Source organism: Paenibacillus gyeongsangnamensis, assembly GCF_027533625.1.
Taxonomy (GTDB): Bacteria; Bacillota; Bacilli; order Paenibacillales; family NBRC-103111; genus Paenibacillus_G; species Paenibacillus_G gyeongsangnamensis.
The window spans coordinates 115,344-288,008 of the sequence record NZ_JAQAGZ010000008.1 but is presented as its reverse complement, the minus strand read 5'-3'; the positions used below and the strand labels follow the sequence as shown (position 1 = coordinate 288,008).

The 172,665-nt window shown below is 54.5% G+C and carries 148 protein-coding genes, 3 pseudogenes and 3 riboswitches; of the genes and pseudogenes, 106 read left to right on the top strand and 45 right to left on the bottom strand.

Annotated elements, in window-relative coordinates; genetic code table 11:
* Window positions 1-275 precede the first annotated feature (275 nt).
* The 11 genes from O9H85_RS14550 (at window position 276) to O9H85_RS14500 (ending at window position 10,858) form a co-directional block, all read left to right on the top strand.
* Window positions 276-401: a hypothetical protein gene (locus O9H85_RS14550; RefSeq protein ID WP_269882147.1), complete on the top strand. Its 126-nt coding sequence runs from the start codon at window positions 276-278 to the stop codon at window positions 399-401.
* A 14-nt stretch (window positions 402-415) separates the two neighbouring features.
* Window positions 416-1,000, top strand: coding sequence for an ECF transporter S component (locus tag O9H85_RS14545; RefSeq protein WP_269882146.1), 585 nt, complete (start codon window positions 416-418; stop codon window positions 998-1,000).
* Window positions 997-2,544, top strand: coding sequence for an ABC transporter ATP-binding protein (locus O9H85_RS14540; protein WP_269882145.1), 1,548 nt, complete (start codon window positions 997-999; stop codon window positions 2,542-2,544). Before O9H85_RS14545 ends, O9H85_RS14540 begins: the two co-directional genes overlap by 4 nt.
* The gene (locus O9H85_RS14535) at window positions 2,535-3,344 is read left to right on the top strand and encodes an energy-coupling factor transporter transmembrane component T family protein (RefSeq protein ID WP_269882144.1); all 810 of its coding nucleotides are present in this window, start codon (window positions 2,535-2,537) and stop codon (window positions 3,342-3,344) included. The genes O9H85_RS14540 and O9H85_RS14535 overlap by 10 nt, the downstream gene beginning before the upstream one ends.
* A 21-nt stretch (window positions 3,345-3,365) precedes the next feature.
* Window positions 3,366-4,034 carry a thiaminase II gene (gene tenA / locus O9H85_RS14530; RefSeq protein ID WP_269882143.1) on the top strand — a complete coding sequence of 223 codons (669 nt, stop codon included), beginning with the start codon at window positions 3,366-3,368 and terminating at the stop codon, window positions 4,032-4,034.
* 195 nt (window positions 4,035-4,229) lie between these two features.
* On the top strand, window positions 4,230-4,538 hold the full coding sequence (locus O9H85_RS14525) for a DUF485 domain-containing protein (RefSeq protein WP_269882142.1): 309 nt from the start codon (window positions 4,230-4,232) through the stop codon (window positions 4,536-4,538).
* A gap of 24 nt (window positions 4,539-4,562) precedes the next feature.
* Window positions 4,563-6,116 carry a solute symporter family protein gene (locus O9H85_RS14520; RefSeq protein WP_269882141.1) on the top strand — a complete coding sequence of 518 codons (1,554 nt, stop codon included), beginning with the start codon at window positions 4,563-4,565 and terminating at the stop codon, window positions 6,114-6,116.
* A gap of 167 nt (window positions 6,117-6,283) precedes the next feature.
* Entirely contained in the window at window positions 6,284-7,939 is a 1,656-nt protein-coding gene (locus O9H85_RS14515) for a motility-associated ABC transporter substrate-binding family protein (RefSeq protein ID WP_269882140.1), read from the top strand.
* A 580-nt stretch (window positions 7,940-8,519) separates the two neighbouring features.
* Window positions 8,520-8,651, top strand: a complete 132-nt coding sequence (locus O9H85_RS14510; protein WP_269882139.1) for a cytochrome c oxidase subunit 2A — start codon at window positions 8,520-8,522, stop codon at window positions 8,649-8,651.
* A gap of 44 nt (window positions 8,652-8,695) precedes the next feature.
* The gene (locus tag O9H85_RS14505; RefSeq protein ID WP_269882138.1) at window positions 8,696-9,169 is read left to right on the top strand and encodes a cytochrome c oxidase subunit II; all 474 of its coding nucleotides are present in this window, start codon (window positions 8,696-8,698) and stop codon (window positions 9,167-9,169) included.
* Between the two features lie 39 nt (window positions 9,170-9,208).
* Entirely contained in the window at window positions 9,209-10,858 is a 1,650-nt protein-coding gene (locus tag O9H85_RS14500) for a b(o/a)3-type cytochrome-c oxidase subunit 1 (protein WP_269882137.1), read from the top strand.
* 91 nt (window positions 10,859-10,949) lie between these two features.
* Here O9H85_RS14500 and O9H85_RS14495 read toward each other — a convergent pair whose 3' ends face one another.
* The 3 genes from O9H85_RS14495 to O9H85_RS14485 form a co-directional block, all read right to left on the bottom strand.
* Entirely contained in the window at window positions 10,950-11,786 is an 837-nt protein-coding gene (locus O9H85_RS14495) for a carbohydrate ABC transporter permease (protein ID WP_269882136.1), read from the bottom strand.
* A gap of 13 nt (window positions 11,787-11,799) precedes the next feature.
* Window positions 11,800-12,738 (bottom strand): carbohydrate ABC transporter permease, encoded by a 939-nt coding sequence (locus O9H85_RS14490; protein ID WP_269882135.1) that lies wholly within the window; start codon window positions 12,736-12,738, stop codon window positions 11,800-11,802.
* A 71-nt stretch (window positions 12,739-12,809) separates the two neighbouring features.
* On the bottom strand, window positions 12,810-14,135 hold the full coding sequence (locus tag O9H85_RS14485) for an ABC transporter substrate-binding protein (protein ID WP_269882134.1): 1,326 nt from the start codon (window positions 14,133-14,135) through the stop codon (window positions 12,810-12,812).
* A 696-nt stretch (window positions 14,136-14,831) separates the two neighbouring features.
* Between O9H85_RS14485 and O9H85_RS14480 the strand changes: the two genes are divergently transcribed.
* Window positions 14,832-16,016 carry a GntR family transcriptional regulator gene (locus O9H85_RS14480; RefSeq protein ID WP_269882133.1) on the top strand — a complete coding sequence of 395 codons (1,185 nt, stop codon included), beginning with the start codon at window positions 14,832-14,834 and terminating at the stop codon, window positions 16,014-16,016.
* A 27-nt stretch (window positions 16,017-16,043) separates the two neighbouring features.
* On the opposite strand, the gene O9H85_RS14475 is transcribed toward O9H85_RS14480, so the two are convergent.
* Both O9H85_RS14475 and O9H85_RS14470 read right to left on the bottom strand, forming a co-directional pair.
* Entirely contained in the window at window positions 16,044-16,382 is a 339-nt protein-coding gene (locus O9H85_RS14475; RefSeq protein WP_269882132.1) for a cupin domain-containing protein, read from the bottom strand.
* Window positions 16,379-17,254 carry an EcsC family protein gene (locus O9H85_RS14470; RefSeq protein ID WP_269882131.1) on the bottom strand — a complete coding sequence of 292 codons (876 nt, stop codon included), beginning with the start codon at window positions 17,252-17,254 and terminating at the stop codon, window positions 16,379-16,381. Before O9H85_RS14470 ends, O9H85_RS14475 begins: the two co-directional genes overlap by 4 nt.
* A 267-nt stretch (window positions 17,255-17,521) precedes the next feature.
* On the opposite strand from O9H85_RS14470, the gene O9H85_RS14465 reads away from it, so the two are divergent.
* The gene (locus tag O9H85_RS14465; RefSeq protein ID WP_269882130.1) at window positions 17,522-18,091 is read left to right on the top strand and encodes a DNA-3-methyladenine glycosylase I; all 570 of its coding nucleotides are present in this window, start codon (window positions 17,522-17,524) and stop codon (window positions 18,089-18,091) included.
* On the opposite strand, the gene O9H85_RS14460 is transcribed toward O9H85_RS14465, so the two are convergent.
* Window positions 18,088-19,323 (bottom strand): aminopeptidase, encoded by a 1,236-nt coding sequence (locus O9H85_RS14460; RefSeq protein WP_269882129.1) that lies wholly within the window; start codon window positions 19,321-19,323, stop codon window positions 18,088-18,090. The genes O9H85_RS14465 and O9H85_RS14460 overlap by 4 nt on opposite strands.
* Window positions 19,324-19,611: 288 nt before the next feature.
* Between O9H85_RS14460 and O9H85_RS14455 the strand changes: the two genes are divergently transcribed.
* The 3 genes from O9H85_RS14455 (at window position 19,612) to O9H85_RS14445 (ending at window position 28,369) form a co-directional block, all read left to right on the top strand.
* Entirely contained in the window at window positions 19,612-26,241 is a 6,630-nt protein-coding gene (locus O9H85_RS14455) for a WIAG-tail domain (RefSeq protein ID WP_269882128.1), read from the top strand.
* A gap of 174 nt (window positions 26,242-26,415) precedes the next feature.
* Window positions 26,416-27,687 carry a M48 family metallopeptidase gene (locus O9H85_RS14450; protein ID WP_269882127.1) on the top strand — a complete coding sequence of 424 codons (1,272 nt, stop codon included), beginning with the start codon at window positions 26,416-26,418 and terminating at the stop codon, window positions 27,685-27,687.
* Complete coding sequence (locus tag O9H85_RS14445) at window positions 27,653-28,369, top strand: lipase family protein (protein ID WP_269882126.1); 717 nt, start codon at window positions 27,653-27,655, stop codon at window positions 28,367-28,369. The genes O9H85_RS14450 and O9H85_RS14445 overlap by 35 nt, the downstream gene beginning before the upstream one ends.
* Before the next feature lie 244 nt (window positions 28,370-28,613).
* On the opposite strand, the gene O9H85_RS14440 is transcribed toward O9H85_RS14445, so the two are convergent.
* The gene (locus tag O9H85_RS14440; RefSeq protein WP_269882159.1) at window positions 28,614-29,960 is read right to left on the bottom strand and encodes a stalk domain-containing protein; all 1,347 of its coding nucleotides are present in this window, start codon (window positions 29,958-29,960) and stop codon (window positions 28,614-28,616) included.
* A gap of 293 nt (window positions 29,961-30,253) precedes the next feature.
* On the opposite strand from O9H85_RS14440, the gene O9H85_RS14435 reads away from it, so the two are divergent.
* From O9H85_RS14435 to O9H85_RS14370, 14 genes are all read left to right on the top strand, one after another.
* Window positions 30,254-30,976, top strand: a complete 723-nt coding sequence (locus O9H85_RS14435) for a sugar phosphate nucleotidyltransferase (RefSeq protein ID WP_269882125.1) — start codon at window positions 30,254-30,256, stop codon at window positions 30,974-30,976.
* Window positions 30,973-31,995 carry a dTDP-glucose 4,6-dehydratase gene (rfbB, locus tag O9H85_RS14430; protein ID WP_269882124.1) on the top strand — a complete coding sequence of 341 codons (1,023 nt, stop codon included), beginning with the start codon at window positions 30,973-30,975 and terminating at the stop codon, window positions 31,993-31,995. Before O9H85_RS14435 ends, rfbB begins: the two co-directional genes overlap by 4 nt.
* Window positions 31,992-32,855, top strand: a complete 864-nt coding sequence (rfbD, locus tag O9H85_RS14425; protein ID WP_269882123.1) for a dTDP-4-dehydrorhamnose reductase — start codon at window positions 31,992-31,994, stop codon at window positions 32,853-32,855. Before rfbB ends, rfbD begins: the two co-directional genes overlap by 4 nt.
* 5 nt (window positions 32,856-32,860) lie before the next feature.
* The gene (locus O9H85_RS14420; protein ID WP_269882158.1) at window positions 32,861-33,316 is read left to right on the top strand and encodes a dTDP-4-dehydrorhamnose 3,5-epimerase family protein; all 456 of its coding nucleotides are present in this window, start codon (window positions 32,861-32,863) and stop codon (window positions 33,314-33,316) included.
* Between the two features lie 72 nt (window positions 33,317-33,388).
* On the top strand, window positions 33,389-34,498 hold the full coding sequence (locus O9H85_RS14415; RefSeq protein WP_409348142.1) for a CgeB family protein: 1,110 nt from the start codon (window positions 33,389-33,391) through the stop codon (window positions 34,496-34,498).
* A 19-nt stretch (window positions 34,499-34,517) separates the two neighbouring features.
* Complete coding sequence (locus tag O9H85_RS14410; RefSeq protein ID WP_333474204.1) at window positions 34,518-35,633, top strand: CgeB family protein; 1,116 nt, start codon at window positions 34,518-34,520, stop codon at window positions 35,631-35,633.
* Between the two features lie 19 nt (window positions 35,634-35,652).
* Window positions 35,653-35,955 carry a hypothetical protein gene (locus O9H85_RS14405; protein WP_269882120.1) on the top strand — a complete coding sequence of 101 codons (303 nt, stop codon included), beginning with the start codon at window positions 35,653-35,655 and terminating at the stop codon, window positions 35,953-35,955.
* Window positions 35,956-36,206: 251 nt separating this feature from the next.
* The gene (locus O9H85_RS14400) at window positions 36,207-38,030 is read left to right on the top strand and encodes a glycosyltransferase (RefSeq protein WP_269882119.1); all 1,824 of its coding nucleotides are present in this window, start codon (window positions 36,207-36,209) and stop codon (window positions 38,028-38,030) included.
* Between the two features lie 41 nt (window positions 38,031-38,071).
* Complete coding sequence (gene wecB / locus O9H85_RS14395; RefSeq protein WP_269882118.1) at window positions 38,072-39,154, top strand: non-hydrolyzing UDP-N-acetylglucosamine 2-epimerase; 1,083 nt, start codon at window positions 38,072-38,074, stop codon at window positions 39,152-39,154.
* Between the two features lie 2 nt (window positions 39,155-39,156).
* Window positions 39,157-40,143, top strand: coding sequence for a polysaccharide biosynthesis protein (locus tag O9H85_RS14390; RefSeq protein WP_269882117.1), 987 nt, complete (start codon window positions 39,157-39,159; stop codon window positions 40,141-40,143).
* Window positions 40,140-41,021, top strand: coding sequence for a dTDP-4-dehydrorhamnose reductase family protein (locus O9H85_RS14385; protein ID WP_269882116.1), 882 nt, complete (start codon window positions 40,140-40,142; stop codon window positions 41,019-41,021). The genes O9H85_RS14390 and O9H85_RS14385 overlap by 4 nt, the downstream gene beginning before the upstream one ends.
* Entirely contained in the window at window positions 41,003-42,013 is a 1,011-nt protein-coding gene (locus tag O9H85_RS14380; protein ID WP_269882115.1) for an NAD-dependent epimerase/dehydratase family protein, read from the top strand. The genes O9H85_RS14385 and O9H85_RS14380 overlap by 19 nt, the downstream gene beginning before the upstream one ends.
* Window positions 42,014-42,034: 21 nt before the next feature.
* Window positions 42,035-42,751: a glycosyltransferase gene (locus O9H85_RS14375; protein ID WP_269882114.1), complete on the top strand. Its 717-nt coding sequence runs from the start codon at window positions 42,035-42,037 to the stop codon at window positions 42,749-42,751.
* Window positions 42,752-42,818: 67 nt separating this feature from the next.
* Window positions 42,819-43,397 (top strand): class I SAM-dependent methyltransferase, encoded by a 579-nt coding sequence (locus O9H85_RS14370; protein ID WP_269882113.1) that lies wholly within the window; start codon window positions 42,819-42,821, stop codon window positions 43,395-43,397.
* 72 nt (window positions 43,398-43,469) lie between these two features.
* On the opposite strand, the gene O9H85_RS14365 is transcribed toward O9H85_RS14370, so the two are convergent.
* A complete protein-coding gene (locus O9H85_RS14365; protein WP_269882112.1) occupies window positions 43,470-43,901 on the bottom strand; it encodes a hypothetical protein in 432 nt (143 codons plus the stop codon).
* Between the two features lie 131 nt (window positions 43,902-44,032).
* Here O9H85_RS14365 and O9H85_RS14360 point away from each other — a divergent pair, with 131 nt between their 5' ends.
* From O9H85_RS14360 to O9H85_RS14350, 3 genes are read left to right on the top strand one after another with little or no spacing between them, the layout of a single operon-like run.
* Window positions 44,033-45,403, top strand: a complete 1,371-nt coding sequence (locus O9H85_RS14360) for a peptidase G2 autoproteolytic cleavage domain-containing protein (RefSeq protein WP_269882111.1) — start codon at window positions 44,033-44,035, stop codon at window positions 45,401-45,403.
* A gap of 21 nt (window positions 45,404-45,424) precedes the next feature.
* The gene (locus O9H85_RS14355) at window positions 45,425-46,420 is read left to right on the top strand and encodes a CgeB family protein (protein WP_269882110.1); all 996 of its coding nucleotides are present in this window, start codon (window positions 45,425-45,427) and stop codon (window positions 46,418-46,420) included.
* Window positions 46,417-47,397, top strand: coding sequence for a CgeB family protein (locus O9H85_RS14350; RefSeq protein ID WP_269882109.1), 981 nt, complete (start codon window positions 46,417-46,419; stop codon window positions 47,395-47,397). The genes O9H85_RS14355 and O9H85_RS14350 overlap by 4 nt, the downstream gene beginning before the upstream one ends.
* Before the next feature lie 132 nt (window positions 47,398-47,529).
* Here O9H85_RS14350 and O9H85_RS14345 read toward each other — a convergent pair whose 3' ends face one another.
* Together O9H85_RS14345 and O9H85_RS14340 are read right to left on the bottom strand one after the other, a co-directional pair.
* Entirely contained in the window at window positions 47,530-47,910 is a 381-nt protein-coding gene (locus O9H85_RS14345; protein WP_269882108.1) for a hypothetical protein, read from the bottom strand.
* Between the two features lie 13 nt (window positions 47,911-47,923).
* Window positions 47,924-48,952, bottom strand: coding sequence for a glycosyltransferase family 4 protein (locus O9H85_RS14340; RefSeq protein WP_269882107.1), 1,029 nt, complete (start codon window positions 48,950-48,952; stop codon window positions 47,924-47,926).
* Window positions 48,953-49,135: 183 nt separating this feature from the next.
* On the opposite strand from O9H85_RS14340, the gene O9H85_RS14335 reads away from it, so the two are divergent.
* Entirely contained in the window at window positions 49,136-50,338 is a 1,203-nt protein-coding gene (locus tag O9H85_RS14335; protein ID WP_269882106.1) for a glycosyltransferase, read from the top strand.
* A gap of 38 nt (window positions 50,339-50,376) precedes the next feature.
* On the top strand, window positions 50,377-51,603 hold the full coding sequence (locus O9H85_RS14330; RefSeq protein ID WP_269882105.1) for a sialidase family protein: 1,227 nt from the start codon (window positions 50,377-50,379) through the stop codon (window positions 51,601-51,603).
* Between the two features lie 112 nt (window positions 51,604-51,715).
* Here the strand turns inward: O9H85_RS14330 and O9H85_RS14325 are convergent, their stop codons facing one another.
* Entirely contained in the window at window positions 51,716-52,093 is a 378-nt protein-coding gene (locus O9H85_RS14325) for a hypothetical protein (protein ID WP_269882104.1), read from the bottom strand.
* A gap of 189 nt (window positions 52,094-52,282) precedes the next feature.
* On the opposite strand from O9H85_RS14325, the gene O9H85_RS14320 reads away from it, so the two are divergent.
* Window positions 52,283-52,717 (top strand): hypothetical protein, encoded by a 435-nt coding sequence (locus O9H85_RS14320; RefSeq protein ID WP_269882103.1) that lies wholly within the window; start codon window positions 52,283-52,285, stop codon window positions 52,715-52,717.
* 91 nt (window positions 52,718-52,808) lie between these two features.
* Here the strand turns inward: O9H85_RS14320 and O9H85_RS14315 are convergent, their stop codons facing one another.
* The gene (locus O9H85_RS14315; protein ID WP_269882102.1) at window positions 52,809-53,882 is read right to left on the bottom strand and encodes a glycosyltransferase family 4 protein; all 1,074 of its coding nucleotides are present in this window, start codon (window positions 53,880-53,882) and stop codon (window positions 52,809-52,811) included.
* Window positions 53,883-54,225: 343 nt separating this feature from the next.
* On the opposite strand from O9H85_RS14315, the gene O9H85_RS14310 reads away from it, so the two are divergent.
* From O9H85_RS14310 to O9H85_RS14275, 8 genes are all read left to right on the top strand, one after another.
* Window positions 54,226-54,603, top strand: coding sequence for a hypothetical protein (locus O9H85_RS14310; protein ID WP_269882101.1), 378 nt, complete (start codon window positions 54,226-54,228; stop codon window positions 54,601-54,603).
* A 183-nt stretch (window positions 54,604-54,786) separates the two neighbouring features.
* Window positions 54,787-55,563 carry a glycosyltransferase family 2 protein gene (locus O9H85_RS14305; RefSeq protein WP_269882100.1) on the top strand — a complete coding sequence of 259 codons (777 nt, stop codon included), beginning with the start codon at window positions 54,787-54,789 and terminating at the stop codon, window positions 55,561-55,563.
* A gap of 7 nt (window positions 55,564-55,570) precedes the next feature.
* Window positions 55,571-56,824: a glycosyltransferase family A protein gene (locus tag O9H85_RS14300; RefSeq protein WP_269882099.1), complete on the top strand. Its 1,254-nt coding sequence runs from the start codon at window positions 55,571-55,573 to the stop codon at window positions 56,822-56,824.
* The gene (locus O9H85_RS14295) at window positions 56,824-57,552 is read left to right on the top strand and encodes a glycosyltransferase family 2 protein (RefSeq protein WP_269882098.1); all 729 of its coding nucleotides are present in this window, start codon (window positions 56,824-56,826) and stop codon (window positions 57,550-57,552) included. The genes O9H85_RS14300 and O9H85_RS14295 overlap by 1 nt, the downstream gene beginning before the upstream one ends.
* Window positions 57,553-57,683: 131 nt before the next feature.
* Window positions 57,684-57,974, top strand: a complete 291-nt coding sequence (locus tag O9H85_RS14290; protein WP_269882097.1) for a nucleoside-diphosphate sugar epimerase — start codon at window positions 57,684-57,686, stop codon at window positions 57,972-57,974.
* Between the two features lie 31 nt (window positions 57,975-58,005).
* Complete coding sequence (locus O9H85_RS14285) at window positions 58,006-58,353, top strand: hypothetical protein (RefSeq protein ID WP_269882096.1); 348 nt, start codon at window positions 58,006-58,008, stop codon at window positions 58,351-58,353.
* Window positions 58,350-58,616: a hypothetical protein gene (locus tag O9H85_RS14280; RefSeq protein ID WP_269882095.1), complete on the top strand. Its 267-nt coding sequence runs from the start codon at window positions 58,350-58,352 to the stop codon at window positions 58,614-58,616. Before O9H85_RS14285 ends, O9H85_RS14280 begins: the two co-directional genes overlap by 4 nt.
* Window positions 58,617-58,759: 143 nt before the next feature.
* Entirely contained in the window at window positions 58,760-59,221 is a 462-nt protein-coding gene (locus O9H85_RS14275) for a ferritin-like domain-containing protein (protein WP_269882094.1), read from the top strand.
* Window positions 59,222-59,744: 523 nt separating this feature from the next.
* Here the strand turns inward: O9H85_RS14275 and O9H85_RS14270 are convergent.
* Window positions 59,745-60,809 carry a ketoacyl-ACP synthase III gene (locus O9H85_RS14270; RefSeq protein WP_269882093.1) on the bottom strand — a complete coding sequence of 355 codons (1,065 nt, stop codon included), beginning with the start codon at window positions 60,807-60,809 and terminating at the stop codon, window positions 59,745-59,747.
* A gap of 256 nt (window positions 60,810-61,065) precedes the next feature.
* Here O9H85_RS14270 and O9H85_RS14265 point away from each other — a divergent pair, with 256 nt between their 5' ends.
* From O9H85_RS14265 to O9H85_RS14230, 8 genes are all read left to right on the top strand, one after another.
* On the top strand, window positions 61,066-62,952 hold the full coding sequence (locus tag O9H85_RS14265) for an adenylate/guanylate cyclase domain-containing protein (protein ID WP_269882092.1): 1,887 nt from the start codon (window positions 61,066-61,068) through the stop codon (window positions 62,950-62,952).
* A complete protein-coding gene (locus tag O9H85_RS14260) occupies window positions 62,943-63,758 on the top strand; it encodes a sensor histidine kinase (RefSeq protein ID WP_269882091.1) in 816 nt (271 codons plus the stop codon). Before O9H85_RS14265 ends, O9H85_RS14260 begins: the two co-directional genes overlap by 10 nt.
* A complete protein-coding gene (locus O9H85_RS14255; protein WP_269882090.1) occupies window positions 63,755-64,429 on the top strand; it encodes a response regulator in 675 nt (224 codons plus the stop codon). Before O9H85_RS14260 ends, O9H85_RS14255 begins: the two co-directional genes overlap by 4 nt.
* Window positions 64,430-64,513: 84 nt before the next feature.
* Window positions 64,514-65,158, top strand: coding sequence for a YcnI family copper-binding membrane protein (locus O9H85_RS14250; protein WP_269882089.1), 645 nt, complete (start codon window positions 64,514-64,516; stop codon window positions 65,156-65,158).
* Window positions 65,159-65,325: 167 nt separating this feature from the next.
* On the top strand, window positions 65,326-66,144 hold the full coding sequence (locus O9H85_RS14245; protein WP_269882088.1) for a CAP domain-containing protein: 819 nt from the start codon (window positions 65,326-65,328) through the stop codon (window positions 66,142-66,144).
* A 159-nt stretch (window positions 66,145-66,303) separates the two neighbouring features.
* A complete protein-coding gene (mscL, locus tag O9H85_RS14240; protein ID WP_269882157.1) occupies window positions 66,304-66,771 on the top strand; it encodes a large conductance mechanosensitive channel protein MscL in 468 nt (155 codons plus the stop codon).
* 326 nt (window positions 66,772-67,097) lie between these two features.
* Window positions 67,098-68,261, top strand: coding sequence for a tyrosine-type recombinase/integrase (locus tag O9H85_RS14235; RefSeq protein WP_269882087.1), 1,164 nt, complete (start codon window positions 67,098-67,100; stop codon window positions 68,259-68,261).
* A gap of 132 nt (window positions 68,262-68,393) precedes the next feature.
* Window positions 68,394-68,564: a hypothetical protein gene (locus O9H85_RS14230; RefSeq protein WP_269882086.1), complete on the top strand. Its 171-nt coding sequence runs from the start codon at window positions 68,394-68,396 to the stop codon at window positions 68,562-68,564.
* On the opposite strand, the gene pssA is transcribed toward O9H85_RS14230, so the two are convergent.
* The 3 genes from pssA to O9H85_RS14215 are packed head-to-tail and all read right to left on the bottom strand — an operon-like array spanning window position 68,559 to window position 69,532.
* Window positions 68,559-69,056, bottom strand: a complete 498-nt coding sequence (gene pssA, locus O9H85_RS14225) for a CDP-diacylglycerol--serine O-phosphatidyltransferase (RefSeq protein WP_269882085.1) — start codon at window positions 69,054-69,056, stop codon at window positions 68,559-68,561. The two genes, O9H85_RS14230 and pssA, sit on opposite strands and share 6 nt — an antisense overlap.
* A 23-nt stretch (window positions 69,057-69,079) precedes the next feature.
* Window positions 69,080-69,238: a hypothetical protein gene (locus O9H85_RS14220; protein ID WP_269882084.1), complete on the bottom strand. Its 159-nt coding sequence runs from the start codon at window positions 69,236-69,238 to the stop codon at window positions 69,080-69,082.
* Window positions 69,239-69,250: 12 nt separating this feature from the next.
* Window positions 69,251-69,532 (bottom strand): Gp49 family protein, encoded by a 282-nt coding sequence (locus O9H85_RS14215; protein ID WP_269882083.1) that lies wholly within the window; start codon window positions 69,530-69,532, stop codon window positions 69,251-69,253.
* Between the two features lie 390 nt (window positions 69,533-69,922).
* Between O9H85_RS14215 and O9H85_RS37745 the strand changes: the two are divergent.
* The 3 genes and pseudogenes from O9H85_RS37745 to O9H85_RS14205 form a co-directional block, all read left to right on the top strand.
* Window positions 69,923-70,592: pseudogene (locus tag O9H85_RS37745) on the top strand (APC family permease); the annotation flags it as partial.
* Window positions 70,593-70,834: 242 nt separating this feature from the next.
* Window positions 70,835-71,626 carry a hypothetical protein gene (locus O9H85_RS14210; protein WP_269882082.1) on the top strand — a complete coding sequence of 264 codons (792 nt, stop codon included), beginning with the start codon at window positions 70,835-70,837 and terminating at the stop codon, window positions 71,624-71,626.
* 168 nt (window positions 71,627-71,794) lie between these two features.
* Window positions 71,795-73,055, top strand: a pseudogene (locus tag O9H85_RS14205) (transposase).
* Window positions 73,056-73,082: 27 nt separating this feature from the next.
* Here O9H85_RS14205 and O9H85_RS14200 read toward each other — a convergent pair.
* From O9H85_RS14200 to O9H85_RS14185, 4 genes are all read right to left on the bottom strand, one after another.
* A complete protein-coding gene (locus O9H85_RS14200) occupies window positions 73,083-74,987 on the bottom strand; it encodes an APC family permease (RefSeq protein WP_269882081.1) in 1,905 nt (634 codons plus the stop codon).
* 164 nt (window positions 74,988-75,151) lie between these two features.
* On the bottom strand, window positions 75,152-75,682 hold the full coding sequence (locus O9H85_RS14195; RefSeq protein WP_269882080.1) for a hypothetical protein: 531 nt from the start codon (window positions 75,680-75,682) through the stop codon (window positions 75,152-75,154).
* 405 nt (window positions 75,683-76,087) lie between these two features.
* Entirely contained in the window at window positions 76,088-76,861 is a 774-nt protein-coding gene (locus O9H85_RS14190) for an alpha/beta fold hydrolase (protein WP_269882079.1), read from the bottom strand.
* Window positions 76,862-77,358: 497 nt separating this feature from the next.
* Complete coding sequence (locus O9H85_RS14185; protein WP_269882078.1) at window positions 77,359-77,814, bottom strand: hypothetical protein; 456 nt, start codon at window positions 77,812-77,814, stop codon at window positions 77,359-77,361.
* Between the two features lie 122 nt (window positions 77,815-77,936).
* A riboswitch (cyclic di-AMP (ydaO/yuaA leader) is annotated at window positions 77,937-78,105 on the bottom strand.
* Window positions 78,106-78,438: 333 nt separating this feature from the next.
* Window positions 78,439-78,631, top strand: a riboswitch (cyclic di-AMP (ydaO/yuaA leader).
* Window positions 78,632-78,769: 138 nt separating this feature from the next.
* Window positions 78,770-78,967, top strand: a riboswitch (cyclic di-AMP (ydaO/yuaA leader).
* Between the two features lie 121 nt (window positions 78,968-79,088).
* On the opposite strand from O9H85_RS14185, the gene O9H85_RS14180 reads away from it, so the two are divergent.
* The 8 genes from O9H85_RS14180 (at window position 79,089) to O9H85_RS14150 (ending at window position 87,408) form a co-directional block, all read left to right on the top strand.
* On the top strand, window positions 79,089-79,499 hold the full coding sequence (locus tag O9H85_RS14180; RefSeq protein ID WP_269882077.1) for a hypothetical protein: 411 nt from the start codon (window positions 79,089-79,091) through the stop codon (window positions 79,497-79,499).
* A 231-nt stretch (window positions 79,500-79,730) separates the two neighbouring features.
* Window positions 79,731-79,808, top strand: coding sequence for a potassium-transporting ATPase subunit F (locus O9H85_RS37740; protein WP_409348141.1), 78 nt, complete (start codon window positions 79,731-79,733; stop codon window positions 79,806-79,808).
* Window positions 79,809-79,860: 52 nt separating this feature from the next.
* Complete coding sequence (gene kdpA / locus O9H85_RS14175; RefSeq protein WP_269882156.1) at window positions 79,861-81,534, top strand: potassium-transporting ATPase subunit KdpA; 1,674 nt, start codon at window positions 79,861-79,863, stop codon at window positions 81,532-81,534.
* A gap of 32 nt (window positions 81,535-81,566) precedes the next feature.
* Window positions 81,567-83,609, top strand: a complete 2,043-nt coding sequence (gene kdpB / locus O9H85_RS14170; protein ID WP_269882076.1) for a potassium-transporting ATPase subunit KdpB — start codon at window positions 81,567-81,569, stop codon at window positions 83,607-83,609.
* A 22-nt stretch (window positions 83,610-83,631) separates the two neighbouring features.
* A complete protein-coding gene (gene kdpC / locus O9H85_RS14165) occupies window positions 83,632-84,195 on the top strand; it encodes a potassium-transporting ATPase subunit KdpC (RefSeq protein ID WP_269882075.1) in 564 nt (187 codons plus the stop codon).
* A gap of 78 nt (window positions 84,196-84,273) precedes the next feature.
* Window positions 84,274-86,607 carry a histidine kinase gene (locus O9H85_RS14160; RefSeq protein WP_269882074.1) on the top strand — a complete coding sequence of 778 codons (2,334 nt, stop codon included), beginning with the start codon at window positions 84,274-84,276 and terminating at the stop codon, window positions 86,605-86,607.
* 175 nt (window positions 86,608-86,782) lie between these two features.
* Entirely contained in the window at window positions 86,783-87,007 is a 225-nt protein-coding gene (locus tag O9H85_RS14155; RefSeq protein ID WP_269882073.1) for a helix-turn-helix domain-containing protein, read from the top strand.
* Window positions 87,008-87,183: 176 nt separating this feature from the next.
* Window positions 87,184-87,408 carry a helix-turn-helix domain-containing protein gene (locus O9H85_RS14150; protein WP_269882072.1) on the top strand — a complete coding sequence of 75 codons (225 nt, stop codon included), beginning with the start codon at window positions 87,184-87,186 and terminating at the stop codon, window positions 87,406-87,408.
* Window positions 87,409-87,580: 172 nt separating this feature from the next.
* Here the strand turns inward: O9H85_RS14150 and O9H85_RS14145 are convergent, their stop codons facing one another.
* A complete protein-coding gene (locus tag O9H85_RS14145; protein ID WP_333474203.1) occupies window positions 87,581-89,170 on the bottom strand; it encodes a catalase in 1,590 nt (529 codons plus the stop codon).
* A gap of 234 nt (window positions 89,171-89,404) precedes the next feature.
* Here O9H85_RS14145 and O9H85_RS14140 point away from each other — a divergent pair, with 234 nt between their 5' ends.
* Window positions 89,405-90,247, top strand: a complete 843-nt coding sequence (locus O9H85_RS14140) for an alpha/beta hydrolase family protein (RefSeq protein ID WP_269882071.1) — start codon at window positions 89,405-89,407, stop codon at window positions 90,245-90,247.
* 11 nt (window positions 90,248-90,258) lie between these two features.
* Here O9H85_RS14140 and O9H85_RS14135 read toward each other — a convergent pair whose 3' ends face one another.
* Entirely contained in the window at window positions 90,259-90,933 is a 675-nt protein-coding gene (locus O9H85_RS14135) for a hypothetical protein (protein ID WP_269882070.1), read from the bottom strand.
* A 145-nt stretch (window positions 90,934-91,078) separates the two neighbouring features.
* Window positions 91,079-91,972, bottom strand: coding sequence for a polysaccharide deacetylase family protein (locus O9H85_RS14130; RefSeq protein ID WP_269882069.1), 894 nt, complete (start codon window positions 91,970-91,972; stop codon window positions 91,079-91,081).
* Window positions 91,973-92,075: 103 nt separating this feature from the next.
* Here O9H85_RS14130 and O9H85_RS14125 point away from each other — a divergent pair.
* From O9H85_RS14125 to O9H85_RS14115, 3 genes and pseudogenes are all read left to right on the top strand, one after another.
* Window positions 92,076-92,437 (top strand): annotated as a pseudogene (locus O9H85_RS14125) (DUF2294 domain-containing protein).
* A 389-nt stretch (window positions 92,438-92,826) separates the two neighbouring features.
* Window positions 92,827-95,181, top strand: a complete 2,355-nt coding sequence (locus tag O9H85_RS14120; RefSeq protein WP_269882068.1) for an FdhF/YdeP family oxidoreductase — start codon at window positions 92,827-92,829, stop codon at window positions 95,179-95,181.
* 99 nt (window positions 95,182-95,280) lie between these two features.
* On the top strand, window positions 95,281-95,877 hold the full coding sequence (locus O9H85_RS14115) for a glycerol-3-phosphate responsive antiterminator (RefSeq protein ID WP_269882067.1): 597 nt from the start codon (window positions 95,281-95,283) through the stop codon (window positions 95,875-95,877).
* 28 nt (window positions 95,878-95,905) lie between these two features.
* On the opposite strand, the gene O9H85_RS14110 is transcribed toward O9H85_RS14115, so the two are convergent.
* On the bottom strand, window positions 95,906-97,573 hold the full coding sequence (locus O9H85_RS14110; protein ID WP_269882066.1) for a glycerol-3-phosphate dehydrogenase/oxidase: 1,668 nt from the start codon (window positions 97,571-97,573) through the stop codon (window positions 95,906-95,908).
* 317 nt (window positions 97,574-97,890) lie between these two features.
* Here O9H85_RS14110 and glpK point away from each other — a divergent pair, with 317 nt between their 5' ends.
* The 5 genes from glpK (at window position 97,891) to O9H85_RS14085 (ending at window position 103,415) form a co-directional block, all read left to right on the top strand.
* On the top strand, window positions 97,891-99,375 hold the full coding sequence (gene glpK / locus O9H85_RS14105) for a glycerol kinase GlpK (RefSeq protein ID WP_269882065.1): 1,485 nt from the start codon (window positions 97,891-97,893) through the stop codon (window positions 99,373-99,375).
* Between the two features lie 146 nt (window positions 99,376-99,521).
* Window positions 99,522-100,253 carry a YqjF family protein gene (locus tag O9H85_RS14100; RefSeq protein WP_333474202.1) on the top strand — a complete coding sequence of 244 codons (732 nt, stop codon included), beginning with the start codon at window positions 99,522-99,524 and terminating at the stop codon, window positions 100,251-100,253.
* Window positions 100,254-100,579: 326 nt separating this feature from the next.
* On the top strand, window positions 100,580-101,743 hold the full coding sequence (locus O9H85_RS14095) for a DGQHR domain-containing protein (protein ID WP_269882064.1): 1,164 nt from the start codon (window positions 100,580-100,582) through the stop codon (window positions 101,741-101,743).
* Window positions 101,743-102,915: a DNA sulfur modification protein DndB gene (locus O9H85_RS14090; RefSeq protein ID WP_269882063.1), complete on the top strand. Its 1,173-nt coding sequence runs from the start codon at window positions 101,743-101,745 to the stop codon at window positions 102,913-102,915. The genes O9H85_RS14095 and O9H85_RS14090 overlap by 1 nt, the downstream gene beginning before the upstream one ends.
* Window positions 102,916-103,097: 182 nt before the next feature.
* The gene (locus O9H85_RS14085; protein ID WP_269882062.1) at window positions 103,098-103,415 is read left to right on the top strand and encodes a hypothetical protein; all 318 of its coding nucleotides are present in this window, start codon (window positions 103,098-103,100) and stop codon (window positions 103,413-103,415) included.
* 76 nt (window positions 103,416-103,491) lie between these two features.
* On the opposite strand, the gene O9H85_RS14080 is transcribed toward O9H85_RS14085, so the two are convergent.
* Window positions 103,492-105,051 (bottom strand): ATP-binding protein, encoded by a 1,560-nt coding sequence (locus O9H85_RS14080; RefSeq protein ID WP_269882061.1) that lies wholly within the window; start codon window positions 105,049-105,051, stop codon window positions 103,492-103,494.
* Window positions 105,052-105,487: 436 nt separating this feature from the next.
* Here O9H85_RS14080 and O9H85_RS14075 point away from each other — a divergent pair, with 436 nt between their 5' ends.
* From O9H85_RS14075 to O9H85_RS14050, 6 genes are all read left to right on the top strand, one after another.
* Window positions 105,488-106,264 carry a class I SAM-dependent methyltransferase gene (locus O9H85_RS14075; protein WP_269882060.1) on the top strand — a complete coding sequence of 259 codons (777 nt, stop codon included), beginning with the start codon at window positions 105,488-105,490 and terminating at the stop codon, window positions 106,262-106,264.
* Between the two features lie 284 nt (window positions 106,265-106,548).
* Window positions 106,549-108,459 (top strand): DUF2334 domain-containing protein, encoded by a 1,911-nt coding sequence (locus tag O9H85_RS14070; RefSeq protein ID WP_269882059.1) that lies wholly within the window; start codon window positions 106,549-106,551, stop codon window positions 108,457-108,459.
* Between the two features lie 559 nt (window positions 108,460-109,018).
* Entirely contained in the window at window positions 109,019-110,389 is a 1,371-nt protein-coding gene (locus O9H85_RS14065; RefSeq protein WP_269882058.1) for an MATE family efflux transporter, read from the top strand.
* A gap of 134 nt (window positions 110,390-110,523) precedes the next feature.
* Window positions 110,524-111,582 (top strand): N-acetylmuramoyl-L-alanine amidase, encoded by a 1,059-nt coding sequence (locus O9H85_RS14060; protein ID WP_269882057.1) that lies wholly within the window; start codon window positions 110,524-110,526, stop codon window positions 111,580-111,582.
* A gap of 9 nt (window positions 111,583-111,591) precedes the next feature.
* Window positions 111,592-113,736 (top strand): sensor histidine kinase, encoded by a 2,145-nt coding sequence (locus O9H85_RS14055; protein ID WP_269882056.1) that lies wholly within the window; start codon window positions 111,592-111,594, stop codon window positions 113,734-113,736.
* A gap of 28 nt (window positions 113,737-113,764) precedes the next feature.
* Window positions 113,765-114,466 carry a response regulator transcription factor gene (locus O9H85_RS14050; RefSeq protein ID WP_269882055.1) on the top strand — a complete coding sequence of 234 codons (702 nt, stop codon included), beginning with the start codon at window positions 113,765-113,767 and terminating at the stop codon, window positions 114,464-114,466.
* 475 nt (window positions 114,467-114,941) lie between these two features.
* Here O9H85_RS14050 and O9H85_RS14045 read toward each other — a convergent pair whose 3' ends face one another.
* Window positions 114,942-115,229, bottom strand: coding sequence for a chorismate mutase (locus tag O9H85_RS14045; RefSeq protein WP_269882054.1), 288 nt, complete (start codon window positions 115,227-115,229; stop codon window positions 114,942-114,944).
* Window positions 115,230-115,448: 219 nt separating this feature from the next.
* Here O9H85_RS14045 and O9H85_RS14040 point away from each other — a divergent pair, with 219 nt between their 5' ends.
* Window positions 115,449-116,777, top strand: coding sequence for an ABC transporter substrate-binding protein (locus O9H85_RS14040; RefSeq protein WP_269882053.1), 1,329 nt, complete (start codon window positions 115,449-115,451; stop codon window positions 116,775-116,777).
* A gap of 48 nt (window positions 116,778-116,825) precedes the next feature.
* Window positions 116,826-117,026 carry a hypothetical protein gene (locus tag O9H85_RS14035; RefSeq protein ID WP_269882052.1) on the top strand — a complete coding sequence of 67 codons (201 nt, stop codon included), beginning with the start codon at window positions 116,826-116,828 and terminating at the stop codon, window positions 117,024-117,026.
* Here the strand turns inward: O9H85_RS14035 and O9H85_RS14030 are convergent.
* Window positions 117,021-118,004, bottom strand: a complete 984-nt coding sequence (locus O9H85_RS14030; protein WP_269882051.1) for an alpha/beta hydrolase family protein — start codon at window positions 118,002-118,004, stop codon at window positions 117,021-117,023. The two genes, O9H85_RS14035 and O9H85_RS14030, sit on opposite strands and share 6 nt — an antisense overlap.
* A 5-nt stretch (window positions 118,005-118,009) precedes the next feature.
* Window positions 118,010-118,570, bottom strand: coding sequence for a helix-turn-helix domain-containing protein (locus tag O9H85_RS14025; RefSeq protein ID WP_269882050.1), 561 nt, complete (start codon window positions 118,568-118,570; stop codon window positions 118,010-118,012).
* 185 nt (window positions 118,571-118,755) lie between these two features.
* On the opposite strand from O9H85_RS14025, the gene O9H85_RS14020 reads away from it, so the two are divergent.
* Window positions 118,756-120,108, top strand: coding sequence for an ABC transporter substrate-binding protein (locus tag O9H85_RS14020; protein ID WP_269882049.1), 1,353 nt, complete (start codon window positions 118,756-118,758; stop codon window positions 120,106-120,108).
* Window positions 120,109-120,228: 120 nt separating this feature from the next.
* Here O9H85_RS14020 and O9H85_RS14015 read toward each other — a convergent pair whose 3' ends face one another.
* Both O9H85_RS14015 and O9H85_RS14010 read right to left on the bottom strand, forming a co-directional pair.
* Window positions 120,229-120,573 carry a hypothetical protein gene (locus O9H85_RS14015; protein ID WP_269882048.1) on the bottom strand — a complete coding sequence of 115 codons (345 nt, stop codon included), beginning with the start codon at window positions 120,571-120,573 and terminating at the stop codon, window positions 120,229-120,231.
* A 17-nt stretch (window positions 120,574-120,590) separates the two neighbouring features.
* Window positions 120,591-121,289: a pirin family protein gene (locus O9H85_RS14010; protein WP_269882047.1), complete on the bottom strand. Its 699-nt coding sequence runs from the start codon at window positions 121,287-121,289 to the stop codon at window positions 120,591-120,593.
* 188 nt (window positions 121,290-121,477) lie between these two features.
* Here O9H85_RS14010 and O9H85_RS14005 point away from each other — a divergent pair, with 188 nt between their 5' ends.
* Window positions 121,478-121,747 carry a hypothetical protein gene (locus O9H85_RS14005; protein WP_269882046.1) on the top strand — a complete coding sequence of 90 codons (270 nt, stop codon included), beginning with the start codon at window positions 121,478-121,480 and terminating at the stop codon, window positions 121,745-121,747.
* Between the two features lie 158 nt (window positions 121,748-121,905).
* On the top strand, window positions 121,906-122,457 hold the full coding sequence (locus tag O9H85_RS14000; protein ID WP_269882045.1) for a hypothetical protein: 552 nt from the start codon (window positions 121,906-121,908) through the stop codon (window positions 122,455-122,457).
* A gap of 650 nt (window positions 122,458-123,107) precedes the next feature.
* On the opposite strand, the gene O9H85_RS13995 is transcribed toward O9H85_RS14000, so the two are convergent.
* Both O9H85_RS13995 and yhbH read right to left on the bottom strand, forming a co-directional pair.
* Window positions 123,108-124,535, bottom strand: a complete 1,428-nt coding sequence (locus tag O9H85_RS13995; protein ID WP_269882044.1) for a SpoVR family protein — start codon at window positions 124,533-124,535, stop codon at window positions 123,108-123,110.
* Entirely contained in the window at window positions 124,532-125,692 is a 1,161-nt protein-coding gene (gene yhbH, locus O9H85_RS13990) for a sporulation protein YhbH (protein ID WP_269882043.1), read from the bottom strand. The genes O9H85_RS13995 and yhbH overlap by 4 nt, the downstream gene beginning before the upstream one ends.
* 266 nt (window positions 125,693-125,958) lie before the next feature.
* Here yhbH and O9H85_RS13985 point away from each other — a divergent pair, with 266 nt between their 5' ends.
* On the top strand, window positions 125,959-131,088 hold the full coding sequence (locus O9H85_RS13985) for a cadherin-like beta sandwich domain-containing protein (RefSeq protein WP_269882042.1): 5,130 nt from the start codon (window positions 125,959-125,961) through the stop codon (window positions 131,086-131,088).
* A gap of 365 nt (window positions 131,089-131,453) precedes the next feature.
* Here the strand turns inward: O9H85_RS13985 and O9H85_RS13980 are convergent, their stop codons facing one another.
* The gene (locus O9H85_RS13980; protein WP_269882041.1) at window positions 131,454-132,335 is read right to left on the bottom strand and encodes a LysR family transcriptional regulator; all 882 of its coding nucleotides are present in this window, start codon (window positions 132,333-132,335) and stop codon (window positions 131,454-131,456) included.
* 161 nt (window positions 132,336-132,496) lie between these two features.
* Here O9H85_RS13980 and O9H85_RS13975 point away from each other — a divergent pair, with 161 nt between their 5' ends.
* The 3 genes from O9H85_RS13975 to O9H85_RS13965 all read left to right on the top strand — a co-directional run bounded on the left by O9H85_RS13975 (window position 132,497) and on the right by O9H85_RS13965 (window position 137,604).
* Window positions 132,497-133,144 (top strand): NADPH-dependent F420 reductase, encoded by a 648-nt coding sequence (locus tag O9H85_RS13975; RefSeq protein ID WP_269882040.1) that lies wholly within the window; start codon window positions 132,497-132,499, stop codon window positions 133,142-133,144.
* Between the two features lie 212 nt (window positions 133,145-133,356).
* On the top strand, window positions 133,357-134,511 hold the full coding sequence (locus O9H85_RS13970; RefSeq protein ID WP_269882039.1) for an exonuclease SbcCD subunit D: 1,155 nt from the start codon (window positions 133,357-133,359) through the stop codon (window positions 134,509-134,511).
* A complete protein-coding gene (locus tag O9H85_RS13965; RefSeq protein WP_269882038.1) occupies window positions 134,512-137,604 on the top strand; it encodes an AAA family ATPase in 3,093 nt (1,030 codons plus the stop codon). It abuts the gene before it with no gap.
* Window positions 137,605-137,715: 111 nt separating this feature from the next.
* On the opposite strand, the gene O9H85_RS13960 is transcribed toward O9H85_RS13965, so the two are convergent.
* Window positions 137,716-138,549: a sugar phosphate isomerase/epimerase family protein gene (locus O9H85_RS13960; RefSeq protein WP_269882037.1), complete on the bottom strand. Its 834-nt coding sequence runs from the start codon at window positions 138,547-138,549 to the stop codon at window positions 137,716-137,718.
* A 211-nt stretch (window positions 138,550-138,760) separates the two neighbouring features.
* Here O9H85_RS13960 and O9H85_RS13955 point away from each other — a divergent pair, with 211 nt between their 5' ends.
* The 3 genes from O9H85_RS13955 to O9H85_RS13945 all read left to right on the top strand — a co-directional run bounded on the left by O9H85_RS13955 (window position 138,761) and on the right by O9H85_RS13945 (window position 142,037).
* Complete coding sequence (locus O9H85_RS13955; protein ID WP_269882036.1) at window positions 138,761-139,780, top strand: NAD-dependent epimerase/dehydratase family protein; 1,020 nt, start codon at window positions 138,761-138,763, stop codon at window positions 139,778-139,780.
* A 254-nt stretch (window positions 139,781-140,034) separates the two neighbouring features.
* The gene (locus O9H85_RS13950) at window positions 140,035-141,012 is read left to right on the top strand and encodes an aldo/keto reductase (RefSeq protein ID WP_269882035.1); all 978 of its coding nucleotides are present in this window, start codon (window positions 140,035-140,037) and stop codon (window positions 141,010-141,012) included.
* 41 nt (window positions 141,013-141,053) lie between these two features.
* Entirely contained in the window at window positions 141,054-142,037 is a 984-nt protein-coding gene (locus O9H85_RS13945) for an aldo/keto reductase (protein WP_269882034.1), read from the top strand.
* Between the two features lie 417 nt (window positions 142,038-142,454).
* On the opposite strand, the gene O9H85_RS13940 is transcribed toward O9H85_RS13945, so the two are convergent.
* Window positions 142,455-143,129 (bottom strand): helix-turn-helix domain-containing protein, encoded by a 675-nt coding sequence (locus O9H85_RS13940; protein WP_269882153.1) that lies wholly within the window; start codon window positions 143,127-143,129, stop codon window positions 142,455-142,457.
* Between the two features lie 510 nt (window positions 143,130-143,639).
* Here O9H85_RS13940 and O9H85_RS13935 point away from each other — a divergent pair.
* The 3 genes from O9H85_RS13935 (at window position 143,640) to O9H85_RS13925 (ending at window position 148,155) form a co-directional block, all read left to right on the top strand.
* Window positions 143,640-144,572: an NAD(P)-dependent oxidoreductase gene (locus tag O9H85_RS13935; protein ID WP_269882033.1), complete on the top strand. Its 933-nt coding sequence runs from the start codon at window positions 143,640-143,642 to the stop codon at window positions 144,570-144,572.
* 1 nt (window position 144,573) lies between these two features.
* Window positions 144,574-145,731, top strand: a complete 1,158-nt coding sequence (locus O9H85_RS13930) for a sensor histidine kinase (protein WP_269882032.1) — start codon at window positions 144,574-144,576, stop codon at window positions 145,729-145,731.
* 117 nt (window positions 145,732-145,848) lie between these two features.
* A complete protein-coding gene (locus O9H85_RS13925) occupies window positions 145,849-148,155 on the top strand; it encodes a glycoside hydrolase family 95 protein (RefSeq protein ID WP_269882031.1) in 2,307 nt (768 codons plus the stop codon).
* A 238-nt stretch (window positions 148,156-148,393) separates the two neighbouring features.
* Here the strand turns inward: O9H85_RS13925 and O9H85_RS13920 are convergent, their stop codons facing one another.
* Window positions 148,394-148,621: a hypothetical protein gene (locus tag O9H85_RS13920; RefSeq protein WP_269882152.1), complete on the bottom strand. Its 228-nt coding sequence runs from the start codon at window positions 148,619-148,621 to the stop codon at window positions 148,394-148,396.
* A gap of 192 nt (window positions 148,622-148,813) precedes the next feature.
* Here O9H85_RS13920 and O9H85_RS13915 point away from each other — a divergent pair, with 192 nt between their 5' ends.
* The 4 genes from O9H85_RS13915 to O9H85_RS13900 all read left to right on the top strand — a co-directional run bounded on the left by O9H85_RS13915 (window position 148,814) and on the right by O9H85_RS13900 (window position 150,721).
* On the top strand, window positions 148,814-149,113 hold the full coding sequence (locus tag O9H85_RS13915; protein ID WP_269882030.1) for a hypothetical protein: 300 nt from the start codon (window positions 148,814-148,816) through the stop codon (window positions 149,111-149,113).
* Between the two features lie 247 nt (window positions 149,114-149,360).
* Window positions 149,361-149,738 carry a DUF423 domain-containing protein gene (locus O9H85_RS13910; RefSeq protein ID WP_269882029.1) on the top strand — a complete coding sequence of 126 codons (378 nt, stop codon included), beginning with the start codon at window positions 149,361-149,363 and terminating at the stop codon, window positions 149,736-149,738.
* Window positions 149,739-149,846: 108 nt separating this feature from the next.
* Window positions 149,847-150,551 (top strand): cupin domain-containing protein, encoded by a 705-nt coding sequence (locus tag O9H85_RS13905; protein WP_269882028.1) that lies wholly within the window; start codon window positions 149,847-149,849, stop codon window positions 150,549-150,551.
* On the top strand, window positions 150,485-150,721 hold the full coding sequence (locus O9H85_RS13900) for a helix-turn-helix transcriptional regulator (RefSeq protein WP_269882027.1): 237 nt from the start codon (window positions 150,485-150,487) through the stop codon (window positions 150,719-150,721). The genes O9H85_RS13905 and O9H85_RS13900 overlap by 67 nt, the downstream gene beginning before the upstream one ends.
* 106 nt (window positions 150,722-150,827) lie before the next feature.
* Here the strand turns inward: O9H85_RS13900 and O9H85_RS13895 are convergent, their stop codons facing one another.
* Window positions 150,828-151,337, bottom strand: coding sequence for a hypothetical protein (locus O9H85_RS13895; protein ID WP_269882026.1), 510 nt, complete (start codon window positions 151,335-151,337; stop codon window positions 150,828-150,830).
* 217 nt (window positions 151,338-151,554) lie between these two features.
* Between O9H85_RS13895 and O9H85_RS13890 the strand changes: the two genes are divergently transcribed.
* Window positions 151,555-151,857 (top strand): YunC family protein, encoded by a 303-nt coding sequence (locus O9H85_RS13890; protein WP_269882025.1) that lies wholly within the window; start codon window positions 151,555-151,557, stop codon window positions 151,855-151,857.
* Between the two features lie 533 nt (window positions 151,858-152,390).
* Window positions 152,391-153,338 (top strand): alpha/beta hydrolase, encoded by a 948-nt coding sequence (locus tag O9H85_RS13885; protein ID WP_269882024.1) that lies wholly within the window; start codon window positions 152,391-152,393, stop codon window positions 153,336-153,338.
* A gap of 54 nt (window positions 153,339-153,392) precedes the next feature.
* Here the strand turns inward: O9H85_RS13885 and O9H85_RS13880 are convergent, their stop codons facing one another.
* Both O9H85_RS13880 and O9H85_RS13875 read right to left on the bottom strand, forming a co-directional pair.
* Window positions 153,393-154,481, bottom strand: a complete 1,089-nt coding sequence (locus tag O9H85_RS13880; RefSeq protein WP_269882023.1) for a Gfo/Idh/MocA family protein — start codon at window positions 154,479-154,481, stop codon at window positions 153,393-153,395.
* Between the two features lie 172 nt (window positions 154,482-154,653).
* Window positions 154,654-156,630 carry a beta-galactosidase trimerization domain-containing protein gene (locus tag O9H85_RS13875; RefSeq protein WP_269882022.1) on the bottom strand — a complete coding sequence of 659 codons (1,977 nt, stop codon included), beginning with the start codon at window positions 156,628-156,630 and terminating at the stop codon, window positions 154,654-154,656.
* A 184-nt stretch (window positions 156,631-156,814) separates the two neighbouring features.
* On the opposite strand from O9H85_RS13875, the gene O9H85_RS13870 reads away from it, so the two are divergent.
* Window positions 156,815-157,687 (top strand): helix-turn-helix transcriptional regulator, encoded by an 873-nt coding sequence (locus O9H85_RS13870; protein ID WP_269882021.1) that lies wholly within the window; start codon window positions 156,815-156,817, stop codon window positions 157,685-157,687.
* A gap of 71 nt (window positions 157,688-157,758) precedes the next feature.
* Complete coding sequence (locus tag O9H85_RS13865) at window positions 157,759-158,472, top strand: FadR/GntR family transcriptional regulator (protein ID WP_269882020.1); 714 nt, start codon at window positions 157,759-157,761, stop codon at window positions 158,470-158,472.
* Between the two features lie 9 nt (window positions 158,473-158,481).
* Here the strand turns inward: O9H85_RS13865 and O9H85_RS13860 are convergent, their stop codons facing one another.
* Window positions 158,482-158,739, bottom strand: coding sequence for a hypothetical protein (locus O9H85_RS13860; protein ID WP_269882019.1), 258 nt, complete (start codon window positions 158,737-158,739; stop codon window positions 158,482-158,484).
* A gap of 152 nt (window positions 158,740-158,891) precedes the next feature.
* Between O9H85_RS13860 and O9H85_RS13855 the strand changes: the two genes are divergently transcribed.
* The 4 genes from O9H85_RS13855 (at window position 158,892) to O9H85_RS13840 (ending at window position 164,132) form a co-directional block, all read left to right on the top strand.
* Window positions 158,892-159,638 (top strand): (Fe-S)-binding protein, encoded by a 747-nt coding sequence (locus O9H85_RS13855; RefSeq protein WP_269882018.1) that lies wholly within the window; start codon window positions 158,892-158,894, stop codon window positions 159,636-159,638.
* Window positions 159,619-161,112: a LutB/LldF family L-lactate oxidation iron-sulfur protein gene (locus O9H85_RS13850; RefSeq protein WP_269882017.1), complete on the top strand. Its 1,494-nt coding sequence runs from the start codon at window positions 159,619-159,621 to the stop codon at window positions 161,110-161,112. The genes O9H85_RS13855 and O9H85_RS13850 overlap by 20 nt, the downstream gene beginning before the upstream one ends.
* Window positions 161,105-161,893, top strand: coding sequence for a LutC/YkgG family protein (locus O9H85_RS13845; protein WP_269882016.1), 789 nt, complete (start codon window positions 161,105-161,107; stop codon window positions 161,891-161,893). Before O9H85_RS13850 ends, O9H85_RS13845 begins: the two co-directional genes overlap by 8 nt.
* A gap of 424 nt (window positions 161,894-162,317) precedes the next feature.
* Window positions 162,318-164,132 carry an ABC transporter substrate-binding protein gene (locus O9H85_RS13840; protein ID WP_269882015.1) on the top strand — a complete coding sequence of 605 codons (1,815 nt, stop codon included), beginning with the start codon at window positions 162,318-162,320 and terminating at the stop codon, window positions 164,130-164,132.
* Between the two features lie 293 nt (window positions 164,133-164,425).
* Here O9H85_RS13840 and O9H85_RS13835 read toward each other — a convergent pair whose 3' ends face one another.
* The 5 genes from O9H85_RS13835 to O9H85_RS13815 form a co-directional block, all read right to left on the bottom strand.
* On the bottom strand, window positions 164,426-166,156 hold the full coding sequence (locus O9H85_RS13835) for a methyl-accepting chemotaxis protein (protein WP_269882014.1): 1,731 nt from the start codon (window positions 166,154-166,156) through the stop codon (window positions 164,426-164,428).
* A gap of 144 nt (window positions 166,157-166,300) precedes the next feature.
* Complete coding sequence (locus tag O9H85_RS13830; RefSeq protein WP_269882013.1) at window positions 166,301-167,626, bottom strand: DUF4129 domain-containing protein; 1,326 nt, start codon at window positions 167,624-167,626, stop codon at window positions 166,301-166,303.
* Window positions 167,623-168,747: a DUF58 domain-containing protein gene (locus tag O9H85_RS13825; RefSeq protein ID WP_269882012.1), complete on the bottom strand. Its 1,125-nt coding sequence runs from the start codon at window positions 168,745-168,747 to the stop codon at window positions 167,623-167,625. Before O9H85_RS13825 ends, O9H85_RS13830 begins: the two co-directional genes overlap by 4 nt.
* A 15-nt stretch (window positions 168,748-168,762) precedes the next feature.
* Window positions 168,763-169,731 carry an AAA family ATPase gene (locus O9H85_RS13820; RefSeq protein ID WP_269882011.1) on the bottom strand — a complete coding sequence of 323 codons (969 nt, stop codon included), beginning with the start codon at window positions 169,729-169,731 and terminating at the stop codon, window positions 168,763-168,765.
* 227 nt (window positions 169,732-169,958) lie between these two features.
* Complete coding sequence (locus tag O9H85_RS13815) at window positions 169,959-171,674, bottom strand: ABC transporter ATP-binding protein (RefSeq protein WP_269882010.1); 1,716 nt, start codon at window positions 171,672-171,674, stop codon at window positions 169,959-169,961.
* A 191-nt stretch (window positions 171,675-171,865) separates the two neighbouring features.
* Here O9H85_RS13815 and O9H85_RS13810 point away from each other — a divergent pair, with 191 nt between their 5' ends.
* The gene (locus O9H85_RS13810; RefSeq protein WP_269882009.1) at window positions 171,866-172,615 is read left to right on the top strand and encodes an IclR family transcriptional regulator; all 750 of its coding nucleotides are present in this window, start codon (window positions 171,866-171,868) and stop codon (window positions 172,613-172,615) included.
* Window positions 172,616-172,665: the final 50 nt, after the last annotated feature.

Below are 172,665 nucleotides of genomic sequence, written 5' to 3'. Positions count from 1 at the left end.
TGCAGAGGCTCACGAGATGGTATGCCAAGAAAAGACAGCGTGCAAGATGGATGGGCTCGCTTCAAGAAGTAAGATTTCTGGCCAGTCAATGTGGACTTAAAACGCTCTTGTGATCTGCATGCACATGAATGACGAACATCGGAAAGCCGTATGAGGGAAAACCTCACGTACGGTTTGATGAGGAGGGGCAGATTTCTCTGCCCTTTACTCTAGTATTAATTTATAAGTTTTCGCAGCTTATAGCTTCGCATCAACCTTGGTAAACGCGCTGGTCCTTGTATGACAAGGACGGCGTAGCCGGTTATCCTGGGTTGCTGCCGGGAGAAGACGGCACGGCCGCCGGTCCGGGCGCGAAGGGACGATTCGGGCTGCCTCAGAACTCCGTAGGACAAACCGAATAAAGGGGTGGATTATCATGTCTAAAGGATTGAAACTAACCGATATACTGGTGACTGTCGTGGTTGCCGTCGTATTCGGGGTCATTTACCGTTTATGGGGAGACGTATACAATGTAGCGAAGCTCCCCGGAATCCAAGTGGATCAATTGATTTACGGATTGTGGTTTATTGCTTCTACCGTCGCATTCCTCATCATCCGCAAGCCCGGCGTAGCGCTGCTGGCGGAAGCGGCGGCGGCCTCGGGCGAGCTTCTTGCGGGATCGCAATTCGGCGTCGAAGCGTTGACCTACGGGATCGTGCAAGGGCTGTGCGCGGAGCTGATCTTTGCCGCGTTCCGTTACCGCAAATTTTCCGCTTCGGCCGCAGGCCTGGCCGGACTCGCGGCTGCCGCGGGCTCGTTATTGTTTGACGTGGTCAAGGGGTATACGGCCGATTACCAATCTTGGAACCTGCTGCTGTATATCGTGTTCCGTTTGGTCGGCTCTTATGTGATTTGCGGATACGTCGCCTTCGGACTTGTCAAGGCGCTGGAGGCAACAGGCGTAACCCAGCTGGTGCGGCCTGCGAATGCGGACGATTACCGGGCGCTGGATAAGAAATGAGCAGGGAAGCAAGAGGAGAAGGCCCGGCAGCGGCAGCAGCAGCGGAGGTCTGCAGGCTGCGGCTGAAATTTCCCGGCAGCGGCGGACTCTTGTTCGACGACTTGTCGATTGCGGTGCCGAAGGGCCAGAAGGTGCTGCTGCTGGGCCCGAGCGGCTGCGGGAAATCTACGCTGCTGCAGGTGATGGCCGGACTCATTCCGGGCAGCATCGAGGTCCCGATGAAAGCGGAGAAGCTTCTAGTGCCGGACTCCTGGGGCTATCTCTTTCAAGATCCGGACGCCCAGTTCTGCATGCCTTTCGTGGATGAAGAGCTTGCCTTCGTGCTGGAAAATATGAGCGTTCCGCGGGAAGCGATGGAAGGCCTGATCCGTGACGCGCTGCACAAGGCCCAGCTCCATTTGCCGGAGGCCCATGTGCCGATCGCATCGCTATCGCAAGGGATGAAGCAGCGGCTCGCCATCGCTTCGCTCCTGCTTATGAATCCGGAAGTGTGGTTTCTGGATGAGCCTACCGCGCTGCTGGACCCCGAAGGAACGGACCAGGTATGGAGCACGATACGGCAGGTGGCGGCGGACCGGACCGTTCTGATTGTCGAGCATAAGATCGAAGAAATCGTAAGCTTCGTCGACCGTGTCGTTCTGTTCGACGGGCAAGCCCGCATCATTGCTGACGGAAAACCGGAGGACGTATTCCGTGAGCATGAGCAGGCATTTCGGGAATATGGCATTTGGTACCCCGGCGTGTGGGAGGACTATGCGGAGAGTCTCCGGTACGGGAATCTGCTTTCCGGAAGGACGCTGCAATCGGAGAACGCGGAGCCGCAAACGCTGGCGGAGATCCGGGAATTCGCCGGATTTCATGGGAAGGCTCGTAAAATCTTTGTCCACCAGTCCCGGATTGCGCCCGGAGACTGGATTGCGGTCGTCGGCGAGAACGGCGCAGGCAAAAGCACGCTCCTGCAATCGCTCATGCAGCTGATCCGTACGGAGGGCCGCTACTCGCTCGCGGGCCGCATGGTATACGGGTTCGCGGATATCGCGGACGCGGCGGCCTATGTGTTTCAGAATCCGGAGATGCAATTCGTGACGAATTCCGTCTTCGACGAGGTGGCGTTCACGCTTCGCCGCAGCGGGGAGAAGGAAGAGTCCGTAACGATCCAAACCTCCGAGTCACTGGAGTGGTTCGGCCTCTCGGAGCACCGCGGCCATCATCCGTATCAGCTGTCGCTGGGACAGAAACGGAGACTCAGCGTTGCCGCGGCTGCGGTGGAGGCCCGGCGCATGCTGCTGCTGGATGAGCCTACCTTCGGGCAGGATGCGGCGAACACGTTCGCGTTGCTGGAGAAGCTGGAAGCGTGGCGGGCCGAGGGCACGGCGGTTGTTATGGTTACGCATGATCCGCAGATCGTGCGCTATTTTGCCACACGGGTATGGGAAGTGAAGCAGGGCGAGCTGGCGGCAGAGCTGAGTCCGGAGGCATATCTGCGGCGCTTTGAAGAGAAGGCGAAGGCGGAAGCCCGGGAGGAGGAGATAGCATGCAGCTGAGCTGGAACGTTCGCGAAACGTGGCTGCACGGCGTCAATCCGAGCCTCAAGCTGCTCGGTTCGGTGATGGTCTTCTTCCTGCTGATGTTCACGGATAACATCAACATCCTGGCGAACGCGACTTGGATGCTGCTGTTTCTGCTGTTTGCGGGAACGGGTCATCCGGTGCGCCGCCTGCTGCTGCTTCTGCTCCCGTTTGCGCTGCTGTTCGTTTCATCTTCAACGTCGATGATCTTTTTCGGAAAAGGGGAAACGACCTGGTTTCGCTACGGACTCGTTCATGTTACCGAAGAGAGCTTCTATCGGGGGCTGCACATCGGCTTGAAAACCGTGGATATGGCTCTGGCCGGGATGATCTTTGCCTTGACGACGCGTCCGGTGAGGCTGTTCTATTCGCTCATGCAGCAGCTCCGGATGCCGGCCAAATACGCCTACAGCTTCATGGCCGCGCTGCGGCTGATGCCGATGGCGGCGGAAGAGTACCGGACGCTCCAGATGGCGCTCAAGGTGCGGGGCGTCCGGTATTCGCCGGGGCCAGGCGGATGGATTTCGCGTCTGCGGCATGCGGTGATTCCGCTGCTCGCGCAGAGCATTCGCAGGGCGCAGCGGATCGCTGTGGCCATGGAGGCGAAACGGTTCTCCGTCGCCGGCGGGGAACGGACGTTTTATTACACCATCGGCTGGTCCGTCCGGGATGCCGGCTTTGTCGCGCTGCTGGCCGGCTGCGCGGCGGCCGCCTTTTATTTGGGGCATTATGCGCCTTTCTTTCATGTCGGCGACGTTCGATATCACGTGATCTAATGAGAAAAGGATGATGAAGGTATGGCCAACAAATTTTCGCAAGAGCTGCGGCAGGCCGCAGCCGGGAGCTGGGACGCCAGCTTCGCGCATCCGTTCGTAACCGGCATCGGCGACGGATCGCTGCCGCTGGATTGTTTCCGCTATTATGTGCTGAATGACGCCTATTATTTGTCCCATTTTGCGCGGATTCAAGCGCTGGGAGCGGCCAAGGCGGACAATCTGGCGACGACGAGCCGGATGGCGGTTCACGCTCAGGGCACGTACAGCGCGGAGCTGTCGCTCCATGAGAAATTTTCGAAGCTGCTCGGCATCACGGACGCGGAGCGCGAGGCGTTCGAGCCCGCGCCGACGGCTTACGCCTATACCTCGCACATGTACAGGGCGGCCTATAACGGGCACCTCGGCGACATTATCGCCGCTATCTTGCCCTGCTATTGGCTCTATTACGAGATCGGAGAGCGTCTGCAGGGATGCACGCCGGACGAGCCGATCTACCGGGAGTGGATCGCCGCTTACGGCGGCGAATGGTTCCGAGAGCTGGTGCAGGAGCAGATCGACCGGCTCGACGAGCTGGCGGAGCAAGTGACGGCGCGGGACCGTGAGCGGATGAAATCGCATTTCATCCTCAGCAGCCGGTACGAGTATTTGTTCTGGGACATGGCTTACCGCAAGGAAGACTGGCCGGTGTGAGAGCTCAAGAAGCAAACCATGAAAATAAGGGACGAAGTCCTTTAGGTTCATGGTTTTTTTTATTTGCTTGCTTTTGGTCATATTGGTCATAAAAACCTAGGACTCTTCGTCTGGCGGTATAAAGCGGAGCGAAGTATAATATATTTGCAATGAAAGCGCTTACTACTAGTCCAATTGAAACGGAGGACACCACTCATGAAGGCCCATGCGAAAAGCTTTACGGACATCGCCCGCTCGAGCCGGTTTCAGACGCTGATAGCCAGCAAGAAGCGGTTTCTTCTGCCGATGTCGATTTTCTTCTTCGCCTTCTATTTCGCTTTGCCGCTGTTGACGTCCTATACCAAAATCTTGAACGCATCTGCGTTCGGGCCGATCAGTTTGGCCTGGGTGTTTGCATTCGCCCAGTTCATCATGACCTGGGTACTCTGTATGGTTTATTCCCGCAAGGCAGCCGAGTACGACCTGATGATTGAGGAAATCCGCAGCGAGAATCATCTTCCATAACCCATTCAGAACGGAGGAATTCGGATGAATATGACGGCATTTTCTCTCTTTGTCATCATCGTACTTCTGACGCTCGTGATTACGTATTATGCAGCCAAGAAAACGAATTCCACAAGCGAGTTCTACACCGCGGGCGGCGGATTGACCGGCTGGCAGAACGGTCTCGCCATTGCCGGCGACTATATGTCGGCCGCATCGTTCCTCGGCATCGCCGGCACTATCGCGCTGTCCGGCTTCGACGGCTTTTTCTACAGCATTGGCTTTCTCGTGGCATACCTTGTCGTGCTGTACCTGGTGGCGGAGCCGCTGAGGAATCTCGGCAAATATACGATGGCCGACATGATCGCAGCCCGTTTCAACAACAGCAAGGTACGCGGCGTCGCCGCGCTGAATACGGTTACGATCTCCACCTTCTATATGATTGCCCAACTGGTCGGCGCGGGCTCGCTGATCAAGCTGCTGCTCGGCCTCGACTATACGACTTCCGTACTGATCGTAGGCGTCCTTATGACCGTTTACGTCGTGTTCGGAGGCATGCGCGCTACCTCTTGGGTGCAGATCATCAAGGCGATTCTGCTGATGGCCGGGACGCTGGTCATTTCCCTCATCGTATTCGCCAAGTTCAACTTCAGCCTGACGGACATGTTCATGCAAATGAAGGCGGCCACACCGCTCAAGGAAAGCTTCCTGAATCCGGGGAACAAATATAAGGTTCCTCTGGATACGCTGTCGCTTAACCTTGCGCTCGTGCTCGGAACTGCCGGGCTGCCGCATATCCTGATCCGCTTCTTCACCGTAAAAGACGCCCCGACGGCGCGAAGCTCCGTCGTGTACGCGACCTGGCTGATCGGCATCTTCTACGTGATGACGATTTTCCTCGGCTTCGGCGCAGCCGCCTTCGTCGGCTACGACAAGATCGTGGCCGCCGACAAGGGAGGCAACATGGCAGCGCCGCTCCTGGCCAAGGCGCTCGGCGGCGACTTCTTCTTCGCCTTCATCAGCGCGGTGGCGTTCGCCACCATTCTGGCCGTCGTGACCGGTCTCGTGCTGTCTGCCGCCTCGGCGTTCGCGCACGACTTCTACACCCATATCATACGCAAGGGTCATGCAGGCGAGCAGGAGCAAATGAAGGTAGCCCGCTGGGCTTCCGTCGGCGTAGCCGTGCTGTCGATTCTGCTGTCGCTATTCGCGCAGAAGCTGAACGTCGCTTTCCTCGTCAGCGTCGCATTCGCCATCGCGGCGAGCGCCAATCTGCCCGTCATCCTGTTCACGATCTTTTGGCGGCGCTTTAACACGGCTGGAGCGGTCACCGGCATGCTGACCGGATTGATCAGCGCCTTAATCCTGGTGCTTGCAAGCCCGAGCGTTTGGGCCCCCGAGGCGGGCAAAGCGATTCTGGTGGGCACGCCGCTGTTCCCTTATGCGAACCCCGGCATCATTTCGATCCCGCTCGGCTTTATCGGAGCGATCATCGGTACGCTGGCCACGACCACGTCCAAGGTGCCGAAGGCGCATTCCGACAAGTTCGACGAGATTCTGGTGCAAGCCAATACCGGGATTAAACCGGCTGGCGAATAATACTGTACGCGACGGGCCTTCAACCGGAAGGCCCGGTTTTATTTGATTCATCAAAAATCCATAATTCCTTTATATTCCATTGAACTAGAGTTAATAAATGTAAGTTAATCTTATATCTGGACGAGCTCTTCATTAAGCCGTCTTATCCCATTTTGAGGAGGCAATTTATGAAATCTTGGAAAAAGATCCTGCTTGCAAGCGTTATGAGCGGGGCGCTGCTCCTGCAAGGCTCCTTGCTGACGATGGACCGCGCTTACGGGGAAGGCCCGGCCGACCCGGCTCCGGTGATTAACCCTGTAGGAACGCCTAATGGCAAGACCATCTTGTTCGACAACACTCACGAAGAAACGGCCGGTTCCGCGGATTGGGTGATCGACGGTGCATTCTCCGATTTCGGCAACGCGCTGGCGGGCCAGGGTTACCTTGTCAAGGAGCTTCGCCAATCGACTCCGATCACGCTAAGCGATCTTCAGCAAGTGAGCGTATTTGTTATGGCTGAACCGAACATTCCCTTGAAAACGACGGAGCAAGATGCCATCCTTCAATATGTGCAAGCCGGCGGTAGCATTCTGTTTATCGGAGACCACTACAACGCTGACCGCAATCTAAATCGTTGGGACGGCGCCGAAGTGTTCAACGGCTATCGCCGCGGAGCTTACCAGAATCCAACGAAGGGGATGAGCGCTGAAGAAGCATCCTCCGCCGCTATGCAAGGCGTGACGAGTACGGACTGGCTGATGAGCAACTTCGGCGTTCGTTTCCGATACAATGCGATCGGGGATGTGACGGCGAACAACATCGTTGCTCCAAATCAATCGTTCAACATTACAAGCGGCGTATCTACATTCGCCATGCATGCCGGAGCGACGCTCGCCATCGGCGATCCGAACCAGGCTAAAGGTATTGTTTACGTACCGAGCAACCCGCCAAAGTGGACTAGCGCCGTCGACCAAGGCGTATATAACGGCGGCGGCGTAGCGGAAGGCCCGATGGTCGCCATCGCGAAGAAGAGCATGGGCAAGGCGGCGTTCATCGGCGACTCCTCGCCGGTAGAAGACGCCACGCCCAAATATAAGCGCGAGGACACCGGAGCAACGAAAACTACATATGCCGGCTGGCAGGAACAGAATGATGCGACGCTGATGGTTAACCTCGTTAACTGGCTTGCGGCCCAAGAAAGCTATACGAGCTTCAGCAGTGTCCCAGGTCTTCAATTGGACCAGCCGACGGCTCTGCTTAGCATGGAAACGCCTGCTAATTCAACCGAGCCGAAGGCTGAGCCTTGGTCGACCCCGGTAGCAGGTTACAAGTGGTACGATCCTTCCACATTCAAGCTCGGCTCCTATGGATATGGTTCAGGTACAACTCCGCCGCCTCCGGTCGGAACAACCATTCTGTCGGAAACATTCGATACTGGAACGAAGGGGGCTTATGCGGCAGGCAACGTAACGCTCTCCTCAGGCTCTTGGTACTTCGATAACGCTCTGCTGGGCAACTTGTCGACGGATGCGAAATACGGCACGCAGTCCGCAAGGATTAAATCCGCAGGGTCGATCACTATGAATTTCAATGTCACGGGGGCTTCCCAAGTCATTCTGTCCGTAGCCAACTTCGGCTCCGATACCGGGGCAACGTGGAAGCTGCAGAAGTCGACGGACAGCGGCTCCACTTGGACGGACGTAACCAGCGCCGTGACAGCGACCTCAACTCTCACCCAGCAGACGATCAACGTCGGCGCAACCGGCGCTGTGCGCTTCCGCGTTTCCGTTGCAGGAACTGCGAGCAGCCGCCTGAATGTAGACAATTTCCAAGTCATCAATTAGTATCCCATTTTAATGGCTAAGCCTCCGATTTCCCGTGCTTCACAACGGGAGTTGGAGGCTTTTTTTCGCTAAGTTTGCTCAGTTTGATCCCTTGAATGGTCCGGAAGTTCACTACAGTGTACATACCTGTCTCAGTCTGGCGTTAAGCGAACCGCGGTTCACTACAAATGAACTGGGGTTCGCTAAACTCGGCCGATACGCGACACAAGGGGCTATAGTGAACCTCCGGTCTCTACAAGTGAACCTGGGTTCCTCCAAATGGTCCGAAAGTTCACTACAGCGCACATACCGGCCTCAGTCTGGCGTTTAGCGAACCGCGGTTCACTACAAATGAACTTGGGTTCGCTAAACTCGGCCGATACGCGGCACATTGGGCTATAGTGAACCTCCGGTCTCTAGATACGCAGTACAAAAGGTCAGACGAGAAAGCGCCTCACCGCCTATTCTTGTGTACCCTCGCCGCCATGAAATGTTCACCGGTCTCCCGAATCGTTGTGATTCAAATCATAGTAGGCCCATACGCACTTCCCTACAATGAACTCATAAGACGAAACAACCGCTGAAGGGGGAGGGATGACCGATGAGTAAACCGGACCAAGAACAAGAACAAGAGCATTCGCTCAAGGGGACGTTCGTTTCGGTCATGCTGCTGGGCGCATTTCTGGTACTGACATGGGCCGGCGCATTCGTACTGTTCCTGCACCGGACCTAACGGCTCGGCCGCAAGGCAAGAAGATGAAGGGGAGTTGAGGAAGGATGCAAATGCATCGTTTGGAAAAAATGTGGCTAATCTTCGGCATATCCATGCTGATCGTGTTCCTGGCCGTCGTCGGTGTGGGTGCGTTCGCGATGGGGATGACCCCGCCGGGCGATCACCGGCATACGGTCAATCCGGAGACGGTAGATCAGACGGAGCCGTTCAATCATCCGGGCCTGCGCAAGATCGGGGAGAACGAATACGAGGCTTATCTTCTCGCGTTCGCCTTCGGCTATTCGCCGGAGAAGCTGGAAATTCCGAAGGGCGCGACGGTCCATTTCAACATCACGAGCAAGGATGTCGTGCACGGGTTCGAGATCGTCGGAACAACGGTGAACATGATGGTCATGCCCGGCGAGGTCAATCACCTGACTTATAAGTTCGATAAGCCCGGCGACTTCCTTATTCTGTGCAACGAATATTGCGGCGGAGCGCATGAATACATGGGCACGACATTAACCGTAACAGGCTAAGACCCGACAGGCTCGATTTAAACAAGGGGGTGTTCCAGCATGGGGATTGATGTAAAAAGCTTTGACCGCCGCGACACAGCTCTGGTGCTCGCGCATATCTTGTTCGCCTTCTTTGCGCTGCTGCTCGGCGGTGTGGCCGGCCTGCTGCAGGGCCTTGTCCGCGGAGGGCAATTGACGCTGCCGATGGGGATCGGCTATTATCAGCTGCTGACGGCCCACGGGATATTGATGGCGCTGGTGTTTACGACTTATTTCATTATCGGGTTTCTGTTTTCCGGCGTCGCACGGACGCTGGGAGGTGAGCTGCTTCCGGTCACCCGGCGTCTCGGCTGGCTCGGGTACGGCCTGATGACGGCAGGCGTGCTAATAGCGACCGTGCAAATTTTGCTGAATAAAGCCACGGTTCTTTATACCTTCTACGCTCCGCTGAAGGCATCTCCTTCATTCTACATCGCGCTTACGCTGGTGGTCGTAGGCAGCTGGATGAGCGGCTTCGGCATCTTCATCAATTTCCGTTATTGGAAAAGGACGCACGCCGGTCAAACGACGCCGATCTTCTCGTTCATGGCGGTCGTGACGATGCTCATGTGGATTATTGCAACGCTTGGCGTAGCCATTGAGGTGCTGTTTCAGCTCATCCCTTGGTCGCTCGGCTGGACGGATACGGTTAACGTGATGCTGAGCCGCACGCTGTTCTGGTATTTCGGCCATCCGCTCGTCTACTTCTGGCTGCTTCCGGCCTATATGTGCTGGTACGTCATCATACCGAAGGTCATCGGAGGCAAAATGTTCAGTGACGCTTTGGCCCGGCTGGCGTTCATCATGTTCCTGCTGTTCTCGATTCCGGTCGGTCTGCATCATCAATTGATGGAGCCGGGCATCTCAAGCTTCTGGAAATACATTCAGGTCATCCTGACCTTCATGGTCGTCATTCCTTCCCTCATGACCGCCTTCTCGCTCTTTGCCACCTTCGAGTCCCATGGCCGCTCGGTCGGCGCGAAAGGGCTGTTCGGCTGGCTGAAGAAGCTGCCTTGGCGCGACGTCCGCTTCTTCGCTCCGTTCATGGGGATGCTGATCTTCATCCCGGCCGGAGCCGGGGGCATCATTAATGCGAGCAACGAAATGAATGCGCTCGTGCATAATACGCTCTGGGTGACAGGACACTTTCACTTGACGGTCGCTACCAGCGTGGCGCTGACCTTCTTCGGCGTCACCTACTGGCTCATTCCGTCCATGACGGGACGGCAGCTGACGCCGCGCATGCACAAGCTCGGTATCGTCCAGACGCTCACCTGGCTCGTCGGCATGTTCTTCATGTCGGGCGCGATGCATACGGTCGGCCTGCTCGGTTCGCCTAGGCGCACTGCTTTCACGACGTATCAGGATCATCCCGACGCGGTGCTCTGGATGCCGTACCATGTCGCGATGGCGATCGGCGGCACGATCCTGTTTGCCGGCGTCATCCTCATGATCGTCAACCTCGTTCTGCTCCTTCGCGCTCCGAAGGGCTTCACGGAGTATCCGATGTCGGAGCTTAGCGAAGCGGCTGCCAAGCCGCCGGCGATCTTTGAGCGTTGGGGCGTGTGGGTCGGGGTGCTGGCCGTACTGATCCTCATTGCCTACACGATGCCGGTGGCGGATTTGCTCATGCATCCCGGCATCGGGTCGAAGGGCTACGTAACCTGGTAAACAGTTAACAAGCACGCGGGTAGAACAGGCCGGACCCGGCTCATGCCGGGATGCCGGAGATCCGTTCTGCCCGCGTGCTTGCTTTTTTGCGTTAACCCTTAATGCCAGAGAACGTGATGCCGTTAATGAACGTTTTCTGCAGGAAAAAGAACAACACGATCACGGGAAGCGTCATAAGGGTGGACACCGCCATCAGCAGGCCCCATTCCGTGCCTTTCTGGCTCTGGAACTGCTGCAGCCCGAGCGAGACGGTATAGGAGGTCTCATTGGTGAGATACAGGAGCGGTCCGATGAAATCCGTCCAGCTGCCCATGAATTGGAACAGCGCGACGGCCAGCACGGCCGATTTGGCCAAGGGCATCATGATCTGCAGGTAAATGCGGAACTCACTGGCCCCGTCCAGACGGGCGGCCTCGCGGAGCGCATCGGGCAGCCCGAGATAAAACTGCCGCAGCAGGAAGATATAGAACGGCACGCCGAAAAAATGCGGAACGATCAGCGGAAGGGGAGTGCCGACCCAGCCGAACTTGTTAAATAGGAGAAACAGCGGAATCATCGTCACCTGGCCTGGAATCATCATAACCGCCAATGTCACATAGAAGAGCGTACTGCGTCCGCGCCATTCCAGCTTGGCGAAGCTGTAGGCGACGAGCGGGCAGGAAACGACTACACCGATCGTGCTGATGATCGTAATGACGGCCGTATTTTTCAAATAAGCCCAGAACGGGATATACTCCACCGCCCTGGCATAGTTGCTCCACTGAAACGGCCTTGGAATCCACTCCGGCGGGAACGTAAAGATTTGGGTGAGCGGCTTGAGCGATGTGGAAACGAGCCAGATGAACGGAATAATGAAGAAAGCCGATGCGGCGATCAGGCCGATATGGGCCAGAATGCGGCCGGTTCTTTTGACTGTTAACGGATTCATGGGACTCCCTCCTTTATTTGCCTTGGTAGTGAACCCAGCGCTTGGATGTGACGAAGATGACGGCCGTCAGCGACATGACGATGACGAACAGGATCCAGGCCATGGCGGAAGCGTAGCCCATCTTGAAATAGCGGAAGCCGTTCTCATACAAATACATGACGTAGAAGGTCATGGAGTTCGCCGGGCTCCCCTGGCCTTTGGTCATCGTATAGGGGAGGGTAAACTGCTGGAAGGCGCCGATCGTCCCCATGACCAGATTGTAAAAGATAACGGGCGTCAGCAGCGGGATTGTCACCGTTCTCGTCTTTTGAAACCAGTTCGCGCCGTCGATCTCGGCCGCTTCATAGTATTCGTCCGGAATATCGCCGAGGCCGGCCAAATAAATGACGACGGCATGTCCGATGCCCCACAGCGACATCAGAATAAGCGACGGCTTGGACCATGATTCGCTTCCGAGCCAAGGGGGGCCATCGATCCCGAAGTTCGCCAGAATGCCGTTAATGAGACCGAAGTTCGGGTGGAGCAGCCACATCCACAGCACGGCGAGCGCCACCTGCGGCACGAGCGTCGGCAGGAAGAAGATCGTCCGGTACACCGCCATGCCTTTGACCCTCATATTCAGCATCATCGCCAGAGCGACCCCGAAGAAAATGCTGAGCGGGACGAAGAACACCGCGAAATAGACCGTGTTGTAAATTGATTTCCAGAACAGCGGATCGAGGAACAGATCCTTGTAATTTTGCATCCCGACGAATTGGCCGGGCTGCAGGATGCTGTAGGTCGTGAAGCTGAAGTAAACCGAAGCGAACATCGGCACCGCATAGAAGAGCAGCAGCCCCAGAACCCACGGGGAGGCGAACAGCCATCCGGTCACGTTCGTACGGTGAAATTCCCGGCGCTTCTTCGCCGCTGCCGTTTCTTTAATTTGAACCGAATCGGCTGTTTTCATCATTTGAGTCCCGCCTTCCGAACTTGGAATGTAAAAAGGCAAGGAGAGAGCGTCTCTCCCCGCCTGCGTGCCGATTATTTGTATTTTTCAAGCGCCTTGTTGACGGTATTGGTGACTTTATCCAGGTTTTCCTTCGGCGTGCCGTTGCCGCGCGTGGCATTCTCCGTTGCGGTCGCGAGCTCGTTCCAGAGCAGCTGTCCTTCCGGGATAACGGGTCGGTTGTGGGAGTTAGGAAGAATTTTCACGAATTCTTTCATAATCGGGTCGTCTTTATATCCGAATTTCGCGTTGACGGAATCGATGACCGACATGCCGGAGTTCGAATTCAGCAGGTACTGGCCTTCTTCTTTGCCCATAAACTCAAGGAACTTCCAGGCTTGATCGACGTTCTTGGCGCCCTTCGGAATAATGAGCGACATGCCGCCGGACCAAGTCGTGAAATTCGTGCCCGTCGGCGTCGGGATGGGGGCGACCCCGTAATTCAAGTTCGGCTTGAATTTCTTGATGCTGGCGACGGACCAGTTGCCGTCGATCTTCATGCTGATTTGGCCGGTGAGGAACGGGTTCATCTCGTCCGTGCCGGCGGCGCTTGTAAATCCGGCGATATCCTCGACGTTGTACTTTTTGGCAAAATCGGTCATCCACTGCAGCGCGTCCACGATCTTAGGATCGTTGGCCGTAATTTTGCCGGATGCATCCTGGAACTCGCCGCCGTACGCCCAACCCCAGCTGTACAGCCAGCCTTGGGAATACCAAGGGATGAAGCCGATCCGCTTGAAACGCTTGCCTTCCTTGATCGTCAGCTTCTCGGCCGCCGCCTGCAGCTCGGCGATCGTCTTCGGCGGCTTCTCCGGATCGAGGCCGACTTCCTTGAAATGGTCCTTGTTGTAGAACAAGAGACGGGAGTCGGTACCGAGCGGGATCGCGTACAGCTTGCCCTTATAGCTGGATTCATCCCAAGCAAACGGATAGTACAGTTCCTTCTTGATGCCTGCTGCTGCGGCCTTGCCTGTCAAATCCGTCAAAGAACCTTGAGCCGCCCAGGATCCGACCTTGAACCGGTCGAAATAAGCGATGTCGGGCGGGTTCCCGCCGGCGACAGCGGTAAGCAGCTTCTGGTCGGCGCCTTCGTTTGATTCCGTGTACACGAGCTTGATCTTGATGTCCGGATTTTTGTCCTCGAACGCTTTCACGACTCTATTCATGTTGTCGAGATCGATTTGACCGGTCAGGCCGTGCCAGAAGGTGACGGTCGTTTGCCCGCTCTTCGCGCCGTCTCCGGAGGCGGAGGGAGATGAGGTTCCTCCCGAGGTCGGAGTGGATGAGCAAGCGGTTGCAAGCACGGTCATGGCCATAACGGATGCGAGAGTCGAGTACGATAAGGTTTTCAATCGTCTCATGCAAGATTCCCCCTTAGGTAGGTTAGGATAGTGGCAAAGGTTTATAATAAATCAGCCTGTTGACAGGCTGGATTTAAAATACGTTTGTATGCGTTTGCAAACCATCCGGTGATGCTGATCTAAGGTGAAGGCAATTCCGATGAATGAGGCAGGAGGCGCATGCGAGAAGCGGTGTTCCGAGAGCAGGAGAGGCTATTCATTACGTAAAATGTAACTAATACTGGAAATAGGAAGGCGATCGGTAGTCGGTTCATAATAATATATTTGATATATTATATTCAAAGAATCCGGCGCGAAGAACTAATGATGTAGGAAGGTTAAGCGGTACATTTCATCTTGGAATTGATTGTAACACAAGCCATTTTGTGTGAATACTTTAAAAAGACGACAATGTACGTAAGAAATCATGACTTCCAGGGTAACTAATGTAGTTAAATAACATAATTGAAATAAAATATATATCATTTTGACCGTTGGTTTGTTAGGTGGAAAATAGGCTGGTGCTAAACGATTTAAGTCTGAGACGCAAACGGATTAAGTATATATGATATATCATTTGAATGAAACGTTATAAAGCGATCAAATTCTTATAAAATTGCCTGAAAGCTCGATCAACAGCATGCATTATAGCTTGACATAAAAGATATATTTAATCTAAATTTAGGGTAGTTAACCAGAAAAACGGGTGAATGCCGCATGCAAAATGACCGCAAGGCGCTCTATGTGCAGATTCAGGAGTATTTCAAGGCTCGGATCACGTCCGGGGAGCTCAAGGAGAACGCGAAGATTCCGTCCGAGAAAGAGCTGATGGAGCAGTTTGCGGTGAGCCGCATTACCGTGGCTAACGCGCTCGGTGAGCTGGCCAAAGGGGGATGGATCTACCGCATTCCCGGAAGGGGGAGCTTCGTCGGCAGCCGGATGACGCAGCACAGGGCCGCTCTGGAGCCGCCTGTGGCAGATCAGCCGCCAAGCTCCTCGCAGCGCCGAATGATCGGATTAATTATGCCGTATATTCCGGATTATTTTGCCGTCCGCTTAATCGAAGGGATTCAATCGGTCTTCAAGGGCTCGGATTACTACTTGCTTATTGCGCTGACGAACAACTCGAAGGAGCGGGAGAAGGAGGCCATTCTGGAGCTGATCCGGAAGGGAGCGGCCGGTTTATTGATTTTTCCCGCGGATACGGAAACGTATAACGAGGAGATTTTGGCGCTGAAGCTGAGGAACTATCCGTTCGTGCTGATCGACCGCTATTTGCCGGGGATCGATACTCATTACGTGTGCTCCGACGGGTATTTGGGAACGCAGCTTGCCGTCAATCATCTGTGGGATTTGGGCCACAGGAGCATCGCCATCTGCACGGACTCGGTGAAAGGCACCGTGACGGCGGAGGACCGGATAGCGGGATACATGGATGCCTTGAAGGATAAGGGGGCCCTTATTAACCCGAGCCTTATCCTGAGAGAATTCGACTTCGAACTGAACGGACCGCAAGAGGATCATCCGCTCTTCCGTTACGTCAAGAGCCGGATGGCCACGGCTTACATTACGCTGCATAACCAGCTGGCGCTCTTTATCGCGGCGGCGGCGAAACGGCTCCATCTCCGCGTACCGGAGGACATTTCCATCGTCTCGTTCGACGATCCTTCGGTAGGGCTCGAGGATTACAGCTCGTTCAGCCACGTATTTCAGAATGAGAAAAAAATGGGCGCCATTGCGGCGCAAAATTTGTTGGACGTGCTGAAGGAGCCGGCAGGGGCGATGCCCGGGTACAGGATGGTGACCATTACCCCGGAGCTGATGGTCAAGCAGACGACCGCCCCTGTCAGCAACGAGGCTCACACTGGTGCCGCCGGCGGAGCGGGCAGCCTGAACGTATGAATTCAAGGCGGGCCTGCAAGCATTCCTTCAGACTTCAATCCGGTCCCCGCGGGTCAGCGGGTTCGAGATGACAAGAAATTCCACCTCGGCTTCCGAGGTGTTTTTCATTTGATGGGGGATGCCGGGTGGCACCTCGCAGCCTTCCTGCGGGCCGAGCACGACCGTCTCGCCGTCCATCTCCAGCTCGGCAGTACCGGTCAGCACGAAGAACAGCTGGCGTGCCCGTTCATGGTAGTGCCTTGTCTCCGCGGCGCCCGCCGGCATCCGCTCATGGATGACGCTGAGCCCGTCCGACTTCACGAGGTGCCAGCCGTCGCAGACGGCTCCCCATATATAATGTTCCGCATTCGCTTTGCTGATCTTCATTCGTTCGGCCTCCTTGGATATGTGTCCGGATCGTGCCCTTCCCGGCCCTCCGGCAGCTGATCCCGACCGCGGTCGGACGGCTTAATCCAGCCCTGCTCCAGATCGGCCGGCGGCTCGTCGCGTAGAGAGGCCTCCTGCAGCCATCGGAGCCGGTAGCAGTTCATGCCGGCCTCTCCGAGCTCCTCCAGCAGGCCGTAGTTGGCCCAAGCGCCGACGACGGCGCCGATGCCCGGGACGAGCTGGAGCATTTTGCGGAAATCGAGCGTATCGCGGTATTCCTGCTGCAGCTGCTGCCAGTCGACATGCTCGGTATAGGAAGCGGCGGCCGGGAGCCTTGCGGTAGTTTCGTTCCAATCCTTAATCGTTTGGAGCAGCGCCGGCTTCTTGTTCTGGCTCGAGAAGGCGAGCTGAAATACATGCAGAATGAACAGCCGTTCCCAGTAGTCACTTGTCGGCCGTCCGTACACATGGGCTAGCTCGAACAGGAATTTCATCTTGATGCCGATGAGAATCGGGAAATCCGCGAACCCGAGCAGCAGCCCTCCGGCGCCGGTGCCCGCGCCTTCGGCGGCGGCGAGCTTTTTATACAGCGAGATCAGGTCCTCCGCCCGGTGGTCGCGATAAGCGAGCGATCCGTAATCGAGCGGCTCGTTCTTCGGCATATAATCCATGCTGAACAGCGCCGTCCGGACGATTCCTTTTACAGCTGCGGTGATGGCGGAGTGGACTTTATCCGGTATGACCCGGTTGATGCGCGTTTGCACGGTTTTGGACGTTTTTTCGATCAGGCCGGGGGGCTTGAGCAGCTTCTTTTCCCAGCGGACCAGCTGCATCCGGGTTTGCTGCTCATATACCGTGAATCGCTTATCCATGACATCCCCTCGATTTCCGACAGTTTGTAACCCGATTATACCCGGTTTTGTCCGTTGATAAGAATTTATAAGTTGTCGAAACTTATAGGCTTCGCATCAACCTTGATAAACGCGCTGGTCCTTGTAAGACAAGGACGGCGTAGCCGTTTATACTGGGTTCCATTCAAAAAATGCGGAAGCGCCGAATGCCATGCACTCCATTGAATCCGGTTGATCCACGGTGGTATAATGACCAAGCAATCTACCCCATTTGGAGGAATCGAACGAATGAAGCAGCGCTGCGGCTGGGTAAACGACGATCCGCTCTACGCGGATTATCATGATCAGGAATGGGGCGTTCCGGTGCATGATGACCGGATGCTCTTCGAAATGCTCATTCTGGAAGGGGCCCAGGCCGGCCTGAGCTGGTACACGGTTCTGAAGAAACGGGAACGCTACCGCGAAGTGTTTGACGGCTTCGTGCCGGAGACGGTGGCCGGGTACGGCCCGGACAAGATCGAAGCGTTGCTGGCGGATCCCGGATTAATACGCAACCGGCTAAAGATGCAGGCGGCCGTCGTCAATGCGAAAGCCTTCCTGCGGGTAAGGGAAGAATTCGGCACCTTCGACCGGTACATCTGGCAATTTGTCGGTGGCCGGCCGCTGGTGAATCATTGGGGGAGCATGAAGGAGGTTCCTGCAAGCACGCCCGAATCGGACCGGATGAGCAAGGATTTGAAGAAGCGCGGCTTCAAGTTCGTCGGGTCGACGATCTGCTACGCTTACATGCAGGCAACCGGAATGGTCATGGATCATATACTTACTTGCTTTCGTCATGAGGAATGCCGGGCGCGTTAAAGCGCCCATCGGCCCCGGCGAAATATAGGCTCCGTCACCCCGTCCGGCGTTACGCCGTCAATGTCCAGCTCCGCATTCCCCATCATAAAGTCCACATGAATCAGGCTGAAATTAAAGCCGACCGCCTCCAGCTCCCCGCGGCTCATCGCCGTACCGTTCCTCACGCACAGCGGGTAGGCGTTCCCCAAAGCGAAATGGCATGAAGCATTCTCATCGAGCCCCGTATTATAAAACAGCAATTCCATCTCCGAGATCGGAGAGTCGTGCGGTACCAGGGCCACCTCGCCGAGCCGGGACGCTCCGTCGTCCATCGCCAGCATGCGTTTCAGCGTCTCTTCCCCCTTCTCCGCCGAGCAGGCGGTCACCTTGCCGTTCTCGAAGGTCAGGCTGAACCCGTCGATCAGCTGCCCGTTCCAGTTCAGCGGTTTCGTGCTGCGGACGGTGCCGTTCACGCCGTCCTTGCGGGGGAGCGTGAACATTTCTTCGGTCGGAATGTTCGGGACGAAGTAGACTCCATGGGCATTGCGAATGCCGCCCGCCACCCATTGGTGCTCGGGCGGAAGCTCGACCGTCAGCTCCGTTCCCGGTGCGCGATATTGCAGCAGCTTATACTGCTTGGCGTTCATCCGGTCCACCTTGGCGCGCAGATCCGCGAGGTGGCGGCTCCAGGCTTCCACCGGCTGTGCCTGGTCAGCCCGTGCGGCTTTGGCTACATGCGTCCATAGGGCTTCTATCGCTTGCTCCTCCGGCAGCTCCGGGAACACCTTGGCAGCCCAAGCGGGGGAGGGGACGGAGACGATCGCCCAGCTGAACTCGCCGGCCTGCATCATACTGCGGTACTCGCGCATGGCGGTGCCGTAGGCTTTGCTCGCGGCGGCCACCCGCTCCGGCTTCGCGTCCCCCAGCAGCTCGGGATTTGGCGAATAAACCTGAAGAAAGCCGGCGCCTTGCTCGGCCAGTCCGCGGAAGCCGTCGGCTTTCCACTGCGGATATTCTCCGAACGCTTCATCGGGAGCCAGCAAGTATTTGATGCGCTTCACTTCCTCGTCGTCCCAATCCACGTGCACGTTCTTCGCCCCGGCTTCATAAGCTTTGCGTACGGCTATTCTCACGAAATCCGCAGCGGTAAGGGGAGCCGTGATCACCAGCGTTTGGCCCGGTTGTACGTTAATGCCGACCTTCACGGCCAATTCTGCATAATTCTCCATATAGGCTTGGATTGTATTCGTCATATGTAAGCCTTAACCCCCTTCCGGTTGACAAGTATTGTAAATTCATTATGAGGCTTGCTCTCGTAAAAAACAATGTTCCCCCGATGAGAACCCCGGCCGCAAAAAGAATCCGGCGGGAGATTCGGACGCCTGTCGTTTACAGGCCGGCGGGTGTGCGTTTGCCCATTTTTCCCCGGGCGTTTGACCTTCCCCCGGGCGAATGCATATCTTACCATTGATTAACGTGGACTATTTTCACGTGATTTGCACCCATACAAGAAAGTACAGTTCCCCACAGGAGGACCCCGTATGAGCAAACCAAACCGTCCCGTCCCCGGCAAGAACAGGCCGTCCCGTACGAAGCGAATCGATTCGCATGTGAATGAACTGCGCTGGTTGGACGAGAAACCGAGTATCCCACTGAATAGAGAAGAAGTCGTCATCTCTAAAACTTTGATCACAGAGGCGGCGTCAGTACAGCCGGAGACTCCGGTCCAAGCTCATCCCGCCGCCAAGCAGGGGCAGCTTGACAAGCCTTCTCAAGCCTCTCAAGATTCTCAAGATTCGCATCCGCATCTGCAGCAAACCGTCAAACCTCATATTGAAGCATCGGAGGCGCCGCCGACCATCGTCAGAATTGTGCCCAGCAAGCTGATTTCCGAACGTAAAACGGCTTCGGTTTCCGGACCGGTCGTTTATACGGACGATTTGGCAGACGAGTCGGTCACCACGGAGAAAATCGCCCGCGCCGCCATCGACGGCACCAAAATCAGGCGCGGCAGCATCACGAAGGAAAACCTGGCCGATTACGCGGTAGATCAATCCAAATTGAACGACCGGAGCGTGACTTCCCAGAAGCTTGCTTTCCGATCGGTAACGGAGGACCATTTGGCCCCGGGCTCGGTATCGGGGGAGAAAATTCAAGATCGTTCCCTCAGCGGCGAGAAGCTGCTCGATAACAGCATCACCTCCGACAAGCTGGCCGACAAAACGATCGATGCGATGAAAATCGCCGAAGGTTCCATCCAGACCAAGCATTTGTCGTTGGAGGCCATTACGGGGGAGTTGATTCTGAACCAATCGATTACCTCCGAGAAAATCAAAAGCGGAGGCATTCACACGACCAACCTGGCCAATTATTCGGTGAACACGGCAAAGCTCGCCGATGGAGCGGTTACGAGCGAGAAATTGCGAGACGCTTCCGTTACCGCCGACAAGCTGGCCGATGCCGTCATCATGTCCGATAAGCTGGCCGCTCAATCCGTTACCGAAGAAAAGCTGGCGCCTTGGAGCATATCCTCCGAGCATCTGAAGCAAAACACGGTGCTTCACGACCATTTGACCCCCGGACTGATTCGGAGCGAAAACATTTCTCCCAAGCAAATCGAATCGGTTCATTTGACGGACAATGCCGTGCATTCCTCGCATTTGAAGGACGGAGCAATCGGGCCTGAAAAACTGGCGAAAGGCGCCATTCAAGGACAGCATTTACAGGAAGGCACTATTGAAGGCAAGCATCTGACTGCGGGCAGCGTGGAAGCCCGTCATCTTGCGAGCGGCTCCGTCTCTTCGGAGAAGCTGGCCTCATCGAGCGTAGGGGCATCCCAGTTATCCGAGAGCTCGGTTACAACCGACAAGCTGGCGGAACAAGCGGTCGTTTCCTCAAAGCTTGCGAAGAAGGCGGTTCAAAGCGATCATCTGGCGGCAGGCGTTCTGCAGTCCCTTCACTTCTCGAGGGGGGCCGTTCAACCGGAGCATTTGAGCGCGAAATCGGTAGGGACGGAGCACTTGCAGGACCGCTCGGTTTCCTCCGACAAGCTGCAGGACCATTCCATTAGCTCCGAGAAGCTGGGGAACGGCTCCGTGCAGTCGCAGCATATTCAGGAGAATGCCATCCATTCCGGCCATCTCGGCAATCACAGCGTGACGACATCCAAATTGTCGACGGAATCCGTATCCACGGATAAGCTAACGAATCTGGCCGTCACCTCCGCCAAGCTGGCGCAGGGCAGCATTACCTCCGAGAAGCTGGGCAGAGAAGCGGTTCAATCCGAACATCTGTCCCCTGGAGCCGTGCAGAGCGTCCATCTTGGCAAAGCATCCGTCAAGGCGGTGCAAATCGCACCGGGCGCAGTACTGCGCGACAAGCTTGCCGACGGCAGCGTTACGGCAGAGAAGCTTGCCGAGGGCGCGGTTACGCCGCTGCAGCTGGCGGAGGGGGCCGTCCGAAGCTGGCACGTGTCCCACGGCTCGATCGGATCGGAGCAGCTTGCCGAGGGTGCCGTAAGCAGCGCGCATCTGGCGGCGGGCGCCATCGGTGCAGAGCAGCTGGCGGACGGCGCGGTTAATGCAGCGAAGCTGGCCGAAGGGGCAGTGGGAGCCGAGGCTCTGGCGGCCGGGGCGGTTAGCGGCGAGCATATTGCGCCGGGCGCGGTCGGCAATGCTCAGCTGTCGGACGGAGCGATCGACGCGGCGAAGCTGGCAGGAGGCGCAGTAGGCGCGGAGGCACTTGCAGCCGGTACGGTAACCGGCGGGCATATCGTGCCCGGGGCGATCGGCAGCGAGCAGCTGGCGGACGGCGCGGTGAATGCGGCGAAGCTGGCTGAAGGCGCCGTGGGAGCTGACGCGCTGGCGATCGGCGCGGTAAACAGCGAGCATATCGTGCCGGGGGCGATCGGCAGCCGGCACTTGGCGGACGGAGCGATCACTCCGCTGCAGCTGGCCGATGGCGCAGTTCGCAGCTGGCACGTGATCGATGAGGCCATAGGGGCCGAACAGCTCGCAGCGGGTGCCGTGAACAGCACGCACGTTGTGCCGGGCGCGATCGGCAGTGAGCAGCTTGCAGAGGGCTCGGTGATTGCTTCCAAGCTGGCGGCAGGCGCCGTAAGCGCGGAAGCGCTGGCGATCGGCGCCGTGACCGGCGAGCATATCGCACCGGGCGCGATCGGCAGCGAGCAGTTGGCGGACGGCGCGGTGGATTCGGAGAAGCTGGCTCCGGGATCGGTAGGGACGGAAGCGCTGGCGGCAGGCGCCGTGCTTGCCGGACATATCTCGCCGGGCGCAATCGGCAGCGAGCAGTTATCGGACGCGGCCGTCACGGCGGAGCAGCTGGCGGACGGCGCGGTACGGCGCTGGCATATCGCGGATGGAGCCATCGGTGAAGTTCAGCTTTCGGCGGGCGCGATATCCAGGATTCACGTAACGCCTGGAGCCATCGGCAGCGATCAGCTGTCGGAAGGAGCCGTTACGCCGCTGCAAATCGCCGAAGGCGCGGTGCGGCGCTGGCACCTCGTTGATGGCATTATCGGAGGACCCCAGCTGGCTGCAGGCGCGGTGAGCGGAACGCATTTGGCCCAGGGAACCGTCACGGGCGATAAGCTGGCTGCAGGCGCGGTGACATCGGAACATTTGAGCGTAGACAGCATCGATGGGCTCCATGTTAAGCAGGAATCTTTATCCGGATATCATTTGCTGCCCGGTACGGTATCCGTTCTTCATCTGGAACCGAGCTTGCAGGAGTTCTTCGGCGAAATCCGCTCCGAAGCCAACAAATCGGCTGAGACGCAAAATCAGGAGAAGCCGTCATTGGAAGAAGGTGCGGTAAGTACAGAGCATCTGCAAGCGGGAATTGTTAACGCGATCCATTTGGCCGCGGGAGCCGTAGGAAGCGAGCATTTGGCTGAGGGAGCCGTAGGAAGCGAGCATTTGGCCGAGGGAGCCGTAGGAAGCGGGAATTTGGCAGCAGGTGCCGTGGGAAGCGGGAATTTGGCCGCGGGTGCTGTGGGAAGCGAGCAGTTGGCCGAAGATGCGGTAAACGGGGCACACCTGCAAGTGGGTATCGTGAGCGCGGTCCATTTAGCAACGGGAGCCGTGGGGAGCGAGCAGCTGGCGGCAGGCGCCGTGAACGAAGCGCACCTGCAGGATAGCATCGTCCGATCGGCCCATCTGACTGCAGGCGCCGTGGGAAGCGAGCATTTGGCCGCAGGTGCGGTGAACGGAGATCATTTGCAATCGGGCATCGTGCGCGCAACGCATCTGGCTATAGGTGCCGTAGGAAGCGAGCAGCTTGGCGCAAGCGCCGTGAAAGGAGTGCACTTGCAAGGGGGGATCATCAGCGCAGTGCATTTGACTGCGGGATCCGTGGGAAGCCAGCAGCTGGCCCCCAGCTCGGTAACGGCAGCCCATTTAAAAGTAGGGTCCGTCGGAAGCAAGCAGCTGACGGACGGCTCGGTAAGCAGTCAGCACCTGCAAGCCGGCGCGGTGAGCACGTGCCACCTGACCGCAGGCGCGGTAGGGAGCGATCAGCTGAAAGAGGGAGTCGTAAGCGGACAGCATTTGCAAACCGGGGCGGTGAGCGCCGGGCACCTAACCGCGGGAGCGGTAGGGAGCGAACAGCTAGCGGAAGGCGCGGTGAGCGGTCAGCACCTGCAAGCCGGAGCAGTAGGAACGGAGCACTTAACTGCAGGTGCGGTAGGAAGCGAACAGCTAGCGGAAGGCGCGGTTATTGGCCAGCACTTGCAGGCTGGTGCAGTAGGAACGGAGCACTTAACAGTAGGTGCGGTAGGAAGCGAACAGCTAGCGGAAGGCGCGGTGAGCGGTCAGCATCTGCAGCCAGGAATCGTAGGCGCGACGCACCTTGAGGCAGGAGCCGTAGGAAACGAACAGCTAGCGGAAGGCGCGGTAGGCGGCCAGCATCTGCAGCCAGGAATCGTAGGCGCGACGCACCTTGAGGCAGGAGCCGTAGGAAGCGAACAGCTAGCGGAAGATGCGGTAAGCGGCCAGCATCTGCAGCCAGGAATCGTAGGCACGACGCACCTAACGGCAGACGCGGTAGGAAGCGAGCAGCTAGCGGAAAGATCGGTAAGCGGCCGGCATCTGCAGCCAGGAATCGTAGGCACGACGCACCTAGCGGCAGACGCGGTAGGAAGCGAACAGCTAGCGGAAGGGGCGGTAGGCGGCCAGCATCTGCAGCCAGGAATCGTAGGCACGACGCACCTAGCGGTAGGCGCGGTAGGAAGCGAACAGCTAGCGGAAGGGGCGGTAGGCGGCCAGCATCTGCAGCCAGGAATCGTAGGCACGACGCACCTAGCGGTAGGCGCGGTAGGAAGCGAACAGCTAGCGGAAGGGGCGGTAGGCGGCCAGCATCTGCAGCCGGGAATCGTAGGCACGACGCACCTAGCGTCAGACGCGGTAGGAAGTGATCAGCTAGCGGAAGGGGCGGTAAGCGGCCGGCATCTGCAGCCAGGAATCGTAGGCACGACGCACCTAGCGGCAGACGCGGTAGGAAGCGAACAGCTAGCGGAAGGGGCGGTAGGCGGTCGGCACCTGCAGGCCGGAGCCGTAGGCAAGGTGCACCTAGCGCATGGTATCATAGGAAGCGAGCAGCTGTCTGAAGGTATAGTAAGCAGCCAGCATCTACAGCCAGGAATCGTCAGCACGATACATCTTGCGGTAGGAGCGGTAGGAAACGATCAGTTGTCGGAAGGGGCAGTAAGCAGCCAGCATCTGCAGCCAGGAATCGTAGGCACGACGCACCTTGCAGCGGGAGCGGTAGGAAGCGAGCAGCTAGCGGAAGGATCGGTAAGCGGTCAGCATCTGCAGCTCGGATCCGTAAGCCTGGGACACCTAGCGCCGGGAGTCATAGGAGGCGAACAACTGTCTGCAGGTACCGTAAGCAGCGAACATTTGCAGTCCGGAGCCATAAATACGGAGCACCTCGCGGCGGGAGCGGTAGGAAGCGAGCAGCTAGCTGTAGGATCGGTAAGCGGTCAGCATCTGCAGCTCGGATCCGTAAGCCTGGGACATCTAGAGCCTGGGGCCATAGGAGGCGAACAACTGTCTGCAGGTGCCGTAAGCAGCGAGCATTTGCAGTCCGGAGCCGTAAACACGCAGCACCTTGCGGCAGGCGCTGTAGGAAGCGAACAGCTAGCGGAAGGATCGGTAAGCGGTCAGCATCTGCAGCTCGGATCCGTAAGCCTGGGACACCTAGCGCCTGGAGCCATAGGAAGCGAGCAACTATCCGCAGGCTTAATAAGCAGCCAGCATCTGCAAACCGGCGCCGTAGGCATGGAGCACTTTGCGGCAGGCGCTGTAGGAAGCGAGCAGCTAGCGGAAGGAGCCGTAAGCAGCCAGCATCTGCAAACCGGCGCCGTAGGCATGGAGCACCTTGCGGCAGGCGCTGTAGGAAGCGAGCAGCTAGCGGAAGGAGCCATAAGCAGCCAGCATCTGCAAGCCGGCGCGATACGCATGACGCACCTTGAGGCGGGAGCAATAGGAAGCGATCAGCTGTCAGAAGGAGCCGTAAGCAGCCAGCATCTGCAGCAAGGAATCATAGGCACGACGCACCTCGCGGCAGGCGCAGTAGGAAGCGATCAATTGTCTGCAGTCTCGGTAAGCGGTCAGCACCTGCAAACCGGAGCCGTAAGCACGGAGCACCTGACGCCGGGAGCAGTAGGAAGCGAGCAACTTGCGGAAGGTGCCGTAAGTACGGCGCATCTTGCCCTCGGCAGCGTATCGGCCGCCCATTTGCAGACGGAAGCCGTCCGGGCCTCGCATTTGCAGGCAGGCTCCGTTAACGGAACGCACCTTCAGCAAGGATGCGTCGGCGCAGAGCATTTGACCGAACGGACCATCGGCCTGAAGCATCTGACGTTCCAGCCGGTGCAATCGTCCGCTGCCCTGCCTACCATCCAGCAGTTCGGACTCAGCATGTTCCTTCTGAAGGTAGAGGAAGAGAAAGCGGAAGTGAAGCTGATCTTCGAGAGGCCATTTACGGACGACGGATACGTGCTGGTGGCTACGACCAATCAATCTGCCTGCTATGCCGTCGTGAAGGAAAAGCAACCCGGCAGCGCTACGCTTGAGGTGGTTCGCAGCAGGTTCTCTCCGGAGCTGCAAGGTCTGGTGAACTGGATCGCGATCGGCCGGGTATCGGATTAACGCATTAGCTATCTGTTTTCTCCAAATAGCCGCCCTCACGGGCGGCTATTTGTGCTTCTGCGAATCCTTTCACAAGCCGCAGGGGACCAAGTTGTTTTCGCCGATCTGAACATTGTATGATAAGGTCAAACGATCCCATATTCCGAGTTCACGCAGCTTGCAAAGGAGGATTTCATGTCCAGCCGTCCCCCGTTCGTCCGTAGATACATTCTGTTCCTTCTAATATACGCCGCTGCTGTCGGCTTGTACCTCTGGTATGAGTCCGGTCATGCCGTGCCGCCTTCTGTGCAAGGCACCGAAGCGGATCCTGCCGTTTTCCTGACGCCGGAGCAGCTTCAGCAGAGCAAGACCTACTCCGCGATGGGCAACTGGCTCTATTTTGTCAGTTATCCGTGGGAATGGGGTATCTATCTGATCATGCTCTTCTGCGGGTATGCCCGAGGCTGGCAGCGGCGGCTTGAAGGCACCCGGCTGCCGAAGGCGGTCCAATTCGCCGTTTACCTGCTCTGGCTGCAGCTTACCGTATTCGTCGCCTTTCTGCCGCTGCGAATAACCGGCTACGCTTTATCGCGGCATTACGGCATTTCTACGCAAACGATCCCCAGCTGGCTCCGCGATAAAGCGGTCAGCTTCGGCATCAATTACTTGACGATTCTGGCCGGGGCGGCGGTCGCCTTCTGGCTGCTGCGGCGCGGCGGACGATGGTGGCTTAAGCTTTGGCTGATCTCGGTTCCGTTCACCCTGTTCCTGATGTATATCCAACCGGTTGTCATCGATCCGCTGTATAATCAGTTTTCACGGCTGTCGGACCCTCAATTGGAGCAGCGCATCCTTGCTCTAGCGTCCCAGGCCCACATTCCCGCGGACCGCGTCTACGAAGTGAACATGTCGCAGAAAACAAACTCGATCAACGCCTATGTCAATGGGATCGGAGGAAGCCTGCGCATCGTCTTGTGGGATACGACGCTGAAGAAAATGACCGAGCAGGAGATTCTGCTCATTATGGCTCACGAGATGGGACATTACGTCATGCACCATCTGGAGTGGAGCGCGGCCGGAGCCGTCGCTTCGTCGTTCGTGCTGTTCTGGCTCGGAAGCCGCATCCTGCCCTGGTCGGTACGGCGCTGGGGCGATGCGGCGGGCATCCGCAGGCTGCACGATCTGTCTGTGCTTCCGTTAATCATGCTGCTGCTATCGCTGCTCTCCTTCGCCGCCAGCCCGATTGAGAACGCCGTCTCCAGACAAGCCGAGCATGCGGCGGATGTGTACGGGCTGAAGCTGATCGGAAGCACGGCGGGGGCCGTCACGATGTACCAGAAGCTGGCCTCCTCATCGCTTGGCGAAGTGAACCCGCCGCCGCTGGTCCGGTTCTTTACCTCCTCTCACCCCAGCATCATGGAAAGGATCCTGTATGTCGAGAGCGTTCAAGCCGGCCGGCAGCCGTAAAGTCGCGTTCTATTGTCTGGCCGGCGTGGCGACGGCGCCGCTTTTCATGGAAGTCTTCAGGAGATACTGGATGGAGCATTATGCTCAGCTGGGCTTCGAGACGCGTTCCGAGCTGCTGTTTCCTTACGGAGATTGGAGCCGGCACTGGATCCGCCAGCTGCCTGAGGCGTACACGGATTTGCGAACCTCCGGATCGGCTGCTCCCGCTGGAAGAGCCCGGCTCATGGCCGAAGCGATCGCCGAAGCGTCGCCGCCGGAGGAGGCGCTCATCCTTTGCGGGCACAGCGCGGGCGGAGCGATGGCGGTGCTGACGGCCTCGCTTCTCAAACCGGACAGGGCCGCACCGATACGCGTCATCCAGATCGGTTCGCCCCGCTGTGCGGTTCCAGACAATTTAAAGGAAGACGTCCTGTATCTTTACGGGGTCAACGCCGCAGGCCGTTCCATCGATCCGGTCACCCGGCTGGGCAGCTGGGGAGGATGGGAGCGGGGGAGGCTGCCCCGCTGGAACGCCCGCCGGACGGCTCCGGCGACGATTTGCGCCGTATCGCTGATCGGCGGACATGCCGATTATTTCCGTACGGAGGTCCCCTTTATCCTTCCGGACGGCCGTTCCAATCTTGAGCACACGGCTGCCCCCATCCGAAGCTGGCTCCGTTCCGATGAAATAAGAAACCCGTAGAAGCTTGGCAGTTCGCAAGCCTCAACGGGTTCTTTTTCAGTTGATAAGAATTATAAGTTTTCGTAGCTTATAGCTTCGCATCAACCTTGATAAACGCGCTGGTCCTTGTAAGACAAGAACGGCGTAGCCGTTTATCCTGGGTTGATAAGAATTATAAGTTTTCGTAGCTTATAGCTTCGCATCAACCTTGGTAAACGCGCTGGTCCTTGTAAGACAAGGACGGCGTAGCCGTTTATCCTGGTAATTAGAAGCCGTTTTCCAGATCCCAGCTCTTGATATTTTGCGTCGGTCCGAAGAAAGCATCGAAGCCGTAAGCGTCGATATGTACCTTACCGCTCTCGTATACCTTCACGGTGACCCAGGCGTACATCCGGTCGGTCGGATTCCCGGTCGGCTTCGTCGCCTCGAATGGGGAACCGCCGGAGCCGACGAGCACCTGATACGCTTTGCCTCCGTTCGGCTGGCTGATATTGAAGATATGCTCGTGGCCGGAGAAATAAGTCGCGTTATGGTCCTGAATCACTTTCCAGAACGCATCGGCCGCCGCTTTATCGACTTCCAGACCGTCCGATTTCGGATTCGCCGGATCGAATTGATAGTAGTACGCCATTTTATGCCCGAAGACGAACGAATGCTTCATGCCGCGCGCTTTGGCCTTATCCAGATCGCTGTTCAGCCATGCGGTAGGAGCATGGGAGTCGTTGCCCGCCGGATCGGTATTAATGATGGCAAAGTGGGAGCCCTTGTAGTCGAAGGAGTAAGACAGCTGCTTCTGGTCCGTCGTGATGTTATCCATGCCGATCTTCGGCGTATTGCTCGGATCCCAGCCGGTCACCTGCTCGCCGAGAATTTCGGCAAACCTCTTCTCGTCGATAATGACGTCCTCCATGTTATCGCGCCATGTATCCTCGTTGGCCTTTGTCGCTTTCTTAACGGTTTTTCCCTTCTCGTCCGTATAGCGGTCCTGCACTTCATGATTGCCCGCCACCGGGAAAACATACATGCCGTTCTCAAAAATGGTCGACGCCAGTCCGCGCCAGAAGGCATATTGCCGGTTGAGCACGTTTACATCGGAATTCGGCGTGTAGCCCATGATCATGTCGCCGTTGAAAAACAGCATCTTGGACTGCTGCCCGCGCATTTCATTCGCCATGCGGGTCATGACCTTGCTGTTGACCAGCCATTTATTATCCTGGGCGGACACGTCCCAAGTGTTGGGCTCGGTGCGCGAATCGCCTACGGTCGAGAAGCTGAACAGCAGCTTGTCCGCCTTTTTGAAGGCCTCCTTGATTTGCGCGGCCGTGGCGGCGGAAACGAGCGTCGAGCCGTTCTGGAGATAAGGCTTCTTATCCAGCTTGACGGCCTGTCCTTTAATGGAAGCGTCCATCGAATCCAGCTTAAACGATCCTTTATCGTTGCCGACGTTCACTTCAATACTGCGGGTCGCGGCATCCCAGCCGAGCGTTCCGTTCAATTGCTCCACGAGCGAACGCAGAGGCACATCATCCGCTTCCGCAGCGAAGCTTTGTACCGGCAGACCGGATGCGGCGATGCTCAAGGATAAAGCGCAGGATATCCAAAATTTCTTCATGGCAACCAATACCGAACACTCCCTATCGATAAGTTAACAGCTAGCTTTCATTGTATTCGATTTTTGTAAAATAAAGTAAATGAATTTGTAAATTGTGGATGAAATTCCCGCGCTTGTCTATGGACGCCTCATCTGGCCTGAAGCAAGCCCAGGCCTCCTTGGACAGGGGCATCTGCCAATTTTCCGGGAGATATGGTATTCGTCCACTAGACAATCGCAGGGGGCGCATACTATAGCAGCAGAGCATTCATTCAACTAGAGCAGCGTATTTCGAGTAAGAAAGGGGTAAGGCAATGAAAGGCATTCTCTTGGCCGGCGGAACCGGCACGCGGCTGCGCCCGATGACGACGATCCTTAACAAACATTTGCTGCCGGTCGGCAAATATCCGATGATCCACTACGCCCTGTGCAAAATGGCCGAAGCCGGCATACGGGACATCCTGCTGGTCATAGGCAAACCCTCTGCCGGTTTATATACGGAATACATCGGGAGCGGCGCGGCTTGGGGGTTACAGGTCAGCTATCGGATTCAAGAGGAAGCAGGCGGCATCGCTCAAGCGCTGGGTCTTGCGGAGTCGTTCGCGGGCTGCGGCGAGAAGCTGATGGTGGTGCTCGGAGACAACTTATTCGAGGATTCGCTGCAAGAAGCGGTTAAAGCATTTGAGCATAATGACAAAGGCGCACATGTGTTCTTGAAAAAGGTGGGCGATCCTGGCAGATACGGCGTACCCGAGCTGGTGAACGGCCGGATTTCCCGCATTCTCGAGAAGCCGGAGCGGCCGCCCTCGAAGTATGCCGTCACAGGCATTTACCTCTATGAATCCGATGTGTTCGATATCATACGTACATTAAAGCCTTCGGCGCGAGGGGAGCTGGAGATCACGGATGTCAACAACGTTTATGCCGCCGAAGGCCGGCTGGGCTACAGCCTGCTGTCGGGGTGGTGGACGGACGCCGGAACGCACCGTTCGCTGCTGGAGGCCGGGATCCGGCTGATGGAGCGTGAGGAGCCATGACGACACTTCTAGTCACAGGAGGCGCGGGCTTTATCGGCAGCAACTTCGTGCTGTACTGGATGAGCCGGCACCCGAAAGACCGTCTCATCAATTATGATCTGCTCACTTATGCGGGAAATCCGGAGAGCGCCGCGTCCGTCGCCCATTTGCCGAATTATCGCTTCGTGAAGGGGGATGTCGCCGATTCCCGGGCGCTTCGGAAGCTGCTGGCGGAAGAACCGGTCGACGCCGTGGTGCATTTCGCTGCGGAATCTCATGTTGACCGAAGCATATCGGAACCGGAAGCCTTCGTGCGTACGAATGTACTCGGGACGCAAACGCTTCTGGAGACGGCCCGGCAGCATGGAGTACGGCGTTTCGTGCACGTATCGACAGACGAAGTGTACGGCAGCCTGGGGGAGACGGGGCTCTTCACGGAGCATACCCCGCTTGCGCCGAACAGCCCGTATGCGGCCAGCAAAGCAGGGAGCGACCTGCTAGCGCGGGCCTACTTTGAAACCTACGGCTTTCCCGTGATCATCACCCGCTGTTCGAACAATTACGGGCCGTATCAGTATCCCGAGAAGCTCATTCCGATGGTCATTACCCGTGCGCTGGGGAACCGGGAAGTGCCGGTATACGGAGACGGGCTGAACGTCCGGGACTGGCTCCATGTGGAGGATCATTGCGCCGCCATCGAGCGGGTGCTGGAGCAAGGCGTCCCGGGTCAGGTGTACAACGTGGGGGGAAATAACGAGCGGACGAATATCGAGATTGTAAAAAGCATACTTGCAGAGCTGGGCAAGCCGGAATCGCTGATCCGCTACGTGGCGGATCGGCTCGGACATGACCGAAGGTACGCGATGGACGCCTCCAAGCTGCGCCGGGAGCTGGGGTGGCAGCCCCGCTATTCGGCGCAGGAGGGGCTGAAGCGGACGGTGGCCTGGTATGCCGGCCGCAAAGATTGGTGGGGTCCGCTGCTCGAGACAACAGGGAGGCAGAATCCGAAGCCGCAGGCCCCTGAAGGAGGCGGCGTATGAGAGTATGGATCACGGGGGCCGGCGGACAGCTCGGACACGACCTGCTCCGCGTGCTTGGCCCGAAGCACGAGTGCGCGCCCTTCACCCGGCGCGAGCTGGACATTTCGGATCCGGATGACATACGCAAGGCGGCAGCCATCCGGAAGCCGGACGTTATCGTGAATGCGGCGGCTTATACGAAGGTTGATCAGGCGGAGCAGGAACCTACGGAGGCTTACCGCATCAATGCACTCGGCGCGAGCCATCTGGCCATGGCGGCCGAGGAATGGGGCACCAAGCTTGTGCACGTGAGCACGGATTATGTATTCGACGGCTTGAAAGGCATTCCTTACACGGAGCGGGACCGGACCTGCCCGATGAACGTGTACGGAAAATCGAAGCTGGCTGGCGAACAGCTGGTGCAGACGATCTGCTCCAGACACTTCATCGTGAGGACGTCATGGCTCTACGGCAAGCACGGAAACAACTTCGTGACGAAGGTGCTGGCGATGGCCGGCAGCGGTAAAGAGCTGGCGGTCGTGAACGACCAGTTCGGTTCCCCGACGTATACCTATGATCTTGCCGAATGCATCGGGCGGATGCTGGGGACGGACCGTTACGGGCTGTACCATGTCGCCAACCGGGGCTTCTGCTCGCGCTGGGCTTGGGCCCGCGCCATTCTGGAGCTGGCCGGTAAAGCGGAGGTTCCGGTTCGCCCGGTCTCCTCAGACTCCTTCATCCTGCCCGCTGCAAGGCCCGCGTATTCGGCATTGGGCGACCTGGCCTTGCGCCGGAACGGATTCCCGCAGATGCGGGACTGGAAGTCGGGGCTGGAGCATTTTCTGAGAAACGATTGGCTTACGGAAGGGGAGCGGCGATGAAAACGATGATTCAGGGTGTGCAAAAAAAGCAGCTCGTCAAACATGCGGACGACCGGGGGTATTTCATGGAGCTGCTGCGGGAGGACGATCCGATCTTCGGCCGTTTCGGCCAGGCGTCGATGTCCGCCTCGTTCCCGGGCGTCATCAAAGCGTTTCATTATCATAAGCTTCAGGACGACATCTGGTTTTTCCCGAGCGGTTACGCTCAGGTGGTGCTTCACGACATGAGGCCGGATTCGCCGACCTATAGGCAGACCGACGTGTATTACATGAATGAGGAAACCCCTTATCTGTTGTTTATTCCGCGTGGCGTAGCCCACGGTTACCGGGTCCTCGGAACGACTCCGGCGACGATTGTGTATTTCACCAACATGGCTTACGATCCGCAGCAGCCTGACGAATACCGGCTCGCCTACGACGATCCGTCGATCGGGTTCGATTGGACGACCAAGTTCCGCTGAACGATGCGGAGGAGGAGGACATTCATCGTGCGACGAAGGAAAGCAGCTCCACGCGGGGTAAAGCTTCGGCTCATCCGCCGCCCGCAGCGAACCGCCTCGGCCGGCTCGCGATTAGGGGAGAAAAGAGGCCGCCGGAACGGATATGCGCAAGGCTATCACTTCGGCCGATGCCAGTCGATTCGTGCGAACGTCATTCCCGCGGTTCCGGCGGTCCGCGGCTTGAAGGTGCTGTATATTCCGCAGGGCTTTCCTGCTATAGACCAGGGGGTGAGCTCGGCTCTTCAGCAAAGTGTCCGGGAATTGGTGGTGGGTACACCTCAGACCATGCATGAACTTGCCGAGCAGCACCGGCCCGATTTGGTTCTGGTGCTAAACGGGCTTCATGTATTCCCGCCGGACCATCTGGAGCAGGTGGAGCGGATCAGACAGCTGGGAATCCATACGGCCGTCTGGTTTGCGGACGATCCTTATTTTACGGATTTTACCGCGGCGATCGGCCCGAAATATGACACCGTATTGACCCATGAGCAAAGCTGTATCCCCTTCTATAAGAGCCTCGGCTGTCCGAAGGTCATCTATTTGCCGCTGGCCGCCGACACGCAAACGTTTCAGCCGCAGCCGTCCGGGCCCGCATATCAGAGCGATATTTGTTTTATCGGAAATGCGTTTTGGAACCGGGCGGCTTTTTTTGACCGGATCGCCCGCTATTTGGCGCATAAACGGGTGGTCATTGCCGGGGGATTTTGGGAACGGATGTCCAAGTTCAAACTGTTGAAGCCCCAGATCCGATCAGGATGGATGCCGGTAGAGGAGAGCGTGAAATATTACAGCGGGGCCAAAATCGTCATCAATTTGCACCGATCTCATGATCACCCCGATGACAACAAAAACCGTCAGCGCATCCCCGCGCAATCCGTTAATCCGAGGACCTACGAAATTTCAGCCTGCGGGACACTGCAGCTAACCGATCTAAGAGACGATTTGACCCGGTACTACACACCGGGGGTTGAACTGGACGTATACCGGACGCCGGAGGAGCTTTTGTACAAAATCGATTACTATCTGCATCATGAAGAACAGAGGCGAACCATCGCTTACAACGGACTTCGCCGCACGCTTCTGGAGCACTCTTATTTATCCCGGATCGGGCAAATGCTGAACCTGCTCGGATATACGAATTGAAGCATGAGGAGGAATGACCATGCCTAAGACAGAGCCCATACCGAAGTCCGGATCCGGCTGGAGAAGAGGCTGGAAGAAGGGGGTCCGGCTTGGGCGCGAGTACGGTTACCACTTTGGCCGCTGCGAGGCTGTGCTGCGAGGAACGCCGAATATGCCTCCGGGCTGGTGGGATGTGCGGATGCTTTATGTCACTTCGGGAAAAGGGCTTCCTTACTCTCCGCTGGACCAATCGATTATAGAGGCGCTGGGGCAGCTCGTCCGCGAGCTGATCGTCCTAAATCCTGCACAGGATCTCGTCACGGAAGCATTACAGAAGCGTCCGGATATCGTGCTCGTACTCGACGGGATGCATGTGCCGACGGAACGGATCGTAAAGCTGCGGGAAGCAGGGATCCGAACGGCCATCTGGCTGACGGATGATCCTTATTACTCGGATGTTACCGTGCAATGGGTGCAGCCTTACGATGTCGTGTTTACGCTGGAGCTGGAATGCGTGGCGTTCTATCAGCAGAACGGCTGTGCCGCCGTCCACTATTTGCCGTTTGCTTCCAATACGTCGATCTTCAGACCGAAAATCATTCCGGTCGATTACCGCTACGATATCAGCTTCATCGGCTCCGCCTATTGGAACCGGGTAGCCTTTTTCGATCAGCTCGCACCCTATTTGGCGCATAAGCGCGTATACATCTCCGGCATTTGGTGGGATCGGCTCACGCATTACCGGGAGCTGGCCAAGAAGATCGAATTAAACAAATGGATGAATCCCGAAGAGACGGCCGCTTATTACAACGGTGCGAAAATCGTCATCAATATGCATCGTTCTGCAGACGACCGGAGCTTTAATAAAAACAACCAAGGTATTAAAGCCGTATCCCCGAATCCCCGTATGTTCGAAATCTCGAGCTGCGGAACGCTGCAGTTGACGGATATCCGCGAGGATATCGCCCGTTTCTATACGCCTGGAACCGAAATCGTCACCTATGAAAACGCGGAAGACCTGATAGCCAAAATCGAATATTACTTGAGTCATGAGGAAGAACGCCGCGCCATGGCGTTGAACGCGCTTCGACGAACGCTGCAGGAGCACACCTATATGCAGCGAATGGGCCATATGCTAAGGCTGTTGTTCGGATAATGGAGGGAGGGTGAGAACGATGCGAGGAACCAAAAGGAAAATCCGTTTTCCCCGAGCAAGGAAGCGGAAGGTGCGTCTTATCGTCAGGAAGCGCAAAGCGGCTGCCAAGCCTCGTACAGTACACAAACAGAGCGTGCGGAAGCAGCCGAGGGCCGTCCGCCGGACCTTATCCGTAAAACGACCGAAGATCCGGGCCAAACGAACGGCCCGGAGCTGGCGCAGGAGATATCGCCATTCTTATAATGAAGCCTTTAACAAAGCATATAACGAAAGCTTTCAAGAGGGCTTTGAAGCGGGGCTGAGAGACGGACAGCAGGCTTGAACCGCATGGCACGACCAATCAGGCGGATGCTTCCTCCGCCTGACCGCGCCAACACCTTTTGGAAAGGACAAGCCTATGCCGTTCTATAGGACGCCTCGACTATTAACGCAGCAATTTGTACGAATGGACGGGGGTAAGTGTCGTGCCGATACAGTTGTCCAACTAATATATTGTAATGACCTAGAGGATCCTAATGCGGAGGTGAACGCCGTGTCTAAGGCCAGCCAGAGGCGCTACTTGCGGCTATTTCTATGAAAATCATGTTGTTCTCCCATATTTGCGGAAAACAGACGATTACGGGTGCGGAAAAGTATTTGCTGCAGCTTGCCGCAGAACTGAGGCATGATGCGGAGTGTACGCTTGTCGTACCCGAGGAGGGAGTGCTTTCTTCCGAGGCGACCAAAGCGGGCATACCTGTCATCGTCCATACGGTCCCCATCGTTCTTACGATGTTTAACCCGCCCATGACCCACATCGAAGATGTGGAAGCACGGCTGCGGGCAGGCGAGCACAGTGACCTGATCACTCTGATGCACAGATATCAACCGGATCTGATCGTTGCAAATACTTGCTTGAATGTGCTGCCGGCCGCCGCCGCAAAAACGCTGGGCATTCCGGTGGCCTGGTTCATCACCGAAAAAATAATCGAGCATGCCTGGACGCCGTTATCCACGGAATGGATCGACCGGTACTCGGATTGGATCGTCGGTATCTCGGAAACATCCCTCCGACCCATTCGCTACAAGCCGTCCACCGCAGGGAAAATCCGCCTTCTGCCGCCGACGTGGCGTAATGAGGAGCTGCATCCGGATACATGGCCTTATGCACGGCATCTCAAACGGAGCGAGCTCGGATTTACCGGAAATCAGCAGGTAATCGGGTATATATCATCCAGCATTTACATGGAGAAGGGACTGGAGCATTTTGTTTCCATGGCCGTACAGGTGGCGGCACAGCGGCCTGACACCCGCTTTCTCATTGTCGGCAACGTAGTCGATGCAGCTTATTACGATCGCTGCCGCAGCATCATCGACCAATCGGGGTACGGTGCCCGCTTTCATCACCTCGGATTCGAGCAGAGGATCGAGGTTTTGTACCCGGCAATGGATATTGTCGTCGTTCCTAGCCTAATCGACGAAGGCTTCGGTATGACGGCGATGGAAGGGCTGCTGTTCGGCAAAAGCGTTGTAGCTTATCGTTCGGGCGGACTGGAGGAAATTCTTCATGCTACGGGCAATGCGGATCTTATTGTGGAGAAAGGCGACATCGCGGGCTTGACCTCCCGTGTGCTCACATTATTGGACATAGGGCCAGCCTTGGGAGAGAGAGGGCATGCGAGCCGCCAAGCCGTTCAGGCCATCTTCGGGATCGAGGCATTCCGGCGGCGGCTTCACCCGCTCTTCTCGCAGTTCGAGGCGCGTACCCATGAGCTGCACCAAGCCCGCAGGCAGCAAGGACTGCCCCCGCTGCAGCCTGATGCCCTTTATAGGGGCGAAAGAAGCAAGTACGTTTTTCTATTGGAGGGGGACGTGAAGCGTCCGTTTGATTCCGAAGACTCCTTGTATTATTACCGCTACAACTGGAGAGACGTAACGGTTGTCCCGGATAGCGTCCTGCACACTTTTACTACGGGTGCTTTCATTAAACATGATCCGCCGACCCGGGAAAATCGCCCTTCGGTGATGCTCGCCAAAGGATCGGGCCGAACCGTGTATCTGCTCAGCGAAGGGAAGCGGCACCCGTTTGCATCGCTTGCAGCCATGCGGAAGCACGGGAAAGATCCGGCACGCGTCGTCACTCTGCCGGACAGCGAACTGGAAAAGCTCCCGTTAGGGGAAAAATTGAAGGACAATGGCGAGCGTAAAGCTAGACGCAGACGCAAGCTCAAAGGCCGACAGGGCAAGCTGAAGCTCGTGAGACGGCGGATGAGGAGGGCTCGCCGTATGGCGCGTTGGGCAAAGCCCATCCGCAGTCAAGCGGCCAAACGGCTGCTGCGTGGCAGCAAGCGGAGCTCCCGGAGAGGTGAAGTCGTCCGGCGAGGCGGCCGGGCAAGGCCAAAACGAAGAGCAGGGTAATCGCCGGCGTCAGCCGGCCATTTCATAAGAGGGTGAATGGAATGAAGATTGTAACGATTCTCGGCACGAGGCCGGAAATCATCCGGCTCAGCCTGATCATTCAGAAGCTCGACAAGTTGGCGGAGAAGCATATCCTTGTGCATACGGGGCAAAACTTCACGCATAGCCTGAGCGATATTTTTTTTCAAGAGATGGGACTTCGCGCGCCGGATTACATCCTGCGGCACAGGCAGCAGTCGCTTGGGGCGCAGCTTTCAACCATGTTCGGAGAAGTTGAGAAGATTCTTCTCCGCGAGCGGCCGGATAAAGTACTGCTGCTCGGCGATACGAACAGCGCGCTTTGCGCGATTGTGGCCGAGCGGATGGGGATCCCCGTCATCCATATGGAAGCGGGCAACCGCTGCTTCGACCTCACGGTACCGGAGGAGAAAAACCGCAAGGTCATCGATGCGGTTTCTTCGATCAATATGCCTTACACGCCCCAGAGCAAGCAGCATTTGCTTAAAGAAGGCGTACCGAGCAACCGGATCGTCGTCTCCGGCAATCCGATTTATGAAGTGCTTCAGGCGTATGCTTCCAGCATAGATGAAAGCCGTATCTTTGAAACGTTAAATCTGTCGCCTAAATCGTATTTTCTTGTGACCGCTCACCGCGCCGAAAATGTAGACGATCCGGTTCATCTGCGCGAGATTCTGGGCGGTTTGAACCAGGTAGCCGAGGCCTTCGGTTACCGGATGATCTGCAGCATGCATCCTCGAACCCGGTCCCGAATCGAAAAAATCGGCGAGCTCCGGATGCATCCATTAGTGGAATTTCACGAACCGTTCGGGTTCTTTGATTTCGTTAAGCTGGAACGCCATGCCCTGTGCGTCATGACCGACAGCGGTACGGTACAGGAGGAATGCTGCATTTTCCATGTTCCTACGGTAACGATGCGTAACACGACTGAACGCCCGGAAACGGTAGACTGCGGCAGCAACGTCATCACGGGACTGAAGGCGGGACAAATCGCGGATGCCGTCAAGCTTATGGTGAATATGCAAACGGATTGGGCCATGCCGCAAGGCTATTTGGATGCGGATGTGTCGAGCAAGGTCGTTAAATTTTTGCTGGGAGGTCAATAAACATGTTCAAAGGCAGCACTATATTAGTGACGGGGGGGACCGGTTCCTGGGGCACGGAGCTGGTTTCGCAGCTCATGGAGCGCGATCCGAAGGAAATCATCATCTATTCACGGAACGAATCGAGCCAAGTCGCAATGAAGCGGGCGTTTGAGGATCCCAGACTTCATTTTTGCATTGGGGACGTCCGGGACAAGATTGCGCTTACGAAGGCGTGCCGGGGAGTGGATTATTTGTTCCATCTCGCCGCTCTCAAGCATGTGCCCGTATGCGAGGACCAGCCGTACGAGGCGCTTAAAACGAACGTGATCGGTACGCAAAACGTCATCGAGGCAGCGATTGACAATAACGTGAAGAAGGTCATCAACATCTCCACCGACAAAGCGGCGAATCCTTCCAACTTCTACGGAATGACGAAAGCCATCGGCGAGAAGCTGATCATTTACGCCAACCTGCTCGAGACTCAAACGGATTTCGTATGTGTGCGGGGCGGCAATGTACTCGGGACCAACGGGAGCGTCATTCATTTATTTAAGCAGCAAATCGGGGAGAAAGGCCAGATCGGCATTACGCATAAAGACATGACCCGGTTTTTTCTCACACAGCACGAGGCGATTACGCTGCTGCTCAAGGCAACGGCGGAAGGAAAGGGCGGCGAAATCTTCGTCATGAAAATGCCGACCTGCAAAATCATGGATCTGGCGGAAGTGCTGATGGAGCATATGGGGAAAAAGCAGGTTGAGGTTGTGGAGCTGGGTGTTCGTCCCGGGGAAAAAATCCATGAAATTCTTTACTCCGAATACGAAGCTCAGAATACGGTCGTATTTGATGACGATTATCTCGTTATTTTGCCGACGGTCGAAATTCCGGGGTTAAAGGCACGGTACGCTTCCTGCGCAAAAGTAAAAGGCGACGAATATACATCCGCGTATTCGCTCATGACGAAGGACGATATACGCGAGATGCTTGCGAAAGGCGGGTTCTTGTCATGAGGGTACTGGTGATCGGCGGCAGCGGAATGGCCGGTCATATGCTGTTAAAGTATTTGGCTGCGTGCACTTCCTACGACGTGTATTATACGATCCGGGAGCGGGATATGAGGCTCGATCCGGGAATGGAGGAACCGGGGGTCAGGCCTCACCGTTACGGTGCGGCACTGCGCCTGGACGCACTGGATGCCGTCATGGTGGAGGAGCTGGTCGTATCGATACGGCCGGACGTCATTGTGAACTGCGTCGGGATTTTGAACGATTATGCACGGCAAAATGAAATCATGGCTTATCGCATCAATAGCATTCTTCCGCATCAACTGGCCGGGCTCGCCGAAAGAACGGGCGGCCGGCTCATTCATATCAGCACCGATTGCGTGTTCTCCGGGGAGAAAGGCCGTTATGAAGAACGGCATGTCCCCGACGGCACTTCGGTCTATGCGAAGACCAAGACGCTTGGCGAGGTGGTAAGGGCGCCTCATCTGACGATACGCACGTCGATCGTCGGACCGGAAATCCGCCCGAACGGCATCGGTCTTCTGGGTTGGTTCCTTAAGCAGCAGGGAGTCATTAAAGGCTTCGTTCGGGTGCCATGGAACGGCGTTACGACGCTGGAGCTGGCCAAGTTCATTCATCTGGCTATCGAGCGGGGGCCGAAGCTCAGCGGGCTCGTTCATCTTACCGCTCCGCGCACGGTTAGCAAATGCGAGCTGCTTCAGCTGTTCCGGCAAGTATTTGACAAACAAGACGTCATCATTCAGCCGGATGAAACCATCGTACTCGATCGCACGCTCGCCAGCACCCGAACCGATCTCGGCTATGAAGTTCCGGATTATCTCGAGATGCTGACGGAGCTGCGGGATTGGATGCGGACGGAATGACCGCGGGCCGAATTGTCATTACCGGTGCGAGCGGCTTTACCGGTAAGCACGCATGTTCGTACTTCGCCGCCCAAGGATACGAGGTCGTCGCCGCCGTACGGAGGCCGGGCACTGCAGCCCTGCACGGAGGGGGAGAGGTGCGGGAGGCGGTCTGCGACCTCTCTTCCCCGGTGCAGGTGAGCCGGCTGCTGGAGGGGGAACGTCCCGACATGCTGCTTCACCTTGCCGGACTTAACTCGGTATCCGGTTCGTGGGAGGATCCGCTCCGGTATATGGGTATCAACGTCATGTCTACGCTTTACCTGCTCGATGCCCTGCAGAGGGCCGGTTCGGGGAGCTGCCGGGTTCTGGTAATCGGATCGATGCTTGGATTCCGCTTGAGCGATGGCGCACCTCCGCAGCCTCCTCACCCGTACAGCTTAAGCAAGACCCTGCAGACTCTCTCCGCCCGTGCCTGGGGAACGCTCTTCCGCTTGCCCGTCATGATCGCACAGCCTTCTAATCTGATCGGCCCGGGTCTTTCCAACGGCATTTGCGGATTGATCGGTGCGTACGTCGTCCGCGTGGAACGCGGCCTCCATGAGCCTGCATTCCGGCTTTCGTCAACGACGGAAGTGCGTGATTTCGTCGACGTGCGGGATGCGGTTCGCGCCTATGAGCTGATCCTGCGCAGCGGTACGCCGGGAGCGGTTTACCCAATCGGTTCCGGCCGGCTGCGTACGCTCGGCGAGGTGGCGGGCCGGTTCGAAGCGCTTGCCGCCACGCCGATAGGTTGGCGCATCGGATCTCAGGCGGACACCCCATTAGTATCGCTCGCGCCACAGCCGCAGCCGGAGACGGGGCGCGAAGCGGCCCGGCCGCCTTCGTCCGGCACTGTACCCGTATCGCCGGTCGATCCGGCGCCGATGCGGTCGCTCGGCTGGCAGCCCGTCATTCCGTTCGAGCAATCCGCCGAAGAGATTCTCGCATTTTTTCGCAACGGATGCCTATAAAGAGAAAGGAGAGGATGAGGCGTGAATCCTAGAGTATCCATCATCATCCCGTTTTACAATGATCCGTATGTCGGTCAGGCCATTACCAGCGCTCTGGAACAAACGTATCCGAACGTCGAAATCATCGTGGTGGACGACGGTTCGACCCAGCATTTGGACCAAATCGCGCCCTATATGAACCGGGTGCATTATATCGGCAAAGCCAACGGCGGGACGGCGAGCGCGCTGAATCATGGAATCCGCCTGGCTTCGGGCGAGTATATCGCTTGGCTTAGCTCCGACGATATATTTTACCCGCACAAGCTCTCGGTACAAATTCCGTTTATGCTTTCCCGCAACGCCTCGATCAGCTTTTCGGCGTTCGATTTGATCGATGAACATAACCGAATCACCGAGTACCACGTCGGACCCCGTTTCCCGAATGTGGCTTCCTTGTACGGAGCGATGCGGCATGGCAATCCGATCAACGGATGTACGGTCGTCGCCCAAAAAGAGATGCTGCTGCAAGTAGGTATATTTCATGAAGCTCTGCCATATACGCACGATTATGATCTGTGGGTGCGCCTGATTTTGTCGAGAGTGCATTTCCACTATTTGGACCAGCCGCTGATCCAATACCGGTGGCATAACCGGATGGGGACGTTAAAACACCGGCCGGCGATTGAACAAGAAATCCGCTTAATCCAATCCTCTTATGCCCATTCGTTGGAGGCTTATGTTAGAGAACTGGGGGGCTAAATGGGTGCCGGCTGAAAAATGGCTGCGCAGCTTGCTCAACCTTTGGAGGAGGAGGAGGAGAAGAGGAATGATCGTAGAGACGAAGCAAAATAATTTCATACCGGCGGTTCAAGGGCTGGTCAACAAAAAAGCTTACAGCCTTCTGGATATCGGCTGCGGCGTTTGTTCCCTCTTGGGCAGCTTTGATTGCCCCGTCTTGGTCGGGCTCGATGTGCATCGTCCTTATTTGGAAAACAGAGTCCATCCTTCGGAGCGGATCATCCCGATTCATGCCGATGCCTTAACCATTGACCGGCTTTTTTTGCCGAAGACGTTTTCCATGATTTTACTCAATGACGTCATCGAGCATTTTAACAAGCAGGATGGACTCAGGCTATTGGCCATGGCCGAAACGATTGCCGTCAAAAGGATCATCGTATTTACTCCAAGCGGGTTCTTCCCGCAATCAGGATACGACTATTACAACCTGCAGGGCGAAGTCTATCAGGAGCACCGGAGCGGCTGGGAGCCGGATGAATTTGAGCGGATGGGCTACAAGGTCCTTGTATTTAAGGGGCTGCATGACAGCAGCAATCCGTCGTTTGTCCGTACGTTTGGAAAAGATCATCCACCCGTCGATGCCCTCTTGGCTTGGAAAGATCTTTGAACCTGTTATTCGGTCGTTTAAAAAGGAGAAGGCCCCGTCGCAAGACGGAGCCTCCCGGGATTCCGGTATTCGTTAGTCCGAATAAGCGGCCAAATTGAAGCTTTCGGGTCCTACGCGAGTCACGCCAAGTGCGTTGACGCTGACGAATGCCGTATAAGTGACCGGCGAAATATTGGGCGCGTTAAAATCGGAACCTGCAAACGTAAGAAGCTGGGGTCCCGTAAGAGCCGTGCTCAAATTCAATGCCGCCGAGAATATGATGAGATCGGAAGGCGTAGTCCCCCGCACGACGATGACGGTTGCGGTAGTAGCGACAGGAACGAGAGGCTGTTGCAGAGCGATGACTCCTGCGAATTCCACGCGTACGGTGAATGCTGTTCCTCCGGACAAATTCAAGGTCTGCTGCCCCCAAAGCTGCGGGGCGTTGATTGCAGTGAAAGAAATGGACATCGAGTTAGCGGTGCTGGCATTCTGTGACGTTCTGGCATCCAATAGTTTGGTCATACGTAATCACCTCCTTCTTTCTGGCTTGTTCTATCATATGAAAAAATAGAATAAAAGATTGGATTAAAAAACTAATTATCGGCGAATTTATGCGAGGGTTATCATTTTATACAATTGGGGTGAACAGCTTTATGTCGAATAACTTGATTGGCCATGCAGCGCATGTAGAGGGCTACATCAATACAGCCATTGGAGATGCTTCCCACGCCGAAGGAGGAGGTACCGTAGCGGGCGGCTTATACTCCCATTCGGAAGGCATGGATACCAAATCCATGGGAACGGCTTCCCACGCCGAAGGCGGAGGCACTAGAGCAAACGGCTTATACTCCCATTCGGAAGGCCAGGACACAAGAGCCGTAAGCCATGCCTCTCATGCCGAGGGATACAATACCGAAACCAGGGGAAATACGTCGCATGCCGAGGGAGACAGCACAACGGCCGAAGGGAATGCCTCGCATGCCGAAGGCGGCTTTACTTCGGCCCGAGGCGATTATTCGCATGGGGAAGGCTTTGAAAGTGCGGCAGGGGGCTTTGCCTCGCATGCGGAAGGCGAAGGCACGGCAGCCGCCGGCGCCTTCTCCCACGCTGAGGGATCCCTTACGACAGCGGGAGGGGACGCTTCCCATGCCGAGGGAGAAGGCACACAGGCCGGCGGAATCGCTGCGCATGCGGAAGGGCTGGCAACAACGGCGAGGGGCCTAGCCGCCCATTCGGAGGGAATCCACTCTACGGCGAGCGGCGTGGGTGCCCATGCCGAAGGATTCCGGACAGCCGCCGGTGGCTTCGCCTCCCACTCCGGAGGGAAAGGTACGAGTACGGCGGGGTTGTCCGGAGCTTATATCGCAGGTAAATATGGGGATGCGACCGATGCCTATTCGTGGCACTTAGCCAACGGGACCGACGAAGCTCATCGCGGCTTGGCGGCAAAAATCAGTACGGCGGGCGATGCATTTATCGGAAGGACGTGGTTTGCGGGAGGCTCAAATTACGCGGAGATGTTCGAAACCACGAACGGCAATCCAATAGATTGCGGATATTTCGTTACCTTTGACGGCGCGGAGGGAAAAATCCGGATTGCCAAGGACAAGGATAAATACATTCTAGGCATTACGTGTGCACGGCCCTCCATAGCAGGGAACAGCGAAGAGTTACATTGGTCCTTTAAATACGTAACGGACGAATGGGGAAGAGTTCAATATCAAGAAGCAACCGTTCCCGCCGTATTCGATTCGCGAGGCAAACTCCTTGAACCGGAGCATACCGAGTTTCAGCCGGTTCTTAATCCCGTATGGGATTCCAATCAACGGTATAAACCGAGAAGGCTTAGAACCGAATGGGTTATGGTAGGGCTGCTGGGTCAAATGCACGTTCGCGATAACGGAGACTGTACTCCGGGCGAATACTGCAGGCCGAACGGGTCCGGCATCGCCGTACCGGCAAAAGAAGGATACCGGGTGATGAAACGGACCGGACCGCACCAAATTATGGTACTGTTCCGTTGATAGGAAAGAGGTGATTCCTTTTTGCGAGTTCTCTTTTTAGAAAGTCATCCTTTATTGATCCATGGACTTCCTAACGGTTTCCGGGATGCGGGACATCAGGTCAAAATATCCGGACCGCTCACGTCAAATAAGATTCCCAGGCTCATCTCCACATTCCGTCCCGACCTCATCATCACCTTGGGCTGCGGACCCGAACATGTGTTGAAGAAGCAGGAATGGATACGGGAGCATGTCCAAGCATCAGGAATTCCCCATGTCTACTGGGCAACGGAGGATCCTACTCACTCGCATACGTTCACGATCCCCTACATCCAGAGAGTAAAGCCTACCTTTGTATTTACCATCTGTCCCGCCAGAGTGAAGGATTACCGGGAACTTGGGTTTCGAGCGGCCCATATGGATTTCGGCTTCCACTCCCGTGTTCACCGGCGGGTCAAACCGATCCCGAAATTCCGAAGCTCCGTTGCCGTTGTAGCCAATGCATACCCTCGTATTCTCAAAACATACCCTGAGCATTACCGCATCACCTCTTTAAATACTTTGATTCGGCCCTTGATCCGAAAAAGGATTCGTGTCGACTTTTACGGCAGGTCTTGGAATAAGATGAAGTCTTTCCTGGGAAGAACAATCCCGCGAAGCTGGATTCACGGCTATTTGCCGTATCCCCGTGCCAATAAAGTGTACAGTTCAACGGATATTATTATCGGATTGCAAAATCAAAAGACTCAGCTCACCCAACGCACGTATGAGATTCTTGGCTCGGGCGGCTTCCTCCTTACCTCCAATACGCCGGCCGTACGAAAATGGTTCAAACCTGGAAAAGATTTGGTCGTGTCCTCTTCACCTAAGGAGACATTGCGATTAATCGATTATTACTTGCGACATCCGAAGAAACGGCGAAAGATCCAAAACTCCGGTCAAAGAACGGTACGAAAGCACAGTTACATGCATCGCGCCAAATATATCCTTCGCGTACTCCGCAAAAACGGAATTTTGAAACAGGGGGCTTCTCTATGAAAGTTCTCTTCCTTGAAAGCAATCCGGTGTGGATTCATACGCTGCCGAAAGGGTTTCGCGACGCCGGCCACCGGGTGAAAATTTCCGGACCTTTAACGCAAGACAACATCCCCCGCATGATCGAAAGCTTTCGTCCGGATCTCATCGTTTCGATGGGATGGGGGCCCGAACAAACGGAAGAAAAGCAGCTATGGATTCGCGAGCATGTAAAGGCATCCGGCATCCCGCACGTTTATTGGGCCACGGAAGATCCGAACTTCACTTCCCGATTCACGATGCCTTTAATCAAGAAGATGCAGCCGGATTTTGTTTTCACCATTTCTCCCAAGAAGGTAAAGTTTTATCGGAAGCGCGGGATCAAAGCAGCTCGTTTGGATTTTGCCTATCATTCCAGCGTGCATCGAAAAACGAAGCCCCGCGCGAAATATCGCAGCTCTATCGCCGTTGTTGCGAATGCTTATCCTGAGGTTCTTAAGCAATATCCCGGACATTACCGCATTAAATCGATTCGGACACTTATCCGCCCCCTTATACGACAAGGGATTCGCGTTGATTTCTACGGCCGTGACTGGGATAAAATGAAGCCTATCCTAGGTAAGGACATTCCGGGGAATTGGATTCACGGCTACTTGCCTTACAAGAAGGCTTATAAGGTTTACAGTTCATCCGACATCATGATCGGCCTGCAAAATTATCAGGATATGGTTACGATGAGAACTTACGAGATCCTGGGTTCCAGCGGATTTTTACTTACGTCGGATACCCCGGGAGTACGCCGTTTAGTAAGGCCCGGAAAAGATCTGATTGTATCTTCTTCACCTAAAGAAACACTGCGTTTAGTCCGCCGTTATTTGAAAGAAAACAAATTGCGAGAGCGAATAAAGCGGCAAGGCAGGCGTTCGATCGCGGTACAGAACTATAAACAGAGGGCAAGAACGATGATGGCCGTTTTGAAACGAAATCGCATCGTGAAGTGAGAATTCCATCCGGAAAAGAAAAAAATCCCGCCATACAGGCAGGAACCGTTCACTCTGCATCATGCCGGATACCCGATTAGGACTATGTGGAATTCCCCGCGTAGTCTTCTTTTGTTATCCGGATTTCTCGAATCAAGGAATCGTAGTTAATTGAGAGATCTCTTTAAATTCGGATTGAATATATCTTTGTCCCGTAACAAGATTACCGGACGCATCCAAGCCGAAAATGGAAACCGTATCACCTAAATTTGTTCTGGCAATCACATTAAATTGCACCTCATAAGCAAAAAAACCGCCAATACTGAACGTTTTTACGCTTACGGTATTCGGCAAAACTTGATATCCCACGTTATGCAGCGGAATTCTCGGGACGTCCGTGTTTAAAACGCCGAAAATTTGCAAATGAACGATTGTCACGAACACCGGATCGGCATTCAATACATTAAAAACGACAGTGGACGCTGCAGTACCGTTTGCGCTTGTATTTGTAATTAATCCCGTTGTAAAAGGCATCCGTTCCATCTCCTTATTTGCGCTGCCAGCTTCGTTCACGAACAATCTGCTCCATTACATTGACAAACCTCTGTTCGAAATTATATTGCGTAAAGCGGCTTGCCGATTCCAACCCTCCTCTGATCAAGGTCTGGTATAAATCTTCATCGGTTAATACGGCCTGAAGAGCCAACGCCAGAGAACGGGGATCACGCGGAGGGGTAATAAAAGCACTTTTCAAATGCTCCGAAAAATCCAATATGCCTCCGGAATTCGTCGTCACCACCGGCGTTCCGCAAGCCATCGCCTCAAGCGGAGGGAACCCGTAAGCTTCAATCCAGGAGGAAGAGACGAAGACGTCGGCGGTCCGGTATAGCTCTGCAAACTCCTTATCGCTTACGGCGCCGAAGGTTCGATACGGAATGCCCGAGGGAAGAGACAATATTTTTTCGGGACAAACCATATAAACGATAAATTTCCCGCGGTACGCTTCCTTAAATAATTCCATGCATTTCACAAAATCATGAAATCCTTTCAATTCATAGCCTGAATCCGGATCCCGCGCTAAATAGAGAATGATTTTTCGCTTGTCCTTGTCGAGTCTTTTGCGCACAGGGGAAGGGTAGAAAATTTGCGGATCGATACCCGGATTGAGAACGAATGTTCGCTGCCCTACATCATTAAAAATTTGATCGTCGAGCCAATGGGAAAGACTGACGATCGGAACCCCGTGGGCATAGGTCCATAACGCGAATTCTTTATCCGGTACCCAGTGAGGTTCATAAGCCTGGGAGAAACGTACGCAATGGCGGGGCCATGCTTCGTAGCAAGCTTTAAACGTTGTGTAAAAATTGGCAAGCACAATATCGCCGTAAGGGATATAGGACGGGTCCAGGGAAGGTATTCTGGTTAACTTGCAATGTACGTCGTAAACAACGGGCATCCCTTCGGGTACCAGCACTTCCGTATCATGTCCTCGGGTATGCAGAGCGTTCGCTACGTCCGCCAAATTTTTACACCCTCCGCCCAAATGTAAGGCGCCGACTGGAATGACAACCCTCATTGTTGTTCCTCCTATGTTCATGATCACCCGTATCCAATCTAATCCAATCTAATCCAGTATATTAGGTGTCTATTCCAAACGAAACGACTATTAGCATAGTTAGGCGGAATAATACTTAAAAGGCCTATACTGCAATGAAAAGCAAGCATACATTAATATAAATCATGTTAAGGGGGATGTTCGATGCCGGATGTTGGGATTGTCATGCCTGTTTACAAGCAGAAGCCGTCTTATTTACGCGCAGCCATCCAATCGGTTCTAGCCCAAACGTACTCCAATTTCAGATTCGTTATCGTGATCGACGGCGCTCCTGAAGTAGCGGATGTGATTGATGAAGAAGTCCGACATGATCCGCGGGTGAAGGTTATCCCATGCAGGAAAAATCAGGGCGTGGCCAAGGCGCTGAACCGGGGATTTAAAGAATTGCTGGCCGATCCGGAAATCCTTTATTTGACTTGGGTTTCTAGCGATAATCTGTATTATCCTCAGTTTATCCGTCTTCTGAGAAAAGAATTGCTGCAAGGTCCTGAAGAGCTTGGTCTGGCATACAGTTGTTTTCGTGAAATCGACGATGAGGGCCGGCCTCTTCACGACGAAGCCGTGCAAGCGCAATTAAGGGATTATCAGGCTAAGCCCAAAGAGGCGCTGCTCGATTTTCATATTATCGGGGTATCTTTCATGTACAAGAGCCGGTATGCCAAGCTTATTGAAGGCTACGGAATGGAACCCGTAGAAGATTACGATTATGTTCTTCGATTGACCGACCATTGCGAGACCCGCTACATTCCCGTGGAATTAATCGATTATCGGGTAAACTCTCCTTTCAGCGTATCCGCCCAATTGAAAAATTCCAGCCAGCAGCACCGGCGCTGGAGAAACGCCTTCCAAACCGCGAAGTTTCAGGCTCGCCGTCGAAGAAATATTCCTATGGAAACGACGGTGTTATTTCCGGTAAGAGACGGTTCTCCGGCAACCGTAGACTTGATGGAAAATCTTTTGGAGCAATACTACAGCAACTTTCAGCTTCTCGTTGTGGATTTGTCTACCGGTCAAGAAGCGGTTAAACCGCTTTCCGCCGTACCGGATCCTCGGATTCGTGTGATCGCCATGCCCGGAATGGATGAGAAGGAAGCGATATTCAGGGTAGCGCACACGATTGAGACGCCTTTCGCGATGCTGTATGGAAAAGGCGGAATGCTGTATTATATGGATTTAGAGAATATGTCGAAGATGTTAAGAAAAGCGGATAACCCCAACATCTCCGTGTATTATACGGTCGGCCACGAAATGGTCGCCTTTCGAAATGAACCCGCTCTTGAGGAACCCGTTTACCATGAGCTCTACCGAACCGTAAAGCTGTTGGAAGTGCTATTCGGATCGGTTTGAGCGAATGGGGAATTTTTCCTGAAAGGTGAATTCATCATATGGCGAATTTCCAAGTAACTCCAGGCGGCAACCCGAAGAATGAGCCAAGTGTTGCAGCGAATTTATTGGATGCTAACATCGTCGTGGCCGTGTCAACCGATAATACGACAGGATCGCCCCGTACCGGATTATATCGTTCGCTGAATGCCGGTTCAATATGGTCCAATACACTATTGCCACTGCCTGCCCAATTCACCGGCGCGGAAGCCGCTACCGTAGCCTATGGATTTCCAAGTACCTTTCTTGTGGCGGCCCATTTATTTCCAGGGAATTTCGGCGGAACAACGGGTGTGTACCGGTCCACCGATAACGGAGCGACGTTCACCGGTCCCGTCCTAGTGGCGCAAGGCCAAGGTACGTTCATAAACAACGATGAGACCAATATTAGTATCGACAATTCGCAGGCCAGCCCTTTTTTGGGAAATGCGTATCTCACCTACAATCACCAATTTAATGTCAATATTGCCGGGGGTTCGGTCTCTTTCTTTCAGCGGTCCGTCGACAACGGAATCTCGTTCCAAACGCCTATCCGGTTATCCAACGAAGCCGAACTGGTGGAACGTACCGATGTGGCCGTCGGGTTTACCGGGATTGTGTACGCAGGGTGGATTACGCTGGACCCGGCTCCTGCATTTAAAATGCGCCGTTCGCTTGACGGCGGAGCGACATTTCAACCGGAGGTCGTTATCTCCGCCGTTACGCTCGTGCCCTCTCCCCTGCCCGTACCGAATTATGCCTTTCGCTGCCTGACCTTTCCGAATATGGCTACGGACAATTCCGCTACCGCAACCAATGGAACGGTTTACGCCGTATGGCAGGACAACCGGCTCGGCTTTGCGGACATATTTATATCCAAATCCTTCGACGAAGGGGTGACATGGACTGCGCCTATGAAGGTTACGGATAGTCCTGCAGGTTCGCAAAATTTTTTCCCGGCCATTGCCGTATCCCCGATAACCGGCAGAGTCAACATCATCTACTATACGAATCGTCTGAACGGTTTTAACCTGGATGTGTTTGTAGCGCAATCCATGAACGGAGGCAATACCTTTACCAACACCAGAGTCACGACCGTATCCTTCGATCCCAATGCCGGCGGCAGTACTCCGACAACATTGATAGGAGACTTTATTGATGTCGATATTATTGTCCCTAATGATTTTATAGCCGTATGGATGGACACGCGGCCCGGAACCCAGACGATATTTGCCGGCAATAATTTGTGAGAGGGTTCCTGATGCATGGACGGATACGCGAACCGGAACCCAGACCATTTTCCGGAAACTAAAAAGCCAGGGAGTACCCCTGGCAACGGATGACACTAGAGGACCGGCTGTGTCAGGAAGTCGGAGACAAGGCGGAGATCGCTGTCATATCGGATTGAATGATTCCTTGCTCAATTACAAGATTGCCGAATTGATCCAAACCGAATGTAGAAACAACGACGTCCGTAGGCGTGACGCTGGTTACATTGAATTGCACCTCATAAGCCAATACCCCTTGAATAAAGTAAGTGTTGCGTTTAATGGAGTTGACCGGAAGGGTGAACGTCGTCACATAAAGCGGAATTTTAACGTCGGGGACAAGGCTGTAAAAAATTCTGACTTCAACCGTAGCAGCATTGGTTGTGTTTTCGTTCACCATATTGACCACGACGTTGGAAGCTGCGGTGCCGACATCTTTCGTATTGGTAATATAACCTGTTGTGAAAGGCATAAGATTTCGCCTCCTTTCTGGTTTATATTAAATATATGCTAGATTCACTATTTGCGTATGGACGTATGCTGCGGTTACTGCTGGGAATTAACATATTTTTCCTGAGACCCTCCTTTGTAGCCTTCCGTCCAATCGAATAGAATGACAGTTTCATATACTAACGGCAAATCTTCAGAAGAGGTGATGGAGATGGCTATATTCACAACCGGAGCAATAGAGAACCGCGGCAGGGAAATCAAATCGTTGGTCGTACGGGGGGCGAATGTCGGAACACAGGCGGCCGACGTGCTGCTTGAAGTGTTTCATGCGCTGAACGCCGCAGACGGTCCGTCCGTGCAGCAGCTTTATGTGCAGCGCCTCGTTGCCGTCGGCCCCGACCAATTGCAAACCTTTGACAATATTTTTTCCGATCTGGATGCCGTGACGGTGAGAGTGACGACGTCGAATTTGGGAGCGGATACGGTCTCCGTCTCCGTTACTGCCAGAGACTCGCAAAGGCGCCTTACAGGACTTCAACCATCGGTGGAAAGGATCATCGCTTCGCCGCAATTAGCGGCAGTCAGAGTAGCGGACAATAATCAAACGACAGGCATTCTAACGGACAATAATCGAACGACAGGCTAAGCAGCCGATTTGCCTTCCATGGGGTAACGGCAAAAAAACGACTCTATTCGCATGGTTGATTGCGAAGGGGTCGTTCTTCGTTTTGCCCGCTTTAATAGATCCCCAGGGAGTGCACCATTTCCAGAAATTGAGGGCAATATTTGTCCGGAGAATAATGCTCCATAATGTGCCGCTCGCCATTGTCCCGAATGTTCTTCCTCAGCTGCGCATTGGTTATCAAATCCATGGCATGGGTCAAGGCGGCCTCCAGGTTACCGCTCGGATAAAATTTTCCCGTGACGTCATGAATGATGAAGCTCCTCACTCCGTCGGAGTCGGTGGATAGGACCGGACAACGGCAGAGCATCGCTTCCGCGACAGCATAGCCGAAGCCTTCGAGGATGGAGGTTGAAGCGAGGAATCCGCCGGAATCGCCGATCATGGAAAAATAATCGGCCATGTCGCGATGCGGCACGTTGGATAGCAGGTGCAGATGCGATCCTATCCCTTGCGCCGCAACCATGTGCTGAAAGGCATCGAACTCCTCAGGCTGATTCAGCTGCGAATCATGGAACATCCACAGCTGCAAATTAGGCACCATCTCGCGCAGGTGATAGCCGATCTGGAGAAAGCCGCGCCAGTTTTTGTTCGTTTCGATCCTTCCGACCCAACCCATGATCGGATAAGGGTGAACGGGGAGCGGGCGATAGCGGAACCGTTCGGTATCCAATAAATTGGGGAAGCAAAATTGCCCTACGTCCGGGAACATGCCCCGAAACAGCTCGACCAGATGGGAGGTTCGGGGGTAAAAGACCGCATTGCTGTACTTTCGGATGAACGGTGCCGCTGCCAGCAAGATCTGGACGGCATCGCTTCTTTGGCCCAAGCCTTGAACTTCAAACAGCACGATTCGCTGATACCCTAACCTCCGAACCCTTTCCAGCATCATGTAATCGTGAGAAACGATCACCGCATCGTACTGCCCCGTTAAGAGAAGATGTTGAAGTTCCAGCTCGTTATTCGTAATAAAGGTAGGTATGCTGCTCGTATTATTTTGCAAGCCGGAGCCGTACATTTGATAGTGAAGATGACAGACGACTCCGTGCTTAGCCAAGGCTTCGGCACGCAGCCGGTTTAACGTTTCCATGCCGCCGCTCGGGACATAGTAAGAAATCAATATCTTCATGGCGCACCTCTATGTTGTAGTGTTTCTTGTATACTATGAGCGGCCGTCGCAGAAGTATGGTCGGGAGTACCTGCATGGAATAGGTTTTTTTATTTATCCTGGAATCGTTCCGGGAGCCTCCGGCAATGGCCCCGTCAGTTGCGGCTGGCGGGTGCATTCTAGCATACGATTATTAAATAGGTCGGCTAATAGATTCCAGTACAAGCAAGAGAACCGCTTTTCACATAGATTAACAGGAAATGAAATGAAGGAGGTGAGATTCGAAGACGCCGTGTGATTTATTGATCTTTTGCTTAACTCAGCATGTGGTGGCTCTTGAATACTGATGAAAGGGGGTATGGAAATGCCGTTTTCTACGGGAGTAATCACAAATACGAAGGCTGTCGGTACAGCCGCCTCCAATATTGTAGTAAGCACAAGAAATGCGGACGCGTCCAATACGTCGCAGATCGTGGTGCAAATCTTCGCTTCCGTGGCCTCGACCGTATTTTATCCCGCTTATGTAAGCAATTTTGTAGTCGCTGCAAAATCTTTTGATGTAAGAGAATTTTTTATTGCGGGTAATGTTGCTTACGAGGTTCAAATCAACGTGATCAGCGTTTCGCCGTCCAATGTCATGGTCACGGTTACAGGTATAGACGGTTCAGGCAATCTTGTAACCAATCAACAAGTGCTTCAATCGGAATTAACCACGATTACTGCTCTAACGCCCATACCATAAAAACGTGGACGCGAACGAGCCGGTCCGGCCCGAAAGCCGAAAGGACCTCCGGAAACCGCAAGGCGGATCGGGGGTTCTTTTTTCTTGGACACTAAACAGAAGCCCTCGCCATGGCAGCTTGGGGACATACAATGGGGGTAGGGGCGTCATTCCCTAGTTAACGCCAGGGGAGTTGATTCGCGGATGCAATCGCAAAATACGTTCGCAGTCAAAAGGCATGGCACCAAGGTGTCCGTCATCATACCTGTTATGAATGAACGGGGGACCTTGCCTGACATTATTCGGGAAGTGAAGAAGCTGAAGCCCGCCAACCCCGAGATCATCGTTGTGGTAAACGGCTCAACCGACGGGTCCAAGGAAGCGGCTCAGTCCATGGGAGTGAAGGTCATCCATTTCAAGAGCCCGCTCGGACATGACGTCGGCCGAAGCGTTGGAGCCCGCCATGCGACAGGAGATATTTTGCTGTTTATGGATGGAGATATGGTGATCCCGGCCCACGAGCTGCAGTCGTTCATCCGGGCGGTGCGGCGCGGAGTCGACGTAGCCTTGAACCGGTATTTGGGCAAGGTGACCGAATCGCAGGTTCATCCTGTTGTTCTGGCGAAACATGCGCTGAATGTGGTTCTCGGCCGCCCGGATCTGCATGGCGCGTCTATGACGACGGTCCCTCACGCGATAAGCCGCAAGGCGCTGTCCATTATAGGTCCGGAGCATTTGGCCGTACCTCCCATAGCGCATGCGGCGGCCATTCTGGAGGGACTTCGGGTAGAAGCGGTTCATATGGTCAACGTCGGGCAGCTTAACCGTTTTCGTGTGCGCAAGCCCGGAAGGCTCGGAACGCATCAGCTCAGAAATCTGATCATCGGCGATCATGTGGAGGCCATTCATTGGCTGACGCAGAAGACGGACGATCGCGCGCGATATACGGATTTGTGGCGAAATCGAAACGCAGTGAGGTGAAGGAAGCATGCAGAAACGTCAGACTGTGATTTTATTCCAGAAGCCTTCCGTCACCGGGAAAAGGGTGCGGATCGCGCTCAAAGCGGAATCCGGCAAGAGAGGAGCGGCCTCGGTACCGCGGAAAAAGAGATCCGCTGCGGATAGGGTCAGGCGGAAAGCTGCGATCTCCAGGAAAGTGGCAGTACCGCTGCGAAGATCGGAGCCCAAAAAGGGAAAACGGCGGCAGGTCCGCCGTGTACTGTTCAAGCGCCCCCGGCAGCGGGCGAAAGTCAGGACTTCCTCGGTCCATTTCGAACAAGGCTTTCGCATGGGAAAAAGAGACGCGTCACGCTTCTCTATTGCACATGAACCGAATCCGGCCAAAGCGCTGAACCGGTATTGGATCGATCGGGTGAAGCGGAGGAATCTGGCATCCGCGCCTAGGCATCATTATTCCAAAGCGGCGGCCGGGTATGTTCGCGGTTTCTTCCACGCAAAGGGGCGGCCCGCGCCGGACTGGGTTCTGCTGCCTACAGACAAATCGGTCGCCGCCGTCATATCGACGATGAATGAACAAAGTACGATCGGCGCGCTGCTGAAGGAGCTGGGCCGGCTGCCGCTGGATGAGACTTACGTGATCGTCAATGGTTCGACGGACCGGAGCTTTGAGGAGGCTCGCAAGATTCCCTCTGCCGTCGTGCTGTCTTATCCGGACCCCCTCGGCCACGATGTAGGCCGAGTGGTCGGCGCCAAGCTGGCGCAATCGGATATCGTTCTGTTCCTGGACGGAGATATCCCGGTGGAGGCAGAGAAGCTCATTCCGTTCATTCATGGAGTCGACAGGGGACTTGATTTGTCGCTGAACAACATCTCCCCGTTTCTGAAGCCCTTCCATAAGCGCGATCAAGTCACCTATTTGAAAGAGTTTCTTAACGCATCGCTGGGCCGTCCGGATTTGGCGGCCAATTCGCTTACCGCCGTACCGCACGCCTTGTCCAGAAAGGCGATTCAAGTGCTTGGGCCGCAGGAGCTGAGCGTGCCTCCCAAAGCGCAGGCAAAGGCGGTTTACAGCGGTCTATCCATCGGTTCCCCCGGCAGTATAGATGTCATACGCGCCAACAAACGGCGCAAATCCAACCAGGGGCACCACAATCAGGTGGCCGATCTGATCATCGGCGACCATGTGGAGGCGTTCAAGCTGGCCGAAGAACTGGCGGGAGCCAGGCTCGGTTTTGCGGATGAACTGCGCAAACGGGGCATTGCCGCCGGAGGTGACGCATAATGCAGATGGTGAGCATCATTATTCCGAATTATAACGGATTGGATTTGCTGAGGGGATGTCTTCTTTCGATCCGCAACCATGTACAAACGCCTTACGAAATCATTGTCGTCGATAACGGTTCCAAGGACGGATCGCTGGAACACAGCTTGAACCAGCGCGTCAAGCTCGTTTCCCTCCCTTCCAATACCGGGTTTCCGGTAGCCTGCAACTACGGCTTGCGGATAGCGAGCGGGGATGCGCTTCTGCTGCTTAACAACGATACGCTGCTGACGCAGGGTGCCATGGATAATATGCTGCGATGCCTGTACAGCAGCGAAGACATCGGCATTGTCGGCCCGATGACCAACTATGCCAGCGGCAAACAGCAGATATCCGAACCGTTTACGACGGTAGAGGATATGGCGGCGCGCATGAACGTGCCGGACAGCGGCAAATGGATGCAGACGGAACGGATCGTGGGGCTGTGCTTTTTGTTTCGCCGCGAGCTTATGGACCGGATCGGGCTGCTCGATGAACGGTTTTCGCCCGGTCATTATGAAGATGACGATTACTGCTTCCGCGCCCGGTTGGCAGGCTTCCGCCTCATGCTGGTGGGCGACGCGTTTATTTACCATCATGGGAGCGCGAGCTTCAAGAAGGAAGACAGGAATTGGTTCGAGGGGCTTTCCGTTACCAACCATCAGAAATTTATAGAGAAATGGGGCGTCGATCCTCAACAGTTTATTTAAGATAACGCGCTGGTCCTTGTAAGACAAGGACGGCGCAGCCGTATCCTGGTGAAAATGGGCGTTTATCCCTGTATCTGGAGACGCCACGTCTGCATAAGGTAAGGTAGTTGTTAACCGAAGGAGGTTATCCTGTGCAACGACAAATATCCGGCATGTTAGAGCATATGGCGACTTCCCAGCTGGAAATGGCCAAAATTCTCGAAGCCAAACGGCAAATCGCCGTGCGCATGGCGCAGCTGATTCATGACATTCCGCCTACGAATCCGGCGTTCAACGGAATTGAAGCCTTGACCGAGCATTCGATGAGCATCACCAAGAACATCGCCACGTACCTTAGCAGCTTGGCGGATTTCGAGGATGCCCTCGCGGATAATTTGGCCGTAGTGTTCAAGCAGGTGCAGATTCCGGATGAAGAAGAGTAGCGGCATAGTCCGAGGAAATGAGGGTTGACCGGTGAGCAGAAACGAGACCTATCACCGCATGTTGATGGCAGCCTCGCACTTTCAGTTGAACATCGCGCTTATTCTGGAAGCCAAGGCGGTCGAGGCGGCGCGCTCCTGCCAATGGATTTGCCAGCATCTGTCAGGCGTGCATTTCGAGGACCACGGCGAGCAGTTGAAGAAAACGATCGAAATTCACGATCAATTGATTGAAGTGATCGACGGCATGACCAAGATGGAGCAGGCGCTCGCCAAAAATATTCAGATTATTCTGGGCAGCCAAGAGGAGGAATCCGGGGCCGGTCAGGGAGGCGATCAGTTCGGTACGTTGTTTCCGTTCGGAGGCGAGAACAACCAATGAATTGGCATGAAGAGGAGAACCGGGTGAAGCTTCATGTTCTGCATTCCCTGGCCCGAAGCCAGCGGGCTTTGGCGCGCATCATCGAGAGCATGGCGGACATGGCCGAAGGGGCGGAATCGCTGTCCGGGGACCTGGGCCGGCAGTTGGAAGCGATCAGCCGCTACCAGCGGGAGATTGCGGTGAAGATGATCGGGGTCCGCATCCGCCGGCTTCGGCGGGGCGTCCCCGGCAAACCCTGGTTGTCCGAGGCGCTCCGCAAATAGCCCGAATGTTTGTACGGCTGCAAGACGAGGCCCGGAGCCTGCTGCCGGGAGATTTCCTTGTTCTGGGCTGTCGCATGGGCGAGCCCTGGTGAATACGCTATAGTATAGGCATTCACCTAACGAGGGAATGGGAGGGAAGCGTTATGCCATGGAATGCGCTTCATACTTCAGACCGGCTATTGCTGTCTCACAAGCTTCATTACCGCGATTTACGGCGATTTTTGGATCAGCTGCAGTGGAGCCTGGAGCACGCGAGCGGCTCAGTCCGCCTGTATGCGGAGCTGCTCAAGCTGACGCCGGGCGACGAGGAAGCCTTCGAGCTCGAACGGCTGCTGCAGCAGGAAGTAAAGCACTACGCATTGATGGAAGAGCTGTACCTGGAGCTGAAAGGGTCCGAACCCGATGTTTACCCCGCGGTACCCAGGTTTACGACATATCGGGAAGGCCTTCAGGAGGCCGTCCGCATGGAACGGGAAGCGATAAGGCAGTATCGCGATACTTATTTGCTGACGCCGAGCCCGCGCATTCGGGATGTGTTCTTCCTTGCGATGAGCGACGGGGTGGATCAGCTGGCGACGTTATTTCTGCTGACGCAGCAGATCTGAAGGAAAATAGTCAGTGCTCGCTTAAACCGGGCATAGCATAGGAAAAGGAGCCGGGGGGCTTCCTGGAGGTTGCCCTAGAAAGTACCGGGGAAACATAGCGAAAAGGATTATGGGTGGAGGTATCCCCTTCCGGTCGCTGTTGTTTGCAGGAAATTTTGATATGATCCTAGTGTTAACGGAAATTTCCCACAGACAAAGGCGAACGCTCACGCTCCTCCAGGGGATACCCCTCACCTGTATTTTTCGCAATCTTAATGAATGGGTACTTTCTCGTCAAGCTGAAGGGAGCCGATGGGCTCCCTTTTTCGGTTGATAAGAATTGTCCGCAGAACGGCCGATAATCAGGCTCAATGAAGGCGCAGCATAATAACTAATGGAGTGTCGGCCGGCAGATGATAAAGAACCTCCGGGCACAAGGAGTGAACCTAAATTCACTCATTACGTCCGGAGGTTCACTGCAGCCTGCACAGCGGCCGAGCTTCATCCTGCCTGCAAGGGCCCGGCAATGAGACGGCTATCCGGGTCAGGCTTCCGCCGCGCTGCGCCGCAACGATTTCCAGCGAAGCAGCTGTCCGCCGTGAACCAGTCCGCCGCCGAAGCCGTAGAGCAGCAGCAGCTCGCCGTCCTTCAGTCTTCCCTGCCGCTCCGCCTTATCGATGGCGAGAGGAATGGTCGCCGCCGAGGTGTTGCCGAACTCCTCAATCGTATGCAGCGTCCGTTCCAGTGGGAGCCCGGTGCGCTCACATACGGATTCGATAATGCGCAGATTCGCGCTGTGAGGCACGAACCAGTCGATCCGTTCCACGCCAATCCCCGCTTGCTGCAGCAGCCGCTCCACGCCCGCAGGCACGGTTTGCACGGCGAACTTATAAACCTCCCGGCCGTTCTGAACGATCGTATCCTTCTCCTGGACGGCTACTCCGTTCATCGTTGCCGCCGTATTTGTTTTATACAGATGGATGCCGCCGCTGCCGTCCGATCCTCCGGCGTAAGCCAGCAAGGACGGCTCCGCCTCCGCATCCGCCGGATCGCGTTCGAGCAGCACAGCCCCCGCGCCGTCTCCGAACAGGATGCAGGTCGTACGATCCGTATAGTCCGTTATTTTGGACAGCGCGTCGGCGCCGATGATAAGAATCTTGCGGTGAAGGCCGGAGGCGATCATGCCGTCGGCGAGGTGCAGGCCGTAGAGGAAGCCTGCGCACGCGGCACTGATGTCCATTGCCGTTACCTGCGGAAGCCCCAGCTGATGTTGGATGAGACAAGCCGTAGACGGGAACATGAAATCGGGCGTGCTGGTGCAGACGAGCAGCATCTCGAGATCGTCCAGCTGCACATCGTAGCGCTCGATCAGATTGCGGACCGCTTTCGCGCTCATTGTGCTTGTGGTCTCCTCTGGGGAGCAAATGCGTCTTTCCCGGATGCCGGTCCTCTGCACGATCCACTCGTCGCTTGTCTCGACGAGCTTCTCCAGATCCGCGTTCGTGAGCTTGCCCTGCGGGACGTAGCTGCCGATGGCGGTGATCCGGGAACGGTAAGGACCGGAAGCTGCGTTCAGCGCATTCGCTGCGTTAGAAGGTAAAACGGTCACAGGAATCACCTCTTCTTGTATCGTTTGATTGAAAACTTAGTATCAGATATTAGTACCAGGTAATAATTTATTTCTATGCTCAAGATACAATATTATTCACGCGGTGTCAACGGATTACGATAAATAAGGATAAGGCTCTGTTGAAAGCCATGCCACACAAGGGCGCAAGAAAGCATGCACCGTTCCGGCTCCTTCTCGAAGCGAGGGAGGCTTCGGTGTATAATGATCTGAGAACTTAAACGGAGGAATGGATAGCATGGCGCTGCCGACCCAAAAATATAAGCTCGAGCGAGTTTTCCCGCTGCCCCGCAGGCAGGTATGGGAGCTGCTCAGCCAAACGGACCATCTGAACCGGGTAATCGGGCTGTTCCCCCTGCGCAGCCGGCAGTACCGGTTCCAGGGAAGCTCCTTCTATCAGGAACTGTCGGCGAAAATCGCCGGGGTCGTGCCGATTCGCTGGGAGGAGCATCCCTTTCAATGGATTCGGGATCGGAATTATTCCGTTGTCCGGGAATACGCAGGCGGGCCGCTGAAGCGGTTCGTCGGCGGCATCGAGCTTGAGGATGCGGAGGAGCGGCTTCCGGACGGAACGCAGTCTACGCTCGTACGGCTGTTCGCTGAATTTACGCCGGCGAATCCGCTGGGGTTGGCGGCGATCCCGATGGTCGGAGTGCGCTCGATGCATAGTACTATGAACTATTTGGAGACGACTGTTCGTCTTCAGAGGCGCGGACAAGCCCACCTGCTTCCGCAGGTCCGTTCCTCGTCTCCGGTGAATGCGGTCGAGCTGGATTCCCTGATCTCGCGGCTGACGGCGACCGGGGAGAACAGCGAGCTGACCGGGCTGCTTCAGGATCATCTGATCCGCAGCGGGGACGATGAGGTCGTCGATATGAAGCCCTATCTGCTGGCAGCTCGTTGGAAGTCGGACCGCGAAGCGACGCTGCGTATGTTTCTGCATGCTACGAAGCTCGGCATCACCAATCTCAGCTGGCATTTGATCTGCCCCAATTGCCGTGTATCCAAGGGCGGAGCAGCTGCGCTGTCGGGAATCGATCCGCGGTTCCATTGCGATTTCTGCGGCATTGACTACGAAGCGAATTTCGACCGCTACGTGGAGCTATGCTTCAGTGTCCACCCGAACGTGCGCCGCGCGTTCAAGGAGGTCTATTGCGTCGGCGGTCCGATGATCACGCCGCACATCCTCGTGCAGGCGGTGCTCCCGCACGGGGCGGAGGCCTGCGTGCCGTACCCTGCGGCCCCCGGCCCCCTCAGGCTGCGCACGCTGCGAACGAACCGCATCATGCGGTTCGTTCGCGGCTCCGCAGCCGGCGGGGCCGCCGGGACGGACGCGGCGCAGGAGCTCGTCTACGGCACCGGAGGGTGGCCGCAGGGCGAGCTCGCCGAGCCCGCCCCGGGAACCTTGCTGCGGCTTGTCAACCGCAGCGGCGAAACCATTTGCGTCGCCCTTGAGCAGGCCGATTGGGATAACGATACCGTCACCGCCGCGAAGGTGACGGCCATGCACGAGTTCCGCAGCATGTTCTCCTCCGAGGTGCTGGCTCCGGGCCGGCAGGTCGGCATCGAGAGCGTCACGCTGCTGTTCAGCGACCTGCTGGAGTCGACGGCCTTTTACGAGCGGGTCGGGGACGCGCAAGCATACGGTCAGGTACGCCGCCACTTTGATTTTATGCAGCACTGGGTGCAGCTGAACCGGGGGGCGCTCGTCAAAACGATCGGCGACGCCGTGATGGCGGTCTTTGAATATCCCGAGAACGCCGTTAAGGCGGCGCTCGACATCCAGACGAACATCGGGCGTCTGAACGAAGGCCGGCAGGACAAGCCTCTGACTGTCAAGCTCGGTCTATACCACGGGCCGGCGATCGCCGTCAACTCGAACGGGACGCTCGATTACTTCGGCCGCACGGTCAATCTGGCGGCTCGGACGCAGTCGATGAGCCGGGGTGGCGATATTATGATCAGCCGCGAATCCGCCGAGAGGCCTGGAGTTCGCGGGCTGATCGACGAATACGGGGCGGCTTCCGAATGGCTTACGGCGGAGTTCAAAGGGATCGAAGGCCGGATCGAGCTGGCCCGCCTGACATTAACCGGGACGGAAGGGAGGCGGCAAGCATGTCCATGAGAACCTTGAAATGGCTGACCATCCTCCTTCCGCCTCTGCTCATCGGGGGGTTCGAGTACGTCAGGCACGATTTCCTGCTGCAGGAGCTGTCGATGGAAACGGGCAACATGTACATCACGCTGCTGACGCTGGTGCTCTCCTATTTATTCGCCAACTGGATGTTTCACCGTATCGGCGTCATGAACGAACGCCTCTCCAAAGAGCAGGCGAGGCGCGCCGTGCTCGAGGAGCGCGAGCGTCTGGCGCAGGAGCTGCATGATAATATCGCGCAAATGTTATTTTTCCTGAACGTACAGCTTAAGAAAGGCCAGATCGGCGAAGCCCGCTCGGCCGTGACGGAGATCGATCACCATCTGCGGCAGGCGATCTTCAATCTGAGGACCCCGCCTGAAGACGGCGCCTCCTTCGATGCCCGGCTCCGCGCCTGGCTCGACGAATGGAGCGGCATCAGCGGGATTGCGGTCGAGCCGTCCATCGAGCTGCCGATCCGGAACATTCCGCCTGCCGCGGAGGTGCAGCTATTTTCCATCATTCGGGAAGCCTTCACGAACATCCGCAAGCATTCCCGGGCCGATCATGCGTGGATTACGCTTGGCTCCGGCGAGGCGGGAGGGGGCTGGCGGCTGCGAATCGCCGATAACGGCATCGGGTGGAACGAAGAGACGGGGGACAGCGGGACCCGCTACGGCATTCCGATTATGCGCAAACGGGCGCAGGAGCTCGGCGCGAGGCTCACTCTGCTGCAAGCCAATGAGGGAGGGCTCGAGCTGGTTGTGACCGGCAAGCTGCGGGAGGAGAAGAAATGATGAAATATCGCGTACTTACAGTGGATGATCATCCGTTCGCCCGGCGCGCCGTCCGAACGGTGCTGGAAGGCGAAGCCGATTTCGAATGGATCGGAGAGGCGACCGGCGGAGAGGAAGCGGTGGCGATGTGCGGGGAGCTGCTTCCCGATCTCGTGCTGATGGACCTCCAAATGCCGGGCATGAACGGTTTGGAGGCGACCAGACGGATTAAGCAGCTCTATCCCCCTATCCGAGTCGTCATGCTGACGGTTTCCGATGACGTAACGGATTTATTCACCGCCATCCGGTACGGGGCGCAGGGTTATCTGCTCAAGAATATGGATCCCGACGATTGGGTGGCTTACTTAAGGGGAGTGCTCGATGAAGAGAGCGAAATCTCCCGGAGCATGGCCGACCGGTTGTTTCAATCCTTCCGTTCGGCTGGTGCAGCGCCGGTTTCCGAGGTTCCCCCGGGGAGCTTGTCGCAGCGGGAGTCCGAAATTCTCATCTGCGTCGCGAGCGGGCAAACGAACCGCAAAATCGCAGAGGAGCTATGCATTACCGAAAATACGGTCAAAAACCACATCAAAAATATTTTGGCCAAGCTGTCCCTGGATAACCGCGTGCAGCTGACTGCTTATGCCGTCCGTCACGGCCTGACACATAACAGTCAAAAAACAGGTCCCCAATAGCCCGGTTGAGTCATTCCTGTCCGCGGCGGTTTACGTTACATTAAATATGTGAATAATGACCGCTGAAAGGCAGGAATAACGATCATGAAAAAAAAATTCAACATGCTGTTTACGGCGGCGCTGCTGCTGTCCATGCTGACGGCCGGCATCGCAAGCGCTCACGTCACGGTTCAGCCGGTCCAAACGACTCAGGGGGCCTATGAGAAGTTCGCCGTGCGCGTGCCGAATGAGAAGGATATCCCGACCACGAAGGTGGAGGTAAAATTTCCTGTCGACTCGGTAACCGTTTCCCGCTTCGAGCCGAAGCCGGGCTGGAAATATGACATCACGAAGGACGCTTCCGGCAAGATTACCGGCGTCGTGTGGACGACCACGGGCGAGGGCTTGGGAGCTACTGAGTTCACGGAATTTTATATGCAGGGCAAGGTGGCGGATAATGCCACAGCGCTTACTTGGAAGGCTTACCAAACCTATAAAGACGGCAGCGTCGTCGAATGGGTAGGGGCCGAAGGCTCCGATAAGCCGGCATCCGTGACCAAAGTGAATGCCAAGCCGGCAGGCGCAGCTGCGGACAGCCATGGCGCCACGGCGGCTCCGTCCTCACCGGCCAGCGCGGCTCCGGCCGCGGCAGCTCCGGCGTCGAGCGCGCCGCTGTACCTGTCCATCGCTTCGCTGGTGGTGGCATTAGCCGCGCTCGCGGCCGCGCTGACCCGTAAAGCGAAGCGATAAGCTTCAAAGAATCCGTTGCCAGCCTGGAGAAGGCGTGCGGCGGGTTCTTCATTTTTAACCGCTAAAACACGATTGTATCTTCTTCGAATGGAGAAAACTTACATAAAAAAGATGAACCCGGGGGATGCTTGAATTGTCAACATGACGATCCAGGAGGACCTTCTCACGTGCTGCATCATTTACGCAAAAGAAAAACCAGCTTCGTTCTGACGATCTGTTTGCTCATCGCACTTCTGACGGCTGCTACCGCTTACGGCTTCGGCCGGGGAGCTCAAGGACCGGATGTGTATGCCGTCCAGGGAATGCTGAAATCGCTTGGGTATTTCCAGGGTAACATTACGGGCACCTATGGCTCCGAAACGGAAAAAGGCGTCAAGCTGTTCCAGAAGGCGTACGGATTGCCGGTTACAGGAGCGGTGGATAACCGGACGCTGCAGTCCATTCTGTGGGCATACGGCAACCTGAAAATTCCGCAGAAGCCTGCTCCAACGCCGGCACCGGAAAAGGCTCCAACGCCAGCACCAGCGCCTGAGCCCGCTCCTGTGCCGAATCCGGGACCGGAGACGGCGCCTAATAACGAGCCGGGATCGCAGGTGCCGGAGCCGTCCGCGGAGGAGAAGCAAATGGCCGATCTTATTAATCGGGCAAGGGCCGAAGCGGGTCTGCCGGCGTTAACCGTCGATCCGCAGCTTGCGAACACTGCCCGGTTGAAGAGCCAGGACATGGCGGATAAAAACTACTTCTCCCACCAATCGCCTACCTACGGCGCGCCCTACGACATGCTGAAACGGTTCGGCATCAGCTACAAGACAGCCGGCGAGAACATCGCCTGCAACCAGACGGTGGAGGTTGCGCATCAGGAATTGATGAATTCGCAGGGACATCGCGTGAACATCCTGAGCAAGGACTTTACGCACATCGGCGTCGGCATTGTGAGCGGCGGCTCCTGCGGCAAGATGTTTACGCAGCAGTTCATCAAGAAATAACGGCGATCCGTCCGCGAGATGCCTCAATCCCTCTCCCCGAAGCAAATCAGGGGCGGGGGATTTTTGCTGCTTCGAAACTATCGATTTTTGACGAAACGTATAATATAATCAGAGCACGATAGATTCAGGGAAGGGGCAAAGCAAGGAATGGCGTCCAAAATCATAAAAGAATTTAAAGAATTCGCAATGAAGGGCAACATGGTGGAGCTGGCGATCGGGGTCATTATCGGAGGCGCGTTCGGGAAGGTCGTCACTTCCATCGTGAACGATATCATCATGCCGCCGGTCGGGCTGCTTCTAGGCAGGGTCAATTTCTCCGATCTGTTCCTCCGGCTGGATGCGAAAGGCTATAAGTATGCCACGCTGGCCGATGCCAAGGCAGCCGGTGCGGTGACGTTGAATTACGGCATCTTTATTAATACGCTGCTGGATTTCTTTATCGTTTCGTTCGTCATCTTCGTCGTGGTGAAGCAGTTGAACCGGTTCCGCCGCAAGGAGGAGGATAAGCCCGATCCGAAGGCGAACCTGAAGGAATGTCCGGAATGCTTGTCTGAAATTCCCAAGAAGGCCGTCCGCTGCAAATTTTGCACCGCTCAGCTGGAAGTCCGTCCCGCCGACCAGGCGTAGCTTCCATGGCTTTCGGCCCCCGTCTGTCCGTCAGACGGGCTTTTTTGTTGTCCGGCCGTGGGCAAAAACCTTGTAAAACCGCGGCATCGCCCATTTTTTCCGTAGGACGCACCAACATTATGCTCCCTTCATAAACTGGATTTGACTGTATCCCTAGACCTTGTAAATGATACAAAAACCCGGGCAAGGAGGGGTGACAATTATGAAGGGCAGCGACTTATATCATAAAACCTAGATTCTACGCGTAGATTGTTAATGTCGGGTGCATGTTGATGCATTCTTGATGCAATCCGGCATCGCATAAATCTGGGGGTGGAGGTGCTATCATGGCAAGTATCTATAAGAACGAAAAAGCAAAATCGAACCCCTACTGGTTTCAAATCATGGTGGATGGTAAACGGGTAACCAAACGCGGCTTTCGTACCAAGGGCGATGCCAAAAAAGCTATGGATGAAATCGCGACGAAACTCAACAAAGGCGAATACGTGAAAGAATCCAGTATGACCTACGCTGAATATTTTACATCATGGCTAGATCTTAAGAACGAAGTTGCCGATTCAACTCGCGAGATGTATGAATCGTATTTTCGCATTCATATAGAACCATTTTTAGGAAAATACCTGTTATCCAACTTAGGTCCTTTGCATATTCAGAAATTTATAAAACACATAAAAGATAAAGGATTATCCGACCAAACAGTAAAGCGAGTTTATTCAGTTGTGAATGCATCACTCAATGCGGCTGTACGAATGGAAATCTTAACCAAAAATGTGGCAGATAAAGTTGATAAACCCAAGGTGAAGAGAACCGAACGGCTAATTTGGTCAGAACAGTCGATTAAAGAATTTCTCGAGCGTTCAAGAGGACAGTCGAGATACTGGATCGCAATTTTTTTAGCTGTTATGACCGGTATGCGTCAAGGCGAAATTTTGGGTCTCATGTGGTCGGATATTGACTTTGATAAGAGAATCATTTACGTTAGGCGAAACTTAAGAAAAGATCGAAACACATATTCCGAGTTGAAAACGGAAAAAAGCAGGCGTCAAATTCATATATCCCCTGATACAACAGAGATGCTAAAAGAACAGCGTTATAAACAAGAGATTGAAAAAAAATACGCAATTCTAAAAGGCACACCATATGACGATAACGGCCTCGTTGTGGCAACGCAAAAAGGAACTCCAGCTAAAAGCACCAAAGTGCTAAAAGCATGGAAGACGCTTTGCCATAAATACAAACCTGCACATGAGCCGGATATGACATTTCACGATCTTCGTCACTTACATGCGAGTATCTTAGTTAATGATAATCACGATATAGTCTCTATTTCTCAGAGGCTTGGACATTCCAATGTTACAACAACTCTTAATACTTATTCGCATACGATGGTCAAAAAGCAAGAAGCAGCGGCGGTTGCTCTTGATAAAATATTCGATTTTGGTTTTAGGAAAAGTGATAAGGCTAGCCAGAAACATGAGAAAGATAATTGAATCAATCGAGCTTGCTTTGGTTGAGACTTGAGCGGATTTTGAATCCAGCGGCCGATCCGTCGAGTGGTAAAAAACATTGATTAACCATTTGGATTACTTTGTTAACTTTTTATATGCTGAAAGATCGCGAACTTGCTGGAGCAGCTCGCTCTTGGCGGAATTCGTGAACGGATGTTTCACTTATTGGTTAAATTGGCCGAACAGTTTGGCATTAAGGAAGAAGGAGATCTTTATAAAATTGACTTACCAAATTCCGTGAACGCCGATCATGCCGCAGTGTCTGCTTATTTTACCAATTTATAACTTTCTGATCCGCATTTTGCTTATCATTAAAAAAGCTAAAAGAAGCGCTATGCACGCTTTCGCGTTAACATAATTCGGCAGCCACAATAGCAAACACAAAGTAAGCCCAGCAGCCGTAATGGGAAGTCCTTCAAAATATCCTTGTGTCGGATGAGTCATAAAGCGGGCCAACCGAAGCGCACCTGAGATAGGAAATATTATAAGAACGAGTGCAGATATAAAATGTTCAGTGGAGGTTTCATAGAAGGCCAATGCGGGTACTACCCCAAAACTGACGATATCAGCTAATGAATCCAGCTCAACTCCAAACCCGTTTGTTACCTTGAGGCTACGGGCTATTTTTCCATCAAACAAGTCAAAAAGTGCTGAAAATAATACGAGGATAGTAGCATATCGCGATAAATGATTGACAATCAGAACCAATGCAACAATTCCGCTGCTCAAATTCGCTAAAGTAAAAATATTGGGAAAAAATTGTACGATTTTTTGCAAACAATCATGTCCTTTCTTGAATATTAAATGGAATCAAGTTCATCATAGATTTGTTCATTAACTTCTTCGTTATCGTTATTGAGAGGATAAAAAAATCCTAATTCATGTAAAGAAGTATCAGAATCGCCATTTTGTATCTGAAGTAAATAATCCTTAAATGCAGATTTTATTTGTTCAAACATTACAAGTCCTCCTTAATTTTCATTTTTTAAAATCATCATAAGTCCCCAAATTTTTTTTAACTCAATAAGAGCATCTTCATAAGCGTAGAACTCCCCGATATCTTTATTAAATTGCGCATAGTCGGTTAATTGAGATTTACCGATCACTTCAATCCCATTCTTTAATTCTAATAAACAGACGGTAGTTGATTTCCCTATAGTCTTAAATTCTTTTGTCTTAATTAAACGTTCAAGCTTATTGCGTACTTCTTTTTCATGCATTTTTCTGTAATCTTCATCGGTAAGTCTTCTCACTTCGAATGCCCCTTCGTAGTATGCTTCATAAGTTAATAATTTTATTTTTGACAGATGAATAAACATTTATCCTTAGCTTTACTACACTAATCGACTAATTAACGCTTAACTTCCCCCGAATAGACAGGTTGCGATGGAATCCGAATTTTCAGCAAATTGTTGGCGTATGTCATCAAGAGATTGAAAAAGCATTCTTCATTCACCCGGCCTCTAGCAATACGAAGCCGGCCTGCAGAAAATAACCAGAATAGCCGCAAGCATTACCCAAACGCCATCGATATCAGATTGCAGCCGAGCGATGGTTGTGCCGTCATCTGCGAATGTCAACGCAGGAAGCAATGGAAACATATAAGTAAAAGCTAATAAAATTTTTTTCTTACGCGTTCTTTCGCTATCCGGGGAGATCGGCTCGGTTATTCAAATGGGATGATCGTTTTAGCTGCTTCGGCTGCGATTCTCATTGCAGCATTCACAGACCAACGCCCTTATTCCTTTATTCGCCATTGGCGTATTTACTGCGTTTACAGTCGCGCAATTTGGTTAATTTGGCACTGATTTAAGGTGAAAGGGAATAAATGACGAATAAAGGCTGCGATAAATACGATCGGGGCCTGCGTAACGATGCTGGTTACTGCGATATTCAGCGTCACTAAATTCGCGGAGGGCGCATGGTACTCATATCCGGTATTCACAAGGTCGTTCTGAATAATCTTTTGCCAAAAGTTTGAACGAAGAAGTTATCGCTTTATTTATAGGATTTAATTACGAATCTATTTTGGATATCCAAAAGAAGTGGAATGAATGGGGCTCCCCCTGTAATCTGGTTGCGCTTAAAAGCGAATATCGTTCATTGCTTCAACCACTCTCTCGGTTTATCAATGAGATTGAGGCAGCGGAGGGGGGAAAACCAGATCACATTCATCTTGTAATTGCTCAATTTATTCCAAGGCGGTGGTGGCACTTTGCGCTGCATAATCAAAGCGCGCTGCTTATTAGAGCCTGGCTATTTAGGCATAAAGATATTGTGATAACGACTATTCCTTATCACTTGAAAAGATAAGAAAAAGCCGCCATCGAAAGTTAGTACTGATTTGCGGGTCTTCGTTGTTATTATGCATTCCGTTCCCTTAGCTACGCAAATGGTAAGGAACGATTGCAAAAACAATGCCTTTTCGATGCCGCAATTACGCGGATTCGATAAGCAGATTGATTATTAGAGAATTAGGCAATGAATTATTCCTAAATTTTTTCGAGCGAAATGAACATACTACCATCATTAATGGTTGGCGAGAGGTGTTAAAGGTGGTAACTACGACTAAAGAAATTATTCACGAAATCCGAAAAGATGAAAACAATCCATATCGTGCGATTCTTTTAGTTAAGCGTGTGGGATTACTTACTGATGCCTGCCGTGTATTAATGGAAATTCCATCTTACATAGACAACGATAAAGATGTATTCAAAATCGTTCAACGGTGGCATAATTTGATTCAAAGGGAAAACTACTCTAATTTTATTGCTCATTACGAAGAGGCTGGAAATCTTCCATCTATTGTAGGGTATCGGCCAAAATTAGACAACAGCGGTATGCCGGTGAGAAACGAGCATCGGCAAATCTTGTATGAGCGTATTCCTATACAAAATTGGATCTGGTCCCACATAAATGGAACAATACCCGAAGGAACTATTCTAAATCATGTAAATCTATGGCAACACGATAATCGATTATCTAATTTGATACCAGTTAAACCAGAAGAGCATGATGCCAATAAACGCAACCTCGATTTGGAACCGTCACACGATCCAAACGGGAAGACTTACTTTGATAACAAAGCAAATCGAGATGAAAATCAAACGCTCTATCATGGAACTTCTTACGTTCACAATATCTTCATGGGGCGATTTGAACCAGGCGATGATTATGAAACCGGCGTATTAATACACCAAGTAACTCCATTGTTATTGGAAAAATGGTCAAGGCAGCGAATCTATGACTACTTCAATATATTAAAACCCGGTACAGGAATGGACAATGTGGAAAATACCATTCAAACCGCGTTGAACATATTCAGATGGAAACCTGATTTTCTATAAACGTAGGGGGATATACCATCGTACCATGCTAACTCAAATCCAGGTAGTCAATGAGTTAATTAGGGCTTGCTGGACAAACGAAATTTCTAACTCCCACAAGGATTGAAAGCCATTTTTGTCGAATTCATATGCAAGGAAATACCCGGAAAATAGCCAAAACCCTTGCAGATGGAGGAAGCGAACGTATTTCATCGGACCGAAGATACCCCTAACCTACTGGAAAACTTTTATTTACCCTTCGGCGGGAAACTGAATCCCAACAATCGATGGGTTCAGCTTGCCAAACTCGTCCCTTGGGACAAAGCCGAGGAGAAGTACGTCCAGACTTTGGGCTCCCCTAGGTTGGGGCAAAAAGCGTATCCGGTACGCGTTGCACTCGGTTCTCTCCTGATCAAAGAGCGCTTGGGTTTAAGTGATCGGGAGACGACTCTGCAGATGCTCCCGTACGTCAATGACCCCGGCCTCCGAGAGCAACCGTGGTACCCTAATGCTGGATGCCACCTGTGCGCCTGCCGACATCAAGTACCCCACGGACTTGCATCTGTTAAATCATGCCCGCGAGATTTTGGAAACCATCATTGACACGCTGCACCGGCCGCTGGTAGGCATTTTGGAAAAGCCGCGTACCTACCGGAATCAGGCCCGCAAAGCATTTTTGAACGAATCGAAGCAACGCCAGCCCAAAGGTAAGACGATTCGCAAGGCCGTGAAGAAGCAACTGGGCTATGTGAGCCGGGACCTGCGGATCATTGAGGAGCTCTAACGAAGCATACGCCCTTGACGGTGCTGAAGAAGGCTGTGTATCGCCGTCTGCTGGTGATTCATGAGTTTGTACCGACAGCAACGGGAGATGATGGAGAAAGTCGTCCACCGGGTAGAGCATCGAATCGTGAGCATTGATCAGCCCATGTTCGTCCTATCGTTCGTGGCAAAGCCGGAGCCAACGTGGAGTTTGGGGCCAAGGTGGCAACCAGTCTGGTAGGCGGGTACGCCTGGATCGAAGCGATGGAATGGGACCCGTTCAACGAAGCGCTAACATTGCAAGACTCGGTCGAAGCCTACAAACAGCGGTTCGGTGTGTATCCAGCCGTGATTCTGGCGGATAAAATCTACCGCAACCGGGAGATTCTGAGGTTTTGCAAAGGCTTGGGAATCCGACTGAGCGGCCCCGCGCTGGGCCGGCCAACCGTAGAAGGCCAGAAGACGGACCGCAAACAAGAACGCCTGGATGCTGCTGAACGAAATGCAATAGAAGGCAAATTCGGAGAAGGGAAGCGACGATTTGGTCTGGGTCTCATCCGAGCAAAAGGAGCTACATATGACGGTAATCGCCCTCCAGTTCATGGTGATGAACTTGGAGCGTCGATTACGAGCTCTTTTTGCACTTTTTTTCAGAATCGTCATGCCCAGGCTTCTATTCGCGAGTTAGTCTGGAAAAAGTATCGTTCAGCAAGCCCTAATTATGAAGGTGATAAGGTACTGTAGTGACTATTACATCTTTATTTTTAAAGAACCAGGCTCTAATTAGCAAAGAGGTTTGATTGTGAAGTGCATACTGCCACCATTTATTTGGAATAAATTGAGCAAGTATAAGGTGAATGTGATCGGGTTTTCCGCCTTCCGCAACTTCAACTATATTGATAAAACTGGATAAGGGTTGCAACAAGGAACGATACTCATTTTTTATCGTAATTAACGGGCAAGGAGAGTCCCACTCTTCCCATTTCATTTTCATTTTTTCGATCGACTCGTCATCGAAACCGATATACAGCGCGATGACTTCTTCGTGCATGCTTTGGGCAAAAGAAATGCTGTTTAACACCACACGATGTATGCCTGATATTAATACAACCGACAACATCCGGTGCTTTTGAGGGTGCATGGTCTTCAGATCAATCCGCAGTTCATCTGCGATTCGATCATAATGCTTTCGTACTGCCATCGCAGCAAAGACAATTAGGGGAAGAGCTATTAATACTACCCAAGCTCCGTCTTTAAATTTGGTAATGGCAAATACGACACAAACTAACGCCGTTATCACAGCGCCTATTGCATTAATCAATGCTTTCAATTGCCAAAGAGATCCTTTGACTTTCAGCCAACGACGGGTTAGGCCAATTTGGGCCACAGTAAATGCGGCAAAAACGCCAATAGCGAATAAGGGAATTAAAGCATTCGTTTGAGCATGGAACGCTAGGATCAGTAATGCGGACAATGCAGCCAAGACAATCATACCGTTTGAGTAGCCAAGACGATCTCCTCGAATCATCAGGGAACGGGGTAAAAATCCGTCTGCAGCTACTAATGCAGTCAATTGCGGAAAGCCCGTAAAGGTGGAGTTCGCGGCTATAATCAAAATAATAAAGGTTGACCACGTTATGATTTGATAAAATAGTCCATGTCCAAAGTATACTGTTGCTAACTGTGACAACATCGTGTTATTTGGGTCAACCGGTATTCCCTTGACATACAAGTGATACGCAAATCCTATCAATGTTACACCTGTTAATAACCCCATTGTGATGTAAGCTTTAATTGCCCCTTTTACCGGCGGATCTCGGAATATGGGTACAGCGTTCGAGATTGTTTCAATACCCGTTAAAGCGGAACATGCGGAACTAAATGCTTTTAGAATGATAAGTATCGTTAAGTTGGTAGGTACCGTTCCTAATGGAGGAGTCATACTCTGAATAAAGCCGTGTTGGAATTCATCGTTAAAACCAGCAATGATCAGGATAATCATGCAGATGATAAAGAGAAAATTTGGCCAAGCAAAAATCGTGGCCGATTCAGACAAGCCACGCAAATTGACGATCAGAATAAAAATGACACAAAAAACGGATAACGATGTTTGGTAATGTCCTACGATCGGATAAGCGGAAACAATCGCTTGAATGCCTGCTGATACGGATACGGCAACGGTCAATACATAATCGATTAACAAGGCGCTAGCTGCAATCAAAGACATCCAAGGTTTCTTGAAATTTTCTCGCGCAATGGTATAACCGCCGCCTCCATTTGGATAAGCCAAAACCCCCATGATGTACGATACAATGAGCATTCCAAGAAGAATAACGGTAGCCGCTGTAATCGGCAGAATGATCCACTTGACCGATGGCCCCAAACTCACCAGCTCAGTAACTCCTGCTTCTGGCCCGTATGCAACAGATGAATATAGATCAGCAGATAAAATCGGCAACGCAATTAACCAGAAAAGCTTATTATGTTTTGCGTGAAGTTCTTTTGTCCGCATCGGGCGACCGATTAAGAACTTTTTGACATGTTCGAAATTGATAAATGCAAATAAAATCATGATGACTGCCAAGACATAAAGCACTGGATGAATCCATGATGAATGCATGAATAACCCTCCTTCCTGAATTAACAATTATTATGTGCATTAATATTTTGTTATATACTGGTACCGTACTTAGTCGATACTCTCATTCGGAATATAATCTACTCTTTAAACAAAAATAAACTAAGTACCCCAAAAAAACATTAACAAATTTTAATGTTGGGGCATTACCTTCTCCAAACATTTGAGAAGATCAAGGATGGTTCAGAATAAAGCTTGATTGAATGCTGTCGTTGTACTCGTTCAATAAAGCGAAATAAATCCTTTTCATTTTCGCATACTGCTACATGTACTAACCATACTGTATAACGTTTTTTTTGTATCGCAGAGACATGAGTAGGAAAATCGCGATTGGAACGAAGCACATACCAACCCGGTTTCACATGTTTCCAAGGTTTACGGAACGCGGCAGACAATCGGAGGCAAGAGCGGCGTTGCCAATCTAATTTTTCTTGCTCCATGCGAATAGAATCATATACCTTCTTTAGTTTGATGGAACTGGCATCATCAATCCAATGAGTCCACCCGGCTTTCCTTACATTGTTCAATAAATCAGTTTGTGAATCAGCAAACCAATATCCCATAACCATTTGCAGGTTATCTCTGTAGCACCAAACAGCCCCAAACCATTTATTTTGAAGAGTAAATGGATCTAAGTAGCCTTGGGCACAACCAAACATTACATCCATTGGTTTCATCTCGATTCCCTCTTTTCTGTAAGAAAAGACGAATTAAATTCAAAGTCTGCAATTTGGGAGAAGCAATTCCAATTCCAAACCTATAAATTATGCCCTTGAGCTTTCCGTTTTAAATTCTAAGGGCATTCGATCATCAGAACTCAGGGTTCATTTAATTCAACATCACCGTAACTTTTTCTTTTCAATTAATGCAGGCTTAACACAATTAATTTTGGAACAATATTGTTTCATACCGTCCCATCTACCCCAAATACACCCAATACATTTCTTAGGTTGCTCTGCTTTGTAATGGTCAATGTATCTTTTTCTCATAAATCCTCCGAAATATGCCATGTAATAAATTTAGAAATTGAATACCAAGTCTACGAAAATGCTTTTACTGTGCTTTATCTGGCTATTTGAATGTTAGTTGAGGGCCCGCAATTCCTTCGGTAATTTTTTACTTTCAATCCATGACACAACGGTTTTTGTGAATAGAGCGGGTGCATGAAAAGACCAATGATGCTTCATTCCATCCACAACGCAAGCTTGAGAATTAGGAAAAGCATCTCCAATGTCCCGGCAAGATTGTATCATGAACCTTGATTCTTTCTCACCGACTAAAGAAAGCAAACGACTAGGACATTCTGAAATATTGGTAGGAATGCGAAACTCAGCATTTTCTTTCAGTATTCTTTGGAGTGGATTCCCATACAAGATCAACGAATCCTTCTTGAATTCATTGAAATACATCATGGGGATTCCAAGCTGCTTAAGCTTCGTCCGTAAAAAGTAATCATTGCTCTGAAAAGGGGAGCAAAGCATAGTTACAAAAGGAAGAAGCTTGGCCCTCAAGGCCGGTTTGACTAAAACGCCGCTAACCATAGCGGATTGGATAAGCTCCGGAGCAATGGAAAGCAATTGAATGACTACCTGCCCCCCTAGAGATAGCCCTACTACATGTGTATATTTGTCGTGCGCTTTTTTCCTGATTAGTTCGGCGAGCTGCTCAGCACTATTGGAAATTGTAAAGGGTTTTTCACAGAAGCTTCCCTGATGTTCAGGCAAGTCCGGAACCAAACAGTGATAGTTCCTCATTTGCTCAATTTGAGGCTGCCACATCCAGTTACTTAAACAGCTACCATGAACAAATAATACCGTTGTGCTATTTTCTTTACCATGCTCTTTGAAGCCAAGCATCGAATTTTCCCTCCAAATCATCAATGAAAACAAAGTCCGATCAATAAAGCTGCAAGTGTACTCACAAAATAAACTGAAAGACTCGCCACGCAAGCATAAAGTATGAAATTTATTTCTTCGTTTGTGTTTTCTTTAATCTCACGATTATTCAATTTTGTGTCCTTCTTCCGTCAATTTAAGACGTATAGATCATAAACATCTTAACCATAGAATCCAAAAATTAATTCTATCCCCAGTAAAAAAAACGAAAATCGAAATGAACCCTAAAAATAAAGTATTTCCCCAACGCCGCGAGGCTGCTAATTATGGTTAAACTTGCTTTCTATATCACATTCGAAACGAATTAATTCCAGCTTCTCACCCGAATCGATACAAATGTCGGTCTGTTCTGGTTGTATGTTCATAACAACCGATTCACATTGAATATAGGCTTTTTCTATTTGTTGAACCAATTCTTCCATCTTTAAACACTTACTTTCGTTATGGGATCATTAGATTTAAAAAGAAAAGTAGGCTTGCGAATGTTCGATCAAGAAGGAACGCTCCAATGTAATATTATTGTATTTTTGTCTTTTAAAAGGATTTTGTAGTTGAAAATCCAAGTCCATCAAAGCGGTTTCCGCGAGATCTTTTCTTACCTGACCCCAATTCTCATTCTTGCTTTGGACGTAACACATACCGTCGGGGATGGAGAGACCTTTGATATTTACAAAGACAGAAGCCCATTGGACGATGTCGAAGTTTTGTTTTGTGCAAGGCAAAATGTATTCCCCCCAGCCGGCGAGGCCGTTACTTGAGATTTTTAGTAATCCGCAGATACACTCACTACTAATATGAGGTAAACAGTTTTCTATTATTTTGCAGTCTAATCGGAATATTTCTATAGAGCCAATCTTGTTGTACTTTAATCTTTTTTCGGTCAAATCGGGTAGGGGATCCGTTAATTTCATCATGACAACCTACACTCCTCAACTTTTTTATCAATTTTTGAAAACAAAAAGAAGCCCATAGAGCAGAGAAACTCTACTCTCGGGCTTCTTCCACAGTGAATAAACGAGCTGCAGAGGCACGATCGTGGTTCTCTCTCAATACGCTTACGAGGTTAGCTGTCGGATTCGGGCTTGAGAGTGCCCTACTCAGGGCATACGAAGTATGCCTAAGATTCACCCCATGAAACCATATGGAACTTAAATGGTTTGTTGGTTCCCCCGTTTCCCTATTCGGGAATTCAGCGTTTGAAATGTAATATCAAGGTGTTGAAATGTATATTACGCCTGGCGGTAAATAAAGTAAAATTCAAATTTAGAGATTATTTTCGATATTTTAACTTTTAAAGTAAATGGAAACGGATTCATCATGATATGGCATTTATTATCTATGTAAAATCTACGTGATGCTCCTGCTTTCATGGAAATCATGTAAACAGGAGAAATATTGAGATTAGTGGAGAAAATGGGAGATTGGAATGGATAAGGTCCCCCGCAATCCTTGTTAAAGCCAGATTTGAAAGAAAGCATATATTTACAAGAGCATGCGGCAGGAGTAAGATTCAAATCATGATTTAATACAAAGTTTTCAAATTCTAATCGCTTAATTTTCTTAAATATTAAGGAAAACGGGGGAACCATTAAAGCGATGTATTGACGGTGTGAGAGCCGTCATATGCATCTCTTGGGGTGAATCCTAGGCCATACTTCGTATGTTCTGGGTAGGGCGACTCTCACCGCCCGAATCCGTCAGCTAACCTCGTAAGCGTAGAACAGCAATGTTTTTACGAAATGAACCGGTTTATTTCGTAGATGCTTTGCATTTGAGAGAGGATGATGAAGCTTGTGATCGGCTGTTACGACCACAGAGCTTAGACCTCTGTGGTCTTTTGTTGTCTTTTATTGAAAAAATGATACCATTTGCATCTTCTCGCTGAATCCTTGAATGGAAAAGGAACGGGGGAACCAACGGCAGACATGATAGCTTCTCTTTTCGTAAAAAGATGAGTGATCATGACTCCATGGGGTGAATCCTAGGCATTCTTTGAATGCTTTAGGTAGGGCGACTCTCACGCCCGAATCCGACAGCTAACCTCGTAAGCGTACCGAGAGAGGCAACGATTATCGCGTTTAGGCACAGTTTTATTTTTAGTGCCTTAAGAAGCCGCGATAAGAGTTCATCTCTTATCGCAGGCTTCTTTTTTGTTGCCTTCTCTTCTGTCAAATTGGAGGAGAATAACATGGAAAAGCAGCAAGAATTCATTCTGGTTTCGGCCCCGAACAAAATAGGGGAAGCTTTTATCCGCCAATTGAAGGTACATCAGTTGCCGTTTGTGGCTATCGTTAACAACAAAGGAGAACAAAATAGGTTAGAGAAGCTTGGCGCAAAAAACATAATTATGGTCGATACTTCTGAACTGAATATGTGGATCATGCCGAATTTCCCAATTGGAAAAGTGTTTTTGTTTGAAAATAGTTTAACCCTATGCTGCCGGTATATCCAAATTTGCCGAAACTGGACTTCCGAACCAATTTATGTGATTACACATTCTAATAACCCCCGGTTGATATACAAAGGAATCGGGGCAAGCCATGTGATCCATACCAATAATGATGAAGTATCATTTTTAATTCATTCACTGGTTGGTTAAAATTTGAACCGCATGTATATTTTTTTGTAATTACGGAACAATATTGAAAAAATATTTTCAGCGATGGGAACTGGGGAGGAGGTGTTTGCCATGTACAACGATTTTACAATGGTGCTTTTATTCGTCCTTACTTTCCTGGGATTTTGGGGATTTCTAAAATTTTGTGAAAAAGCTTAAGGTTGATGCTTACGAAGCAGGTTTTGCTTCGCAAAACTCTAAGGAGGCAGCTCCATGATTATTATCGGAATTATAGCTTTGGCTTTAATGTTGTATCTTGGTTTTGTACTTGTGAAGCCGGAGAAATTTTAAATAAGCGATTCCAATTGAACTTACGTTAGCAGGGGGAGATCCTACCATGGGTATGGGTTTAGTGCAGGTCATTATCACACTGGTTATTATCATGCTTCTTGTGAAGCCGGTGGGCAGTTACATGGTGAAAGTTTTCGACTATGAAAAAACCGGTCTAGATCGCTTCTTTGGTCCTTTTGAACGGATGAGTTATCGGATCATGGGTGTGAACGAAGGTGAAGCGATGGGCTGGAAGAAGTACTTGGGAGCCATGCTTCTAACCAACTTCATCATGATGATGCTCCTATATGCAATATTCCGGCTTCAGAAGTTTTTGCCGTTAAATCCCGATCACATCGATAATATGCCTGCCCCATTAGCTTTTAACACGGCAGCATCCTTTATTACAAACACGAACTGGCAAGCCTACAGCGGGGAAAATGCACTTTCTTATCTTTCGCAGCTCCTGGCGATTACGTTTCCGATGTTTACATCCGCTGCAACCGGCTTCGCGTTGGCGATTGCCTTCATTCGCGGGTTGATTGGCCGTCAGGATAACCTGGGGAACTATTACGTCGATTTAGTCCGATCCATTACACGCGTTTTTTTACCGCTTAGTTTCATTGTGGCCTTGTTCTTAGTGTTTCAAGGTGTTCCTCAAACATTCCAAGGGGCAGTGGATGCAACGACGATTGAAGGAGCCAAACAGACCATCACAAGGGGTTTAGTAGCTTCGCTTGAATCGATAAAACATATCGGTACCAATGGCGGCGGATGGTTCGGTACGAACGCGGCTCATCCTTTTGAAAATCCGACACCGCTGACCAATTTGGTTCACACTATTTGCATGATGCTACTGCCAACTGCATTGGTGTATGCATTCGGTCTGATGATTAAAAACAAGAAGCAAGGTTGGGCCGTATTTGCAGCTATGGGAATTATTTTCTTGGTCATGCTCGCTACCGTATTTGTAGCTGAATACAACGGAGTTAAAGCTCTGGACGCGCTCGGCGTTCACGGCAACATGGAAGGTAAGGAAGTCCGATTCGGATTGTCCGAATCGGCTTTGTTCACCGCAGCAACCACAGCAGCCACGACGGGTACCGTAAACAATATGCATGAATCCCTTACCCCGATGGGCGGGTTTGTTGCGCTAGCAGAAATGATGCTAAACAACGTGTATGGCGGTAAAGGCGTCGGCTTATTGAACGGACTAATGTATCTGATTCTGTCCGTATTCATTTGCGGTCTTATGGTCGGTCGTACACCCGAATTTTTGGGTAAAAAGATCGAAGGCAAAGAAGTAAAGCTGGCTGCGATAGCGCTTCTGATCCATCCGCTCATCATTTTGGCGCCGACCGCTTTGGCGCTCGTACGTCCGGAATCGGTTTCGGCCATCGCCAACCCAGGTATGCATGGTCTTTCCGAAGTGCTGTATGCATTTACGTCAGGCGCGGCAAATAATGGTTCCGCCTTTGCCGGATTAAGCGCGAATACGAATTTTTATAACCTAGGCATCGGTTTAGTGATGTTGGTGGGGCGATATGTTTCGATCATAGCGATGCTGGCCATTGCCGGTTCACTCGCAACCAAGCGTGTTGTTCCGGTAACGACGGGTACGCTCAAGACGAATACGCCTTTGTTTACAGGGATTCTAATTATGATCATCTTAGTCGTTGGGGCACTTACATTCTTCCCGTCCCTTGCACTCGGACCGATTGCTGAACACTTAGCAATGCCGCGCTAATAACGTCGGTGTTAAATTGAGGGAGGATCTATATGGCTAATGTTCGTAAAAGAACAATAACGAGAGAAATTATGAATCAGGCGATCATTGATGCCTTTAAGAAATTAAATCCGAGCGTCATGATTAAAAATCCGGTTATGTTTGTGGTCGAGGTCGGTACGGTGATTACGCTGTTATTATCGTTTGCGCCGGATCTGTTCGGTGCTACGAATGTCGGACGGGGTTATAATATCGCAGTATTTTTTATCTTGCTTGTTACAGTGCTGTTTGCAAACTTTGCCGAAGCATTGGCCGAGGGTCGGGGCAAAGCGCAGGCGGATACGCTGCGGAAAACGAAATCCGATACAAAGGCTCGTTTGGTTCAGAAGGATGGTACTTATAAAGAAGTATCCTCCACTCAGCTGAAAAAAGGGGATATCGTCCGCGTGGAGATTGGGGAAATCATTCCTTCGGACGGAGAAATCATCGAAGGTCTTGCGTCTATTGATGAATCGGCTATTACAGGGGAATCCGCTCCTGTCATTAAGGAAGCCGGTGGTGACTTTTCTTCCGTTACCGGCGGAACCCGGGTAGCCTCCGACTACATCGTCGTAAAAGTAATGACCGATCCCGGTGAATCCTTCTTGGACCGGATGATTTCGCTCGTAGAGGGCGCGAAACGGCAAAAAACGCCCAATGAAATAGCCTTAACGACTTTGCTTGCTGTATTGACCTTAATTTTCCTTATTGTCATCATGACGATGGTACCGATGGCACAGTATCTGAGCGTGCAGCTTGATATTGCCACCCTGATTGCACTGTTAGTCTGTCTGATCCCGACGACCATCGGCGGCCTTCTTTCAGCTATCGGGATTGCCGGTATGGATCGGGTTACCCAATTTAACGTACTCGCTATGTCCGGTAAAGCGGTAGAAGCTGCTGGCGACATCGATACGATGATTTTGGATAAAACAGGAACGATCACTTTTGGGAACCGCATGGCGTCCGAATTCTTCCCTGTCGCTGGAGCAACGGCTAAAGAGATTAACTTTACATCACTTCAAGCGTCAGTGAAGGACGAAACTCCGGAGGGCCGCTCCGTTGTAGAACTGGCGGGTAAACTAGGAGAATCATGGAAATCCAGTGAATACGATGATGCAGAAGTCGTCGAATTTACAGCGGAAACCCGAATGTCCGGCCTTAATTTGAAAAATGGTACACAAATCCGCAAAGGTGCGGTCGATGCTATCAAGAAACATGTAACGGACAAAGGCGGCAATATCCCTCAAGATTTAGACGAAATTTCAAACCGGATTGCCAAAGCCGGAGGAACCCCGCTGGCCGTAGCGGTGAACGATCGCATTTTTGGAGTAATTTACCTAAAGGATACGGTGAAACCGGGCCTAAAAGAACGGTTTGCCGAACTGCGGGCCATGGGGATCAAAACGATCATGTGTACTGGAGACAATCCTCTCACAGCCGCAACGATTGCGAAGGAAGCCGGTGTTGATGAGTTTATTGCCGAAGCTAAGCCAGAGGACAAGATTGCTGCCATTAAAAAGGAGCAGCAGGAAGGAAAGCTGGTTGCAATGACCGGTGACGGTACAAATGATGCGCCTGCTTTAGCTCAAGCCGATGTAGGTCTTGCAATGAATTCAGGAACCATGGCTGCCAAAGAAGCCGCGAATATGATCGATTTGGATTCCGACCCGACGAAGCTGCTCTCTGTCATCTCGATCGGCAAACAGCTTCTGATTACGCGCGGGGCATTGACGACCTTTTCTATCGCGAATGATATTGCGAAATATTTTGCGATTATTCCGGCGATGTTTATTGTGGCGATGCCTCAGCTGCAGGCTTTGAACATCATGCATCTGGCTTCGCCGACATCAGCGATCTTGTCTGCATTGATTTTTAATGCGATCATCATCCCGCTTTTGGTTCCGATTGCCATGAAAGGCGTAAAGTACCGTGCCATGTCAGCAGATAAACTGCTTTCCCGGAATGTTTTGATCTACGGCATCGGCGGTGTCATTGTTCCATTCATAGGTATTAAGGTGATTGATTTGGTGATTCAAGGACTGCACATCGTCTAACTTGACGTGAGGAGATATCGAAATGAAAATGATTCTGACAGCTATTCGAGTATCCGTGGTGCTTATGCTCATCTGCGGGCTTATCTATCCATTAGTTACAACAGGTTTTGCGCAAGTGATGTTTCCGAATCAAGCGAACGGGAGCTTGATTGAAAAGAATGGCACTGTGATCGGTTCGGAATTACTGGCCCAGAACTTTGAGTCGCCGAAATTGTTTCATCCCAGGGCTTCGGCTGCCAAGTATGACCCGACTGCTTCGGCCGGTTCCAATACGGCGGTGGCTTCCGATGATTATGTAAAATCGGTTGCCGATCAGATAGACGCCCTGAAAAAAGAGAACCCGAATCTGAAGGACATTCCCGCAGATTTAGTAACGGGATCGGGGTCCGGCTTTGACCCGGATTTGTCTCCGGAAGCCGCAAAAGCTCAGGTGCCGAGAGTCAGTGGGGAAACAGGAATGAGCGAAAAAGCTCTCAATCAATTGATCGACTCTGTCACCAAGAACCGGCAGTTAGGTGTGTTTGGTGAGCCGAGGGTCAATGTTATGCAACTGAATTTGGAACTGTTAAAGCAAATAAAGCTATAAAATAATGGCCGCTTCCGTCTCTACGGAGGTGGCTTTTGCCTGTATTTATTCATTTCCTTTTTGGAGGAGAAATAACATTTGGAAAATTATAGAAGAAAATCACCGGAAGAAATCTTATATTCGATTTCTAAGCTGCATCGTGGACGATTAAAAATCTACATTGGTGCAGTGAGCGGCTCAGGAAAAACCTATCATATGCTTCAAGAAGGACATACCTTAAAACGGCAAGGAATTGATGTTGTCATTTGCGGGGTTTCTACTCTCCAAAGACCCGAAACGATTGATCAATTAGGTGATCTAGAGAGAGTGCCCAGCATTCATTGGTCTGATAACGGGGTGGAATTTAAAGATCTAAATTTGGAAGCGTTGATTGAAAGAAATCCTGAAGTCGTCCTTGTTGATAATCTTGCTCATCATAATCGACCTGGATCCCGCTTTCCGACACGGCTTGAAGATATTAAATATTTACTGGGGTATGATATTAGCGTTATAACAACGGTAAACGTGTATGAACTGGAAGGTTATACCGAAATTGCTCAAAAGTTAACCGGTATCGAAGTTAAATTTACGGTTCCATCGGATACATTGGAATTGGCCGATGAGGTAAGGCTTATTGACGTGACTCCGGAAACCATACTGAATCGTCTTGCAGAAGGGAATTTGAAAGGTAACAGAGATACGGCTTTTTTTAGACAAGGCAATTTAGGAGTGCTTCGTGAACTGGCTCTCCGGCTCGTAGCGGAAGATGTGAATGAGTCACTTGAAGAGCACAGGGAAGAAATGGGATTAATTGGACCATCCGGAGTAACAGAACGAATTCTCGTTTCCACCCAATACCATTGGAACGGCTCAATTTACGTGCGTAGAGGCCAACAGATCGCTAAGCGTCTGAATGGGGAGCTTATGGTTATTACCTTTCGCAATTTTAAGAAACACTTATCGAAAGAAGAATCAACTTTTCGCAGATCTGTGATTAAGCTGACCCAAAAAGTGGGAGGCGAATTTGAAGAACTTCCCTTTCAAAACCGCCGCTGCATCCCAAGTACGTTAGTCAGCTATGCGACCCGGCATAACGTCACGCGAATCGTTTTAGGACATTCCAAACAAACAAGATGGCAAGAATTTTGGCAAGGCTCCATTGTTAACAATATACTAAAAAGGACGAAAAATATTGACGTATCTCTGGTTGCTGACCGGGCTGAACACGAAGGGGAGCGCATTCTTCCCGCAAATATACAATCGAAGGAACCCAAAAAATATAAGCGTTTAAGCGAAAAAGAAATGGAAGAAAAAATAGACAAAATTAAACGAGGCAAATTTAAAATATTCATCGGGGCCGCCCCGGGAGTAGGCAAAACCTATACTATGCTTCGAGAAGGCAATGATCTGATAAAAAAAGGGATTAATGTGCAAATTGGATTGCTGGAAACGCATGGAAGGAAAGAAACGCTGGATCAAGTGGGAAATCTTGAATTCATTCCTCGTCTGAAAATTGAATACCAAAGCGTAAAGCTTGAAGAAATGGATACGGAAGAGATCATTCGCAGATGTCCTGAAGTCGTTTTGGTAGATGAGCTGGCTCATAACAATGTTCCTGGCAGTAAAAATAAAAAACGATACGAAGACGTACTGGAAATTCTAGATGCAGGCATCTCTGTGATTACTACGGTCAACGTTCAACATCTAGAGAGCTTAAATGATGCTGTCGAGCAAATCACTGGAATCCGTGTTCGGGAAACCTTGCCGGATAGCATCCTGCGGAAGGCGGATGAAGTTCAACTGATTGATGTTTCACCTCAGGCGCTGCAGCAAAGGATGAGGGAGGGCAAAATTTATGCGATGACGAAGGTTGATCAGGCATTGAATAACTTTTTTAAAATGGGGAATCTCATTGCATTACGTGAATTGGCTTTACGTGAGATTGCCGATGATGTGGATGAGCGGTTGGAATCACTGGAAAGAAAAAGCTCTCTTCGCGGCCCATGGAGAAGAAAAGAGGTTATTTTCGTATGCGTTAACAGCACTCCTCATGCAGAACGCTTGATACGTAGGGGCTTTCGGATCGCATATAGATTAAAAGCCATCTGGTACGTTAATTACGTCAATGTGGGAGATTCGATGACCGATGAATTGAAAAAGAGATTGGATGCTTTAGAGAAACTTACGGTTAGATTAGGAGGGAAATTTGCAATTCATAGGGCGCATGATCCTAAACAAATCCCCCAGGTGCTTACTATGAAAGCAAATGAGGTGGGAACAACTCAAATGATTATAGGCCAATCCAATGTACCCTTCTGGGAGGAGATATGGAAAGGATCCGTTGTGAAAAAATTACTGCGTCTTATCCGTCATATGGATGTGCTCGTTGTAGCAGATTATGATCCGAATTGGGTAAGATTGAATCAGAAGTAATCTATTATATACGGAGATAGAATTTTCAGAAGGCATGGATGTTCAGAGACTTTGGAAAGGAGTGATCAAAAACAGAGAGACAAGTAAAGTATTTTCTGGAGTGAAAAGTCTAACTGGCTGAGTGTGATAGGACATCCTTCTTTGCGAGTAATATGTAGCGAGGGGGGATTCGGACATGAGCCGAAGTATATATTTTAATAAAGATGAGTACCCGTCCGTTCTCGATGTCAAAGATATTCAGAACATTCTTAACATAGGCAGGGTTCAGGCGTACGAATTAGTTAACTCCGGTCAGTTTCATGTTGTAAAGATCGGACGGAGAATCAAGATTTCAAAAGACGTATTTGTAAGTTGGCTGGAGGGCACCAACCTAAACAATCAGTTGGAAGAGCAAGCATAGTGCCTGCTCTTTTTTGATGCAAATCTTGATGCAAAACGTGCGATAACAGGAATTAACTTTTGATGACCAGAGAGAAAAGCGTTGCAGTAGGATATGAGTCAATCCCTTCTGTATCAAGGCAATTTGTTGGTTTTTGAATACTACAGATAGCTAGTGATAACACATGGTGTACGCCTATGAAGGGCAGCGATCATAAAAATAAATTCTTGCTAACCAACCGCGAACGCGAAGTGTTCGAGCTTCTCGTGCAGGACAAAACAACCAAGGATATTGCACAGCAGCTGTTTATCAGCGAGAAAACTGTGCGTAACCATATCTCCAATGTCATGCAAAAGCTAAATGTTAAAGGACGTTCGCAGGCGGTAGTCGAGCTGATCAAGCTTGGGGAATTGACGATCTGAGGAAGATGCCGGCAAATGAACAGGGAACCGAATCAAACCTTCTTTTCACACTTTCTCTTTCAGATTGTGTAAGAAGAGGGTTTTTTGGTGGATGGATAAAAAAGCCTGAGGCTTACGAGGCGGCTGGTTAAACGGCCGCGTAAGGCCTGCAGGCTTTTTAGCTATGTGCCGATCAATAGCCGTCGGTCCGTTTGCCGGAGCGGTCCGCCAGCTCGGAGCCTTGCTCCGCGTCCCGCGAGCTCAGATGGCCGCCGGAAGCGCCGGCCTTGGCCAGGCCTTCGGCTACGCGCCGGCCGTAATCGGGATCCGCCTTCGTGAAGTGCTCGATCATCTTCTCCCGGATGACCGGGCTGCAGATCTTGAGCGCGTCGACAAGGTTCGAGATGAGCTCCTCACGCTCATGCTCCTCGAACTTCCGGTAAGTATCGCCGGCTTGGCCGAAATCGTTCGTCCGGTCGAGCTTCTGCCGCACCAGCTTGGCGTTATAGGACGGCTCATGCTCTTTGCCTGCCGGACTAGCTTCCTGAAGTCCGCCGAGGGATGACGGCTCGTAGTTCACATGCGGATTCTGACCCGGCGCACGGTCCACATGGAAGGCCATTTGTCCGTCGCGCTGGTTCGTGGCGACACGCGTCTTCGGCGCATTGATCGGCAGCTGTAGATAGTTCGTGCCGACGCGGTGGCGCTGCGTATCCGAATAAGAGAACGTGCGGCCTTGCAGCAGCTTGTCGTCGGAGAAGTCGAGTCCGTCGACGAGCACGCCCGTACCGAAAGCCGCTTGCTCCACCTCGGCGAAATAATTTTCCGGATTTTTGTTCAGCACCATTTTCCCGACCGGGAGAAATGGAAATTTCTCGTGGTCCCACAGCTTCGTCGGGTCGAGTGGATCGAAATCGAGCTCGGGATGCTCGTCATCGCTCAGAATCTGCACGCAGAGCTCCCACTCCGGATAGTCTCCGCGCTCGATCGCCTCATACAAATCCTGGGTCGCATGGCTCGTATTTTTGGCCTGGATGGCTTCGGCTTCCCGTTGGGTCAAGTTTTTGATGCCCTGCTTGACCGGCTCCCAGTGATACTTCACGAGCACGGCCTCGCCGTCCTTATTCACCCACTTGTAGGTATTGACCCCGGAGCCCTGCATTTGCCGGTAGTTGGCCGGGATTCCCCAGGGGGAGAAAACGAACGTAATCATATGGGTCGCCTCCGGCGAATTGGATACGAAATCGAACATCCGCTCCGGGTTCTGCAGGTTGGTCACGGGATCGGGCCGAAAGGCATGCACCATATCCGGGAATTTCAGCGGATCGCGGATGAAGAAGATTTTCAGGTTGTTACCGACCAGGTCCCAGTTGCCGTCCTCGGTATAGAATTTCACGGCAAAACCGCGCGGGTCGCGAAACGTCTCGGGGGAATGCCCGCCGTGAACGACGCTGGAGAACCGGACGAATACCGGAGTCCGGTTGCCTTTTTCCTGAAACAGCTTCGCTCTCGTATATTTGGACACCGGCTCGCCGCCGACCGTTCCGTACGCTTCAAAATAACCGTGCGCCCCTGCTCCGCGGGCGTGAACGACCCGTTCCGGGATGTGTCCCCGGTCGAAATGGGAAATTTTCTCGATAAAATGGTAATTCTCCAGGGTGGAAGGGCCCCGGTTGCCGACGGTACGGATATTCTGGTTATCGGAGATGGGGTGGCCTTGACGATTCGTGAGCGTCATGCTTTCTTCGTTCGTTGTTTTGGAATCCACGGATTCAGCCTCCAAAGGTGTATTTTGAACATCCCAAGCTTGTGCCTAACGGAGTGAAATTATTCCCGAAAAAAAGGCGGCACGTCCACTTTATTCCTTTACACGGGCGTTCCCGGAACGAATCGCAAGCACGGAACGCACCATTGAACCTCGGTCCGGATTCTGGTACATTGTGGACAGGATTCGAAACTTAAGACCGAATCAAGCGGAGCTTGGTCCGGTACTGAAGCCGGGGAGGAAGGGACGGTTATGGAGCAAATACGTCATGCCGCTTTTGAGCTGGAATTGGGAGAAGGGCTGCGTCTTCGGGGAGATGTGAAGCTTGCGGAGAACGGATCGGAATCGAGGCCAGTCGTCCTGTTCGTGCACGGCTTCAAAAGCTTCAAGGATTGGGGCTTCTATCCGTATGTCACGGATGTATTCGCGGCAAAGGGCTATTATACCGTGAGCTTCAGCTTTTCCTGCAGCGGAGTCAACGAGACGGATTTCGACGAGCTGGAGAAGTTCGCCGTGGGTACGTATTCGCGGGAGCAGCAAGATCTGGCGGCGCTGCTGGAAGCGCTGAAGCGAGGAGAGCTGCCAGGCTCCGAGTCGGCCGATTTGGGCCGGATCGCGCTCGTCGGACACAGCCGGGGCGGCGGGAACAGCTTGATTTTTGCCGGGGAGCATTCGGAGATCGGCGCTGTGGTGACGTGGAACGGGATCGCTGACGTCGATCTGTTCGATGATGCGTTCAAAGCGGAGATCGCAAGGAGCGGCGTAGCATACGTGCCTAATATGCGAACGAAGCAGCAGATGCCGATCCGCGCGGTATTCTACGAGGATCTGGCGCGGAATAAGGAGCGATTCGAGCTTAAGCGCATAATGAAGGAGCTGCGGACGCCGGTGCTGGCGCTGATGGCCGGGCAGGATTCAGTACGCCTGCGACGGGGCTTCGAGGAGCTGCAGAAGGCCGCGCCTCATCAACGGTATGAGATCATTCCGGATACGGGTCATACCTTCGGCGCGGTGCATCCCTTTGCAGGCACGACCCCGCAGCTGGAGGAGGCTGTTCGTCTGTCGCTCGAATTCATTGGCGAACAGCTCGGCTAAAGGGGAGCGGCTTAAAGCTCCTCCGAAGTTTCTTTCTCCATGGAGACGGTGACGAAATAAGCATAGGCAAGCAGCAGTAGAGGCAAAGCCATGTAGAGCAGCACCTGACTGCGGAGCGGGAATGCACAGATGGATACGACGAATACGATGGTGGTCACAGTCATAGAGTACAGTAGCCGCCGGTTATGCCCTTCATTTATATCCACGGGGGTCCTGCCATGGGATGGAATGAAGGTGAAGCCCAAGTTGGCGCGGCGCATGAGAAGTACGATGGCATAGCCGATCAGGGCGGATAGGACTTGAATGCAGTAAATATTGAAGCCCGTGGCCCTCACGGAATCCTCCAGCACATACCATCCCAGTTGATGAAACGTGATGGTCATACCGCTTTGGACGAGCATGTAAAGTGTCGTGCCGGACAGCATCATCACGCCGGCGTAGAACCAAGGCAGAGCGAATGCATACTTGACGAAGGCGTAAGTAAGGGCAAGCTGAAGCGGCGTGTCGACGGCGTAAGCATTCGCATGCGCCCGCAAATAATAGGACATGCAGGCGAGCAGCACGCTGAACAACGTAAGCAGCGGCATCTTCGGATCCGCCTTATACCGGAACAAGGACAGCATGAGCAAAAATGTCATATTGGTCTCGAGTGCGGACAGCGACACATACAGAATAAAATGGATCATATGTACCTCTCAAGCCGCAAAGCCGGGCCGGTCCTCTCGTGATTGAACGAAAGACCGCCGCGGCTTTTTGGATTGATTGTACCATGGGATAAGGTCGGGGATAAACTTTTTTTTACTAAAAAATCCTTTAGAAAAGAAGGCGGGACTAGCGCTTGACCGTCTCAATCCTCCGCATAATGATTTGATGCAGGTTCGCCGGCTGAATTTGGGGATTGCCTGCATTAATACGGGGTATCTGCATCGGATCGGAAGCTCTTGTCGCCATCTCCCCTACGATCGTAAAGCCATATTGGAAGCCGGCCTGCCGGACGAGCTGAACGGCGGGCTTGGTGAATACGCCGAACGGATAAGCATAGGCGTCGGCCGCCTCCGGCTTGCCGTGCAGCTCGGTCAGCTTCTGATGGCATGCCGCGCTGTCCGCCGCGATTTTGGCGTTGTAGGCGTCGCCGCTGATCGGATTGCCCTGGTCGTCGGTGACGCTGGTCAAGGCTGCCTTGTTGCCGATCATCCGGTGAAGGTTGTCCGTATGGCACTGAAAATCATACATGCCGGGCGATTGCCGCAGCATTTCGCCGATCTCTTCCTTGGACAGCGTAGGAATCAAAGGAGCCAACGGATCGGCCAAATCACTCGTAACGATAAAGTTCACGGCGGGTATGCCGAGCTGCTTCAGGATCGGATAGGCGTTGTCATAGAAGCTTTTGTAGCCGTCGTCGAACGTGACGAGCACCGCATTATCCGGTACGGACCCGCCGTGCATAAACCTGCGGAAATCCGCCAGCGAGATGAAATGGTAGCCCTTCTGCTGCAAATAAGTGAGCTGTCCGCGGAACAGTCCGGTCGTTACGGTGCTAGAGCTTTCGTCTTGATCATGAACATGATGATACATGAGCACCGCCACCTGGTTGCGGTACAGCTCGGAGGAAGGCTTGGAGAAGCCGCCTGCCAGGCTAAGCACAATAACGGTTAAGGTGAAATAGAGCAGGATTCGGTTGATCGGGTTCATCGCTTCGGTCCTTTCCTTACATTCCTTGTCCATTGTACACGATTCCGAAGCAAACTTCCTCTTTTCGGCTTGCTGATCCGGCCCGATGCATGATAGAATTTGGGGGAAATGAGTTCAGCGCAGGTTGAGCCTTCTTATGAACAAAGTGGAAGCCGAATTCAGCAACCTTGTGAAAGCGTTTCGCAAACGGCATATGGGCAGAGGCCCCCGGGAAATCCGTACCACCTTTTGCAAGCATTGGGCCATCTGCGAGATGGACGGACATTTATCCCCGGTGGAGAAATTCATCGCCTCCGCGAGCGACGGCAAGCAAGCCCTTCGTTCGGCGCGTACGGAATTGGTCAAGGAAATGTACCGCAGCCACCATCCCGTCGAGATGGAAGAGCTGCTCGGCGCGTCCTTCGTGGATTTATTTGTCGACATCGACCTCGATAAAGATTTCGGCCTGTCGATCTTCTATTTGACCAGGATATCGAGAAGAAATTCAAAAGCGGATAACCGCATATACCGTGCCGTTGGCACTTGGCAGCGCTCCTGCTTAAAGACTAACCGCCGCAAACGACACTTTCCCGCACTCAGGCTGCCGGGCAAGCGCTGTTTGCGGCTTTTTTTAACGATACAGAAAGTTTAAGTTCGCTAAAGCATTAATGCGGACTGCGACTTTCTGTACCAAGAAAAACTTCCGCTAAAAACGGTCTGGCTTCTTTGAAAGACTCCGATAAGGAGTTTTTCTTAAGAGTAAAGAAAGTTTAACCTCACTAAAGCGCTAAAGCGCGTGTGGAACTTTCTGCTCGCAAGAAAAGCTTCCGCTAAACCACGAATGTATCTTCATCGAATAGGCTTCGATCAGAAGCTTTTCTTATACTCATAAAAGGTGGTTGCGAAGCATGGGAACAACGAAGCATTCCGGCCGGGTACGTCTGCCCGCGATGCCGGATCCGAGTCTCTGGGTCAGCAAGGTTCCGTTCGGCTTGAATCAATTGAAGCCGCGGCATATCCGCGATACATTGAAAGTGGTATGGGCTAACAAGGATCAGCTCCCCTATGCCTATCGGATTCTGACGCAGGGCGTATGCGACGGCTGCGCGCTGGGGGTGTCCGGTCTGTACGACCAGACGCTGGAGGGCCCGCATTTGTGCACGACACGGCTCAATATGCTGCGTCTGAGTACCATGCCTTCGATCAAGGAGGAGCGGCTGCACGACGACATCGAGAGGCTGCGCCGGCTGGACAGCGCCGAGCTGCGCAAGCTCGGCCGTCTGCCGTATCCGCTGATCCGCGAACCCGGCGAGCGGCGTTTCCGGCGCATAGGCTGGGAGGAGGCGCTGGAAAGAATCGCGGTGAAGATTCGCGCCATCGATCCGAAGCAGCTGGCGTTTTATTTGACGGCCCGCGGCATCACGAACGAATCGTATTACGCCGCCGCCAAGGTTGCCCGGTTCCTCGGAACGAACAACATCGACAACGCCTCACGCATCTGCCATTCGCCGTCGAAGACCGCGCTGAAGCGGTCGGTCGGAATCGGCGCGTCCAGCTGCAATTACAAGGATTGGATCGGTACGGAGGTGCTGCTGTTCTGGGGCAGCGTAGCGGCTAATAACCAGCCGGTCTCTACCAAATACATGTATGCGGCCAAGCGCAAGGGCACCAAGATTATCGTCATTAATCCTTACCGGGAGCCGTCGATGGACCGCTACTGGATTCCATCCGTTCCCGAATCGGCGCTGTTCGGCACCCGGATCGCCGATGACGTTTATCAAGTGAACATCGGTGGCGATATTGCTTTTATGAACGGCGTGATGAAGATTTGGTTCGAGATGGAGCGGGAGCATCCGGGCTCGGCCGTGAACTGGTCCTTCGTGCGCGAGCATACGAACGGGATCGATGAGCTGAAGGCTCATGTGGAGCGGCAGGAGTGGTCCCTACTCGAAGCGTCGAGCGGGCTGAGCCGGGAGCGGATGGGTGAGCTGGCACGGCTTCTTGCATCCGCATCGTCCGCTGCCTTCGTTTGGAGCATGGGACTGACGCAGCACCGCTTCGGCACCGACAACATTTCGCAGGTGGCAAACCTGGCGCTCCTGCGCGGCTTTCTCGGCCGGGAGCATTGCGGCTTGATGCCGATCCGCGGACACAGCGGGGTGCAGGGCTCCGGGGAGATGGGAGCCGACCCGTTTTCCCTCCCGGGAGGCGAATGCAAAGGCGGCGATATCGACCGCGTCGAGCGGGTTTGGGGCTTTCCGCTGCCGCGCTGGCAGGGCGACATCGTCGGCGTGAGCCTCGAGAACGCCCTTCTGCCGAAGGAGCATGAACGAAAGCTGAAGCTGTTCTACACCTCGGGAGGCAATTTTCTGGAAACGATGCCTGACCCCGATTTCGTAAGGCGCTGCCTGGAGGCGGTCGATCTGCGGGTGCATCAGGATATCATGCTGAACACTTCGACGCTTGCGGACGCGAAGGAGGCGGTGATCGTGCTGCCGGCCATGACGCGCTACGAGCAGCCGGGAGGCGGAACGTCGACGTCCACGGAGCGGATGGTTTATTTCTCGCCGGAGATTGCGGGACCGAGGCCGCCGGAGGCGAGGCCGGAATGGGCCATTTATGCGGAGCTGGCCGCCAAGGTGAAGCCGGAGGAAGCGGCCGTCCTTGGTCTGGAAAGCGCGGCGGCGATCCGGGCGGAGATCGCGGTGGCGGCGCCGAACTATGAAGGGATCGAACGGCTCAAGGACCAGGGGGACGTATTTCAATGGGGCGGCGCCTGGCTGTGCGAAGACGGGGTCTGCCCGACGCCGGACGGCCGGGGGCGGCTGATTCCGATCGAGCTGCCGGAGCTGCGGAAGCCCGAGGGGCATTTCTACGTGACGACGCGCCGCGGCAAGCAGTTCAATTCGATGATCTATAGCGACACGGATCCGTTCAACGGTGCGGACCGGTACGATATATTGCTTCATACGGACGATGCGGCGTCACTCGGAATTGGGGAAGGAGAAGCGGTGGTCGCCTATAACCGGTACGGTACGTTCCAGGGCCGCGCCAAGATCGCCGAGGTGAAGCAGGGGAATCTTGAAGTCCACTGGCCGGAGGGCAATGTGCTTATACCGAAGGGCGTATATGAAGCGCAGGCGGGCATCCCGGAATATAACGCCGCCGTCATTCTGGAGAAGGCGGACACGTTCCACGCCCTCAAGGATACGCGGTACCTGGAACGCCGTCTGGAAGAGCTGGAAACGGAGAGCGGGGAATGACCATGAATATTTACACTCATCCCGAGCGCATCGTAAATGCGCTATAATAGAAGACAAGATGCATTCACCATATTCTCCAAAAGCAAGGAGCGAGCTCACATGCGCGGCGACGCACAAAAAAACGGCGGGGAGGCCCTCCCCGGATTTCACGGGCAAAAGGTGCTTCCCGCCGTGCGGCGGATGAAGGATTTGGAATACCTGCTCGGGACAAGCTATACGTGGCTCGTTCTGCTGGAGAGCCACATCTCCCAATTGAACAGCATTTCGCAGCTGGCCCGGCAGCACCGCAAGCAGCTGCTGGTCCACGTGGATCTGATCCAGGGGCTCAAGAATGACGATTACGCCATTGAATTTCTATGCCAGACCGTGAAGCCGGCCGGCATCATCTCGACCCGCAGCAGCGCCGTAGCGACCGCGAAGAAGCATAAAACGGCCGCCATCCAGCGGCACTTCATGCTCGACTCGCTGGCGCTGGACATGAGCTACAAGCTGTCCGACAAAACCCGGCCCGATTATATCGAGCTCATGCCCGGTGTTATGCCGCAGATCATCGCCGAGATGTCGCAGCGGCTGGACATCCCGATCTTGGCTGGCGGCTTAATCCGGACGATTGAAGAAACGGAGCTGGCCCTTAGAGCCGGCGCCGTAGCCGTTACAACGTCGCGGCGCGAGCTGTGGGACGCTTACCGCCCCTAAGAAGCCTCCCCGGCGAGCTTGCGGCCCCTTAAGCGCTGGGATGAACCGCGTCCAGCAGCTGCCGCTCGAGCGCTTCGCGGGCCTCTTGCTCCAGGTCCTCCGTCCATCCGAAGCGCGATGACATATACCGGATGACGGGCTCCTTCCAAGCTGCCACCCAGTCGATGCGGAAGTAAAGCCCGCCCGTGCGGCGGATGAAAAAGTCCTGCGGCATAGCTACCATTTCCTCCTCGATACCGTAATGCAACGAAGCGAGGACGCTCCTCGGCATACCCCATTCCTTGGCAAGGGATTCCGAGGACGCATAATAGCCGAACACTTTGTCTACGTTGGAGCCGTAACGGATGACCAGCTCGCGGGCCTCCTGTTCGGTTAAGCCGAGCGCCGTCCCCTCGCGGACCTTCTCCTTCACAAAAGCAGCCAGCCCGGCCGATCCGCCCACGTCTCCGCCCGACAGGCGGATGCGCTCGGTCGAGCAAGGAGGGTATGCGCGTTCGCCTTTATCCTGCTGCAGCTGCGAGGCGACCAGATCGACGGTGCGTTCGGCCATTTTGCGGTAGCCGGTCAGCTTCCCGCCCGCAATGGTGATAAGCCCCGACGGCGCAATGAAGATCTCGTCCTTGCGCGACAGCTCGGAGGGGGACTTGCCGTCCTCATGGATGAGGGGGCGAAGGCCGGACCAACTGGATTCCACATCGCTCGCCGTCAGCTTCAGCGTTGGGAACATGAAGTTGGCGGCCTCCACCAAATAATCCCGGTCGGCTGCGGTCATCCGGGGATGCGCGATGTCGCCTTCATAGTTCGTGTCCGTCGTGCCGATGTACGTCTTTCCGTCGCGCGGAATCGCAAACACCATGCGGCCGTCCGGCGTGTCAAAATAAATCGCCTGCTGCAGAGGAAACCGCGAGCCGTCCACGACCAAATGAACGCCTTTGGTCAAATGCAGCCGCTTCCCCTGCTTGGAGCCGTCCATCTCGCGGATCGTATCGGCCCACGGTCCCGCGGCATTGACGATCTTCCGGGCATACAGCTCCCGGCTTCCGCCGTTCAAGCGGTCGGTTACGCGCACGCCGGCCAGCTTGCCGTCCTTGTATAGCAGCTCCGTCGCCTTGACGTAGTTGACGGCCTTCGCTCCAAGCGCCACAGCCGCTTTCATCGTCTCGATCGTAAGCCGGGCGTCGTCCGTCCGGTACTCGACATAATAGCCGCCGCCCTTCAGCTTGTCGGTTCTCAGCAGCGGCTCCTTCTTCAGCGTCTCGGACCGGTTCAGCATGATCCGGCGCTCTTTCTTGCGCACGCCGGCGAGCAGATCGTAGACCAGCAGCCCGACCGAGGTCGCCAGCTTCCCGTACGTGCCGCCTTCGATGATCGGCAGCAGCATCCATTCCGGCGTCGTGACATGCGGGGCGTTCTCGTACACGATCGCCCGTTCCTTGCCGACCTCGGCCACCAGCTTGAATTCGAGCTGCTTCAGGTAGCGCAGCCCGCCGTGAATCAGCTTGGTCGAGCGGCTGGACGTACCCGCGCCGAAATCCTGCATTTCGATCAGCCCCGTGCGCAGTCCGCGGCTCTGGGCATCCAGCGCGATGCCCGCTCCGGTAATGCCTCCTCCGATGACGAGCAGGTCGAGCGGCCCGGCGGCAAGCTCCTCCAGTACGTTGTTGCGATGTTCTCCCGAAAACAGTGCCTGCGGCATTTGTCATACTCCCCTTCCCAGTAGACGAAAAAAAAAAGAAGACGCGAAAACATAGACTCCCCATGACGGACTGCCCGCAGGTTCGCGCATCGGCTGGGCCGACGGCGGCAGGGCACTCCAAAGGAGCACGTTTCCGGTCTTCTCTTCATCTCTGACCATAATTAACTTGTTACCGTCATCATAGCATGCTCGGGGAACGCCCGCAAGCCCCCCGGGGGAGTCTTGACAGGGAAAATAGGCGTGTGTTAGATTGCCTGTGCAGACCTTTTTCGGAACGACTCAAAAAGGCTCAGCCGGTTTCAGGGGGAGGAAAAACGATGACGAAGCCTAAATTTATTATCGCGCTGGATCAAGGCACGACGAGCTGCCGGGCGATCGTTTTCGATCATGAAGGCGTTATCATAAGAACCGCACAGCGGGAATTTACCCAATATTTTCCGGAATCAGGCTGGGTGGAGCACGATGCCGAGGAAATATGGTCCGTTCAGCTGGACGTTCTGCAGCAAGCGGCCCAGGGGATTCCGCCGGACGAGATCGCAGCCATCGGCATTACGAACCAGCGGGAAACCGCGGTTATCTGGGACCGCGAGACCGGGAGGCCGCTGCACCGGGCCATCGTATGGCAGTGCAGGCGCACGAGCGAGCTGTGCCGGACGCTGAAGGAGCGGGGACTGGAGCCGATGTTCCAGGACAAGACGGGGCTCCTTCTCGATCCTTATTTCTCGGGAACGAAGCTGAAGTGGGTGCTGGATACGCATCCGGATATCCGCGAGAAGGCGGAGCGGGGCGAGGCCTTGTTCGGCACGATCGACAGCTGGCTCATCTGGCGGCTGACGGAGGGTCGCAGGCATACGACGGATGTGTCCAATGCTTCCCGGACGCTGCTCTTCAACATCCATTCGCTGGAGTGGGACGAAGACATCCTGCGCGAGCTGGACATCCCCAGGGGGATGCTGCCGGAGGTGCTGCCGTCGAGCGGGCTCTTCGGGGAAACGGACGTAATCGGCCCAAGGAGGCCGATTACGATTGCGGGCGTGGCGGGCGATCAGCAGGCCGCCTTGTTCGGACAGGGCTGCTTCCGCGAAGGCTTGGCGAAGAGCACCTACGGCACGGGCTGTTTTATCTTGAAAAATACGGGCGATAAGCCGGTCCGCTCGCGGAACGGGCTGCTTACGACCATCGCCTGGCAAATCGGGGATCAGGTACATTATGCGCTCGAAGGAAGCGTCTTCATTGCCGGCGCCGTGGTGCAGTGGCTGCGGGACGGCCTGGGCCTCATCGGCAGCGCCTCCGAGACCGAAGCCCTGGCTCTCTCCGTCCCTGATACGGAGGGCGTTTATTTCGTGCCCGCCTTTGCCGGCCTCGGAACGCCTTACTGGCAGCCGGAGGCCCGCGGGATGATCGCCGGCCTTACCCGTTCCACGGGCAAAGCCCATCTGGTTCGAGCCGCCCTGGAAGCGGTGGCTTATCAGACACGGGATGTGCTGGAGGTCATGCGGCAGGAAGCCGGCGTGGAGCTCAGCGAGCTGCGCGTCGACGGCGGGGCCGTGAAGAACGCCTTCCTCATGCAGTTCCAGGCTGATCTGCTCGGCGTACCCGTCGTCCGTCCCCGGGTGACCGAAACCACGGCGCTTGGAGCTGCGATGCTGGCGGGCCTAGCCGTAGGCTTCTGGTCGGGACTTGAGGAGATCGAGCGGCTGAAGGGGTTCGACCAGACGTTCGTCCCGGAGCGGGACGAAGCTTACCGGGAGAACAAATACAGCGGCTGGAAGCGCACGCTGGCTTATCAGCTCCGTAGCTGAACGATGGAACCGGAACCATCCTTTGGACCCGTCTATGGTCCGATAGGATGGTTTTTTGCGATTCTTGTGATATGCTGATGGATAAGGATCGGAGCTCCGCTAGCGGACATGACCGGATATACGGAATCGGTTAAGGGGGGATCGGGGTGGCAGCGGAGTTAAAGGGAAGGCCATGGCCGTCGGGAAGGCTGCCATGGGTCATGGAGCAATCGTGGCTGAACCTGCTATTCGCTCATTGGCCGCTGCCGCCGCAGGCGCTGCGTCCGTTGATTCCGAAGTCGCTTCCGCTCGATACGTTCGAGGGTGAGGCTTGGATCGCGGTCGTTCCGTTCCGCATGAGCGGCATCCGGCTGCGAGGCTTGCCGCAGATTCCAGGCACGAGCCGGTTCGCGGAGCTGAACGTGCGGACGTATGTCACGCTGAACGGAAAGCCCGGCGTCTATTTCTTCAGCCTGGACGCCGCCCACTCGCTGGCCGTATGGATGGCGAGGACCTTCTGCAGGCTTCCTTATCACCTGGCGGAGATGAGTGTTGAGACCGACGGGGAAGAACGGGTCAGCTATTACAGCAGGCGGGTCAAGGAGGAGGGCTTTCGGTTCGAGGGGACCTACCGCCCGATTTCCGAACCTTATCTTGCCGAAGCGGGGACGCTGGAGCACTGGCTTACCGAACGATACTGCCTTTACACGCTGGACGGCGGCGGGGGGCCGCTCCGCTGCGATATCGATCACGAGCCATGGCCGCTGCAGCGGGCCGAAGCCACGGTCGATCGCAATACGATGACATCCGCCCAGGGGATCCGTCTGCCGGATCGGCCGCCGCTGCTTCATTACGCCGCTCGATTGGACGTGCGCATCTGGCCCCTCGTCCGCGCCTGACGGAACAGGTGCGATCAACTGCCTCCGAGGACGAAGCCTATGGGAAATCGGCCCCCGCTTTCTGCAGATTGGGAACGGGGGGAGCCGGGTTTTTTCCATTATTTGCAAACCCTTACCGAACGGGGGCAGGAATTCAGCCCTTGGTTTGGAGAATCGACGGGCAATGGTTTATAATGAACCAAGCAGCTCCCGTCTTCTTCGCAGATTTTGTGTCGGAACCCTGAATGTTTCCCATAGAAACGGTGTATAATGGAACTATATGAACCTACTATAGTAAAATAGTGATATGGACAATGAACCAATGATTTCAAGGAGGAATAAGGATTATGGACCAAATTTCATCGCTGTCGGAGCTGATCGCCGAGCAGAAGGCTTCATCGTATATCGAAATTCCCGGTGTCGTATCCAGGACTTTCGGGCAATCGACCATTTCCACGACGCTGCCGATGAGCAAGCTTTTTGCGATTTATGAGGTGGACCTTGAAGTGCAGCGCTCCATCGTTCCGCAGAATTTGTCCAAGATGATGGATTACATCATGCTTTATTTAGATCACGGGCAGGGGATTTATTTCCCGGGAATTATTTTGTCGGCGCGTGGTGCAGGTGAATACGATGAGGATGCGAGAGTGTACCGGCTTCAAGCGATCGAGAAGTTGTATGTGGTCGACGGACAGCATCGCCTTGCCGCTTTCCGACGTTTGATGGAAACGCTGCAAAGCGCAATGGCGCGCGCCAAGGACCGGCGGGAGTATGACCGGATGGAGGAAATTTCGGCGAAGCTCAGCAAGCTGTACGCATTCCCGATGTCGACCATGATTTATCTTGACATTAATGCCCGCCAGGAGCGGCAGCTGTTCTCCGATATTAACAAGCTTCCCCGCAAGATCGGAGGCAATCTGGCCGTTCTGCGCGAACAGCGGCGTTTCTACCATGTCTTGGCGAGCCGGCTGGCCGAGGAAGCTCCCGTCATGAAGCGCATTCCGGTCGACATGTTCACCGAACGGGGCAAGGGGCCGGAATACTTGTTCTCTTATCACCTGCTGATCGAGATCATGGTAGGCCTGTTCGAAGGCCGGCTTAAATCGGCGGCGCGCAACAACGGGTATTACTTTGACGACAAGGAAGTTGATGAGCATCTGAAGCTCGCCTCGTTCTACTTCGAGAAACTGCTGAAGCACCTGCCGGATCCGGAGAAGGGCGAGCTATGCTGGTCGGAGAACCTTCAAATCGCGCTGGCGATGTTCTTCCACGACGAAGTAACGAAGACCGGTACCTTTAACAAATATGCGCTGGAGTATGTCGTCAAAATATTGCCGCATATTCAGTGGGATGCGATCTATTCGGGCGACGAGAAAGACCGCTTGCCGAGACGTTCCCGCATCATGAAGGCTTACCAGTTCGTCAAAGACTTCTATGAGGAGCATCATTTGTTCCTGATCCGGGATACGGACGGATATGAGGAAGAACAATCGAAGGAGGATGTCGGCTAATGGACGGTCTAAATCTGAAAATGACGATTCATCCGTTCTGCGATAAATTCGGACTGGCGACGGTGCCGGTTCAAGTGCAGGACTTGCTTAACTATACAACAATCGATCCGATGGTCCAGCGGAAGCTGAGCGCGGGCCAGCGCCGCAAGATCGCCAATTATTTGCAGGAGCGGGAGCTCGACCGGGTTTTCTTCGGACCGGTGACGCTTAGTCTGCGCGACGTCAGCAGCCTCGCCAAGGCGGAACGCGGCTTGTATCTTCGTCCCGGCTCCAAGCTGAGCATTCTGGACGGACAGCACCGGATTCTCGCGCTCGGCTACGTTAACGAACAGATGCTGAAGGAAGCACGGAGCCTTGAGAAGAAGGTGGCGGCGATGAAGATCAAGTGCCGCAAATCGCCGGACAACGCCGAGCTGGCCGGGGAGCTGGAGCAGCTGGAAGGCCAAGTGGAGCAGCTGGAACGCCGCAGACTGGAGCTCATGGAGAGCGAGCTGGCGGTACAAATCTACATCGGCCTCAGCGAAGAGGAAGAGAAGCAGCTGTTCGGGGATATCAACTCCAAGGTGCAGCTGGTAAGCAAGGAGCTCGGCCATTCCTTCGACTCGATCGATCCGCTGAACGTGGTCATTCAGCAGGTCGTTGATCATAACGTGTTCCTGAAGGCGGCGGGGGTAGAACGGCGGGCGAATCTGACCGCTTACAACAAAAATTTCACATCCTTCAGCTGGCTGTATTCGATGGCGACGATGCTCTTTACCGGCAAAATGCAGCCGTCCTACGAATTGGCAAGGAAGATCAAGCAGGATCCGACCATGTATATCGAGATTCTTCACCAATTCTTTACGACGCTCCTGCCTCTTATGCCGGAGCAGCCCGGACTTCCGCAGTACAGTTCCTCGGCTAGAGCCATGCAGGAGAGCATTGCGCTGTATGCCAACCGCCATCTGTTCACGGACGGAAAGTATACGAAGAACTGGACCTCTTGCCTGAGCATCTTCGAAAGATTCGACTGGACTCAGGAGAATGAAGTGCTGGTGGAACGGTTCGGGGTGCTCGACAACGGCAAGCTGAATCTGATTCATGAAAAATCGCTGCGCAAGCACGGAAAGCTCGTACAGCTGTTCCAAGAAATGCACGGGGATCCTATCGAAGAAGGCGAAGCGTCCGCTTAATGCACGAAAGGCGCGTAATCCAGCCAAAAGACCTCGCACCCGGAAGGGGGCGGGGTCTTTTGCATTCGATTAACCCTATTTTAAGATGGACATTCACCCTTCCGGCTTAGGCACATATACCGTAAGTAGAGCGGATTTCGAGTACGAAACCGAAAAAAAGCTGCAAACGGGAGTGATTGCGTATGTCTCAAGAACATAATCCAATGGAATCGTTAGGCGAGGAACAGCCGAATCCGGAGACGTCTTTCCTGCGTTCGCCCATCATCGGGCATCACGGCTTCGCACATTCTGTCCATGGCCCACACGGCGTCTTTCATGGGGGCTTTCACGGAGGTATTCACGAAGGTATACACGGGGGGATTCACGGCGGCTTAACTCCTTTCATCCTGGCTCCGCTGCTGTACACCGCAGCTTATTCTTACGATTCTTACCCTTATCCATATTACCCGTCTTATTACCCTTATGATGCCTACGACCCTTACTATCCCTACTATCCGTAATCCGGACGGGGTAGATTAAACACGGCGCAAAAAAAACGCAGCCTTGGGAAACGATTCGTTTCTTAAGGCTGCGTTTCTAAAGCCGAGGCGTTTTCTTGTTTTCCGACGCCATCGGCATCATGACCTCGACGGTCGTACCGGTACCGACCTCGCTGTAAATATTCATGCGTCCGCCGTGATTTTCGATAATCTTAAACGTGACCATTAGGCCGAGTCCCGTACCCTTTTCCTTGGTTGTATAGAAGGGCTCTCCAAGCCGGGGCAGCCGGTCCTCCGGAATGCCGCATCCTTGGTCGGTGAAACGGATGACGACGAAGTTGTCGTCCGACCGCTTTAGCTCAATCCGGATTTGCCCTCCGTCCGGCATCGAATCGATCGAGTTGTTCAAAATATTGATGAAGACTTGTTTGATCTGATTCTCGTCGCAGTTGATCGGCGGAAGTTCCGGGTCCGCTTCCGTCAGCAAATTCACGTTATGAATCAGCGCTTGGGAATTCAGAAGCAGAATGGTATGCTGCAGGATCATGCCCGCGTCCTTAGGCTGGAACCGTACCGATTGAGGCTTCGCGATAACCAGGAACTCGCTGACGATAAAATTGATCCTGTCCAGCTCCTCCTGCATGATATTGAAGTAGCTGTCGAAGCCTTCCACACGAGTTTGCATCAGCTGCACGAACCCTTTGAGCGAAGTGAGCGGATTACGGATTTCATGGGCGACGCCTGCCGCCATCTGGCCGACGATGGACAGCTTCTCGGAACGCAGTATCATTTCCTCCGCACGCCTCCGCTCGCTGATGTCCTGAGCGATCGTATAGACGCCCGCTATTCGTTTGCCAACGAAGATCGGGAAGTTCTTGACGCTGAGCTCGACCGGCTCTCCGTCCGGGCGCAGGAAGGAGATTTCAAAATTCGGAGTCGCGCCTTTCAGCGTGGCAGCGAACTGCAGCTCCCATAGCGCCAGATGCTCCGGGAAGATGAGCGGCTCGACCGTTTTGCCGAGAAGCTCGGCTTCGCTGTAGCCGAACACCCGATGAAAGGCGGGGTTCGCATTGCTTATGGAACCGTTTAAATGAATGGATAGTATAGGGTCCGGGTTATGCTCGAACAACGATTTGTACCGAAGCTCGCTCTCCTCCAGCAAAATTTCGGCTTTCCTCTTGTCGTATAAAGCTTTAATCATCGCATAGGAGCGGGCAAAACGGTGATCCTCCTCCTGAGCGAGAATGGTCTCGAAGATTTCATCGTCCTCGTTCGTTTCGGGGAGGCCGTGGTCGAGCTGCTTCATTCGCTGGAGCAGATTCATGACGTTGGTGATGTGCTCGCCGTGAATCCAGGCGGCCGATGCCGTTTTCTGACGGGAAGAGGTCTCCGGCTTCAGGGTGACGAGACCCTTGCGCGGGTCGTAGTTCCGTACATGATTCATATTGACGACGTTCATCTGATCGACGAGCCGGAAGCCTTCCTCGAAAAGCCACTCCTCGAACGCCTCCAGTGACGCTGTCCAATAATATTTATCGTTTGCCGTATGGATAATGTATTCTTTGTCCCGAATGCACTCGATCTTGACGACATCGTCGGATGATATGACCGTGATGTTGGAGCCTTTTCGATCGCTGGAAACAGGAATTTTTTGCATAATATGAAATCACCTGCCTATCGCCATTGTTACATTATATCATGAAGTTCCACACATCACCTAGATGCAGCCATTCTCCCATCGGAGCAGCGGATCATGGCAGCATAGGCGCGTATACGCCATGTCCCGATCGTGCCGAGCAATGGCTGGATCCTAAGGGCGTGGGCTCAGGCAGGCGTTCTTTATTGAGGACAAGCACATTCGTCTATCCTTCTTGGACGTCTAGCGAAGACAGACAATAACATCATTATATCGAATTCCGATTTCACAAGTCTATCGCAATCATTAAGATTTTAATAGATTCCTCAAGGAGCTCCCATGGAAAAGATTTTGTCGTTCCTTTTATAGTTAAATCCTATTAAATTCATTCAAACTATATATTTGATCCATTGAGTTGGTGCGGGCATAATGAAGGAAACCGGGAGGAGGATGAAGCATGAGGAACGAGCATTCTGGGGAATGGCATGCGGAGCATTACGATGCCCACATTTCGTATGTTTCACGATTAGGGAAATCGCTGCTGGAGGTTCTGGAGCCTAAGGAGGGAGAACGAATTCTCGATCTGGGCTGCGGAACGGGCGATTTGGCAAGCGAGATCTCGTCCTGCGGCGCGGAATGCGTCGGACTGGACAGCTCGGAGGCGATGGTAAAGGAGGCGAGGCGGAAGTACCCGGACATCCGGTTCGTTCATGGAGACGGACACTCGTTCCGCTTCCCGGATGAACGGCCGTTCGATGCCGTGTTCTCGAACGCGGCATTGCACTGGATGACGCGTCCGGGTGAGGTGGCGGAGTCGATTCGCGGGGCGCTGCGTCCCGGGGGCCGGTTCGTTGCGGAGCTGGGGGGACAGGGGAATGTGGCGCGGATCAGAGGAGCTCTGTCGGCGCAGCTTCAGGCCGCAGGCGTGGACGTCGCCTCACGTAATCCTTGGTACTTCCCCATCTTGGGCGAATATACCGCTTTACTCGAACGGTATGGTTTGGAAGTGCGATTCGCCGAGCTGTTCGACCGTCCGACTCCGTTCGGCGATGGAGAGAACGGACTGCGCCACTGGCTGGACGCCTTCGCCGGCCGTCTGCTCGAGGGATTGGACGCACAGACGAAGGAACGGATTTATGAAGGCTGCGAGAAGGCGCTGCGCGCGGAATTGTACGACGGCATCCGCTGGATCGGGGATTACCGGCGCCTTCGCGTGCTGGCTGTGAAGGTTTAGCCGCAATTCCGGCCTGTAGAGACGGGAAGGGCAGCGGACAGCCGCTTTTCGACAACACAGGGCCTCTCGCCGGCGATAACACCCGGCGGTGCCTTGGGCCGGCAGGATGGTGCGTTGTCGGCGATACGGAGTCGCAACGGGCCCTTTTTACAAAAAAAATGATGTTCGTTCCGCGAAAAATTTGGTACAATCATCGTATATTTTCATTATGTAAGCGCTTCATTGGAACGGCTCATTCAGCCTGTCCCAAGCGTCTTCGACAGCAAGAAGGGAGCTCGATCAGGATGGGCTGGATTCACAAAGTCCGTTGGATCCGGTATGCGGTATCCGCGGTTATTATCGGGTTATCGTTTACGGCTTATCATATCATTACCGTAGAGGGCGAAGGGCGTTCACCCAAGTTCGTGCTCATACGGCTGGAGGATATCGGGCCGGGAGGACAATACGATTCGATAGATCAAGTCGGGAAGCTTCGCGCCGTGCTGGAATATCTGGGAAAGGATCAAACGGCCTATCATCTCGCCGTTATTCCGCGATGGATCAATATGCCCGCGGATAGACCGGTTTACGATGTACGGCTGGACCAGCCGCATGATGCGTACGCCGAGGCATTCCGGACGGTGCTTCACCAAGCGGTGGAGCGGGGCGCTACGCTCGGAATGCACGGGTATACCCATCAGGTGGGCAGTGTGCGGCGCGGGGACGGCCAACACGAATCCGGGATCGGCAACGAATTCAACGTTCCGGGCAGCGACGAGACGCTGACGGCGGCCTACGCCGAGCCCCGGTTGAAGGAAGGGCTGGCGATTCTGCAGCATGCGGGCTTGAAGCCGCAGTTCTGGGAAGCGCCGCACTACCGCTCCACGCCGCAGCAGGATCAGCTGTTCCGGACCTATTTCGGCTTGAATTATCAAGCGGACGTGCAGGCGAACCGCAATGCGCCGACAGCCCAGTTCACGAATACCCGGAATACCGGCTCCGGCGTCCCTACTTTGGGCGCGGCTTATGTACCTACACCGTTCGATTATATCCCCTCGAATCGCGATGAGAAAATCATAACGGATCGTGTCGGCAAGTCGAATCATTTGGCGTCGTTCTACTTCCATCCGTTCATCGATTTCAAGAACCTGGTGCCGGTATTGAACGAAGACGGGGAGCCGGTCCTTCGGGACGGCATTCCGGAATATCGGTACGCCGACCTCGGCAAGAGCACCCTGCATAAGCTGATTACGGGGCTTAAGGCCAAGGGCTATACGTTCTATTCCATTCAAGACTATATTCCCTTCACTCCTGCGCATAGCGTTCCCCTGCAGCCGAATACGAAGCTGATGCTTGAGGATGCCGACGGAGACGGTCAGGCCGACTGGATCGGGTGGAATACGAAGACGGGCGCCGTAACGGTCCAGCCGGGACGGTTCGGAGGGTTCCGCAACGAAGAACAGCCCGCACCCGCCGTATGGGGTCAAGCGGACTACGTGAAAGGCACCGCATCCGCCGTCAGCGGGAAGGATGCCGCCGGACTGTGCAGCCTGTGGACTATTCAGCCGGGCGGCCGGCTGGCGCGTCTCGTATCCGACGGCACGAAGTTTCATCTTGGCGCTGTCTGGAAGACGGAGGACCGTACCTGGGATGAACTGTTCGCGATGCTTCAGCCCGACGGAAGCACGCTGCTTGCGGGAATCACCAAAGACCGGATGCAGCTTAGCGGCTGGCTGATTCAAGGAACGGAAATGAAGACGCTGAAGCCTTTTCGCTTCCGCAGCGAGGTGAAGGGAGAGTTCCAAGTGCGCCATAACGGCGGCACGTCCCTCTTTATCTCCAAGGCCAATGCCGTCGACGGGCTCGAGGTCCGCATGGAACCGGGTACGCTCCAGTGGAAGGTTACGAAGCTGGACCTGGGTATCCCCAGTGAGGACGGCTGGCTGCGCTTCGGCGATTTCAACGGCGATGGCCGTGAGGATGTGCTTCGCTGGAACCCGGCAACCACGCAATATACCGTTTACCTGAAAGGCGGGGACGGCGAATGGAACCTGCTCTCCACCCTGGGGCCTTGGGGGCGGGCGAATGACGGATCCCAGCTTCTGATTCACGATATGGACGGCAACGGAAAGAGCGATCTTGTCCTGCTGAACCGCACCGACGGCTATGCGGATTTGGCTCTTTCCTTCGAGAACGGCAAGCTGCCTGCTCCCTGAAGAGGAAGCAGGCTCAGGCTTTAGAGAAACCCATGAAATAGAGAAATCTGCCTTGGTATCCCAGTGGGGTATCCCCTTCCGGCCGCTGTTGTTACCCGTAAAATTTTCAATTTATTCGCTTTTGCAGAGGTAATTTTCCGATAACAAAGGCGGACGCTATCGCTCCTGCAGGGGATACCCCACCTACTACCTTTTGCATTTTTCTGGATATCCGGGTTTCTTGTCAATCTGTGCCTGCTCCCTGAAGAGGAAGCAGGCTTTTCTTAGTTGATAAGAATTTATAAGAATTCGTAACTTATTGCTTCGCATCAACCTTGATAAACGCGCTGGTCCTTGTAAGACAAGGACGACGTAGCCGATTATCCTGGTTACGATATTATCCATCATTTCAAGAAAAGCACCTTTAAGACACGAATGCAGCTTCACCGAAAAGGGCTTATCAGAAGCTCTCGACGTCATGTAACGGGTTCTTAAACGATTCTTTCCCTTGTCATTCCTGGTATGTCTAGGGCACAATGGAGGAAGCGGTCTGACAGATCGGTGAATGAAGGAGGACAACATGAAAACGGCATTTCAGGAATTTACCCGCCACTGGAAGCTGATTCTGGGGCTGGCCCTGCCGTCCGTCGTTTCTTTCGCCTCCGCAACTGTCACAGGAACGATCAACCTGATGATGGTGGGGCCGATGGGCGCTCTCGTCATCGCGGTGGTAGGCGTATCCAATATTATTTGCTATAACGTATGGGCGCTCACTTCCGGACTGGGGCATTCCGTTAACTATCTTGTCGCACAAAATTACGGTGCCGGCGAGATGAATAAAGCGGTCGAACGTACGTATGCCGCTCTCGCCATCGGACTTGTCATTTCGCTGCTCTCGGCGGCGGCAGGCTGGGCGGCCCCGGCCTTCATCCTGAAGGCAATGGGCAGCTCGCCGGAGCTTGTCCGCAGCGGCACGGCTTACCTCGGCTACCGCTTGTTCGCTGTAGCCTGCACTACGATGAGCTTCGTCCTGCACGGCTTCTTTCGCGGAATCGGAGATACGCGCACGCCGATGCGGATGTCGCTTCTTGCGAATGGCGCCATGATTTTCTTCACTTACGCGCTGACCTACGGCAAGCTGGGCTTTCCGCAGCTTGGTTTGGCGGGGGCGGGACTGGCCGTTCTTATCGGCGAAGGGCTTGGACTTGCCGGCAGCGGATATGTGTACTTCTGGCGGCTGCATCCGTTATACGGCACCCGCGGAAGGGCCCGGATCAGCCGTGCCGAAGCCAAGCTTATCGCATTCGAGAGCGGCAAGCTCGGAACCCAGGAGCTGGCGATGAGCGGGGCAATGTTTGTGTTTACCATGTTTGTAACCCGTCTCGGCACAGAGGCGCTTGCCGCCAACGAGATCGCATTGAACGTCATGGGGCTTGGCTTTATGCCGGCTTTCGCTTTCGGAGCTACGGCAACGATTCTAGTAGGGCAGGAGCTCGGGAGGGGGCAGCCCTACCTGGCCCGGCGCATGGGGACGGATACGGCTGTTCTAGGAAGCATTTTCCTGCTCCTGCTGGGCGCAGCCGAATTTCTTTGGGGCGAGCAGGTTGCTAGGCTGTATACCGCTGATCCCGGGGTATACCATTTGGCAGGCAAGCTCATCGGGGTGTCCGCGTTCCTGCAGCTGTTCGACGGCTTGCTGAATTATTATGCCGGCGGCCTCCGCGGCTTGGGTGATACCGGCTTTTTGCTGAAGGTATCGCTGCTGCTGAACTGGCTGCTGTTCATACCGCTCGCCTATCTTCTTACCTTCCATTTTGAAGGCGGAAGTATAGGGGCATGGGTTTCGCTATATGCCTTTCTGACGGTCTTTGCTCTCGCGGTTTTGATCCGGTTCTACCGGACCGATTGGGGGGCTGCTCGTTTGAAGCGGGCCGAAGCGGCGAAGCTGTAGCCGCTCCCCTGCTTTTCCGGGATCAAGCCCTGGAGGAGCAGGGGATTTTTGCTGTCCAAGAGCAATGATAAGCAGGATTTTGGTGAAGAGTTAGCGAATGTAGACAGTGTGAGAAATTGGCGATTTTTAGGTAAATGTGTCACAAGCGGCAGAGCAGTCTGCTGTCGAATAAAAGGAGCGATCGGCTGAAGGTGATGGAAGCGGACGGCAAAGGCCGGATACGAATCATTTATTGGACCGGGGCGGTCATGCTGCTCCTCCTTCTGATCATGCTCTGCTGGAGCCTCTTCAGCTCTCGGTCATGGCCCCAGGAGCAAGCCTTCTACTCCAGCAGCGGCTTGCCCGCCTTGCAGCTGCCGGAGCAGCGCACGGATCTGCCGGACGAAGCCCAGCTTCACCCGGGGATGAGCGAGCAAGAGGAGCGGCAAGCTGCGCCGTCCGGGAATGGAGCAGAGAACGACACGGACACGGATGCCCCGAGCAATAAGCCGGTTCAACTGCCGCCTGTATTTCCGGGACAGACGGACATGAAGCGGGACGGGGAGGGCGGGATAGAAGTCCCGCTCGTCATGATCGATCCGGGGCACCAGCGGAAAGGAAACAACGAACCGGAGCCCGTCGGCCCGGACACGAACGAGACGAAGCCGAAGGTCAGCTCGGGCACGATGGGCGTGCGAACGAAGAAGCCGGAGTACGTGCTCAACCTTGAAGTATCCGAGCGGCTGAAGGATGAGCTGACGGCCAGGGGCATTCGGGTTGCCATGACGCGGGAAACGCACGAAGTGAATCTAAGCAACAAACAGCGTGCCGAGCTGGGGAACGACGCCCGGGCCAGCCTTGTCGTTCGGATTCATGCGGACGGGGATGCTTCGCCTAAGACACGGGGCTTATCCGTGTTGTATCCTTCCCGGGCGGTTCCCGCCACGAAGGCCGTTGCGGAGAAAAGCTTCCAAGCGGCGGCTTTCGTTCTGGAGCAGTTGCAATTAGCGACAGGCTCGTCCAACCGGGGCCTCGCGGCCCGGACGGACTTGTCCGGCTTTAACTGGTCCAAGGTTCCTGTCATTCTGGTCGAGCTCGGCTTCATGACGAATCCCGAGGAGGATGTACAGTTGTCAGAGCCGGATTATCAACTTAAGCTGGCCAAAGGAATTGCCGAAGGGATCGATCGGTTTTTGAAGACCGGGGGAGAGTGAGAAAGACAAATGCCCGGCGATTTATCTTATAAACGGTTTGTTGCGGTAGGTATGATCGCTTGCTTGATTTCCACCTTGCTGTATTACGGATGGAACCTATTGTTCTTCCAGTACAATAGCGCGCCCAAAGTGATTCAAGGGGAGCTGGATTTGTCCGGTTGGGATTTTGCCAGAGACGGAAACGTCCGATTGAACGGGGAGTGGGCTTTTTATTGGCAGCGGCTCGTTGGCCCCGAGGAGTTTCATTCTCCTGAGGCGCCTGCTCCGTCCCTGTATGCGGAGGTGCCGGCTTCGTGGAATCATTTGAAGGTTGACGGCCGGAGGGTCCCGAGCGAGGGCTTCGCGACGTATTGCATGACGCTGAAGCTTAAGCCCGGCCAGGACTTGCTCGCAGTTCGCATACCCACCATCAATACCGCTTACCGCCTGTGGGTGAACGGCAGCGAGGCGGCGTCGGCAGGCACGGTAGGCATGTCCGCTGAAGGAACGACCCCCCAATATCATCCTGCCATAGCGGTTATGCATACCCATGAATCGACGGTGGAGCTAGTGCTGCAGGTATCGAACTACTCCCATCACAGAGGAGGGGTTTGGCAGCCCCTTGAGGTCGGGAAGGTGGATTCGATGGTCGGGAAGCAGGCGCTCTCCGTCGGCTTCGATATGCTGCTGATCGGCAGTGTGATGATTATGGGATTGTATCACTTGGGCCTGTTCACCGTGAGAACAAAGGATTGGCCGATCCTGTTCTTTGGTTTATTCTGCCTCTTGATATGCCTCCGAATGACCATGCTCAGTGAAATCGTGCTGACGAAGCTGTTCCCGAATTTCGACTGGACGGTTCAGATCCTTCTGGAATACACGAGTGCGGCGCTCGCCATGCCGTTGTTCGCGCTCTTCTTCTCCGGATTGTACCCGCGGGAGAGCTCGCGCTCGTTCAACATGGCGCTGTGCCTTGCTTGTATAGGCTACACGGCCGTCGTGGCCGTACTAACCCCGCTTAAAATGACGGAATGGCTGATCGTACTGCAAGTGTACCTGCTTTGCGGCATGCTGTACATTCTAGTGATCGTGATCTTGGCCTTCCTGCGCAAACGGGAGGGGGCGGGGATTCTTCTGGTATCGTGTATTTTATTTGCGTTATCGATTGTCAACGACATGCTTTACGCCCACGAGCTCGTGAAGACAACGGATAAAATGACCGTCTTCGGTCTGCTCATTTTCATTATCTCCCAGGCGCTGCTGCTTTCCATTAAACTCTCCAAAGCGTTCTCGAACGAAGAACGACTGTCCGCGCAATTGACCGAACTGAACAACGGTTTGTATGGTAAAATTAAGGAACATACGCATAGCTTGGAGCTGGCGAACGAAGCGCTGAAGCAAACCAATGACGAGCTGTCGCGGCTTGAGATTTCGCGCAGCCATCTGCTAAGCAACATCTCCCATGATCTGGGGACGCCGCTGACGACCATTCAGTGCTATATCGAAGCGATACTCGACGGCATGGTCGATACGGAGGAACAGAAGGACCGGTACCTGCGGCTCATTCACGGCAAGGTGCTCGGCATGGACCGGCTGATTGAGGATTTGTTCCATCTGTCGCAGCTGGAGGCTAGGCAGATCACGTTCAAGAAGCAAACGTTCCGTACGGATCGGCTCATGGAGATGCTCTTTTCCCGGTACGAGCTGGACACCCGAAATGCGGGCATCCGATATTCCTTGACGATGAACAGCCCCGCTTCAAGCGGAAGGGCGTTCGCGGCGGTCGAGGTGGATTTGGAAAGGATGCACCAGGTGTTCTCGAATTTGATCTTCAATGCGATTAAATTCACCCGGGAGGGAGGCTCCATCGAGGTGGAGATGGCGGATGACGAGGACGGGATGCTATGCCGGGTGACGGATTCGGGAGAGGGCATCGTGCCGGAGGATTTGCCTTACGTGTTCGACCGTTTCTACTCCAGCAACCAGTCCCGCAGCTCGGTGAACGGGGGCAAAGGTCTCGGACTGTCCATTTCCAAGGAAATCGTCGAATCCCACGGCGGACGCATTTGGGTGGAACGCTCCGAACCGCAGCGGGGAACAAGTATTTGCTTCTGGATCCCTGTTCGCAGGGAGGAAATGAGCTTGACCGAGGGCAAGGTGAACGCCTATCTTTGATATAAGTCCAACAGGCGGAGGTGGAATCATGACAGGGCAAAAAATCATGGTCGTGGAAGATGATTTGGAAATTCGGGAAGTGATACGTCTTTACTTGGAAAAAAACGGATACCGGGTCGTTATGGCGGATAACGGGAACGACGCCGTAGCACTCACGGCCATGGAGCAGCCGGATCTGGTGATTCTCGATGTTCTGCTGCCTGGAAAAAGCGGCTTCGATACGTGCCGCGAGCTTCGCGGCCTCTCGGCCGCTCCGATTCTATTCCTCAGCTGCAAAAAGGACGAATCCGACAAGATAACGGGACTTAATCTTGGCGGGGACGATTACATTACGAAGCCGTTCAGTCCGAATGAGCTGGTGGCCCGGGTCAAGGCGAATCTTCGGCGTCCGCATCTGGAAGCGGGCTTGTCGGAGCGGCATCCGACCAAGATGAGCGTAGGAACCATTCAGATCGACCGGCTCAGCCGGGTGGTCAAAATTGACGGGCAGGAGGTGCCGCTGTCCCGGAAGGAATTCGATTTGCTCAGCTTCCTCGCTTCCCGGCCGGAGCAGACCTTCAGCCATGAGCAGCTGTTTCGCGAAATCTGGGGTCAGGAGTGCTTCAACGATACGCGGACGATTATCGTGCATGTCAGCAATTTGCGCAAAAAAATCGAACCGGACCCTTCCCGTCCGAAATATATTATTAATGTGCATGGTGTGGGATATAAATTTTCGAAGATTAGCTGAATCGGCTGAGGCGCCGCCGTCCCCTCAAGGGGCGGCGGCGTTTGGTATTTCAGGGGAGTCATCGAAAGGAGGCTCGCGCGGTCTGCGGGAATGCGCTTCCCAGACGCTGGGCGGTTACAATGGCGAACGCCAGCAGCAGCGGGGCTTGCGATCCATGCGAGGAGGTCGTGTTCGAGCCAGACGACCTGAACCTTGTGAGCGCTTCCAATAGGCTGATGCACAATAAGCCGTCGGTTCCCCATAGGGCTGATCCTAGAGCTCCCCAGGTTTTTGCAATTTTTTTGCATATCCGGGTTTTTCGGCAATCTGAGTCTGCCGCCTTCGGGCGTCAGGCTTTTTTTGTTACAGCTGTGACAAGCAGGGTTAAGCCCACGGCTCCTTCATATAGCTTCGTTCTCTATCCAGCCATGAGCAAAGCCCTTGACGTCGATCGTTTCCGGTGTATGTCAGGGGCTTTGCGGCTGAGGCGCTCCGGTTATTTCCGTCCCTCTTTAATTTCCCGATGACGGGATATGACAAGATCGATAATACATCGGTACACGCCGACGGCGTATTCCGGCCGGAGACCCCGGCTCATCGAGAGCTCGGCAATTTTCCCGAATTGTTCGGCTTCGCGGTTTATATCCTGAACCGGCAGTCCGTGCTCCGCCTTGTAGATTCCGACCTCTTCCGTGATTTTAAACCGTTCGGATAATAAAGCGATGATTTCCTGATCGATTCTATCGATCTGCTCCCTTAAATCTTGCAGTTCAGCGGTCCCCATAGCGTTCTCCCTTCATTCTCCGGGTATACTGCATTATACCTTGCCCCTGAGCGCCGCGTCATCATCTCGGCGGGTGAAATTCCCAAACTGCGTCAGGCCTGCCTTGCGCCCAAAGGCTTAATTTAATCATATACTCCAGTTAAATTACCGTAATTAAGCGTTTACAAATATCGTGTATGCTTTAGAGGTATCGACTACTAAGCGAAGCGGGGAGTTATGATGAGGCATTCATTATCCATCGTACTTGCGTTCAGTTTGTGCGGAGGCTTGCTTGCAGGCTGCAGCGGGGCAAAAGGCGGCGATCCCGGACAGACAAAAGCATCCGAGACGTTCGAGCTGCCGAGCGATCCGGTGACGGTTCAATTTGCCGCAAGCACTACGATGTTTCCGGAAGAGGATTTCCAGCGGTATGTTGCGGATCCGGTGAAGAAGAAATACCCTAATATTACGGTGGAGCGGATCAATACCTCCGAGAAAGGCAAGAGCATGAACGACCTCGTCGTGGCGGGAACCGTTCCCGATATTGTCGTGCTCTACCCGGGCAACCTCAACCAACTGAACGACTTGGGGCTTGCCTTCAATCATGAGGAGCTGATGAAAAAACACAAATTCGATTCGGCTCGAGTTATTCCGGAGATGCTCGAGACGATCAAGATCGCCAGCAACCAGAATCATCTTCTCGGTTTGCCCTCGTACAACAACGCGTTTGCGCTTTTTTACAATAAAGATGTATTCGACCGGTTCGGTGTCCCTTATCCGAAGGACGGCATGACGTGGGACGATGTTAAGCAGCTGGCGCTGAAGCTGACGCGGATGGACGGCGGCATTCAGTACCGCGGCATTTATGCCGATAACTTGTACCGCGGCGGGCGGCAGCTGGCACTTCCTTATGCCGACTTCAAAACGGGGAAGGCTCAAATGCAGACCGATGCCTGGAAGGAGCTTATGACGCTTTGGGCCGGACTGTATGATATACCGGGGGTGATGGCGGGCGACTTTAAGAGCCTGAACTACGGCAAAAACGAGCAGGCCCTCGTTAAAGGAGAGCTGGCCATGCTGGTAGGCTACAGCAATACGCTGGGAATGCTGCGCAAAGCCCCGGATGTGAAATGGGATTTGGTTGCCTATCCCGAGAATAAGAAGGCGCCCGGCGTCGGTCAGCGCGTGGATACGCCGGTGCTCAGCATAACGAATCAAAGCAAAAACAAAGATGCGGCCTTCAAAGTGCTGGAGACGGTGCTCTCGGATGAAGTGCAGTCCGACATGGCCAGGAACGGCCGCGCGCCGGTACTGAAGGACGAGAAGGTAAGGGCTCAGTACGGCCAGGGCATTCCGGAATTCCAAGGCAAGAACCTTGCTGCAATGATCAAGCCGAAGCTGGCGGTTATTGCGCCCCTAGGCAATATCAACGAAGGAGACTTCGACCGAATCTCCAATGCTGCTTTTCAATCGGTCGCTAATAAGGAGAAGGACATCAACACGGCGCTTCGCGAAAGCGATGAACAGGTGAACAAGGTGCTGGAAGCGGCGAAGAACGGTACGAAATAAGGAACAAGGCCCCTTTAGGCTCAAGCGAATCCGCGAGCTGAAGGGGCCTTGCCGTCGAAATCACTCTCCGAACAGCTTGCGGGACCGGACCGCGAACCATACGGATACGGCGGCGGAGACGAGCAAGAGCAGCTCGGCGATCCACAGCGGGAACGCTTGCTTCTGAGCGAGGGCTGCGAAGAAGTCGACACCGGCATGAAGGGTGACCGCCAGCGCAAGGAATCGAAGCTTCCGGCTGCGGTATCATAAGGACTCGGAGCCTACTTCTTGACTATGAAGCCGGGTGTGCCGCTTCAGCCAATCCGCCAAAACGGCCAGCAGCTCCGGATCTAACGGAACGGGGGTGAGTTTCTTGTAAAGCTTTAGCAGGCCCAGCATCGTGGGCGTTTCCCCGGTTTTCTTCAAGATATGGGTCATATCCGGAATCAAATGCCACTCTGAAGGGCCGCTGACGGATTCCGCCAAGAGGCGGGCGTGCTCCGGAGGCACCTGGATATCCTTCGTCCCCGTAACCGCCAAGACGGGACAGGTCACTTCGGCTAGAATGTCGGACGGCCGATAAGCATAGTGCTCGCGGAACCATTTGGCGTTCATTCGCTTCCCTTTGATGCGAACTGCAGGCTCCTCGGACGCCAGCAGCCTTTCGATAATCTTCTTGTTCTGTCTGCGGGCCCGTTCCGGAATCCGCAGGAGGCGGACAAGAGCGCCTTTCCACCCGTTCAGCTGACTCAGCTCCAGCAGGGCCTGCTCGGATTGACGCGCCGATATGTCCTTTAGGGAGAAGGCCGAACCGGCGATCAGCAGCAGGCCTCCGATCCAAGGCCGCTTGACGAACAAGGCGGGGGCCAGCATCGCGCCCTCGCTGTGCCCCAGCACGAAGACGCGCTCCGGATCAGCCATCGGATGCGCCCGCAGGAAGTCCGCGCAGGCGGCCGCATCGTCCGCCAAATCCCATAATCCGGCCGCAGCGGCGTCCCCTCCGCTGGCATAAGAGCCTCTTTTATCATAACGGAGGGCTATGCAGCCCTGTTCTCCAAGAAATTGAGTCAAATCTTTGTACAGGTTCATCTTGAGCATCCGGTTGTTGCCGTCCCTGTCGTTTGCCCCTGTCCCCGGAACGATCAATATGGCCGGAGCTTTCCTGCCCGCTTCGAGCAGCGGTAAGGTGAGGGTAGCCCCCAAGGGATACGCGCCTTGGATCGTGATGGTCTCTTCAGTATACGGCATAGGTTTCACCTTTCTTTGCCGGGGTCCGGACTGTGGATCTGCCGGATGCCCGGAATGAGGATGGTGGACAAGGAATAGGCACGCCGTCCGGCGGCCGGTTCTTTATTCGCATGCTTGCCGATCGCGCTCCGGATATCCTCCAGCATGAGCTTCCATTCTTCCTCGCTCAGGTAAAGGTTCACCAGCCGATAGCTTAGACCGTCCTTATACATATCCATATCGTCCTGCCGGGTATACGCCCCGAATTCGCCGATCAAATGCGAGAGGAAGGTGATGAACAAGCGCATATGCTCATCCGCATCCATCCGCAGCACTTCCTCCGGGGAAAATTCCGCCCCGTGCTCGGCAAGCGCGTACGTTTTCTCCACCGCTCCGCGAACCGGCTTGCGGCTGACGATGCGGAGGATCTCGGCTTGGGTCAGCTTCTGGAGCTGCCGGTATAAGGTAGGCGCCGGAATATCCGGCAGCCATTCCTGGAGCTGCTGAACGGTCCGCTCCCGGCCGATCATGGCTTGGATGATTCTCATGCGGACCGGGTGCAGCAGCAATTGAGCCTTGTCATTCATCCTGCATGCCCCATTTCATTATTATATAAAACGATAATAATATAAAATATGATAACAAACAAGCATGCTTTCGCTCCGATTTGAATGAATTTAGGACAAAAACTTGTGAGGATCAGGTATTACGATGAAGAGGGCAAATCCATATAATTATACGCAAGCGTTTTCATAAACAAAGGGGGATTACTATGAAAATAAATCATCAACGATCCGCATCCTGGTTATCCGTATTGCTGCTCGCGTCCGCTCTTGCCGGCTGTTCAGGCGGAAGCGGCGCTCCGAAGGAACAGAGCAAAGGCGCCGACGTCAATTTGAATGAGCCGGTAACGCTAACCTTCGTATCCCAATTCGCGGATACCAAGGACTATTTCGACAAGCTGTACGGCGACCGGATCCGGAAGAAGTTCCCGAATGTGACCATTAATTTCATCCAGCGGGGCACGGGTACAGGAATCAACGATCTGATTGCATCAGGCACTTACCCTGATATCATGTACGGCAACCTATCCGATATCGACGGCTTCTTAATTGATCAGGGACTTGCATACGATATGTCGGACCTGGTGAAAAAGTTTAATTTCAACCTCAGCGCCTTGGAGCCCGTCCATATTGATAGTATCAAAAACTCCAACCCCGACGGAGCGCTGATCGGCCTGCCGATGCCTTCCTCCCAGGTTCAGGTGCTGTTCTATAACAAAGCGCTGTTTGACAAATTCGGCGTACCTTATCCGAAGGACGGCATGACGTGGGACGAAACCTACGATTTGGCCAGAAAAATGACCCGGGTCGACGGCGGGCAAGTGTACCGCGGGTTCAGCTCCTTCATCGGGGCGCTGCTGCGGGACAATCAGCTCTCGGTTCCTTATCTCGATCCGAAGGCGGATCAAATGGCGGCGCAGGAGAAATGGGCCGGGCTGATCAACAATCTTGGCCGTTTTTATGCCATTGAGAATAACAACCGGGATCCCAAGAAGCGATCCCAGACCGAGGAATACACCGCTTTCCAGAAAAATATGAATGTCGCCATGCAGGTCAATCAGCTGACCCGTTACCTGGAATTCCCGTCCGAGCTGAACTGGGATATGGTCACGATCCCGACGTTCAAGGAAGCGCCGAATACGGGCAGCCAGCCGGGCGCATATTACTGGTATATTACCAAGACCAACAAGTCCAAGGACATTTCCTTTGCAATCATCGCTTACCTGTTGTCCGAAGAAGTGCAGCTCGATATGGCGAAGACGCTGGGTCTCGTGCCGTCGCTCAAAAATACCGGCGACCTCTTTAAAGCGATCGGCAAGGACGTGCCGCAGCTGCAGGGCAAGAATGTCCAGGCCGTTTACAAGTATAAGCCGGCGGAAGCTTCGCCGAAGCGGGAGAAGGGGCTGATCGGAGGCAACCCGAACGATCTGAAGAAGTCGATGGAGAAGGCCTTCGATTCCGTCACGCTAGACAAAGTCGACGTGAATACGGCGCTGCGCACCGCTCAGGAGGAGATGGCCAAATCGATCGAGACGAAGAAGGCCAACGTCAAAACGAAGTGAACGAAGGGAATCGTACCGGTCTCATCCGGCCGCGGCCATCGGGCCCAGCCATGCAATCGGATCGTAACCGCAAAAGAAGGGTGAAGCCGCAGGGGCTTCACCCTTTAATCTTCCGGCCGTTCAGGACGTGCCGGTATGCTCGTTGCTGTAGCCGATCCTTCGATCCACCTGAAGCGTAAGCGCTAGCGAGCTTTCGTCATACTGATGCTGTGGACAGGCACTGTCGTAAAGCCACCATTTGCGTCTGGAGGCAGCGCTGCCGTAATCCTCGAAATAGAACAGGTTCAGCTCGCTCACAAGCGAACGAATTTCGGCCGCCGTTCCCGGCGCTACACCTTGTACGGTGAGCGTCCAGGCGCCGTCGCCGCCCTCCAGCCGGAAGGGGCAGCCCGCCTTGTCGGTATCAAGCAGAAGCCGTCCGGTGACGGTTTTGACCAATAAGATCGTATTCGTGGGAACGGTCATATCGAAGCTCTCCCTTCCTATGGCAAGTCGATCAGCATGAGCAAGGAACCGGCTTCCGACTCCATCGTCAGCCGCGGCGTCTCTTCAATACGGGCGGCATCGCGCTCTTCCAGCTTCGTGCCGCCATTCAGCGCCAAGCCGCCTTCAATGGCCATAACGTAGATGCGGCGGCCTTCCGGCTGCACGAACTCGAGCGATTGTCCGGGCTCCAGGCGCGACATATAAATCGTCATATCCTGATGGATGTGTGCGATCCCTTCCCCGGAACGGCTCGATACGACCGGCAGAAGGGCGTTCTTCATGCGGGACAGCTCATACTCGGTCGTCTCATAGGAAGGGGTTAGTCCCTGCCGGTCCGGCATGAACCAAAGCTGAAGGATGTGCGTAGGCTCGCTTCCCGGATTCACTTCGGAGTGGATGATGCCGGTACCGGCGGACATCCGCTGTACCTCTCCGAACGTAGTTACCGCAGAGCGGCCCGTGCTGTCCTCGTGCTTTAATTGCCCCTTCAGGACGATGGAGACGATCTCCATTTCCCGGTGAGGATGCGCCCCGAAGCCGCGCCCGGGAGCAATAATATCGTCGTTAAGCACACGCAGCGGTCCGAACCCAACATTGTTCGGGTCGTAATAGTCAGCAAACGAAAAGCTGAAGTTGCTCTGAAGCCAGCCATGATCGGTAGAGTGGCGGGAAGAGGCAGGGTAAACGCGAATCATCGTCGTCAGCTCCTTATGGTGGATGGAATCTGAATGATTTTACTAACATAAATATAGCATATAAACAAAACGAAGTAAACTTTCCGCTAGGCAGCTGGCGCAGTCTTTTTCAGGTTGGAGACGAGAATCTTTTATGCTACTATTATACTCAGTTGATCGTAGAATATGGGGCTTAGTGGAGGTTCCGAATGAACATTGACATTATTGACGCGGCCATGAGCCACAGTAAAGAAGATGGATATATCGGCCGGGTCGAATTCTCGGTGGAGCATCAGGCTCACCCTTATGAAATCACCCTGCACAGCAAGAATGCCAAGGAATGGATGTACAGCCTTAACTTCGCGAGAGAGTCCGGACCGGAGAAAGATATCCTTCTGCTCGAAGAGCAGCTGGAAGAGGATGACGAGCTGTTCGACCGGCTGGTGGAAGCCGCGAAGAGCCGTCTTGTGCAGGAGTAGAGCCGGAGCTTTCCTTCTAAGCAAGCCTGCTTGATGATATCAAGCGGGCTGTTTTCTTTTCTCTGGAAATGATCTTATCCGGCTTTTTCATGTTCTTTTCATAAAACAGCGTTACGATAGGTTCCATCAAGTCCTACAGTTAAGGAGATCAAACACCAATGGAACATGTGGAACCGACAAACGCTGCAAGGGCCAATAAGCAGCTTGGGATACCCCTGAAAGAACGCAAGTGGGTGATATCGGCCCTCGTCCTGACGGCTGCCGTCATCTGTTCGGGGTTGTGGAGCATTCTGCATATGACGTCGGCCGAATGGCACAGCCGAAGCTTTACGTTCACGATGAAAAATTACGGATCGAACGCCCGACTGGCGCTATTCTTCGTCCTGGCCAACTATGTGCTCCTGTTCGTCATTCGGAAAAGGTGGCTGGCCGCCCTGCAGAAGCTGCTCGTTCCGCTTGCCGCCTTCGCTCGGAAGTGGCATACCCCCATCGCTATTCTTGCAATCGGATTGATTGTCCTTCATGCCGTCGCTGCGCTGCTCGGAGACTTTAAGCTCGATTTCCACAACCTCACCGGCTTGCTTGCTCTTTTGTCGCTGCTGCCGGTGCCGGTATCCGGTCTGTTCCGTTACCGGAGGCTGGACCGGAAATGGCATTTGCGCTCGGGCTTAGCGTTTGCCGTATTGTTTTTGATCCATGCCTTTTTATGAGTTTCGGGAGCAGGAAGAAGCCGCGGCGGGCTGCCGCGGCTTGAGCTTATTGAGAAAGTGGTGAAAAGATGATATAGATGTTACGAGGGGGCTGGGTATTACTTCCGGTCGCTGTTGTCTGCAGGAAATTTTTTATTCAAAGGCGCTTAGCAGCGGTCAGGCTGTAGAGAAACCCATGAAATAGAGAATTCTGCCTCGGTACTCCGGTGGAGTATCCCCTTCCGGCCGCTGTTGTTATCGGAAAAATTTCAATTTATTCGCTGTGCAGCGGTCATTTTCCGATAACAAAGGCGGACGCTATCGCTCCTCCAGTAGATACCCCACCTTCGTATGTATCTCTATTTTTGTTGAACACCACTTTCTTAGGCACTCTGACGCCGCGGCGGGCTGCCGCGGCTTCTTATTTTTTTGGCTATGTTAAAAAAGGACTTGTTATCTATAAGCATTCCAATGAAACAAGAGGTTAGAATTGCACCTGTACAAAAGGGAGCTACTTATCTTTATAAGCTGAATTCTGAAACAACAGAAGAGCTGATTAGGTTGACTTTGTTCAATGGAGAACGATAGTTGAAGAAACCGCCTTTTTAGAGGGCGGTTTCTTCATGAGCTTAGAAAACGACATTATCGTTTGATATAGCCATTGTATTTGCTTACAAAAATTTGCGGTTATGCTTCTTGCCGTCGTAGGTGAACAGCACCTTCTTGTTCTCGATCACCGATTCCAGATACACAGGCTTGCCCCACAGCTGATGGATGTAAGGAATGGTGCGTTCCACATATTTGAGATCAAGCTCCATGCCCTCGTATTCATGCTTCAGGTAGAGCTCGCCGTTCCGTTCGTAGTTTCCATCGACGACGACAATGTAAGGGAAGCCGCCGTTCACGCGGGAGTAGACCAGCTGATCGCGGATGTTTTCCCAGGACTTGTCAGTAATTTTCCATTCGGGACCCTTCTTTTCGAAAATGTACAGGTCCAGCTCATCGACCAGCTTCTTGTTCAAATAGTTGCGGATGAAGGAGAGGTCCGAATCGAATTCGCGCACCTCGAATATTTTCTTACGGCCTTCGCCGCCCTTGTAGCCGAAGCGCTCGCGATCCTCTCGCGACGGGTTATCCCAGCGTTTCTCGATGTCCTCGAAAATTTTAAGACCGAGATAATAAGGATTCAAGCTGTGCCGCGAAGGCACGACGACGGAGGAATTGAGCTTGGAGTATTCGATCGTTTCCGCATCGGTCAGATCGAGCTCCCGCAAGATGCGCTGATGCCAGTACGACGCCCAGCCTTCGTTCATGATTTTCGTCTCGAGCTGCGGCCAGAAGTATAGCATTTCATCGCGCAGCATCGTCATGATATCGCGCTGCCAGTCCTTCAGGTTCGGAGCATATTCTTCGATGAAGAGCATGATGTCTTTATCCGGCTCCGCGGGGAATTTGGCGGGTCCTTGCTTCTTGTTCGAGTCGGGTTCGGCCGTCTTTTCCTTATCGAGGTCCCATAGGTCCTCATAGCCGAATCGGCGGTCGCGGCCGCTCTTCTGCTGCTCGCGTTCCTTCGTATCCCGGTAATGCCGGTACGGTTTGGTCAGCGTCGGGTCGATGTGCTCCTGAATCGCGAGCACCGCATCGATGAATTTCTCCACTTCCTCCGCGCCGAATTCGATCTCGTACTGCCGGATCCGCTCGGCCGTAGCCGACATGCTTTCCACCATATTGCGGTTCGTCTTGGAGAACCGCATATTATTCTTGAAGAAGTCGCAGTGAGCGAGCACGTGCGCGACGATCAGCTTGTTCTGAATGAGCGAGTTGCCGTCGAGCAGGAAGGCGTAGCAGGGATCGGAATTGATGACGAGCTCGTAAATTTTGCTGAGCCCGAAGTCGTACTGCATCTTCATTTTATGAAACGTCTTGCCGAAGCTCCAGTGGCTGAACCGGGTCGGCATGCCGTAGGCTCCGAAGGTATAGATGATATCCGCAGGGCAAATCTCGTAGCGCATCGGGTAAAAGTCCAGACCGAAGCCGGTAGCTACTTCGGTAATTTCGGCGACGGCGTATTCAAGCTGCTTCATGTCGTCAGCATTCATCGGGCGGCGCTCCCTTCAGCCTGCTTGGGGAAAAAGGTGCGAAGCGCTTTATAAACCTCGCCCTTCTCACGAATGATGTAGTGCACAAACTTCGGATCGTGGATGTTGCGGTAGGCCGACATTAACGTGCTGCTTCGGTTATATTGATTCACTTCGCCGTAGCCGAACAGGTTCGAGCGCTTGACCAGCTCGCCGATCAGCTTCACGCAGCGCTCATTGTCCGAGGTCAGATTGTCGCCGTCGGAGAAGTGAAATGGATAGATGTTGTAGCGGCTTGGCGAGTACCGCTTGTCGATGAGATCCACCGCCAGCTGGTAAGCGGAAGAGCAGATCGTGCCGCCGCTTTCGCCTTTGGTGAAAAATTCCTCCTCCGTCACTTCCTTCGCCTCCGTATGGTGAGCGATGAAGATGATTTCCACATGCTCGTATTTGGTGCGGAGGAAGCGGGTCATCCAGAAGAAGAAGCTGCGGGCGATATATTTCTCGAAGGAGCCCATCGAACCGGACGTGTCCATCATAGCCAGAATAAGGGCGTTGGAGTGGGGAGTGACGATTTCGTCCCATGTTTTGAAGCGCAGGTCGTCAGGGGAAATATGATGAATGCCGGGCACCCCCTCCCGGGAGTTGCGGCGCAGGTTCTCCAGAATGGTCCGCTTCTTGTCGATGTTGGACATGATTCCTTTCTTGCGGATATCGTTAAAAATCGGCTCTCTCGTCGTGACGTTATGCTTTTCCTTCTGCTGCAGATTGGGCAGCTCCAATTCCTCGAACAGCATGGACTGCAGCTCTTCCATTTGGATCTCGGCGTCGTAGTAATCCTCGCCCGGCTTGTCGCCGGCGCCTTCGCCTTTGCCTGCCCCGGAAGCGGGCTGCGGATCTACCCCGAGCACATCGCCGACCTGGCTGTCGCCATCCCCTTGCCCTACATGCTTGCTCTTGTTGTAGTTATAACGGAAGCGGTATTCGTCGAGACTGCGAATCGGTACTTTGACGATCTGCTTGCCGTCCGACATAATAATGCTCTCGTCGGATACCAGATCGGGCAAATTCTGCTTGATCGCTTCCCGTACTTTTTCCTGGTGGCGGGTTTGGTCCTGATAGCCTTTGCGGTGCAGCGACCAGTCTTCGCGGGATACGGTAAATAAGGGTTTTGCCATGTGGGACACCTCCAGATTGTAAGATCATTGATCGGATCGAAGCGGATTAGAGGGGAGATACCGGGAAAAAAGTGCTTGTTACTAAATATATTCAAGCAGGACGGGGATATGTGACGGGACAGGAGCGGATTTTTGGGTGGAGGGCCCGGTATTCTAAAAAAAACATAATAGAGTCTATAAATAATACAAAGTGATTTTTGTTAAGAGATTCATAATAAAACTGAATGGCTTTAGAAAAATACTAACAAGAGGGGGGAATTAGCTAAATGTATAGGAAGCTCAGATCGCAATTAAGCGGATTGATCGTTTTGCTGCTAGTTGCACAGTTGTTTGCTGTTGTTCCGCAAGTATTCGCAGCAACCGTTTCTACTACCATTAGTACATTAAATGCAGCAGGGGACGCCGTAGTAGATAGTACATACCCAACATCAAATTTCGATACAAAAACAGGATCTAGCACTGGATTATTCAGCATAACAACCAGCGCGACGAAAGAAATGGACGGCTTGTTTAAATTTGTTGTAGACCCGGCGATCACGGCTAATCCGGATTATGGAAAATATAAATTTTATATTTCCATTAACGGGAAAATGGGTTCTTCAAACAAAGCAGTTACGCTTAGCGTGTGTGCAGCCGGAACAACGGCCGGCAGCGCAGCTGACTGGGATGAAAAGGCGATCACCTGGAACCAGGCGGTCTCGCTCAATCTTACAGCTTCCAGCGCTACAGGGGTCATGTGCAAGAATAATAATAATACCACAACGCCTACTTTAACGATTAATAATCTTAATACTTCGTCGCCTCAGCCGTATCAAGCGAATGTGACGGATTATGTGAAAGCCTATTTGGCGGATAACAAAAACGTCATCACCTTCATTGTGGGCGATAAAAGCAAATCCAGTACAGGCGTAAATATTTATTCAAAAGAATCGACCACCGCACCGCAGCTTATCGTTCAAACAGAGGTTGCAGACAATAACCCGCCTTATTGGAATCCTGGCGACAGCTTGAAAGTGTTCAACTTAGGTACGGATTTTATACAATTGAACTGGCCGCATGCGCGGGACGATGAGTCTTACGTGAAATCGTATAACATTTATAAAGACGGAGTGAAAATCGCAAACGTAAACGCGGCGAAGAGTCCGGGAAAGGACCAGTCCGGCAGCGCCCTTCCTGCTTTTAACAACTACAAACTGACCGGCTTGACGCCTGGGGCTACTTATCAATTGAAAGTCGAAGCAGTGGATGCAGCTGATTTTGTTACAGGAAGCAACAGCTTGACTGCTTCACGCACAACGCTTCTTTCTCCGGTAGAATCTATTCCGCTTGAACTTGATAGTGTGACCGCAAGCGGCGACGACGGTAACGTGGCTACAAATACCTTGGATGATAACCTGAACTCCCGTTGGTCCTCCTCCAATGATCCGTGGATTCAGTATGACCTGGGGGAAGTGATCAGCGTAGGATATGTCGGCATCGCCTTTTATAACGGAGATACGCGCGCTTCCAATCTGGACATTGATTTATCCGCCGATGGAACGACCTGGAATAGGGTTTTCTCCGGATACAGCGTGATGATGCTCGATATGCAGCCCTTTACTTTTCCAAAACAAGATGCGCGTTATGTCAAAATTACCGGGCACGGAAACACGACGAATGCGTTTACAAGCTTTACGGAAGTGAAGATCTATCCTCCGTTCCCGACAGGGGATACCCCGGTTGCGGTCGTACCCAACATTCCGCCAGGCAGGCCTCCCGGAGCGGTAGATTTTACGCAGCCGGGTATGACCAATGCGGATGGAACACCTCACGCCGTACATACCCCGAACACGGTAACCGGCGTTACTTATGATGTGACCAAAGCTCCGTTCTTTGCGGACAATACGGGAGCAACCGATGCTGCATCGGCCATTAGGGCAGCGATCCAAGGGGCCAAGCCCGGAGATGAAATCTACCTGCCGAACGGTACTTACAAGCTTAGCTCAGCGCCGGATGGACTCACCAACCTTACGTTGAAATCAAAAGTGAATTTGCGCGGGCAAAGCCAGGACGGTACCATTCTTGTAACGACGCTGGACGGGGTGAAGAACAGCAGCGTCTTGAAAGTACCTAACCAAAATAACTTGGTCATCTCCAATTTAACGATTACTTCTACTTGGGATGACGGCGGCGGTTCGAGATATCCGACCAGTTCTAACGTCAATAACCCTAACTTTGGCGGACCCGAGAATGGGATCACCGTTCAAAGCGGCGGAAACAATTCGACCTCATACAATGTTACGATTGATCATGTGACTATAGAGAAGTATTACCGTATGGGCATTCGTATAGACAGCAGCCATGATATCGTCGTGCGCAACAGTACCTTTAAGAACACTACCGATATCGGTCCAAGCGGTGCCGGTTATGGCGTTACCATCCAAGGGATCGCAAAGCAGGATATGCTCGGATACGAGAATGACACCCTTTGGAATTTGGTGGAAAACTCTTATTTCGGAAGTCCTGTCAACAACGAAGTGCGCATGCGTCACGGCGTCCTGATTCAAAACTACGCTCACAATAATGTGGTGCGCTTCAATACATTTAATAACACGGCCCTCGACTCCATTGATTTGCACGGTGAATTCGAGTATTTGAATGATGTGTATGCCAACGTGATATCCAACGTAGCCGGCGGCGGTCTGGGACTTGGCAATACGGGAGGAGCAGCTCCAAGCAATCACGGTCCTACCGGTCCCGGAAACTATATTCACGATAATACCCTGATCAATACACGTGACGGAATTAATGTGACGATGGGTACGCCGGATACTATCATTGAAAACAATACAATCAAAGATACGACAATGGCTGGCGCGACGGGGATTAAAATTTTGAATGCCACTAAAGTCAAAATAAGAAATAATTTCATTCTGAACAACAGCGGTCCCGGTTTTTGGGGAATTTACTTGGCGCATGATAACGGTGATACCAAGGTACTAGATCCTACAAACCCTTGGGGAACCTACATGGCAGGTGACCCGAGTAACGTTGAGATTAATCAAAATTATCTGGGAGGAAATACAGGAGCCATTTCTCTGCAAGCCGGAAGCGGCATTAAAGTAATCAATAACGTCATCTTTAATGATAACGGTACAAAATATGTGAAAGCGGACGGGGTCCAAGTCGATCAAGAAAGCTGGCCTTCTTCAGATCTTAAATCTCTTAGCCTGAGCGCAGGTACATTGACTTTTGATCCTGCAACGACAACGTATGCGGTTAATGTGGATAATACCATTGCTGCAATCAGCATGACGCCGACAGCCGCCGATACAGGGGCAACAATCAAAGTGAACGGAACTCCAACCGTGAGCGGTGCAACCTACGGTCCGGTCAACCTGGCAGTGGGAGCGAACACGCTCCGCATCGACGTAACGGCTGCCGACGGTACTCCAAAGGCCTACACGATTACGGTCAATCGCGCCGACGTGCCGGTAGTTCCGTCGTCGAATGCGAACTTGAGCGGTTTGACCATCAGCTCGGGAGTACTCAGCCCGGCATTTAACGCAAACACGACAGCTTATTCGGTGAATGTGGATAATTCCGTTACCAGCTTCAAAGAGACGCCGACAGCCGCCGACACAGGCGCAACGATTAAAGTGAACAGTACATCGACTGCAAGTGGAGCAACCTACGGTCCGGTCAACCTGGCTGTTGGAGCGAACACATTCCGCATTGACGTAACGGCTGCCGACGGAACCCTGAAGACATACACCATCACGGTCAATCGCGCCGACGTGCCTGTGGTTCCGCCGGCTCCTTCGTCCAACGCGAACTTGAGCGGTTTGAAGGTTTGGAACGGAAGCACCCAGCTCGACTTGACGCCTGGGACCGTGACCGTTTCGACTTATTCCTACAGCACGAGCGTCAGGCCTTCGGTCAGCAGTATCGTCGTTCAAGCTGCGTCCGAACATAACAAGGCCGTCGTAAAAATCAACGGAACGGTTCAAACTGCCGATGCCGGTGTGACTATCAATTCTTTACAGTACGGAGATAATCAGATCACCATTGAAATCACGGCAGAGGACGGAGTAACGAAAACATCGTATCAGGTGAACGTAAACCGTAAACGCCCGGATACCGACAGTACGATTCCTAACTCTCCAAGCGGTAGCGGGGGTGGCGTTCCAGCACTTCCTAGCAGCACAGAAAGCGGGAAGAATACGAATACGGTAACCGCTGAAGTGAAGACGATCGACGGCAAAAAGGTTACGCATGCCAAAGTCGACGATCAAGTGATCGACAACGCATTGAAGAAAAGCGAGGGCGGTAAGCTGACGTTCGGAATCGATTCCGGCACAGGCGTAGCTCAAACTACGGTAACCATCACAAATACCGCTTTGCAAAAAATAGCTTCGAACGACAAAGTGAAGTCGGTCTCGGTGGACACCTCCATCGGTAGGTACGAGCTGCCGGTGAAGCAAATGGACGCTCAAGCGTGGGCAGCCAAGCTCGGTACGCCCAAAGATCAGGTGTACCTGGAAATTACGATGGTACGGAATGAGGCTGCGGCGAGCCAAGCGAAAGCGTCGGGCCGAACTTCGCTGGCAGCCGTTGAATTCACAGTCCGTGCGGTTACTGCGGGTGGGAAAAGCGTTGAAGTCGCGACGTTCACTCAATATGTACCGCGCAGCATCAAATCGGAAGCCGTATTGGATGCCGGTCATTTGGCTGCGGTACGCGTCGAGACCGACAATGCCGGCAAGCCTCTCTATGAGCCGGTTCCTTATACCGTATCAGGAACGGAAGCAACCTTGTACAGCCGGACCAACAGCACCTATATGCTGCTGAATAACAACATGACGTTTTCGGATATTCGGAAGCATTGGGCACAGGATGACATTGAACGCATGGCCAATCGCATGATCGTTCAGGGCGCGTCGGAAACGGAGTTTCGTCCGAACCAAGCCGTGTCGCGTGCGGAATTTGCAGCTTTGGTAACCCGGGCTTTAGGACTGAGCGCACAGACGTCGGCCAAGAACGCCTTCAAGGATGTACAATCCTCCGATTGGTTCGCGGGTCAGGTTTACGTTGCGGCCGAAGCGGGGATTATCACCGGATTCGATGACCAAACCTTCCGTCCGGGTCAACCGATTTCCCGCCAGGAAATGGCCGTCATGATCTACCGCGCGATGAAATTCGCGGGCTTCGACGGAGTATCCGGCGGAACAAACGTGAAATTCGCGGATGAGAACCGCTTCCAGGATTGGGTGAAAGAAGCGATTGGCGTGATGGCATCCAAGAGCATCGTGCAAGGAGTCGCTTCCGGCGAATTTGATCCGGCCGGTACGGCGACGCGTGCGCAGAGCGCTGCGATTCTAAGCCGCATGCTGGGCAGCCTTCAATTCACGCAATAAGAAGCCTTAATGCGACGAATTGGGTAGCAAGAAGCAGAAGCAAGAAGCAGAAGCAAGAAGTAAGAAGTAACAATTAGAAACGACAACAAGAAGAGCCGAAAAGAGACAGCAAAAGAAACAGACAACAGGTAGAAGAGAAAGCAGCAAGAAGAGACAACAACAAGAAGAGGCAGCAAGAAGAAGCAGCAGTGAGAAGAGGCAGCAGCAAGAAGAAACAGCAGCAAGAGGAAGCAGCAACAAGAAGAGACTGTAGCAAGAAGAAACAGCAGCAAGAAGAACCGGAGCCGGGGCGATCAAGCCCTGGCTTCGGTTCTTTTATGCGTTCCAAAGGAGTCTGATGACGATCTTGTTACGCAAGTGAACGGTCATTTGAAGAAAGGCCGCAGACGTTTCCCTGTCTCCGGATCTGCAGCAAGCAGGCAGATCGTACGGCAGGTTCTCGGATCTTCAATTCGTAAAGCGCGCAACTGCGGATGCGGCATCTCCCGGACAATGCTCTCGGGGACGATCGTAATTCCTCCCCCGGCTGCCGCATAGCCCAGCAAATATTCCCCGAAGGGGACTTCCGATTTAACTTGAGGCTCAACTCCTTCGCTGCGGAAGGCGCCGGTGACGCATCGACGGATGCTGCAGTTCGGAGGATACATGATGAAAGCTTCCTCCTGCAGATCCGCTAGCCGAACCACAGGCTGCCCGGCCAGCCGATGATCGGAACGAACAACGGCGTAGAAGGGTTCTGTGAACAGATCATGGCTCCACAGGGCGGTTCCGTCGGGCCGTTCCGTAACAACGGCGTCGAGCTTATGCTCGTTTAGCTGCTGAACCAAATCTTCCGAGGTGGGCTGAATGACGATGCCTGCTTCTATGCCGCTGCGCTCAAGCTTTAAGGCCTTGTCTGGCAAATAACGCGAAGCAAGACTCGGAAGCGTGCCGATCTCGAGACGGCGCTTATCCCGGAACCGGAGCAGCTCGGCCCGAAGCGATTCATGCCGGTCCAGCAACGGCTGCACCCGCTCGATCAGCAGCATGCCGGCCTCGGTAGGCTCGACTCCGGTCGGGGAACGTTTTAACAATGAAACCCCGTAGTAGGCTTCCAGCAGGCGAATTTGCTTACCCAGTGCCGGAGGCGTCAGGGAAAGCCGCTCGCTGGCTTTGGCGATGCTTTTCAGCTTGACGATCTCCGTAAAATGCCGCAGCAGCTCTATATTCATATGCGATTCTCCGTATTCATTGATTTGATATGCCATATCCTCAAGTCTCATGATAGCACACTCAAGCAAAAACTTTTAGTTTATACCCTGCAGCTACTTGGAAATTCCGATAACGCCGAAGCTGCTGTAAGATATCGGCAAGGCTTGAATGAGACAATGAGCCGATGCTTCAGTAAAAACGGAGGAGGATACGTCAGATGTATAAACTGAGTGTTGTCGGAACGGGAAGAATGGGACGGGGATTGGTTCGGGTGCTTAGTCCCTTATCGAAGGAATCGGATTTGATCTGGGGATCCCGCACGCCGGACAAGGCCCGGGCTCTGATCGATGAAGAGGGCTTCCGGAATACGGTTGCCGGAGGCTATGAGGAGGCGCTGGGCGCGGAAGTGATCCTGCACTCGCTCTGGTTCCGCGACGTGCTGCCTTGGGCAAAAGAGAACAGGGAGGCGTTGAAAGGCAAAATTCTGGTAGACATCGCCAATCCGTTTACGGAGGATTTCAACGATTTTACAACGGAATGGGGAACTTCGGCGGCGGAGGAGCTGCAGAAGCTGCTGCCGCAGACGCGGGTCGTAGGCGCGTTCAAAAATACGTTCTTCCGGGTGCTGGAGCAACCCTTGCATAACGGTTTAACGAGCGACGTATATGTCACCGGTGACGATGAAGAGGCGAAGCGAACCGTCCTCTCGCTTCTGGATGGAATCCCCTTCCGGGTATTGGACGGCGGGCGGCTGAGTAATAACCGGACGATCGAACGGATGACGTTATTCGAGCGAGAGGTAGCCGTCCGGTATGGAAATTATCCTTACGTTTCATTCCGAATGTTCGGGCTGAACGAAGGCTGAGCGAACGCTGCACCGTTTCTTCAGCCTTGAAACGAAAGCAGAACCATTTGAGCTGATCTCGAATGGTCCTGCTTTTTTTCTTTTGCATACATGGGCTGGGAATGGGGGGATTTGCCACCGGGCCGGAATCGGAGGAGAAGGCAGGGAATCGGGGCTTTTTGCCGAATAATATTTAGGTACATAACTAAAGCATCGGAGGGATTCAAGCCCTTATGAAATTCATACATACGGCAGATTGGCATTTGGGGAAGCTGGTGCAGGGCGTCTATATGACCCAAGATCAGAGGCACGTGCTGCGTCAGCTGGTGCAGGTTGTAGAGGAGGAACGGCCGGATGCGGTAGTGATCGCCGGCGATTTGTACGACCGGGCGATCCCGCCGACCGAGGCGGTGGAGCTGCTAAGCGAGCTGCTGGAGGAGCTGGTGATCCGGCTGAATACGCCGGTGCTGGCGATTTCGGGCAACCATGACAGCCCGGACCGGCTCGATTTTGCTACACGCATCATGGAAAGCCGGGGGCTACATTTAGCGGGTCAGCTCCGCCGGGAGCCGAAGCCGGTCGTGCTGCGGGACGAGCATGGCGAGGTGCACTTTCACCTGATGCCGTACGCGGATCCGGCACAGGTACGGTTTTTGCTGGAGGATGAGACGATCCGCTCCCACGACGATGCGACCCGGGTGCTGGCGGAGCGGATCCGTTCGGCGATGGACCCTGGCGCGCGGCATGTCTGGGTAGGTCACGCGTTTGTGACCCCGATGGGAGAACCGGCCGACAATACGAGCGATTCGGAGCGGCCGCTTGCTATAGGTGGGGCCGAGCACGTTCGGGCGGAGCATTTTGCCCCGTTCCACTATACCGCTCTCGGCCACCTGCATCAGGCGCATTTCGTAGCTAGCGAGAACATCCGGTATGCCGGCTCGCCGCTCAAGTATTCCGTATCGGAAGCGAATCATATCAAAGGGTATTATATGGTTGAGCTGGACGGCGAAGGAAAGGTGAAGGTGGATAAGCGCATGTTTATTCCGCTGAGGGAGCTGCGCCGGATCGAAGGCACTATCGAAGAGGTCGAAGGTCATCCGCTCTGCGACGACTACGTCTTCGTGACGCTGCTGAACGACAATCCGGTGCTGTTCCCGATGGAAAAGGTGCGCGCCGTGTACCCGAATGCCCTTCATGTGGAGCGCAGGACGCAAGCGGCGCTGCAGCTTCAGGAAGGGGAGACGCTGGCGGAGAGGCGGGCCTCCGATCCGGTGGCGCTGTTCGCCGCCTTTTATCAAGAGGTGAAGGGGATGCAACTGCCGGATGACAAGCGGGAGCTGTTCGCGGAAGTCTTCGGGCAAGTATTCCGAGAGGAGGCGGATGTCTAGATGAGACCGCTGAAGCTCACGATGACGGCCTTCGGGCCTTACCGGGATCAGGAGACGATTGATTTCGCGTTGCTGGAGGACCGCCGCTTGTTCGTCATTTCGGGCAATACGGGCGCGGGAAAAACGTCAATCTTCGACGCCGTATGCTTTGCGCTCTACGGCTTTGCGAGCGGCGAGGACCGGTTCGAGTCGCGGATGCTGCGGAGCCATTTTGCCGATGAGGAGACGCATACGTCGGTGGAATTCGCGTTCGCCATCGGGCGGCGCACCTTCCGGGTATTCCGGCAGCTGGGTCACCGGAAGGGCGTGAATAAGAGCGAGACGGGGGCAAGGATCGAGCTTTTCGAGACGACGGGAGGGCAAGAGACGCCCTGCACGGACCGGTTTACGGTGTCCGACGTCAATGCGAAGCTCGAGTCGCTGATCGGGCTGTCCAAGGACCAGTTCAGCCAGATCGTCATGCTGCCTCAAGGCGAATTCCGCAAGCTGCTTACCTCGGATACGGAGAATAAGGAAGACATTCTGCGGCGCATCTTCCGGACCGGGCTGTATCAAAAGCTGGAGGACCGCTTCCAGCAAAAAAGCCGCGAGCTGAAGGAGGCGCTGAAATCGGCGCAGCTGGAGAGCGAAGTCTACATCAAGCAGGTGCAGGCGGCGCTTCCGGCGCGGGAGGAGAGCGCTTTGTCCGCGACGCTGCAGCAGGAGTATCGCAGCGTGCCGCAGGTGGCCGAGGGGCTCGAGCAGGAACGCGAGCATTATCTCAGCCTCGCTGAAGCGGCGGCATCGCGCCGTACGGCGCTCCGGACGCAGGCGGATGCGAAGGAGTCCGAGCTGCGGGCGGGCACCGCGCTTGGGGAGCGCTTCGCCGAGCGCGAGCAGAAGCGGGCGCAGCGCGAAGCGATGGAGCGGCGCGTGCCGGAGCTGGCGGCGCAGGAGCGGCGGCTGCAGCTGGCGGAGCGGGCGGCGGGGCTCGCGCCGTACGAGGAGCAGCGAAGCCGTGCGGCGCAGGCGGCCGAGCAGAAGCGGGCGCAGCACGAGGCGAAGCGGCGCGAGGCGGAAGCGGCAGCGGCCGCGCTGGCGGCGGCGGAGACGCGCCACCGCGAGGAGGCGGCGCGGGAGCCGGAGCGGCAGGCCGCGGAGCGCGAGCTGCAGCGGCTCGGCGAGCTGGAGCCGGCGGTGCGTACGCTCGCGGAGCAGCAGCGCGAGCTGGAGCGGCTGCTCGCGGCGGAGCGCGCCGGCGCAGAGCGGCTGGCCGCCGCAGCGGCGCAGCTCGAGCGGGCGCGCGAGGCGCGGCAGGCGGCAGCGGAGCGCGCGAAGGCGCTGGAGCCGGCGGCAGCGGCGCTGCCGGAGCGGCAGGCGCGGCTCGAGCGGATGCGGCAGCAGGTGCGCCTGCTCAAGGCTGCGATGGAGCTGGACAAGCAGGTCAAGCAGGCCGCCCGGCAGGAAGCGGAGCGCGAGGCCGGCATGAAGCGGCTGCGCGAGGAGCTGGAACGCCAGGAGCGGCTGTGGATCGAAGGCCAGGCGAGCCTGCTTGCGGCGCACCTGCATGACGGGCAGGCCTGCCCGGTATGCGGCAGCGATTCGCACCCGCACAAAGCGGCAGCCGCAGAGGACGTGCCTTCCCGGGAAGCATTGCAGCAGGCGCGTGAGCGGATGCTACATTTCGAACGGGAGTTTAACGAGGCGCGCGTACAGGCGGCAGCCAGCCGGGCCGGCTGGGACGGGAAAGTCGCGGATTTTGAGGAGTACGGCCTCGGCACGGATGATATGGCGGGTCAATACAACCGCTTGGGCCGGGAAGGACAGCAGCTGAAGAAGGAGACGGAGGCGCTGGAGCGGCAGGCAGCTGAGCTGCCGAAGCTGAGGGAAACGATAGAAGCGCTGGAGCGGAAGGTGGAGCAGCTGGCGAAGGAGAAGGACGAGGGAACCCGCCAGGTCCATGAACTATCTCTCCAGCGCAGTGCGAAGCAGACGCTGCTGGAGAGCGAGCTCGTCCGCATTCCGGAGGAGCTGCGATCACCGGAGCAGCTGGAGGCGCGGGTGAAGGCGCAGCGCGAGCTTGCCGGGCGTCTGAATGCAGCCTGGCTGGAAGCCCAGCAGCAGGCTCAGCAGGCGCAGACGAAGCTGGCGGAAGAGAATGCCGCGCTGAGGCAAATGCTCCGCCAGCTGGAGGAAGCGGAGACGCTTCATGCCGGAGCGGAGGAGCGGTTCGCGGACGAACTGGGCAAGGCCGGCTTCGCCGCCGTTGAGGATTACCGTGCGGCGAAGCTCAGTGAAGCAGCCGTGCAGAACATGCGCGAGGACATCGAAGCGTTCAAGACCGGCCTTGCCGTGCTGCAGCGCCAATTGGCCGAGCTCGATCTGGAACTGGAGGGCAGACAGCGCGCCGACCTGGAGCGGCTGAATGCCGAGCTGGCCGATTACCGGCGCGAGCTGGAAGCGGCGGCGGCAGAGCAGCAGCACAGCGCGGGACTCGCGAAGGAAGCGGAACGTCTCCGGGCCTCCATGCAGACGGCGTATGCCAAGCAGCGTGAGCTGGAATCACAGCTGGAGCAGGTGCTCGATGTGTATCAAGTGCTTAAGGGCGACAACCCGCTCAAAATCTCGTTTGAGCGTTACATACTGATTGAATTCCTGGAACAAATTCTACATGCGGCGAACGAACGCCTGAGGGTGCTCTCCAACGGGCAATTCGTCCTGCAGCGAAGCGACCGGCTGGAGAAGCATAACCGCCAGAGCGGGCTTGGGCTTGACGTCTACGACGCCTACACCGGCCAGAATCGCGACGTCAAAACGCTGTCCGGCGGCGAGAAGTTCAATGCCTCCCTTTGTCTCGCGCTTGGAATGACCGATGTGATCCAGTCGCACCAAGGCGGCGTTTCCATCGAAATGATGTTTATCGACGAAGGCTTCGGGTCGCTCGACGAGGATGCGCTGGGTAAAGCGATCGAGACGCTGATTGATTTACAGCGCTCCGGGCGCATGATCGGGGTGATCTCCCACGTGCAGGAGCTGAAGCAGGCGTTCCCGGCCGTTCTGGAGGTTCGCAAGATGAAGGACGGCTGCAGCCGGACGGAGATTATATTGAAATAGCTTCGACCGACTTCAGCCAAGCCGGCGCTTTATATAAGGCCATGGGGCACGAGCCCGGCCAGTACAAAAAGAGCAGGCTCCCTCAGCGGAGAACCTGCTCTTTGCTTTTTTTTAGGAAAACCGCTTCACGTACTCCAGCGCCGCCGGCACTTCCTCCGGCTTAATGCCGCCCTCGAACGAAATGTTCGTGTACGGCTTGTACTGCTTCAGCAAATTCAGGAAGAACGGCACATCCAGCTTCCCGGTTCCCATCGGCGCATAGACCATCCGGCCTTCGGGCGTTATATCAAAGTCCTTGATGTGGGCGAGAACGATCTTATCCCCCCACAGGTCAAACGCACGCTGGACGATTTCATGCTGGCGGTCATAGTTGGAGGCGTTCAGCAAATTTACCGGATCCATCAGCACGCCGAAATGCTCTGAGGGCACTTCCTCCAGCAGACGCTGCATAAGCTCCGGCGTACGGACTACCTCGTTCTGCGAAGCTTCGATGACGGCACGGACACCCCAGCGCTCCGCTTCCTCCACCATTTCCTGTACGGCCGAACGGAGCAGATTCCAGCGGGTTTCCTCCGTCGAGTCCGGGTAGACATCGAGGAAGGCCTTCACCGACCCCGTCTCGGTAGCGACCATGGTCGTACCGAAATCGCGCGCATACCTCAAATGCTCCTTGAACCGGTCGATTTGCTGCCGGCGCAGCTCGGGATTCGGATCGATCGGGTTGATGTAGCAGCCCAGTACCCCAATGCGCACGCCTTCCCGCGCGAAGCTGTCGGCGACGTAATGTCCCATGCCCGGGTTCAGCTTCCCAAGACTCGTATCAAAATCCGTCAGCGCCTTAGCCAGCGCCAGCTGAACGAATTCAAGCCCATAAGCGCTGACGCGCCGGGCGAGCTCTTTGCAATCGGTTTTGCCTAAATTATGCGCTAATATTCCGTATCTCAAGATCCTATGCCTCCTCTTATCCCAATAGCCTAAACTTACCATACCGCCGGACTGCCCGCAACGGAAACGGGGGTAATCGATGAGCTGATGATTATGGCGCGGAATCTGCCGGATAACGTTATATTAACGATAATAAGAAAAGCTTGCCACCGGGGAAAAGAGGTTGTACGCTAAATAAGAAAGCTTCGAAACCACGAAGGGAGCGGGACTTGTGAGAGTATTGATATTGGGAGGTACCGGCGTCATCAGCCGGTGTATCGCGGACCAACTGCTGGATGCCGGGCATCAGCCGGTGCTGTTCAACCGGGGCAGCCGGAAGCAGCTTTTTTCCCGGGAGATGGAATGGATCATCGGAGATAAAACAAAGCCGGAGTCGTTCCGGCAGCTGATGGCGGGCCAGCGCTTCGACGCCGTCATCGATATGATTTCCTTTAATGCGGCGGATGCGGCGCAGACCGTGGAGACGTTTCGGGACAAGACGGGGCAGCTGATCTTCTGCTCCAGCACGGCGGCTTACAAGCGGCCGTTCCGTACGATTCCGGTTCGCGAGGATGAGGAAGCGCTTTGCGACAGCGATGCTTTTCCGTATGCCTATCATAAGGCGGAGATGGAGCGTTACCTTCAGAAGGTAATTGCGGAAGGGACGGTTCCCATTACGATTATCCGGCCTTCCCTGACGTTCGGCGAAGGCGGGGTGAATCTCGGGGTACTGCGGCAAAACCGCAATATCGTGCATCGCATTCAGCAAGGCAAGCCCCTCGTCATGTTCGGCGACGGCACGCTGCCTTGGAGCTTCTCGTTCGCACCGGATGTGGCGCGGGCTTTTGTGGGAGCGGCGGGCAACGAGCGGACCTTCGGCAAGGCGTATCACGCGACGAGCGAGGAGCTGCATGTATGGGACGATCTTTATTTGGAGATCGGCCGCTTGATCGGGCACGAGCCGAAGCTCGTTCATTTCAGCACGAAGCAGCTGATGTCAGGCAAACCGGATTTATTCGCCCACCTGTACTATGAGAAAAGCTATGCCGGATTGTTCGACAATAGCAAGATCAAGCAGGACATCCCGGGCTTCGAGGCGCGAATGACGCTGAGCGAGGGGCTGCGGATGATGCTGGATTGGTATGAGCGGGACAATCTTGCGATCGATGAGGAGAAAAACCTTTTGGAGGATAGGCTGGCGGAGACGTATGGTCGTTGGTGCGGAGAATTGAAGGAACTGCTGAGTAACTAAGTTTGGGACTGTGAAGCCTCATGAACGGCAAGCTCTTGTTTCCCTGGGAGGGGAGGCAAGAGCTTTTTTTCGTTCGGAATCGCCGTTTCTCCCGATATACAAGGCCAGTCGATTGCGGTTATAACTTACCTGAAGGTAAGCAAGTCAACTTTTTTACATTATTTTAAAGCGGTGACAGGAGGCTTATAATGGACTTGTCTGTTTGTTTAGGAGAGTAAGGCCCACCAAATTTTTTCGACTGGGAGGATGCGCTGATGAAGTTTCGCAGGCTGGGAAGAACGGGACTTAAGGTTTCGGCCGTTAGTCTGGGTTGTATGGCTTTTGGACGCTGGATCGACAAGGAGGCGTCCGTTCGTGTTCTGGATACGGCGCTGGAGGCGGGCATTACGCTGCTCGATACTGCGGATGTGTACGGGACCGGCATGGACAACGGCAACCCGCTGGAGCACGGGCAGTCCGAGGAGATCATCGGCTCGTGGATCCGGGGGAAACGGGAACAGGTCGTATTGGCTACGAAAGTGAACGGGCGCTTGGGCATGGGGGCCAACGATGCGGGCTTGAGCCGCTATCACATCATGCGTGCGGTCGAGATGAGCTTGAAACGGCTGCAAACGGATCATATCGATTTGTACCAGGTTCACCGGTTCGACGAGCATACCCCGCTGGAGGAAACGCTGCGGGCGCTGGACGATCTCGTGCGTCAAGGTAAAGTGCGGTATATCGGCTGCTCCAATTACGACGCTTGGCAAATCGCCAAGGCTCACGGCATCAGCGCACTGAAACAGCTGGAGCGGTACGAGAGCGTCCAGCCCCAATATAGCATCATCGCACGGGACATCGAAAAAGAGCTCCTCCCCTTCTGCCGGTCGGAGGAGGTGGGCGTCATCGTGTACAGCCCGCTGGGACGCGGTCTGCTGACGGGCAAGTACCGTCAGGGCGAGGCGCCCCCGGTAGGAACGCGCGGTGCGGCCGGAGAGCAGCGGCTGAAGGCGCTGATGCAGCAGGAGCAGAATTTTGCCCTGGTGGAACGCTTGAAGCCGATCGCAGCGGAACGGGATTGGACGCTGGCGCAGCTGGCGCTAAGCTGGGTGCTCAGCCAGCCGGGAATTACTTCGGCGATTTTGGGCGCGTCGCGGCCGGAGCATATTACGGATGCGGTTCAGCATGCGGACGAGAGCTTGACGGCGGAGGAGCTGCAGGAGATTGACCGGATTTGCAGGGATTTGACGTAACAAGATACGAGTCCGATTAGAATGACGGGAGACGATAAGCGATGAAATACAGACAACTGGGCTCGACCGATCTGTCGGTGAGCGAGATCAGCTTTGGAACCTGGGCGATCGGGGGCTCCTGGGGGCAGGTGAACGACGCGGAATCGCTCAGAGGCTTGGCCCGTGCAATGGATGCCGGGGTGAATTTCTTCGATACCGCGGACGTATATGGCAGCGGTCACAGCGAGTCGCTGCTTGCCGAGGCTACGAAAGGGCAGAAGGACAAGATCCACATTGCCACCAAATTTTGCCGTGCCGGGGATATTCACGACCCTGCTATTTATACGGAGACGGCAGTGCGCGCATATTGTGAAGCCAGCTTGAGCCGGCTCCGGCGGGAACGGATCGATCTGTATCAGATTCATTGTCCTCCGATCGAGATTTTGCGGGACGGATCTGTATTTGAAGTGCTGGATAAGCTGCAGGCCGAAGGGAAGATCCGCCATTACGGCGTCAGTGTCGAAAGCGTGGAGGAGGGCCTCCTGTGCCTGAAATATTCTAACGTGAAGGCGCTGCAGGTGATCTACAATATATTCAGGCAGAAGCCGGATGACCGCCTTTTCGCCGAAGCCAAAGCGAAGGGCGTTGGCATTCTGGTCCGCCTGCCGCTCGCGAGCGGGCTGCTGACCGGGAAGTTTACGGAAGGCACCGTGTTTGAAGCAGGCGACCACCGCCATTACAACCGGAACGGCGAGAGCTTTAACGTTGGCGAGACGTTCGCCGGACTGCCGTTCGAGAAGGGCGTGGAGTTGAGCCGCCAGTTGTCCTGGATCGCAGATGGCCGGGGGAACATGACGCGTGCCGCACTGCGCTGGATTCTGGACAATCCCAACATTACCTGCGTCATTCCGGGCTTCAAAAATGTCGCTCAAGTGGAGGACAACCTGGGCGCTCTGGAGGTCCCGTCCTTCTCGGAGAACGAGCTCGAAAGGCTGCGGTCGTTCTACGGACAGGACGTTCATCCGCATATTAGAGGCTCTTATTAAGCGGCAGTCCGGAGCTGTTAGGGTGGACTGGCTGCTCCTGTGTTGCCGTGTCAAACGGCGGCATGGACATGCGGTCTGACCACCGCCAATGCTCCGCAACACGTACCGTGAGTGAGCGAAACCTGCAACTTTTAGTACGTAGTCAGCTATTTTTGCGCACCAGATTAAACCTATCAAATGCTTTCCTTTACAGGCTGCCACTTAAAGGTGTTGGGTTGCCAGCTTTTTTATAGCGGACAAAAAGGCTGTGACGCCACAAAGCCCGGGCGGGCACGGACAGGCTAGTCCAGACTGGTCGATTGCGTTCTCGAACGATCATTTTTGTGCAACGCTATTTGTATGTTGTTACAATCCGGCGATACTAATGTTCATTTTACACGGCTTCCTCTATAGGAAGGGTGAGCTCGCGTACAATATTTACGAATGTTGGCTGTCGGGATAATGGTTTAAACGGTATAGTTTCGTGCGCACTCCCTCTGCGGCTGGCGAAAAGTCGCCTTCCGTTGAAAATCGCTTCAGCCATTTTGAGGCGGACCGGCTGCTGATTCGGAATGCGGAGGCGACCTCCCATGGGCGCAATTTTCCTTGCTGGCGCAAAGCCAGTTGGATCACAAGCTGCTTGCGGAGTTTCCACATATTCGCATCTTCAGGTGCAAGGTCGGACTGGGTCAGCGAGTACCCATGCCCGATCGCTTGCTTGAGCTGACGCCTGCACACATGTGGGCGTCTTTCGACCTGATGCGCTGAAAAACGGAGCACCAGCCATCTGGAAAGCATAAGGTCATTTTGACGCGCCAGATGGTCGTCGAAGTCGGCAGGAGAGATATCTCGCGCATGCGTTGTGAAGCCATCAATCTCTATCACAAGACGCAGTCCGTTCCGTATATATACAAAATCGGCAAAGCGCTGCCCGCCCTTCAAATCCTTGAAAGGGTATTCGGCCTTCAAGCCTTCGAATTTGTACTGAAACTCGGGACCCCAAATCTCCTCTAAAAACAGCAGTTCCGCTCTCCCCAGTTTCTGCCGGAAAGAGCCGTTCTGAATGGCTTCGCGCTGAAACTGCTCGACGAACTGTTGCACTTGCGGATGCATCAACCGGACGACCTCCTATACGAGAAAGCAAAAACCCCGCTTACAGGCGCTACCTGTATACGGGGTGTGCTTCACTCCGAGTGTTGATTTTCTATATTGAAAAGGTTAATTATGGAAAATTCAATACCTTTTTGTGCCTTTTTTTTCACGGTAGGTAGGGAAATAAGTTAAAAATGGTATATAATACCAAATGTTTGGTTTGATAAATGAAGCCGGGTTCACTAACAGCGCTTGAAGGTTCACGGTCATCCGTTGTGACGTGCAATAGCTGAGTTTAGTGAACCCAGGCTCACTTGTAATGAACCCTGGTTCACTAAACTCCCGGCAGCGGCAGAAAAGCCGCCTGAAGTGCCCCCCCGGCTTCGTTAGCAGCGCCCGGAGGCTCACAACTTACCGCAACGCCGCGCAATGGAACAACCGGCGCCATGGCCGCCTCGCATCTTTACTTGAGTGAACCTACCAGAGTGAAGTAAGATATTTTTAGAAACCCCTAAAGGAGGAAGCGATAAGATGAATATCGGATTTATCGGACTTGGCACGATGGGAAGACCGATGGCGGAGCATTTGCATCGGGCGGGGTACACCCTTTCGGTATATAACCGCAGCCGAAGCAAAGCCGAAGGCTGGCAAGGAGCGGCTCCGGTCCGCATTGCGGAGTCGCCGCTGGAAGTGGCGCAGCAATCGGATATCGTGTTCACGATGCTGACGGACGATGCGGCCGTGGAGGAGGTTTATCTCGGAGCCGAAGGCATCGCGGCAGCCTGCAAAGCCGTAGACGAGGGAGACGGGGCCGCCCGAAAACCGCGCATCGTCGCAGATTGCAGCACGATCTCGCCGGTGACGAGCAAGAAGCTGGCCGAGATTCTTGCCGGGTACGGAGTCCGCATGCTGGATGCCCCGGTAACCGGAAGCGAGCCTCAAGCCATCGAAGGCGTACTGACCTTCATCGTCGGAGGCCCGAAGGAAGCGTACGAACAGTGCTTGCCGCTGTTTGACAAGATGGGCAAGAAGGCCGTATACATGGGGGCCAGCGGCGCGGGGACGAACGCCAAGCTTGCGAACAATATGCTGGTGGCCGCCAATTTGATGGCATTGTCCGAGAGCCTCATGATGATCCGTCAGGCCGGAGAAGATCCGGAGCTGTTCCTGGAGGTGGTTGCCGGAGGAGGAGCACGGAGCGGCATGGCGGAGATGAAGGGGCCTAAGATCGTGAACCGTGATTTCTCAGCGCAATTCATGACGCAGCTCATGCACAAGGACCTGAAGCTGGCCGAACGGCTGGCGGAATCGCTTCAGGTGCCGGTTCCCGTGCTCGCGTCTGTGAAACAAATGTTCCAGATCGCCTGCAACAGCGGATGGGGAGCGGAGGATATGAGCGCCGTGGCCAAATGCTATGAGACCTGGACCGGTACGCTCATCGGGAATTCGGCGGAGAAATCTTAACATGCTGTGCGGAGGAGCGAAGAAGCCGGCTATGGACACATGGGAGAATGGGCTCCGCTATTTAAGGCAGAACAAGGATACCATCATGCAAACATGGGCGGACATGCTTATCGAGGCGTTCCCCGATCAATATTCCAAAACGGAGCTGATCCGCTCCGCAGAGCTTTACTTTCAATTTACGACCGATCTCGACCAGCCGGCTGAGAGCCATCCGGTGCTGGATCTTCTGCCCCGTTGGTGCAGCCATCTCGTAGAGAGGGAAACGCCCTTATCGCATTTGGTAAGAAGCAGCTGCTGCTGGCGGCAAGCGATGCACCAGGTGCTCCGCCAGTCCGGACCGGACGAGTCTCCGGATCTTTCCCTCTGGATGGCGGCGGACCGCCGGATCGACATGTTTCTCGAGCTGGTCTGTCAAGGCTACAACGAGCTGAGCAGCAGCAAGCTGATCGACAAGGAAAAAGCGCTGAACCAGCTGCATGACGACCGGCTCAATCTGATCGGCAAGATGGCCGCCAGCATGGCCCATGAAATCCGCAATCCGCTGACCTCGATCAAAGGCTTCCTCAAGCTGGTCGGCGAGCAGCTGCCGGAGGGCACCTCGGGGAAGGTCCGAACGTATTTGCGGCTCATCGAGAATGAGTTCGAGAACATCCATATGCAAATTACCGGGTTTCTCAGCTTTTCCAAGCGAAGGGTCATTGAGGAGCCGCGGGTCACCATGGCTTCCAAGCATTTGCTCGAGTCCGTCATTTCCTTGCTCAATCCGAGATTATTAAGCGAGAATGTACGGTTGTCCTTGCTCATCGGGGAGGATGTCGGGCTCAGTGTGCAAAAAGTAGCCGTCCAGCAGGTGATCGCCAATATTATCAATAACGGTCTGGACGCGCTGCTTCCCGTGAAATACGAGAAGGAAATGAATATTCACGCTTTTCGCGACGAGGAGCGCTACATCATCGACATTTCCAACAACGGGCCTTCCATCCCGCCGGAGATCAGACAGAAGCTCTTTGAGCCGTTCGTTACCGATAAGGAAGAGGGTACAGGCCTGGGGCTCGCCATTTGCAAAACGATAATGCATAAAAATGGGGGGGAAATCGCGTTTCACACGAGTCCGGAACGGACTTCCTTTCAGCTGAGCTTCGAAATCGAGCCGACGTAACATCTTAACATTGTCCAAATTCACCTTAAGAAAAACCATGTTGATCGTCCCGGCTTTCCCCTACAATTGAAGTGGCTTCATGTAAGTGCATAATTTGGAAGGGGAGGCTTAGGGCCTGTGACGGATAAAAAAGGACATACGGAGAACGGCTTGAAATTATGGTATAGGGAACCGGCCAAGAAATGGAACGAAGCGCTGCCGGTCGGCAACGGCCGTCTCGGCGGAATGATCTTCGGAACGGTCGCCCAGGAGAAAATACAGCTGAATGAAGATACGGTATGGTACGGAGGTCCCGTACGGGGGAATTCGCACGAAGCGAAGTCGTACATACCCGAAATCCGTCGTCTTCTCTTTGAAGGCAAGCAGCAGGAGGCCGAGCATTTGACGCGGATGTCTCTGATGTCTGCGCCCAAGTATCTGCATCCGTACCAGCCGCTCGGGGACCTGTTGATTTATTTCCTGGGCCAAGATGAAACACCGGAGGACTATTATAAGGAGCTTGATCTGGACACGGCCGTTGCCTCGATCAGCTATACGATCGGCGGAGTCCGTTACAAGCGGGAATACTTCAGCAGCGCACTGGACCAGGTGCTGGCCGTTCGGTTCAAGGCGGACAAGCCGGCAAAATTGACGTTCGCCGCGCATCTGATGCGCCGGCCGTTCGACGGAGGCAGCCGCAAGGACGGTGAAGATACGATCGTTATGCAGGGCGAGAGCGGGACGGACGGTGTGAAATTCAGCGCAGTGCTGAAGGCCGTGGCGGAAGGCGGGAGCGTGCAGACGATAGGGGACTTTATCTCGGTGGACAAAGCCGACAGCGTAACGCTGCTGCTGGCTGCCGGCACGACATTCCGCAGCGAGGAGCCGGAGGCGGTTTGCAAGGGTCAAGTGGAAGCCGCTGCCGCGCAGTCTTATGAACAGCTGAAGCAGGCCCATATCCGGGAATACCAAGCGCAGTTTCAGCGAGTTTGTCTCCGCTTGGGGGATGGCACGACAGGCGGTGAACTAGAGCAGCTGCCGACGAACGAGCGTCTGGAACGTGTTCAAGCGGGCGGCGAAGATGCGGGGCTGATCTCGCTGTATTTTCAATTCGGACGTTATTTGCTCTTGTCGTGCTCCAGACCGGGATCACTGGCCGCTACGCTCCAGGGAATCTGGAACGATAGCTATACGCCGCCTTGGGAATCCAAATACACGATCAACATCAATACGGAAATGAACTATTGGCCGACGGAAGTGTGCAATCTCCAGGAGTGCCATGAGCCATTGTTCGAGCTTATCGAGCGGATGCTGCCTAACGGCCGCGTGACGGCGCAAGAGGTGTACGACTGCGAAGGCTTCGTCGCCCATCATAATACGAACCTATGGGGAGACACGCACGTCGAAGGCATTCTGGTGAGCGCTTCCATCTGGCCGATGGGTGCGGCCTGGCTGTCGCTTCACCTATGGGAACACTACCGGTTCGGCGGGGACCTGACGTTCCTGCGTGAGCGCGCATATCCGATTCTGAAGGAAGCCGCATTGTTCCTGATCAACTATATGACCAGCGATGCCAAAGGACGGCTTTTGACCGGTCCTTCCATGTCGCCGGAGAATAAATTCATTCTCCCGAACGGAACGAAGGGTAATATTTGCATGGCGCCGGCAATGGATATCCAAATTGTGCGCGAGCTGTTCCATGCCTGCATCGAAGCCTCGCGGAAGCTGGAGAAGGATGAGCCGTTCCGCAGCCGTTTGGAGGAGGCGCTGTCCCGGCTTCCAGGCATTACCGTCGGGAAGCACGGGCAGATCATGGAGTGGCTGGAGGATTATGACGAAGCGGATCCGGGGCACCGCCATATCTCGCAGCTGTTCGCGCTGCATCCGGGGGAGCAGATTCATAATTACCGTACTCCGGAGCTCGCAGAAGCGGCAAAGGCTACCCTGCGGCGGAGGCTCTCGAACGGGGGAGGCCATACCGGCTGGAGCCGGGCGTGGATTATCAACTTCTGGGCAAGGCTTGCCGACGGGGAGCAGGCCTATGAGAACGTGCGCCAGCTGCTGGCGAAATCCACTTATCCGAATCTGTTCGACAACCACCCACCTTTCCAAATCGATGGCAATTTCGGAGGCACCGCCGGCATCGCCGAAATGCTGCTGCAATCCCATGCGGGGGAGCTTGCCTTGCTGCCTGCCCTGCCGAAAGCATGGTCCAACGGCGAAGTCACAGGATTGCGGGCTAGAGGAGGCTATACCGTCGATATCCGGTGGGAGAACGGAATGCTCAAGCATGCGGAGCTTGCTGCGGCTCAAGACGGCCCGTGCCGATTGAGGTCGGATAGGCCGCTTATCGTGACGCGGTCGGGAGAGCCGATTGCCGTCAGGTACGAAGACAGCCTTCAGGTGTTCGCAGCGGAAGCCGGAGCGGTATATCAACTCAGCTAAAAAAATAGCTCGCCCCAGTTTCAACCCATCGGAAAGCGGGCAACGAATCCAAAGCAGCCTTAAGCGGGCTGCTTTTTTTTTAGCGACAACCTATTTTTCAAGAAGCTGCCTCCTAATAGATCTCGTTGATATTACTCGAAGACAGGGCTGTACATGTTCAAAAAAATAAGGCTGATGCGCGTTTGGCTTGCATGAGAAGAGGGCCCGCACCTGACGTGCGGGCCCTTGTCCTTCGCGCTTAACCGTAGGCTTTGCCCTTGGTGAGGATGCATGGGACGCCTTTTCCGATCGCGCCGGGCTGCGACATTCTTTCCAAATAACGGAGTCCGCGCTCGCATTTGCGGCAGCGGGCGCACACGTCGGAGGTTACGACTTTCATATTGAACTGGTTCTTATCCACGGAAGAGACCGGCGTTTTCTTTTTGGCTTTGTTGCTTGCGGCTTTGCCTTTGTTCACGTTGCTCATCTCCTGCAGCTTGGATGATGCATAGTATGAAGGCTGCGCCCGGTTTGCTACGGGCCTGCGATCCGCTATGGCCATTATTTTCGTCAAGCTGTCCTTTGTGAAGATCGGCCTAGATCCTCCCGGGATTCCAGCAGGAATTTTGACGCATTACGTCGAATGTGGAAAGTAATGGAGGAAGGGAGGAGAAGGACAATGAAATATTTAATTTGCCAGAAGGTGTCTATCGTAGATATGAACGAAGAGATTATGGCCGAGGTATTGTTCGAGCATGGGGAATATGATTCCACGCTGTGGACTGTCGGCTCTTCCGTAGTCACTTATGAGCTGGGGCTCAAGGAATTTGAGGTCGTTTATGATCGCCGGGAAGGCAAGCGGAAGCGCTCCAAAATTACCGATATCGAGATTGATCTGATCACCGAACCGGTCGCAACCCGGGTATTCCTGGAACCGGTTACTTTGATCATCGGCCAGCACGATATCGGCCAAATCTAATGCATGCAAGGCATCCGGTCCGGCCGCCGCAGACGATGAGCTGTGTGAGGCCGGACTTATTTTGTTCGTTAATAAGAATTTGTACGTTGTCGTAACCTGTGGCTTCGCATCAAACTTGATCAACGCGCCGGTCCTCGTAAGTTAAGGATAGCGTAGCTGGTTATTCCGGATTTGTCCGGCCCGCGTAAATGCTATATGATTATATCGAACCGGCCGAACCGGCCTATAAGTCAAGGGGGACTAAGTTATGAACAGAACCTTTATTACGATCGGAGCCATATGCGGATTTTTATCCGTTGCTTTGGGGGCTTTCGGCGCCCATATGCTAAAAAGTATCCTGACGCCCGAACTGCTCGCGGATTATCAAACCGGGGTACAGTATCAAATGATGCATTCCCTCGGTCTCATCGGCATCGGACTGGCATCCGGACATTTGAAGGGGAGCGTCCACCTTCGGCGGGCAGGCTGGTCGATGCTGGCAGGCATCGTTTTGTTCTCGGGAAGTCTGTACATCCTGAGCTTGACCGGCGTGAAAATGCTGGGCGCCATTACCCCGTTCGGCGGCGTAGCCTTCCTGTTCGGCTGGTTGTCGTTCGCCCTTGCCATGAAACAGCCATCCAAATAAAACCATAGCCGACCCCAAAATTCCCCATATCGTTCTCGTTGCCGAAGCGCTACAATGGCAGGGAGGGGTGAAATCCGCCCCTCCTTCTTGGTTATGGAGGTGACTAATGTGCTGCTATCTCATGATGTCAATCTGCAAGCCAAACCGATTCATCTGTTCGTTCATAAGCAAGCGGTGGCGGAGCCGTACGAGAAAAGCCATGCCCATCCGGGGATGGAGCTGCTATTTATCGTACAAGGCCAAGGACAAATCATCGTGGATCGTCAGGCTTATGCGATCGCCCCGGGAATGTTGTTATGCTTCCAGCCTTACCAGCATCATCACTTGATAATCGAGGCCAGCGAGGAGCGGAAATACGAGCGGTATATCCTGATATTCGATCCCCTTGCCGCTGACCGTTATTTGAACGGATTTCCGCGGCTGCAGCGCTTTTTTCGCCATTTATGGCAGGGCAAACTCGCTTCTCCCGTATTTGATACAAACCCGCAGAGTAACGTACTTGTCGCGCTGTATGAGCAAATCAAGGCCGATTGGCGAAGGCTGGTCGATCAGGAGCATCCCGAGCGCGGCATGGCATTCCTGCTGACCCTCCTTCAGTGGTTGGAGAGTCATGCGGAGACGGGAGGGACCGGAAGGCTGGCTCCGGCACAGCGGAAGGCCCATGAAGCCGAGAAAATTATGAGCTGGATCGAAGAGCATTATTCGGAGCATTTTCATTTGGAAGCGCTTGCTAAAGAGAGCTGCATTTGTCCACCTATCATCTATGCCATTTGTTCCGCAAAGCTACCGGCAGCAGCATTCGCGATGAGCTGACGGCTCGAAGGGTGAAGGCGGCCGCGCTCCTTCTTGCTACGACCGAGCTGCCCGTCTGTGCCATCGCCGAGCAGGTGGGCATGCCGAACGGGGCCCACTTCAGCACCGTGTTCCGCAAGCGGCTTGGTGTTAGCCCCTCCCAATACCGCAGACGGATGCGGAACGCCTGACGGGGCGGTTAGGGCGGTCATGCAGCGTCCATTCAACAAGAAACCTCCATTAACGCGTTCAACGCGTTAATGGAGGTTTGATCGTACCGATGAGGGGGACGGCTTGTTACCCGACCTCGAAATCGTCGATTTCATTGATTTGGAACAAATAAACCTTCTTCTCGTCCACATGATATACCGTCACGTTGCCGGTGCTCTCGTCGGTGTTCAGAATGCGGCAGGGCAGGCTGAGCTTAACTCCTTTGCCTTTGACAACGCTAAGCCGGATCAAGGTGTTGTTCTGTTGATAATGGAGGAATTTCTCCCATACCGATTGATACGGGCCGCCGGCGTTCGCCGTCCCGTTGTCGGCTTGCGGCCTGCCGCTGGCGGCGGAGGAGACGGCCTTGGTTTTGGAGCTCCTGGAGTCAGTCTTCGCGATGGGGATGTCCGACGCTTGCTCCTGCTCCCGCGCTATTTTCTTGCCGAGCTCGATGCCTTGCTTGATCTGGTAGTCCTCGACCGTCCCCGCATTCAAAAGATGAAGCAGCGCCTCCAGTGCCCGCCCATTGGTATCTTCTTCTATCATGATGTCTACGTTAAACAAAAACTTGCGTTTTTGCGTATTGTCTGCCACAGGCGGTGCCTCCTTGTTCGATAATGAGCTGCGATCTTAACTATACCACTTTTGCAAGCTGAAACATAGGTTAATCCCAATATGGATTAGGATAAAAGTCCCTTAATATTGAAGCTGCGCAGCCGAACAGCCTTTCTTTTATTTCAAGCGCGAGTAGCCGGGCAAGCCGAGGCAACATATAGTGAAGCATACGCGGGTTGAAGGAGGATGCTTGGTCATGATGCGCATGGAACCGGTTGAGCTGAGCGGCCGGACGGCATTGGCTGTCGAAGTCAAGCTGCCCAAGACGACATTGCTGGCCGTAACGACGGATAGAGGGTATATCATGTGCGGCGCGCTCGACGTGGCGCTGCTGAACGAACGGCTGAAGGATCGGGGAATCATCGCCGCGCGGGCGACGGGGGTGCGGACGATTGAGGAGCTGCTTGAGGCGCCGCTGGAGTCCGTTACTATCGAGGCGGAGGCGCTCGGGATCGTTCCCGGAATGAAGGGCAAGGATGCGGTATTACTCATGTTCTGAAACGAAGGCTGCCGCGTGCGACGCGGCGGCCTTTTTTCGGTTGATAAGAATTTATAAGTTTTCGTAACTTATAGCTTCGCATCAACCTTGGTAAACGCGCTGGTCCATGTAAGTCAAGGACGGCGTAGCCGTTTATCCTGGGTTGATAAGAATTTATAAGTTTTCGTAGCTTATAGCTTCGCATCAACCTTGGTAAACGCGCTGGTCCTTGTAAGACAAGGACGGCGTAACCGTTTATCCTGGGTTGATAAGAATTTATAAGTTTTCGTAGCTTATAGCTTCGCATCAACCTTGGTAAACGCGCTGGTCCATGTAAGTCAAAGACGGCGTAGCCGTTTATCCTGGGTTGATAAGAATTTATAAGTTTTCGTAGCTTATAGCTTCGCATCAACCTTGGTAAACGCGCTGGTCCTTGTAAGACAAGGACGGCGTAGCCGTTTATCCTGGCGGCCGGATCGGCGGGATGGTTTTATTCCTGCCAAAAGGAGTAAAATAGGATTACAATTAGGGTTGCGAGCAAGGGGGAGTCCGGATTGCATAAGGAGACGTTTACAATTCGGGATGGAGAGGGGCAGGTGGTTTACGTATATAACTGGCAGCCGGCGGTCAGCGACAGCAGGCTTCTGGGCGCGGTGCAAATTGCCCATGGAATGGCCGAAACGGCGGCGCGTTATGAGCGTTTTGCGCAGCGGTTGGTCGATGCCGGCTTCACGGTATACGCCAACGATCATTTAGGGCACGGCCAGACGGCGGGCTGCGTAGAGAAGCTCGGCCTCTTTGCCCAGGGATGCTTTACCCGAATGACCGACCATATGGCTAATTTGACCGACCGGATTGCGGAACGTCATCCCGGCCTGCCCGTCTTTTTGCTCGGACACAGCATGGGTTCCTTCATTGCCCAGCAGTATATGTACCGTTATCCATGCAAAATCGAAGGTGTGGTGCTATCCGGCTCGAACGGACGGGAGGGCTTCATGCTGAAGATCGGACACGCCCTTGCCAAGCTGGAAGTCCGCCGCCGCGGAGAGGATCACCGCAGCCTGCTGCTCAACGGCCTTACCTTTGGAACGTACAACCGGCGGATTAAGCCGGTACGCACACCGTTCGACTGGCTCAGCCGCGATGAGGCGGAAGTGGATAAATACATAGCTGACGAATATTGCGGCGCGATTTTCAGCACCGGTTTTTTTCAAGATTTCTTCTGCGGTTTATTGGAAATTCATAAGCCGGAGCATTTGGCGCACATTCCTAAGCGGCTGCCCGTTTTTATATTGTCGGGAGATGAGGACCCGGTAGGGCATTACGGCAAAGGGATCCGCCAGCTGGCATGCATGTACGCGAAGCTGGGACTCGAGCAGGTTACGGTGAAGCTGTACCCGGGAGGAAGGCATGAGATGCTGAACGAAACGAACCGGGAAGAAGTGATGCAGGATATTATCGATTGGCTTCACGCGAGGGTGCTCGGCTGCGGGGAGAAGTAAGCGTTGGCAAAAAAAATAGACTGCCGAGGATGCCCTTGGCAGTCTGCACCATGTTTAAACGGCCGGTATCTCGATATCGACCTCGCGGCCGGTGGCGGAGGAGCGGAGAATTCCGTCGATGATCGCTTGGTTGATCAGAATCTGCTCGCCCGGAATCGGAGCGGCCCCGCCTTCCCGGATGGCGCGGACAAAATCGTTGATCTTCTCGAAAAAGCGGTCGATTTGATGCTCCTGGACCGGAATCGGCTTTTCGATATGCTGCCCGTTATCGTCATGGAACAGCGAGATCGAGCCGATGCCTCCGTCCCACACCCCGTTCCACGGACTCCCGGTGTTCGGCGTTGTTACTTTAAGTCCTCCGTCGGTACCCAGAAACATTGTCGCTCCAAGGGTATCCATGTGCATCGCCCACGAAATTTTGAAATTGAGCGTCAAATTTCCCTCGAGCCGGATGAGAGCCACCCCGAAATCCTCGACTACAAAAGCTTCCGCTTCCTTGTGATATAACGGATTCGTACCAAAATGATTCGACGTGAACGCCGAGACCGTCAGCGGCTTCGGATAGCCGAGCGCGTTCAAGGCCATGTCCAGCGAATAGCAGCCGATGTCGGCGATCGCTCCGGCGCCGGCCAGCTCCTTGCGGATGAAGGTACCGCCCGGCATGCCGCGGCGCCGTCCTCCGCCCGTTTCCACATAGTATACTTTGCCGAGCTGGCCCGACTGCACCAGATTTTTAACGGCGATCATATTCGGGTCGTAGCGCGGCTGGAAGCCGACCGAGAGCATTTTGCCCGTTTTCTTGGCGGCTTGAACCATCTCGACGCCCTGCTGCAGCGTCACGGCGAGCGGCTTCTCAACCAGCACGTGCTTGCCCGCTTCCAGCGAATCGATGCTTGTGCGGTGATGCGCGATGTTCGGCGTGCAGACGCTGACGCCGTCGAGCTCCAGCTCCAGCAGCTCGCGGTGATCCTCGAAGGCTAGCGTCCCTTCCAGCTCCTGCGCCGCCACAAACTGCTGAGCTCTGCCCGGCACGACGTCGGCTACGGCGACAAGCTCGACGCCCGGTATGTTCTTGTAGGCTTTGGCGTGCTGCCTGGCGATACCGCCGCTTCCGATAATTCCGATTCGAACGTTTGATGACATGATCATAGCTCCTCCCGGTTCCCGCCGTTCTTCACGGAGGGATGTTCATACGCTTGCCTCTTGCTTTATGCCGCTATTATACAAGAGGGAACCGGTTCCCGTAATGCAAAGAGGCGACGGGCCGGGTGCGAAATGGCGACATCCGCGGAGGCGGAGCCGAAAGAGCTTCCGGTTAATCGAATTCAAGCACGACCATCTGGTGGCATTCAAAACGGGGGACGGTATACGTCACCAAGCCATCCTGCCGGGTGAAAGGAAGCTCCGTGCCTTGCGGAGCAAGATAAGCCCGCGTAATGTGCTCGGGGACCACGAGCTGCACTTCCGTATCCAGCACGGGCAGCAGATCCTCGATCACCTCGACGCCGCTGCCGCGCTTCACCGGGGAAGCATAGAGCAGATGCTGGACGTAGCGGTTCTCCGCCTGCTGCTTCGCGAGGGTGACGATCCCTTGCGCCGCAAGATTGGTCTGAAGCGTGCGGCGGTCTCCCAGCAGCCGGTTCAGCGCATAGAGGACGGATTCCTTCAGCGCCAGGCTGCCTTTTACGGCATAATCCTCGAATACGTTCCAAGCGATGTAAATGCCGTTCGGATGCTCGGTCATGCCGGGTCCCGCATTCTCCGGCCGGTTCGGCGTATGCTGGTGGGAGCTAAAGGTGAATACGTCCCGGTTGAAATAAGGGAATTCGCGGCTTCCGAGTATCCGGGCCCCCGATGCTTCCACGAGACATCCTTGGGAATAAAAGACGAACGCGGCGCTGCTCAGGGATGGAAGCTCGAAGGCGGGCCGGAAATATTCCGGTTTATAAGGGCTCTCGCCGGTATATCGAATGCCCAGATCGACGGCAAAAGCCGTACCGTCCTCGTTCAGCCCGGAGTGTCCGGTAACGAGCAGCTTGCCTCCTTGCGCGGCGTAGGCTTCAAGCTTGGCGGCCAGACCGTCCGATACCGCAATTTGGTCCGGGAGAATCAGCACCTTGTAGGGGGCGAAATCGCCCTCCAGGTCAACGACGTCGAACAGAACCTTGCCTTCCAAAAGCATCCGTACCGCCCCCGCATCGGACGTGCCGGTCCGGTCCACCCGGTTCTCCGCTTTGCCGGAAACGGCGGCTTCCACGCTCAGCAGCGCGACGTCGGCCACGTTCTTCGCATCCCTGCACCAAGCTTCCTTCGCTTCCACCTCGCGGTAGGCCAAGCCGATGAGCCGGTACGTAGCCTCATCCATGTATCCTTCCGGATGCAGCTGATCGCCGACCGAGCAGCGCGCGCCGTTCGCCAGGCTGAGGGCCGTCTCGTACCGCAGCGCATTCGGATGCTTGTACCCGCCGAACTCGCCCCACGTCGTATGGAATTTGCCGGTCATGCCGAGGAATGGCATCCCCAGGCCTTGAGCGTAGCGCGCGGATAGAGGGAAATGATCGTAGCCCCAGCCTCCGGTCGGCAGCGATTCCAGCTCCAGATGACTATTCATGCCGGCCAAATCCCGGCGGCCGCGGCGAATGTGCCCGCCGTTATGGAATACCGGCAAGCCCGGCTTGATCGCATCGATCGCTTCCCTGACGCGGCGCGTATAATTCGCGTAGGTGCGCTCGCCCAGCGCCAGAACGGCGGCCGGATCGCGGGGATCCTCCCCTGCGGAGCGCAGCTCATTCACGCAAGTATGGCAGTAGCAGAGCCGCACGCCGACAATATCGAGAAAGATACCGTCCGCGTCGTAATTTCTTACGACCTCCTCAATCTGCGGAATCAGCACGTCCAGATACGGAGAATTCAGGCAAAATTGGTGGTATCCCGGCTTCATAAAGCCGTCGACCCAGTTCGTATTGTCATTCGCGTCGCGGATCAGCCATTCCGGATGGCGGCGAGCCAGCTTCTCATCGAGCCCGGCGGACAAGTAGACCGGTGTCTTCACATCGATTTCGTGGGCCGCTTCGATCATGGCCCCCAGCAGATCAAAGTGCAGGTGCGGATGCATTTCGTTAGCCTCGGAGGGATGGTAGGCCCAGCCGTGATGGCATTTGGAGAAGACGGTGATGGAGTCGACATGACCGGCCTTCAGCATATTTTGGAACTGGGACTTGTCGAATCGGCTGCCGATGCCGGGAATGGCCTCGGAGGTATGAAAGTCGAGATGAATTTGACGGAAACGCATAATGATTCACACTCCTTTGCGGATTAGTAGAAAACGCCTGGCTTCATATTAAAGCGTATTCAGCTTTAGTACCATATCGGGAAACGACTCGTAATAGCATATTTTCGACCAAATTCGGACATGACGCTTCAATAGGATTGCGGTATGATGGAATCAATAAAAACGAAAGAAGGAGCGAGCCCGAGTGGATGTGCTGAAGCTGGCGATTCCGCCGCTGCCGCAATTTCTGACGATCGGACGTTCGGTATGGGCGCCGGGCATGCAGCATTTTGAAAGGGCGTTTCCCGTCTACGATATGCTGCTTGTCGGTTCGGGAGCGCTCTACATGACGGAGGAAGAGCGCGAATACGAGATTCTGCCGGGCACGATGCTGCTGCTGGAGCCGGACAAGCGGCATGTCGGCCATCGGCCGTGTGCGGAGCCGACACTCATTTACTGGGTGCATTTCAGCCATGCCCCGGCCTGCGGCCGGATGACGGAGAAGGAGGTGGCCTGGTCGGTTCGGGTCAGGGAAGGAACGGACTCCGACTGGTCGGCCGAGGAGCAATATCTTTATTTGCCTAAGCGGGGGGCCGTCGATCTGCAGGCGCTCCGGCCGTTGCTGGAGGAGATGCTGAAGCGAAGAGGCGGACTTACGATGGAGCATGCGGTCGACCAGCAGCTGCTCTTCGGCCGGCTGCTGTCGGCTCTGCAGGCCGGACTGCGTGACTCCCGCCAAGGGAGCCGGTCTTACCAGGTAGCCGAGCGGGTGAAGCGTTACCTGGACGAGCATTACCGCGAGCCTTATTCGGCGGAGCGAATAGCGGATGCGCTGCATTTCAATGCGGATTATGCGGCCCGCTGCCTCAGGAAGCTTACCGGGATGAGTCCGCTGCAGTACCATCATCATGTGCGGCTGGAGGAGGCGAAGCGCCTGCTGCTCGGCACGAGTCTTCCGCTTACGGAGGTAGCGGAGCAGGTGGGCTTCACGGATGTGAACTATTTCATCCGGATATTCCGCCAGACGGCCGGAGTGACGCCGGGAGCTTACCGCCGGTCGGCCGCCGGATTCGTCTAAGGCATTGTGATCCGGCGGAAAGCGGTTATAATGAGGTTAACAAAAACGTGGATGACGCAGGAGGATGCCCGTTGGACATTCAAAAAATCAAGCCCCGCAAAATTTATGAGCTGGTCGCCGACAGCATTAAAGAACAGATCGCCGCCGGCCAGCTGAAGCCGGGGGACAAGCTGCCCTCGACCAAAGACTTGTCCGAACGATACCAGGTGGGCCGGTCGACGGTCCGCGAAGCGCTCAGCGCCTTGAAGGCGATGGGACTTGTGGAAATTCATCAGGGGGAAGGCAGCTACGTCCGAAGCATCGAATCCGGTGACGTTGGCTTGCCGGAATTCAATGCGCTTCTGATGAGCCGAGAAACGGTGCTGGAGCTGATCGAAGCCCGTAAGACGCTGGAAATTTCCAATGCGGCGCTCGCGGCCGAGAAGCGGACAGCGAACGATGTAGATAAATTTCAGGCGGTTCTGGCCCGAATGGAAGCGCATCTCGGCGATGAAGCGGAAGGCGAACGCTCCGACATCGAATTTCACTTGATTCTTGCCGAAGCGACTCATAACTCCATCCTCGTCCGGATGATCGAATCGATCTCGGCCCAGATGCAGACGGCGATCCATGAGACGCGGCGGCTGCAAATGTATGCAGACCGGGCCGTATCCACCCGGCTGTGGCTCGAGCATCGGGCGATCTTCGAGGCGATCGAGGCTCAGGATCCGGCTGCCGCGCAGGAAGCGATGCGACGCCATTTATTCCATGTCGAGCAGGTGCTCGTGAAGTTCATTAAGAAATAGCGGCGGCTGTTAACGCGGCTGCCTGCGTTCGGAAGGGAAGCTGAAGACGAGCATGACCAGTCCGATGATCAGGAAGAGCCAAACGAACAGATTGTTTTCCGGAACGATTTCATGATAGATGGCGGTAGACGGGTGGCCGCTGCCCGTGGACGAATTGAGCGCAGATAGTGCGGCGTGCTCTTGCGCATTCATTCGTTCCGCCGTATAGAGAATGCCTGCGGCCAGCAAGAACACCGCGCCCACGATTTTGTTCGCCAGCTTCCCCATGCCTATCTAGCTCCTTTTGATAAAATTTGGAAGATGCCGTACTTTCTGACGCCTGTTCCGGTGAAAAGGTTGCGGGAGACTCTTCCCAAAAACGAACTTATCTGATAACCTGATAAGTAACTACAAACGAAGCAAAAGGATGGGATCGTTCAATGCGCGTCTCTTTGTTCATTACTTGCTTGGCGGACCTCATGTATCCGGAGGTCGGTGAAAGCGTTGTCCGGCTGCTGAACCGGTACGGGTGCGAGGTCGATTTTCCCGAGCTGCAAACCTGCTGCGGCCAGCCCGCTTATAACAGCGGCTACCAGGATGAAGCCCGCGAGGTAGCCCGCAACCTGATTCGAGCCTTCGAGCACAGCGAATATGTCGTGTCGCCCTCCGGTTCCTGTACGGGTATGGTGCATCACTATTATCCGCAGCTGTTCGAGAACGAGCCGGAATGGAAGGCGAATGCCGAGCGGCTCATTGAGAAAACTTATGAATTCTCCCAGTTTCTTGTGAATGTGCTTGGAATCAAGGATCTTGGCGCCGTATTCCCCGAGAAGATCACTTATCACCCGTCCTGTCATGCGATGCGCCTCCTGGGAGTGAAGGAGGAGCCAGGACAGCTGCTCTCCCATGTGGAAGGGCTGGAGCTGGTCGAGCTTCCGAAGAAGGAGGATTGCTGCGGGTTCGGCGGAACGTTCGCGGTCAAGATGGCGGATATGTCCGAAGCGATGGTCTGCGAAAAAGCGGCCAACGTCTGTGCTACGAACGCCCGCGTGCTGGTGGGAACGGATATGGGCTGTCTGATGAACATCGGCGGACGCCTCAACAAGGAAAACAAACCGGTGCGCGTCATGCATTTGGCACAGCTGCTGGAGGAAGGAGTGAAGAACGGTGAGCGGAGCGGTAAATGAGAAGGAATTGATCGGAACCGGGCTGAAGAAGCGGACGGAGGAAGCGCTGGCCAACGATTTTCTGCGCAAAGCGGTTGCGTTCACTACGGATAAACTGAAGACCGGGCGCCTCGGCGCCATGGAGACATTCGGCAACTGGGAGGAATGGCGCGAACGGGGCAAGCAAATCCGCAAGCATGTCGTCGAAAATCTCGATTACTATTTGACCCAGTTCACGGATAACGTCTCCAAGGCGGGCGGGAACGTGATCTTCTGCCAGTCGGGCGAGGAAGCGGTGCGCACCTTCCTGAACATTGCGGAGGAGCGGAAGGCGAAACTTGTGGCGAAAGGCAAGTCGATGGTGTCGGAGGAAATCCACCTCAATCACCATCTGGAGGAGCGCGGGATCGAGGCGATTGAAACGGATCTCGGCGAGTATATTTTGCAGCTGGCCAAAGAGACGCCCTCCCACCTGATCATCCCGGCGATTCATAAGAACAAGCAGCAGATCGCGGATATTTTCGCGGAGGAATCGGGCGAGCCGATGGTGCCGGAAACCCGTGTTTTGGCCGATTACGCCAAGACGCGGCTGCGCAATTATTTCCTCGAAGCCGATATCGGGCTGACGGGCTGCAACTTCGGCGTGGCCGAATCGGGCGCGATCACGCTCGTCTCCAACGAGGGCAACGGCCGGATGGTGACGACGATCCCGAAGTGCCATGTCGTCATCATGGGCATGGAGCGGCTCGTGCCGACTTACGACGACCTGGAGGTCGTGCTGAACCTGCTGGCGCGAAGTGCAACGGGACAGAAGCTGACGACGTATACGTCGATGATTACGGGACCGCGCCGGGAAGGGGAGCTCGACGGACCGGAGGAGCTCCACCTGATCATCCTGGACAACGGGCGCTCCGCGCAGCTCGGCGACCCGGTGTTCCAGGACGTGCTGCACTGCATCCGCTGCGCAGCGTGCCTGAACGTGTGCCCCGTGTACCGTCACGTCGGGGGCCATACCTACGGCAGCGTATACAGCGGCCCGATCGGGGCCGTATTGACGCCGCTGCTGCAGCAGGACATGAAGGAAGCGGGACAGCTCTCCTACGCTTCCAGTCTGTGCGGGGCATGCTACGAGGCATGCCCGGTGAAGATTCCGCTGCACGACATGCTCGTGCAGCTGAGAGCGCGCAAGGTGAAGCTGGGGCTGACCCCGCTTGCCGAGCGCATGGCCTTCAAGACGTTCCGGACGACGTTCGGGAACGTCACGCTGTACAAGATGGCGACGAAGTCTGCTTACTATGCGATGAAGCCTTTCGTAAGCAAAGGCTATATCAAGAAGGCCCCGGGACCGGGTGCCGGCTGGACGCAGTCGCGCTTCCTGCCGATGAAGCCGAAGATGTCGTTCCGCGACCGCTGGGAGGCGCTGCAGCGGGAGCTGAAGCAGCAGGGACAGGACGGCGCGAAGGCGGCGAAGAAGGGGGGCGAGCGGCATGAATAAAGGAACAATTCAAGGACGAGAGGCGTTTATCGCGAATTTGTCCTCCAGGCTCGGACGCCGTGCGGTGCAGCAGACCGCTCCGGCCCATCCGTATTGCGGGGCGCCGGATTTCTATAAGGCGCTCCGGCCGACGACGGAGGAGAAGATCGAGCTGTTCATCGAGAGCTGGCAGGCGCTGACAGGCAAGGTGCTCGTCGTGGAGGAAGCCGAGGCGAAGGAGAAGATTGCGGCGTGGCTCGTCGAGACGGCCAAGGAGCTAGGCGTTACCCATGTGTCCCGCTGGGAGCATGAAGGGCTGAAGACGCTCGGACTCGACGCGGCGCTGATCGAAGCCGGCATCGGTGTTGTGCCGTGGGCCGAGGCTGAGGCCGGCGAGCCGATTCCGGGCGAGACGGTCCGTACCGTGCCGCCCCTGCCTGAGGGGTCCGTCTGGACGAAGCGCAGCGAGCTGCTGCAGCGGACGGAGCGATGCCAGCTGGGCGTGGTATGGCCGGATTACGCGGTTGCGAATACAAGCACGCTCGTGCTGCAATGCGCTCCCGATCGGGGCCGTTCGGTAAGCCTGCTGACGCAGATCCTGTTCGCGGTGTTCCGTGCCGATCAGCTCGTCTACCGCATGGGCGAAGCGTTAACCGAGATAACGAAGGGCAAGGCGTCGCCCGAGCAGTACGCCTCCTCGCTCAATCTCATTACGGGCCCGAGCCGGAGCGCGGACATCGAGAACGATTTGACCATCGGGATCCACGGTCCCGGCAAAGTGTACGCGGTCATCATTAAATAAAGCGCGAATCGAACAGCAGGAACAAGCCGGATGTCGACCATCCGGCTTCAGGCTGTAGAGAAACCCATGAAATAGTGAAATCTGCCTTGGTACTCCGGTGGGGTATCCCCTTCCGGCCGCTGTTGTTATCGGAAAACTTTCAATTAATACAGCGGTAATTTTCCGATAACAAAGGCGGACGCAATCGCTCCTACAGGGGATACCCCACCTATACCTTTGGCATTTTTTCAGCATATTAGGGTTTCTCTTCAATCTGAAGCCAAGCCGGATGTCGAACATCACGGCTTTTTTTACGTATAGCCGGCTTGCCCGGGCTTTTTAATTATAATAAAAAGTTATTCCAAATCTAGACGTGATTGGAGTACAATAGGCTTACTCTTTTTCGGACATGGGTCAAATCATTATAAGGGAGGGCGAACGTCCTATGCTTGAACTGCAATATCTGCAGCTGAATCAAGCTTACCCGGGCTCCGCATTTGCCTCCGATCCCGTCGAAGTGACGATCGCTGACCTCATTTCCTTGTGGACCTGTTCGGAGCGCAACGTCAAGATGATTCTAAAAAAGCTGGCGGCGCTGGGCTACATCGAATGGATCCCCGGCAGAGGGAGGGGGCACGCCTCCCGGCTTCGCTGCATCGCGAATGCCCAGGAGCTTCTCTTGGAGCATGCCCGTCAGTCCGTACATAAAGGGCAGCTTGACGAGGCGCTGCTGCTGGATCGGTTCGGCCGCGGTCAAGAGACGAAGGGACAGTTCATGGAATGGCTTTCCGCCTACTTCGGCTACCAAAGGGAGGAGTGGGACCAGCAGCAGCTGGATACGCTGCGCGTCCCCGTATTCCGGCCCGTCCGTACTCTGGACCCGGCCAGCACCTTCTATGCGCTGGAGGCCCATCTGGTGAAGCAGGTGTACAATACGCTCGTGACCTACCATCCCCAGCGGCGGATGATCGAGCCGCAGCTTGCGCACTACTGGGAAGTGAGCGACGATGCGCTGGAGTGGAAATTTTACCTGCGGAGGGGAATCGCATTCCATCATGGGAAGGAGCTGACCGCGCACGATGTCGCGTTTACCTTCCGGTGGCTGATGGACCGCAGCAAGCCGCTGCCGCAGCGCTGGCTGTACGAGCAGCTGAACGAGGTGCGGGTGCTCGATAACCGGGCGGTGTCGTTTCATTTGAATGCCCCGAATCAGCTGTTTCTGCGATATTTGTGCTTCTCGGCCTCGAGCGTGCTGCCTTCGGACCGGCCAGAGCCCGAAGCTATGGACCAGGGCGGCCTGCTGCCCTCGGGCACCGGGCCGTTCAAGCTGACGGACTGGAGCCCGAACCGGTGCGTGCTGGAAGCGCACAGGGATTATTTTGAGGGACGGCCGCATTTGGACCGGGTGGAGCTCACCAACGTTCCGGAGGAGGAACGGAACCATTTGACGTTCCCCGTCTTGAATTCGGTGCTCTGCATTCATGGAGGCGAGCAGGGGCCGAGAGGGACGCAAGGAACGGATTCGGATTGGGAGGCCATCCAGCTGATTAACGACGGCTGCACCATGATGACCTATAATATGAAAAAAAACGGGCCGCAGCAGGACGTCCGGTTCCGCAAAGCGCTTCACCATCTTGTCGACCGGGGCTCCCTGGTCCAGACGCTTGGGGAAAACCGGCGCTATCCGGCGTCGGGGCTGCAGCCCCACGATTACCTGGTGCAGCACGATCAAGCTTACGATCCGGCGACCGCCCGGCGGCTACTGGAGGACATGGCTTACGACGGGACGCCGTTCCGCATCTCCACCAATTATAAGCATTATAAGGATGCCTTGTGGATAAGAGACCGGTGCCGGGATTTCGGCGTGGTGGTGGAGGTGACCTGCTATGATACCTATGAGCTGACGTACTCCGAGGTGGTCAGAGAAACCGACGCCATTTTGTATCAATTCATCAATGATGAAGGAGAGGTCTCTCTCCTGGAGCTGTTCCTTCGGGAGGACAGCTTCATCCGGGCTCACATGCATGAAGAGATTAAAGCCCGAGTGGATAAAATCGCAGCCGACCTGCTGTCCTCCGCGTCGCCGGACTACCGCAAGCACAGGCTGAACGATTTGGAAGAGCTGCTGGGCCATGAGCACGTCGTGATGTTTCTGCTCTTCAAAGAGCTGAACACTTTTTTTAATCCGAGCGTCCGCGGGGTTACGGTGAATTCCACGGGGTGGATCGATTTCAAGAACATTTGGCTGCAGTCCGTCTAACGCAAGCAAGGAGTCCCTCCGACATGGAAGGGACTCCTTTAGATTGACGAGAAACCCGGATATGCAGAAAATTGCTAAAAGTGAAGGCGGAGTATCCCCTGTAGGAGCGATAGCGCCCGCCTTTGTTATCGGAAAATGACCGCTAAATAACGAATAAATTGACCCATTTCTGATAACAACAGCAGGCCGGAAGGGGATACCTCATCGGAATACCAAGGTAGATTTCTCTATTTCATGGGTTTCTCTACAGCATGAAGGAGTCCCTCCGATTCGGAAGGGACTCCTAGTCGTTCTTAGGCTTTCAGCTTGAATTTAGCTGTAAGCTCGTTCAAATGCTGGGCAATCTCGCTGAGCGAGCCGGCCGAGGACGCTATATCCTCGACGGATGCCAGCTGTTCCTGACTTGCCGCCGACACGGTTTGGGCGTGGGCGGAGGAGTTCCTGGCGATGGAGCTGATCTCCGCTACGGAAGCGGCAATTTCCTCGGTGCCCGCCGCCATTTCCTCCGCCGAAGCCGCGACCTCTTGAACCCGGCCCGAAATGTTCTCCGACATCCGGACGATTTCCTCGAACGCATGACTCGCTTCGGATACCGCCTGCATTCCCCGGGTCATCTCCCCTGCATTTTCCCTCATGGAATGTACGGTCCGGGCGGTATCGTTCTGAACCTGCTCCACCAGCTCGGCGATTTGCTTTGCGGCATTGCCGGATTGATCGGACAGCTTGCGGATCTCCGACGCTACCACGGCGAAGCCTTTGCCGTGCTCGCCGGCCCGCGCAGCTTCGATTCCGGCATTGAGCGCCAGAAGGTTGGTTTGGTTCGCAATGCCGGCCATCATTTCGACGATCTGACCGATATTGTTCGAATGCTCTTCCAGACGGCCGATATCGGAAGCCGCTTGTTGAATCGATTCGTTGACCTCCGTAATTTTACGGTTCACGGTAACGATCGCTTCTCTTCCTTCCGTTGCATGCTTGAAACCGGCGATCGCCATATCGGATACTTCCGTTGCGTTCTCTGCGATGTTCTGTACGCCCAGCGCCAGCTCGTCCATCGCGCGGTTGGTTTCCGCAGAGGTCTGCAGCTGGCTGTCCGATCCCGCCGCCACCTCCAGAATGGCTTCCGTCACTTGGCCCGCCGAAGTGGAAGCCTGCTCGGAGCTGGCGAACAGCTCCTCGGAAGACGCAGCGACAGAAGAAGAGGTATTCTGTATGTCATGCATCATCGCCGACAGGCTCGCTTTCATCCGGTTCAGCGCCGACACCAGATCGCCGAGCTCGTCTTTGCCCCGGTACCGTATGTCCGATCCGGTTAAATCGCCGTTCGATACGGCATTCAGCGCGAGCGAGGCGTTTCGTACGGGACCGGAGATGAGACGGGTAATCACGGTTGCCAGGAGCGCTCCCAGGAGCAAGGCGATTACAACGAATGTAATGGTCGTTTTGAAGCCCCCGGCATACAGCGCGTCGCTCGTTTTGGCCGTTTCGGCCGCTCCGTCGTGATTGATTTTGACCAGCGCATCCAGCACTTTCTGCATGGCATTATACGATTTCTCGGACTGGCGGAGCAGATCCACGACCTCCTGCTGCCGTTTGCCGGCCCCTTTGACAATGTCCACTTCCTTCGCCAGCTCGACATATTTGGCATGCAGCGATTTGTAGTTATTCCATTCCTTCTTCAGCAACTCATAATGCTGCTTCTCATCCTCATTCGATACAAATCCGCTGTACTGCTGAAGCTGCTGCTCGATTTGGGCGAGCGTGTTTTGCGTATCCTTCTCGATCATGTCGTTCAAGGAATTATCCGGCTCTATCAATAGCCTGAGCTCCTGCTGGCGCACGTGCTCCGTGAGATAATTGATATTGTTGATCGTTTCCACCCCGGGCATCCAGACGGAGGTGATCTGTTTGGTCTGCCTATTGATCGAGCGCATCGTGTTCATGCTGACGAGTCCGAGTGCCACCGTCAACAGCAGAACTACAAGAAATCCGATCGAAAGTTTCATGCCTACCGACAATCTCATTATGTTAGACCCCCCAAAGTTAGTTGTTATTCACCAATTCGACATCATTCTACAAACCCCTCCCGAATTTTTGTAAATTTTTTGTGCGGAAAAATAGGACCAAACGGAAAGCGGAATAACTCTCCGTTTGGCTTCCAAGGAACTTTAATCGAAGCCTTGCTTCGTCTTTAGCCGCTCCACTTCAGCATCGCTTACGGCTTGCCCTCCGTAGCGGACCGATTCGTAAGCGGAGACGAGACGCTCGGTTTCTTCAGGCGCGCGGGAGGGCGTCCGGCTTCGGACGTCGCCTGCGGTTTCCCTCGGCGTCAGCTGCGGCTGGAAGCGGTACCCCGCACGAATAGCCCGGCGGAGCCAATCCGAGTACAGGTAGCGGACGCGTTCGGCATTATCAGCAAGATCGTTCCAGCCGGGCTCTGCGGTACGGGGAAGGAATAGACCGCGAAGGCGGTCCTTTAGACCTAGGCGCAAAGCGCTCCAGTCCATCAAGCTTTCGGTTTCGTCCTTGTACCCGCCGCCCCCGTCCTGCAGGTGCTCGAAGCGAAGCCAAGAGGCAAGCCATGCGCAGAGCTTGCGGAGCCACCCCGGCAGCCGCTTCAGCAGCAAGTATGCCGTATAGAGGGCGGCAGCTGCGAGCAGGATCACCGTAACGGCCATGAACGCTTTTTCCAGCCATACCCACAAGGCTGACGGAGGACCTGCCGGCTCCAGCCCGGGTGGCGGCCCTTTTGGTACGCTCGGCTGGGGCAGTGGCTCAGGCTGGGGTGAAGGCCGGCTGAGCCAGGCTGCGATTTGCGCCAGCAGCAGGTTCTTCAGCCAAGCGGCGGCTTCCTGAAGCTGGCGGAATAATGCGACGGCCATGACGATTCCGAGCAGCAGAAGCATCAGCGCCCGGTTATGCCACAGCACGGCTTGCGGTACGGAGGGATTTTGGCTCGCCGAGTACGTTTCCTGCTTCAGATGCGATTGGTTCACGATCAGAAGCGCGGCGGCGAGAGCGGCGGAGCCCAGCAAAGACAGCTCGGGACTGTACAGAGCCAGGGAAGGGACGAACCGCATGACGACCGAAACGGTAAAATAGAGCAGCAGCCCGATGACGCCCAGCCCGCCGGGGAAATCCTTGTGCCATGGCACCCAGGCCATTCGCGAGCCGCGGTAGGCGAGCAGCCAGCCGATAAGGATCATCCAGTACCAGCGGAGCTCACCGCCGAAGAGCAGATAAGCCTGGAGTCCGGCGATCAGCACAAGTCCCGGGTGCAGAGTGATCGTTCTGGCCGGCTTGAGGATCAGCTGGTAGGCGCAGCCTGCGGCATACATTAGCGGCAGGGTGCCGAGCCAGGGCCACAAATATCCGCCGGGCAGCGCATAGACGCCGATCAGGAAGGGCAGCGTCCCGAAGATCAGCAGTTCTATAGCACCCTTGAAAAGCGCGCTGCCGACGGCCTGAGCTGAGACGGTGACCTGAGTGTTCATCCGTTCGCCTCCTTACTCGTCCGGTGCTCCTCCAAGTCCTCTATCGGCGGCATCAGAGGGACCCAAACAACGGAGTTGCCGTTCGCCCTCAACCGCTCGACGGGCGGCTTCATCTTCTCGCTCATGTAGGCCGACAGAATGACGATGTCCTGCCGGCCGAGCCCGTTCTCCGCTTCCTGCTCGAGGAACGTATCGAAGGGGATGCTGCGCGCCACGACCAGCTTCGCCATCGTCTCCTGCAGCAGGCTCCACTGCCCGCCGCCGCTTCCCGGCTCGATCTTTACCGGCTCTTTGGGGGTGTCCACGGAGTAGGCGTTCGTGCCGAAGCCTGCTTCGGTCCCTTGTTCAAGCGCCTGGCCGGCCAGGGCGGCCGCCCATTCGATGCCCCGCTCGAATAAGGCTTCGTCGTTGACTTGGTGCCACATTTTGTCATGGTCCTCGACGTTCAAGTAAATCATCAGCCGGTCCTGCGCCGTGTAATCGTATTGATGTACCTGAAGGCGTCCCGTACGCGCCGAAGCCTTCCAGTTTACGCCCTTCAGCGGATCGCCGCTGCGGTATTCGCGCACCCCTGCGATCAGGAAGGGGTCTTCGACGATCCATCGGCGCACGGGACGGTCGCCTTGCCAGCTCCGGCTGGGAACGGGAATCTCTTCCGGATTCACCGGCCGGGGGTAAACGAGCAGCTCCGCCTGAAGCGAGAGCCGAACGGCCTTGCTTGACAGGCCGAGCGCATCGCCGAGGGTGAGGGTAGCCGTATTGAGCCGGTAGCAGCCCCGGGCCAGCGCCGTAATCTTGTGACGCCTCGTAATCTGTCTATAAGGCATCAGGCTGAACAGGCTTCGATGGTTCTGGAACAGCGTCCCGCCGCTGATATCGAGATTGAACTGCTTCTGAAACCGGAGATTCGCGTGGATCAACGATTCCAGCCGGAGCCAGGGCACGGGCAGCGGCTTCCGGTTGGATATGCGTTCGACCAGCTCGATCTCCTCCCCCGGATAGCAGGCTGCGGCGCTGAAGAAGCGTTCATACCGGATCGCCCGGTGGCCCCACTTTCGAAAGAGCGCGCCCTGGACTCCCGCTGCCAGCGCCGCCACGAACAAGATCCATCCGATGATCATCGTTATCCCTTCTTCCTATCGCAGTCCGAGACGGGCGGGCTCCTCCGCCGGTACGGGGACTTCCTGCACGATTCGCCCGATGATGTGCTCCGCCGCTTCCGATCGGGAGCGCAGGCTGCTCTTCAGCACGAGCCGGTGTGCAAGCACGGGAGAGGCCATCGCCTTGATGTCGTCGGGGGAGACGAACTCCCGCCCTTGTAGAATGGCGTGCACCTGCGAAGCCTTGAGCAGCGCCTGGCTGCCGCGCGGGCTCACCCCGACGGCGACGTCGCCGTGGGTGCGGGTCAGCTCAACGATGCGGAGCAAGTAAGCCAGCACTTCGTCGGTAACGGCAACGGAGCCGTAAAGCCGCTGAGCCTCCAAAATATCGTCCGCCCGGGTCACGCTTGCCAGCTCCCCCAGCGGCTCGGAGTCCTTGAACCGCTTCAGGATGGCTAGACCCTCCTCGGTCGTCGGATAGCCCATCCGGAGCTTGAACAGGAACCGGTCCAGCTGCGCCTCCGGCAGCGGGAACGTTCCCTGGTGTTCGATCGGATTCTGCGTTGCGATGACGAGGAACGGCCGCTCCAGAGTCCGGGTTTCCCCGTCGATGCTGATCTGCCGCTCTTCCATGCATTCGAGCAGGCTGGATTGCGTCCGCGGAGTGGCGCGGTTGATTTCGTCGGCAAGCAGAATGTGTGTGAACAGGGGACCCGGACGGAATTCAAATTCCGATCGCTTCTGGTTGAAAAAGTGGATGCCGCTCAGGTCCGATGGCAGCAGATCCGGAGTAAACTGAATGCGCCGGAAGCTGCAATCCAGCGATTGAGCCAGCGATTTGGCCAGCAGCGTCTTGCCGGTGCCCGGCACATCCTCCAGCAGGACGTGTCCGGATGCGACGAGAGCGATGAGCAGCTTGTCGATGATATCTTCCTTGCCTACGATCACACGGCCGACTTGGTGACGGATCCGTTCGGCAAGCTCGCGGACGGCGTCTAGGGACATGGTTCCTCACTCCTTGGGCGGATATCTGAATGAATAGTTCCACTACATGCTATTTCCTAATTTTACATGGAGCAGAAGCGCTTGTATACGTTGTCATACAAAAAGAAGGCGGCGGATTATCCGCTGCCTTCTTTCTTAGATTGACGATACGCAAAAAGGTGGTAGGCGGGGTATCCCCTGTAGGAGCGATAGCGACCGGAGGGGGTAATCCTCCGGCGACTATGGAGTCATAAACCGAACTGCGCCTGGTGCAGACGGCTGTATACGCCGCCCGAAGCGACGAGCTCTTCGTGCCGGCCTTGCTCGCTGACGCCCTGCTCCGTCACGACGACGATGCGGTCCGCCCCGCGGATCGTGGCGAGGCGGTGCGCGATCACGAGCGTCGTCCGGCCTTGCGACAGCTCCGCCAGCGACTGCTGGATGGCCGCCTCGGTCTCCGTATCGAGCGCCGACGTCGCTTCGTCGAGTATCAGAATCGGCGGATTCTTCAGAAAAATCCGTGCAATGGCGAGCCGCTGCTTCTGCCCGCCGGACAGCTTGACTCCGCGCTCTCCGACATAGGTGCCCAGCCCCTCGGGCAGCGACCGGATTAAATCATCGAGCCGCGAGCGCCGGGCGGCCTCCCAGATTTCTTCATCCGTCGCCCCGAGCTTGCCGTAAGCTATATTGTCCCTCATCGAGCCCGAGAACAGGAAGACGTCCTGCTGCACGATGCCGATATGGGAACGAAGCGAAACCAGCTTTATGCGCCGGATGTCGAGTCCGTCAATCGTCAAGCTGCCTTCTTCAATTTCATAGAAGCGGGGAATCAAGCTGCACAGCGTCGTTTTGCCCGCGCCAGAAGGTCCGACGAAGGCGACGGTTTCCCCTGCGCGGATCGTCAAATCGACGTTCTGCAGCACTTTGGCATGATCCTCGTAGCCGAAGGTGACGCCCTCGAAACGAATCTCGCCGCGAAGCGACTTGACGTCCGCTGCATCCGGCGCATCGGCGACATCAGGCGCCGTGTCCATAATTTCGGTAAACCGCTTGAAGCCGGCCATGCCTTTCGGGTAATTTTCCAGGAACGCATTGATTTTCTCAATCGGTTTGAAGAAGATGTTGATCAGCAGCAGGAAGCCTACGAATTGTCCGTAGGACAGCTGACCGTGGACGACAAACCAGGCGCCGCAGATCAGCACGAACAGCGAGATCAGCCGCATCAGCAGGTACATGCCCGACGAACTAAACGCGATGATCCTATAGGAATTCAGCTTCGCCCGGCGGAAATTCCGGTTGCTGACCGTAAATTTCTCCATCTCGTGCCGCTCGTTCGAGAATGTCTGGACGACCCGGATGCCGCTTACGCTGTCCTCGACCCGCGCGTTGACATCGGCAATCCCCGAGAACATTCGCTTCGCGGCATGCACCATTTTCATATTGCAAACGACGACGAGCCAGATGAGCAGCGGTACGACAAGGAAGGTGAGGCAGGCCAGCTTCCAATTGATGGCTAGCATCATGAGGAAAGCGCCGATCAGCGTCATTACGGCGATGAAAACGTCCTCCGGCCCATGATGGGCCATCTCGCCGATTTCGAACAAATCATTCGTCATCCGCGACATGAGGTGTCCGGTCTTGTTGTTGTCGAAGAAACGGAAGCTCAGCTTCTGAATATGCCCGAACAGCTGTCTCCGCATATCGTATTCGATGTTGATGCCAAGCTTATGTCCCCAATAGGTGACAATGTAATTAAGGCCGGTAGTGATCAGATAAAGCGCGAGCAAACCGGCGCAGGCCCATACGATCAGCGCCCAGTCCTTGCCCGGCAGCAGCCGGTCGACAATGTGGTTCACCGCCAGAGGAAAACAGAGCTCGAGCAGGGCGGCGACGACCGCGCACGAGAAATCAAGAAGAAACAGCCTCTTGTAAGGCAGGTAATATTGAAAAAAGCGGCGTATCATAGGTCACCTTCCACCTGTTTTTTGACATTATAGAACGGGGGAGGGTGAGGTACAAGAGAAAAAACGGTTATAACGAGAAGGGAGGCAACTTTCCGATTGACACTTGAAGAAGAGCGGTGATACTATGAAATTGTCAATATATAAAACCGCGGTTTATTATAATAAACCTATTGCATCATGGAGGCTTTTTCATGGAAAAGAAGTATTGGGTTCCGGCTTTGGAGAAGGCGAACGACGTGCTGCTGCAAATCTCGGAGCAGCCTTCCGGACTGAAGCTCATCGATTTATCCAAGCGGCTCGGCATTAATAAAAGCTCGATGTTTTCCCTGCTGAACACGATGGAAGCGCTCGATTGGGTCGTTCGGGAGAAGGAAGGCACGTATTCGCTCGGATCGAAGCTGGGGTTCATTGGAAACGCTTTTTTCAAGCAGTTCAGCTTGATCGACCGGTTCCGCAAGGAAGCCTCCGTGACGAAGCATGTCATTCAGGAAACGATTCAGCTCGCCAAGCTGGAGCAGCAGGACGTGCTCTATCTGGCCAAGGAAGAGATGCCTTCCCCGGTTCGTCTTGCTTCGGAGCCGGGCAAGAAGCTTCCGGCGCACGCTACGGCGCTGGGCAAGGCGCTGCTCGCCTGGCTGGAGGACAGTGAGCTGGAGACGCTGTTCACTGAGGAGACGCTGGAGCCTTGTCTGACGCCGCATACGCTGCGCAGCCGGGAGGAGCTGCTCCGCCAGCTGACGGAGGTACGGGATACCGGCTTCGCCTTCGATCTGCAGGAAGCCGTCATGGGCTTCTGCTGCGTGGCAGCACCCGTGCGCGACGCCGAGGGACGCGTTATTGCGGCCATCAGCTGCTCGATGTTCCGGCACGAATGGGACGAGAAGCGCGAGCTGGCGCAGCGGGAGATCTGCGCGCTCGCGAAGCGGTTGTCCCAGGCGTGAGGAGGACGTCCGGCGGCCCGCCCGATTGCAACCAAATTTATAGATAAGGG

Coding starts and splice junctions, on each gene's coding strand:
- O9H85_RS14545 (WP_269882146.1), top strand. CDS start 416: ATGTCTAAAGGATTGAAACTAACCGATATACTGGTGACTGTCGTGGTT.
- O9H85_RS14540 (WP_269882145.1), top strand. CDS start 997: ATGAGCAGGGAAGCAAGAGGAGAAGGCCCGGCAGCGGCAGCAGCAGCG.
- O9H85_RS14535 (WP_269882144.1), top strand. CDS start 2,535: ATGCAGCTGAGCTGGAACGTTCGCGAAACGTGGCTGCACGGCGTCAAT.
- tenA (WP_269882143.1), top strand. CDS start 3,366: ATGGCCAACAAATTTTCGCAAGAGCTGCGGCAGGCCGCAGCCGGGAGC.
- O9H85_RS14525 (WP_269882142.1), top strand. CDS start 4,230: ATGAAGGCCCATGCGAAAAGCTTTACGGACATCGCCCGCTCGAGCCGG.
- O9H85_RS14520 (WP_269882141.1), top strand. CDS start 4,563: ATGAATATGACGGCATTTTCTCTCTTTGTCATCATCGTACTTCTGACG.
- O9H85_RS14515 (WP_269882140.1), top strand. CDS start 6,284: ATGAAATCTTGGAAAAAGATCCTGCTTGCAAGCGTTATGAGCGGGGCG.
- O9H85_RS14510 (WP_269882139.1), top strand. CDS start 8,520: ATGAGTAAACCGGACCAAGAACAAGAACAAGAGCATTCGCTCAAGGGG.
- O9H85_RS14505 (WP_269882138.1), top strand. CDS start 8,696: ATGCAAATGCATCGTTTGGAAAAAATGTGGCTAATCTTCGGCATATCC.
- O9H85_RS14500 (WP_269882137.1), top strand. CDS start 9,209: ATGGGGATTGATGTAAAAAGCTTTGACCGCCGCGACACAGCTCTGGTG.
- O9H85_RS14495 (WP_269882136.1), bottom strand. CDS start 11,786: ATGAATCCGTTAACAGTCAAAAGAACCGGCCGCATTCTGGCCCATATC.
- O9H85_RS14490 (WP_269882135.1), bottom strand. CDS start 12,738: ATGATGAAAACAGCCGATTCGGTTCAAATTAAAGAAACGGCAGCGGCG.
- O9H85_RS14485 (WP_269882134.1), bottom strand. CDS start 14,135: ATGAGACGATTGAAAACCTTATCGTACTCGACTCTCGCATCCGTTATG.
- O9H85_RS14480 (WP_269882133.1), top strand. CDS start 14,832: ATGCAAAATGACCGCAAGGCGCTCTATGTGCAGATTCAGGAGTATTTC.
- O9H85_RS14475 (WP_269882132.1), bottom strand. CDS start 16,382: ATGAAGATCAGCAAAGCGAATGCGGAACATTATATATGGGGAGCCGTC.
- O9H85_RS14470 (WP_269882131.1), bottom strand. CDS start 17,254: ATGGATAAGCGATTCACGGTATATGAGCAGCAAACCCGGATGCAGCTG.
- O9H85_RS14465 (WP_269882130.1), top strand. CDS start 17,522: ATGAAGCAGCGCTGCGGCTGGGTAAACGACGATCCGCTCTACGCGGAT.
- O9H85_RS14460 (WP_269882129.1), bottom strand. CDS start 19,323: ATGACGAATACAATCCAAGCCTATATGGAGAATTATGCAGAATTGGCC.
- O9H85_RS14455 (WP_269882128.1), top strand. CDS start 19,612: ATGAGCAAACCAAACCGTCCCGTCCCCGGCAAGAACAGGCCGTCCCGT.
- O9H85_RS14450 (WP_269882127.1), top strand. CDS start 26,416: ATGTCCAGCCGTCCCCCGTTCGTCCGTAGATACATTCTGTTCCTTCTA.
- O9H85_RS14445 (WP_269882126.1), top strand. CDS start 27,653: ATGTCGAGAGCGTTCAAGCCGGCCGGCAGCCGTAAAGTCGCGTTCTAT.
- O9H85_RS14440 (WP_269882159.1), bottom strand. CDS start 29,960: ATGAAGAAATTTTGGATATCCTGCGCTTTATCCTTGAGCATCGCCGCA.
- O9H85_RS14435 (WP_269882125.1), top strand. CDS start 30,254: ATGAAAGGCATTCTCTTGGCCGGCGGAACCGGCACGCGGCTGCGCCCG.
- rfbB (WP_269882124.1), top strand. CDS start 30,973: ATGACGACACTTCTAGTCACAGGAGGCGCGGGCTTTATCGGCAGCAAC.
- rfbD (WP_269882123.1), top strand. CDS start 31,992: ATGAGAGTATGGATCACGGGGGCCGGCGGACAGCTCGGACACGACCTG.
- O9H85_RS14420 (WP_269882158.1), top strand. CDS start 32,861: ATGATTCAGGGTGTGCAAAAAAAGCAGCTCGTCAAACATGCGGACGAC.
- O9H85_RS14410 (WP_333474204.1), top strand. CDS start 34,518: ATGCCTAAGACAGAGCCCATACCGAAGTCCGGATCCGGCTGGAGAAGA.
- O9H85_RS14405 (WP_269882120.1), top strand. CDS start 35,653: ATGCGAGGAACCAAAAGGAAAATCCGTTTTCCCCGAGCAAGGAAGCGG.
- O9H85_RS14400 (WP_269882119.1), top strand. CDS start 36,207: ATGAAAATCATGTTGTTCTCCCATATTTGCGGAAAACAGACGATTACG.
- wecB (WP_269882118.1), top strand. CDS start 38,072: ATGAAGATTGTAACGATTCTCGGCACGAGGCCGGAAATCATCCGGCTC.
- O9H85_RS14390 (WP_269882117.1), top strand. CDS start 39,157: ATGTTCAAAGGCAGCACTATATTAGTGACGGGGGGGACCGGTTCCTGG.
- O9H85_RS14385 (WP_269882116.1), top strand. CDS start 40,140: ATGAGGGTACTGGTGATCGGCGGCAGCGGAATGGCCGGTCATATGCTG.
- O9H85_RS14370 (WP_269882113.1), top strand. CDS start 42,819: ATGATCGTAGAGACGAAGCAAAATAATTTCATACCGGCGGTTCAAGGG.
- O9H85_RS14365 (WP_269882112.1), bottom strand. CDS start 43,901: ATGACCAAACTATTGGATGCCAGAACGTCACAGAATGCCAGCACCGCT.
- O9H85_RS14360 (WP_269882111.1), top strand. CDS start 44,033: ATGTCGAATAACTTGATTGGCCATGCAGCGCATGTAGAGGGCTACATC.
- O9H85_RS14350 (WP_269882109.1), top strand. CDS start 46,417: ATGAAAGTTCTCTTCCTTGAAAGCAATCCGGTGTGGATTCATACGCTG.
- O9H85_RS14345 (WP_269882108.1), bottom strand. CDS start 47,910: ATGCCTTTTACAACGGGATTAATTACAAATACAAGCGCAAACGGTACT.
- O9H85_RS14340 (WP_269882107.1), bottom strand. CDS start 48,952: ATGAGGGTTGTCATTCCAGTCGGCGCCTTACATTTGGGCGGAGGGTGT.
- O9H85_RS14335 (WP_269882106.1), top strand. CDS start 49,136: ATGCCGGATGTTGGGATTGTCATGCCTGTTTACAAGCAGAAGCCGTCT.
- O9H85_RS14330 (WP_269882105.1), top strand. CDS start 50,377: ATGGCGAATTTCCAAGTAACTCCAGGCGGCAACCCGAAGAATGAGCCA.
- O9H85_RS14325 (WP_269882104.1), bottom strand. CDS start 52,093: ATGCCTTTCACAACAGGTTATATTACCAATACGAAAGATGTCGGCACC.
- O9H85_RS14320 (WP_269882103.1), top strand. CDS start 52,283: ATGGCTATATTCACAACCGGAGCAATAGAGAACCGCGGCAGGGAAATC.
- O9H85_RS14315 (WP_269882102.1), bottom strand. CDS start 53,882: ATGAAGATATTGATTTCTTACTATGTCCCGAGCGGCGGCATGGAAACG.
- O9H85_RS14310 (WP_269882101.1), top strand. CDS start 54,226: ATGCCGTTTTCTACGGGAGTAATCACAAATACGAAGGCTGTCGGTACA.
- O9H85_RS14305 (WP_269882100.1), top strand. CDS start 54,787: ATGCAATCGCAAAATACGTTCGCAGTCAAAAGGCATGGCACCAAGGTG.
- O9H85_RS14300 (WP_269882099.1), top strand. CDS start 55,571: ATGCAGAAACGTCAGACTGTGATTTTATTCCAGAAGCCTTCCGTCACC.
- O9H85_RS14295 (WP_269882098.1), top strand. CDS start 56,824: ATGCAGATGGTGAGCATCATTATTCCGAATTATAACGGATTGGATTTG.
- O9H85_RS14280 (WP_269882095.1), top strand. CDS start 58,350: ATGAATTGGCATGAAGAGGAGAACCGGGTGAAGCTTCATGTTCTGCAT.
- O9H85_RS14275 (WP_269882094.1), top strand. CDS start 58,760: ATGCCATGGAATGCGCTTCATACTTCAGACCGGCTATTGCTGTCTCAC.
- O9H85_RS14265 (WP_269882092.1), top strand. CDS start 61,066: ATGGCGCTGCCGACCCAAAAATATAAGCTCGAGCGAGTTTTCCCGCTG.
- O9H85_RS14260 (WP_269882091.1), top strand. CDS start 62,943: ATGTCCATGAGAACCTTGAAATGGCTGACCATCCTCCTTCCGCCTCTG.
- O9H85_RS14255 (WP_269882090.1), top strand. CDS start 63,755: ATGATGAAATATCGCGTACTTACAGTGGATGATCATCCGTTCGCCCGG.
- O9H85_RS14250 (WP_269882089.1), top strand. CDS start 64,514: ATGAAAAAAAAATTCAACATGCTGTTTACGGCGGCGCTGCTGCTGTCC.
- O9H85_RS14235 (WP_269882087.1), top strand. CDS start 67,098: ATGGCAAGTATCTATAAGAACGAAAAAGCAAAATCGAACCCCTACTGG.
- O9H85_RS14220 (WP_269882084.1), bottom strand. CDS start 69,238: ATGTTTGAACAAATAAAATCTGCATTTAAGGATTATTTACTTCAGATA.
- O9H85_RS14200 (WP_269882081.1), bottom strand. CDS start 74,987: ATGCATTCATCATGGATTCATCCAGTGCTTTATGTCTTGGCAGTCATC.
- O9H85_RS14195 (WP_269882080.1), bottom strand. CDS start 75,682: ATGAAACCAATGGATGTAATGTTTGGTTGTGCCCAAGGCTACTTAGAT.
- O9H85_RS14190 (WP_269882079.1), bottom strand. CDS start 76,861: ATGCTTGGCTTCAAAGAGCATGGTAAAGAAAATAGCACAACGGTATTA.
- O9H85_RS14185 (WP_269882078.1), bottom strand. CDS start 77,814: ATGATGAAATTAACGGATCCCCTACCCGATTTGACCGAAAAAAGATTA.
- O9H85_RS14180 (WP_269882077.1), top strand. CDS start 79,089: ATGGAAAAGCAGCAAGAATTCATTCTGGTTTCGGCCCCGAACAAAATA.
- O9H85_RS37740 (WP_409348141.1), top strand. CDS start 79,731: ATGATTATTATCGGAATTATAGCTTTGGCTTTAATGTTGTATCTTGGT.
- kdpA (WP_269882156.1), top strand. CDS start 79,861: ATGGGTTTAGTGCAGGTCATTATCACACTGGTTATTATCATGCTTCTT.
- kdpB (WP_269882076.1), top strand. CDS start 81,567: ATGGCTAATGTTCGTAAAAGAACAATAACGAGAGAAATTATGAATCAG.
- kdpC (WP_269882075.1), top strand. CDS start 83,632: ATGAAAATGATTCTGACAGCTATTCGAGTATCCGTGGTGCTTATGCTC.
- O9H85_RS14155 (WP_269882073.1), top strand. CDS start 86,783: ATGAGCCGAAGTATATATTTTAATAAAGATGAGTACCCGTCCGTTCTC.
- O9H85_RS14150 (WP_269882072.1), top strand. CDS start 87,184: ATGAAGGGCAGCGATCATAAAAATAAATTCTTGCTAACCAACCGCGAA.
- O9H85_RS14140 (WP_269882071.1), top strand. CDS start 89,405: ATGGAGCAAATACGTCATGCCGCTTTTGAGCTGGAATTGGGAGAAGGG.
- O9H85_RS14135 (WP_269882070.1), bottom strand. CDS start 90,933: ATGATCCATTTTATTCTGTATGTGTCGCTGTCCGCACTCGAGACCAAT.
- O9H85_RS14130 (WP_269882069.1), bottom strand. CDS start 91,972: ATGGACAAGGAATGTAAGGAAAGGACCGAAGCGATGAACCCGATCAAC.
- O9H85_RS14120 (WP_269882068.1), top strand. CDS start 92,827: ATGGGAACAACGAAGCATTCCGGCCGGGTACGTCTGCCCGCGATGCCG.
- O9H85_RS14115 (WP_269882067.1), top strand. CDS start 95,281: ATGCGCGGCGACGCACAAAAAAACGGCGGGGAGGCCCTCCCCGGATTT.
- O9H85_RS14110 (WP_269882066.1), bottom strand. CDS start 97,573: ATGCCGCAGGCACTGTTTTCGGGAGAACATCGCAACAACGTACTGGAG.
- glpK (WP_269882065.1), top strand. CDS start 97,891: ATGACGAAGCCTAAATTTATTATCGCGCTGGATCAAGGCACGACGAGC.
- O9H85_RS14095 (WP_269882064.1), top strand. CDS start 100,580: ATGGACCAAATTTCATCGCTGTCGGAGCTGATCGCCGAGCAGAAGGCT.
- O9H85_RS14090 (WP_269882063.1), top strand. CDS start 101,743: ATGGACGGTCTAAATCTGAAAATGACGATTCATCCGTTCTGCGATAAA.
- O9H85_RS14085 (WP_269882062.1), top strand. CDS start 103,098: ATGTCTCAAGAACATAATCCAATGGAATCGTTAGGCGAGGAACAGCCG.
- O9H85_RS14080 (WP_269882061.1), bottom strand. CDS start 105,051: ATGCAAAAAATTCCTGTTTCCAGCGATCGAAAAGGCTCCAACATCACG.
- O9H85_RS14075 (WP_269882060.1), top strand. CDS start 105,488: ATGAGGAACGAGCATTCTGGGGAATGGCATGCGGAGCATTACGATGCC.
- O9H85_RS14070 (WP_269882059.1), top strand. CDS start 106,549: ATGGGCTGGATTCACAAAGTCCGTTGGATCCGGTATGCGGTATCCGCG.
- O9H85_RS14065 (WP_269882058.1), top strand. CDS start 109,019: ATGAAAACGGCATTTCAGGAATTTACCCGCCACTGGAAGCTGATTCTG.
- O9H85_RS14060 (WP_269882057.1), top strand. CDS start 110,524: ATGTGTCACAAGCGGCAGAGCAGTCTGCTGTCGAATAAAAGGAGCGAT.
- O9H85_RS14055 (WP_269882056.1), top strand. CDS start 111,592: ATGCCCGGCGATTTATCTTATAAACGGTTTGTTGCGGTAGGTATGATC.
- O9H85_RS14050 (WP_269882055.1), top strand. CDS start 113,765: ATGACAGGGCAAAAAATCATGGTCGTGGAAGATGATTTGGAAATTCGG.
- O9H85_RS14045 (WP_269882054.1), bottom strand. CDS start 115,229: ATGGGGACCGCTGAACTGCAAGATTTAAGGGAGCAGATCGATAGAATC.
- O9H85_RS14040 (WP_269882053.1), top strand. CDS start 115,449: ATGAGGCATTCATTATCCATCGTACTTGCGTTCAGTTTGTGCGGAGGC.
- O9H85_RS14030 (WP_269882051.1), bottom strand. CDS start 118,004: ATGCCGTATACTGAAGAGACCATCACGATCCAAGGCGCGTATCCCTTG.
- O9H85_RS14025 (WP_269882050.1), bottom strand. CDS start 118,570: ATGAATGACAAGGCTCAATTGCTGCTGCACCCGGTCCGCATGAGAATC.
- O9H85_RS14020 (WP_269882049.1), top strand. CDS start 118,756: ATGAAAATAAATCATCAACGATCCGCATCCTGGTTATCCGTATTGCTG.
- O9H85_RS14015 (WP_269882048.1), bottom strand. CDS start 120,573: ATGACCGTTCCCACGAATACGATCTTATTGGTCAAAACCGTCACCGGA.
- O9H85_RS14010 (WP_269882047.1), bottom strand. CDS start 121,289: ATGATTCGCGTTTACCCTGCCTCTTCCCGCCACTCTACCGATCATGGC.
- O9H85_RS14005 (WP_269882046.1), top strand. CDS start 121,478: ATGAACATTGACATTATTGACGCGGCCATGAGCCACAGTAAAGAAGAT.
- O9H85_RS14000 (WP_269882045.1), top strand. CDS start 121,906: ATGGAACATGTGGAACCGACAAACGCTGCAAGGGCCAATAAGCAGCTT.
- O9H85_RS13995 (WP_269882044.1), bottom strand. CDS start 124,535: ATGAATGCTGACGACATGAAGCAGCTTGAATACGCCGTCGCCGAAATT.
- yhbH (WP_269882043.1), bottom strand. CDS start 125,692: ATGGCAAAACCCTTATTTACCGTATCCCGCGAAGACTGGTCGCTGCAC.
- O9H85_RS13985 (WP_269882042.1), top strand. CDS start 125,959: ATGTATAGGAAGCTCAGATCGCAATTAAGCGGATTGATCGTTTTGCTG.
- O9H85_RS13980 (WP_269882041.1), bottom strand. CDS start 132,335: ATGGCATATCAAATCAATGAATACGGAGAATCGCATATGAATATAGAG.
- O9H85_RS13975 (WP_269882040.1), top strand. CDS start 132,497: ATGTATAAACTGAGTGTTGTCGGAACGGGAAGAATGGGACGGGGATTG.
- O9H85_RS13970 (WP_269882039.1), top strand. CDS start 133,357: ATGAAATTCATACATACGGCAGATTGGCATTTGGGGAAGCTGGTGCAG.
- O9H85_RS13965 (WP_269882038.1), top strand. CDS start 134,512: ATGAGACCGCTGAAGCTCACGATGACGGCCTTCGGGCCTTACCGGGAT.
- O9H85_RS13950 (WP_269882035.1), top strand. CDS start 140,035: ATGAAGTTTCGCAGGCTGGGAAGAACGGGACTTAAGGTTTCGGCCGTT.
- O9H85_RS13945 (WP_269882034.1), top strand. CDS start 141,054: ATGAAATACAGACAACTGGGCTCGACCGATCTGTCGGTGAGCGAGATC.
- O9H85_RS13940 (WP_269882153.1), bottom strand. CDS start 143,129: ATGCATCCGCAAGTGCAACAGTTCGTCGAGCAGTTTCAGCGCGAAGCC.
- O9H85_RS13935 (WP_269882033.1), top strand. CDS start 143,640: ATGAATATCGGATTTATCGGACTTGGCACGATGGGAAGACCGATGGCG.
- O9H85_RS13930 (WP_269882032.1), top strand. CDS start 144,574: ATGCTGTGCGGAGGAGCGAAGAAGCCGGCTATGGACACATGGGAGAAT.
- O9H85_RS13920 (WP_269882152.1), bottom strand. CDS start 148,621: ATGAGCAACGTGAACAAAGGCAAAGCCGCAAGCAACAAAGCCAAAAAG.
- O9H85_RS13915 (WP_269882030.1), top strand. CDS start 148,814: ATGAAATATTTAATTTGCCAGAAGGTGTCTATCGTAGATATGAACGAA.
- O9H85_RS13910 (WP_269882029.1), top strand. CDS start 149,361: ATGAACAGAACCTTTATTACGATCGGAGCCATATGCGGATTTTTATCC.
- O9H85_RS13890 (WP_269882025.1), top strand. CDS start 151,555: ATGATGCGCATGGAACCGGTTGAGCTGAGCGGCCGGACGGCATTGGCT.
- O9H85_RS13880 (WP_269882023.1), bottom strand. CDS start 154,481: ATGTCATCAAACGTTCGAATCGGAATTATCGGAAGCGGCGGTATCGCC.
- O9H85_RS13875 (WP_269882022.1), bottom strand. CDS start 156,630: ATGCGTTTCCGTCAAATTCATCTCGACTTTCATACCTCCGAGGCCATT.
- O9H85_RS13860 (WP_269882019.1), bottom strand. CDS start 158,739: ATGGGGAAGCTGGCGAACAAAATCGTGGGCGCGGTGTTCTTGCTGGCC.
- O9H85_RS13855 (WP_269882018.1), top strand. CDS start 158,892: ATGCGCGTCTCTTTGTTCATTACTTGCTTGGCGGACCTCATGTATCCG.
- O9H85_RS13845 (WP_269882016.1), top strand. CDS start 161,105: ATGAATAAAGGAACAATTCAAGGACGAGAGGCGTTTATCGCGAATTTG.
- O9H85_RS13840 (WP_269882015.1), top strand. CDS start 162,318: ATGCTTGAACTGCAATATCTGCAGCTGAATCAAGCTTACCCGGGCTCC.
- O9H85_RS13835 (WP_269882014.1), bottom strand. CDS start 166,156: ATGAGATTGTCGGTAGGCATGAAACTTTCGATCGGATTTCTTGTAGTT.
- O9H85_RS13830 (WP_269882013.1), bottom strand. CDS start 167,626: ATGAACACTCAGGTCACCGTCTCAGCTCAGGCCGTCGGCAGCGCGCTT.
- O9H85_RS13825 (WP_269882012.1), bottom strand. CDS start 168,747: ATGATCATCGGATGGATCTTGTTCGTGGCGGCGCTGGCAGCGGGAGTC.
- O9H85_RS13820 (WP_269882011.1), bottom strand. CDS start 169,731: ATGTCCCTAGACGCCGTCCGCGAGCTTGCCGAACGGATCCGTCACCAA.
- O9H85_RS13815 (WP_269882010.1), bottom strand. CDS start 171,674: ATGATACGCCGCTTTTTTCAATATTACCTGCCTTACAAGAGGCTGTTT.
- O9H85_RS13810 (WP_269882009.1), top strand. CDS start 171,866: ATGGAAAAGAAGTATTGGGTTCCGGCTTTGGAGAAGGCGAACGACGTG.